The 230,686-nt window shown below is 52.1% G+C and carries 197 protein-coding genes and 2 tRNA genes (2 of these 199 cut by a window edge); 47 read left to right on the top strand and 152 right to left on the bottom strand.

Going from position 1 to position 230,686, the window contains the following annotated elements; all coding sequences use genetic code 11:
• From minD to hemL, 14 genes are all read right to left on the bottom strand, one after another.
• A protein-coding gene (gene minD, locus DFP95_RS08745; protein ID WP_115992202.1) for a septum site-determining protein MinD crosses the window boundary here: on the bottom strand, nt 1-173 show its 5' portion. 622 nt of this gene lie to the left of the window's left edge; only the first 173 of its 795 coding nucleotides appear in the window; its start codon is at nt 171-173; its stop codon lies beyond the left edge, outside the window.
• A 6-nt stretch (nt 174-179) separates the two neighbouring features.
• Nucleotides 180-842, bottom strand: a complete 663-nt coding sequence (locus tag DFP95_RS08740; protein WP_115992201.1) for a septum site-determining protein MinC — start codon at nt 840-842, stop codon at nt 180-182.
• A gap of 76 nt (nt 843-918) precedes the next feature.
• On the bottom strand, nt 919-1,443 hold the full coding sequence (gene mreD, locus DFP95_RS08735; protein WP_115992200.1) for a rod shape-determining protein MreD: 525 nt from the start codon (nt 1,441-1,443) through the stop codon (nt 919-921).
• Nucleotides 1,444-1,445: 2 nt separating this feature from the next.
• Complete coding sequence (gene mreC / locus DFP95_RS08730) at nt 1,446-2,294, bottom strand: rod shape-determining protein MreC (protein WP_181907330.1); 849 nt, start codon at nt 2,292-2,294, stop codon at nt 1,446-1,448.
• A gap of 42 nt (nt 2,295-2,336) precedes the next feature.
• The gene (locus tag DFP95_RS08725) at nt 2,337-3,368 is read right to left on the bottom strand and encodes a rod shape-determining protein (RefSeq protein WP_115992199.1); all 1,032 of its coding nucleotides are present in this window, start codon (nt 3,366-3,368) and stop codon (nt 2,337-2,339) included.
• Between the two features lie 84 nt (nt 3,369-3,452).
• Nucleotides 3,453-4,142 carry a RadC family protein gene (radC, locus tag DFP95_RS08720; protein ID WP_281273404.1) on the bottom strand — a complete coding sequence of 230 codons (690 nt, stop codon included), beginning with the start codon at nt 4,140-4,142 and terminating at the stop codon, nt 3,453-3,455.
• Between the two features lie 53 nt (nt 4,143-4,195).
• Entirely contained in the window at nt 4,196-4,807 is a 612-nt protein-coding gene (locus DFP95_RS08715; protein WP_115992198.1) for a Maf family protein, read from the bottom strand.
• 21 nt (nt 4,808-4,828) lie between these two features.
• Nucleotides 4,829-5,071: a DUF4321 domain-containing protein gene (locus tag DFP95_RS08710; protein ID WP_115992197.1), complete on the bottom strand. Its 243-nt coding sequence runs from the start codon at nt 5,069-5,071 to the stop codon at nt 4,829-4,831.
• 137 nt (nt 5,072-5,208) lie between these two features.
• Nucleotides 5,209-6,534, bottom strand: a complete 1,326-nt coding sequence (locus tag DFP95_RS08705; protein WP_181907325.1) for an SPOR domain-containing protein — start codon at nt 6,532-6,534, stop codon at nt 5,209-5,211.
• A gap of 129 nt (nt 6,535-6,663) precedes the next feature.
• Entirely contained in the window at nt 6,664-8,046 is a 1,383-nt protein-coding gene (gene murC / locus DFP95_RS08700; RefSeq protein WP_181907324.1) for a UDP-N-acetylmuramate--L-alanine ligase, read from the bottom strand.
• Nucleotides 8,047-8,053: 7 nt separating this feature from the next.
• Nucleotides 8,054-9,442, bottom strand: a complete 1,389-nt coding sequence (locus tag DFP95_RS08695) for a bifunctional folylpolyglutamate synthase/dihydrofolate synthase (RefSeq protein ID WP_425453261.1) — start codon at nt 9,440-9,442, stop codon at nt 8,054-8,056.
• A gap of 19 nt (nt 9,443-9,461) precedes the next feature.
• A complete protein-coding gene (locus tag DFP95_RS08690) occupies nt 9,462-12,128 on the bottom strand; it encodes a valine--tRNA ligase (RefSeq protein ID WP_115992193.1) in 2,667 nt (888 codons plus the stop codon).
• A 445-nt stretch (nt 12,129-12,573) separates the two neighbouring features.
• Complete coding sequence (locus tag DFP95_RS08685; protein WP_115992192.1) at nt 12,574-13,803, bottom strand: LysM peptidoglycan-binding domain-containing protein; 1,230 nt, start codon at nt 13,801-13,803, stop codon at nt 12,574-12,576.
• Nucleotides 13,804-13,990: 187 nt separating this feature from the next.
• Nucleotides 13,991-15,292 carry a glutamate-1-semialdehyde 2,1-aminomutase gene (hemL, locus tag DFP95_RS08680; RefSeq protein WP_115992191.1) on the bottom strand — a complete coding sequence of 434 codons (1,302 nt, stop codon included), beginning with the start codon at nt 15,290-15,292 and terminating at the stop codon, nt 13,991-13,993.
• Nucleotides 15,293-15,376: 84 nt separating this feature from the next.
• Between hemL and DFP95_RS08675 the strand changes: the two genes are divergently transcribed.
• The gene (locus DFP95_RS08675; protein WP_115992190.1) at nt 15,377-16,039 is read left to right on the top strand and encodes a Crp/Fnr family transcriptional regulator; all 663 of its coding nucleotides are present in this window, start codon (nt 15,377-15,379) and stop codon (nt 16,037-16,039) included.
• A gap of 37 nt (nt 16,040-16,076) precedes the next feature.
• Here the strand turns inward: DFP95_RS08675 and hemB are convergent, their stop codons facing one another.
• From hemB to DFP95_RS08585, 18 genes are all read right to left on the bottom strand, one after another.
• Nucleotides 16,077-17,066: a porphobilinogen synthase gene (hemB, locus tag DFP95_RS08670; protein WP_115992189.1), complete on the bottom strand. Its 990-nt coding sequence runs from the start codon at nt 17,064-17,066 to the stop codon at nt 16,077-16,079.
• A 5-nt stretch (nt 17,067-17,071) separates the two neighbouring features.
• Nucleotides 17,072-18,622, bottom strand: coding sequence for a uroporphyrinogen-III C-methyltransferase (cobA, locus tag DFP95_RS08665; RefSeq protein WP_115992188.1), 1,551 nt, complete (start codon nt 18,620-18,622; stop codon nt 17,072-17,074).
• Between the two features lie 3 nt (nt 18,623-18,625).
• On the bottom strand, nt 18,626-19,564 hold the full coding sequence (gene hemC, locus DFP95_RS08660) for a hydroxymethylbilane synthase (protein WP_115992187.1): 939 nt from the start codon (nt 19,562-19,564) through the stop codon (nt 18,626-18,628).
• A gap of 6 nt (nt 19,565-19,570) precedes the next feature.
• On the bottom strand, nt 19,571-20,224 hold the full coding sequence (locus DFP95_RS08655) for a precorrin-2 dehydrogenase/sirohydrochlorin ferrochelatase family protein (RefSeq protein WP_115992186.1): 654 nt from the start codon (nt 20,222-20,224) through the stop codon (nt 19,571-19,573).
• A gap of 51 nt (nt 20,225-20,275) precedes the next feature.
• Nucleotides 20,276-21,097, bottom strand: coding sequence for a cytochrome c biogenesis protein CcsA (gene ccsA / locus DFP95_RS08650; RefSeq protein WP_115992185.1), 822 nt, complete (start codon nt 21,095-21,097; stop codon nt 20,276-20,278).
• Nucleotides 21,098-21,124: 27 nt separating this feature from the next.
• Complete coding sequence (gene hemA / locus DFP95_RS08645) at nt 21,125-22,534, bottom strand: glutamyl-tRNA reductase (RefSeq protein WP_115992302.1); 1,410 nt, start codon at nt 22,532-22,534, stop codon at nt 21,125-21,127.
• Nucleotides 22,535-22,756: 222 nt separating this feature from the next.
• Nucleotides 22,757-23,158: an adenosylmethionine decarboxylase gene (gene speD / locus DFP95_RS08640; RefSeq protein WP_115992184.1), complete on the bottom strand. Its 402-nt coding sequence runs from the start codon at nt 23,156-23,158 to the stop codon at nt 22,757-22,759.
• 358 nt (nt 23,159-23,516) lie between these two features.
• On the bottom strand, nt 23,517-24,107 hold the full coding sequence (locus DFP95_RS08635; protein ID WP_115992183.1) for a non-ribosomal peptide synthetase module: 591 nt from the start codon (nt 24,105-24,107) through the stop codon (nt 23,517-23,519).
• Nucleotides 24,108-24,259: 152 nt separating this feature from the next.
• Nucleotides 24,260-24,913 (bottom strand): ribosome biogenesis GTP-binding protein YihA/YsxC, encoded by a 654-nt coding sequence (gene yihA, locus DFP95_RS08630; RefSeq protein WP_115992182.1) that lies wholly within the window; start codon nt 24,911-24,913, stop codon nt 24,260-24,262.
• An 18-nt stretch (nt 24,914-24,931) separates the two neighbouring features.
• Entirely contained in the window at nt 24,932-27,376 is a 2,445-nt protein-coding gene (gene lon / locus DFP95_RS08625; RefSeq protein ID WP_115992301.1) for an endopeptidase La, read from the bottom strand.
• A 120-nt stretch (nt 27,377-27,496) separates the two neighbouring features.
• Complete coding sequence (gene lonB, locus DFP95_RS08620) at nt 27,497-29,215, bottom strand: ATP-dependent protease LonB (RefSeq protein WP_115992181.1); 1,719 nt, start codon at nt 29,213-29,215, stop codon at nt 27,497-27,499.
• 132 nt (nt 29,216-29,347) lie between these two features.
• Nucleotides 29,348-32,635: a DEAD/DEAH box helicase gene (locus tag DFP95_RS08615; protein ID WP_115992180.1), complete on the bottom strand. Its 3,288-nt coding sequence runs from the start codon at nt 32,633-32,635 to the stop codon at nt 29,348-29,350.
• A gap of 27 nt (nt 32,636-32,662) precedes the next feature.
• The gene (locus DFP95_RS08610) at nt 32,663-33,121 is read right to left on the bottom strand and encodes a PCYCGC motif-containing (lipo)protein (RefSeq protein ID WP_115992300.1); all 459 of its coding nucleotides are present in this window, start codon (nt 33,119-33,121) and stop codon (nt 32,663-32,665) included.
• A gap of 1 nt (nt 33,122) precedes the next feature.
• The gene (gene ispG, locus DFP95_RS08605) at nt 33,123-34,223 is read right to left on the bottom strand and encodes a flavodoxin-dependent (E)-4-hydroxy-3-methylbut-2-enyl-diphosphate synthase (RefSeq protein WP_115992179.1); all 1,101 of its coding nucleotides are present in this window, start codon (nt 34,221-34,223) and stop codon (nt 33,123-33,125) included.
• Between the two features lie 118 nt (nt 34,224-34,341).
• Nucleotides 34,342-35,598, bottom strand: coding sequence for an ATP-dependent protease ATP-binding subunit ClpX (gene clpX, locus DFP95_RS08600; protein ID WP_115992178.1), 1,257 nt, complete (start codon nt 35,596-35,598; stop codon nt 34,342-34,344).
• 55 nt (nt 35,599-35,653) lie between these two features.
• Complete coding sequence (gene clpP, locus DFP95_RS08595; protein ID WP_115992177.1) at nt 35,654-36,256, bottom strand: ATP-dependent Clp endopeptidase proteolytic subunit ClpP; 603 nt, start codon at nt 36,254-36,256, stop codon at nt 35,654-35,656.
• A gap of 182 nt (nt 36,257-36,438) precedes the next feature.
• A complete protein-coding gene (gene tig / locus DFP95_RS08590) occupies nt 36,439-37,728 on the bottom strand; it encodes a trigger factor (RefSeq protein WP_115992176.1) in 1,290 nt (429 codons plus the stop codon).
• A 206-nt stretch (nt 37,729-37,934) separates the two neighbouring features.
• The gene (locus tag DFP95_RS08585) at nt 37,935-38,858 is read right to left on the bottom strand and encodes a hypothetical protein (protein ID WP_115992175.1); all 924 of its coding nucleotides are present in this window, start codon (nt 38,856-38,858) and stop codon (nt 37,935-37,937) included.
• Between the two features lie 221 nt (nt 38,859-39,079).
• Between DFP95_RS08585 and DFP95_RS08580 the strand changes: the two genes are divergently transcribed.
• The 7 genes from DFP95_RS08580 (at nt 39,080) to DFP95_RS08550 (ending at nt 43,341) form a co-directional block, all read left to right on the top strand.
• Nucleotides 39,080-39,153 (top strand) — tRNA-Gly (locus DFP95_RS08580).
• Nucleotides 39,154-39,352: 199 nt separating this feature from the next.
• Entirely contained in the window at nt 39,353-40,351 is a 999-nt protein-coding gene (locus DFP95_RS08575; RefSeq protein WP_115992174.1) for an HD-GYP domain-containing protein, read from the top strand.
• A gap of 30 nt (nt 40,352-40,381) precedes the next feature.
• The gene (locus DFP95_RS08570) at nt 40,382-41,077 is read left to right on the top strand and encodes a Crp/Fnr family transcriptional regulator (protein WP_115992173.1); all 696 of its coding nucleotides are present in this window, start codon (nt 40,382-40,384) and stop codon (nt 41,075-41,077) included.
• Nucleotides 41,078-41,120: 43 nt separating this feature from the next.
• Nucleotides 41,121-41,197: transfer RNA gene (locus tag DFP95_RS08565), tRNA-Arg, on the top strand.
• Between the two features lie 78 nt (nt 41,198-41,275).
• Complete coding sequence (locus DFP95_RS08560; RefSeq protein ID WP_115992172.1) at nt 41,276-41,845, top strand: GNAT family N-acetyltransferase; 570 nt, start codon at nt 41,276-41,278, stop codon at nt 41,843-41,845.
• A 133-nt stretch (nt 41,846-41,978) separates the two neighbouring features.
• A complete protein-coding gene (locus tag DFP95_RS08555; protein ID WP_115992171.1) occupies nt 41,979-42,869 on the top strand; it encodes a YihY/virulence factor BrkB family protein in 891 nt (296 codons plus the stop codon).
• Between the two features lie 43 nt (nt 42,870-42,912).
• Complete coding sequence (locus tag DFP95_RS08550) at nt 42,913-43,341, top strand: EamA family transporter (RefSeq protein ID WP_115992170.1); 429 nt, start codon at nt 42,913-42,915, stop codon at nt 43,339-43,341.
• Between the two features lie 55 nt (nt 43,342-43,396).
• Here the strand turns inward: DFP95_RS08550 and DFP95_RS29600 are convergent, their stop codons facing one another.
• The 4 genes from DFP95_RS29600 to DFP95_RS08540 form a co-directional block, all read right to left on the bottom strand.
• Nucleotides 43,397-43,531: a hypothetical protein gene (locus DFP95_RS29600; protein WP_281273403.1), complete on the bottom strand. Its 135-nt coding sequence runs from the start codon at nt 43,529-43,531 to the stop codon at nt 43,397-43,399.
• Between the two features lie 398 nt (nt 43,532-43,929).
• Nucleotides 43,930-44,061, bottom strand: coding sequence for a hypothetical protein (locus DFP95_RS29595; protein ID WP_281273402.1), 132 nt, complete (start codon nt 44,059-44,061; stop codon nt 43,930-43,932).
• 48 nt (nt 44,062-44,109) lie between these two features.
• Nucleotides 44,110-44,445 carry a hypothetical protein gene (locus DFP95_RS08545; RefSeq protein ID WP_115992169.1) on the bottom strand — a complete coding sequence of 112 codons (336 nt, stop codon included), beginning with the start codon at nt 44,443-44,445 and terminating at the stop codon, nt 44,110-44,112.
• Between the two features lie 24 nt (nt 44,446-44,469).
• Nucleotides 44,470-44,799, bottom strand: a complete 330-nt coding sequence (locus DFP95_RS08540) for a hypothetical protein (protein WP_115992168.1) — start codon at nt 44,797-44,799, stop codon at nt 44,470-44,472.
• A 134-nt stretch (nt 44,800-44,933) separates the two neighbouring features.
• Between DFP95_RS08540 and asnB the strand changes: the two genes are divergently transcribed.
• A complete protein-coding gene (gene asnB, locus DFP95_RS08535) occupies nt 44,934-46,790 on the top strand; it encodes an asparagine synthase (glutamine-hydrolyzing) (protein WP_115992167.1) in 1,857 nt (618 codons plus the stop codon).
• A 92-nt stretch (nt 46,791-46,882) separates the two neighbouring features.
• Here asnB and DFP95_RS08530 read toward each other — a convergent pair whose 3' ends face one another.
• Both DFP95_RS08530 and rph read right to left on the bottom strand, forming a co-directional pair.
• Complete coding sequence (locus tag DFP95_RS08530; protein ID WP_115992166.1) at nt 46,883-47,527, bottom strand: XTP/dITP diphosphatase; 645 nt, start codon at nt 47,525-47,527, stop codon at nt 46,883-46,885.
• A complete protein-coding gene (rph, locus tag DFP95_RS08525) occupies nt 47,524-48,270 on the bottom strand; it encodes a ribonuclease PH (RefSeq protein ID WP_147304150.1) in 747 nt (248 codons plus the stop codon). The genes DFP95_RS08530 and rph overlap by 4 nt, the downstream gene beginning before the upstream one ends.
• Nucleotides 48,271-48,434: 164 nt before the next feature.
• Here rph and DFP95_RS08520 point away from each other — a divergent pair, with 164 nt between their 5' ends.
• The 3 genes from DFP95_RS08520 to DFP95_RS08510 are packed head-to-tail and all read left to right on the top strand — an operon-like array spanning nt 48,435 to nt 52,022.
• Complete coding sequence (locus DFP95_RS08520; protein WP_181907323.1) at nt 48,435-49,748, top strand: spore germination protein; 1,314 nt, start codon at nt 48,435-48,437, stop codon at nt 49,746-49,748.
• 15 nt (nt 49,749-49,763) lie between these two features.
• On the top strand, nt 49,764-50,903 hold the full coding sequence (locus DFP95_RS08515; RefSeq protein WP_115992164.1) for a hypothetical protein: 1,140 nt from the start codon (nt 49,764-49,766) through the stop codon (nt 50,901-50,903).
• A gap of 21 nt (nt 50,904-50,924) precedes the next feature.
• Nucleotides 50,925-52,022: a Ger(x)C family spore germination protein gene (locus tag DFP95_RS08510; protein WP_115992163.1), complete on the top strand. Its 1,098-nt coding sequence runs from the start codon at nt 50,925-50,927 to the stop codon at nt 52,020-52,022.
• Nucleotides 52,023-52,033: 11 nt separating this feature from the next.
• Here the strand turns inward: DFP95_RS08510 and DFP95_RS08505 are convergent, their stop codons facing one another.
• The gene (locus tag DFP95_RS08505) at nt 52,034-53,101 is read right to left on the bottom strand and encodes a GerMN domain-containing protein (RefSeq protein ID WP_115992162.1); all 1,068 of its coding nucleotides are present in this window, start codon (nt 53,099-53,101) and stop codon (nt 52,034-52,036) included.
• A gap of 157 nt (nt 53,102-53,258) precedes the next feature.
• Between DFP95_RS08505 and DFP95_RS08500 the strand changes: the two genes are divergently transcribed.
• Nucleotides 53,259-53,807, top strand: coding sequence for a phosphatidylglycerophosphatase A family protein (locus DFP95_RS08500; protein ID WP_115992161.1), 549 nt, complete (start codon nt 53,259-53,261; stop codon nt 53,805-53,807).
• Between the two features lie 128 nt (nt 53,808-53,935).
• Here DFP95_RS08500 and DFP95_RS08495 read toward each other — a convergent pair whose 3' ends face one another.
• Together DFP95_RS08495 and DFP95_RS08490 are read right to left on the bottom strand one after the other, a co-directional pair.
• Nucleotides 53,936-54,940 (bottom strand): MBL fold metallo-hydrolase, encoded by a 1,005-nt coding sequence (locus DFP95_RS08495; protein WP_115992160.1) that lies wholly within the window; start codon nt 54,938-54,940, stop codon nt 53,936-53,938.
• Entirely contained in the window at nt 54,937-55,698 is a 762-nt protein-coding gene (locus DFP95_RS08490; RefSeq protein ID WP_115992159.1) for a class I SAM-dependent methyltransferase, read from the bottom strand. The genes DFP95_RS08495 and DFP95_RS08490 overlap by 4 nt, the downstream gene beginning before the upstream one ends.
• A gap of 206 nt (nt 55,699-55,904) precedes the next feature.
• On the opposite strand from DFP95_RS08490, the gene DFP95_RS08485 reads away from it, so the two are divergent.
• From DFP95_RS08485 to DFP95_RS08465, 5 genes are all read left to right on the top strand, one after another.
• A complete protein-coding gene (locus tag DFP95_RS08485) occupies nt 55,905-57,272 on the top strand; it encodes a YheC/YheD family endospore coat-associated protein (protein WP_115992158.1) in 1,368 nt (455 codons plus the stop codon).
• Entirely contained in the window at nt 57,247-58,467 is a 1,221-nt protein-coding gene (locus tag DFP95_RS08480) for a YheC/YheD family endospore coat-associated protein (protein WP_115992157.1), read from the top strand. Before DFP95_RS08485 ends, DFP95_RS08480 begins: the two co-directional genes overlap by 26 nt.
• Complete coding sequence (locus tag DFP95_RS08475; RefSeq protein ID WP_115992156.1) at nt 58,448-59,827, top strand: YheC/YheD family endospore coat-associated protein; 1,380 nt, start codon at nt 58,448-58,450, stop codon at nt 59,825-59,827. Before DFP95_RS08480 ends, DFP95_RS08475 begins: the two co-directional genes overlap by 20 nt.
• The gene (locus tag DFP95_RS08470) at nt 59,827-60,996 is read left to right on the top strand and encodes a YheC/YheD family endospore coat-associated protein (RefSeq protein ID WP_115992155.1); all 1,170 of its coding nucleotides are present in this window, start codon (nt 59,827-59,829) and stop codon (nt 60,994-60,996) included. Before DFP95_RS08475 ends, DFP95_RS08470 begins: the two co-directional genes overlap by 1 nt.
• A 75-nt stretch (nt 60,997-61,071) precedes the next feature.
• Complete coding sequence (locus DFP95_RS08465) at nt 61,072-62,268, top strand: YheC/YheD family endospore coat-associated protein (RefSeq protein WP_181907322.1); 1,197 nt, start codon at nt 61,072-61,074, stop codon at nt 62,266-62,268.
• Between the two features lie 115 nt (nt 62,269-62,383).
• On the opposite strand, the gene DFP95_RS08460 is transcribed toward DFP95_RS08465, so the two are convergent.
• From DFP95_RS08460 to moaA, 24 genes are all read right to left on the bottom strand, one after another.
• Nucleotides 62,384-63,064, bottom strand: a complete 681-nt coding sequence (locus DFP95_RS08460) for an HAD family hydrolase (RefSeq protein WP_245987476.1) — start codon at nt 63,062-63,064, stop codon at nt 62,384-62,386.
• 104 nt (nt 63,065-63,168) lie between these two features.
• Entirely contained in the window at nt 63,169-63,909 is a 741-nt protein-coding gene (locus DFP95_RS08455) for a YheC/YheD family protein (RefSeq protein ID WP_115992154.1), read from the bottom strand.
• Nucleotides 63,910-64,035: 126 nt separating this feature from the next.
• Nucleotides 64,036-64,755, bottom strand: a complete 720-nt coding sequence (locus DFP95_RS08450) for a ThuA domain-containing protein (RefSeq protein WP_115992153.1) — start codon at nt 64,753-64,755, stop codon at nt 64,036-64,038.
• A 36-nt stretch (nt 64,756-64,791) separates the two neighbouring features.
• Entirely contained in the window at nt 64,792-65,598 is an 807-nt protein-coding gene (locus DFP95_RS08445) for a carbohydrate ABC transporter permease (protein ID WP_115992152.1), read from the bottom strand.
• On the bottom strand, nt 65,599-66,483 hold the full coding sequence (locus DFP95_RS08440) for a carbohydrate ABC transporter permease (protein WP_181907321.1): 885 nt from the start codon (nt 66,481-66,483) through the stop codon (nt 65,599-65,601). It abuts the gene before it with no gap.
• An 83-nt stretch (nt 66,484-66,566) separates the two neighbouring features.
• Nucleotides 66,567-67,877, bottom strand: coding sequence for an ABC transporter substrate-binding protein (locus tag DFP95_RS08435; RefSeq protein ID WP_115992150.1), 1,311 nt, complete (start codon nt 67,875-67,877; stop codon nt 66,567-66,569).
• 30 nt (nt 67,878-67,907) lie between these two features.
• Nucleotides 67,908-68,702, bottom strand: a complete 795-nt coding sequence (locus DFP95_RS08430) for a sugar phosphate isomerase/epimerase family protein (RefSeq protein ID WP_115992149.1) — start codon at nt 68,700-68,702, stop codon at nt 67,908-67,910.
• Between the two features lie 2 nt (nt 68,703-68,704).
• On the bottom strand, nt 68,705-69,538 hold the full coding sequence (locus tag DFP95_RS08425) for an AraC family transcriptional regulator (RefSeq protein ID WP_115992148.1): 834 nt from the start codon (nt 69,536-69,538) through the stop codon (nt 68,705-68,707).
• Between the two features lie 25 nt (nt 69,539-69,563).
• Complete coding sequence (locus DFP95_RS08420; RefSeq protein WP_115992147.1) at nt 69,564-70,625, bottom strand: zinc-binding dehydrogenase; 1,062 nt, start codon at nt 70,623-70,625, stop codon at nt 69,564-69,566.
• Between the two features lie 253 nt (nt 70,626-70,878).
• Nucleotides 70,879-72,471, bottom strand: coding sequence for a sensor domain-containing diguanylate cyclase (locus DFP95_RS08415; protein WP_115992146.1), 1,593 nt, complete (start codon nt 72,469-72,471; stop codon nt 70,879-70,881).
• An 80-nt stretch (nt 72,472-72,551) separates the two neighbouring features.
• Nucleotides 72,552-73,988 carry a flotillin family protein gene (locus tag DFP95_RS08410; protein ID WP_181907320.1) on the bottom strand — a complete coding sequence of 479 codons (1,437 nt, stop codon included), beginning with the start codon at nt 73,986-73,988 and terminating at the stop codon, nt 72,552-72,554.
• A 32-nt stretch (nt 73,989-74,020) separates the two neighbouring features.
• Nucleotides 74,021-74,521, bottom strand: a complete 501-nt coding sequence (locus DFP95_RS08405; protein WP_115992145.1) for an NfeD family membrane protein — start codon at nt 74,519-74,521, stop codon at nt 74,021-74,023.
• Nucleotides 74,522-74,664: 143 nt separating this feature from the next.
• Nucleotides 74,665-75,234, bottom strand: a complete 570-nt coding sequence (locus DFP95_RS08400) for a manganese catalase family protein (protein WP_115992144.1) — start codon at nt 75,232-75,234, stop codon at nt 74,665-74,667.
• 15 nt (nt 75,235-75,249) lie between these two features.
• Complete coding sequence (locus DFP95_RS29265) at nt 75,250-75,468, bottom strand: spore coat protein CotJB (protein ID WP_245987491.1); 219 nt, start codon at nt 75,466-75,468, stop codon at nt 75,250-75,252.
• 151 nt (nt 75,469-75,619) lie between these two features.
• On the bottom strand, nt 75,620-75,856 hold the full coding sequence (locus DFP95_RS08390) for a spore coat associated protein CotJA (protein WP_115992142.1): 237 nt from the start codon (nt 75,854-75,856) through the stop codon (nt 75,620-75,622).
• 207 nt (nt 75,857-76,063) lie between these two features.
• Nucleotides 76,064-76,516 (bottom strand): Fur family transcriptional regulator, encoded by a 453-nt coding sequence (locus tag DFP95_RS08385; protein ID WP_115992141.1) that lies wholly within the window; start codon nt 76,514-76,516, stop codon nt 76,064-76,066.
• A gap of 27 nt (nt 76,517-76,543) precedes the next feature.
• Entirely contained in the window at nt 76,544-77,578 is a 1,035-nt protein-coding gene (ytvI, locus tag DFP95_RS08380) for a sporulation integral membrane protein YtvI (protein ID WP_115992140.1), read from the bottom strand.
• 40 nt (nt 77,579-77,618) lie between these two features.
• The gene (locus DFP95_RS08375) at nt 77,619-78,986 is read right to left on the bottom strand and encodes a hemolysin family protein (RefSeq protein WP_115992139.1); all 1,368 of its coding nucleotides are present in this window, start codon (nt 78,984-78,986) and stop codon (nt 77,619-77,621) included.
• 54 nt (nt 78,987-79,040) lie between these two features.
• Nucleotides 79,041-80,195, bottom strand: a complete 1,155-nt coding sequence (gene yfkAB / locus DFP95_RS08370; RefSeq protein WP_115992138.1) for a radical SAM/CxCxxxxC motif protein YfkAB — start codon at nt 80,193-80,195, stop codon at nt 79,041-79,043.
• Between the two features lie 132 nt (nt 80,196-80,327).
• Nucleotides 80,328-81,443, bottom strand: coding sequence for an HD-GYP domain-containing protein (locus DFP95_RS08365; protein ID WP_115992137.1), 1,116 nt, complete (start codon nt 81,441-81,443; stop codon nt 80,328-80,330).
• Between the two features lie 156 nt (nt 81,444-81,599).
• Entirely contained in the window at nt 81,600-82,451 is an 852-nt protein-coding gene (locus DFP95_RS08360) for an undecaprenyl-diphosphate phosphatase (RefSeq protein ID WP_147304153.1), read from the bottom strand.
• Between the two features lie 136 nt (nt 82,452-82,587).
• Entirely contained in the window at nt 82,588-84,021 is a 1,434-nt protein-coding gene (locus DFP95_RS08355; protein WP_115992136.1) for a bifunctional metallophosphatase/5'-nucleotidase, read from the bottom strand.
• Nucleotides 84,018-84,500: a molybdopterin-binding protein gene (locus DFP95_RS08350; RefSeq protein WP_115992135.1), complete on the bottom strand. Its 483-nt coding sequence runs from the start codon at nt 84,498-84,500 to the stop codon at nt 84,018-84,020. The genes DFP95_RS08355 and DFP95_RS08350 overlap by 4 nt, the downstream gene beginning before the upstream one ends.
• 12 nt (nt 84,501-84,512) lie before the next feature.
• Entirely contained in the window at nt 84,513-85,514 is a 1,002-nt protein-coding gene (gene moaA / locus DFP95_RS08345) for a GTP 3',8-cyclase MoaA (protein WP_115992134.1), read from the bottom strand.
• A gap of 115 nt (nt 85,515-85,629) precedes the next feature.
• On the opposite strand from moaA, the gene DFP95_RS08340 reads away from it, so the two are divergent.
• A complete protein-coding gene (locus DFP95_RS08340; RefSeq protein WP_115992133.1) occupies nt 85,630-86,394 on the top strand; it encodes a molybdenum cofactor biosynthesis protein in 765 nt (254 codons plus the stop codon).
• Entirely contained in the window at nt 86,391-87,437 is a 1,047-nt protein-coding gene (locus DFP95_RS08335) for a ThiF family adenylyltransferase (protein WP_115992132.1), read from the top strand. Before DFP95_RS08340 ends, DFP95_RS08335 begins: the two co-directional genes overlap by 4 nt.
• 83 nt (nt 87,438-87,520) lie before the next feature.
• Here DFP95_RS08335 and DFP95_RS08330 read toward each other — a convergent pair whose 3' ends face one another.
• The 5 genes from DFP95_RS08330 to DFP95_RS08310 are packed head-to-tail and all read right to left on the bottom strand — an operon-like array spanning nt 87,521 to nt 92,221.
• Nucleotides 87,521-88,477: a 1-phosphofructokinase family hexose kinase gene (locus DFP95_RS08330; RefSeq protein WP_115992131.1), complete on the bottom strand. Its 957-nt coding sequence runs from the start codon at nt 88,475-88,477 to the stop codon at nt 87,521-87,523.
• 19 nt (nt 88,478-88,496) lie between these two features.
• Nucleotides 88,497-89,351, bottom strand: a complete 855-nt coding sequence (gene fba / locus DFP95_RS08325) for a class II fructose-1,6-bisphosphate aldolase (RefSeq protein ID WP_115992130.1) — start codon at nt 89,349-89,351, stop codon at nt 88,497-88,499.
• Nucleotides 89,352-89,383: 32 nt separating this feature from the next.
• Nucleotides 89,384-90,340: an ROK family protein gene (locus DFP95_RS08320; protein WP_115992129.1), complete on the bottom strand. Its 957-nt coding sequence runs from the start codon at nt 90,338-90,340 to the stop codon at nt 89,384-89,386.
• A gap of 7 nt (nt 90,341-90,347) precedes the next feature.
• Nucleotides 90,348-91,151: a DeoR/GlpR family DNA-binding transcription regulator gene (locus DFP95_RS08315; RefSeq protein WP_115992128.1), complete on the bottom strand. Its 804-nt coding sequence runs from the start codon at nt 91,149-91,151 to the stop codon at nt 90,348-90,350.
• Nucleotides 91,152-91,171: 20 nt separating this feature from the next.
• The gene (locus DFP95_RS08310; RefSeq protein ID WP_115992127.1) at nt 91,172-92,221 is read right to left on the bottom strand and encodes an SIS domain-containing protein; all 1,050 of its coding nucleotides are present in this window, start codon (nt 92,219-92,221) and stop codon (nt 91,172-91,174) included.
• Between the two features lie 269 nt (nt 92,222-92,490).
• Between DFP95_RS08310 and DFP95_RS08305 the strand changes: the two genes are divergently transcribed.
• The gene (locus tag DFP95_RS08305) at nt 92,491-93,543 is read left to right on the top strand and encodes an HD-GYP domain-containing protein (RefSeq protein WP_115992126.1); all 1,053 of its coding nucleotides are present in this window, start codon (nt 92,491-92,493) and stop codon (nt 93,541-93,543) included.
• 69 nt (nt 93,544-93,612) lie between these two features.
• Here DFP95_RS08305 and DFP95_RS08300 read toward each other — a convergent pair whose 3' ends face one another.
• From DFP95_RS08300 to DFP95_RS08255, 10 genes are all read right to left on the bottom strand, one after another.
• Nucleotides 93,613-94,581 (bottom strand): C40 family peptidase, encoded by a 969-nt coding sequence (locus DFP95_RS08300; protein WP_245987475.1) that lies wholly within the window; start codon nt 94,579-94,581, stop codon nt 93,613-93,615.
• A gap of 144 nt (nt 94,582-94,725) precedes the next feature.
• A complete protein-coding gene (sufB, locus tag DFP95_RS08295; RefSeq protein ID WP_115992125.1) occupies nt 94,726-96,123 on the bottom strand; it encodes a Fe-S cluster assembly protein SufB in 1,398 nt (465 codons plus the stop codon).
• Nucleotides 96,124-96,141: 18 nt separating this feature from the next.
• Nucleotides 96,142-96,591 carry a Fe-S cluster assembly sulfur transfer protein SufU gene (sufU, locus tag DFP95_RS08290; RefSeq protein WP_115992124.1) on the bottom strand — a complete coding sequence of 150 codons (450 nt, stop codon included), beginning with the start codon at nt 96,589-96,591 and terminating at the stop codon, nt 96,142-96,144.
• Nucleotides 96,575-97,804 (bottom strand): cysteine desulfurase, encoded by a 1,230-nt coding sequence (locus tag DFP95_RS08285; protein ID WP_115992123.1) that lies wholly within the window; start codon nt 97,802-97,804, stop codon nt 96,575-96,577. The genes sufU and DFP95_RS08285 overlap by 17 nt, the downstream gene beginning before the upstream one ends.
• A 2-nt stretch (nt 97,805-97,806) precedes the next feature.
• Entirely contained in the window at nt 97,807-99,111 is a 1,305-nt protein-coding gene (gene sufD / locus DFP95_RS08280; protein ID WP_115992122.1) for a Fe-S cluster assembly protein SufD, read from the bottom strand.
• A gap of 17 nt (nt 99,112-99,128) precedes the next feature.
• Nucleotides 99,129-99,908: a Fe-S cluster assembly ATPase SufC gene (gene sufC / locus DFP95_RS08275; protein ID WP_115992121.1), complete on the bottom strand. Its 780-nt coding sequence runs from the start codon at nt 99,906-99,908 to the stop codon at nt 99,129-99,131.
• A gap of 210 nt (nt 99,909-100,118) precedes the next feature.
• A complete protein-coding gene (locus DFP95_RS08270; RefSeq protein ID WP_115992293.1) occupies nt 100,119-100,691 on the bottom strand; it encodes a DUF1802 family protein in 573 nt (190 codons plus the stop codon).
• A 49-nt stretch (nt 100,692-100,740) separates the two neighbouring features.
• Nucleotides 100,741-102,156, bottom strand: coding sequence for a DUF4179 domain-containing protein (locus tag DFP95_RS08265; protein ID WP_115992120.1), 1,416 nt, complete (start codon nt 102,154-102,156; stop codon nt 100,741-100,743).
• Nucleotides 102,143-102,688: a sigma-70 family RNA polymerase sigma factor gene (locus DFP95_RS08260; protein WP_245987473.1), complete on the bottom strand. Its 546-nt coding sequence runs from the start codon at nt 102,686-102,688 to the stop codon at nt 102,143-102,145. The genes DFP95_RS08265 and DFP95_RS08260 overlap by 14 nt, the downstream gene beginning before the upstream one ends.
• A 448-nt stretch (nt 102,689-103,136) precedes the next feature.
• Nucleotides 103,137-104,537 carry a hypothetical protein gene (locus tag DFP95_RS08255; RefSeq protein ID WP_115992119.1) on the bottom strand — a complete coding sequence of 467 codons (1,401 nt, stop codon included), beginning with the start codon at nt 104,535-104,537 and terminating at the stop codon, nt 103,137-103,139.
• A 246-nt stretch (nt 104,538-104,783) separates the two neighbouring features.
• On the opposite strand from DFP95_RS08255, the gene mtnK reads away from it, so the two are divergent.
• Nucleotides 104,784-105,992 carry an S-methyl-5-thioribose kinase gene (mtnK, locus tag DFP95_RS08250; protein ID WP_115992118.1) on the top strand — a complete coding sequence of 403 codons (1,209 nt, stop codon included), beginning with the start codon at nt 104,784-104,786 and terminating at the stop codon, nt 105,990-105,992.
• A 41-nt stretch (nt 105,993-106,033) separates the two neighbouring features.
• Nucleotides 106,034-107,101, top strand: a complete 1,068-nt coding sequence (gene mtnA / locus DFP95_RS08245; RefSeq protein ID WP_115992117.1) for an S-methyl-5-thioribose-1-phosphate isomerase — start codon at nt 106,034-106,036, stop codon at nt 107,099-107,101.
• A gap of 22 nt (nt 107,102-107,123) precedes the next feature.
• Here the strand turns inward: mtnA and DFP95_RS08240 are convergent, their stop codons facing one another.
• Nucleotides 107,124-107,438 carry a YunC family protein gene (locus DFP95_RS08240; protein ID WP_115992116.1) on the bottom strand — a complete coding sequence of 105 codons (315 nt, stop codon included), beginning with the start codon at nt 107,436-107,438 and terminating at the stop codon, nt 107,124-107,126.
• A gap of 176 nt (nt 107,439-107,614) precedes the next feature.
• Here DFP95_RS08240 and DFP95_RS08235 point away from each other — a divergent pair, with 176 nt between their 5' ends.
• Complete coding sequence (locus DFP95_RS08235; protein WP_115992115.1) at nt 107,615-108,049, top strand: hypothetical protein; 435 nt, start codon at nt 107,615-107,617, stop codon at nt 108,047-108,049.
• A gap of 101 nt (nt 108,050-108,150) precedes the next feature.
• On the opposite strand, the gene DFP95_RS08230 is transcribed toward DFP95_RS08235, so the two are convergent.
• Both DFP95_RS08230 and DFP95_RS08225 read right to left on the bottom strand, forming a co-directional pair.
• Nucleotides 108,151-109,992: a putative bifunctional diguanylate cyclase/phosphodiesterase gene (locus DFP95_RS08230; protein ID WP_245987472.1), complete on the bottom strand. Its 1,842-nt coding sequence runs from the start codon at nt 109,990-109,992 to the stop codon at nt 108,151-108,153.
• A gap of 173 nt (nt 109,993-110,165) precedes the next feature.
• Nucleotides 110,166-110,537, bottom strand: coding sequence for a DUF423 domain-containing protein (locus DFP95_RS08225; RefSeq protein ID WP_115992114.1), 372 nt, complete (start codon nt 110,535-110,537; stop codon nt 110,166-110,168).
• 81 nt (nt 110,538-110,618) lie between these two features.
• On the opposite strand from DFP95_RS08225, the gene DFP95_RS08220 reads away from it, so the two are divergent.
• A complete protein-coding gene (locus DFP95_RS08220) occupies nt 110,619-111,077 on the top strand; it encodes a hypothetical protein (RefSeq protein ID WP_115992113.1) in 459 nt (152 codons plus the stop codon).
• An 86-nt stretch (nt 111,078-111,163) separates the two neighbouring features.
• On the opposite strand, the gene DFP95_RS08215 is transcribed toward DFP95_RS08220, so the two are convergent.
• From DFP95_RS08215 to DFP95_RS08180, 8 genes are all read right to left on the bottom strand, one after another.
• Complete coding sequence (locus DFP95_RS08215) at nt 111,164-112,351, bottom strand: MFS transporter (protein WP_115992112.1); 1,188 nt, start codon at nt 112,349-112,351, stop codon at nt 111,164-111,166.
• Between the two features lie 28 nt (nt 112,352-112,379).
• Entirely contained in the window at nt 112,380-113,225 is an 846-nt protein-coding gene (locus DFP95_RS08210) for a carbohydrate ABC transporter permease (protein WP_115992111.1), read from the bottom strand.
• 13 nt (nt 113,226-113,238) lie between these two features.
• Nucleotides 113,239-114,141: a carbohydrate ABC transporter permease gene (locus DFP95_RS08205; RefSeq protein ID WP_115992110.1), complete on the bottom strand. Its 903-nt coding sequence runs from the start codon at nt 114,139-114,141 to the stop codon at nt 113,239-113,241.
• An 88-nt stretch (nt 114,142-114,229) separates the two neighbouring features.
• On the bottom strand, nt 114,230-115,606 hold the full coding sequence (locus tag DFP95_RS08200) for an ABC transporter substrate-binding protein (RefSeq protein ID WP_181907319.1): 1,377 nt from the start codon (nt 115,604-115,606) through the stop codon (nt 114,230-114,232).
• Between the two features lie 171 nt (nt 115,607-115,777).
• Nucleotides 115,778-117,055: an extracellular solute-binding protein gene (locus DFP95_RS08195; protein WP_115992109.1), complete on the bottom strand. Its 1,278-nt coding sequence runs from the start codon at nt 117,053-117,055 to the stop codon at nt 115,778-115,780.
• 21 nt (nt 117,056-117,076) lie between these two features.
• A complete protein-coding gene (locus DFP95_RS08190; protein WP_115992108.1) occupies nt 117,077-118,060 on the bottom strand; it encodes a substrate-binding domain-containing protein in 984 nt (327 codons plus the stop codon).
• Between the two features lie 12 nt (nt 118,061-118,072).
• On the bottom strand, nt 118,073-119,863 hold the full coding sequence (locus tag DFP95_RS08185; protein WP_115992107.1) for a cache domain-containing sensor histidine kinase: 1,791 nt from the start codon (nt 119,861-119,863) through the stop codon (nt 118,073-118,075).
• A 1-nt stretch (nt 119,864) separates the two neighbouring features.
• Nucleotides 119,865-121,490 carry a response regulator gene (locus DFP95_RS08180; RefSeq protein WP_115992106.1) on the bottom strand — a complete coding sequence of 542 codons (1,626 nt, stop codon included), beginning with the start codon at nt 121,488-121,490 and terminating at the stop codon, nt 119,865-119,867.
• 308 nt (nt 121,491-121,798) lie between these two features.
• Here DFP95_RS08180 and DFP95_RS08175 point away from each other — a divergent pair, with 308 nt between their 5' ends.
• The gene (locus DFP95_RS08175) at nt 121,799-122,116 is read left to right on the top strand and encodes a hypothetical protein (RefSeq protein WP_115992105.1); all 318 of its coding nucleotides are present in this window, start codon (nt 121,799-121,801) and stop codon (nt 122,114-122,116) included.
• Nucleotides 122,117-122,195: 79 nt separating this feature from the next.
• On the opposite strand, the gene DFP95_RS08170 is transcribed toward DFP95_RS08175, so the two are convergent.
• From DFP95_RS08170 to DFP95_RS08160, 3 genes are all read right to left on the bottom strand, one after another.
• Nucleotides 122,196-125,291, bottom strand: a complete 3,096-nt coding sequence (locus DFP95_RS08170; protein WP_115992104.1) for an AAA family ATPase — start codon at nt 125,289-125,291, stop codon at nt 122,196-122,198.
• A complete protein-coding gene (locus DFP95_RS08165) occupies nt 125,288-126,454 on the bottom strand; it encodes an exonuclease SbcCD subunit D (RefSeq protein ID WP_115992103.1) in 1,167 nt (388 codons plus the stop codon). The genes DFP95_RS08170 and DFP95_RS08165 overlap by 4 nt, the downstream gene beginning before the upstream one ends.
• A 218-nt stretch (nt 126,455-126,672) precedes the next feature.
• Nucleotides 126,673-128,967 (bottom strand): exonuclease/endonuclease/phosphatase family protein, encoded by a 2,295-nt coding sequence (locus DFP95_RS08160; RefSeq protein ID WP_115992102.1) that lies wholly within the window; start codon nt 128,965-128,967, stop codon nt 126,673-126,675.
• Nucleotides 128,968-129,518: 551 nt separating this feature from the next.
• Between DFP95_RS08160 and yhbH the strand changes: the two genes are divergently transcribed.
• Nucleotides 129,519-130,664 carry a sporulation protein YhbH gene (gene yhbH / locus DFP95_RS08150; protein WP_115992100.1) on the top strand — a complete coding sequence of 382 codons (1,146 nt, stop codon included), beginning with the start codon at nt 129,519-129,521 and terminating at the stop codon, nt 130,662-130,664.
• 107 nt (nt 130,665-130,771) lie between these two features.
• Here yhbH and DFP95_RS08145 read toward each other — a convergent pair whose 3' ends face one another.
• From DFP95_RS08145 to DFP95_RS08095, 11 genes are all read right to left on the bottom strand, one after another.
• The gene (locus DFP95_RS08145; RefSeq protein ID WP_181907318.1) at nt 130,772-134,566 is read right to left on the bottom strand and encodes an S-layer homology domain-containing protein; all 3,795 of its coding nucleotides are present in this window, start codon (nt 134,564-134,566) and stop codon (nt 130,772-130,774) included.
• A gap of 626 nt (nt 134,567-135,192) precedes the next feature.
• Nucleotides 135,193-136,209, bottom strand: a complete 1,017-nt coding sequence (locus tag DFP95_RS08140) for a LacI family DNA-binding transcriptional regulator (RefSeq protein ID WP_115992098.1) — start codon at nt 136,207-136,209, stop codon at nt 135,193-135,195.
• A gap of 74 nt (nt 136,210-136,283) precedes the next feature.
• Nucleotides 136,284-138,365 (bottom strand): glycoside hydrolase family protein, encoded by a 2,082-nt coding sequence (locus DFP95_RS08135; protein ID WP_115992097.1) that lies wholly within the window; start codon nt 138,363-138,365, stop codon nt 136,284-136,286.
• Between the two features lie 50 nt (nt 138,366-138,415).
• Nucleotides 138,416-139,498, bottom strand: coding sequence for a glycoside hydrolase family 172 protein (locus DFP95_RS08130; protein ID WP_115992096.1), 1,083 nt, complete (start codon nt 139,496-139,498; stop codon nt 138,416-138,418).
• A gap of 61 nt (nt 139,499-139,559) precedes the next feature.
• A complete protein-coding gene (locus DFP95_RS08125; RefSeq protein ID WP_115992095.1) occupies nt 139,560-141,779 on the bottom strand; it encodes a DUF6259 domain-containing protein in 2,220 nt (739 codons plus the stop codon).
• A 25-nt stretch (nt 141,780-141,804) separates the two neighbouring features.
• Nucleotides 141,805-142,629: a carbohydrate ABC transporter permease gene (locus tag DFP95_RS08120; protein WP_115992094.1), complete on the bottom strand. Its 825-nt coding sequence runs from the start codon at nt 142,627-142,629 to the stop codon at nt 141,805-141,807.
• Between the two features lie 24 nt (nt 142,630-142,653).
• Nucleotides 142,654-143,538 carry a carbohydrate ABC transporter permease gene (locus DFP95_RS08115; protein ID WP_115992093.1) on the bottom strand — a complete coding sequence of 295 codons (885 nt, stop codon included), beginning with the start codon at nt 143,536-143,538 and terminating at the stop codon, nt 142,654-142,656.
• Between the two features lie 76 nt (nt 143,539-143,614).
• Nucleotides 143,615-145,042 (bottom strand): ABC transporter substrate-binding protein, encoded by a 1,428-nt coding sequence (locus DFP95_RS08110; RefSeq protein ID WP_115992092.1) that lies wholly within the window; start codon nt 145,040-145,042, stop codon nt 143,615-143,617.
• An 88-nt stretch (nt 145,043-145,130) separates the two neighbouring features.
• On the bottom strand, nt 145,131-146,141 hold the full coding sequence (locus DFP95_RS08105) for a glycoside hydrolase family 183 protein (RefSeq protein WP_245987469.1): 1,011 nt from the start codon (nt 146,139-146,141) through the stop codon (nt 145,131-145,133).
• A 151-nt stretch (nt 146,142-146,292) separates the two neighbouring features.
• Nucleotides 146,293-147,402: a glycoside hydrolase family 172 protein gene (locus DFP95_RS08100; RefSeq protein ID WP_115992090.1), complete on the bottom strand. Its 1,110-nt coding sequence runs from the start codon at nt 147,400-147,402 to the stop codon at nt 146,293-146,295.
• A gap of 125 nt (nt 147,403-147,527) precedes the next feature.
• On the bottom strand, nt 147,528-148,535 hold the full coding sequence (locus tag DFP95_RS08095; RefSeq protein ID WP_115992089.1) for a LacI family DNA-binding transcriptional regulator: 1,008 nt from the start codon (nt 148,533-148,535) through the stop codon (nt 147,528-147,530).
• 288 nt (nt 148,536-148,823) lie between these two features.
• Here DFP95_RS08095 and DFP95_RS08090 point away from each other — a divergent pair, with 288 nt between their 5' ends.
• A complete protein-coding gene (locus DFP95_RS08090) occupies nt 148,824-150,626 on the top strand; it encodes a DNA/RNA non-specific endonuclease (protein ID WP_342768200.1) in 1,803 nt (600 codons plus the stop codon).
• Between the two features lie 125 nt (nt 150,627-150,751).
• Entirely contained in the window at nt 150,752-150,943 is a 192-nt protein-coding gene (locus DFP95_RS08085; RefSeq protein ID WP_115992088.1) for a hypothetical protein, read from the top strand.
• Nucleotides 150,944-150,949: 6 nt separating this feature from the next.
• Here the strand turns inward: DFP95_RS08085 and DFP95_RS08080 are convergent, their stop codons facing one another.
• Complete coding sequence (locus tag DFP95_RS08080; RefSeq protein ID WP_115992288.1) at nt 150,950-152,221, bottom strand: (Fe-S)-binding protein; 1,272 nt, start codon at nt 152,219-152,221, stop codon at nt 150,950-150,952.
• Nucleotides 152,222-152,327: 106 nt separating this feature from the next.
• Nucleotides 152,328-153,743: an FAD-binding oxidoreductase gene (locus DFP95_RS08075; RefSeq protein WP_115992087.1), complete on the bottom strand. Its 1,416-nt coding sequence runs from the start codon at nt 153,741-153,743 to the stop codon at nt 152,328-152,330.
• 117 nt (nt 153,744-153,860) lie between these two features.
• Between DFP95_RS08075 and DFP95_RS08070 the strand changes: the two genes are divergently transcribed.
• Nucleotides 153,861-154,586: a FadR/GntR family transcriptional regulator gene (locus DFP95_RS08070; RefSeq protein ID WP_115992086.1), complete on the top strand. Its 726-nt coding sequence runs from the start codon at nt 153,861-153,863 to the stop codon at nt 154,584-154,586.
• Nucleotides 154,587-154,701: 115 nt separating this feature from the next.
• On the opposite strand, the gene DFP95_RS29260 is transcribed toward DFP95_RS08070, so the two are convergent.
• The 5 genes from DFP95_RS29260 to DFP95_RS08040 all read right to left on the bottom strand — a co-directional run bounded on the left by DFP95_RS29260 (nt 154,702) and on the right by DFP95_RS08040 (nt 158,387).
• The gene (locus DFP95_RS29260; protein ID WP_115992085.1) at nt 154,702-155,022 is read right to left on the bottom strand and encodes an IS66 family transposase; all 321 of its coding nucleotides are present in this window, start codon (nt 155,020-155,022) and stop codon (nt 154,702-154,704) included.
• 257 nt (nt 155,023-155,279) lie between these two features.
• Complete coding sequence (locus DFP95_RS08055; protein WP_115992083.1) at nt 155,280-155,708, bottom strand: SRPBCC family protein; 429 nt, start codon at nt 155,706-155,708, stop codon at nt 155,280-155,282.
• A gap of 109 nt (nt 155,709-155,817) precedes the next feature.
• On the bottom strand, nt 155,818-156,717 hold the full coding sequence (locus DFP95_RS08050) for a fumarylacetoacetate hydrolase family protein (RefSeq protein WP_115992082.1): 900 nt from the start codon (nt 156,715-156,717) through the stop codon (nt 155,818-155,820).
• A gap of 14 nt (nt 156,718-156,731) precedes the next feature.
• On the bottom strand, nt 156,732-157,505 hold the full coding sequence (locus DFP95_RS08045) for an SDR family NAD(P)-dependent oxidoreductase (RefSeq protein WP_115992081.1): 774 nt from the start codon (nt 157,503-157,505) through the stop codon (nt 156,732-156,734).
• A 138-nt stretch (nt 157,506-157,643) separates the two neighbouring features.
• Nucleotides 157,644-158,387, bottom strand: a complete 744-nt coding sequence (locus DFP95_RS08040) for an IclR family transcriptional regulator (protein ID WP_115992080.1) — start codon at nt 158,385-158,387, stop codon at nt 157,644-157,646.
• A 176-nt stretch (nt 158,388-158,563) separates the two neighbouring features.
• On the opposite strand from DFP95_RS08040, the gene DFP95_RS08035 reads away from it, so the two are divergent.
• The 3 genes from DFP95_RS08035 (at nt 158,564) to yyaC (ending at nt 160,781) form a co-directional block, all read left to right on the top strand.
• Nucleotides 158,564-159,472 (top strand): AraC family transcriptional regulator, encoded by a 909-nt coding sequence (locus tag DFP95_RS08035; RefSeq protein WP_115992079.1) that lies wholly within the window; start codon nt 158,564-158,566, stop codon nt 159,470-159,472.
• A 154-nt stretch (nt 159,473-159,626) separates the two neighbouring features.
• Nucleotides 159,627-159,923 carry a hypothetical protein gene (locus DFP95_RS08030; protein ID WP_181907329.1) on the top strand — a complete coding sequence of 99 codons (297 nt, stop codon included), beginning with the start codon at nt 159,627-159,629 and terminating at the stop codon, nt 159,921-159,923.
• Nucleotides 159,924-160,169: 246 nt separating this feature from the next.
• Nucleotides 160,170-160,781, top strand: a complete 612-nt coding sequence (gene yyaC / locus DFP95_RS08025) for a spore protease YyaC (RefSeq protein WP_115992077.1) — start codon at nt 160,170-160,172, stop codon at nt 160,779-160,781.
• A 26-nt stretch (nt 160,782-160,807) separates the two neighbouring features.
• On the opposite strand, the gene DFP95_RS08020 is transcribed toward yyaC, so the two are convergent.
• From DFP95_RS08020 to DFP95_RS07990, 7 genes are all read right to left on the bottom strand, one after another.
• Nucleotides 160,808-161,854 (bottom strand): glycoside hydrolase family 53 protein, encoded by a 1,047-nt coding sequence (locus DFP95_RS08020; protein WP_115992076.1) that lies wholly within the window; start codon nt 161,852-161,854, stop codon nt 160,808-160,810.
• Nucleotides 161,855-161,907: 53 nt separating this feature from the next.
• A complete protein-coding gene (locus tag DFP95_RS08015; RefSeq protein WP_115992075.1) occupies nt 161,908-162,786 on the bottom strand; it encodes a carbohydrate ABC transporter permease in 879 nt (292 codons plus the stop codon).
• An 18-nt stretch (nt 162,787-162,804) separates the two neighbouring features.
• A complete protein-coding gene (locus DFP95_RS08010) occupies nt 162,805-163,698 on the bottom strand; it encodes an ABC transporter permease (protein WP_115992074.1) in 894 nt (297 codons plus the stop codon).
• 433 nt (nt 163,699-164,131) lie between these two features.
• Nucleotides 164,132-165,847 carry a type 2 periplasmic-binding domain-containing protein gene (locus DFP95_RS08005; RefSeq protein ID WP_115992073.1) on the bottom strand — a complete coding sequence of 572 codons (1,716 nt, stop codon included), beginning with the start codon at nt 165,845-165,847 and terminating at the stop codon, nt 164,132-164,134.
• A 107-nt stretch (nt 165,848-165,954) separates the two neighbouring features.
• On the bottom strand, nt 165,955-167,583 hold the full coding sequence (locus tag DFP95_RS08000) for a response regulator (RefSeq protein WP_115992072.1): 1,629 nt from the start codon (nt 167,581-167,583) through the stop codon (nt 165,955-165,957).
• Nucleotides 167,580-169,325 carry a sensor histidine kinase gene (locus tag DFP95_RS07995; RefSeq protein ID WP_115992287.1) on the bottom strand — a complete coding sequence of 582 codons (1,746 nt, stop codon included), beginning with the start codon at nt 169,323-169,325 and terminating at the stop codon, nt 167,580-167,582. The genes DFP95_RS08000 and DFP95_RS07995 overlap by 4 nt, the downstream gene beginning before the upstream one ends.
• Before the next feature lie 168 nt (nt 169,326-169,493).
• Nucleotides 169,494-173,816, bottom strand: coding sequence for a glycosyl hydrolase 53 family protein (locus tag DFP95_RS07990; protein ID WP_181907317.1), 4,323 nt, complete (start codon nt 173,814-173,816; stop codon nt 169,494-169,496).
• 292 nt (nt 173,817-174,108) lie between these two features.
• Here DFP95_RS07990 and DFP95_RS07985 point away from each other — a divergent pair, with 292 nt between their 5' ends.
• The gene (locus tag DFP95_RS07985; RefSeq protein ID WP_115992070.1) at nt 174,109-174,888 is read left to right on the top strand and encodes a phytanoyl-CoA dioxygenase family protein; all 780 of its coding nucleotides are present in this window, start codon (nt 174,109-174,111) and stop codon (nt 174,886-174,888) included.
• A 77-nt stretch (nt 174,889-174,965) separates the two neighbouring features.
• On the top strand, nt 174,966-175,826 hold the full coding sequence (locus tag DFP95_RS07980; RefSeq protein WP_115992069.1) for a helix-turn-helix domain-containing protein: 861 nt from the start codon (nt 174,966-174,968) through the stop codon (nt 175,824-175,826).
• Between the two features lie 40 nt (nt 175,827-175,866).
• On the opposite strand, the gene DFP95_RS07975 is transcribed toward DFP95_RS07980, so the two are convergent.
• The 15 genes from DFP95_RS07975 to DFP95_RS07905 form a co-directional block, all read right to left on the bottom strand.
• The gene (locus tag DFP95_RS07975) at nt 175,867-176,847 is read right to left on the bottom strand and encodes a DMT family transporter (protein ID WP_115992068.1); all 981 of its coding nucleotides are present in this window, start codon (nt 176,845-176,847) and stop codon (nt 175,867-175,869) included.
• Nucleotides 176,848-177,021: 174 nt separating this feature from the next.
• A complete protein-coding gene (locus DFP95_RS07970) occupies nt 177,022-179,112 on the bottom strand; it encodes a glycoside hydrolase family 43 protein (protein ID WP_181907316.1) in 2,091 nt (696 codons plus the stop codon).
• A gap of 157 nt (nt 179,113-179,269) precedes the next feature.
• Entirely contained in the window at nt 179,270-180,598 is a 1,329-nt protein-coding gene (locus DFP95_RS07965) for an LLM class flavin-dependent oxidoreductase (RefSeq protein ID WP_115992066.1), read from the bottom strand.
• A gap of 19 nt (nt 180,599-180,617) precedes the next feature.
• Nucleotides 180,618-181,151 carry a GNAT family N-acetyltransferase gene (locus DFP95_RS07960; RefSeq protein ID WP_115992065.1) on the bottom strand — a complete coding sequence of 178 codons (534 nt, stop codon included), beginning with the start codon at nt 181,149-181,151 and terminating at the stop codon, nt 180,618-180,620.
• 685 nt (nt 181,152-181,836) lie between these two features.
• Nucleotides 181,837-182,349: a DinB family protein gene (locus tag DFP95_RS07955; RefSeq protein WP_115992064.1), complete on the bottom strand. Its 513-nt coding sequence runs from the start codon at nt 182,347-182,349 to the stop codon at nt 181,837-181,839.
• Nucleotides 182,350-182,435: 86 nt separating this feature from the next.
• Nucleotides 182,436-183,524 (bottom strand): N-methyl-L-tryptophan oxidase, encoded by a 1,089-nt coding sequence (solA, locus tag DFP95_RS07950; protein ID WP_115992063.1) that lies wholly within the window; start codon nt 183,522-183,524, stop codon nt 182,436-182,438.
• A complete protein-coding gene (locus DFP95_RS07945) occupies nt 183,521-184,699 on the bottom strand; it encodes an amidohydrolase (RefSeq protein WP_115992062.1) in 1,179 nt (392 codons plus the stop codon). Before DFP95_RS07945 ends, solA begins: the two co-directional genes overlap by 4 nt.
• 42 nt (nt 184,700-184,741) lie before the next feature.
• On the bottom strand, nt 184,742-185,752 hold the full coding sequence (locus tag DFP95_RS07940; protein ID WP_115992061.1) for an LLM class flavin-dependent oxidoreductase: 1,011 nt from the start codon (nt 185,750-185,752) through the stop codon (nt 184,742-184,744).
• A gap of 19 nt (nt 185,753-185,771) precedes the next feature.
• On the bottom strand, nt 185,772-186,524 hold the full coding sequence (locus DFP95_RS07935; protein WP_115992060.1) for an amino acid ABC transporter ATP-binding protein: 753 nt from the start codon (nt 186,522-186,524) through the stop codon (nt 185,772-185,774).
• Nucleotides 186,521-187,231: an amino acid ABC transporter permease gene (locus DFP95_RS07930; RefSeq protein ID WP_115992059.1), complete on the bottom strand. Its 711-nt coding sequence runs from the start codon at nt 187,229-187,231 to the stop codon at nt 186,521-186,523. Before DFP95_RS07930 ends, DFP95_RS07935 begins: the two co-directional genes overlap by 4 nt.
• A complete protein-coding gene (locus tag DFP95_RS07925) occupies nt 187,228-188,010 on the bottom strand; it encodes an amino acid ABC transporter permease (protein ID WP_115992058.1) in 783 nt (260 codons plus the stop codon). The genes DFP95_RS07930 and DFP95_RS07925 overlap by 4 nt, the downstream gene beginning before the upstream one ends.
• Nucleotides 188,011-188,041: 31 nt before the next feature.
• Nucleotides 188,042-188,953 carry a transporter substrate-binding domain-containing protein gene (locus tag DFP95_RS07920; RefSeq protein WP_115992057.1) on the bottom strand — a complete coding sequence of 304 codons (912 nt, stop codon included), beginning with the start codon at nt 188,951-188,953 and terminating at the stop codon, nt 188,042-188,044.
• Nucleotides 188,954-189,259: 306 nt separating this feature from the next.
• Nucleotides 189,260-189,826, bottom strand: coding sequence for an NADPH-dependent FMN reductase (gene ssuE, locus DFP95_RS07915; RefSeq protein WP_115992056.1), 567 nt, complete (start codon nt 189,824-189,826; stop codon nt 189,260-189,262).
• 41 nt (nt 189,827-189,867) lie between these two features.
• Nucleotides 189,868-190,782, bottom strand: a complete 915-nt coding sequence (locus tag DFP95_RS07910) for a LysR family transcriptional regulator (protein ID WP_115992055.1) — start codon at nt 190,780-190,782, stop codon at nt 189,868-189,870.
• Nucleotides 190,783-191,010: 228 nt separating this feature from the next.
• Nucleotides 191,011-191,844, bottom strand: coding sequence for a lipase family protein (locus DFP95_RS07905; RefSeq protein WP_115992054.1), 834 nt, complete (start codon nt 191,842-191,844; stop codon nt 191,011-191,013).
• Nucleotides 191,845-191,894: 50 nt separating this feature from the next.
• On the opposite strand from DFP95_RS07905, the gene DFP95_RS28855 reads away from it, so the two are divergent.
• Nucleotides 191,895-192,056 carry a hypothetical protein gene (locus tag DFP95_RS28855; RefSeq protein ID WP_181907315.1) on the top strand — a complete coding sequence of 54 codons (162 nt, stop codon included), beginning with the start codon at nt 191,895-191,897 and terminating at the stop codon, nt 192,054-192,056.
• A 444-nt stretch (nt 192,057-192,500) separates the two neighbouring features.
• Here DFP95_RS28855 and DFP95_RS07900 read toward each other — a convergent pair whose 3' ends face one another.
• Nucleotides 192,501-193,817: an alpha-L-fucosidase gene (locus DFP95_RS07900; protein WP_115992053.1), complete on the bottom strand. Its 1,317-nt coding sequence runs from the start codon at nt 193,815-193,817 to the stop codon at nt 192,501-192,503.
• 115 nt (nt 193,818-193,932) lie between these two features.
• Here DFP95_RS07900 and DFP95_RS07895 point away from each other — a divergent pair, with 115 nt between their 5' ends.
• The gene (locus tag DFP95_RS07895) at nt 193,933-194,790 is read left to right on the top strand and encodes an AraC family transcriptional regulator (RefSeq protein ID WP_115992052.1); all 858 of its coding nucleotides are present in this window, start codon (nt 193,933-193,935) and stop codon (nt 194,788-194,790) included.
• A gap of 112 nt (nt 194,791-194,902) precedes the next feature.
• Here the strand turns inward: DFP95_RS07895 and DFP95_RS07890 are convergent, their stop codons facing one another.
• From DFP95_RS07890 to DFP95_RS07875, 4 genes are all read right to left on the bottom strand, one after another.
• Nucleotides 194,903-196,306: a SulP family inorganic anion transporter gene (locus tag DFP95_RS07890; protein ID WP_115992051.1), complete on the bottom strand. Its 1,404-nt coding sequence runs from the start codon at nt 196,304-196,306 to the stop codon at nt 194,903-194,905.
• A 129-nt stretch (nt 196,307-196,435) separates the two neighbouring features.
• Nucleotides 196,436-197,101, bottom strand: coding sequence for a hypothetical protein (locus DFP95_RS07885; RefSeq protein WP_115992050.1), 666 nt, complete (start codon nt 197,099-197,101; stop codon nt 196,436-196,438).
• A gap of 127 nt (nt 197,102-197,228) precedes the next feature.
• Nucleotides 197,229-198,215, bottom strand: a complete 987-nt coding sequence (locus DFP95_RS07880) for a quinone oxidoreductase family protein (protein WP_181907314.1) — start codon at nt 198,213-198,215, stop codon at nt 197,229-197,231.
• A gap of 24 nt (nt 198,216-198,239) precedes the next feature.
• Nucleotides 198,240-202,322, bottom strand: a complete 4,083-nt coding sequence (locus tag DFP95_RS07875; RefSeq protein ID WP_115992049.1) for a choice-of-anchor I family protein — start codon at nt 202,320-202,322, stop codon at nt 198,240-198,242.
• A gap of 601 nt (nt 202,323-202,923) precedes the next feature.
• Here DFP95_RS07875 and DFP95_RS07865 point away from each other — a divergent pair.
• The 3 genes from DFP95_RS07865 to DFP95_RS07855 are packed head-to-tail and all read left to right on the top strand — an operon-like array spanning nt 202,924 to nt 205,387.
• A complete protein-coding gene (locus DFP95_RS07865) occupies nt 202,924-203,814 on the top strand; it encodes a permease (RefSeq protein WP_115992285.1) in 891 nt (296 codons plus the stop codon).
• Nucleotides 203,811-204,761, top strand: a complete 951-nt coding sequence (locus DFP95_RS07860; RefSeq protein WP_115992047.1) for a TIGR03943 family putative permease subunit — start codon at nt 203,811-203,813, stop codon at nt 204,759-204,761. Before DFP95_RS07865 ends, DFP95_RS07860 begins: the two co-directional genes overlap by 4 nt.
• A 17-nt stretch (nt 204,762-204,778) precedes the next feature.
• Nucleotides 204,779-205,387: a 3'-5' exonuclease gene (locus tag DFP95_RS07855; protein WP_115992046.1), complete on the top strand. Its 609-nt coding sequence runs from the start codon at nt 204,779-204,781 to the stop codon at nt 205,385-205,387.
• A 28-nt stretch (nt 205,388-205,415) separates the two neighbouring features.
• Here the strand turns inward: DFP95_RS07855 and DFP95_RS07850 are convergent, their stop codons facing one another.
• Nucleotides 205,416-206,336, bottom strand: coding sequence for a LysR family transcriptional regulator (locus tag DFP95_RS07850; RefSeq protein WP_147304149.1), 921 nt, complete (start codon nt 206,334-206,336; stop codon nt 205,416-205,418).
• A 178-nt stretch (nt 206,337-206,514) separates the two neighbouring features.
• Here DFP95_RS07850 and DFP95_RS07845 point away from each other — a divergent pair, with 178 nt between their 5' ends.
• The 4 genes from DFP95_RS07845 to DFP95_RS07830 are packed head-to-tail and all read left to right on the top strand — an operon-like array spanning nt 206,515 to nt 211,099.
• Nucleotides 206,515-207,642: an extracellular solute-binding protein gene (locus DFP95_RS07845; protein ID WP_115992044.1), complete on the top strand. Its 1,128-nt coding sequence runs from the start codon at nt 206,515-206,517 to the stop codon at nt 207,640-207,642.
• A gap of 1 nt (nt 207,643) precedes the next feature.
• Nucleotides 207,644-209,326, top strand: a complete 1,683-nt coding sequence (locus tag DFP95_RS07840; RefSeq protein WP_115992043.1) for an ABC transporter permease — start codon at nt 207,644-207,646, stop codon at nt 209,324-209,326.
• Complete coding sequence (locus tag DFP95_RS07835) at nt 209,323-210,441, top strand: ABC transporter ATP-binding protein (protein WP_115992042.1); 1,119 nt, start codon at nt 209,323-209,325, stop codon at nt 210,439-210,441. Before DFP95_RS07840 ends, DFP95_RS07835 begins: the two co-directional genes overlap by 4 nt.
• Before the next feature lie 19 nt (nt 210,442-210,460).
• Nucleotides 210,461-211,099, top strand: coding sequence for a metallophosphoesterase (locus DFP95_RS07830; protein WP_115992041.1), 639 nt, complete (start codon nt 210,461-210,463; stop codon nt 211,097-211,099).
• 523 nt (nt 211,100-211,622) lie between these two features.
• Here DFP95_RS07830 and recQ read toward each other — a convergent pair.
• The 11 genes from recQ to DFP95_RS07775 form a co-directional block, all read right to left on the bottom strand.
• Nucleotides 211,623-213,446: a DNA helicase RecQ gene (gene recQ / locus DFP95_RS07825; protein ID WP_115992040.1), complete on the bottom strand. Its 1,824-nt coding sequence runs from the start codon at nt 213,444-213,446 to the stop codon at nt 211,623-211,625.
• A gap of 37 nt (nt 213,447-213,483) precedes the next feature.
• On the bottom strand, nt 213,484-215,832 hold the full coding sequence (helD, locus tag DFP95_RS07820) for an RNA polymerase recycling motor HelD (RefSeq protein WP_115992039.1): 2,349 nt from the start codon (nt 215,830-215,832) through the stop codon (nt 213,484-213,486).
• A gap of 198 nt (nt 215,833-216,030) precedes the next feature.
• Nucleotides 216,031-217,011 carry an aromatic ring-hydroxylating dioxygenase subunit alpha gene (locus tag DFP95_RS07815; protein WP_245987465.1) on the bottom strand — a complete coding sequence of 327 codons (981 nt, stop codon included), beginning with the start codon at nt 217,009-217,011 and terminating at the stop codon, nt 216,031-216,033.
• 17 nt (nt 217,012-217,028) lie between these two features.
• Nucleotides 217,029-218,195: a BMP family ABC transporter substrate-binding protein gene (locus tag DFP95_RS07810; protein WP_115992038.1), complete on the bottom strand. Its 1,167-nt coding sequence runs from the start codon at nt 218,193-218,195 to the stop codon at nt 217,029-217,031.
• A 292-nt stretch (nt 218,196-218,487) separates the two neighbouring features.
• Complete coding sequence (locus DFP95_RS07805; protein WP_181907313.1) at nt 218,488-219,852, bottom strand: amidase; 1,365 nt, start codon at nt 219,850-219,852, stop codon at nt 218,488-218,490.
• Nucleotides 219,853-219,878: 26 nt separating this feature from the next.
• Nucleotides 219,879-220,847, bottom strand: coding sequence for an ABC transporter ATP-binding protein (locus DFP95_RS07800; protein ID WP_115992036.1), 969 nt, complete (start codon nt 220,845-220,847; stop codon nt 219,879-219,881).
• Nucleotides 220,844-221,827 (bottom strand): ABC transporter ATP-binding protein, encoded by a 984-nt coding sequence (locus tag DFP95_RS07795; RefSeq protein ID WP_115992035.1) that lies wholly within the window; start codon nt 221,825-221,827, stop codon nt 220,844-220,846. Before DFP95_RS07795 ends, DFP95_RS07800 begins: the two co-directional genes overlap by 4 nt.
• A 22-nt stretch (nt 221,828-221,849) precedes the next feature.
• Complete coding sequence (locus DFP95_RS07790) at nt 221,850-222,749, bottom strand: ABC transporter permease (RefSeq protein ID WP_115992034.1); 900 nt, start codon at nt 222,747-222,749, stop codon at nt 221,850-221,852.
• Nucleotides 222,742-223,689 carry an ABC transporter permease gene (locus DFP95_RS07785; RefSeq protein ID WP_115992033.1) on the bottom strand — a complete coding sequence of 316 codons (948 nt, stop codon included), beginning with the start codon at nt 223,687-223,689 and terminating at the stop codon, nt 222,742-222,744. Before DFP95_RS07785 ends, DFP95_RS07790 begins: the two co-directional genes overlap by 8 nt.
• Before the next feature lie 91 nt (nt 223,690-223,780).
• The gene (locus tag DFP95_RS07780) at nt 223,781-225,448 is read right to left on the bottom strand and encodes an ABC transporter substrate-binding protein (protein ID WP_181907312.1); all 1,668 of its coding nucleotides are present in this window, start codon (nt 225,446-225,448) and stop codon (nt 223,781-223,783) included.
• Between the two features lie 206 nt (nt 225,449-225,654).
• Nucleotides 225,655-226,497, bottom strand: a complete 843-nt coding sequence (locus tag DFP95_RS07775; protein ID WP_220376355.1) for an IclR family transcriptional regulator — start codon at nt 226,495-226,497, stop codon at nt 225,655-225,657.
• 282 nt (nt 226,498-226,779) lie between these two features.
• Here DFP95_RS07775 and DFP95_RS07770 point away from each other — a divergent pair, with 282 nt between their 5' ends.
• From DFP95_RS07770 to DFP95_RS07760, 3 genes are all read left to right on the top strand, one after another.
• A complete protein-coding gene (locus DFP95_RS07770) occupies nt 226,780-227,625 on the top strand; it encodes an alpha/beta fold hydrolase (RefSeq protein WP_115992030.1) in 846 nt (281 codons plus the stop codon).
• Nucleotides 227,626-227,647: 22 nt separating this feature from the next.
• A complete protein-coding gene (locus DFP95_RS07765; protein WP_115992029.1) occupies nt 227,648-228,877 on the top strand; it encodes a dipeptidase in 1,230 nt (409 codons plus the stop codon).
• 170 nt (nt 228,878-229,047) lie between these two features.
• Nucleotides 229,048-230,457, top strand: coding sequence for a SpoVR family protein (locus tag DFP95_RS07760; protein ID WP_115992028.1), 1,410 nt, complete (start codon nt 229,048-229,050; stop codon nt 230,455-230,457).
• Nucleotides 230,458-230,531: 74 nt separating this feature from the next.
• Here the strand turns inward: DFP95_RS07760 and DFP95_RS07755 are convergent, their stop codons facing one another.
• On the bottom strand, nt 230,532-230,686 hold the 3' end of the coding sequence (locus DFP95_RS07755) for a S1C family serine protease (protein ID WP_181907311.1). The gene runs 913 nt beyond the window's last position; only the last 155 of its 1,068 coding nucleotides appear in the window; its start codon lies off the right edge, out of view; its stop codon occupies nt 230,532-230,534.

Here is a 230,686-nt window from a genome sequence, read left to right as displayed (position 1 = left end):
TAAATAATCCGGTTCTCTAGTCCCATTACGACATCGAGATTACGCAAACCGATATCGGTATCTACCATACATACCTTTTTCCCCATAATCGCCAAAGCCGTGCCTAAATTGGCCGACGTCGTCGTTTTGCCGACTCCGCCTTTACCTGAGGTGACAACGATCGCTTCTCCCATGACTCTCTACACTCCTTTGAACTGCATGACTTCCTTGCGCTGACGGTTAAGACTCGTCATTTTATCGATCGCCATCGTTCCGTCCCGAAGGAATGCGTACTCCATCCACGGTTCCGCGGACGTCCATTCATCCGGCGGTCTGCTGATAATATCCGCTATTCGCAGTTGGGTCGGTTTCATCAAAGAAGCCGCGATAATAGCATCCACGTTGCCTTCGGTTCCCGCATGAACGGCACCCCTAAGCGCTCCTAAAATAAATACGTCTCCGCTGCATTTGATCGTACCTCCGGGATTTACGTCTCCTAACAGCAACAAGTGTCCGCTATACTCTACCGTCTGCCCCGATCTGATAATGCCGGTCATCGTATGTAAGCTAGGCGCGAGCTTGACATTGGGATCTATTGCCGGAGGATCGCTTTCGATGGATTGGATAAGTAAATTTCCTTGCCTGCGAAGAATGGACCTGATCCGTTCCTTGTCCTCTTCTTCCACTTGCCTCGAGCCAAGCTTAATGAATATATGAACGATCGGACCGGTGAACTGCTGTTCGTGCTTGTCCAATTTCGTATTCAGCTCGTCCAATAAGGTTACGAATTCGCACTGATCATCTAATAGAAATACGAGTCCTTCTTTAATCCCTTTAATCGTTACGTACGATTTGCCGGCCACTTTGTCCGCTCCTCCCTACGGTAATTGAAATTCGGCTCCATGAAGCCGATTTCCTGCCTGTCAGGCTAAACTCCGCTCATTCGGCGTTTTCCTCTCCGGATGACAGCGAAGACTTAACCAGGAAGCGGCGAACTGGAACGTACATAAGGAGCGCGATGAAAAGCTGCAGCAAAGCGGTCGGGGCGACCTGCCAATAAAACACGAAGGCGTACTCGAGATCCGTGATTCGAAACAGCTTGTAAATAAAATAAACGACGGAATCGAGAAACAACCCGCTAACGATCGCTACCCAAACGAAAAACCCTATCGTGAAGCTTTTACGTTCCGCGGCCAGTCCCGCCAAATAACCGATCAAACCCATTCCGAATCCGTAAGGTCCTATCAGATGACCATACGACAACAAATCCTGAAGTAAACCGAAACCGAGGCCGAATAGGAAAGCGGCATGGCGACCTGAAAATCCGGCTACAAACAAGGTCATGATAAAGCATAAATGCGGAAGAAGTCGATCGCTCCAACCGGGAGGAATAATCCACGGGACGACGGAATTCTCTATGATCAGCAATACTAGCCCGCAGAGGATTACCCAGTTCATTCGCATGTTCACTGTTCCTCCGCTCCGGGAACGACGACGACGAACACTTCTCTCAAGTGGTCGAATTGGGCCGCGGGTTGGATAATGGCCGTATACGTTAAACCGAAGTCGCCGACTTGGCTGCTCTTGACGGTTCCTACGATAATGCCTTGGGGAAACAAGCTTCCGATCCCGGAAGTAATGACCTTATCCCCGTCGGCCGGTTTGTCGCTCTCGTCGATCTTGGTCATCTGCAGCACGCCGGCTTCATCGTCGTATTCTATGATTCCGAAAGATTCGGGCTTGCCTAAGAAAGTAGCGGATACCGGAGTCCCTCGGGAAGAGCTAGGATCAAGATCCGTTATTAAAGTTACCGTCGAAGTAAAAGTTTTCACCTTGCTTACCAAGCCTACCAAACCGTCTACCGTTCTGACGGCCATATCCGGCTTCAACCCGTCCCTGGAGCCGAGATTAATAGTAATCGTTTTCTCGTACGGATTGGAGGTGCTGCCAACGACCTGAGCGATTAAGTAGCGATAGTTGTCCATGTTTTTCTGTTGCTTAGTAAAATTCAGATCTTCCTTCAGCCTTTTGTTCTCGGCTTCGAGCCTATTAAACTTAATCTGATCCTGCGTGTACTGGGCCACGGTTTGACGTAGCTGTTCATTCTCCTTGTACACGTCGGAAAGCCGGCCGAGGTCGCGGACGAAATCCGCGACCGCTCCGACCGGCCGGTACAAGACTCCTTGGACAGTCCCGAAAGCATCGTTAATGAATTTCTCCGGCCAGGTCAGGCGATTCCGGCCTAATGTAAATCCCATGAGGGCTATGAATAAAATCAGCCCGATCATGAGGATGAACAACCTCTTATTGCGCATCAATCGAATCTTGCCCACCCGCTTTCCCGAATCGTCAAGAGCTTAGCGTCCTGATCGGGAAGCTCCGCCTTTGGACTTGAAGAGATGTATGTTCTCGAGCGCCCTTCCCGTTCCGATCGCGACGCAATCGAGCGGATTTTCGGCCACGAGGACGGGCATTCCCGTTTCGCGGGTAAGCATTTTGTCCAGATTGCGAAGCAAAGCCCCGCCGCCCGTCAGCACGATGCCGCGATCCATGATGTCCGAGGACAACTCGGGGGGACACTTCTCCAATGTCACCTTCACCGCGTCGATAATCGAATTCACCGTGTCGGAAAGCGCTTCGGTAATTTCGTCGGAGGTAATGGCAAGCGTTTTCGGCAAGCCCGAAACCAAATCCCTGCCGCGAATTTCGATCGATTCCACTTTATCCAGCGGCATCGCCGAACCGATTTCCATTTTCAATTGCTCCGAAGTTCTTTCTCCGATCATCAGATTATACAGACGTTTAATATAAGCGATGATCGCGTCGTCCATCTCGTCTCCGGCAATCCGAATCGACTTGCTCGTCACGATGCCTCCCAGAGAGATGACCGCGACTTCCGTCGTGCCTCCGCCGATATCGACAACCATGCTGCCGGTCGGTTCCCATACGGGCAAGTCGGCTCCGATAGCAGCCGCGAAAGGCTCCTCGATAATATAAGCTTCCCGTGCTCCGGCTTGTTTCGTCGCGTCTTCCACCGCTCGCTTCTCGACGGCGGTAATTCCGGACGGCACACAGACCATGACGTTCGGATGGCGCGGAAACAAAGTTCTCGGTTTCTGTGCCCGGCGGATGAAATACTTGATCATCGTTGCCGTCGTTTCGAAATCCGCGATAACCCCGTCCTTCATCGGACGAATGGCTACGATATTGCCCGGCGTGCGTCCGATCATTTTCTTGGCGTCAGAGCCTACGGCTTCGATTTTTTTTGTATCGGTACGAAGGGCGACCACGGATGGCTCCCTCACGACGATTCCTCTTCCTTTGACATAAACCAACGTGTTAGCCGTTCCTAGATCGATCCCTAAATCCCTTGTAAATCCTCCTACCATGCTACTACCTCCTGCTTTGACCGCGACCGATATCTTCACGCCATGGCGGCGCAAGCAGTCGTCGGGACAATCCTTCTTATTATATTACAAGCAACCCATCTCCTTCAAACTGATAAAGCGACTGTCACCAATTACCAAATGATCCAATAACTCTATTCCGATCAATTGTCCGGCTTCTCCCAATCGTTTGGTCAGCTGAATGTCTTCCGGGCTCGGGGTCGGATCGCCGCTGGGATGATTGTGCGCGCAGACGATCGACGCGCTGCTTCTTCTTATCGCAGCTTTGAACACTTCCCTTGGGTGCACGATGGAAGCGTTTAAGCTTCCTATAGATAACGTCTGACGACCGATCACATGATTTTTGGTATTCAGAAACAAACATACGAAATGCTCTTCTTTGTGGTGCCGAAGCTCCTCCATCAGAAGATCCGCCGCGTCCTGCGGACAGGTTATTTTGACCGTTTCCGGTAGCTTTGATCTCGCTATCCTCCGTCCAAGCTCGATAGACGCTTGCAGCTGAAGCGCCTTCGCCGGTCCGATTCCGTGAATAAGCGTCAATTCCTCCCACTTGGCTTCGGCCAACCGGCGCAAGCCGCCGCATTCGTTAAGGATGCGTTGGGCGAGGTGAATCGCGGATTCTTGCGGCGTTCCCGTGCGAAGCAGAATAGCCAGTAGTTCCGCGTGGCTTAGCGCCTCCGCTCCGTGCCGTTGCATTCGTTCGCGCGGTCGTTCGTCAGAAGGAATCTCGCGTATGCGAAAGGATCTTTGCTCCACTGCGTTATACCTGCCTTAGTAAGCCGCGTCGGCCGCGGAAGTGGCTTGGTCGTTCAAGGAACCGTGACGTCGAATTGCTCCAATTGTAAGGCAAGCAGCGATACGGGCAATCCTACGACATTGAAATAGCAGCCTTCGATCGACTCGACCAGCAAGGCTCCGATTTCCTGTATACCGTAAGCGCCGGCCTTGTCCATAGGTTCTCCGGTAGCCACGTATCGCGATATTTGCCCTTCCGTTAAAGCTCTCATTTTCACCTTAGTCACCCTATGCGCAGTGACCGTCTTCGAATCGGATACCCGAATGCAGGATACTCCCGTATATACCTCGTGAACGTTGCCCGATAGCCGATGCAGCATATCCTTGGCATCTTGTTCGTCTCTAGGTTTTCCCATCACCTCGCCGTTCAACACGACGATCGTGTCGCTTCCTACGACAATCGACGAATCTCCGTTTCCGCTCATCATCTCGTTCTTAACCGCCGAAGCCTTTCTCAACGCAAGTCCTTCGACGATTTGATCGGGCGTCCAGTCCTCCGGCGTATGTTCGTCGGCATTACTGGGCACGATCCGTACCGGCAGGCCAAGCAGGGAAATAAGTTCCCGTCTGCGGGGCGACGACGAAGCGAGAACGAGAGTCGGGTTATTCGAAATAGCAGAAGACATCTTGCCGAACTTCCTTTCGGGTTACATTTTACGATAAAGCCATATCGCGACGATTGCGCCGACAATGCTCAGCAAGGTAAAGTTGACATCTAAATTCAAACTGTACTTGATAACCGACAAATCCGCCGCCGGTGACCAATTGACTTCGATCGCCCGTGTTAAAAAGGTGAGACCAGGAACCTCTTGAAGCCATTCGGCAACCAAAGCGCCGGCAAGCAAGCCCAAAAATACGAACAAGAGGAATATCCATGCATTTTTCTTCATAATTCCCCGTCTCCCACCATTTTTTGACACTGTTCTTCCATTATACTTTTCCCGGACAAGTCACACAACGTATAAAACAAAGACAGCCCCTAGGAAGCAGGCTGTCACGTTCAAAAGTCCCTATACTCTTCTATTCGTTACCCGACTACCGAAGGCTGAATGGCCGTTCTCAATTCTTGATCGGATATTAAAGCTTTCATGACCGCCGATTGAACGTTCCAAAGGTGGAAGCGCGACGGTTCTTGATTAAATTCCGTCATCGAGCCTAATGCCGAGTTCAAGGCCAGTACCAATGCTCTTGCATCCTCGGCCGCGCTGCCGCCCATCTGATCGATGGAAGCCTGCGCGCCTTGCCATAATCTTTGAGCTTCCTGTAACGCGGCCTGATCCGTTGCTTCCAGCGCCTGCGGTTGCTTCTCGAGTAACCCGTTACCGGAATACTGCGCCAGCTTCCTCATCAAACTACCGCTTGCATTCATGAACTCGGCCCCGCCCGCGCTTAGCATATCCGATGAAACCGTGATCGGCTCGCCGCCAAGCGGTTTGATATAAATCTCCGTATCCCGTATCTGGGTGGCAAGCAGCTCCGCTTCGTCGCGGGACCTGGCCATTCCCACGTAAACGCGATAACCGTCCTTGATCTCCGATGCGGACGCGTATCCTTTATCCCGCAGCTGTCCGACCGCCGTTTCCATGCTATCCTCGTTCTGAAACACTCCGTATTGAAGCATGTAATAGATATCTCCGTCGATTTGTACGCTCGCCGAAGCGTTCTCTCCCGAGACTTCTCCTTTAACCGGATTCGTAGATTCGGTCGATCCCGATACGCCGGTCGTAGAAGGCTCCTTAACCGTAGGCGCGAGATTAGGTTCGGATGAAGCTTGAATAGACGGAGAATTAACCTCGTTCGGTTTACCCGGAAATAACGGTTCGCCCGTAAACAAGCTTAAGACGATATAACCGAAGAGCGCTCCCGTACCGACCGCTGCCGCTACCGAGAGAAATACCCTGCCCCATGAAGGGCCGTTCTCCTCCCTCGAATGCATCGCGCGATTATACCATCCGTTCCCCCCCGCACTCTCTGCTTCTTCTTCGTCTTCCGGCAATACGACGCTCCAACGCCCCTCGTCCGGTTCATCGTAAGAAGGACCGGACGGTACCGAACGATCCCGATTCGTTACGGGAACCGACGGTATCGGCAACGATGGTACGGACGTTACCCGTATCGAGGGTACGGACGGCATATTCCAGTTGACGGTTTCCGTCTTGCGTATGATTTCTTCTAATGCGTGTATATCGTCTTGATACGGACTATTCAAAGTCGTGAACTCGGTTTCGATCGCCTCATCGTATGGATCGTCGAGCTTCTCCTTAGAAACTATGGCATGACCGAACGGCGTCGTCGGTAACTTCGGCTTGGCGGGCTGCTCGATTCGAATGGTCATCCTTGCTTTTGGTTGCATGCTGCGTCTCCCCTTGTCCCTCAATCTAGTAATTAGATTATGAGAGGCGAGAGAGAAATATGAATATAGAATCGAAACAGCCTTCGGCATATTTCACCGAAGGCTGTGGATGGATATTGCTATTTTTCGTTATGGCCGTTCCCGAAGGATGCGAGAAAGCTCGACGGCGGTTTTCCAGATGTCGCCCGCCCCCATCGTTAATACGAGGTCTCCGGGAGCAACGCGCTCCGCCAGCAGTTCCCTTACCTCTTCCTTGGTCGGGACGTACGTGACGTTGGAGTTGCTGTTCTGGGAAATCAGCTCGACTAGTTTGCGCGAATTGACTCCTTCGATTCTTTGCTCCCCGGCCGGTGAATAGATGTCGGTGATGATGACTTCATCCGCGTCCGCGAATGCCCGGCTGAACGCGTCCAACAAGAAAAACGTTCTCGTATAGCGCTGGGGCTGGAATACGGCGATAATCCTTTTGCCGGTCGCTTTCGCGGCTTGGATCGTAGCTTGGATTTCCGTAGGGTGATGGGCATAATCGTCGATAACCAGCATGTCCTTCACTTCGCCAAGAACCTGAAACCGTCGTTTGGCACCGCGAAATTCGCGAATGGCCTCGGCTATCGATTCGAAAGGAGCGCCCGCTTCGAGGCAGACGATAACCGTCGCGAGCGCGTTATACACGTTATGTTTTCCCGGCACGGACAAAGTCACTTTGCCGAGTACTTCGGCATGGTGGTTTACGGTAAACGTAGCGCAACGATCCCCTAGCTCTATATCGGTCGCCCGATATTCCGCGTCGCCCGAATCCAAGCCGTAAGTAACGACTCTTCGTCCTTCCACCTGGGGAAGAAGCTGTCGGATGTTTTCGTCGTCTCCGCACACGACGGCACAGCCATCCGGCCGTACGTTGCGAAGAAACGAGACGTAAGCTTCTTTCAGCTTATTGAAATCCCCATCGTAATTTTCCAGATGATCGGCTTCGATGTTCGTAACGACGCCGACCGCGGATTCGTATTGAAGGAACGAGCCATCGCTTTCGTCCGCTTCCGCGACGACGAATTCGCCTTTACCGGCTTTAGCGTTCGTTCCGACGTTTACGATTTCACCGCCGATAATATATGTCGGGTCAAGCCCGCAATTTTCCATGACGAGAGCGATCATGGAGGAGGTCGTCGTCTTGCCGTGCGCTCCAGCGACCGCTATTCCCGTACGGGCATTAAGCAGTCGAGCTAACATCTGCGCCCGATGCAGGACGGGAATGTTTAAGTGTTCCGCTTCCTGGCGTTCGACGTTGTCCCTGGACAGGGCCGTTGAATAAACGACGAGGTCAGCTCCCCGGACATGCTCCGGTTCATGACCGATATAGATTTGCGCTCCATTGGCAGCCAGCTTGTCGGTCAATTCCTGGCGTACCACATCGGAACCGGACACTTGATAACCCATCTCCAGCATGACCCGGGCGATGGCGCTCATCCCATATCCTCCGATACCGATAAAATGCACGTGCTCAGCGGTCCGCAACAACGCTTCACCAGCCTTTTTCAGATTTCGTTCCGTGGAGTAGCCACGAACGGACGTCGGCAATTAAATATAGAGTGCCGGTAATCACGTTTAACGTATTAACGTCTGGCGCGGATTCTGCGGATGCTTCAAGCAGAAGCTCCAGAGCACGCTGCCAATCCGGCTCCACGATAACGTTCCGCGGCCGTCCGAACTCCGAACGCAGTCGATCGACGACGGCGGCCAGGTCGGCGGCATTCATTTTTTTGTGAAAATCGGGTTCCGTGATTACAAGCGTATCCACCATTGGTAGTATATGCCGCAGGGTTTGCTCATGATTCTTATTCGGCATCATTGCCGTCATGACATTTAGTCGATCGAACTTATACACGTCCCGAAGCGCGATGCTTAAAGCTTCCATACCTTCGGGATTGTGCGCTCCGTCCAATAATATCCTCGGATCGCGCGAGACCATCTCCAGTCGTCCGGCCCAAGTCGTGTTCCGCAAGCCCGTCGCCAAATCTTCATCGTCCAAGATTAACGCGTAATATTGGCGCAGGACTTCCAATGTCATGACCGCGGTAGCGGCATTCTTCAATTGGTGAACCCCGTTCATCGTTACCGTTAACGATTGTATAGCACGGAAGGGACCTTGGAAAGTGAACTTTTGCTCATCTTCCGCGATCTCGAGCGGCTGGAACGCATAATCGCCGTCGAGCCGATATAATGTCGCTTGCCGTTCCGAAGCCGTCTCCCGTACGATTCGCAGAGCTTCCGGCTGGCTTACCGCCGTCACGACGGGAACTCCCGCCTTGATGATTCCTGCTTTCTCCCGGGTAATATCCTCGAGCGTCGGACCGAGAACGTCCATGTGATCATGGCCGATGTTCGTGATGACGCTGATAAGCGGGGTGACGATATTCGTCACGTCCAGTCTGCCGCCCAATCCCGTCTCCCATACGACGAAATCCGGATACGCAACGGTTCCGTAGTAAAGCAACGCCAGCGCGGTCGTCACCTCGAACATCGTGGGGGATCCCCATTCGCCCGATGCCATCTCCTCGGCAACCGGCTTCAGACGATTGGCGAGGTTAACCAGTACGTCGTCTTCTATATCATGCCCATTATATTGGAGACGATTGGAATACGAGGTCAAATAAGGGGACGTGAACGTCCCTACGTCATACCCGCACTGTCTTAGCACGCTCGTTAAATAGGCGCAAACCGACCCTTTGCCGTTCGTTCCCGCCACATGAATAAACTTTAATCTCCGTTGCGGATGATTAAACGTCTCCATTAACCGAACGATCCGGTCTAAGCCCGGTCGGATTCCGAAAGAAGTAAGCCCCGTTATCCAAGCCATAGCTTCTTCCGCCGTCCGAAACGGGACCGTCGGGGAGGCGTTGTCATGGTTCATCATGCTTCCCTGCCCCCCGTCATCCCTGAAGCTCCGCGATCCTAGCCAACACTTTATCCCGTTTGTCCTTGTAATCCTGGCCTTTAACGCGTTCCTGCTCGACGACGTTCGCCGGCGCTTTGGCCAAGTATCCTTCGTTGGACAGCTTCTTCTCCACGCGGTCGACTTCGGCATTCAGAGTGTCGACTTCCTTCGTAAGCCGGGCAATCTCCTGAGCGATATCGATTAATCCCGCGAGAGGAAAATAAAGCTCGGCTCCGGTGATGATCGCCGTCATCGCCTTATCGGGGGCGGTCAAAGCACGATCGAGCGTATAGGCCGAAGTATTGCAGAAGCGTTGAACGTAAATTTCGTTCCGCAGGAAGATTCCCTCTTCCGCTTCACCCGTAGGCTTCAGCAGCAACTCGATTTTCTTCCCGGGGGAAACGTTCACTTCCGCGCGAACGTTACGAACGGCGCGAATAGCTTCCATCAAGAGCTCCATTTCCTTAAGCGAGCTAGCGGCTTCGAAATCTCCGCGGTATTCCGGCCAAGAGGCCAGCATAATCGTCTCGCCAGGCTCGTGCGGCAGATGCTGCCAGATTTCCTCCGAAAGATATGGCATGAACGGATGCAGCAGGCGCAGCGTACGATCCAGCACATAGGCCAGAACGGATTGCGTGCTCTTCTTAGCTGCCGGATTGTCTCCGTATAGCGTAAGCTTCGAGAACTCGATGTACCAGTCGCATAGATCATCCCAAATAAAGTTGTATAGCAACCGCCCGGTTTCGCCGAATTCGTAGCTTTCCATGAGACGGGTGATGTCCCGTGCCGTCTCGTTGAACCTGTGAAGAATCCAACGATCCGCCGTCGACAACTCGCCGGCGAGGTCGATATGTTCGTGCTTGAATCCTTCCAAGTTCATTAGAGCGAAACGGGACGCGTTCCATATTTTGTTCGCGAAGTTGCGGGCTTGCTCGACCTTCTCGAATCTGAAGCGCAAATCCTGGCCCGGCGTACTGCTCGTCGATATCATGTATCGCATCGCATCCGCGCCGTATTGCTGGATAACGTCGAGAGGATCCACTCCGTTACCTAGCGATTTGGACATTTTGCGTCCTTCCGCGTCGCGCACGAGCCCATGAATGAGAACGTCCTTGAACGGAATTTGCTCCGTGAACTCTAGCGCGGTGAAGATCATCCTGGCTACCCAGAAATAGATGATATCGTAACCCGTCACGAGTACTCCGGTCGGATAATAATTTTTCAAGTCCGCAGTGTCTTCCGGCCAACCGAGAGTGGAGAACGGCCATAGGGCGGAGCTGAACCAAGTATCCAGGACGTCGTTATCCTGTTTCCACGGAGAGCCTTCTTGGTCCGCACCTTCGGGAGCTTCCAATCCCACGTAAATTTCTCCGGTCGCTTCGTGATGCCATGCCGGAATGCGGTGGCCCCACCATAATTGACGGGAAATGCACCAATCGCGTACGTTCTCTATCCATTGTAAGTATATTTTCTCGAAGCGGTCGGGCACGAAATGAACGCCTTCGCCGGATTTCTGGGATTCGATCGCTTTCGCCGCAAGAGGCTTCATGTCGACGAACCATTGCGTAGACAAATACGGCTCTACCACGGCGCCGGAACGTTCGCTGTGGCCTACTTGATGTACGTGGTCCTCGATTCCGACGCAAATCCCTTGCTCCTGCATATCTTTTACGATCGCTTTGCGGCAATCCGCGCGATCCATGCCTTGGTAAGGTCCCGCATGCTCGTTCATGCGGCCGCCTTCGTCCATGACCGTAATCTGCGGCAGATCGTGCCTTGCGCCGACTTCGAAATCGTTCGGATCGTGGGCGGGCGTAATCTTGACCGCTCCGCTTCCGAAATCCTTCTCGACGTATTCGTCCCCGATGATCGGAATTTCCCTGTTTACGATCGGAAGCATAATCATCTTACCGATGAGGTGCGTATATCGATCATCCTCCGGATGAACGGCTACCGCCGTGTCCCCAAGCATCGTCTCCGGCCTTGTCGTGGCAACGGTAATATATCCGCCGCCGTCTGCCAGCGGATACCGCAGATGATAGAGGTGTCCGTTGACTTCTTTATGTTCAACTTCGATATCCGATAACGCCGTGCGCGCCGCCGGATCCCAGTTAATGATTCTTTTTCCCCGATAGATCAAACCTTTGTCGTAGAGGCGGACGAAAACTTCCCGCACGGCCTTGGACAAGCCCTCGTCCAACGTAAAGCGTTCGCGCGAATAGTCGAGGCTTAAGCCCATCTTGGACCATTGCTCGCGAATCGTCCCCGCGTAGTGATCTTTCCACTCCCATACTTTCTCCAGGAATGCTTCGCGTCCCAGGTCGTACCGGCTCAAGCCCTCTTCGCGGAGCTTCTGCTCTACTTTGGTTTGAGTCGCGATTCCCGCATGGTCCGTTCCCGGAAGCCACAACGCGTCGAAACCTTGCATCCGCTTGAACCGGATGAGGATATCTTGCAAAGTGAAATCAAGGGCATGGCCGATATGCAGCATGCCCGTCACGTTCGGCGGGGGAATGACGATGGTGTACTTAGGCGCGTCGGGACGGCGTCCCGCTTCGAAGTAACCGTTATTCAACCAGAATTCGTACCATTTGCGCTCCGCGCTCGTCGGATCGTAAGTCGTCGGCATTTCCGCGTTCTGCCGTTCTTGGGTTTCGGACATGAGTGACACAACCTCCATAAGACATCATTCTCTGCACCTCTGCCGGGTTTCCCCGCAAAGAGCGTAAAAAACACAAAAACCTCCCGTCGCAAAGGACGAAAGGTAAACTTCCGTGGTACCACCTTCGTTCCGCCGGTTATGTTACTCCGGGCGGCACTCGTCGCAAAATAACGGTTGCTGCCGTCCTGTCCTATGCAATCGCCCCGATGTGGACGATCTTCAGCAGGAAACTCCAGGGCGACTCGCAGCAGCTTGCGTCCGCGGAACCTCTCAGCGCTGACTTGGCAGCGGCTCCGCTCTCTGATGGATAATCTGCATACTCTTCCCTATCCTTGTTATTGTTACTTATTTTACTCTCCACCCGTTAGAGAGTCAATATGCGGTCAAGCCGCGCGAAAAACCCGTCTCCCTCCCGACGAGAGGAGAAACGGGTTCGACTAGGCCGTCATGGAATGTAGAGCACTTGACCTTCCGATAAATAAGGCTCGTGCAAGCGGTTATACAGCTGCAGTTCCCTTGGCTGAACGTTGTAGCGACTAGCAATCGAGTCGAGCGTCTCTTCCCTTTGGACGATGCACATCCTCACTTTGCGGAAGGAATGCGTCTGCGCGCCGTTGTTCAAGAACAACCGCGTCCATTCGAGCTCGTCGCCGCTGCTCTGCGCGGGATTGTTCGCTAGCTGCGCCTTCTCTTCGGCTTGTGCCGCCTCCAAGATGCGAAGCTCAGCTTCGCGTTTGGCGCCCTTCTCACCCAACTGGGACAGTAGCCCGACCCCGGTTTGTTGCTGTTGCACGGCGGGATCCAGCGTTCTGCCTCCTAGAGCGACCCGAAGATCCGGTTTTTCCTCCACCGCAGGTTCGTTAGAGACCTGGAGCTCCGGTTCCGGAGTCGGGTATAGGTACGGGTAAGGCTCGGCCGTCCTTTCTAGTTCGGCAATCCTTTCCTTCGACACGTCCCCCCAGGCGGAGGCGTCGAATTGCGCTTTGTCCACGGGCGGATCGTCGGCTAAGGCCTCGTCTCTTCTGGCTTCCTCCAAATTCTGGAACATCGACAGCCAACTGCTTTCTTTGGTCGTCTCGTTCGTTAGGGCATCCGTCTCGGATTGCAAGCCCCATACGTCTTCCCTGTCCTGTTCGATCAGATCCTCGTCCGCATCCGTCGAATAGAGATTTTCCGATAGCGACGCCTTGTTGCCCGAATCGAATTCGTTACGGTCGGGCGCCGAGAATCGCGCGGAATCCTCATCCGACTCCGGTTGCGCTTGGTGAACGACGGTGAAACTATCGTCGCGCCATATCGGACTCTGAGTAGACTGTACCTGAAGCCCGCGCAAGGCGAGCACGCCCGTCACGTTTAAGGAACGCGACGTAAGCAGGTCCACGTCGAAGTTGTCGATCTCGACGGCGAGCTCTTCCACGCTTTGGATCCGGTTTAGCGGCAGAGAGATTTCGACCGGAATCCAGTGTTCCAGCTGAGATACTCCGGAGGAATCCTTAGCCCGATAGATCCCCGACAGTAACAAGTGACCTCTCAATAGAACCTGATCGTCCTGAGGTAGCGCCTGCATGTGGGGCACCAACTCGATTTCTTCCAACTCTTCGATTGCGGCTACATCGTCAGGGAGATGCACACGTTCGTAAATATCGAATCGCAACCCGTTCAACTGGTCCGTCACGACGAAGTCCTCCTTTCGGCATAAGCACCCGATGGCATGGATCGGGGCCGTTACAATTCACTAATTATCTATATGCCGCCGAAAGGCGGGCATGACTGAAAATGCAAACAACCCCCCTCGGCTTTTTTGCCATGAAGGAGGACAAAGAAAAACTCCGGCGGGGAAGTTCCCGCCGGAGCATAGGTTTTTACAGTTTCAGCATTGCCGCTCTGTGTGCTTCGATCGTCTCGTCGATGTCGTCAACGCTGTGGGCGATCGAAACGAACCAGCCTTCGAAAGGCGACGGAGCAATGTTCACGCCGTTGTCCAGCAGCCTGCGGAAAACCGTGCGGAAGCGTTCCGTGTTCGCCGTCTTGGCCAAATCGTAATTGATGACATGTTTATCCGTAAAGAAGGGGCAAACCATGGAACCCACGCGATTGATCGTCATCGGAATACCCGTCTCCGCCGCGTTGCGCTCGAGTCCCGCATGCAGACGGACCGACAACCGCTCCAACAACCGGTAAGATTCCTCCGTCATCAGTTTGAGAGTCGTGTAACCCGCAGCCATCGCCAATGGATTACCCGACAAAGTGCCGGCTTGGTAAATCGGGCCGACCGGGGCCATCTTGTCCATGATTTCCCGTCTTCCGCCGTATGCGCCTACCGGCAAGCCCCCGCCGATGACTTTGCCCAAGCACGTCAAATCGGGCGTAATGCCATAGAGTCCTTGAGCGCAATTCAAGTGGACCCGGAATCCCGTCATGACCTCGTCGAAGATGAGCAAGCTTCCGTAATTTGAAGTCACCTCGCGCAAGCCGGCCAAGAATCCCGGCAATGGCGGTACGACGCCCATGTTACCCGCTATCGGTTCAACGATAATAGCCGCGATTTCTTCGCCGTAGCGTTCGAAAGCAAGCTTAACCGATTCTAAGTCGTTGTAAGGGACCGTCAGCGTATGCGCCGCCACGCTCTTGGGCACTCCCGGGCTATCCGGCAAACCTAGCGTAGCGACTCCGGAGCCCGCTTTAATTAGCAAGCTGTCCGCATGTCCGTGATACGAGCCTTCGAATTTCAGGATTTTGCTCCGATTCGTGAATCCTCGAGCTAACCTTAGCGCGCTCATCGTAGCTTCCGTACCCGAGTTGACCATTCTTACGACTTCTACGGAAGGCACGCGTTCGCATACGAGCTCCGCCATCAACGTCTCCAACTCCGTCGGAGCCCCGAAGCTCGTTCCTTTTTCCGCCGTCCGTTTAATGGCTTCGACCACTTCCGGATGGGCGTGTCCCGCGATTAAAGGCCCCCACGAAAGCACGTAATCGATGTATGTTTGCCCATCGATATCCGTGATGCGGCTCCCCTCCCCGCGCTCTATGACGAGCGGAGTCTGATTCACGGACTTGAATGCCCGCACGGGACTGTTGACGCCTCCCGGTATGACGCGTTTCGCGCGTTCGAAAGCCTCTTTGGAGCGGGTATCTATGCGCGTTCGATGTTTTTTGCTCATATTCGACACATCCTACTATCTGAATTGGAAAAGGCTGTGGTAAACTTGTTCATATCGTAACTTAGCGGAGCGGGAGAGATTAACATGATCGAATGGCTGAAAAAGGTTTCTCTTTTTGACAACTTAAACGACGCTCAACTGGAACATATTCTTAGAATTTCCCACAGGCGGACAATCCCCGCCGGAACGATTCTCTTTCACGAGAAAGAGATGGGTTTAACCTTCTACGTCGTCCTTGCAGGTTCACTTAAGCTGTTCACGAAGAGTAATTCGGGAGAAGAAAAGGTGCTTTCATTAGTCAATGGCGGCGAAAGCTTCGGCGAGCTGTCCTTGCTGGACGGTCGACCTCGTTCCGCTTCGGCGCAAACCTTGGAGCCCACGACCGTATTGGAGCTTAGCTCGGAGCAATTCATGGAATTGATGGAAACCCACTTCGATATCACGAGGGGCATATTATCCGAATTATGCCGCCGACTGCGCACGACCAACGAGCACGTGAATGATTTGACCTTCCTCGACGGAAGAACCCGCGTGCTCAAAAATCTGATTTCGCTCGCGAACAAGAGCGGCAAACGCGACGGCAATATCATTTCCATTCACATGTCGCTGAACTACGACGAGCTTGCCCAGATGGCCGGCGTAACCAAAGCCATCCTGTCCGAAGTCATTAGGGAGCTGGAGACGCGCGGCGTCTTGCAGTTCGGCATCAACGAATACAAGCTGAATTTACTAAAACTTCGCGGTTAAACGACGGATTGCTCCGGCATCTATCCTTCCTTTCGCTTTAATTCCCCTTCAACCAACGCGCGGCATCTTTGGCGTGATAAGTGATGATTAAATCCGCACCCGCGCGTTTCATTCCGGTTAACGTCTCCAGCACGACCGCCTTCTCGTCTATCCATCCCTGCAAAGCCGCGGCCTTCACCATCGAATACTCCGCGCTTACGTTATAGATAACGATAGGCAAGGAGTACCGATCCCTAAGCATTCTTACGATGTCCAAGTACGCGAGGCCCGGCTTCACCATGAGGAAATCGGCACCTTCGTCCACGTCGGATTGGGCCTCCCTTAAAGCTTCCCGCGCGTTGGCAGGATCCATCTGGTACGTTTTGCGATCTCCGAATTGCGGAGTGGAATGCACCGCTTCCCGGAAAGGACCGTAATACGCGGACGAGTATTTGACAGCGTACGACATAATCGGCGTGTTGGTAAAACCCGCCTCGTCCAGCCCTTGGCGAATCGCGGCTACGAAACCGTCCATCATATTGGAAGGAGCGATAATGTCCGCGCCGGCTTTAGCCTGCGCGACCGCCGCTTTCGCAAGCAACGCGAGAGACTCGTCGTTGTCGATTTCCGCTCCGCAATCGGTCGTATGGACAACCCCGCAATGACCGTGATCGGTGAATTGGCACAAGCAAGTATCCGCTATGACCACTAGCCCCGGGTACAGAGCTTTTATTTTACGGATAGCCCTCTGCACGATTCCATCTTCATCGAACGCGGACGTTCCGGTAGCGTCTTTGTGATCGGGAACTCCGAATATAAGCACGGCCTGTATACCTACCCCCACGATTTCCGCGAGTTCTTCTTCCAACGTATCCAAAGACCAATGATAGACGCCCGGCATCGAAGTAATTTCGTCCTTCACGGCCGTCCCCTCCGTTACGAAGATTGGCGCGATCAGATCGTTCGTTCCAACGCTTGTTTCTCTTACAAGACTACGCAAGGCATCCGTGCTTCTTAATCTGCGATGTCTAACCAAAGGATAAGCCATGTCCGTCAATCTCCTTTCGTAACGCGCCGTCTCTCGACCAACGCATCCACTAAACCTTCTATCGTGTATTTCTCGGGAATAATCGTGACTTGCAAGCCGTTCTCTTCCGCCGTCTTCGCCGTAACGGGTCCGATGCAAGCGATCTCGACGCCTCGCAACGCTTCCGCCGGCTCCTTCAAGCCTAGTTGGCGCAAAGCCTCCAGCAAATTGATTACCGTCGAGGAGCTCGTGAACGTAATGACGTGAATCTCGCCGCCGGCTATCATTTCCGGTAACCACAAATCCCGCGGTGCCGCCAAGCAAGTCTCGTACACGTCGATCTCCACCGTACGAACCTCTCGCTCCTTAAGTTCCTTCGGCAAAGTTTCCCTCGCCAAATCCCCTCGCGGCAGCAATGCAAGCTGCCCGGGCACGATCAGGCCGTCCAAGCTTTCCAGTAAGCTTTCCGCGCGGAAGCTTTCCGGCAGCAGATCGGCTCGAATACCTCGCGAAGCAAGCGCCTCGGCCGTCATAGGCCCGACGGCGGCGAATTTGGCCCGGTGAAACCTGCGGATATCAATGCCGCAACGATCCAACCAACCGAAGAAAAACTCTACTCCGTTTACGCTAGTCAGCATGACCCAATCGTAGTCGTCCGCTTGACCCAATGCCCGCTCGATCGCTTGAACCGCTTCCGACGATGTCGGCCATTTGGTCTCGATAACGGGAAACTCGTACGTTTCGCCTCCCAGGTCGTCGATCTTGGCCAGCAATTCGCTCGCTTGCGATCGGGCCCGGGTAACGAGTATCCGTTGACCGAACAAAGGCTTCTTCTCTATCCAAGACAGCGTCTCGCGCTGGCGAACGACATCGCCGACGACAATAACGGCCGGAGGTTTCAGGTTGGCCGCCTTGACCTTCTCGTCGATATCGCCGAGAGTGCCCACGACCGTCCTTTGCTCCGCCCTTGTCCCCCATTGCACGAGGGCGACGGGCGTATCGACCGATCTGCCGTGCTTGATCAATTGTTCGCTAATATAGCCGATCTTGGCGACGCCCATCAAGAAAACAAGCGTGCCCGTGGCGTTCGTTACTTTATCCCAATAGATCGAATGATCGAGTTTGTCGGGGCTCTCATGGCCCGTTATAACGGAAAAGGAGGAAGCCATATCGCGATGGGTCACGGGAATGCCCGCGTAAGCAGGTACCGCGATCGCGGATGTAATGCCGGGTATGATCTCATATAAGATGCCGTTCTTCTGCAGTAAATCCGCTTCTTCGCCAACGCGCCCGAAGACGGTCGGGTCGCCGCCTTTTAACCGAATAACGGTTTTTCCCTGTAGCGCCAGATCAACGAGTAACTGATTAATGTCCTCTTGCTTCATCGTATGACGGTCCGGAAGCTTCCCTACGTAGATACGTTCGGCGTCGGGTCTGGCATGGTTCAGCAATTGGGGACCAGCAAGCCGGTCGAACACGATAACGTCGGAGCGCTTCAAAGCCTCCAACCCGCGAACGGTGATCAGCTTGGGATCGCCCGGACCCGCGCCGACCAGGTAAACTATTCCTTTGACCATTCGCTACTCCCTCGCTTCCGCAAGAAGATGGTCGGCCCCGCGGCCAAGCAGAGCTTGAGCGACATCAGAGCCGACCCGCAGAGGGTCGGAACCGCTCGCGCTCTCCTTCAGCATGCTGATGCCGTCTGGAGATGACACCATTCCTTGCAATAGTACCACCGAAGCCCCATCGCTTGTTTCAAGTCGGGCAAACGCTCCGATCGGGATCTGGCAACCCCCGTTCAACAAACCGAGCAATCGCCTTTCCGCGGCTACCGTTCGCTCGGTATCCGGGTCGTTGAGCAGGCTGAGCAGCGCAAGCACGTCCTTATCGTCACCTCGGCACTCGACCGCCAAGGCGCCTTGCCCGACGGCAGGCAAGCATACTTCGGGCGAAAGATATTCCGTGATGCGATCTTTCCAGCCCATGCGGTGTAGACCAGCCGCCGCGAGGAGTATGGCGTCGAAGCCTTCTTCATCTAACTTGCGCAAGCGGGTATCGATATTCCCCCGAATCGATTCGATGCGTAAATCCGGGCGATGGGCTTGCAGTTGCGCCGCTCTCCTTAGGCTGCTCGTTCCAATTCGCGCTCCGATCGGCAAGTCGGCCAATCCTTTGCCTTCTCTGCCGATCAAGCAATCCCGGGGATCTTCGCGTAACGGAATCGCGCCTATGACTAGTCCTTCAGGAAGATCGAAGGGCATATCCTTCATGCTGTGGATAGCAAGATCGATTTCTCCGTTCAGCAACGCTTCCTCGATTTCTTTAACGAATAACCCTTTTCCCCCGACCTTGGACAAGGTGACGTCCAATATGCGATCCCCTCGGGTCACGATGGGCTTCACCTCGAATGTATAAGCAAGATCTTCCCTTGCGCATATCTCTCTTAGCGCTTGTATCGTCTGATTCGTTTGCGTTATCGCGAGCGTGCTTTGCCTTGACCCCACTATTATATTGCGCATATGTATCTATCCCTTCCGGTCATTTACACGTTGACGTAATCGAGCGATCAGCCTGTCCTTATCTCGAATCCATGCTGCCGAACGCCATTCCTCTAGCGCCTCGTCGGTTACCGCGACTTGAAGCAGCTCGCGCCGTTCGGTAATATCCGATATCTCCGACTTCACGATCTCGCGAATCGTCCTGAGCGCCTTGACGTTCTCGTCATATTCGGGACCGTAGCGTTCCGCAAGCTCGTTAATGATGCGTTTCGCAAGAGCAGGCCCCGCACCGGAAGCGCTGGCCGCGAGAATCAAATCCCCTTGCCGCAATACGGCCGGCACAAGAAAATCTCCTTCTTCGCCATTGTCCGCAATATTGTACGGAATGCCTCTTAGACCGGCAATTTCGGCAATCCAGCGGTTGACTTCCGGCCGATCCGTCGCCGCGAATACGAGAGTTGCGCCGTCCAAATCTTCTTCCTTGGCTTCCCGCTCGTCCCATTGCAATAAACCGGCGTTCGCCCATTCTTGCAATACCGGCGTTAGCTTGGGACTTATTACGCGAATATCCGCCTTTGCTTGCAGCAAGCCTTCCGATTTCCGTTGCGCGACGGCGCCGCCGCCTACGACGATGCATCTTCGTCCATCCATCTGTAGAATGATCGGATACCAGCCGGCCACGGACAATGCTCCTCTCGCAACGAATCTATTTACCTATTACTCGACTAGCGACTAAAGCATCTGATGAAACGAGGATAGCGAGCTAACGAAGAAACCCGTAACCAATAAAGCATACCCCAACAGATTCCAGATCGCCAGCTTTGTCCCGTCATCGAGAGAGGCCAATCTTCGAATCAAATAAAAAATATAAAGGGCACCGGCAGCGAACGAGAACAGTACCTTCTCGTCCAACAGCTTCGCCGGACTGCCGTCCAGCAATAGCGCCACCGTCCCCGTGGATAGCGACAACAACAGCAACGGAACACCGATCAGGCCTGCACGGTAAGCGTATTGATCGATCCATTCCAAGCTAGGCATCCGGCTCATCACATGCGACCACTTCTTTGCTTTCAACCTCTGATGGAGGAATAAATACATCAAGCCCAGAATCGCCGTTATCGTTAATACCGCGAAGGCTAACGTAATCAGCCCGACATGTACCAGCAACAATCGTCTAGCGACTTCCCACGGCTCCAGCTCCACCTTTTGCCGATTGCGTTCGATCAAATTAAGGGCCAGTACGGCGAAACCAACGACGTTGACGAGAAGGACGAGCAACTCCGCCCGGACAATCCGATTAAGAATAAAGGACGCGGAGACCAGCAACCAAGACACGAAAAACAAATAATCCCTAAGCGTCAACGCCGGAACCGAAAATCGGTCCACCAATAAGACCAATAAAAAAACGCCCTGAAGCACCCAAACAAAAACAAGGAGCCCTGTGCCCACCTTTCTGGCGCTCCGGTTGCCGGAAGCGGCGTCGGACACGAAGAAAAGCAGGCTCAGGGCATAAATATAAAGTACGGCGTCGGTTAACCAATCTTGCGTTATCATGGGGGCAGCGCCTCCGGCATCCTTGCTTTATCTAAGTGCGCCTGCGAGTTGGGATAACAATATCTCGACATCCCTCATGGAGCCCGGTGTCGATTCGGCGCTTCTGGACGACGAAATCAATTCTTTCCGCGATTTCTCCTCGGCGATTTGTTCCGCCTTCAGAATCGCGACTTCGTCTTCCAAGGCGAACAATTGAACGAATAGCTTCATCGCTTCGTCGCTGCGTTTCTCGGCCGCAAGTTCTTTGATACGCAATATAGGATCATGTATGACTTGATTGACGATGCTCTTGGTTAGCTTGCGAATGACTTTGACTTGCCGCTCGTCCAGCTCGGGAAGCTTGCGCAACAAGCTCTCCAAAGTATTCTCTTGAATGGATGCAGCCTTATCCTGAAGCGCCCTGATCAGAGGGCTGACTCCTAGGGTCGCATACCATTGTTGGTAAGCTTCCTGCTCAAGCTCGATCATTTCCTCGATTATGGCGGCTTCCTTGCGGCGTTTCGCCATGTTCGATTCCACGATGCCTTCGAGATCGTCGATATCGTAGAGAAAGACGTTCGGTATATCTCCGCACGAAGGCTCGATATCCCGAGGCACGGCGATATCGATCAGAAAAAGAGGCTTTTTCTTACGCGCGGACATCGCGGCTTCGATATGCTTCCGGCTGATAACGAATTTCTCCGCTCCCGTGCTACTAATGACGATGTCTGTATCTTTCAATCTATCCATGGCTTCGTCGAACGTCATTGCGGTGCCTTGGAACTTCCCGGCCAAATCGGCCGCTTTCTCGATCGTCCGGTTGACGACGAACACCTCTTTAGCCCCATTGCTATGGAGGTGCTGCGCGGTTAACTCGCTCATTTTCCCCGCACCCATGATCATGACCTTCTTATCGTCGAACCGTCCGAAGATACGCTTGCCGAGCTCCACAGCCGCGTAACTGACGGATACCGCGCTCTCTCCGACCGAGGTTTCTGAGTGCGCGCGCTTGGCTAACGTAATAGCCTGCTTGAACAATCGGTTGAACAGCGTGCCTGTCGCTTGCTGCTCTTGCGCGAGCAAGAAAGCGTCGCGTACTTGTCCGAGAATCTGAGTTTCTCCGATAATCATGGAATCGAGGCCGCTTGCGACCCGGAACAAATGCTCCACCGACCGATCGTCTTCGTACATATACAAATGCGAGTTGAATTCCTTGCGCGGTATTTTGAACCATTGCTCCATGAATGCGCGTATATGATGTCCGCACAGGTGAAGCCGGTCAACGACCGCGTAAATTTCCGTCCGGTTGCAGGTAGCCACGACGACTCCTTCAAGAATGCCGGTCGTTTGCTTCAACGCCTGCAACGCAAGCGGCATCTCCTTATCCGACAACGTAAAGCGTTCCCTCATTTCCACGGGGGCCGTACGGTAATTCAATCCGACAACGATAAGATGCATCAGCAATCACCCGACTTTCTGCATAGGAGTAAGGACTATCCTGTATGTCATCGATTATTATAGCATAGTTGTACGATCACTTTTCCCTCAAATATGAAAACTTTATGAAAACCGCTCCGTCTGCGGCGCTTTTTTCTATTGTCGGCGATTTGTCCCAGCGCTATTCCTAATACGTATGAAAAAAGCCATGGAGTTAATACCCCCATGGCTTTCGCTTTTTTGTTATTTAACGAGTTCGACCTGCTTCATCATCGGTTCTACGACTTCCATTTCACCGAGTCCACGGATCAATTTCTTCGCATAAGTTTTTTCCGGCTTCAGTACGTTGACTAGATAGTCAATTGCTGCTTGCGGATCCACGGTTTCGCCACAGGTATAACAATCGATCGCGGCAAAGCCCTTCTCAGGATACGTGTGAATGGAGATGTGACTCTCCGATAACAGAACCAAAACGGTTGCGCCTTGAGGTTCGAATTGCTTTGCTTGAACCGATAATACGGTCGCGCCGCATGCTTCAGCTGCTTCCACCATGTGCGATTGGAGAAGTTCCGCACTGTTCAGTAAATCAATGTTTCCTCCCCATGTGTCAACCGCAACGTGCCGTCCGAAAGTCGAGTACTCCATCTTTCGGTTCCCCCTTCCTAGGAATAAAATGTGAAACTGATTTCATCCGCTAGGACCTACGTCATTCACTTGGAGGGAATTTGCTCTCACCGCATTCCTTGAGTGAATCCTGGTTCCTATTGTATTGTGTTGTCAACGAATCTAAAAATAACATCTATCGTGGGTAAATGCAACTGTTTTTTTTGCTCGCCCGGCAATCCGTTTTCCCCGCGCCGTGGATTTCCCCGATTTACACGCAAAGCCCACCGCAATGCCGTTACGCCCTAAATTATGCGCCATCCCGCCTCGTGGTGCGAAGCCGGCGACAAAAGAAAAGAGCCATCCGATGGCTCTTTCCAAGGCCGAGTCTGCTGTTCGCTTAAGCTTCTAACGCGAATAATAGACGGCTATGATATTTCAATCTTTGATCGATATCCGAAATAAGTTCCGGTTCCTTCGTAACATTGCGAATGTCCAGGAGCTCGTTGACGGATCCGCGCAATCGGTTGATTTCTTCTTCGACCGAGCACAGGTTAAATTGGGATTGAAGTTTTACTAGCGTATCGCTTTGCTCGAATACCGTCCTCAGCAGAGCATCCTTGCTCTCCACGATGCGCACTACGTTGCCTTTAATGTAATGATAGACCATCGTGTAGCTCGGATAAATCCGGTTGACGACCGCATCGCCTTTGAAAGAAGAAACGAGCTTGCGTAAAGTGTTAGTTAGTTTTGGTTGAACAACGCGACAAGTCAACGTGCATCGATATTGTCTGTTGCTTCGTTCGAAGGTTAAGCGAATGGACTCTCCGCCCGCGTCTTCTTCTAACACGACCTCTTGATTGCCGTTATCCAAAACAAATACTTGCAACCTAAGCTGCTGGACTTCGCATAGAGAGATCAATCTCGGCATTTCGGCTTCCGTCAGTGTCAGACTGGCATTGACATACTCCGTGGCTACCCGTTGAGCCATAAAATCTCCTCAATTCCCATTGTCTTGCGATTGTCATACTCGATAACTAACTTTATTATACGCTAATTCGCTAGCCGTTTCTTCTCCGCCAATCTTGATTTTCCCGGAAAAAACGCGCAAAAATCGATTCCTCCCGCGATTCCTTCAACCTTTTAACCGTTATCCTCTGTTTCCTGCACGTTGTTAGGGGGTTCAGAGGGGTCTTTAAGCGGTATTCCTGCCGATTGCAAGATGATGCTCCATAATTCGTCCCTTCCTTGTCCGGTTTCCGAAGAAAACAGGATTAGAGGAACATGCCCGGGCATACCCAGCGTCTGGCGAACGATCTTCACGTGTTTAGGCCATTGGGATCGCGATACTTTGTCCGCCTTGGTCGCCACGACGGCCATCGGAATTTCGTAATGGGAGAGCCACTCGTACATCCGCTGGTCTTCCGCGGAAGGCGGGTGACGCAGATCGACGAGCTGTAGCACTAACTTAAGGGGTTCTCGTCCCCTTAAGTACCGCTCGATCATTTTGCCCCAAGCTTCGCGCTCCGACTTGGACACTTTAGCATAACCGTATCCCGGAAAGTCGACGAAATAAAGCTCGCCGAGCTCGCCGTTGATCTTGTAGTAATTCAACGTCTGCGTCTTCCCCGGCTGTTGGCTCGTTCGCGCCAAATTCTTGCGAAGCAGCATCTTGTTGATCAGGGATGATTTACCGACGTTAGAGCGGCCGGCAAGAGACACTTCCGGCAATCCGTCCTCCGGATACTGGCTTGGACCGACCGCGCTAATGACAAATTCGCTTTGCTTGATTTTCATAACAACTAAGGTCTCCTATCAGTGCGTACCGAGCGGCCTCGTATCTTCGGGGTCGTCGTTTACGGCAGTCGGAATCGCCGCGTTCTCCGTCTGCAATTCGTTCTCTTCTTGTCCGGAAGCGCTAGCTGCCGGGTTCAGGGGTTCGGACAGCGCATGCTGAAGAACCTCGTCCATATGGGCAACCGGAACGAAAGTCATATTCGCCCTTACGCTCTCGGGAATATCCCGCAAATCCCGTTCGTTGTCTTTAGGCATCAATACTTTGGTGATACCCGCGCGGTGAGCGGCCAACGACTTCTCTTTCAAGCCGCCGATCGGAAGCACACGCCCCCGCAGCGTAATCTCTCCGGTCATGGCCACGGTGCGGGTAACCTTCCGGTTCGTTAGCGCGGATATCAAAGCGGTCGCGAGCGTAATTCCCGCCGATGGTCCGTCCTTCGGAATTGCCCCTTCCGGTATATGAACGTGGATGTCCGTCTTCTCATGGAATTGAGGATCGATGCCAAGCTCGTTCACGCGGCTACGGGTATAGCTGAATGCGGCTTGCGCGGATTCCTTCATTACGTCTCCGAGTTGACCTGTCAACGTTAGCTTCCCGGTTCCCGGCATAACCGTCACTTCGATGACCAGCGTATCCCCGCCTACTTCGGTCCAGGCCAGGCCGGTTACTGCGCCGATCTGATCTTCCAGCTCCGCCATTCCATAGCGATATTTCGGCGGTCCGAGGAGCTCCTTGAGCTTCTCGAGGTCGATGACGAACGGAGCCGCTTCAGGATTGGCTACGATTGCCTTAGCCGCTTTGCGGCAGAGGGACGCCAATTGCTGCTCCATGTTACGCACCCCGGATTCCCGGGTATAATGGCGGATCAAGGACATAAGCGCATCGCTATCCAGCGCAAGCTGATCTTCCTCCAACCCATGGTCCCGTTTCTGCTTGGGAAGAAGATGGCGTTCCGCGATCTGAAGCTTCTCAAGCTCGGTGTAACCCGGGACGTGAAGGAGCTCCATTCGATCCAACAACGGTCTAGGGATATTATGCACGACGTTCGCCGTCGTGACGAACATCACGTTGGAGAGGTCGAACGGCATTTCGACGTAATGATCGCTGAAGGTGGAATTCTGCTCGGGATCCAATACTTCGAGCAACGCCGAAGAAGGATCGCCGCGGAAGTCCATGGCCATCTTATCGATCTCGTCCAAGAGGAACACGGGATTCGCGGATCCCGCATTGCGCATGCCTTGCAGGATACGGCCGGGCATAGCCCCGACGTAAGTGCGGCGATGCCCGCGAATTTCCGCTTCGTCTCTTACTCCGCCAAGGGAGATACGCACGAATTCGCGTCCTAGCGACTTCGCGATGGATTTGGCGAGCGAGGTTTTGCCCACGCCGGGAGGACCGACCAAACAAAGGATCGGGCCTTTCAGCTTCTTGACGAGCTTCTGAACGGCCAAATACTCCAAAACCCGTTCCTTTGGCTTATCCAAGCCGTAATGCTCGTCGTTAAGGATTTTCTCGGCGTTCGCGATATCTAGATCGTCATCCGTCATCTTGCTCCAAGGCAACGCGAGCAACCATTCCACGTAAGTGCGAATGACGGCGCCTTCCGCCGAGGATGCAGGCATTTTCTCCAACCGGTCGATTTCCTTGGACACCTTGGCTTCTATCTTCTCCGGCAGCTCGGCTTCGGCAAGCTGGGCTCTAAGCTCTTCCACTTCGCCCGCCCGGCCTTCCTTGTCGCCGAGTTCTTTCTGGATCGCTTTCATCTGTTCGCGAAGATAATATTCCTTCTGCGTCTTCTCCATCTGTTTCTTGACGCGTTGGCTGATCTTGCGCTCAAGCTCCAGCACTTCGCGTTCATTGTTGAGGAAGTCGAGCAGTTTCTCCAGACGGGGACGAACTTCGACGGTTTCCAGAATTTCCTGCTTGTCTTTTATCTTCAACGACAGGTGGCTCGTGATCACGTCCGCCAGCCTTCCGGGCTGGTCGATATCCGAAACGGCGGCAAGCGTCTCCGGCGTAACCTTCTTGGATAAATTGATGTAATGCTCGAACTGGCTAAGCACCGCGCGCATGAGCGCATCCAGCTCGGAGTCGTTCGTTTGGCCTTCGGGCAGTTCGTGCGCAAGCACCTCGTAAAACTCGTCGTTCGGCAAATATTGCTCGATCTCGGCCCGGCTGACGCCTTCGACCAGTACCCGGATCGTTCCGTTAGGCAACTTCAGCATCTGGCGGACTTTGGCTAAAGTCCCGATCTGATAAATATCTTCTTGCGTCGGTTCCTCGATATTGACTTCCGATTGCGAGCAAAGCAAGATCATGTGGTCGTCGATCATGCATTGCTCCAGCGCTTTCACGGATTTCTCCCGGCCGACGTCCAAATGTAGAACCATGCTGGGATACACGAGCAGCCCTCTTAGGGGCAGCAAGGGAATGGAACGGCTTTTCTGTTTGCTCGAACCCATCATTCACGCACCTCGCAGTTCTGAAACGAATTCAAACACTTCAGTCATTGTATCAAATGTATTCGCTCGCCGCAAAAAAGAGCCGCCCGGAATGGCGGCTCTTCGAAATCATTTCGACGTTTACCCCTCGGTTTCCGCGTGGAGCACCGATCCCGCCGGCGCCGCCGCGAACGCGTCAGCGGCGACGGGCAGTTCGCTGACCTGCCAATCCGGCTCCGACCAAACCACGTGCTCGCCGAATACGTGGCGAAAGACGTCTTCCATCCGGTCGACCGGAATGACCTTGACTCCTTCGAGTCCCTCGAAGATCGCCTGCCAGTTCTCTTTGGGAATAATGACGGTTTCGGCTCCGGATTGGAACGCGGCTTCGACCTTGGCGACTACTCCGCCGACAGGTTTAACTCCGCCGTGGATGCTCACTTCTCCGGTCATGGCGATTTTATTGTCCACCGGCTGCTTGGTCATCGCCGAGGCGATCGCGACGGCCATCGCGACACCCGCCGAAGGTCCGTCGACGGGGGTTCCCCCCGGGAAATTAATGTGCAGGTCGAAATTTTCCGGCTGGAATCCGTTGCGGCGAAGGACGGTCAGAACGTTGTCGAGCGAGCCTTTGGCCATGCTCTTGCGCCTTAAAGTCCGCTGTCCGCCTCCGAGTTCTTCTTCCTCGACGACTCCGGTAATATTGAATTGTCCTTTTCCGGGGATAGCCGGAATGGCGGTCACTTCTATTTCGAGCAATGCCCCCATGCTCGGACCATATACGGCCAAGCCGTTAACGAGCCCGATTTGAGGCTTCGCCGGCACTTTACGATCCGGGCGAGGCGGCAACTGGCTGCTGTTGACGACCCACTCCACGTCCCCGGCGCTTAGCTCGTCGCGATTCTCGGACAAGGCTAGCCCTGCGGCCAATTGAATAATATTCACGGCCTCGCGACCGTTCGTTGCGTAACGTTTGACGACGTCAAGCGTGTCCGGACGCGGGGTAAATCCGATTTTCTGAATCGCGTTCTCGGCGATTCGGGCGATCTCGTCCGGAAGCAGCGGGCGGAAGTACACTTCCATGCAACGGCTACGAAGCGCGGGCGGAAGATCGTTAGGCGATCTTGTCGTCGCGCCAACCAGCCTGAAATCCGCCGGAAGACCGTTCTGGAAAATATCGTGAATATACATCGGAATGTTGGAATCTTCGGCGTGGTAATATGCGCTTTCCAAATACACCTTGCGATCCTCGAGCACCTTCAACAGCTTGTTCAACTGGATCGGATGCAATTCTCCGATCTCGTCGATGAACAGAATGCCTCCATGGGCCTTCGTAACCGCGCCCGGCTTAGGCTGCGGTATACCCGCCACGCCCATCGCGCCAGCCCCTTGGTATATGGGGTCATGTACGGAGCCTATAAGCGGATCCGCGATCCCTCGTTCGTCGAATCGAGCTGTCGTGGCATCGATTTCCGTAAACTTCGCTTCGCTGCGGAACGGAGAAAGCTTATTTTTCTTGGCTTCCTCCAGAATGACCCGCGCCGCCGCCGTTTTTCCCACGCCGGGAGGTCCGTATACGATCACATGCTGAGGGTTGCTGCTGCATAAGGCTGCCTTAAGCGCGCGAAGTCCTTCCTTCTGTCCCACGATATCCGTAATCGTAGCGGGCCTGGTCTTCTCCGATAAGGGCTTCGTCAAGGAAATGGAGCGCAACTTGCGCAGCTTATCCATTTCCTTCCGGGATTCCCGGTCGACCGCGCTGCGATTGCTTTTCTGATTACGCAGCAAATTCCAGAAGTAAATGCCGATCACGACGGCGAAAAAAACTTGGACAAGCATCAAAACCATACTTAAAGTCATCTGAATCATCCTCCCCGATCACGCCTTTGGTCGGTATAGCTTCGCAAGCAAAAGACAAAAAAACCGGCACCCGGGCTATACTTGGTAGTATTGCCCGAATGCCGGCACATATAGTCATGAAAGGGAAAGCAATTATATCTCCAGCAATTCGCGAATGTCGTCCTCGGATAAAGTCGATAAAGCCGCTTCGCCCGGCTGGATCACTTCGTCGATCAAATCCTTCTTCCGCTGCTGCAGCTCCAGCATTTTCTCCTCGATCGTGCCCTGTGCCACCAGTTTGATGACCTGCACGACTTTTTTCTGCCCGATGCGATGAGCCCGGTCGGCCGCCTGCTGTTCGACGGCGGGATTCCACCATAAGTCGTATAACACGACGGTGTCGGCTCCGGTCAGATTAAGTCCCGTTCCTCCCGCTTTCAGGGAAATAAGGAAAATATCCCTAGCCCCGCCATTGAATTCGTCGCACATCTCCAAGCGTTTCGCGGAAGGCGTCGATCCATCCAAATAGAAGTAGGGGACATCTCGGCCGTTTAACTCTTGCCTGATGATATCCAACATCGACGTGAATTGCGAAAAGATGAGCATTCTCTTGCTGCTGCCCTGGCACTCCTCGATAATCTCCAGCAATTGCTCGAGCTTACCCGATGTGCCCTCGTAGCCTTCCAAGAACAAAGCGGGATGACAGCATAGCTGCCTCAAGCGGGTCAGTCCGGCCAATATTTTCATCCGATTTCTCTGGAAACCGCCTTCTACGGCCAGATCCTTCACGATATCGGATTGCAGCTTCTCCAGGTACGCAAGATAGAGCTTCTTCTGCTCGGTCGACAGCTCGGAGGGCTGAACGCTCTCGATTTTGTCCGGAAGCTCCTTGAGAACCTCGCTCTTGAGCCTGCGGAGAATGAACGGACGAACGATTCGCGCTATCTTCTCTCGCGGCAAATCCGTGAACGACTTCTTGCCGCTGAACAAGCCGGGAAAAATGGCTTCGAAAATAGACCAAAGTTCATCCAGCGAATTCTCGATCGGAGTTCCCGTAAGCGCAAAGCGCTGTCCCGCTTGCAATCTCCTGACGGCATGCGATGTCAAAGAGGCGTGATTCTTGATCGCTTGGGCTTCGTCTAGAAACAAGGTACGGAAATTTTGCTTTTCGTACCATTCGATATCGCGTCGCAGCAACGGATACGAAGTAATCCAGACGTCCACGTCCTTCATCTCCGACATCAGCTCACTTCGCTCCTGACGATCTCCGGCCGCGACGACCGTTCTAAGCTCGGGAGCGAACTTATGGCATTCCCTTTCCCAGTTGTAGATTAGGGACGCCGGAGACACGATGAGCACGGGAGACGGCGCCACTCCGTCTTCGATCGGCTTGGCCGTTTCGGATACGATGTAAGCGATGCTTTGAATGGTCTTTCCAAGGCCCATGTCGTCTGCGAGTATACCGCCTAGCCGGTAATGAGCTAACGTCTTCAACCACTGAAAGCCGTACTTTTGATAATCGCGGAGAATCGGATCCATGTCCGTCGGAACTTCGAAGTCCAGATTATCCGGGTTGCGAAGGTTATCCCATAGCTTGCGAAGCGTTTTCCCCAACTGGATGCCGGAACTCGTCTTCCCGAATTGATCCATGAGCTGGAAACCGCGTACCGCCGGCATTCGAATCCGGTTGCCGTTCATATCCGGCTTTCTCAGATCCAGCTCCTCGAACAAGCGGTTGATTTCCTTGAAGCTCTCCTGTTCGAGCGACAGGAATTGCCCGCTCGGCAAACGGAAATATTTTTTCTTCTCCACCAAATTACGCAGAAGATTTTGTATTTCCTGTTCGTCCATGCCTTCCATATCGAACGAAACTTCCAACCAATTGGTGCCGATATCTACGTCCAGCCGCGCCTTCGGCTGATATTCGACCGTACGCATGACGTTCTTTACCGATTCCGTAGCGTAGATCTCGACGTCGTCGCCCAATTGCGGCAAGATGTCGTAAAGGAAATCGTAAACGTCTTCCTCTTGGTCCAAATATACGTCTTTCCCGTTGAACTTGAAGGAAGCTCGCTCGATGACGGCCATGATTCGATTCTCCCGATCCAAATCCCTCATCAGGATAACGTCTTCCCTGGCATTCTTCATCGCTTTCTGCGGCAAGGGTGAAATGACGATATCATCGTAAACGTATTCCAATCTCGCGAGCAGCCGCTCCTCCTCGAAATCCAAATGCAGTCTGGCGTTCAAAGGAGGATTCACGATTCGATCGGCGATCTGCGGGGAAATTTCCACGTTCACGAACTGGTTCAACCCTCTGACGACGCGATCGATGAAAGACTCGATCTGCTCCGGAGCGATCAGAAGACGGGTATCCTTCTCGTAATGGAACATTTTCTTAAGATCCGATATTCGCTTTAATTGAGCGGGGTCGGACTTGAAGAGAAGTCCGTTAACGATGGCAACTCCGTAATTGTCCATGAAGGTCGAATTCTTCAACCCTTCGATCTCCAGTTGGTAACCTTCGCCGCCGGCCTTGTTCAATTGCACCGAAATCGGAAGCGCTCCTTCCATCATCTCCATGCGATGGGTACCGGCGTTTTTGTCCTCGAAGCTGATGTTCAGATGTTCCAGCAACGGAAGCATTTCCTCCCAAATGGCGGGAGGAATCATCAAAATTCTCTCTTCCCTGTGAGAGTAAGACGAGAAGGAGTGAAATAAATCCTTGTATATCTCCTCGACGTTCATGGCTTCGATCATCAACCGGATAAACCGGGAATCGTGTTCCTTGAACACGTGCTCGGAAGGGTCGTAGGAGAAATGCTTCGCGAACGTCATCGAAGTTCCGGCTTCGACATGCTTCAGGAAATCCTTGATTCGCTGAACGATATAGAGCCGTGAAAGTCCGATCTTCATAGAAATCGCGAACATGGGCTTGTTGGAGAAGCTCTTGACCAACTTGCAGGAATACTCGACTTCAAGCGGAAGAGCATCCATCATATCTTCCTCTGCGGAGCCCAGATCGGAATCCGTCTGGCGGCTCAAGACGCGGTCGAACAAAAAGATAACCTGCTTGGTGAGATGAGCGTCCTTCTCGGAGATCACTTCATTTTCCGCAGGTTGTTCTTCCGTTTCCTCATCTGCGAGCTTTAACAATACGGCGGCGATATGTTTGCAAAACGTTAACGGGGAAAACGCAGCGCATTCGCAAGAAGCCGCAATTTCTCCATCCTCGTCGAAGGCGATCTCGACCTCGTAGCGGTTTCGGCTAGATCCTTTCACGATCGCCCGATATCCCGCTCCGCCTTGTTCCTTCTTGACGGATGCCACTTGTCCCGACCGGAAATACGCTTCGCCGCGCATGTATGCCGCAGGTCCGCACTGCTCCCGAATCGATTGTTTATTGATCGCAAACTCTCTAACGTCACCTGTACGAACCATTTTTCATCATCCCGCATTCCGTTCAGATCAGCTTTGGGGCATCGGTGTATCCGTCGCATTGGCAAACCCTGTACTGTACTCGTTGTCGATATACTCGCGAATTTCCAAATTCGACTTTCCTTGCTGCTTCAACTGAGCCGAGACCATGGCGATTTGTACGCAAACGCCGCATCTTGTTCCGTGATCGTCCCATTCTATCGAGCCGTCATCGCGAATTTCGTTGATGAAGCAATTCAGGTTGCTTTTATGTCCCGCGCTTTCGCCGCATCCGCAATAACACGGAATCCACCGTAGAGTGTCCCCGAGTTTGCCCGCTACCTGATAAGCCACTTGGACGGCGTTTTGTTTGGCGTTCAGGAAAGAAGGCAACTTCTCCGCGGAAGAAGTTACCTCTCTCAGATCTCCGTGAGGGGCTTGCTCCTTCGCCGCGCACGCCGAGAGCGCCAATGCGCCCAAGCCGAGCACGACGAACGTTATCTTCTTCATCTTATCCATGTTTACGTCCCGGAATAACGCCGGTTTCGTTATAAGAAGCGACAATTTGGTCGATTTCCTTCTTCAACTCGCTCACGAGCTCCGCTTCCGGCACTTTTCGGATCATCTCTCCGTAACGGAACAGCATGCCTTCCCCGCGGGCTCCGGCGATGCCGATATCGGCTTCTCGCGCTTCTCCGGGGCCATTGACCGCGCAACCGAGTACCGATACCTTGATCGGCACCTTAAGCTTGGACAAGTATTCTTCCACTTCGTTCGCCACGGAGAATAGGTCGATATCGAGTCGTCCGCAGGTCGGACACGAAATCAAAGTAGGAGCGTCCGTAATGAGCCCAAATACTTTAAGCAGCTCGCGGGCGGCTTTAATCTCTTCCACCGGATCCGCGCTCAATGAAATTCTCATTGTATTGCCGATACCGTGGTTCAACAATACGCCAAGACCCGCCGAGCTCTTGATCGTTCCCGAGAATAGAGTGCCGGCTTCCGTAATTCCAAGATGCAACGGATAGCGGATAACTTCCGCCGCTTTCATATAAGCTTCGATAGCCATTGGAACGTCGGAGGCTTTAAGGGATACTATGATATCGTGAAAATCGAGTTCCTCCAAAATACCGATATGGAACAAAGCGCTCTCTACCATGGCATCGGCCGTAGGATAGCCGTATTTCTCCAGAAGGTGGTTCTCCAAAGAACCCGCGTTGACGCCGATTCGAATCGGAATTTTCTTCTCCTTGCAGGCTTTGACCACGGCTTCGACTTTCTCGCGTCGTCCGATGTTGCCCGGATTAATTCGAACCTTATCGATCCCGTTCTCGATCGCAAGAAGAGCTAAGCGGTAATCGAAATGAATATCCGCGACCAGAGGGATGCTGATCTGTTTCTTGATTTCTTTAATGGCATCCGCGGCTTCTTTATTATTAACGGTTACGCGAACAAGCTGGCATCCCGCTTCCTCGAGCCGTTTAATCTCGGCTACGGTAGCGGCGACGTCGGCCGTCTTCGTCGTGCACATGCTTTGCAGGATCACTTGGTTATTGCCGCCGATAGTTAGATTGCCGACTTGTACGGCGACCGTGTCTGTACGCTTGAACATAATGGTTTCTCCCCTGTATACGCCAAAGTCCACCCCGCGTCTAGGCGGGGTGGAACCGGCAATCTAGGCGAACTCCGCATCGGCCGAAGGCCTTATAGCGGCATTCGTCCTGCTCCAGTTACGCGCTCTCTTCTTTTTTCTTGCCTTTTTTGGTCGTTAACTCCGGCGCAATCTTGTCTTTGATGACCTTCTCGGTCACAAGGCATGTCACGACGTCATCGCGAGACGGTACTTCGTACATCACGTCGAGCATGATGCCCTCGATGATTGCGCGAAGTCCGCGTGCTCCCGTATTCCGCTTGATCGCTTCGCGAGCGATTTCCTCAAGCGCTCCGCCGTCGAATTCGAGTTTCACGTTGTCCATTTCAAGCAGCTTCTGATACTGCTTAACCAAAGCGTTCTTCGGCTCCGATAGAATGCGGACAAGAGCGGGCTCATCGAGCGGCTCCAGCGTGGAAATGACGGGAAGACGACCGACGAACTCGGGAATCAATCCGAATTTCAGCAGATCTTCCGGTTGCGCAAGGGACAAGTACTCGCCCGGCTTCATATCCTTCTGACCTTCGAGAACGGAACTGAAACCGATGACTTTCTTGCCGATGCGACGTTTGATCAATTGTTCTAGGCCGTCGAATGCGCCGCCGCAGATGAACAAGATGTTCGTCGTGTCGATCTGAATGAATTCTTGGTGAGGATGCTTGCGTCCGCCTTGCGGAGGAACCGATGCAACCGTTCCTTCGAGAATTTTCAACAACGCTTGCTGCACGCCTTCGCCGGATACGTCGCGAGTAATGGACGGATTCTCGGATTTACGAGCTACTTTATCGATCTCATCGATGTAGATAATGCCTCGTTCGGCTTTTTCCACGTCGTAATCGGCTGCTTGAATGAGCTTCAGCAATATATTCTCGACGTCTTCGCCCACGTAACCGGCTTCCGTCAATGAAGTCGCGTCCGCGATGGCGAACGGGACGTTCAGAATTTTGGCCATCGTCTGAGCTAACAAGGTTTTACCCGAGCCTGTCGGACCGACGAGCATGATATTGCTCTTCTGAAGTTCGACGTCTTCGATCTTCGCTTGGGAATTGATCCGTTTGTAGTGGTTATAAACGGCTACCGACAAAGATTTCTTCGCTTGATCTTGACCGATGACGTATTGATCTAGAATGTTGCGGATGTCCTTCGGTTTCGGGATATCCTTCAGATCGAGCTCTTCCTCGTGCCCGAGCTCCTCTTCCACGATCTCGGTGCAAAGCTCGATGCACTCATCGCATATATAGACGCCGGGACCGGCAACCAGCTTTCTGACCTGATCCTGCGATTTGCCGCAGAACGAACATTTTAATTGACCTTTTTCGTCGCTGAACTTAAACATGTAAACCCTCCTTAATAAACCGCATCATCGCCCTTACGGGACGGAATTGTCGTTCTTATGCTTTGGGAATGTCTGTCGCAAGCGGTGCCGTGATCACTCTGTCGACCAAGCCGTAATTCACGGCTTCTTCCGCGCTCATGAAATTATCGCGGTCCGTGTCCCGTTCGATCTTCTCGTAAGGCTGGCCGGTACGGTCAACGAGAATTTGATTCAGCTTCTGCTTGGTTTTGATGATCCAATCCGCGTGAATCTTAATATCCGACGCCTGACCTCTTACCCCGCCTAACGGCTGGTGAATCATGATCTCGCTGTTAGGCAATGCGAAGCGTTTGCCCTTCGCGCCAGCCGTGAGAAGCAACGAACCCATGCTTGCGGCCATTCCGACGCAAATCGTGGAAACGTCCGGCTTGATGAATTGCATCGTATCGTAGATTCCCATTCCGGCCGTTACCGAGCCGCCGGGGGAGTTAATGTAAAGGTGGATATCTTTCTCTGGATCTTCGGCTGCAAGGAACAGCAGTTGAGCCATAATGAGATTGGCGACATCGTCGTCAATCGCGCTTCCGAGAAATACAATCCGGTCCTTCAAGAGTCTAGAATAGATGTCGTACGACCGTTCTCCGCGATTCGTTTGCTCGACGACCATTGGTACTAACATGTTACCAACCCCTTTTCTCATTGGACTTCAAATCTCGGTAATAGTTTAACACGTTCAAAACGGAATGTCATGTTGACGAGTTCTTTACGGGTTACGCTCGGTCTCGAGACGGGCAATATTCTATGTATTCGGGGTGAAAAATAAGGCACGCGAGTTACACGTGCCTTTGCTTTAATAGTAAATTAAGCTTGTTTGCTGTTTTCTACGAGGAACTTCACGGCTTTGCGAACTTTCAAATCCGCGCCCATGCTTTCCAAGTATCCGTTAGCCGCGAAAATGTCGCGAAGCTCGTCGGCTGGACGGTTGTAAAGCTTGGATAGGTTCTCCAACTCTTCATCGACCTCTGCTTCGGATACGTCAAGATTTTCCGCTTTCGCGATTGCCTCGAGCACGAGGTTGTTGCGAACCCGTTTCTCGGCATCCGTTTGCATTTGCGTCTTCAGCGCGGCTTCGTCTTGACCGCTGAATTGGTAGTACAGCTCCAAGTTCATGCCTTGCTGGCGAAGACGGTTCTCGAAATCCTTAAGCATGGCGTCGATTTCGGTATCCACCAGAACTTGCGGAACTTCCAATTCGGCAGCATCGGTCGCTTTGTCTACGATAGCCGTCTCGCGAGCAAGCTCGGCATCTTTCACTTTGCGATCTTTCAGCTTGCTGGCAAGATCCGCTTTGTATTCTTCGAGCGTATCGAATTCGCTGACGTCTTTGGCAAACTCGTCATCGAGCTCCGGCAAATTTTTGCGTTTGATTTCGTTCAGCTTCACTTTGAACACGACCGCTTTGCCTGCCAGGTTCTCCGCTTGATAGTTCTCGGGGAAAGTAAGGTCGATGTCTTTCTCTTCGGCAATGTTAAGTCCGACTACTTGCTCTTCAAAGCCCGGAATGAAAGATCCGGAACCAAGCTCCAGCGCATAGTTGTCGCCTTTGCCGCCTTCGAACGGAACGCCGTCCAAGAATCCTTCGAAATCGATCGAAGTATGGTCGCCCAATTGAGCCTGGCCTTCGTCGACTACAACCAATTCCGCATGACGTTGTTGCAGACGCTCCAGCTCGGCGGCTACTTCTTCATCAGATACGTCGGCGTCGTCGGCAGGTACGACCAAGCCTTTGTATTCGCCAAGCTTAACTTCCGGTTTAACCGTTACTTTAGCTTTGAATTTAAAAGTTTGGCCTTTGCCGAATTGCTCGACGTCCACTTCGGGACGGTCGATCGGCTCGATGCCGGCTTCGTCGATCGCTTTGGTATAAGCTTCCGGAAGCAAGATGTCGATCGCGTCTTGATAGAGGCTTTCGATTCCGAAACGAGCTTCGAAAATGCCGCGCGGCACTTTACCTTTGCGGAAACCCGGTACGTTTACTTTTTGAACTACTTTGCGAAATGCCTTGTCCAACGCGACCGTAACTTGCTCCGCGTCCACCTCGACCTCAAGAACCCCGACGTTCTTCTCTATCTTTTCCCAGTTTGCTGTCATTTTATGCTTTCCCCTCCGTAACCTTCTTGCCGCTTCAATGCGACCATTCACATAAACCACTCTATTATAGAACAACATCTTGTTCCGTTCAAGCAAAAACGACTTCGTCGTCCTTCAGGACAGAGAATGTCGATTTTGTCGTAGCGATCAGATGAGTATAAAAATAAAAATTTATACTTTCTGATCGTTCAAGCAATAAACTGAAGTCATGGATGAGTAAGACGAGGCTCGATGGAATATTGCCTTAACCAGCGCAACGCCTGTTCATATCGAAACCGCAATTCTCCCGTTATCCCATATTGCTCGCGAATCCATTCATCCCCGTGTTTGCCGTGCAACTTCTCCATGAGCAGCTGGTGAAGCGCGGCCCCCCAAATATCCGAGGAACCGTCGTCATCCTCGGTCATGCCCTTATAGATCGAAGATCCATACGCGACTTCCACGCACTCTTTCCACATTTCTTCCGCGAAATAAGAGAGCGTGGGATCGGACACCTCGGCCGCTTGGCGAACCCTTTCGAGAACTTGATGGATGCCTTGCGGGAACTCGGAAAATACGATCGGCGTATCGGCTGCTTCCACTGTCAGGCTTTCGCCGTCCCTCCAGAAAGACACCGGACCGTTGGACCCCTGTTTCCTCAATGCCTGCAGCGCGCGGAACTGTACGGGAGGAATGTATTCCTCGCGCGCCAGCCATTGCCTGAGCGACAATTCGATATCCGGATGCGAAACGTGCATCAGTTGACCTAATACCAACAATTGTTGTTCCGGGTCGTCTCCGTTATATAGAGAAGCTAATAACTGCGGAATATATTCGCTGTCGGATTCATAACGCTCCGTCACGCGCCTTTTGAACAAATCCTCTTCGTTCTCGTCCTCGTCTTCTTCCGAGTAGGGGAACGCGCCATCTCCCCCGCTTACGGCTTCCGGAAACGCCGCATCGAGCCATCCCAGCAAAGCTTGCCACTCCGTATGGTGACGATCGGCTTCCCCGTGGCATTGAAGCAGAAAAGAGAGCAACGACTTGGCGTCGCCGTAACGTTCCGATTCCAGCATCTTCGTAAGTTGTATCTGATAATAATCCAATGTCTTCGGGAATAATACCAAGTTATCCTTCGTGCGGTCAGTCATTGGGGTAGCCCCCCTCCAAATTTACCGGCTTCGTCGCTGGTCTTCTTCTAACTTACGCCTCATGCCAGCCTTAAGCAGCAAGTTCAGTTCTTCGCATTATATCATGAAAGGACGGCAAAAAGAAAAAACGGCGATGAAGCTTGATAACTTCGCCAACTCTGAATACAAGATTGATTTGATCTATAATGCCATGCTATAATTTTCCTTGTTTTACATGCCATGCGGGTGTAGTTCAATGGCAGAACGCCAGCTTCCCAAGCTTGAGGCGAGGGTTCGATTCCCTTCACCCGCTCCACCGAAAAATGAAGACGCACATGTCCAAGGTTGATCCCCGCCTGGAACAAAGTGTGTTTTTTTGTCGTTATTTCCCGAAATTCATCTAGGTATTCGCGTCTCGAAATCGATTATTTCTGTAACCTAGGTCACAGAAACCGACGATCCGCCAATGGTAGCATAGTCCTATAAAGAGAAAAGCTTAACTAGGAGTGGTAACTATGCTAATCATACCAGTAAACGAACTCGAAGACGGCGACAAGCTGGGGCGCGGTCTTTATACCGTGGACGGACGTCTTATGCTCAAGCAAGGCGTGGCTCTAAATAGCAGTTTAATCGATGGGATCAAGCGCCTCGGACACCGCTATATATCTGTCGAGATGACGGAGCGCCGGACCGCGATCAGCGGCGCCGACATTAAGAAAAGCCTGATGAATATGACAAAAGACGTGCTTAACCAAATTTTCCGGTCCATGCGCACGATGAGCAGCTTCCCCCATCGAACGTTAATGGAATGGACCGATCATATTTCCGCCACGATTATCGAGGAAACGGACATGAAGCTAAGCTGTCGAGATTTTGCTTCGAGCGGCGAGGAATTAGTCGCCCATAGCCAGAACGTCTGCATTCTCTCCCTGCTAACCGCCAAAGCGCTCGGTTATAACAAAAAGCAAATCGAGAATATCGCCATCGGCAGCCTCCTGCACGATATTGGCCTCGTACTTCCTTATGACGATACGCTGCTGCTTCATCACCCCGTCATAGGATACGAATTCCTGCGCAAGCAGCAGGGCATCCCGGAAACGGCTCTCCGTATCGTCCTGCAACACCACGAACAATTGGACGGCCGCGGATTTCCGCACGGCCTCAAGGGGAAGCCGTTACTGGAAAGCTCTCAAATCTGTGGATTGGCCAGCGATTTCGACTATTTCATGAACGATCCGACGCATGATCGGCTTCCCTGTGAAGGATTTGACTTCGTCATGTCGAAAATAGATTCCTCGTACAGCTACGGCGTCGTTAAAGCTTTCATGCTGGCGTTCCAACCTTATCCGGTCGGAAGCAAGGTCGTTCTATCCGGCGGATTGACGGGAACGGTATGCGCGACCAATAACGCGAATCCGTGTCGTCCGATCGTGCGGTTGGAGCAAAGCGAAACGCAGGTCGATCTCATGAAGCACATGACCTTCAAGGTTATAAAGGTTATTCCGGCATTTTAAACGATCACGAATGAAATGGAGGTCGCGGCCATGCCCGTCGACGGTAAGAAACTTTTGGCAACCATCCCCTTTTTTCGGGACATAGAACCTAGTCTCATCGACCGTCTCACGCCCTATATGCACCATAAAACGCATCGCAAAGGCGATCTAATCTTTCTGGAAGGCGACCAGGGCAACGAAATCTATTTCATCGGCAGCGGCTCGGTCAGCATTTATAGCTTCGATAAATCAAAGAAGGTCATTCTGGCTTATTTGCGCGAAGGCGAATATTTCGGGGAAATGGCGCTCATGAAGCCAGGCATGGTCAGGTCGGCGACTGCCGAGTGCTTAGTGCAAACCAAGCTGTATATTTTGCGACGCCACGATTTCCAACTGCTGATAGAGAATGATCGCAACATCGCGTTTCACCTTTTGGACTACACGATGGACAGATTGCGGAGAGCTAACCAGCAAATCTACGACCTCACCTTCTTGAACGTGAGATTGCGTATGATTAAGCAACTGCTCTACTTGGCGGAAAACTACCCGATCGAAGGACTGAACGAGTTCGTCATTCCGGTTAAGATCACCCACCAGCAAATGGCCGAAATGGTGGGAGCGGCTCGCGAAACGGCGTCGAAAGTATTGCAGGAGCTGCAGGATGAGGGTCTCATACATATCCAAGACAAACTCTTTCACCTTAAGGATATAAAGCTATTGAGGGCTAAGCTCCTGCAGGAAGAATAATCCTTGCGGAACGCAAATCATTATGTTAAACTACTTTTTGCGTGTCTCAGTAGCTCAGCTGGATAGAGCAACGCCCTTCTAAGGCGTCGGTCGGGGGTTCGAATCCCTCCTGGGACGCCATCCCATCTAAATACGCAACCCGTCGATCGGCTGAACCCGCTTGGCGGGTTTTTTATTCCTCATTAGAGAGGTGATGATATGGCCATACGTCCCGCCGATCCGTCGGATAGCGGACCGATCGCTAAACTCATCTTGCTGGCCATTCAAGATATTGCCAATCAATTAACGGGTAAGACGACCGAATCCGACGTCCTCCGGCAATTAGAAGCGTTCCTGAACGTCGAGGGCAACCGTTTCAGCCGTTCGTGTATTTTAGTCGAAGAGATAGCCGGGGAGGCCGTCGGCATGATCCTCTGTTACCACGGTAGCGACTCGGTGCGGCTCTATAAACCGATTCTGGATTATTTGCGGCACAACGGCGACCTTGCCGCCTCGATCGACGAGGAAGCGGACGAGGACGAATATTACATCGATGCGATAGCGGTCGATCCTTCGCATCAAGGTAAAGGGATCGCTAAACGACTCATTGCCGCAGCGGAGACGAAAGCAGCCGGACTCGGGTACGATAAAATCGCCTTAAACGTTGAAATGAACAACTCCGGAGCCCATGCGCTTTACCTGAAGCTTGGATACGAGGCAAATAAGGTAATTACGATTCACGGCAAGCCTTATCGGCATATGGTCAAGCCTCTTCCTTCATTCATTTAATAAACCGGCTACGGAAACGAACTCATTCGTTTCCGTAGCCGGTTTTGCTTTAAGAACGAATCGCGGTGGGTAATAAAACATAAAGAAGTCAGATAGAGAACATAAAAACAACCATCCGAGGGAGAAGTAAAATATGAAGAAGCAGAATAAAACGATCGAATTCGTCCAATGCTTAATTTCTCGGTTCCGGGAGGACGACGTCCCCTCGCTAGGCGCGCAGTTGACCTACTACTTAATCTTGGCCTTCTTTCCCTTCCTTATTTTCCTTGTTAGCCTGATAGGCTTCGCGGACGTTTCGGCCGATGAGCTAATCGGAGATTTCATCCGGGTTCTCCCTTCCGATACGGGGGACATTGTCAGAAACAGCATTGACGAGGTAACGCTAAACCGCAATGGCGCCATTCTGTCCATAGGGATGCTCGCTACGATCTGGGCGGCATCCAACGGGGTGAACGCGATCATCAAAGGGCTAAACAAAGCATACGACGAGGAGGAAACGAGACCTTTTTGGATCGTAAGGGGAATATCGGTCATCTCGACCGTGGTCCTTGCCGTTGTCATCCTCATCAGCATGCTTACGCTCGTATTCGGAAGAATCATCGGTGAATACTTATTCGAATGGCTGAACTATCCTGTCGCTTTCCCGCGGATATGGAGCGTTCTTAAGCTCGCGATTCCTCTAGTCGCCATATTCGGAGTGTTCATGCTCATGTACCAAGTTACGCCTAACCGCAGGCTGACCTGGCGCGATGTGCTGCCGGGTTCGGTTTTCACGACCGTCGGTTGGATCGTTTCCTCGCTATTGTTTTCTTTCTACGTCAATCATTTCGGCAATTACGCCAAAACCTACGGCAGCCTAGGCGGTATCATCGTGTTATTGATATGGCTCTATTGGAGCTCCATCATCGTGCTGCTCGGGGGAGAGATAAACGCGACTTATGCTTTCGGCAGAGAAGGCAAAGTGAAATGCGAAACCAAAAAATACGGACTGCACTTGCCTTGGGTGAATAAAAAAACCGTATAATATTTGGACGACATCGACTCAAATCCGTAACGGAGGGCGAAAGATGGGAACGTGGTTGATCTATGCATTACTGTCGGCCGCTACGGCAGCGCTCGTGGCGATCTTCGGAAAAATAGGACTGAAGGATATCGACGCCAATTCCGCCACCGCGATCCGAGCGGTTATCATGGCTCTCTTCTTACTCGGAGTCGTCGCGGTGCAGGGGAAGTTCAGCCAGCTCGGAGAAATCGTCGCGCAGAGAAAGGCGATGTCCTTCATTCTGTTAAGCGGCGTTGCCGGGGCGTTATCGTGGCTGTTTTATTTTCTTGCGCTGAAGGGAGGCAAGGTCTCTCAGGTCGGTCCTATCGACAAGCTTAGCGTAGTCCTCGCCGTCGTCCTCGCCTTCTTCTTCCTCGGCGAGAAAATATCGTGGATGAACGCGCTCGGAGTGGCGATGATCGCTGGCGGCGCCGTGCTTGTCGCGTTGAAATGAGTATTTAAGCGCTTATTTCAGCGCGACTTTGAACACGACCGCATATTCGGCTTGCTTAAGCGATTCCTCCGTCAACCCGGCGGTGGATGGAGTTACCCGTCGAAGCCGTTAATCCGCCTACGTATGCCTCCTCGCCGTCGTTTATTCGAACTTCCTCCTCGAGCCGCAACTGTCCCTGACCAGTTATCATAATCTCGCTATCGATGGCGGAAGAAATATTTTCCATTGAATGATTATGACGCGAGAGAGTTTCGAAACCAATTCTAATTGCAAGTTGTCTAACTGTATAAGCTGGTCGGGTTCGCCGGTACTCCAACGGGAAATGCGCTCGGATATGGTTCGTTCGGCCGCCCGTTAAAAGGAGGTTCAAGACTTGTCGGTGTTTAACGGCACGCCGTGCCGTTAAGGCGGTGGGTTGGGGTGTTTTGGCTCGTTTTAACGGCACGCCGTGCCGTTAAGGTAGGCGTGGTTTGGCGTTCATAAGCACAATAAAGCGGCATGCGGTGCCGTCGAGCGCCAGGTCGCGGTGCTATTCGCTACCGCCGAGCGGCTTCATAGCGAATAGTACCGCTTCGTGACAGTTATCTCTTAGCGGTTATGAGGTTTCGCGGGGCTATTCTGAGCGGGATGGAACGTGTTGTTCTTCAATGTTTCTTCTACGAACTCCTCGCCCTTCTTGGAGATCTGGTTGCCTTTGTTCTTCTTGAATTTATCGGCCACGGATGAATTCACCTCCCTCGGCGACATTCGCCATGCGTTCGTCTTTCCTTATAAGTTCCTATCCAATGCTTCCGCTATTCCAGGGTAAGCCAGAATTTGCGCGGCGAACTCATCCCGATCGTTGACGGACATGTGGTCGGGCGAAGAAAACAGCGGCTTCGTTACGTCTTCGAACGCGGAATGCAAGCTGTTATCGAACCAATCGACCTCATAATCGGCGTCGTTGGAAATCAGGTTAACGAGCGCGTATTCGCTATCGGAGGTCGCACGGAAATAAGCCAGCATCTGCGGGTCCCGCGGATGGTCGGTGGACACTTCCACTTCCCCGAACGGTTGTCCTCCGCGATCGAGCACCCTCCTGAACTGGGCTTCTCTAACTTTCATCACTAGATGCTCCCTTCCTCCCGCTCATTGCAAAATACCCATCGACTCGATATGGCTTCTGGTTTCGTGAGTGCCGAGCTTATGAAGCAAACGATAAATATCCTTGAACAGCGTGTCGTATGTGACGTCCTCAGGATCGTCGCTAACGGTCGGTAATCCGCTGAAGTGAAAGGCATTATCTTCGTCGGAGTCTTGTAGTTCCTCGAACAAGTCTTGAAGCTCGGTAAGTTCGTCCTCATTGGCGTGGATTGCGAATTCGAAAGACGCCGAGTGGGCATCCTCCAAAATTTGCCTCGCTCCGACAGCCACGTAGTAAGTTTTCCTTTCCGAATCGGGAGCCTGGAATTCCGTCATAAGGCAATTAGTCTCCTTTCCCGGTGATGTACCGTTTCTCTTCCCGTATTTTCTCCCGGAGGACATACATGTTATGCCTTTTTTCGCATATCCATCTTATGATCGGTTTTTAGGCAGAGGAGGGTTGAAGGCACATGTGTGGAATAACCGGATGGATTGACTGGAGCAAGGACTTAACGACGCAGGCGGATACGATCGAGAAAATGACCGAGACGCTCGAACTCCGCGGACCGGATGCGGCCGGAACTTGGCTCTCCCGCCATTGCGCCTTCGGGCATCGTCGGCTATCCGTTATGGATCCTGCTAATGGCGCCCAGCCGATGGTTCGACCCGCTAAAGGTTCGGATACTCATGACTGCGTTCTCGTCTATAACGGCGAATTGTACAACGCGCCGGAGCTTCGCAAGCAATTGGAGGTTATCGGCTACCGATTTAGGACCACGTGCGATACGGAAGTATTGCTTAACGGTTTCGTGGAGTGGGGACCGGAATGCGTGGAGAAATTCAACGGCATTTTCGCTTTTGCCATCTGGCATACGGCGGAGGAGAGCTTATTCATGGCGCGCGACCGTCTAGGCGTAAAACCTTTGTTCTATCGGCGCGAGGAAGGAAGGCTTCTATTCGGCTCGGAGCCCAAAGCGATATTGGCTCACCCCGACGTTCCTGCGGAAATCGACGCGGAAGGCTTGGCAGAGCTGTTCGTGATCGGTCCCGCCCGTACTCCCGGCCACGGGATTTGGCGCGATTTACAGGAGCTGAAACCCGGACACTTCGCTCACTACGACCGCAACGGCTTGAGAACGTCCGCTTACTGGCAGTTGCAGAGCGCCGAGCACGAAGAGGATGTCGAACAAACCGCGAGCAGAGTAAGGGAATTGCTTACGGATACGGTAGAGCGTCAGCTCGTCTCGGACGTTCCGATCTGCACGTTGCTGTCAGGGGGACTCGATTCCAGCGCCTTGACTTCCATTGCGGTGAATTACTATAAGAATACGAATCAAGGCGACGTGCACACCTTCTCGGTCGATTACGTCGACAACGACAAGCATTTCCATGCCCACGACTTTCAGCCGAACAGCGATGCCCCTTGGATCAAGAGGATGACCGAGTACTTATCGACCGTCCATCACCCCGTCCAATTCGATACGCCCGAGCTGGTTAATGCGCTCGAAGCAGCCGTGTTAGCGAAGGATACGCCCGGAATGGCGGATATCGACGCATCGTTGTATTTATTCTGCCGGGAGATTAAGAAGGAAGCCACGGTCGCCATCTCAGGAGAAGCCGCGGACGAAATCTTCGGCGGCTACCCTTGGTTTCATCGCGAAGACGCGCTAAAAGCCGAAACCTTCCCATGGTCGCTGGCAACCGGCTTGCGCTCGAGCCTGCTCTCCCCCGAACTGAAAGAACGGATTAGACCCCAGGAATATTTAGCGGATCGGTATTCGCAAGCCGTAGCCGAGGTTCCACACCTGGACGGAGAAGACGAGGTTCGCAGACGCATGAGGCGAATGTCCTATCTGAATATTACGCGATTCATGCCCACTCTTCTCGATCGCAAGGACCGGATGAGCATGGCGGCCGGCTTGGAAGTGCGCGTTCCTTTCTGCGACCATCGTCTGGTCGAATACGTATGGAACATTCCATGGGAAATCAAAACGGCGGGAACCCGCGAGAAAGGCATTTTGAGAAAAGCGCTGGAGGGAGTTCTTCCCGACGATGTCTTATATCGCAAAAAAAGTCCTTATCCGAAAACCCATAATCCGAACTACTTGACGGCTGTCCGGAATCATCTTCTGGAGCGATTGGACGATCCGGCTAGTCCGCTCTTGCCGCTAGTGAACGCGAAAAAAATCAGGGACCTCATTGCCGCGTCCGATGCGAGCTCGCATCTTCCTTGGTTCGGCCAGCTCATGTCCGGTCCGCAATTGTTCGCTTACTTGTTGCAGATGGATTTCTGGCTAAGGGAATACAAAGTTAAGCTTGTTCTGTGAAATTCCTTATTGCTGTCGTTATCGACGGGTACACGAAAGAGACCCGCGCTCCACCTTCTACAGTGGTGGAGCGCGGGTCTCTTTGCTATAAATCAGTTAGCTTTCGGGATCAAGGCTAACAACTTCCGCAAAGCATTCCCTCGATGGCTAATTCCGTTCTTCTCCTCCACCGAAAGCTCCGCCATGCTAAGACGGCGAGAAGGGATCCAGAATAACGGATCGTATCCGAAGCCGTCCGCACCCCGGGCTTCCCGCAAAATATATCCTTCGACCGTTCCCTCCGCTCCCAGCCGGCTATCGTCGGCGGGATCGTACAAGACGAGCGAGCAGGCGAATCTGGCGGGACTCGATAACCGAGGACCCTCGCCTTCCTCGCTTTCCGGCACAATAGCCCCCAGCAGCTCCAGCTCTCGTACTAGCTTGGCGTTGTTGGCTTTGTCCCCGGCCCCTTCCCCTGCGTAACGAGCGGAGAATACGCCCGGCGCCCCGTTCAAAGCATCGACGCATAACCCCGAATCGTCGGCGAGAACCGGCAGGTTCAAAATATCCGCGACCGCCTTCGCTTTCAGATAAGCGTTGTCCGCGAATGTAGCGCCGGTTTCCTCGATGTCCGGGATCCCCTCGAAATCATGCAAATCTTTAACCGTTACCCCAAGCTTTCCGAAGGCTTCGCGGAATTCTTTCGATTTCCCCTTGTTCCGAGTCGCCAGAACCAGCGTGCCGCCTTCTCCGATCATGCCTTGCCTCTGCCGATTCGTTCTCCGGCTGCGCCTAACGTATCCTTCTGCAATTGAATTAGCTTCTGAATCGCTTCCTCGGCTAGGGATAGCATTTCATCAAGCTCCGTACGCGTAAAAGGAGCTTCTTCGCCAGTTCCTTGCACTTCCACGAAGGCTCCGGCTCCCGTCATGACCACGTTCATGTCCACTTTGGCCTTGGAGTCTTCTTCGTAGTTCAAGTCTACGACCGGCTGCTCTTGAATGACGCCTACGCTGATCGAAGCCAAAAAATCAGTTAGCGGATATTTGTCGAAAGCGTTCGTTCCGGCCAGCTTATGTATGGCAAGAGCCAATGCGATATAAGCGCCGGTAATGGAAGTCGTCCGGGTTCCTCCGTCCGCCTGTAGGACGTCGCAATCCAGAGTGATCGTCCTCTCCCCGAGCGCATGCAAGTTTACTACCGAACGAAGCGCCCGGCCGATGAGACGCTGGATTTCCATCGTGCGTCCCGTTAGTTTACCTTTAACAGCTTCCCTTTGGTTACGGGTGTGCGTCGCGCGAGGCAGCATGGAATATTCGGCCGTTACCCAGCCTTTGCCTTGCCCTTTCAAGAACGGAGGCACTCTTTCTTCCACGGAAGCCGTACAGAGTACTTTCGTATTGCCGGCTTCAATTAGAACGGATCCCTCCGCGTATTTATTCGGATGAAGCGTAACCGCGAAAGCTCGCAAGTCACGGAATTGTCTACCGTCGGATCTCATGATTTTGCCTCCCAAAGACTGAACTTTAACCATTTTACCAAAGGTTGCCCGCAAAAGCATCTATAGACTATTATTCCGCAGAGTTAATCTCGGATGCGTATGATCTCAATGGCTTGGGGCAATATACAAAGGATGGAAAATCAAGGATGGGAGGCGCTTGCTTCATGATTGAAGAAATCCGTAACGAGTTCAAAAACGCGACGGACCTGTTCACGAATGTACTGGATAATGGATTCTGGGCTGTCGAAATTGCCTACTTCCCCTCCCTGTGCGACGAAAAGATCAAGGACGGCGTCCTTGTTCCGTTATCCTATCGTTTCGACCCGGATGAATTTAGAAGAATGCTTAATTCTAATCCGAAGTACGAACACGCGGACGATCCCAAAGAATGGGCCAACCTCATTCTGAAGGGTTACGTTTTGCTAAAGATCGAGGGAAAACACTTTTCTTTCAAATCGGATAGAACGCCGGTGACTCAGATCGACGCGCCGACGGTGGAGTCCACGCTCCAAGGCCCGCAGACAGCGTTCACTGAAGATTTGAACATCAATATGTTTCTCCTTCGTCTCCGATATAACGTTCCGTCGCTAACCGTAGAACCATTCGATAAAGGTACTCTTTCACGTACGTCGCTTTTCGTCGTGTACGATCATCGGCTCGTGAACGCCAAAATATTGAAAGCTTTGTATAAACAATTAGACAAGGTCAAGCTAGACTTGCTGCAATCCTCCGGACAGATGGTCAAGCAATTAACGGAAAAAAACCATCGCGTATTTCCTACCATCCTGCAAACCGAGCGCCCGGACCGCGTAGCCGACATGCTGAGCAAGGGCAAGATAGCCGTCATGTTGAACGGCAGCAGGTTCGTGTTGCTTCTTCCCGTCCGATTGTACGACTTCATGCACGCGATGGACGACGAATACGAGGCTTTCTGGATGGTTCGCCTGCTGATTCTCGTTCGATATATCGCGGTAGCCCTTACGATTACGCTTCCGGCATTATATATCGCGATCGTATCCTACAATCCCGAGATCTTCCGGGTGCAAATCGCCTTTACGATCGACGGAAGCCGGGCCGGGGTCCCTTATCCATCGTTCATCGAAGTGTTCATCATGCTGTTCATGATCGAAGCGCTTATAGAAGCGAGCATCCGCCTCCCCAGAATCGTCGGATCGACGGCTACGACGGTAGGCGGACTCATTCTCGGCCAAGCGGCTCAGCAAGCCGGGCTCGTCAGCAGCATTATGATCATCGTCACCTCCGTCGTGGCGATCTCCAACTTCGTCATTCCCAATACCACATTCAGCCAATCCGTAAGATTGATGAAATATTTATTCATCATAATTGCCATGATCTACGGAATTAGCGGAGTCGCCGTCCTATTCTTTGCCTTGATCGTTTACCTTTGCGGTCTTCGCAGCTTCGGAGAGCCTTATCTCGCCTTATTCACCAACGAAACCAAAGAATTGCCAAAATAGAAAAGAGTTGATCCCATGTCGCGTTATTTCTACTATCACGTCATCTATGTCGGCTTGATCAATGTCATGCTTTTCGTTCCTTGGACGCTCGTCCAGCATCGCTTCGATGGAGCCGTATCCGCAATGGCGATCGCAGTTGTACTAGGAACTTTTGTCGCTTACGCGACGACGTCCCTGTACTTGCGATTCCCGCAAAAGAGTCTTCCCGATATATTGAATAGCTTGTTGCCTCGTTGGCTTGCCCTGACCATTAATTTGTTAGCATCTACACTGTGGATCTTAGCCGGGATCTTGGTCATTTACTCGTACTCCGCGACGATCCAACAATTTTTCAATCCGGACATGAATCCCTACTTATTCCTGCTACTCATGACGGCTGCGGGAGTGTGGGGCGCAAGCCGTTGCACGAGATCGGTACAATTCGCGCAAGAAATCATGCTTCTCATCAGCGCTCCGCTTATCATCATGATCTTATTCAAAGCCGTTTTCAATCCTTGGCTGGATTGGGACGCGATCAGGGTAACCGCCGGCTATATTCGAACTCCGCCGTCTTTTGTCTCCCTATGCGCGGCGACTTTCGTGTTCGCCGGATACAATACGCTGGCCGTATTCAACCGCCTGCTGCCTCAGGGCACGCAAATTCGTTACCGGTGGATCATTCCGCTGTTCTGCACGTTCTTCTTACTCGTCTCCTTTTTCGTGCCAATCGGATTTCATGGTACGGTAGGCGTTGCCCAATATTTGTACATATGGAGCGTAACCGCGGATTCGATGATTATGGAGTACGGCTTCGTCTATCGGGTCCTGTATATTTTCCTGTTGCTATATACCGCATTATCGCTCATGTTCGCCATGAATACTTGGCATACGGCGATGGAATTTCTGAAAGCCTGCCGTCCGAAATACAAGCCGGACCCGGATGAGTATCCCACACCCAAAATCAATTGGCTGATCAATATCGGCTTTGCCGCGCTCACCTTCGCCTATGCCATTTGGACCAACGAACAGCGCAACCAATTGGTAAACCAATTTTGGTTGATCGCGCGCACGTTTTCCGATATCACATCGGTGGTGCTTCTAAGTTTTCTTGTTTGGAAAACCACCCGAAGGAGACGCTCGCAGATCCCGTCGGATGCCGCCGCCCCGGAATCATAGTCTTTGGAGGAGGAATATTGCATGCGTCGCGCTAAATTGTTGCTCATCGGATTGGCCATGCTCCTCATCCTCCCGACTAGCGGCTGCGGCTTTAAGGACATCGACAAGCGTTTCTTCGTAGTCGCTATGGGAATCGATCAGGGAAGTACTCCGAGCAACTACCGCGTAACGCTTCGGCTTGCCATTCCGACTTCTCAGATGGAAAGCGGGGAGACCAAAACGGAATTGGAATCGATGGAGGCACCCAGTATCGCCGAAGCGGTTCGACACCTGAAATCCCTCGTGGATAAAGAACTCGATTTCGGCCATTGCCGGGTAATCCTCTTCGGCAAATCTTTAATCGAGGAAGGGGTAGAGAACCCGATCAACTGGCTTTCGCGCAGGCGCGACATTCAGCAGGTCGCCTTCCTGGGCCTTGCGGAGCCTAATGCCTTTCAGGTCCTGAAGCTCCAGCCGCAATCGGAAAGATATCCGGGAAATGCCTTATTCCTATCGTTCGGAAGCGAGGGTACCGAATCCTCTTATATCCTGACGGAGTATCTATTCGACTGGGTCCGCCGCCAAACCGAAACGGGCAAAGACGGCTTCCTCCCAATTATCAGAAAGGATATAGACAGAAATTCTTACCGGGTAGACAGAGTAGCCTTTACGGACAAAAAAAAGCTGCGCCTCTGTTTGACTCCGGCTGAGACGCAGCTGTTCAATATATCGGCTAGGCGTTACGATAAATCGGTCATCGCCATTCCTTTTAAAGGAGCCCGAATCGTCCTGGCATTATCTCAAGTGGAAACCCATGTCAGTATTTCGCATGAAGACATTCCTACCGTCACCCTCCATCTTCACGCATCGGGTTTCTTGGAGGAAAGCCCCCCGAATTTCCTGAACGGGGATATTCCCAAGATCGAAAATCAGCTGCAGACGGAATTTAACGGCGAGCTTCAAGATCTGCTATACAAAATCCGCAATTCGGAAGTCGACCCGTACGGGTTCGGACTTCACTATCTGGCTAAATATTTCGGCGGATCGAAAGAATGGAAAAAATGGAAGGAAGCCTATCCCGAGATCACCTTCCGCGTGGACAGCCGCATCGTCATCGACAAGGCCGGCCTCGTGCAGTAAGCCCGATTGGATTATTGGGACAACGTATTCACGTATGCGGGACGAGTGACGGGACGTTCGTAGGAACGTTGCTCGGAATCTATCAGGGCATCGTCCCCGTTCATAACGACTTGTACCTGCGGTACGCCCGCGGCTTCCGTCAGCGTAAGCACTAGCGCATCCATCATTTCCGAAGGAACCGGGGTTTCGGGCATCCAATCCGAATCCTGCAAGGCTACGTTTACGGTGTCCGCCATCCGGGTAAGCTTCTCGATCGTCATATCCGACGTTAGAACGGCGTGAAGGGACGGCGAGTTGCTCGGACCAAGAATCAACTGCTCGAGAGCGGCCTTCGCGGGATCGGCCTGACGGGTGATCAGCCGGGTAACGGGAACGAAATAACCTTCCCCGTCCGCGGATTGCGATGAGAAATATAGCGTTACGCCCATCGAACGATTAATCTGTACGTCATCTGCCGTCTCGAGATTAATGCCCAACCCGCGGGTCAATACCGCGTCGACCGGCAGTCCCGAAGCGGGAAGAGATTGAATCGGTTTGCCGCCTACGGATAACTTAACCTTGTTAACTCCGGGTAGTTCCGTCAGCGTCCATACCAACGATTCAATGACTTTCCTTTCCATGGATGCCGCGATGCCCGGCAACGGTCCGACGAAGTCGACCGAAATCGATTCCTCTTCTTCGTTCTCCGTTACCGAAGCAACCTTCGTCCCTTCCGGCAATACCGGCTTGAAGCCCGGAGGGAGCTGATTCTCAAGCTCTTTGCTGGAGGTCATCCATCCGATTGCCTTCTCGGCTGAAGACTTCGGCGAGGTATGTTCCTGATTGGATCTTAACGTCATCGGAGCCAGATAGCCGTTGGGATCGAGTAAATATACCGTAACGACGTCTTCCCCCTCTGCGATCGTAGCTTGCGAAGTATCTTGGATCCATGCTTCCTCCTGGGTGGTCGGCGGGGGGTCGATAGACTCCGCGACGGGATCGTTGGCGGGTCCGATCCCGCAAGCGGATAACGCGGGCAGAAGGAGCAGGAGCGGCGCCCACCTCTTTAGATTCTTATTCCTGTTAAACCAAGTCTTCATGAATTGTTCCTCCTTATCATATTGGCCGTATGTTGGCTGCCGTTCCAACGGCTTCCTATTTGTAGTACTATGTATACGAGCCCTCGGAACAATTATGTATGTTTGTCCCGATCAAGTTCACGACGGAGGCCAAAGGCTTCGGAAAGAGGTGTTGTTCATGTCCCAACCGAACGTGTACCGTCTTAACAGCAAGGAAGTTTCCAAAGCCACGGAGGAGTGGCTGACCAAGCGCGGGGTGACCAAGGAACAGATCGGCCAACTCGTCATGCTGCTCCAAAAAGACTATTTTCCGGAGCTGACGCTCGCCGAATGCGTGATTAACGTAGAATCCGTTTTGTCCAAACGCGAAGTACAGAACGCGGTGCTCACGGGCATTCAACTAGATATGCTAGCCGAAGAAGGCAAGCTGTTGCCTCCTCTGCAAGATATGATCGCTTATGATGAAGGCCTGTACGGCTGCGACGAAATCTTGGCGCTCAGCATCGTGAACGTATACGGAAGCATTGGGTTCACGAATTTCGGCTACGTGGATAAGCTCAAACCGGGCGTCCTGAAAAAATTAAACGACAAAAACAGCGGCGAAATCCATACCTTTCTCGACGACATCGTCGGAGCCATCGCGGCAGCGGCTTCTAGCCGCATCGCCCACCGCAAGCAAGCGGAACGCGAAGCGATCGCGGAAGCTCTCGACGAGGGTATCCAATAGAGAGAGCGTCGAACGACATAAGACAGTAGAAAAAAAGCTGCCCACTAATTCTTATGGGCAGTTTTTTCTATATCTTCCGGAACAGATGTCTGCTCCGAGGCAGATTGTTGACGAGTTGCGCCGTAATGTTACTTAGTCTCGGCCAGACGGTATCGAATCGTCCGATCCGTTTCGACTCGAACCGCCGTCCCCCGCTTCTCCATCTGTATCAAATGGGCGATGGTCTCCGCTAACGCGAATCGCAAATTATGCGTATTGCTCCGCAATCTCGTGCCGAATAGCAGCTCGCATACTTCGAAAGCGGATTTGCCCCCATCGCTTAAGATCTCTTCCATCTTCTGCAATCTTCGCTCGTGATGGTCGAGCAACTCCTCGATCCGACGGCGGTACTCGGGAAATGGATCCCGGTGACCCGGATAAACCATGCTTACTTCCAACTGCAGCATTTCGAGCAGACTAGCTAGGAAAGCTCCCAGCGGATCGGAATCTCCGCCGGGCATCCAGCCTATGTTGGGAGAAATATCAGGCAATACTTGATCGCCGCAGAGCAGCTTGCCGCTCTGACGGTCGTAGAACGACAAGTGGCCCGGCGCATGGCCTTCGCCGCCGACGATTTCCCACTCCGTTCCGTTCATGGAGATTCGCTCGCCCTGGCGAATGATTAATGGATCAGGCGGCTGCGGGTTTACTTTGGCGCGAAATCCTCGCATGTGCTCTCTCATCGCTTCCGTTAACCGCTCGTCCATCCCGTGCAGAAGAAAAGCTTCCGTAAGCTCGTCGGAGAATGTTTCATTCTCGCCCCACAATCTATTCGCGCAATCTTGCGCGGCTTGGGACATGCGAACGGGAGCGCCGCTGCGCTCCTGAAACCAACCTGCCATTCCGTAATGATCGGGATGATGATGGGTTAACACGATGGATTTAATATCCTTCCAATCGATGGACATCTCTTGCATAACCGATATCCAGAATGCCTCTATTTCCTCCGTACGAAGACCGGGATCGACGAGGGTCCATCCTTCCTGCTCGGGAAGCAGATAGGCATTCACCCATTTTAAGGAAAAAGCAAGCGGCACCTTCACTTGCAACCAACCGTTATCCAGTCGCGTAATCGCTTTAGCATATTCGTTCATCCCGATCGTCTCCCCAGCAAAATGAGTCTTTCGGAGTTATCGGCTACATATTCGCTGCCGTCATAATCCCCGTATACCCGTTGCAGCTTGAGCCCGACTTCAAGCAGCATTTCCTTGAACGGATCCAAACCGATCAATCGCACCCGTTCCTCGTAATTCCGACTAGCAGCCTGATCTCCGGAACGATCCGCAACAGGTTCGATTTCGATTTTCTTGACAACGAAGTCGTCCTCGATCGATCGCCTTTCGATAATCTTCAGCCCCGTCGGTTCGTCTATTCTTTCCGTGACCGGCACCAAATGGCGCACCAGATAGGCAGGGTTAAGAAAATCGATCAAAAATTTCCCGTCCGGCTTCAACACGCGGTTCATCTCGTGAAGCACCAGTACGTTATCTCCGAAATCGGCGAAATAACCGAATGAAGTAAACCAGTTGACCGTTGCTTGAAAAGTACCGCTATCGAACGGCAAACGCCTCATATCCGCATGAACCCAAGATACTTTTTTTCCGGTGTCCGCGCACCTTGCGTCCGAGAGCAGTATTTCCGACAGATCAAGGCCCGTCACCTCGTATCCCAAAGCCTGAAGCGCCAAGGCATGCCGTCCCATCCCGCAGCCGACGTCCAATACGGACGAACCCTTCCCGATATTCATCCATTCCATCATCGCGCCGATTTCACGGACCGCGTTATCCCGGTTTCGGTGTCGATATACGACTTTATAATCTTCGCCGAAGCTTTCGGTATACCAATCGCCCATGAGACTTGCTCCTTTATACCCCATCCAAATTTGTATAATCGATTATTCCCATAATAACATCATTCCCACCCCAAGTCCCAATCCAATAAGGGCTATCACCGATAGATAGATGTCCTCATATGATGGAGTATTCTCGCTAGCCCCCGGGAAGGAAGCCTACGAGAGCCTTCGCCACGACATACGCAAAGGTGGAAGGAGTACGAATCATGTCCACCCCGAAGATCGACGTCCAGGTCATCAGTTCAGGCATATTGTCCGACGACGTCCTGATGCTGGGGGAATCCCTGATGAAGCAGTGGAAAATACCCGCCCAGCAGCATCTCGCTTTACAGTTCGGTTCTTTTCGTCACTCCGTCACCATCGTCCCCGTGCCCCGTTACGACGGGTTGCGGATCAGCCAAACGCTTGCTCGCAGGATGGGTCTCTTCTCCGGCACTCCGCTTCGCGTCCTCTACCAGGCTACGACCCGAACGCTCGCGCTCGGTCCGCTAATCGGCGTACTTATTAGCCGGGATAATCCAGAGCAGTCGGATAAACCGTTCGGTGACATTACGATGTTCTGCCGGGAATTGACCGATGCTTGCCGAAGCCAAGGCGCTTACGTGTATTTCTTCACGCCCAACGCGATCGGTTCGAATTTATCGTCCGTCGAAGGTTGGATATACACGAAGGGCTGGCATAGGATGATGCTTCCGGCTCCCGATGTCGTGAACAATCGGTTGACTTCCCGCAAGCTGGAAAATCGTCCGATCGTCCAGCAATTCATGCGCGAGATCAAGCATCGTTTCGGCGCGCACGTATTCAACGAGAAGTTTCTCGACAAGTCGGAAGTGTTCGAAGCGCTCAAGAAAGACGCATCCCTGCAGAAGTATTTACCCGAATCCCACTCGCTTCAGAACTATACGATGCTCAAGAGCATGTGCTCGAGATACGGCTCCGTATTTCTGAAACCGGTGAGGGGAAGCTTGGGCAAAGGCATTATCCGTTTGTCCCGAATCGGACCGGAAAACTGGCAGGCCTCTTATGCCACGGTCAACGGAACAAAGAAGCAATCCTTCAATAGCTTGGTCAAACTTTTCTCCACGATTTCCGGAAAGATGAAAACCGTCCGCTATTTGATCCAACAAGGCCTCAACTTAATCGAAATCGGCGGGCGTCCCGTGGACTACCGCGCGTTGACTCAGAAAAATTCCAGCGGAAAATGGGCGATTACCTCGATCGTTAGCCGAACGGCGGGAACCCACCATTTCGTATCCAATCTCGCCAGAGGCGGAACGCTTTCGACGGTCAAGGATTCCGTCGCCAAGTCCAATCTTCCCATCCAATTCCGGGGAGACGCTTCATCACGCCTGTCGAGGGCGGCACTGGACATAGCCCGGGGGATCGATACCTATATCCCCGCCCATTTCGGCGAGCTCGGGATCGATCTGGCGCTCGATACATCCGGACGGGTGTGGCTGATCGAAGTCAATTCCAAGCCTTCGAAGAACGATAACACACCACTAAAAGAGGGGAAAATCCGTCCTTCGGTTCGGATGATGATTCAATATGCGCGATATATCTCCGGCTTCTAAACCTTATATTCAGGTTCATTCGGACGTTGCATTAGGTATTCTGGTATGCGAGCGAAAAGATGATCCGCCGTTCGCCGAGAGTTCGTTCATCAAACGACTGCACGTCATCGGCGCCCGGAGAGGAATGCGGCTGTTCGCCTTCGATCCTTGGACTTGGGAGCCCCGCAACGAAACGGTCAAAGCCTGGGTATGGAACATCGGAAAGTCGCGATGGGAATCCGGACGCAGGAAGCTTCCGACCATCGTCTATGATCGCTCGTGGCCGGAAACCGAGGAGGAAAAAAACCGCTATCGCCAGGCTATGAGGAACATACGCACTTCCAGAAAAATCCGGTTCTTGAACGGACGCCTGCCACACAAAGGTAAAGTATACGAAGTCTTATCGAAGGATCGGGCTTTGGCGGCCATCATACCTCCGACGGCCCTCTATAAAGGATCGGCTTCGCTATCCGCCTGGTTGCGGAAGCATCGCCATGCAGCCTTCCTTAAGCCGATCGCAGGAAGCCAAGGACGACGCGTCGTCTCCATCGCCCGAACGGAAGAGGGCCGATTCAGACTCGCGGGAAGGCAACAAGATAACCGCCCGGTGGACCTAATCTGCGAAAGCGAGCAGGAAGCCATCCAACGTCTTGAACGTTGGATCGGCGTCCGCTCCTACCTGATGCAGCCATTGCTTGAGCTCAAAGGTCAATCAGCCGAATCTCTGGACTTCCGCGAGCTCATGCAGAAGGATAAGTTCGGACGTTGGACGTCGACGGGAGTAGCCGCCCGTCTAGGCGCGCCAGGTTCCGTTACCGCGAACCTTCATGGCGGCGGAAAAGCCGCATCGGCGGAAGAAGTTCTAACGGAACTTTTCGGCGAACAACGCGGAAACGCTCTGTTGCAGGAAATGAGAAGAATATCTTTTCTTATCGTCGCTCGCCTGGAAGAAACATTTGGTAGGTTCGCCGAAATCGGTTTGGACTACGGGGTAGACCGTGGGGGCACGTTGTGGTTTCTGGAAGCAAACTCCAAGCCGGGACGCACCGCTATGGGCTCTGCGGGCGAAGGGGCCGCGCAAGCTGCCGCGGAGCAGCCGCTGTCCTATGCCAGATCTATCCTGCTTCGACTTGCGACAACCGACATGCGGCGACCGCCGCAAGGTGGCGGTTACGCTTCACCTGGGAGGGTAATTCATGAGTTTGACCATCTGTAACGTCCATTTCACACAGCAGCCGGAACGTATCGTTTGGTTCTCCAGCCCGCTTGCGAAGCTGCTCAAGCTAGGAGGACGTAAATCGGTAAACGTCAAGCTCGGCAAAGACATCGTACCCGCCGCGGTGCGGACCATCAAACGCAAAGGTCATCATGTCTACATGTCGGCAGGTCTTAGGCGATCCGTGAGAGTACCTAAATCCGGCAACGTATATCTGGCCAATGACGAAGGCGACGAAGAGATTCAACTCGGGCCGCTTATCGGAGTATTGACCGACAGCGGCAAAAGCTCTTCGACGGCTCCTTTCGGCGAAAGAACGGGGTTCGTTAAGCAACTGCTCCATCTTGGCCAGAAGAAAGCTTATTTCTTCGCCTTTACGCCACGCGATATCAATTGGCAGCAAGAAACGATCCACGGTTGGTTTTTGGACGGCGGAGGCGGCTGGACGCGCCGCGTAGTCCCTCTCCCCGATGTCGTGTACAACCGGCTTCCGAGTCGGCGAGCCGAGACGGGGTCTACGATCACGTCGCTGCGCGATCGGTTCATCAGGAAGAGGATTCCGTTCTTTAATTGGAGTTTCTTCAACAAATCCGACGTATACAGCATGCTGGACAAAGACGTCGAGGCATTAAAGCATTTGCCCGAGTCTACCAACAATCCCAGCCCCGAAAGAATCAAGGAGCTGCTGGAAAAGCACCAGTTCCTCTACTACAAACCAACGGCCGGCAGCTTAGGCGCTGGAATCTACAGATTGACCTATCACCCCCGCAAAGGGTATTTCATCCGATACCGTCGAAGCAGCGGAAACGTATTGCTGAGATTCAGCAATTTCAACAGCTTGATGAAGATGCTCCGGGCAAGGCACGGCGGCAACCTGAGCAGCTACGTCGTGCAGCAAGGCATCCGCCTCATCGAAATCGATAATTGCCCGATCGATTTCCGCTTTCACATGCATAAGGACGGCCGCAACGAATGGGTGGTCGCGGGCATCGGCGCCAAGAAAGCCGGACGCGGAAGCGTGACTACGCATATCAAAAACGGCGGTTCTCTCATGACGCCGGAACAAGCGCTGAGCCGCACGTTCGGAGCGAAGGCGGACGAAGTGCTCTTGGAAGCGAAGGCCGTTGCGATCAAGCTCTCCGAAGCCATCGAACGAAATCATGCTCACACTCTAGGCGAGCTCGGACTCGATATCGGCATCGATCGGGACGGTTCCGTATGGATGTTCGAGGCGAACGCCAAACCGGGAAGATCGATTTTCAAGCATCCTGCGTTAAAGGAGCAAGGCAAAGCGTCCCTCGAATACATTCTCGATCACTGTCTCTATTTGAGCAAATTTCGCAGGAGGGATGAATCTTGATGATTCCTAAATCTCTCTTTACCAACGCGAATTTATTGGAAGCGGCGGCCGATAAACCGGTCGTCGCGATTCTTACCATCGAGGACGAAATCCAATTGTTCCGCGGCAACCGCAATAATTTCATCGATTTGATCAATACGGGCAAACAAATGGGCATCATCACCTACGTCATTACGGTCAAGAATCTTAAACTTCAGTCCGCCCGGGTGCTCGGGTATACGTATCGTAACGAAGACGACACTTGGATTCAATCCTGGTTTCCGCGGCCCAGCATCGTATACAACCGGATCCCCCAGCGAGAAGACGAACGATTGCCGCGAGTGAAGAAGAAGCTCGCCGCGATTTCCAAACAACCCGACATCCGCCTGTTTAATCGTCGCTTCTTTAACAAGTGGTCCTTGTTTCAGTGGTTGAACGAGAACAAATCGACTAAAAGCTATATACCGGAAACGAAGAAGCTGACGGATCCGATCGTATTAGCCGGTTTGCTCAAGAAGCATCGACTGCTTTATTTGAAGCCGGTCAGGGGCAAGGCGGGCGTGGGGATCATGACGGTCATGGTTCAACCGGAGAAAAAATTGCCTTACCGCCTGCAAATCCAAGAGGAAAAAGGCAGCAGGACATTTCGTTGCGGGACGATGAGAAGGTTATGGGATCGCGTTGTGAAGCAATCGGACGTTCTCGGGGAGCCTTATATCGCCCAGCAAGGCATCCTGCTGGCCGCGGTAAACAACCGTCCGTTCGATCTGCGGGCGCTGGTGCAGAAAAACGGAATCGGCCAATGGGAGCTCTCCGGTATCGGAGCAAGGGTTGCCGGCGACTCCAGCATCACGACGCACGTTCCGCGCGGCGGCTATATCGATGACCCCGAGAAACTGCTCGTCTCGATCTTCGGCAAAGAAAAAACGGGTAAGGTACTAGGCAAAGTCAGAAATACGACGATTACGCTTGCCAAGCAGATCGAGCGTTCGGCTCACAACCGACTTTGCGAGATGTCAATGGATCTTGGAGTCGACACGACCGGCCACGTCTGGTTCTTCGAAGCCAATTCCAAACCGATGAAATTCGACGAACCCCATATCCGCAATAAATCGCTTGAACGCATTTTTCAATATAGCCAATACTTGCACCGATTGAAGCAGGAGCAACAAGGGGGAATTGCCACGTGAACGCTTTCCAGGGACTCCGTTCGCGTGGCTTCCATTCCTTGATTTCCGCTTCGCCGGCTCGGAGGCGATAGCTTCGTGGCACAGCCCGCGCTTGGGATCCTAACCCTATATCTGAACGAATCCAAAGTTCTGGAAGAACGTCCGGTTTACGAAAAAATGATCGTTGCGGGCAAAAGGATCGGAATATCGGCATTCGTATTCACGCCGCAGGACGTGGATGAAAGCGAAGGTAAAATTCATGCAATGGTCTACGACACGGAAACCAAGAAGTGGGGCAGGCGTTGGGTTCGTTTCCCCAACGTCGTCTACGACCGTTGCCGTATCCAAAAAAGCAATCGATTCCAACAACTGCTCGCGTTTCGTAAACGCCATTCCCATCTCCATTTTCTAAATCGGCCTCTGCGCAACAAGTGGACCGTGTACCGTACTTTGGGAAAGGTCGCATCCTTTCGGCAGCACCTTCCCGTAACGAAGCTTTATCAATCTCCGGAGGACGTCATCTCGCTGCTTAAGAAATACCCGACCGTATATCTTAAACCGATTAACGGTACCGGAGGCCGAGGCATTCTTCGTATCGATCGCGGCAAAGACGGAACGCTTCTGCTGCAGGGACGCAACCATTCGCGCAGCATCGTGGAGCCTAGACGCGTATCCAAGAACAATCTCCCGACGGCACTAGGGAATTGGGATATGCACGGCGACCGTTACATCGTGCAGCAAGGCTTGAACATCAAGCTGCCTAGCGGCCGAATTCACGACTATCGAATGCTCGTGCAGAAAAACGGATCCGGAGTCTGGGAGGTTACCGGCTGCGCCGGACGGGTCGGACCGATGCGAAGCATCACCTCTAATCTCCACGGCGGCGGAGAAGCGGCGTCTATGAACTCCTTGCTCCGCCAATGGATCGGCAACGATAGTACCATCTCGCAAATCCGCGAAACCGCCGAAACGTTCGGCATCGGCGTAGCACGCCATTTAGAAGCCACTTATGGCGCATTATGCGAGCTAGCGCTCGATCTAGCCATCGATCGCAACGGTAAAATATGGCTGATCGAAGTGAATCCGAAGCCTTCCCGCGAGGTGTTCAAGAAAGCCGGGGAGCGCGAGGTGTACCGCAAAGCGATCGTTAGGCCGATCGAGTACGCTTTGTGGGCTTACCGGCAGCGGAAGGAATCCCGTAGCCAGAAGTCCTCTATGGGCTCCGTCGGCAAGAGCGAAGAGTCGGACAATCGCCCTCTGTTTAACGAAGGACCGGGAGACGAGTATTCCTAACGAATGGGTTATATGCGTAACGGCAATAAGGATATCCCGAGCGGGATATCCTTATTGCCTGATTATTCGAAACTTGAAAACAGAATACGTCCGAATCTCGAGCTCTTTGCGGCGTCTATGGCAGCAGCTTCAATAAATCCGGGAACGAACGAATGACGGCATCCGAGCCGTCCAGTTCGCCTTCGCGCCGGAATCCGGCATAATCGCAGCCGACCACGAACAAGCCGTTGCTCTTGCCGGCTTCCACGTCCGACGAGCGGTCGCCCACCATCCACGCGTTCTCTACTCCGAAGGAATCGAGCAACCGACGCACCAGATCAACCTTCGTCCCGGTCGCGAATTCTCCCGCGCTGTACTTGGCTTCGAACCAATCCCCTATTCCTTTTACCTCGGGTACGCCTTTCACGTAAGCTTCCAGTCCGTTGCTTGCGATGAATAGCCGGACTCCGCGTTCGCGTAGCTCCCGCAAGGTTTCAATGACTCCGGGATATAAATGTCCGCGCCCTAAAGCTAATTCTTCCATTTCGTATTGCAGCAACAATACGTTCGCCCTCTCATGCGCGGCCGGCGAGCCGTCCGGCATCACCCTCATCCATATATCAGAGAGCAGCATCCCCAGCGAGCCTAGCAAGGTTTCGATCGATGGCAACGGCTGCTCATACAAGCCTTCCTCGCGTAGCGTTTCGAATACCCGCCGATGAACCGTCTCCAACAACGTCTCGGTTTGAAACAACGTACCGTCCAAGTCGAATATGACGGCCTGCGGCACGACCGCTGCTTTCATGTTATCGCCCATTTCAATCTCCCTAGATGTTTTCTCCCATCATACCCTAATTTCGCCGTCCGTCGAAAGTGCGGAAAAAAAGCCCTCGGTTTCCGGGGCTTCTATCCTCGTTTCTATTAACGCTTGCCGTACGCCTTCGAATAACGACGGATTTTCTTGAAGATGGACCGATCGGGAAGCTTCCTGAAAATATAAGGATCGGGACTCGTATTGACCTCCAGAATCCAAGGAGTTAGGGATGCGTCCATTCCGACGTCGACTCCGACCTCGCATACGCCCGGAAATTTTCGCCGCATGGCTTGCCCTGCCATAACTCCTATTTTTCGAAGCTGCCGTATCTTGCCCCGTACTAACGTATGGCCGAGTTGGCTCCCGAGGAGCTTTTCCACCGGAACGAGCTTGCCGCCCCCATGGTAGTTCGTGACGATTTTACGGGCTGCGGCCACCCTTCCGATCATTCCGGTCGTTTCCCACGACTTGCGAGGATTGAGCTGCGCCATCACCCGTAGATCAAATCGGCGTCCTCCGTAACGGAGCAAATGGACGCCTCTCTGAATCAAGTGCTTCCTTCCGGACGTTAACTTTCGGATGACTTGATACATTTCGCCGAAAGAAGAGTAGGATCGATCTTGCGTTCCCATCCGCAGACGGTAAAGCCCCCTTGCGATCTCCACTCTCATCACGCCATTGCCATGCATGCCGACATCAGGCTTCACATAGACCATTCCGTGGTGCCGCAACATCTCCCGTAAACTGCTATCGCTTAGCTTGACGGTCTTAGGAACGATCTTCCGAAGCGTCGGGCTGCGAAGCAAGGCAACGGTCTTCCTCCACTTGCTGCCAACATATTGAGGCACTTAGCATCCTCCCCGAAACCCGGTATATGACCTTCGGTTCAGCTTATGTCGCGGCCGACGGCAATGGGACAAAAACAGGCATTGGCGGGGATTTGGTCAACAATGCCTATCCGATACGCCGCTTGACTATCCGCCGATCGGCTCAAGAGCCTCGTGATGCCCTCGAATCGGCCTAGCCGCGCCGGATGGAGCAGCCCATGACACCGCGTTGCTGATCGTCCGCAACACATTGGGATCGTAGTAAGTCGGGTAAGTTTCATGACCTGGACGGAAGTAAAAGATTTTTCCCTGTCCCCGGTAGAACGTGCACCCGCTGCGGAAAACTTCTCCGCCCTCGAACCAGCTCACTAGAATTAGCTCGTCCGGAGCCGGGATATCGAAGTGCTCGCCGTACATTTCTTCCGGGGCAACGACGAAGTGCTCTGGCAAGCCGGCCGCGATAGGATGCGCGGGATTGACTACCCAGATTCGTTCCTTCTCGTTAGCTTCGCGCCATTTCAGGTCGCACCCCGTGCCCATCAGTTTTTTGAATATTTTCGAGAAATGCCCGGAGTGAAGCACGATTAATCCCATTCCGTCCATAACGCGTTGATGCACACGATTTACGACTTCATCGGACACTTTGTCGTGGGCGACATGGCCCCACCATAACAGAACGTCCGTGTCGTTCAGGATCTCCTCGCTAAGCCCGTGCTCCGGCTGGTCTAACGTTGCCGTCCGGATCTCGTAATCGTCGTTGGCGATTCCTTTTTTAAGGGCATTATGAATGCCGTCCGGATAGACTTCCTTCGTTTGCGGGTTCATTTTCTCATGCTCGTTTTCGTTCCATATCGTTACTTTGATCATTCAGATTAACTCCTTCGCTAAGGAAATGAAATAAATTTAGAATTTGACTCCGCCTTCTTGCAAACCGTGCACGAACTTCTTCGTCATCGTCAGGAACAGTACGACCATCGGAATAACGGTCATGACGCCGCCTGCGGCCATGAGGCCCCAATTCGTCCCGTATTTACTCGTAAAGTTCAAATAAGCGACGGAGACGGTTTTCATCGTGTCCGCTTGCAGGATCGCGTTGGACAAGAAGATTTCGTTCCACGAGCCCAACGTCGTGAATATCGCCACTACGATGAAGGCCGGTTTCGCAAGCGGCAAAATGATGGCGAGGAACGTTTTGAAAGTACTGCTGCCGTCCACCTTGGCCGCTTCGAGCAAATCCTTCGGAATGCCGAGCATGAAGGCTCTCAGCAGGAATACGTTAAACGCGAACGCCCCGCCTACGGACGGAATGATCACGCCCATATGCGTATTGATCAGGTTCAGCTTGATCGACATGAAGAAAATCGGAATGAAACCGAGCGGCATGCTCATGGAGACGAACAGATAACCCAGAAACCAGCCGGAGCCGGGAGTCTTCAGAAACGTCATCCCGTAAGCGGCCAATCCGCACACGATGCAGACGAACAGCACCGTTAAGCAAGTGATGATCAGCGTATTCAAATAAGCGACATCGTAATTTCCCTGCTCCCAAGCTTTAGAGAAATTATCGAAGGACCAATGCTTAGGCAAGCCAAGCGGGTTTTTCGATATTTCGGACTTTTTCTTGAACGCGTTCATGAACAGCAAGAACATCGGAAACAGGGCGAAGACGGAAATGACGGCCAACGGAATATGACGCCAATTGAACTTCATCTACACATCCCACCCTTTCTTCTTCCTTAGGTATCCGTAGAAAACGATCAGGATCAATGCCGCGAAAATTTGGAACAAAGCGATCGCGGAACCGTAACCCGCGCGTCTGCCCTCCGTGCTCAGCGAGTAATAATACGTCGATAACGTCTCGGTCGCGTGCGCCGGACCGCCGCCGGTCATGACGTATACCATTTCGAAGGCTCCGAACGAACCCAGCGCTGTCAACATCGTGACGACCACGAGCGTCGGACGGATTTGCGGAAGAATGACGTTCCAGATTATCCGGAATCGTCCCGCCCCGTCGATTCTTGCCGCTTCCTCCAGAGACTTATCGTTCTGGGACATCGCTGCGAGAAGCCAGATGACGTTGCCGCCGAACCCCCTCCACATGTCGGCGATCAACACGGACACGAGCGAGAAGGAAGGAATCGTTAAGCCCGGCCATTCAATGAAGCCGAGACCGACTTTATCCATATAAAAGTTGACGCCGCTGAACGGATTGTACAGCCAAAACCAAATTTGTCCGGCGACCGTCACTGTGATGATCGACGTCGAGAAGAAGATCGATTGGTACGCGGTTTGTCCTTTCTTAACCTTCGTTAACAGGTATGCCAGGAAAAACGCGAGGATAATCGGAACCGTAATCCAGAAAAGCATCCATTTGACGTTATTCAGTAGGGCCATGCCTACGATTTTGTCTTGAAAAGCTTCAATGAAATTATCGAATCCGATAAATTTCGGAACATCCAATCCGTTCCATTCCGTGAACGGCAAATATAAACCCAATGCCGCAGGCACGGTAACCGCGTATAAGTGGAACGCAAGGCCGGGCACTATCAGAAGCCAACCTGCCCAGTTCTTGAGCTGGAATCTCTTCTTCGTCAATGACATCGTCTCCTTTCAACGAGAGGAAGCGCCTCGGAAGCACGGACTTCCGTTCTTATCCGTGCTTCCGAGGCTTCCGTCGATCAATACTTGTCCAATTCGAAGAATCGTTTATCCGCGATGTCCCGTTCTTTCTTCGCTTGAATATCGGCTAGCCAATCTTCCACGGAAGTTTTCTTCAGGTACACGCTTGCGAAATCGTTCTCGAGAATGTTAACTACGCTAGGAGGAGCGTACGACCAAGCGACGTAACCCGTTAAACCGGCTTTCTCCGATTCGGAAATCAGATTCAGCGCTTTCGCTACGTTCGGCTTCAGATCCATCGAGCTGTAATCCTTCTGAAGCGGCTCGGGAATTCCATGCATCGCCATTTCTTGAACGACTTCGTCCTTGAAGAAGTAGCTCAGCAATTCCGCGACTTCGTCTTTATGAGCGGATTTCGCGTTGATGACAAGTCCGCCGCCGACTCCCAGAGGAATGACCGGAACCCCGTCGGCTTTCCAACTCGGGAATGGAGCGAATCCGATGTCGAAATCCGGTTCGTTGTCGGCCGCCAAGCTCCAAGTACCATCAAGCCTCATGGCCGCTTTACCGTTCAGGAACAGCTGGTTGCTGTCTTCTTGGGAGATGGCGTGCGACTTCTTGTCCGTCACGTATCCCGCGTTCCAGAAATCGCTATATCGTTGAATGCCGTCCACGACTTCGGGATCCGTCCATTTTTTGTCCCCGGAGAATAGCTGTTTCGTTCCCTCTTTGCCTAGAATGCTGTTGACGATGCTCGTTACCCACCAATCGTCGACTCCAGGATTGTCCGAGGAACCCCATGCGAACGGCATGATATCCTCATCCATGATCTTAGGAACCAAAGCCATCAAGTCGTTGTAATTAGCCGGCACCTTCCAGCCCTTTTCCTTGAATAGAGTGTCGTTGTATACAAGCACCAAGCCTTCGTAGTTCCAAGGAACGCCTATGATTTTACCGTTCTCGACGTAAGCGTTCTTGGCCCATTTGAACATGTCTTTGTCCCAGCCGTACTTCTCGTAATAGGGGTCCAACGGTTCGATATAATTACTCTTGTATCTTTCTTTGGCCACCGAGGGATCCATCAGCATTAAATCAGGCGCTTGTCCCGCCGCCAACGCGGCAGACTCGGCTTGGGCATCCGCGATCGTCACTTGCTCCAGCTTCACTTCGGGATGATCCTTCTCGAATAGGTCGTACATGACTTGAAGCGCGGAGCTCTCCTCGCCCCATATTGCGGCGTCAGGTACCTTCAGCTTGATCTGATCGGCGCTTTCCTTGTCGCCGGAAGAACAAGCGGGAAGAATGAGTACGGTTGCAAGAGCGAATACGGACAGCGTCTTACCGACGGGATGAAGGACTGATTTGAACATGAACGAGCACCTCGTTTTTCCTAGGATTGGTTAATCCATGCAAGATTTCAGGTACTTAGCCATTTCGACGTAGGCTTGTTCGCCGTCTCCGGGAGCAAGCTCGCACTCTACGGCCATGTAACCCGTAAATCCGATCTCCTTTAACGTTCTGAAGCCTGCTCGGAAGTCGGTATGTCCATAGCCCGGTTGCAACCGGTTGCTGTCGGCAAGATGGACATGCGTGACGAGCTCTCCCGCCGCTCTCAAGCTAGCCGAAATATCCGGTTCTTCGATTTGCATATGGAAGAAGTCGGCCATGACCTTAACTCCTTTGAATCCTCCCTCGCGAATCAAGCTTGCCGCATCCTCTAACCGGTTGATCATATGGTCTTCATATCGGTTCAAGGGCTCAAGAAGAAGCTCAGCCCCGGAAGCCAATGCCGATTCGTTCAGCTTGCTCAGCGAGTCGAGCAATATTTCCCTTTCCTCGTCGGACGCTCGCGGGGAACCGAACGGAGGAAGTTTCTTCGAGAATATTCCGAAGGCCGCCGGTACGACTATGCCCCTCGCGCCTAGTTCCCCCGAGTAGCTGAGAATTTCCGAGATATCAGAGACCGCGAAGGCGCGTTGTTCCGCATCGAAGTCGCCGATCCAGCCGCGGTATCCCCCGCATACGGAACTGATTGCTACTCCCGTCGAGCGAACCGCCTGACGGAGTTCGTCGAATCTTTCGATCAAGGGTTTTCCGTCGATCTCCAACCCTTCAAATCCGATTTCCTTCAGCTTGTTCAGCTTCTGTTCGTAAGTTTGTCCGAAGAAACCTCGATCTTGCGTCGCTAGTAACATGCTCAAACCCTCCATCTTCTGTTCAAATTTCGAAATTGAGTCGGCGAAACCCCGACATAGGATTTAAATAACCGAGTAAAATTCTGAATTTCGCTGAACCCCAGGCTTTGCGCGATTTCCGTGATGGACAGCTCGCTCGTCTCAAGCAGCATCTTGGCGCGTTGGATCTTCATCTCTCTTTGTACCTGCAACGGCGACTTGCCGAAGAGCTCCTTGAAGCGGTTACTGATATAGGTTGGATGCAAATGAAGCTCTTCAGACAAGCTATTCAGCGAAATATGGTTTTCGGGAGATTGAACGATTCTCGCGAGCAGCTCCAAGAAGCCTTCCGACTGATTATTGTTCGATTTGGACCCGTCGCTTTTCCCGATAGCGCTATCAAGAATGATGTAGAGAAGCTCAAGCGATTTGGCATGCTCCAAAATGGAGGAAGGCAACGATCGCTTCTGAGCCGTCGAATCCAGAAACTCCATGAATACTTTCTCGAAGTAAAGCGAATTATGCAGCTTGAATACGTAAGGAATTCGTATCATCTTCATGGCGTCCATAACGCCGGCGATCTCGAAGGTGAAATGCCACCACAAGAATTCGGTTTCTTCCTGCGTTTCCTTGTAGTGGTCATGCATCACGTTCGGGGGAATGCAGATGACCGTTCCCGGAGTAATCGTATAGCACTCTTCGCCGACCCTAAGCTTTGCCGTTCCTTGCTTGTGATAAGACATCACGTACCAAGGAAGAGTTCGATTGATCGTCCTCATCTCGGTACGCCTATTCATGTCGAATTCTATGACGTTCAACTCCGCATGGCGGAGCAATAAACCTAATTGATCGCTCATCTTTCACCTCCGGGCGGAGCATTAATCAGGAAAAGGTAACTCCCAGCTTAATGCTAAGATCGGGGCGTTGATCCACATATTGCTCGTAACCCTCGGCGGACTCTTCGAACGGAACGACGGGATTGATGATATGCTCGCAATCGATTTGTCCGCTCTTGAGCATATCCCAGCATACGTCTTCGATGCGGCGCCAGCTCCAACGCGGATGATCCGGATTCGGCTCGCTGCAAGCACGGGAGAATACGATCTTCGCATTGTTGAAATGCGCCTCGCGACCGAAATCCAAACCGCCCTTAAATGCTCTCGCCCAGCCTACGAATGCGATCGTTCCGCCGTAAGCAAGACCTCTAAGCGATTGTTGAAGCGCGAATTCGCTTGCGCTCGTTTCAATAATGACATCGACGCCCAGTTTGCCTGTCGCCTTCTTCAATTCCAGGCCGATGTCTTGGTTAATCGGATCGAACGCCGCATCGGCGCCGTTGCCGAGAGCGACATCGCGCCTCTTCTCGATCGGATCGATGACGGCAACCCAGCTTGCTCCCGCGAGCTTCGCCATTTGCGCGGCGATTTGTCCAATCGCTCCCAAACCGAATATCGCTACGCGATCTCCCGCCCGAACGTGCGCGTCCCGAATTCCTCCGAGAGCGAATTGCGCGGGATCGAAACATACGGCGTTTTTCCATGACATTCCGTCGGGTACTTTTTTCAAATAATAGTTGTCGACCGCGTTAACCAGGTGGGTCTCACGAACCCCGCCGTAGCTGCATACTCGCTCTCCGACCGCATACTCCGTAACTTCGGACCCCGCTTCGACGATAACGCCGACCCATTGATTACCGAGATTCCATCTCCCGAATCCACCGTCCGTTGAGACATCCTTAGGATCTCGAGGCAGGAACATATTCCATTCTTCGTCGAAGTAGTCCGCCGTATGCGGGCTCTCGCCGCGAAATCCGGCTAGTTCGGAACCGTGTTTAGGCGAAGCATTCTCGATCTTAACTCTGACTTCGTTCGGTTTCATTTCTCTTTCCTCGTAAGAAACGATAGCTGCTTTCTTCGGCGCTTGCGCAATGAGTTGTTTTGGCATCCTTATATCCTCCATACATGTAGTATTGTTTGTTAATCATTTCCGCGAAGTTGTTGTAGCGCTTACATCCCTATTATATAAGACATTTTCCGACATGTTGTTAGCAGTGATCAATGGATATTTATCATTTATACAGGTCAACTGTAGCATTCCCTTTTATTAAATCTTCATCGATTCGTCATGTTCTGAAAATAGCAAAAAAGCTCTTTCCCTGGTTCAATCGGGAAAAAGCCTTTATATTGCCGATTAGGAATTAACTGGTCTTCCCTTCAAAAACGGCCTCGTGGGCGATCTCCACGCGGTTTCTTCCAAGCCGCTTCGCCCGATACAACGCTTCGTCGGCGATATGGAATAACTGCTCGGCATTGCTTGCGAAGCCGGGGTAATGGGCTAATCCGATAGACAACGTTACTTTATCACCGGTGGGACTTGAAGTCTCCGCCATAAATTCGCGAATCTTCTCGGCTTCGCACAACGCATTCTCGAAATTCTCGTTCGGAATGAGCACGACGAATTCTTCTCCGCCGAATCTGCAGCAGACGGACGCTTCGCTCAATAAACGCCTAATCGAGATCGCGAGGAATTTCAATACTTCGTCGCCTTTATCGTGACCGTAAGTATCGTTCACTCTTTTGAAGTTATCCAAATCCATGACCATGATGGAAAACGGAACGCTTTGAGCGATCCAGTTTTTCACGAACCGATCCATCATCCTTCTGTTGTACAGACCGGTTAACGGGTCTGTTTGCGCCTCCATGGACACGTTGTCGAATTGGTACCGGAAATGGCGAACGGCTCTGCCTATCGCCTTGTGCAGCTCGTTCGCTTCGTAATTGAACGCATGGATGACGGGCGGCTCATCCCCGCCGCTGTTGCTCGGAGATAGCTGAGAAGCGAACGTAGCCAGCTTCGACAACGGGGCAGACAGCTTCCCGATAACCCAATATATCAGAATCATGAAGGCGAGCATTGCCGGAAGCATGTACAAAACGATTTTGAATACCAACTCTCTGGACGCGGATAAAACAACCTCTTCGGGAGTTTGCGCCACGATTCCCCAGCCGCCCTCTTTGACGAAAGAGTAGCTGGCCAGCATGGATAATCCCTTAGAGTTCACGACGTGCCCCGTACCGCTTTGGCCGGCTAACACTTTGTCTACGATCGGGTTGCCCACGACCTTCTCCCCGATTCGGCTCTCGTCGGGGTGATACAAAAGAAGACCGGTAGAACTGACGACGTACGCATAAGAACCATTGGATTGATAGGACTTATTGCCGAGCACGGTTTGAAAAATGTTAGTCTCGTGCAGGCGAATAGATCCGCCTATAAATCCGACGTATTTCCCTTCGGGATCGAAAAGGGGATAGCTTACCATAACGATCAGCTTGTTAGTCGCGCTTATATAAGGCTCGGAAATAAGCGGTTGCTGAACTTGAAGCGCTTGGGTTATGCCATCGGAAGTGATTTTGTTCTTCTTAGCGTTCGAGTCCGTATTGGAGCCGTCCAAGACGAAACCGTCTTTATCGATTATGAACACCGAATTGAAAGAGGAGTGGCTCCTCCGAAACAGAATCAATTGATCGTGAAGATCGGTCCTCCCCATATCCGTAGCTAAGAAATCTCCGGTAACGGCTAGGCTCTGCTTCAAATTAACGAATAAATCGTTGACGGTGTCCGACATTTTGTCCCCATAAACTTGGTTAAGCTGCAAGGTCGTCCGGGTTAGCGATTGTTTCTCGCTTCGATAGGCGACGACGGAGCTTATCGTAAGCGTTGCCAAAACAGTCGCGAACACGATCGCGTTTACGGTCGATCGTAATTTGAATCCTCGTTTAATAAGCCGCATAAATAAATCTCCCTGTAACTGTTGGTAGATTCATTTATTCGACATAAATCTACAATTCCCTTGCGATCTACTCCGCTTAGCTAGATTTCTCCGCCAGAAATATCTTTCTTCACAGACATATCCCCTTGCGCCATTTTGCGCAACCATTGATTGATATCCACTCCGGTCAGCGCGCCTACGGTTTCCGGCATCTTGGCGATTAAATCGGTCACATAACCCGTGACTTTGCCGGCGCCTCCGTTTGGCCCGCTGCCTCCGCCGTCCACGATGACTATTTTCTCCGTCTTCGACAGCGGCTCCGCGATGGCCCTCGCGATTTCCGGGAACTTCTCCACGATAAGCTCGATGACGGCCGCTTCGCCGTATTTGCGCAAGGCATCCGCAATCTTGTCCTTAGCCTCCGCCTCCGCTAACCCTTTCAACCGAATGACGTCCGCCTGAGCCGTTCCTTCGGCGCGTTCTCTATCCGCGTTCGCGTTACCCGCCAGTCTGACCGATTCCGCTTCCGCTTTCGCCTTGGCCTCGATCTGGTAGCGGTCTCCTTCGGCACGTTGCTCCTGGGCGAACCGTTCCGCTTCCGCCTGCTTCTTGACCGTAGCTACCAGTTCCTTCTCCCTGCGCTCAATCTCCTTGGACTCTAGCTCGATCTGCTTTTCCCGTTCGATAACTTGAATTTGCATCTCTTCGGCTTTGACCGATTGCATGGTACGGGCTTCCTGCAGCTTATAAGCTTGATCGGCTTCCGCCTTCTTCATGTCTTGCTCCTGCTTAAACGCGGCTTTCTTCACTTCCATCGCCTTGTGGGCCTCGGCGATATTCGTCTCCGCCGTGAATTCGGCCTTCTTCCCGTCCTCAAGCGCCTTGGATTTCGCTACCTGTTCGTCCCTGTAGGCATTAGCCTTGGCGATTTCGGCGTCTCTCTTGACCGACGCGATCTGCGGCTGGCCTAGCGCGTCCAAATATCCGTTCTTGTCTCTTACGTCGCGAATCGTGAACGATACGATTTGCAAGCCCATCTTATTCAGGTCGCTAGCAGCCACCTCTTGAACGTTCCTTGCGAACTCTTCGCGATTTTTGTACACGTCCTCGACGGTCATCGTTCCCAAGATCGCCCTAAGGTGCCCTTCCATCGTTTGCGTGGCGATTCCCTTAAGCTCGGCGTCGGGCTTCCCGAGAAACTGCTCCGCGGCGGTAGCCATCGACTCTTGGTCTCCCTTGATCTTGATCTGAGCCACTCCGTCGACCATTACGGGAACGCCATGCACGGTATAAACCTCGGGCGTATGGACATCCACAGTCTGCACCTGCAGCGATAGGAAAGATGAGCTTTGGACGATCGGCCATACGAACGTACCGCCGGCTTTAACGATTTTCATCCCGTCGCGGGTGAGCGCTCCCGTAACGATCATGGCCTCATCGGCTTTAACGGTACGGTATCTGGATGCGAATACGATAATAAGCAATACGATGACAATGACGATGCCTACGGGAATATATACGGTTGCGTCTAGGTTCAATGCAATCTTCCTCTCTTTATGCGAATAAAAAATTAAACCTTCTCCACTACGAAAGTTCCCGCCATCTCGTCCACTATTCTTACTTGGCTTCCTTGGGCGATTACGGCATCCTCGACGGCTTTGGCTGGAGCGTTATGACGCGTTCCGCCTTGCTCATAGACGATTTCTCCTAATCTAAGTGCCTCGATCGATATGATGACTTTGGCTTCTAGGCCTATCATCGCCTTGGATGAAAGCGCCGTTCCTTTCTGCGCGGCTTGAAGCGGGATGACGACCAGGAAGAGCACGGCGGATGAAACTCCGAGCGCGATCAACAAGGATACTCCCGCCACCGGCAAAGTCGTCCAATCGGTATTATGCAGTAGCATATATCCGATCCCTCCGAATACGGTCAAGAATGTCGCTATGATCGTCGGCGATAGAAAAGGCAGCTCTCCAGCATGGATTTCCAAACCGAATAAATCTCCGACGATCGCCGTAATAACCGCGTAAGCAACTCCGATTCCGAATAACACGATCATTAACGTTTCCATATCAACCCCCCCTCTCTCAAGATTTTGCGTCCTTATGAGGTAATACGTTAACAAATTTGGAAAGTTACTCCTTTTATCCAAGAAATAAACCTGCCTCACGACTTTTGTCGCCGGGGCAGGTTTTGCCTGGAACCGTATGCTAACTAATAAACTTTTTTCTGCTCCCGATCCGCCTTCAGCATCTCCACGGCTTCCTTGAACCTCAACGAATGCACGATTTCCCGCTCGCGCAGAAATTTAAGACTATCTTGGATGTCGACGTCGTCCGTAAAATCAATGAGCCATTGATAGGTCGCCCTTGCTTTCTCCTCCGCCGCGATATCCTCATAGAGATCCGCTATCGGATCGCCCTTGGTGCCGATGTAAGCAGCCGTCCATGGCACTCCTGCCGCGTTATTGTAGAACATGGCACCGTCGTGATTAACGAAGTTAGCGCCTAGCCCCGCGGCCTCCAGCTGTTCCGGGGTAGAATCCTTCGTCAGCTTATAGATCATCGTCGCGATCATCTCGAGATGCGCGAATTCTTCGGTTCCAATATCCGTCAATAATCCGATGACCTTGTCGGGAATCGTGTACCTCTGGTTTAAGTATCGCAAAGCCGCGGAAAGCTCCCCGTCCGCTCCGCCGTATTGCTCTACAAGATACCTGGCCATTCGAGGATCGCACTTGCTCACTCGAACGGGATACTGGAGCTTCTTCTCATAGATCCACATGCGCTCGCCTCCTCCTCACACTTGCCAAGGCCAAGGACTATCCGCCCATTGCCATGGAAACCGGCTAAAACTATGACCGAATTGAAGCAACGGGCCGTATTTCATTTCGAACTCGTTAGCCAATTGCTGCCGCCGTTGCGCAAGCTGATTAAACTGTTGTACCGCTTGCATATCCGTCGGATGGGTATCCAAGTACAAGGTTAGCTCCACTAGTGCGAAATCGACCTTCTGCAATTCCTCGAGCTCTTTGCGGTAAGCATCGTCTCCCCGGACATTCGGATCCGGCTTATTGCTCCGTTCGTTTCGATCGCTTCGCTCGCGTCTGTCGTTTCGGTCGTAACGATCATAGCGCTCGTTGCGATCGCGCTCATCCTGATCGAACCGATCAACCATTGCTTTTGCCTCCTTTGGACGTTCCTCGCCTAGAAGGGTAAGGGCTGTATAGCGCCGGCCATAACGTGCCCTTTCTTAACGCTTCGTCCAATGAAAATTGCGGAAGGTTCATCGGTTGGAAGTTAATATACTGGTTCGGCGGCACGATGTACCACTTCACGCGAATCGGGGGACACGGATCATTGGGACTGACATAGGGCATGTAGTCTCGCCATTGGGCATCATACATGAAATTCTCCTCCTTTGAAGTTGGGACAGCCTCGCGTTAGCTCGAGACTGGAATTCCGCTCCGCTTATAGCCTATGCCCCGTATTCGAAACTTCTGACTTCTTTTTGGGGGAATTCCATCGTTAGTGACGACGCCTGTTCGGCAGCAAAGAAAAAAGTCCCGATGAACCGCGCTGCCGCAGTTCATTGGGACTTTCTACTTCCGATCTCAAACCGTCGATTCTTGGCACTCCTCGCAAAGCCCGTAAATCTCGAAGCGATGGTTCAATATTTTATAATTGCCCGGTAATGCCATCTGTTGCTCCATCGGGCAATATTCGAACGTCAGAGTCTTCTCGCAGTTGATGCAAATCAAATGATGATGATGGTGGTCCAAGCAGCTTGCCTTGAATTTCAAGCCGCCTTCCATGAAATAAAATTGCTCCAGCACGTTCATCTCGCTCAGCATTCGCAGATTTCGATAGACGGTGTCGAAGCTCACGCTTGGATACTTCAAGCTCATCTGATCATAAACGTCCTTAGGGGATAAATAGCCCTCGTTGCTCGTGAAGATTTGCGCCAACGTTCTTCGTTGGTCGGTAATTCTCCATCCGTGCCTAGACATCGTCGCCAGCATTTCCTGATCCGAATTGTGCCCCTGCTCTGACAAGACTCTACCCATTCCCTTCTTGGTCAACTGTCCGTCGGCCTACTGAAATTTGATCTTGAAGTCGAATAATCCGGCTTTGCGCATGGCCATGAACACGATAACGACGATCGGGCCAAGAAACACTCCTACTACGCCTACGAGCTCGTATCCCACATATAAGCTTATTAAAGCCGATAAGGCTCCGATTCCTACGGCGTCTCCGAGAATCTTAGGTTCTACGATCCTCCGGACGACCGTTATGATCAAGAACAATAGAATCAAGCCGACTCCCGTATAAACGTTACCGATGATGATCTGGTATACCGCCCACGGTACGAGCGCCGAGCCGACGCCTAGAACGGGCAGTATATCCACGACTACGATGAGAAGGGATATGGCCAGGGGATATCCGGTTCCGATAATCAGCAGTCCTATGAACGATAAGACGTAAGTAATAACGCTTAGCAGCAGTTGCGCGCGGAGAAAACCGAATACCGACTTGCGAAGACTGAACAGTACATCCTCGACTTGTATTCTGGATTTTTCCTCGAACAAAGAGAGAAAAGATACTTTCATCAGAGGCAAGCTGAATGCAAACAAGTATACAGCTACTAAGAACACGATGAAGAAAATAAAAAAGTCGGGAATTCCGGATGCGAAGCCGAGCAATATACCGGAGATTTTCGCGGATAATTGGGCTAGCGCCGACGTGGCGTTGGAGAGCCATTGCTCCAATTGATCCGGCACGGGCGTCGCGCCGTTAGACGAATACTGCTGAGCTTTCTCTATGAGATCCCGTATGTAATCGTTCGCGCTCTCGAGCATGGTCGGAAGCTTATCGAAGAAAGCTTTCAACTCGCTTACAAGCTTCATACCGATAAGTCCGAGCAAGCCTAGGAGAATGACGGTAAACAACGTGCTTGAGATCGTCGAAGCCGCTAACCGATTCATTCGCGTACTCTTCATAAGGAACACCGTTAGCGGCTCCAGGAAGACGGCCGCTACTAAAGCGAGCAGGAAAGGAGCTCCCACCGTAAAAAACAAATAAAGAAAAGCAAGCGAAACGATCATCAAGAGCAATGCGCGAATCGGCATGGCCTATCTCCTTTCTTCCCTGCATTGCCTGTCCCTTGAATTAGTCCTTCGGTCGCGGTTGCGATTCCGTTTCCGATTCCAATAGGGAAGTTCCAACGACGGCGATCTTGTTCTTATAGATGTGAACCCGCTGGATTCTTAATCGTTCGGTTTGCGCAATCTCGAACACGTAACCTTCGTGTATGACTTTCTGCCCTTTGGAGATATTGCCTTCGAGGTGATTGAACAACCATCCGCCGATAGAATCCACTTCCTCGTCCTCGATATCAAGACCCAACAGATCATTTACGTCTTCAATAAGAATACGTCCGTCGACGGACGTTAATTCCCCTTTGACTACGACGGTTGGGAGTTCGTCGTCGAACTCGTCGTGAAGCTCCCCTACGAGCTCCTCGATGATCGTCTCCGCGGTCAGCATACCTGCCGTTCCGCCGTATTCGTCGATTACGATCGCTACCTGGGATTTCCTTCGTTGCATGAGCTTCAAGATTTTGCTGACTTCCATCGATTCCGGAACGCTTAGAATCGGTCTCAGGAAATCTTTCAAATTATGCTCGACGTCCGGATCCGCCGTCAATAAGTCCGTAATATGGACGAAGCCGAGAATTTGGTCCTTATCTTCTAAGCCTACCGGATACCGGGTATGCTTCGTCGAGTAGATCAGCTTCATATTCTCTTCATAAGACAAGTTCGCGAATAAGCAGTCCATATCCGTCCTAGGGAGCATGATTTCGCGGGCGACGCGGTCCGCGAACTCGAAAACGTTATCGAATAAAGTCATCTCGTCTTTGTCTATAATGCCGCTCTTGGCGCTCTGGCTCATAAGGATACGGATTTCTTCCTCCGTGTGAGCTGCTTCATGCTCGCCCGCCGGTTCCACGCCGACCAACTTAAGCAGCCGGTTTGCCGTTCCGTTAAGAAACCATATGACGGGAAGGAATATCCGGTAGAACATTAACAGCGGCCAAGATAGCCACAAGGAAACGCCGACGGAACGCTGAATGGCAAGCGATTTCGGCGCCAATTCCCCTAGAACGATATGTAAGAACGTTATGACGCAGAACGCGACCGTGAAAGCGATCGTATGAATGACCGTATCGTCGGTTACTCCGAAATCGTGGAGCAGCGGCGCGATGATCAAATCGGCGATGGCCGGCTCTCCCACCCATCCGAGTCCAAGGGAAGCCAAAGTAATGCCCAGCTGCGTCGCCGACAAGTACGCATCGAGTCTTTTATTCACTTTAAGGGCGTATTTGGCCATGACATTGCCTTCATTGCTAAGCTGGGTGAGGCGTGTTTGACGGACTTTCACCAACGCGAATTCCGATGCAACGAAAAATCCGTTAAGAAGTACCAAGAACAGAACAAGAACAACATTCCAAAAAATCAAACCCCATTGTAGCTCCAAGTAATTCTGCTCCTCCTCATCTGCCCCGTGAACGACTAATTATTGACCATAGCCTTAGGGGATTGCTCTTCTGGTCTTGAAATCGGTATCGCGGTAGTACATGTCGGAAACGAGTAAATTCGGACCGCAGCAGCTTGCCGCGGGACAATGGCAATTAACCGCTTGTTGCATCGGATGCTCTCTCCACTTGGCGAAGACGTCGTCCAGCTTCTCTTGTTGGATGTTGCCGAAGGAAGGTACGGACGCAAAGTCCGTAACGTATACGTCTCCGCTGAACATATTTACATTTACCCGATTTCGTCCATCCGGATCATTGCGGACGGTAACTTTATTTTCTTCCCATAATCTTCTCACTAACCGTCTTTCTTCTTCGTTTTCGCTGCAAGCGAAAAAAGGCAACGTGCCGAACAGCATCCAGATGTCGGGATTGCGGTTGTCTAGCAAGGTCTCGACCGCTTCGAACATTTGGGTGCGCGTAACCGCTGGAAGTCCCGATGCGAAGGAGCTCGGATACATCGGGTGAACCTCGTGGCGTTGACAACCCATCTCGGCGATAATTCGATGTATATCGGCAATTTTCTTATACGTACGATAATTGATCATGGACTCGGCGGATACGAATAGACCGCCTTTCGTTAGCTTTCGCGTATTATCGATCATGCGTTCGAACATTTTAGAAGTCGTATCGGCACTGACGTTGCGCCCTGTACGGGCGAATCCGACCTCATGGAAGTCTTCCGGCTGCGTATAATTAAAAGATATGTGCATGACGTCCAAATAAGGAGCGATGAGTTCATATCTTTCGTAATCCATCGTTACGTTCGAATTCAACTGCGTGCGAATCCCCCGGGAGCGGGCATATTTCAATACGGGTATAACGATATTACGAACCGTCTCCATGCTGAACGTCGGTTCTCCTCCGGTCATGCTTATCGTTTCCAGATGTTCGACCTCGTCCAATCTCCTCAATACGAGCTCAAGCGGGAGATGAGGCGCCTCCTTCATCGTTAAGCTATCGCCAACGGCGCAATGCTCGCATCTCATATTGCAAAGATGGGTAACGGTCAATTCCACGCTCGTTAACTCGTGACGTCCGAACCGTTGCAACGAACGAATGGGATCCCATGGATCATTCTCCGGGGTTAGTGCTCTCCAGCCTGATGGCGGCGCGAATGGTGCCACTGCTGCGGGATGGGAAATACCTTGCATAATCAATACTCCTGTCGTCTGTTACGTTCCTTTTATTGTACTGGTCGGGAGGAAATAAAACAAACTATTACATGAAACAAAACAAGCTGTCCTTATTGCGATTAATAATCGCAAGAGGACAGCCGTTATCGATTATGCGGTTATCGGACTGATTTCCTCCGTGCCCAGTTCGATTTTCGAGATCAGCACGTTCAGGTTTTTGGATAAATCCATATCGAACGGAGACTTAAGCTCCATGCCGTATTCGTCCGTGAGCACTCGGATGACAGGACGGTGCACGCAGGTGGAATTGATATCGCTGACGACGGCGCTTTGGCCCGTGTTCAGCTTTACCGTCAATCCGATCGGATATATCGCCACCTTATCCCGGAACAATTGCAGCATAGACGTATCGTACAGAATATCGCTTCCCGAGTACAAAGCCTCGACCGCTTGATGCGGAAGCATGGCGTTTCTGTACACTCGGTGGCTAGTCATGGCGTCGTAGGAGTCGACGATGCCGATCCACTTCGCGTAATCATGGATTTCGTCGCCTTTGATTCCTCTAGGGTACCCGGAGCCGTTGATTCGCTCATGATGCTGGTAAGCGCAATGAGCAGCCAACAACGGAATGTTAGGCTCGTCTTTGAGTAAATAATACCCGCGCTCGGTATGCCTCTTCATTTCATCGAATTCGTACGCCGTTAATGCTCCCGGCTTCAACAACACCTGCATCGATATTTGCGTCTTGCCGATATCGTGCAGAAGCGCTCCGAGGCCTAACGTTACCAACTGTTCGTGGGTATATCCTCTCGCCATTCCGAGCAAAGTCGTATACACACATACGTTCAGCGAGTGCTTATATAAATAATGATCGACCGTATGCAAATTCATTAACATGATCATGGCGTCTTGACTGCGGCTAAGATCATCCATGATGAGTTGCATGACTTGTCGCATTTTATGCCCTACGTACGGGTAATTACCGCTTTTTCGTTTGTGGGGTAGATCGATGAAGTCGCGGAATGCAGATCGTATCGCTTGTATCGTACGCCGTTGCGTCTCATCGGTAAGCAGTTCCGGAATGACTAAGTCTTCGGTCTTGGCATCTTGTATATAAAGAAAACTTATTCCGCACTCTCCCAGCCTGCGGATAAGCGAAGCAGTCAACTCGACTCCTTCCGCCAACAGCACGATGCCGTCGTCCGAATAGATTTTCTTGGCCAGCTTCATGCCCGGCCGACTTAAAGAAATCGGCATCATGCGCATTTCGTCATTATTCCTCCTTCTATCAATCGATTTTATGCAAGAAGGCAAAAATTCCCTTATTCATTACATCGGAAATCTTTTATTTATTGTTTAGAGATTTCCATCGGAAATTTCGCATTTTCCCGCAAAAATCGACATTATTCATCACGAGCTTGTTTATCTCATAATGAATACATAGAATAGAGCCGCGATCAAGAAACGATACCAAGCGAAATATTTCAACTTAAGCTTCTGCAATACTTTCAAGAAACCGATTACGACGATCCAAGCCACGAAGAAAGAAACAATGAATCCGGTTAACAGGAATCCAAGATCGATTTGACCCGAACGGAAATTGTCCAGATTGCTTAACACTTCATACCCGGTGGCGACCGTCATGATCGGTATGGCAATGAAGAAGGAGAAATCCGCGGAAGCGCGGTAGCTGACTCCCCCGAGCATGCCTGCGGCGATCGTGGAGCCCGATCTGGAGAATCCAGGCCACACGGCGGAAACGCATTGCAGAACGCCGATTAAGAGTGCTTGTTTGTAAGTAATGTCGTCCATCGTCTCGGATGTCCGCTTGATCTTGCCCGAATCGTACAAAATTTCGGTAACCCACATGTATATCCCGCCCGCTACGAGTGCCCATAGAACAGGCGCGGTGTGGAATCCGATTTCCTTAATATAGTCGCGGAAGAGGAATGCGATCCCCAATGGAGGAATGATGCCCAAGGCGACATGGATGAGGTTAAGACGACTCTTAGGGAAAGAATCGACCGATAACCCGCGAACGGCTTCTTTCTTCCCAATGCCGAACACTTGCAATATTTTACGACGGTATACGAGCGCGATGGCCAGAATGGCGGCGAACTGGATGACGATCTCGAACGTTTTGAGCTGTTCCGGCGTTTCTTCGTATCCGAGCAGTTTATTCGTCAGTATCATATGCCCCGTCGATGAAACGGGCAAAAACTCCGTTAACCCTTCGACAATTCCGAGTATGATGGAATCGAACCAATGCAGCATGTTAGCCATTCACTCCTCATTCTTGTAGATGTTCAAAAGCCGACTTACGATCACGAGATTAAGTAAAGCGCGAATTCGACCTTCTCGGTGCCGACAAGCCGGCTTTTGAACTTGATCTTAGTTGGACTAATTCCCCTTAAACAAGATACCGCCAACGAGGCGTGCGACAGCCCTCGATCAGCTGTTCGTCGTTGAGCGCTTCCGACAGGACGTGCCGAATGAAATCGGGGAGAAAATATCGAACGTCCTGCCCTTCCTTTAGTCCGAGGTACCCGACGCCGAAGGTGAACATGTCCAATGTTCCCACCGAATAGAGCCTGTCTTGATCCATTGCAAGTCCATTGACCTTAATCTCGGTGATCTTATGATAGGGAGCTCCCCCGGGATCGACCGCGACTTCCAAGCCGTCCAAGCATAACATCCCGAGCACTCGTCCGCGGAAACCGAATCCCCGGATTTCAAGCTGTTGGAATTCGGGCAACAAGCTTTCTTCCAGCGTTCTCAAGATCTGACGTCCCGTCAACCGGGTAAGGCAGGGGTTGATCGGGGAAGGACAAATCGCATGAATCGTTTCCTCCGTTACCGTGCCCGCCGGTATGCTTTCCAACAGTTGGCCTGCATTCACTAGCCCGATCTCCGCATCGGTAAGCCTGCGGATCGCGCTGGCAAGGAGCGTCGGCAACGGCGACTCCTTATCATAAGTAACCGTTAGCTCATTGCTTAAATGAGCGACTTCCCTGTCCAAGCTTTGCCTGGCTTGCCTGCGATAGTCGTCGATGATTTTGTCCAATTCGGCGTTCGGAGGATAATCGTCCGTAGGATGACTCCCCCCGGTTACCTTGATCAGCTTGTTTCCCTTTCCGAGCTCCAATTCCAAGTGGCCGATATGAAAACCGAACTTACCTGCCGCGCATATCGCGGTTTGTCCAACGTAAAGCGGAACCTCCAGAAGATGATGCGTGTGACCGCCCAAGATAAGATCGATCCCCTCCACCGAAACGGCTATCCGTTCGTCCTGCTTCAAGCCCAGATGGGACATAACAATCAACACGTCGGTTTCTTGGCGCAAACGTTCCGCTTCTTCCCTCAACGTTTCGAGTGGATCGGCGGATTCCCAACCGAGAAGATCGTAATAATCTCGGAAAGCGGGAGTGAGACCGATCAATCCGATTCGGATTCCCGCTCTCTCGACCGTTAACGTCGGAATCATCCAAGCGGGAGGCGCTCCCGTTCGGGCAAGCTTCATATTGGCGCATACGATCGGAACTGACATTCCGTGGAAAAGCTCGTCCAATTGCTCCGTGTCGTAGCTCAGCCCTTCATTATTGCCGAGCATTACCGCATCGTAGCCCATTTTCTCGATGATCGCGCGATTCACTGCCCCTTGGGTGCCTTCCGTTTCGATTCGGGCGCGATCCAAAAAATCGCCGCAATCGACGACGAGCAGCTTATCCGGGTCCACTCTTGTTCTTATATCGGATATGTAACCGGCAATCTTTGACGTTTCCTCGAAATGACTATGCAAATCGTTCGTGTGCAACAGAGTAATCGTCACGTTCGGCCCGCTCATCTAGATTTCAGTCCTTTAAGCATTAAGCTCGGTGAAACTTCGTTCAGAAATCCATAAGTCGCATCCTCCCCGAGAAGGGCATCGGATACGATTTTCACGGTAACGACGCTCTTGACGTTAAGACATGCGCTAGTTCCGTCCGGTACGTATAGACGAATCGGTTGTCCTTTCGCGAGCGGGAGTCCATCGACGGCATATTGGAACAAGGCTTTGCTTAGCTGACCCCAAGGAATCGTCGCTTGAAATTCGTCGGCCGCCCGGACGGTCAGATGCGTCGGTTGACCCGCAGGCAGGCCCTCCTTCGCTTCATCGGTTACCGTCCGCAGGACGGCCGAATACCAGCTTTGCAAATCGAATCCCTCTCCGATCGTTCCGGGGACGCGATCAGCCACCGGAAAAACGTCATTCGAGAGTTCAGCCATCGCTTTCGGATCGGTAAGGAATTGATATTTGTTAGGCAATATAACGGTTACGGACAAATTTCTTCTCTCCTAACCGCCGATTTGCGACATTCGCCGCACCGTCGGCACGTGGCTTTGTGTTTCTCCGGCGAGCAATGCGCCCATCTCGTGATTCTCCGGCTTGATAGCCATCGCTTTAAGGAACAACTGTTCCATCGCTTCAGGAGAGCCAAGGGAAGGCCGGACATTTAGCTCATCCACCCAGTAAAGGCAAGGTTTGATGTGCCCGTCCGCCGTTAACCGCAGGCGATTGCAGCTCTTGCAGAAATGTTCGCTGATCGGATGAATGAGCCCGAACGTACCGACGCCACCCGCGATTCGCCAATTTTCCGACGGCCCGCTGCCTTTCGGTCCTTCGGCCTGCTCAAGCTCGTAACCGAGACGCTTAGCCTCTTCGAGCACCGTGGATAACGGGAGGTAATGATCTCTCCAGCCGGCATCGTCGTGCCCGATCGGCATGTACTCGATAAATCGTACATGTAATGGCTGTTCCATCGCAAGCTTCAAGAACCGCCCGATCTCGTCTTCATTTACCCCCTTTAGCAATACGCAATTCAGCTTTATCGGAGTTAAACCGGCTTCGACGGCCGCCTCTATGCCTTCCCATACTTTATTCAAGTCGCCGCGACGGGCGATAAACTTGAATCGGGTGGCATCCATCGTATCCAAGCTGATATTCACGCGCTTTAAGCCGGCTTGTTTTAATTTCGCGGCTTGGGGAGCTAGCAGTAAACCGTTGGTCGTCAAGGAGATATCGTCCACTCCGGGCAATGCCGACAGACCGGCTACCAATTCCTCGAGACCGGGTCTGACTAACGGTTCGCCGCCGGTAATTCTGAATTTCCGTATGCCAAGCTTCGCGGCCGTCGACGCGACTTCGATAATTTGCGAATAGGAGAGCAGTTTGTCCTGCTCCATGAAAACCATGCCTTCTTCGGGCATGCAATAAAGGCAACGCAGATTGCAACGGTCCGTTACGGATATGCGCAAGTAGGTATGCTGTCTCCCGAACCTATCGATCAATTCCGGCATTCCACCCACTCCTTTTTTGCCATTCTAACACCCCTATAGCATAACATTTTCACAGGCGATATGGTATGCTTGCCGTATGGATTGTTTGACGCTTTGCGGGAGGATGTTGTACATAATGTTAACGTATACTTGGACGATATCTTTGTTTGCCGGGTTAGCCGAACGAGTGGGAACCCGCTCCCTTCAAATGAATTGGGATGAAACAGAGCTTCTGGCGAGTCAGATCAAGCAACGGCTGGCCGTGCGATTTCCGGAGCACTCCGCTGTTCTATCGGTTTGCTTCGTCGCGCAAAATCAGGCTTACGCCCATGATGATACTACCGTATTTCTCTCGGACGAGCTCGCTCTGCTGCCCCCGGTATCCGGCGGTTCCGACGTGACAGCGAGCGACGACGCCGAGTTGCCAATAGATAATGAGCGCTTTCTCATAACCGAAGCTCCGATACTCGTCGAACGGGTCCTATCCAAGGTATACCATCCCGATCACGGGGCGGCGATCGCTTTCGTGGGTACGACGAGGGAATGGACCGCGGGCACAAGAACGCTGACGCTGGAGTACGAGGCTTACGTACCCATGGCCAAGGCGGCACTAGCCCAAATCGGCGAGGAAATATCCGCCAAATGGCCCGGAACGTTGTGCGCCATTTCTCATCGAATCGGAACGGTCGGCATCGGAGAAATCAGCGTCGCGATCGCGGTTTCCTCTTCGCATCGTTCGGATGCCTACGAGTCGAGCCGTTATGCGATTGAACGGTTGAAGCAGAAGGTCCCGATTTGGAAAAAAGAGGTTTACGAGGACGGAACGGAGTGGAAGGGCCATCAATTAGGACCGTGGGATCCGACCGCGTCGCTTGACGGATCTGGAGGTGAATCGAAATGACAGCTAAAGGCGGGGATGCGCGATATGCCAGGCAGGTCCGATTTTCCTCCATTGGAGATCGTGGCCAAGATCTGTTGTTGCAATCGCATGCGGTTATCGTCGGAGTCGGGGCGCTCGGATGCGTGACGGCAAATCATCTCGCCCGTGCCGGCGTTGGCAAGCTGACGCTTATCGATAGGGATATCGTCGATCGAAGCAACCTTCAGCGGCAGCTGTTGTATGACGAGTCGGATGCGGCCGCCGCTACGCCCAAATCGATTGCAGCGGCTAATCGCCTACGGAAAATCAACAGCGGCATTGAGGTCGTATCGCATGTCGCCGATTTGGTTTCTTATAACGCCGAGACGTTATTGGCCGGGGCGGATATCATCGTGGACGGAACGGACAATTTCGGAGTTAGATATTTGATCAACGAATTCAGCGTAAAGCATGACGTGCCTTGGATATACGGCGGAGCGGTCGGCGCATCGGGAATGTCCCTTACGATATTGCCGGGCAGGACGCCTTGCCTGAGCTGCTTGTTTCCCGAACCTCCTCCGGGAGGCGCATTGGATACGTGCGAGACGGCTGGCGTCTTGTCGCCGATCATAGATACGATCGCCTCCATCCAGTCGATGGAAGCGATTAAGCTGTTAACGGGGCAACCCGAAGCTCTGCACGGCTCGTTGCTTCAGATCGATCTCTGGCAGCACCAATGGCAGTCCTTAGCGGTCGGCGGCGCGAGAAAGCCTTCTTGCCCCGTGTGCGGCGAACGTCGATTCGAAATCTTGGACGGAGAAGAGTCGACCGACGCGATGGCGGCTTCGCTGTGCGGCAGGAACACGGTTCAGGTAACGCCTGCTAGACCGATGACGTTGGACCTTACCCTGATCGAGCATCGGCTTCGCATCGCGGGTCGCACCGAGCTGAATCCATACTCCTTGCGGCTGCATTTGCCGGATGGGCTGACGTTCCTGCTCTTCGAGGATGGACGCGCGCTCGTCATGGGCACGGACGAATCCTATCTTGCCCGACGTACGTACGCCGGGCTCATGGGCGAATAAACGTTTAAGAAGCTGCCTCGCATAACGTCATCATGACGACATGCGGGGCAGCTTTGATTTCCTGGCTTATTCATAAGCCGACATCACTCTCTGTTCCAAGCTTCTACTTCTATCTCGCGAAGCAGCCTGCGGTGATCGGATAGCCGTATGTCGCCGGCTGCGGGAGATAACGCGTTGGCGCAGCCCGCAGCCGCGGCGTGCTTCAAGCACTCGACTGCCGTCCACTTCCTTACGAATCCGTATGCGTATCCAGCCACGAAAGCATCCCCGCACCCTACCGTATTAACCACGTCCAGCTTCGGTGTTCGGACTCGGTAATGCGACCCGTCAATTCCGGCTACCGCCCCTTCGCCCCCCAAAGTCACGACCACGTTAGCAACCCCTTGGTTCATCAAGGACGATACCCCGTCGAAGAGATTGCCATAGCCGTCTCCGGCTAGGAAAGGAACGATCTCCTCCTCGTTCGGCTTAATGAAACCGGGCTTTGCAACCAAGCCCTGCGTCAACGGCGCTCCGCTGGCATCCAGGAATACTTCGGCGCCTTCGGCCCGCGTTATCCCGATGAGCTCGGCGTAGAGAGAAGGAGAAAGCCCTCGCGGAATGCTGCCCGAGAAAATCACGAGCGCCGATTCTGCCGACAGACGGGTAAGCTTTCGTTTGAAATTCTCCAGATGCTCCTCAAGGATTTCCGGTCCTTGTTCCAATACTTCCGTGGACGAACCGTCCCTTCCGTCTATGAAATTCAAGCATAACCTCGATTCGCCGATCGCGCCGACGAATTCGGATTCGATTCCGAGCTCCTGCACTTGATCCGAAATGAATCGACCGTTATAGCCGCTCGCGAATCCGGTCGCGGCCATCGCCGGATGCCCCAACTGATGAAGCACCCTGGCCACGTTCACCCCTTTGCCTCCCGCCATGGACAATACCTTCTCCGCGCGCATGACCGTTCCCTTGGCCCAGGTAGGAACGTAATACGTTTTGTCGATGGCCGCGTTCAAAGTCACGGTCGTTATCTTCGCTCTAGCATTCGATTCCATCCGTCAAACCGCCCTCTTCTTATGCTTTGCCGATCGATCCGCATAATCTCATCTTCTCGATTGCCGCCGCTCTCAACGCGAGCTTGGCCGGAACCATGTATTTGCGCGGATCGTTTTCTTCCGGATTATCGGCGAACACCCGCTTGATCGCATCCGAGAAGACGATGCGCAGCTCGGTCGCCACGTTCATCTTGGACATTCCGAGCGATACGGCTTTCCTTACTTGCGCCTCGGGAATGCCCGAACCGCCGTGCAGGACGAGCGGAATAGACACCTTGGAAGCGATGCGTCCGATCCGGTCGAAATCGATATTCGGTTCGCCCTTGTATATCCCGTGGGCGGTGCCGATAGCAGGCGCTAACGTATGAACGCCCGTCATTTCCACGAATCTCGCGCATTCGTCGGGATCCGCCAGCAACGCGTCGCGTTCGTCGACGATGATATCGTCTTCTACCCCGCCGACCCTGCCAAGCTCAGCCTCGACGTTAACGCCTACTGCCGAGGCGGCTTCGACGACTTTACGCGTTTCGGCGACATTTCGGTCGAAGGGTTCATGGGAAGCATCGATCATGACGGATGTATAACCCGCTCTTATGCATTGCATGATGATGCCGAAATCCGAACAATGATCTAAATGGAGCGCAATCGGCACAGAGCTTCGATTGGCTGCTATGGTAGCCGCGGCGGCGATATAATCGGCCCCCAAGTGTTTGACCGTACCTACGGTAGATTGAATGATCAACGGCGACCTTGTTTCCTCTGCAGCCTCGACGACGGCCTGCAGCATCTCGAGCGTATGAACGTTAAACGCTCCGATGCAGTAGCCCTCCGCCCTTGCCTTGGCAAGTAGCGGGGTGGACGATACCAATGTCATGATAGATTCCTCCGATATGATGTCTATTGCCGTTATGATTGATGAATGGCATGCAATGCGCTTCCGATAATTCCGGCATCGTCGTTATGCTCGGCCGTTACGATCTTCAGATCCTCGCGAAAGTCGGGCAAGATCAAACGATAAAATTCATCTCTTAGCGGACCAAGAAGCCTATCGCCCGCCAAAGCTCCGCCTCCTCCGACCACGATCAACTCGGGGCTAAGCACCGTCGCGGCCGCGGCTAACGCTTGACCGTTGAGAATGCCCGCCCGGATAATCGTTTCCGTTGCCAGAGCATCGCCTTCATCCATCGCCTTGGAGAGATCGGCTGCGGTTAGTTTATCGATATCACCGCCGGGAAACCATTGCATAAGCAGGCTCTCCCTGCCTTCGGCGATCGCTTTCTTTGCTTGTCTGACCATGCCGGAAGCGGAAGCGACCGTTTCGAGGCAACCGACCAAGCCGCAGGAGCATCTCTCTTCAACGCCAGCCATTCGGACATGGCCGATTTCTCCCGCCATCGACTTATGCCCGTAGAGCAGCTTACCATCGTTAACGATTGCAGCCGCAATGCCGGTTCCGATCGTAATGCCGAGTATGTGCGAGTATCCCCGACCCGCTCCCGCAATCGCCTCTCCGTAAATATAAAGCCTTACGTCATTATCGATATAAACCGGCAATCCGATTTGTTTCTCCAGCTCAGGCGCGACGGACACGTTCCGCCATTTCAGATTACCCGCGAACTTGGATATCCCCTTCTTCGAATCGACGAGTCCGGGAATTCCGACGCCGACGCATGAGACGAAATGCTCGCTTGCCATGGCGTTCCTAATCACCCGCACCATGTCCGCTATTCTGTTCAACACCGATTCTTGCCCTAGCTTAGCTTCCGTTGGTCGTTTTAGCTTCCGTAGAACTCGCCCGTTCTCGTCCACCGCTCCGCAAACGATATTCGTTCCTCCGACGTCGACACCGATCGATACGACCATAGCGGGCCTACCCTTCCGGCGGGGATACCGTCATAACCGGATCCGCCATGTATATCGTTACGTTCGCAAGCTCAAGCGCATTGGATACAGCTTCGTTCGGGACTCCATCCGTAATGCAGGCATGCAATTCTCTAAAATCCGCTACTTGGAACAGAGACGATTTGCCGATCTTCGTTCGATCGAAGACAGCGATCGTCCGATCCGACCTCTTCATGAGGAGGTTGGCTATATTGGCTTCAAGCTCCGAATAAGTGCTGACGCCTTGTTCCGTAACGCCGTCGACACCCATGAACATCAAATGTATATTTAACGCTTTAACCGTTTGCTCCGCTAATGGGCCGCACAACTCGAAGCTTCTGTTCCGCAACACTCCGCCCGTCAGCACGACTTGAAGCTCCTCGCTGTCCGCAAGCTCCATCGCGATGTTTACCGCATTGGTCACCACCGTAATATTGCGGCGTTTCTTCAATGCTTTCGCGATCAGGAATGTCGTCGTACCGCCCGTCAAGCCGACTACGTCGCCTTCCCCTACCAACGCCGCGGCTCTAGCGGCGATGGCTTCCTTCTCCCGGAACAGCGCGCTCTGCTTCTCGTGGAAGGGAATCTCGCGAATGATTCCGCCGCTTTCGTATTTCGCTCCTCCGCCCATCGTACGGATGACCCGCCCCGTTTTCTCCAAATCGTCGAGATCCCGTCTTGCCGTTGCCTCCGAGCAATCGAACTTCTCCGTCATCTCCGGCAGGGAAATGCTGCCGTACCTTTCAAGATAAGAGAGTACCTGCTCCTGACGTTCCGATTTGTTGCGTGTCATGTTCAAGACTCCCCTTATGATCAGATCGTTACCACCTGCGTTAGATTCCTAGGATGATCCGGATCTACGCCCCGTTTCATCGCGGTATAGAATCCGAGATACTGAAGCAATGGAAGGTATAATACCGTCCGCGCTTCATCCGAGAGCGAAGCCGCCCCGATCTCGAATACCGAGTCGGCGAATGCCGTATCTTCCCCTCCTGCAGTCGTTACGAGCAGAATGAATGCGCCATACGCTTTCATTTCCTCCGCGACCTTCAATTCGTACGCTCGCGCTTGCTCGGATACGAGGAGACATACGAGAGTCCCCGGTTCAACGACCGATTTCGGTCCGTGGCGAAACTCTAAAGTTCCGTAGCTCTCCGTCCAAACGTAAGACATTTCCTTCAGCTTCAGCCCGACTTCCTGCGACAGCCCGTAATAGGCGCCCATTCCAAGATAAATATATTTGATGAAGTCGTTGGCCGCGACCAAGCTCTCCGCAAAATCACGGCCGGAATTCACGATATCGCCTTGAAGCTCAAGTACCTTTTCCATTTGTTCCGCGTAGTTGCCGCCTGCCGCTTGAGCGATAGCCGCCTGCATCATGTACGTCATGCTGCTGAACGACTTCGTCATCACCGTGCTTTGTTCTTTGCCAAGCGGAGATATCAAGCATTCGGTCATTAAACCCAATCTGCTTGATTCGTAACACGTAATGCCGCAAGTACTCCAATTCGACAGCTCCTCCACCGAGTTCAGCGCCAGAATGACCTCCGAAGACTCTCCGGACCGCGACACGCCCACGAGCAGAACTTTGCGTCCGCGAGCGACCGACTGATCCCTGAACAGGAAAATATCCGAGGACGGCAGAGCGATCGCGCTGCGCCCAAGCCATTGACGGAACGTCGTCGCCATCACTTTCGCTTGATAATAGGAAGATCCCGAGCCGATGAACACGACCTCATCGTACTCGCCGTTGGCCATGTAATCACGTACCCAGTTTTGCTGCATTTTCAACTGTTCCCAAGCCGCCGACAAAGCTTCTGCCTGGCTGCCTATTTCAGGTAACGTAATCGTTCCTCTACTCATTTCGAATCGCTCCTGTCTTGTTCTATTATTTGTTAATGAAATTATACATCATTATAAATGAAATATTCAATCATAATATGAAAATAATTAGCAAGATCTGTGCCGCCATAACCGCAAGGGGCGAAACAATAAGTCAATTACCTTACCCAGATTCTAGGAGGAAATATCGCAACATTATATTGCAAGTAAACGCTTTACTTGGTAGCATAGAAATTGTGAAGATTTAATCGAAATTTGTCTTTTATCCGAGTTTCCTGTCGAGGTGTCATATGAAGGTCCATATTACAGATGTGAGATCAGGAGATCGTTTAACCGAGGATGTATTCAATTCCTTTGGGCTTCACGTCCTATCCAAAGGGACAACCTTAAACGAGAAAGAGCTATCCCGGATGTACCAGCACCAGATCGACTACATCGAAATCGAGTGGCGGGCCGGCCAATCCGCCGAGGTCGTCGAAGAACAACCGTCCGCTCCCGCGTATAACCCCTTGCTTCGTCCGCTCTACCACGATGCGGTAGCCGGCGCGGAACAATTATTCGAAAGGGCGCTGGTGGAAGGCAGAATTTACGAGGAAGACATTAAAGAAAGCTTCCAGCCTCTCGTGGACAATTTTCGCATGGAACGCGATGTCGTTTCGCTGCTTCTCATGCTGAACAGCCAGGACGATTATACTTACCAGCATTCCGTTCAAGTCGGAATGCTTAGCTACTACATAGCTCGTTGGCTTAACTGGAGCGAAGAAGAGACCGTGCGGGCCGGTAAAGCGGGTTTCCTTCACGATATCGGGAAATGCAAAATCGCCGAGGCCATTCTAAACAAACCGAATAAATTAACCGACGAGGAATACGAGGAAATCAAAAACCATCCTCAATTCGGCTACGATATTCTGAATAATTCGTTCGAAGATCCCGCCATCGCTCTAGCCGCGTTACAGCATCATGAACGAATGGACGGCAAAGGCTACCCATTGGGCTTATCCGGGGAAGACATCCATCCCATGGCCAGAATCGTGGCCGTCGCGGACGTGTATAGCGCCATGATTTCCTCGCGCGCTTATAGCGAGAAAAGGGATCTATTGTTCGTACTGCGGGAGATGCATGCGCTTAGCTTCCACGAATTAGATCCCGATATTACTCATACCTTCATCCGGCATATGATTCCGAATTTCATCGGCAAGAGGGTAGAACTATCGACCGGGGAATCCGGCAATATCGTCATGACTCATCCCACCGATTATTTCCGGCCGCTCGTTCAAATCGGCGATAAGTTCATAGACTTATCCGTCCATCGCCAAATCGAAATCAAGCAAGTGTTCATGTAAAATGCGAAACGACAAAAGGCAATTCACGGTAAATCCTCCCGCGAATTGCCTTTTGTCGTTTCCCTGTCGTTAAAAATATCGTTTGGCGTAAAGGAATGTATCCTTCCAGTATTGCTTGTTGATCGGAGTCACCTGTACGCCGTTTTCCGGCTCGGGACTGGCGTGAATCATATTGCCATCTCCTATATAGATGCCTACGTGCCCAACGGTTTCGTTGCTTTTGAATCTGCCCGGCACGTAGAAGAACAACAGATCCCCGACTTGAAGATTGTCCCTCGCGACATAGGTTCCCATTTCCGCTTGCTGACTCGCTACCCGAGGCAATTTCACATTGAACTGTTCGAAAACTAACTGGGTAAACGAAGAGCAATCGAACGTTCCGGATTCCTTGTAAGGGCCGGCGCCGAACTCATAGACGATCCCAAGATACTTCTTGGCAAAAGCCACCAAGGTATCGTCTCTTGTAGCGTTGGACTCACCCGATGCAACCGCCATGGCCGTCTTCGCCGGTTTCTTACGGGCGTCCCCGAAATCCTGGCTCCCGCCGTTAACTCCGGTTTCATTCGAGGACGGTTTAGGGTAGAAGGCAACGTCATCCGTCTCCACCGTGAACACCGTGAGTTTCCCGAACAGCTGCTGAAGACCGGAAACGGGAATATAGAGCTGGTTATCCTCTTTGATCGCCGAAGCAGGCATGCGAACGTTTTTACCCGCCGCGTCTACTGTCGTCTGACCCGTCCGAAATCTCCATATCGCATCGTAATCCCCTACTCCGTACGAACCGTCCCTTAACCATGCTCCATGATAACCCGTCGCTTGCGTGAAGTCGGCCAACGAGACGTAGGCGGTATTCTGCAGCGTATGAATCGGTACGATATGGCGTCCTTCCTTCAGTTCCGCCGGCGAATCGCCTGCGGATTTCACCTTTACCGGTCCTGAATGCTGCTTTAAGTTCATCGTGTCTCCCGGATTTTTGACGCAACCTGCCAGCAAGACAAGAGCGATGAGCAAAGAAAATAACCTAATCCAAATCTTCATTCGGTTGAGCCGCCTTCCAAGGGAATGATGTTGCTTCCTCTAGGATGACGTTTGACCTATTCGATTATTCGGCCATTCAGCCACGTAACGAAAACAAAAGCGCATCCGAGGATCTCGGACGCGCTTTCGTTATCGGAACGGATATTATCCGATACTGCCTTCCATCTCGAACTTGATGAGACGGTTCATCTCGACAGCGTACTCCATCGGCAATTCTTTGGTGAACGGCTCGATGAAGCCCATGACGATCATTTGCGTCGCTTCCGCATCCGACAACCCGCGGCTCATCAGATAGAACAACTGATCTTCCGATACCTTGGAGACGGTCGCTTCGTGCTCAAGCGTAATGTTATCGTTCATGATTTCGTTGTAAGGAATCGTATCGCTCGTCGATTGATCGTCGAGGATAAGAGTATCGCACTTGATGTTTGCTTTCGCGCCTTCGGCATTGCGACCGAAGGATGCAAGTCCGCGATACGTAACTTTACCGCCATGCTTGGAGATCGACTTGGAAATAATCGTCGAGCTCGTGTCCGGAGCCAAGTGGATCATTTTCGCGCCGGCATCTTGATGTTGGCCTTTACCCGCAACGGCGATGGAAAGAACCATGCCCTTCGCTCCGCGACCTTTCAAGACTACCGCAGGATATTTCATAGTCAGCTTGGAACCGATGTTACCATCGACCCACTCCATCGTGGCGTTCTCTTCCGCTACCGCACGTTTGGTCACGAGGTTGTAGATGTTCGGTGCCCAGTTCTGAATCGTCGTGTAGCGAACGCGAGCATCCTTCTTAACGATGATTTCAACTACCGCGCTATGAAGGGAGTTCGTGCTGTATACGGGAGCCGTGCAGCCCTCTACGTAATGAACGGAGCTTCCTTCGTCAGCGATGATCAGAGTACGCTCGAATTGACCCATGTTCTCGGAGTTGATACGGAAGTACGCTTGAAGCGGAACCGTAGCTTGAACGCCTTTAGGAACGTAGATGAAGCTTCCTCCGGACCATACCGCGCTGTTCAACGCCGCGAACTTGTTATCCGTCGGCGGGATGACCGTTCCGAAATATTCTTTGAAAATTTCCGGATAATCGCGGATAGCCGAATCCGTGTCCGAGAATATAACGCCTTGCTTCGTTAATTCTTCTTGCATGCTGTGATATACGACTTCCGATTCGTATTGCGCGGACACGCCGGCAAGGAACTTCTGCTCCGCTTCGGGAATGCCTAGCTTGTCGAAAGTAGCCTTAATCTCTTCAGGCACTTCCTCCCACGTTTTCCCTTGCTTCTCCGATGGTTTAACGTAATATTGGATTTCTTCGAAATCCAAATCGTCCATGTTGCCGCCCCACTTCGGCATTTCCATCTTGCGGAATTGCTCCAGCGACTTCAGACGGAACTTAAGCATCCATTCCGGCTCGCCCTTCATCTCCGAAATCGTGCGAACGATTTCTTCGGTCAAACCTTTACCGGATTGGAAAATCGCCTTATGCTCATCGCGAAACCCGTATTTGTACTCTTCCATATCGGGCATTTGCTTAGCCATAATCATCAACCTCCTTGTTTATTCTTCAATGCCTTCGAGCTTACCCTTGCCGTGCTCTACGCCTTTGCGAAGCGCGTTCCAAGCCAGAGTCGCGCACTTGATTCTTGCGGGAAATTTATTAACGCCCGATAAAGCCTCGACGTCTTCGTAATCTCCGAATGTGGCAGGTTCGCCTTTCATCAGGGAAGAGAAATTATCAGCCATCCGCAATGCTTCTTCCGACGTCTTTCCCATGACCGCTTCCGTCATCATCGACGCCGACGACATGCTGATCGAGCAGCCTTCCCCCGTGAATTTCACGTTGCGTACGATGCCGTCCTCCAGTTGAAGCTGAAGGGAAATGCGATCGCCGCAGGTCGGGTTGTTCAGGTTGACCGTAACGGATTCATTGTCCAACTCGCCCCGGTTTCTCGGGGTTTTATAATGATCCATGATGACGCGGCGGTACAAATCATCTAATTGGCTCATAACCGAAAAACTCCTTCGTCTTAACCAGCGCTTCGGCAAGCCTGTCGACATCTTGCTCCGTGTTGTAGAGATAGAAGCTCGCTCTTGCCGTAGCGCTCACCTTCAACCATCTCATCAGAGGTTGGCAGCAGTGATGGCCTGCCCTAACCGCAATCCCTTCGGTATCGAGGACGGTGGCAACGTCATGCGGGTGAACGTCTCCAAGATTGAAGGTGACGAGTCCGGCGCGTTCTTCGCGCGGCCCGTAAATCGTCAAACCGTCAATGTTGGACAGTCTCTCCATGGCATATCGGGTGAGCTTCTTCTCATGCTGGTCGATATTGTGAAGTCCGATCTGCTCCAGGAAGTCGATCGCGGCGCCGAGTCCCACGGCTCCCGCGATAATAGGCGTACCGCCCTCGAACTTCCAAGGCAGCTCTTTCCAAGTGGAATCTTGCAACTCGACGAAATCGATCATTTCTCCGCCGAACTCGACGGGCTCCATGCGTTCGAGCAATTGCGCTTTCCCATAGAGTGCCCCGATTCCGGTCGGAGCGCACATCTTATGACCGGACAAAGAGTAGAAGTCGACATCCAGCGCTTGTACGTCCACTTTAATGTGAGGCGTGCTCTGAGCGCCGTCTACGACGATAATCGCGCCCTTACGGTGCGCGATCTCGGCAATCTTAGCGATCGGATTAATCGTTCCGAGCACATTGGAGACGTAAGTGATGGAAACGATCTTCGTTCGTTCCGTCACCGTCTCTTCCACGTCCTCGAGCGAAATGGTTCCATCCGGTTGCAAAGGAATATATTTGAGCGTCGCACCCGTCGCCTTGGCCGCTTGTTGCCAAGGAATCAGGTTGCTGTGATGCTCCATCGGAGTAATGACGATTTCGTCGCCCTCGCGAAGCGTCTGACGCGCATATCCCGATGCTACGATATTCAATGCCGTCGTCGTTCCGCGAGTGAAAATAACTTGGCGGGAAGCGGGAGCGTTAATGAACCGGGCGACCTTCTCCCGAGCCCCTTCGTACGCGTCCGTAGCCCTTGATCCCAAAGTATGAACGCCGCGGTGAACGTTGGCGTTATCCCATTCGTAATACTTTTTAACGGCTTCGATAACGGAGCGCGGCTTCTGAGTCGTAGCCGCGTTATCCAGGTATACGAGAGGGTGCCCGTTAATATCTTGGTGAAGAATCGGAAATTCCGATTTCAATGCGATGGGATCCATAATCAGCCCAGCTTTCTTTCAAGGATGCGGTGCAGTTGCTCGCGCAGCCCTTTCAGCGGGATTTCGGATACTACCGGATCGAGAAACCCGTGTATGATTAGGCGTTCCGCTTCTTTGCGGGAAATTCCCCGCGACATCAGATAGTACACTTGATCGGCGTTGACTTGACCGACGCTTGCAGCGTGACCCGCCTTAACGTCGTCTTCGTCGATCAGAAGAATCGGGTTGGCGTCTCCGCGCGCTTTCGGGCTCAGCATTAGAACTTTCTCGGTTTGCTGGCCGTTCGCTTTCGTTGCGCCTTTCTCGATCTTCGTAATTCCGTTGATGATCGCCGTCGATTCGTCCTTCATTACTGCGCGAGTAATCATGTCGCTCTCGGTCGAACGTCCGAAGTGAACCGCTTGAGTCGTAAGACTCATGCGTTGATTGCCCGTTCCGATGGAAATAATCTTGGAATCGGACGTAGAGCCGTTGCCCTTAAGGACCGATTTCGTATCTGTAATGGAATTACCGTTATGCAGATCTCCCACGATCCACTCGATGCGGGCGTCGTTGTCTAGAATCGCGCGACGGTAAGAGATATCGATTGCGCTGTTATCCATTTGATGAACCGCGGCGTATTGTACGAGCGATCCCGATTTCGCGAACACTTCAACGGCGCTATTGTGGAGCAACGTGGAAGTCGTTTCTCCAAGTGACGAAGCCACTTGCTCCACGAAGGAAACGCGGCTATTGCTTTCCGCGATGACGAGAACATGAGGCATGAACGTCGCTTCCGCATCGTCCGCGAACAGCAAAGCTTGAATCGGCTCTTCGATCGTGACGTTGCGCGGAACGTAGAGGAATACTCCTCCGTTCCATAAAGCGGCATGTACCGCGGAGAGCTTGTGCTCGTCTTTGGCGTATGCCGTCATGAAGTGCTTGCGCAGCAGATCTTCGTGACTGCGAGCCGCTTCTTCCAAGCTCGTTAGAATAACGCCTTGAGCCTTAAGCTCTTCGGAAAGCTGAGTAAAGATAACGGAAGAATTGTGCTGCACGATCAGCGCGCTGCCGTTTTCCTCCGGCAATAATGCTTTAATCGCTTCTGGCAATTCCGAAACCGCAGCTACGTTCTTACCTGGTCGGCTGACTCCGTACTGATCTAACGTCCAACGCGTTAGGGGGAGCTTCTCCGGTTTAGGAAGATTAAGCTCGGTCGCCAATTGACCGGCTTCCTCGCGCTGGGCGACTAACCAAGCGGGTTCGTTCTTGCTGCGGGAAATCGCCGCTGCCGCGTCTCTCCCGAAAGAGGTGGTTGGTGTACTCATGATTGCTATGCCCCCTCTTAAGCTTGGCCGACGGTCTCGTCGACGATGCCCAGTTCTTCTTTGACCCAATCATAGCCTTCGGCTTCCAGACGTTGAGCCAGTTCAGGTCCGCCGGACTTAACGATGCGGCCCTGCATCATAACGTGAACGTAATCCGGAGTGATATAGTTCAGCAAACGCTGATAGTGAGTGATGATCAGAAATCCGCGATCTTCGGAGCGCATCGCGTTCACGCCTTCGGCAACGATGCGAAGAGCATCGATGTCCAAACCGGAGTCGATTTCATCCAAAATAACGAGCTTAGGCTCGAGCAGCATCATTTGCAGGATTTCATTGCGCTTTTTCTCTCCGCCGGAGAAGCCTTCGTTCAGGTAACGGTGCATGAACTCGGGGTTCATTTCCAGTTCCTTCATCTTGCCTTCCATTTGACGAACGAATTTGATCAGGGAAATCTCGTTGCCTTCGCCGCGACGCGCGTTAATCGCGCTGCGCAAGAAATCCGCGTTCGTTACGCCCGTTATCTCGCTTGGATATTGCATAGCCAAGAACAGACCCGCGCGAGCGCGCTCGTCCACCGCCATCTCCAGCACGTCCTCGCCGTTAAGCGTGACGGAGCCGTCGGTCACTTCATATTTAGGATGCCCCATGAGCGCGGATGCCAACGTACTTTTACCTGTACCGTTAGGGCCCATGATCGCATGAACTTCTCCGCCTTTGATCTTAAGATCGATGCCTTTCAGAATCTCTTTGCCCTCTATGGACGATTTCAGGCCTTGAATTTCGAATTGAGTTGTCATTCACTTACCTCCAAGTTTCTATGAGGATTCATAGAGTCCTTTCGTATAGTCACCGATAATCCGAGACATCGAATTCACTCTTGTATTAAATCCTTATTTATAATCATTTTAATTTGATTCTCAATGATTCTCAATAACAATTTTATGAAAGAAACATAAAAAAAGCAAACCGGGCCTTTTCCCTCTTGGGATTTAGGTCCGGATCTCGCTTCATTTCAAAATTCTTATTCGGTTTCTGACCTCATCGGCTTGATTCTCGAACTCCTCGTCCGCCAGTACCGGTGTCTTGGCCGCCGTGTTTACGTCCCACAAAGTCAACCACGACTTGCAGCCGCCGTAGCCCTCGAGCATCGGGATAACTTGAGGCGTATCCAGCTTATACACTCGCAGAATCAAGACGTGAAGCGGCTTCGTTCTCTTCCATTTCAACCGCTCTTCCGCATAATCCTCCGTCCAAATATGCAATTCGTCTAGTCGCTGCAACGTTTCCGCGTCGGTTACTTCAATATCTTCCACGACTTCCGCGAACGAAGTAATCCGAACCTTTCCACCGTCCTGCTCGGCTTCGGTTTGCGTCAAGCTTACGATCCCGCTCGCTTCCGGTTTAACCAAATGCGGCCGTTGATGCTCGTACGATGGAAAAAGATAAAATTCCGGACTTTCAAGCCTGAATTCCTTCGTTTCCTCGGATATGCCGCCTTTACGCAGGACGATCACTTGACGGCCTTCCTCAAGCGCCTTGACGGCTACCGCCCACTCCCTCAACGCAATCGGGTTCTCCATCTCATGCATCGCTCCTCTCCCACTGCCCTATTCCTTCATTATAGCACAGTTAGGACCGGGGGAGGTCAATGCGCAAGTCCATATCCGGAATAGGAACGAGCCCGATAACGTTCGAGGTAACGAGATTTAGCTTTGAATCGGGAGATAACGCGGGAAACGCCATCGTACGCTCTCGGTCCGAATTCGAAGGTTGTTCCTCGATGGGATAGATAAGCTCGCCTTGTTCATTCTCAAGATTGAGATGCAGTCGCTGAACCTGCGGGTTGGATCCCTCCGTGCGGTAATGGACAATCGTCTCGTTCTTATCGAATTCAATGCCGGTAACCAACAATCTACCCGCTTGACCTTGGGATAAAATAATCGGATTTTGCTCTGTAGGAAGCTCATCAAGCGGTTCTCGATTATACGAATCCTTAGAATCCTTCGATTCCGAGAACGCGTTTGGCTGACTAAAATAACTAGTATCGTAAAAATGCGGTTTTACGATTAAATATTTGACCTCGTCGCTTATAGCGGGGAAGTCAAGCTTCACGATGCCAGAGGAATTGCTGGTACCGCTGCTGTAGCTACTCATGCGATTACCATATATCCAAGGGTTATAGACAATTCCCCGATCGTCGACGAGTTCGAATCCGACCGCGTCGGCTTTCTTCATGAAGCCGAACGAATAATCTAAGCTCACTACGGTCGAGAGCGGAGAGAATGTGACCTCGTTCAGTTTGACCGACATATGATCTTTGGACTTGCCCAAGTCCGGAGTTAATACTTCTATATCGTTCGCTTCCTCGACCGGAACCGCGAACGACCATTTCCCGACTTTATCGCCAATTCTGGTGACTTCTAACGTAAGTTCGAAAGCGGGAGGGCGATAATTATATAATATTGCGCTTATATTCCCTTCAAGCTGTAGGTCGTCGTGCGCAACGTTGACTTCATTGTTGACAGTCCCGTTAACGATTCCGCCGCTCTGCTCGCTCTGCACATATCCGATCCTTACTCCGTCGACTTTTAATTCGATATCCATATCGTTTGTTTGCATGCCTTCGGACGTAACCAGCGAGTATCCGATAGACATTCTTAACCCGTCATAGATGACCTCATTAAGAGTCATCGCGATGCCATTATCGGTAACCTTCTGGCTTGCGAGTCCGAAATCAGCCGCCATCGCCTGGCCCCAGTTGCTTGCCTCCTGAAGCTTCGGACCCACTAAGGGAATTCGTTCGAGCTCCGTAGCCGCTTTCGGAGAATACACTGCCGTGCCAAGTAGGATGATGCCTCCAGCAACGGCAACGGACGCTCCGCCGTAAACCCATCTTCTGAACGTCGATGAACGGTTCCGGGCGTTCTTGCTTTTCGGCAGAGAATGCAACGTTTGTTCGATTCTACCGCTTATCGCCAACGGTACCACAGAGGTTTGTCCCATTTTCATCGTTCTCAAAGCCTGATCGATTTCAGCGTGCTTCATATCCGATCGCCCTCTCTTCGGTAAAAGTTAACCACGATGCCAACTGTTGTCTAGCCCGGTGCAATCTTGACTTTAACGTGCCTTCCGACACGTTAGTGAGTTCGGCGATCTGCGAGAGAGGCAAATCCGCGAAATAGTAAAGCTGCACGATCGTTCGTAGGGACTTGTCCAACCGATTTACCGCCGCCTGCAAATCAAGATCAGCCTCCGCTTGCTTAACCGCACTATCCGGCATTAGGTTCATTGGCCAAACTCTTTTGTTTTTACGGTATAAGATTTGGCATTCATTGATCAGTATTCTGAATAACCAGGTGCGGAAAACCGATGCCTCCCTTAACTTCGTAACGCCGCGATAAGCTTTCAGGATCGCCTCCTGAATCGCGTCGGCGCAATCTTCATCGTTGTTCAGCATTGAACGGGCCATACCGTAAAGCTCATTTTGCATTTCTCGTATCAATCTTGCGAAAGCTTCCCGATCCCCGGAACAAGCAAGATGCACGTCCGTTATCCAAGCCAGTCCATTCTCAGGCAAATCCGCTTCCTCCATTCCTTATGTCTCTAAAGGTTAGATGCGACAGCAAGCTTGTCGGTTCATTTTATTTTCAATATATCGGTTCATTCTATTACAATAGCGATGTTAAACAATGTAATTTCGATGCATGATCAAAATATAAGCTGGAAAAGGATGGTTATTATCGCTATTGTTCTAAATTTATTGTTCCCCTTCCGAATATTCGATCAATAGCGATGTTCTTCATCCTACTTTAATTCCAAAATGGCTCTTTCGATCCAATAACGATGATTAGCATCCTACTTTACTTTACTTGATTCAATCCTTTGTGCCTCACTAGCTAAAAAGCAGGTTAACCTACTAGTTGTCTATTCCGAACTACGGCGCTCCGTTGACGCACGAACAAAGACTGTTCCGTAGCTCAAATATCGAGCCGTGGAACAGCCTTTGCACGGTGCTCCCCCATTGATTAAACCAAGAATATAGCCACGATCGTCGTAACGGCTAAGCCGATCAGTACCGGCTTCAAGTTTCGCCGGGCGAGCTCGAACGGGCTCACGCCGCATATAGCGGCCGCCGGGATAAGCGCCCAAGGAATGAGCGTTCCGCCGCCGACCCAGATCGCGGCTACTTGCCCAAGCGCGGTCAACGTGGCCGCTCCCGTTCCGATGGCCGTCGAGAACATGCTCGCGATCGAACCGACCAGTGAAATACCCGAGAACCCGGAGCCGTCCAATCCTGTAATCGCGCCCGTAGCCGTCAGAGTGACCGATGCCACAGTACCGTTCATAGGCACGTGATTGGCGAGCGCGACGCCGAGATCGTTAACGATCCCATGCGAGCCTTGCAATAGATGATCTCCGAACAAATCCTTGAAGGCCGAGTCCCCCAGGTAGAAGAATGCCGCGATCGGAATAACCGGACCGAATACGCGGAACCCGAATTGAAAGCCCTCGATGAGATAAGACGTCGTCTCTTCAAGCCCCTTGTTCCTGTGAGCCAACATCGTCACCGAGATAAGAATGAGAACCGCGGTTCCTCCGATAAGAGCCGTCGCGTCTCCGCCTTGAAGATCCAAGGCGAACATCGCGACCACGTCGATCGCGAACAATATAGGGATAATGATCGCCAGAGCCCTCTTCGTTCCATGAGGCAAAGCGATCGTAGCTCCCGATCCTCCGGCGCTCAAGGTTCCGGTCCCGCCTACCAAGCCGTCCCTCCATTTTCCGTTCTTCATATCCCTTCGCATCATCCAGAAAGCGACGATAGTCGTTACCAATCCCATTACGATGACGAGAGGAATGCTAGCCTCCATGACCCGAGACACCGGCAGCCCTGCCGCGTCCGCCGTAAGCTTAGGGGCGCCTTGGATAATATAATCCCCCGATAGCGCTATTCCGTGCCCGAACAAGTTCATTGCCATAGCAGCGCCAAGCGCCGGCAAGCCCACTCGCATGGCTACCGGTAGCAGTACGGCTCCGATCAAGGCGACACCCGGCGACGGCCAGAAAAACAGCGAGGTGACCATCATGATAATACCGATTCCCCAGAAGGCTAGCGCGGGCGTTCGCAGAAATCCCGTTAACGGTTTGACCATAGTTTCGTTAACGCCCGTAATGATAAGCACCCGACTCATCGCAACGATGATCGAGATAATGAAGATCGTTCCTATCAATTCCTTAGTCGCGTAAATAAAGCTATTGAATATACCCGATACCGATCCGTTTAAGCTCTCGGTAGCGATCAGCCCAAGCGTGAAAATACCGGCAACGCAAATCAAGGTCGTATCCCGGCGCCTCACTAGCAACGCCAAAATAAACGCGATAAAAGCCACATACACCCAGTGCAACGAAGTTAATTGAATGTCCACCAGAGTTCACTCTCCAGTCGCTCCTATTAAGTGCTTCATTGTATGTGCGGGAGCGGATGGACGTTCGAAAAATAATAGAAACCGCCGAAGGACTTCTCTGCTTATGGTTACGCATGCTTAACCTTGATTCTTACTCATACCTCTTTCTCTTTAAACCCTAGTTAAAGTACATTATACTTACATCTAGATCGTTTCTTTGAAATACACGACTGCACCTATCGGAAAACCCTGTGGAGGCGAACCTTTTTGAGCACTTATCATCCATTAACAGAGTCCGAAGCGATTCAAGTCGCCCGTTCTCTTACGAACATTTTCGAATCCGAAGGCGAGTTGGTAAGCCGAGAAATCGGCGACGGCAATTTAAATCTCGTATTCCACGTCAGTCAGCCCTCTACGGGTCTTAGTCTGATCGTCAAACAAGCGTTGCCTTACGCCAAAGTAGTCGGGGAATCTTGGCCCCTTACCCTAGATCGGGCACGTATCGAGAGCGAAGCGTTAATCATCGAAGAACGTTTTGCTCCAGGACTCGTACCTAAGGTTTATCATACGGACAACGAGCTAGCCCTCACGATTATGGAAGACCTGAGCAACCATGTCATTATGCGCCAGGGCTTAATCGAAGGGGGATTCTATCCGAAATTCGCGGAAGATATTTCGGACTTCTTGGCTCGCACGTTGTTCTTCACCTCGGATTTAGGCATGAATCAGCAAGAAAAGAAGCTGCTCGTGCGGTCGTTCGCTAACCCTGAGCTATGCAAGATCACGGAGGATCTCATCTTCGATCACCCCTACGTCGATGCGGATACGAACAGCTTCGACGCTCATCTGAGGGAGGACGCCAACAAACTGTGGGCTGATTCCGAGTTGCATCTCGAAGTAGCGATCTTGAGGGAGAAGTTCCTGACGCATGCCCAAGCGTTGCTGCACGGAGATCTTCATACGGGAAGCATATTCATAACTCCGGAATCTACCAAGATCATCGATCCGGAATTCGCTTATTTCGGTCCTATGGGCTTCGATATCGGAGCGGTATTGGCTAACTTGCTGCTTCATTACGCTTCGCAGGAGCACTGGTCGCCGAACGCGACGGCTCGCGACGAACGTAGGAAATACTTGATTCAAAGCGTACGCGAGATTTGGGTATTATTCGAGAGCAAATTCCGCGCGTTATGGGACGAGCATGGCATAGATCGCATAGCAAAGACTGCCGGATATCAGGATTATTACTTGCGGAATTTATTACAGGATACGATCGGGTTCACAGGCGCCAAAATGGTTCGGCGGATCGTTGGTCTCGCCCATGTCGCGGATATCGATCGCATTCCCGAACCTGCCGTTCGCGCGAAAGCGCAAAGACTTTCCTTGGAAATCGGCACCAAGCTGATTAAACGTAATCGCCAGTCGACGTCCATCGAACAACTGATCGACATTGCCGATTCCGCATCCAAAGTATAATTCCAATCACCATGAGGAGTAGAATCGAGAGGAGAAGTATAATGAGCAAAGAAAGCCAAGGCAAATCCGAGGTGCTGCAATCGTTGCGCTGGGAGAACGGCGCTTTATCCCTATTGGATCAACGGTTACTCCCCGAGGAAATCGTCTACTTAAAATTAACGACATCGCAGGACGTATGGGAAGCCATTCGCGAGTTGAAGGTCAGAGGCGCTCCGGCTATCGGTATAGCTGCCGCTTACGGCGTCGTGTTAGGAGTTGCCGACTTCGACGGAACGATGGATCAGTGGGTAAGCGAAGTAAACCGCCATGCCGACTATCTTGCTACCTCCCGGCCGACCGCGGTCAATTTGTTCTGGGCGCTAGATCGGATTAAAGTCAGAGCGGATGCTTTGGCTTCCTCGGGGATGAAGACGGAAGAAGCCGTCCAAGCTCTGCTGGCCGAAGCACAGCTCATACAAGCCGAAGACGAAGCGACTAATCGCCGAATCGGAGAGCACGCGCTCACCTTGTTCGAAGATGGGATGGGAGTCCTGACCCACTGCAACGCCGGCGGGCTCGCGACAGCCAAATACGGAACCGCGCTCGCTCCCTTCTACTTGGCGCTGGAACAAGGCATTCACCTTAAAGTATTCGCGGATGAAACGCGGCCGGTTCTGCAAGGCGCCCGTCTTACCGCGTTCGAGCTCCAGCAGGCTGGCGTCGACGTCACGTTAATATGCGATAATATGGCTGGACACGTTATGTCCAAAGGCTGGATTCAAGCCGTAATCGTAGGAACCGATCGCGTCGCGGCGAATGGCGACGTCGCCAACAAAATCGGGACCTATAGCGTGGCCGTCTTGGCCAAGGCGCATAACATCCCATTCTATGTAGCTTGTCCCTTATCCACCATCGATCTGTCGACGCCAACGGGCGCCGACATTCCGATCGAGGAACGTCATTCCGATGAAATTACGGTCGGGTTCGGCAAACGTACCGCCCCGCAAGGCATAGCGGTGTATAATCCGGCTTTCGACATTACTCCTAACGAGCTCGTTACAGCGATCATTACTGAAAAAGGTATCATCAAAGCGCCGTATTTCGAAAGTTTGCGGCAATTATTCGACTGATCCGATTAATCTGGGGAAGCTTTCAAGAAGCGGATTTCGCCAACAAGCGAATCGCTTCTTGGCCGCTCATTCCAACGACGATTCCCATCGCCTGAGCAGCATCCGTTACGGATTCTAATGGCGCATCGAGCAATTGTTGAATCGTCTTGACGCCAACGGCGCGGCCCGCGACGATTTCGCGGTCTTTAAGCCTGTCGTTGAGCAATTGAACGTCTAAAGCACCGCACATAATGTAACCATTGCCCGCCGTAATCGCCAAGAGGGTTGTTTTGGGTAATAACACTTCGACGCCTATCGCAGTCCAATCCTCGATTTGAAGCGGAATAACCCTAACCAAGCATACCACCTCCCTGCCTTTCTTTCGGCATAGGTTCATGCGTTATAGAATATGCGACGTAAGACTCATTTTTCAGGGCTTATTGCCCTTAAGCACTACATTGGGCATATAAACCATGATATATTGGGTGATAAGACATAGTTTTATTGAACTAGCATTACAATGGAGGCCTCGCAATGAACCGATCAAACCAATCACCTGATGGCTCCTACCTATTTAACGTGGAAATTACCGTTTCCTCCTCCAGTAAGGGTGCTGCGCTGGTACAACTGCAACAAGCGTTGAACCATGAGAAGATTACCGATTACCGAATCGAATCCGTCACCGAACCCGAAGAATCGGTCCTCAAAGCACCGGTCTCTCCGTCTTCCAAGAAAGCCGTTCCTAAGGCTCCGCCTCAGCCTAATCCATTGGAGCTTCGCATCCGTCAATATATCGAGAGCAACAAGCTCATTCGTTTGAATATCAATAAAGGTCGCGGAGTGAAGATGAGCATTCCTTGCAGAGTGATTAATTTCGACGCTTCGGACAATCTGCTGACGGTATATCATGTAGACGAGAAGCAAGTATACTCCGTCGGACTAAACGAGATCGACGATTTCGTAGATTAAATCATCCTCAACTTATAATGGCGCAAAAGACCGCATGGAGCATTATGCTCCATGCGGTCTTTTGCGCTCCTGCAGCCGGTTAGAACCTCTCGAACCAGTCCCTAAGAATCGCCGCTCGCTCTGATATAAGAATGTACGGGCAATGCCGGGCGGTTAAGCTTTTCCCGAAGCAACGCTAGCACTCCGTCGCTTGGAAGGGGAGGACTCCCGAAATATCCTTGCATTTCGTCACACCGATGCGAGCGCAGAAAATGCACTTGATCTTCCGTCTCCACTCCTTCGGCAATAACCTGAAGCTGAAGATTGTGCGCCATAGCGATAATGGCTGCTACGATTGCCGCATCGTTCGGATCCTGCTGGATGTCCCTGACGAAGGATCGATCGATCTTAAGTCGCGCGATCGGCAGGTTTTTCAGATAATGAAACGAACTGTACCCCGTTCCGAAGTCATCGATGCTGATATTGACTCCCAAATCCGTCAGCTCTTTCAAGCATTGAGAAGCCCTATCTACGTCCATGGTCATGCTTTCCGTGATTTCTAGCTCGAGGTAACGCGGATCGAGACCCGTTTGTTCGAGGATATCCGATACCTTGCCGGTCAAGTTACGCTGAGAGAACTGTCTCATGGACAGATTTACCGATACCGGAATAAACGGCATTCCTTGGTTTTGCCACTCTTTGTTCTGCCTGCAAGCCTCCTCGATGACCCAATCGCCAAGCGGCACGATAATACCGCTCTCCTCTGCCGCCGGAATAAAATCTCCTGGAGGAACGAGCCCCCGCTCAGGATGAAACCAACGGATCAAGGCTTCCATTCCGACGATCTGACCTGAAGCGAGATCGTATTGAGGCTGATAAAAAAGCGCGAACTCTTGATTAAGCAAAGCTCTTCGCATTTCGTGCTGAATGGTCAATTTATGCAACGCGACGTGATCCATGTCGCCGGAATGCAACAAATAATCGTTCTTACCGTTCTCTTTCACCCGATGCAAAGCCGTATCCGCCCGCTTTAGCAACGTCGCGGCATCATCCGTGCTTTGCTCGCAAACCGCGACGCCGATGCTGACCGTAATATGAATGGGAATTCCGCTTAGCTCGAACGGTTCTTCCAATACGGCCAGCATCGCGTCCAACCTTGTTTTCACGTCTTCTTCGTCCTTAAGAAAATCCAAGCATGCAGCGAATTCATCGCCCTCCATACGGGCTAAGTCTCCCGGCTCGGACACGCCGCGGCTAAGCCTCTCCGCGATCTGCAACAGCAGCATGTCGCCGAAATCCCGGCCGAACGAAGCATTGATCAGCTTGAAATGATCCACATCCAAATAACATACAGCAAGACGTGTTCCGTTCACGTTGCCCGCCTTTATTTTCTCCTCCAACCGATTCGTGAAGAACCGCCGATTAGGCAATCCGGTCATATCGTCGTAATAGGCCATATACCGAATTCGTTCTAGCGAACGCTTCCGGTCGCTTATATCCTGTATGAACACCAAAATACCGATGGTCTTCTTTCTTCTGACCAGCGGCGAAGTGTGAATATTCAAATCTATCGTGTGTCCTTGCTTATGTACGATTTTAATTTCCTGGGAGCACTTTTCCCCCGTTACGGTCCTCTGGAAGATTTGCCGGGTTAGCTCTCCGAATTCATCTCCTACCATGGTCGCAAACGATTTGCCCGTCATCTCTTCCTTGGTGTATCCAACCAAATCGGACGGATCGCGATTGATATCGATGAATCTGCCTTGCCTATCGATGACGGCAAACGCGATCGGGCTATTATTGTATAACGAATCGAGCAATTCCAATTGGTAAGAAGGGCCGGAGGACGGAGCGCGGTGATTCCTGCGTGAAATAATCCACCCCAATGAAGCAGCACTTACGGTCAAAACTGCGCCGGCGGCCACAGCTGCCAGCCAAAGTCCTTGATCGGACCATCCGTTCACTAGGCTACGTCCTTCCTCCGCTTCGGGATATAGTACCAGGTGAATTACATATTTCTTCCATTATAGAACATTCTCCATGATTGTATAGCTTTTTCCAATTTTTTCTCATGAAAATAACGGAAGATAAAGGAATTTGCCGATCCGATGTCTAATATGTCGGAGAACCTTCCCGATTATTTGGCTGGACGAGCCGCTAGCGCCATGCAGATCCAACCTGCGATAAAAGCGACTCCGCCAATCGGGGTTATCGCGCCAAGAAGCTTCACGTCGCTCAGCGCCAAGGCATAGAGGCTTCCCGAGAACAATACAATACCGATTAGGAGCAATCTCGCTGCCCATACCGCTAGCTTCTGAGAAGGCAACCGATCCATGAGCAAGGCGATCAACAAGATGCCTATGGAATGGAACATGTGATATTGAACGGCTGTTTCGTAGACGTCCAGCGCATCCGCGGTTAAGCTGTCCTCTAACATATGCGCTCCGAAAGCTCCGAACACCACGGACAACATAGCGGCAAAAGCGCCAATTTTTGTATACTTATTCATGCGGGGGTACTTCCTCCTTGGATATTAGAATCATATTGGGATCAAGCTCTAACTATCATAACGTTAACGAGGTGGAAAGTCATGAACGAGCAGCCTGAAAATAATGAACATTTTGAGAATCAAAAGTCTTTCAGTCCGATTCTTCAGCCGGATAACGGCCCGTTAAGGCACAGCGGTCTCGGAATCGCCTCCTTCGTTCTGGCCATCGTCAGCATCTTTGCGTTCGTCGGCGTAACGATCGGCGTGATCGTCTTGATTTCCAACGAGATCGACTTTTCGACTCTCGTCGATTCCAACAACGAATTGACGATGTCCGAAGAAGAGCTCGTCGAAAAGCTGAAGCCGCTTCTAGGCTATCTAATCGCGTACCCGCTTATTCTTATCGTTAACGTCATAGGCCTGATCTTCGGCATTGTTGGTCTTGTTCGCGTCGGTTATAAGAAGGTATTTTCGGTCATCGGTACCGTAATGAACGGTTTGGCCATCTTCGCGGTTATTATGCTGATGCTGATCGCTTTCTTGCAAAACGGAATCGCCTGAAAATAAAGAACAATTTCGAGATTATTAAGAAAAAATTCAAAGGTATAAAGATAAGAACCGTCGGAGAACTCCGACGGTTCTTTGCGCTAAGACTTCCGTTCTCCCTCCGCTTCGCGCATCGCACGCTGTTGGAAAGCCGGAATGGACAATAGGCAGACGATCGTAACTCCGATAATAAGCGCGAATCCCGACCCTCCCATATCCTTCAGAGGCAACGTGAGCGCAAGCAACACGCATCGGGTAAAGACAAGCGTACATTCCCTCCATACGAGGAAGGAAGCTTGCTGGGATGGTTCCGCATGTTGTATGAATCTGAACTGCTGCGCGTTCCACACGGTCGTAAAATAAAACATGCCGATGGATGTCAGTACGTTGGATAGGATCAACGCGATCGGCTCTTTGAACAGCACGATCAGAAAGCCTACCGCCATAAGGGACATGCCGATCCAAAGCCATCTCATTTCATTGATTTTAATTTTCCGGTACATCCACAAGCCAAGTAACGAGCAGCAGGTGTACAGCATGTTCAACAGCGCGATAAGCAGCTTGTCTTGGGTGACGGAGAAAGTGAACAGCAGAGTAAATAAATTCTGGAACTGCATGAACACGCCCGCCGCGAGCAGGGAGAGGATGATCCACTTCGAGCCGGGACGGCCGAAGGCGGAACGGAAGCGATATCGGACGGCGACCGCCGGCTTGCCTGACCGTAGGGGCTCCGCCAAAGTGATCTTGGGCATGACGAAGGAAAACGCGAGCATCAGGGCTACGAAAACCAGCATCATGACGAAGGAGCCGGCATATCCGAATCCGTCGATGACCTTCGCGGAAACGAACGGCACGACCATGGACAATATTTGCGAGATGACCATGAACGCGGCGAAATAAGGAGCGAACTCGCTTCCCTTGCCTCTTAGGGCGATGCTAAGATTTTGCGCGGCTCCCGCGGAACCGAACATAGCTCCGACCGGTATTCCTAGCAGAATAATCCACAGCATCCGGTTATCGATCTGCACCGATACCAAATACGTAAAAGCAGCGGCTCCGCAAATCGCGGAAACCGCTAATGGTAATCGAATCGTAAACCGGTTCAGCAGCTTGGCCGCCGCGACGAAGGCAATTCCCCAAGTGATGAACATCGACATATTGTACAGCGACACCTCGGCGATGGATTGCCCATCTTCCCAAATATACAGGTTTACGAATATTCCGATGTAAATCGTGATAATCGAGCTGATCGCGTTCATGACCAGCAGCTTGCGCATTTCTTTGGACACTTATTGCACCTTCCGCCTGATGACTTTCTTATTTAACCGCGCCCGCGGTGATCCCGCTGGCGATTTGCCGTTGAAAGAAGATGTACATAAGAAGAACGGGAACGATGGTAATAAACAAAGCCGCGAATAACGGTCCCCACTCCGTTCGGTACTGCATTTCCGCCTGCATGACCCCGATTTCCACCGGCAGCGTGTACTGACTAGGATCGTTGATCAGGATCGTACCGACGATGTATTCGTTCCAGATGTTAAGAACGTTAACGATGGCAATCGTGATCAGTCCGGGTTGGGATAACGGCAGCATGACCCGGAAGAACGTCCCGTAATAAGAAGCTCCGTCCACGATTGCCGCTTCTTCCAGCTCCTTCGGCAACGATTTGAAGAAACCGACTAGCACGAATATACCGAACGCTAGAACGCTGGAAGCATAGACAACGATTAGCCCTAGCTTCGTATTGATCAAATTCATAGAGTTCATTAGGAAAAACAACGGAATTAGCGCCAATACGAACGGTATCATCATAGATGAGATATAGAGCAAGTATAAAGAATTGCTCCCTCTGAACTTATAGCGGGCTAATACGTAAGCCGTAGTGGCGGACAGCAGCAATCCTAATCCGGTCGAGCCCGCCGTGACGATTATAGAATTTAAGAAGTACGTGCTGAAATTATATTTACTCCATACGTAGGAGAAGTTAGACCACAACAACGGGAATTCCGGCAATGACCAAGGCGTATTTCGGAAAAACTGCTCGTTGTCTTTCAATGCGTCTAGCAATGTCCACAGTAGCGGATAGAGTACGGAGATTCCCCAAATGAATAGAATAGCATAAAAAAACAATTTAACAACCGGATTTCTGATTCCCGTTTTCATCGAATAGCCCCCTCTAGCTCATCTCGACGGTTTCTTGACGCATTAACCGTTGAAGAATGACAGTCGTAATTAGCGACAGGACCAAGATGATAAACCCTATCGAAGCACCGTAACCGAAATGATATTGACGGAACGCCATTTGATACAAATACGAGCCCATAACCTGCGTGCTGTTATCCGGTCCGCCTTCGGTCATGATCCAGACGATAACGAACGAACCGTTCAGCGTGGTCATCATGATGTTCAGAACCGATACTTTGATCTGTTCCCAGACCAGCGGAATCGTAATATCGCGGAATTGCCTCCATTGACTGGCGCCCTCCAAGCTCGCGGCTTCGTAATACGAATCGGGAACGCTCTGGATCGCCGCGATCAGAAGAATCATATAGAATCCGATTCCCGCCCATATCGCCGGCGGCAGCAACATCCATATCGTATGGCTCGTGAAGCCGAGCCAAGTGATCGTCACCTGCTCTTTGGTGAATAACGACAGAAACGCGTTCAAGAAGCCGATTTGCGGATTATATATAAAATTCCACAACACGCCGATAACGACGACGGAAATAACATTCGGAATGAAGAAGATCGACCGGAAGAACCCGGCCATCTTAAAGCCGAAACGCGTGAGAGCTACCGCGAAGAAAGTGGCGATGACCATAATGCCGATGACTTTTCCCGCCACGAGAAAATAATCGTTGCCGATCGCTCTCCAGATAATCGGGTCGTGATATAGTTCCTTGAAGTTATCCAATCCGATGAACGTTTTCTGATTCGACATTCCGGACCAATCGAAGAAGGAATAATAGAGTCCTTGCATAACGGGGTATATGGTAAACACGCCAAAGAATAAAAGAGTAGGGATGATGAATGATGCGATAAATACGTTCCGCTGCCACTTTGCGGTCCCTGAGTTCATATTGCCCTACCGCCCTCCGAGTAAATTGGCAGAGGATGATCGAGGCAATAGCCCCGATCACCCTCCGCTTTAATCTTGATAGCTCTTCTTACTTGCTAACTTTTTTCACGACGTCGGTTACGCGTTTGACCCATTCTTCAGGAGTGATCTTGCTGATTGTGAGAGCGTCTGTCGCATCCATCATCGCCTTATCCACATCCGCGTTGTAGGTGATCGTCGGGATAACGATGGTGTTAGGGTCGGTCAAATACTTCGCCGCGTCCTTAACGAAGTTAGGCGCGTTGGAGCTGCTGATATCGCCTTTGATGTTCGAAGGCGCGCCGCTTAGCTCTGCCCACTGGGAAGCTTGCGCTTTGGAGAAAATGAATTGCAGGAACGCTTTGGCAGCATCTTTGTTTTTGCCGTTCTTCGCGATCGCTACGGTCGAAGTGGACGTGTTAGCCACGACTTTACCGCCGGCGTCTTGAGTGACGGAAGGGATAAATCCGAAGTCGAAGCCTTCCGGAATATCTTTGGCCATTTCGTTAGGCAACCACAGACCGTTCGGAATAAAGGCGTCCTTGTTTTGCAGGAACAGCATTTGCGAGTCCGTGTGGTTGATCTGGATCGATGCTTTGTCGATAAAGCCTTTGTCGCGCAAAGCTACGATTTTGTTCAACGCCGCCAGTACGGCAGGGCTTTCGTAAGCTTCAACCTTATTTGCGGCCATATCTTGGAGAATAGTGAAGTCGTTGTTGTTCGCGGATACGATCGCAGGGTACAGAATCGATCCATTGATATAATACGGATATTTACCGGTGTGGATAAACGGCGTCGTTCCCGCCGCTTTGATTTTGTCGCTTACGTCAAGGAAAGATTGGAAGTCGGTCGGTTCCGTCCAGCCCTTTTCCTTGAAGAGGGCTTTGTTCCAGAACACGCCCCATGAATTGAGCACGAGCGGAATGTTATATACCTTGCCATCGAATTGTTGGGCAGGTTGCGCCAAGATGTCGGTGATCAAATCGCCGTCGACGTTCTTGGCATCCTTCAACCATTCCGTCAAGTCTTCAAGCTGGCCATCCTCTACCATTTGACGGTCGTTCAGGCCTGCTCCATCGATATATACGAAATCGGGCGGATTTCCTCCGATCCAACGGGGTTTCATTTGATCGTTGATTTTAGGGCCGCCGGATTCTTTGACGTTCAAGTCGGGGTTAGCGGCTTGGAAGTCCGCGATTACTTTTTTCCACCATTTGTCGCCGTAACCGCCGACGAAATATTGAATTTCGAAATCGCCGGTCAATTTCACCGTGGTGTCCGGAGACGCCGACTCGGATGCCGGTGCGCTAGCCGACGGCGAAGCCGCAGGAGCAGATGCGGAAGGAGAATTGGATGCTTCGTTGCCGTTCGAACCGCATCCTGCCAGCGTAACTGCCGCCAGAATCGCGGAGATACCAAGCGCTGCAAACTTTTTCTTCATAATCATAAAGCAAACCCTCCCACGAATGATGAATTTACGCTTTGTATAGGAGCTCTGAAAGAACTCTAGCGCTTGATTTCATCATAAGGCGGGAGGGCTGAAGTCTCTATCGAATATCTTCCACGAATTCTTTGTTATCTTCCGTTAGTGCCGAGTATCGAGAGAATAGTCATGCTTTTACCGTTTGCTCTTGGACTCGGCGAAGTGCTGAAGCTGGTCTAGCGCGGCTCGCGGCGTAAGATGCTCGTAAAGAACGGCGTCTCCCATCTTGCGCGCGTAATCTAAGACCGCCTGCCATGCAGGCTCTTGAACCGGATAGAACTTAGCCCTTCGGAGCGCCTCCAGATGCGCCTTCATGACCTCGTCTTGGCCGGATAATGCGGTGCCGACCGTCGTGGTGACGGGAAGAAAACCTTCTCGCTTGATCATCTCTTCGTAAGCCGAATCCTCGTATAGAAAGTCCAGGAATTTGGACAACGCCTCTTTGTTCGTGTGATCCGTCTTGAAGGAAACGAGCAAATCATGTACCCCGAAAGAAATCGGCGGCGTACCGTCCTTCACCGGGATGGGACCCACTCCCCACTTCAAGCCCGGAAATTCCTTCGGAACGACCGAGGTAAAGTAATTGCCGGAGATCATCATGCCCAGCTCTCCGTAACCTAATATCCGCTGCTTCTCGTCCCGCGTCGTGACCGTCGGATCGGGATCCGTGAGCCCGCTGTCGAACATCTCCTTAAGGAAGGTCAATCCCTCGACGTTGGCGGGAGAGTTGATCGCCCATTTGCCGTCCTTGATCCACGTTCCGCCGGCGCCATAGAAGAAGTACGACAAATACGCCTGCGTCTCGTTATCCGTCAGATCCACGCCGAAGCCGTCGGCAATGCCCGTGGCTTTGATCTTGCGGGCGGCTTCCTTAAGCTCGGACCAAGTCGTGGGAGGTGCCGCGATGCCGGCTTTGGCAAACAATTCATCGTTAAAGTAAAGATTGCGCATCGAAGCCACGTAAGGAATCGCGTATTGAATGCCGTTCATCCTATCCATTTCCATTAAATTCGGATAAAGCTTATTCGCGAGCTCGGGAGAGACGATATCGCTCAAGTCGTTAAGCAGGCCATCTTGGGCAAAATGGGCGTAAACGTTGGTGTTCAGCAAGTCCGGCGGTTGGTTCTTGCTAATCATCGTCGTGTAGATGCCGTCGAGAATGTCCCAGTTCGCCACTTGCAGCTCGATGTCGATCAATGGATTCTTAAGTTCGAATTCCTTCACGAGCTTCTCCAGTAACGGTTTCGTCTCCGTGCTGTACTCGGATGCGACGAAGCGAATGAGCGCTGGCTCCTCTTGCACCGGCGCTATAGGCTCCGAACCCGAATTCGCGCACGAAGCGATAATCAATGGCACGAACGTTGCAATGAGCATGCAAGCTATGCGTCGAGCTTGACGGGGAATGGTTCGCATCGGTCGATTACTCCCTCCAACCTACCTGTTATTGATGAACGGAAACAGAAGCTTCTGATTCTCCGGCGAATACATGTTTTCCTTCGTGATCAAATTGGATTCGATATACGTTATCGATTCGGCATCGCCGCCATGGATAAGCTTAAGCGCCGTTTTTACGCCCAAATACCCCATGTTGAACGGCTTTTGAACGATAGCCGCTTTCACGACTCCCGCTTCAAGCAGTTGTATTTCGTCGACGGAGCTGTCGAAGCCGATCAAGTTGATAACGCCTGATTTATTCCGCTCTTTCAGCGCTTTGGCAGCGCCCAGCGTAGCCGATTCATTCAGAGCGATCAGCGTATTAAAAGGATTGTCCTCCGCCAACAGTCGCTTGGCAACCTCGTAAGCTTGCTCTTCGGAGTTATCCGCGTAATACATTCCGATCAGGCTATCTTTATAGGGCAGCATCGCCTGCTTAAGTCCCGTTAATCTCTCGGCGGAGATCCTCGAGTCGGCGCTATCGCCGATAATCGCTACGGTAGGCCTTCCTTTTGCTTCATCGATCGCCGTCTGTCCGGCAAGCCTCCCCGCTTCCTCGTGATCGTTCGAGACGACGACGGGAGCCGGATTCATGTCCACGGGAGTATCGATCACGATCAATTCGATCCCGGAGGAACGGATTTTATCGAGCATCGCGGGCATCCGATCGTCCATGATCGGAGCGACGACGATCGCGTCCGGCTTCCTATCGATCGCATCCTCCAAGATCAGAATTTGATCGTCAGCGTCCCCTTCCTGCAGCGGTCCTTGCACGACGAGCTCCAGCCCCATCTCTTTGGCGGCGGCTTCCGCTCCATTGCTCACGGCTTGCCAGAAATCCAAGCGGACGTTCATCGACTTCAGAACGACCGTTACGTTGTTCCCCTTATGCGGCGATCCGATAAGCTTGAAATAAACGATGGAATATACCCCGACGACAAGGACGAGTATGATGAATCCTATGGCATATTTCGGCTTGCGCATGTCGTACTCCCTTTATTCGAGTTTGGGAATCGTAATCGTGACGCACGTTCCTTCTTCGATCTCGCTGCGAATTTGAATTCCGTATTCATGTCCGAAGTACAGCTTGATTCGCTCGTTGACGTTATTGATTCCGATGCCTTGATTCCGGTTGTCTTCCTCGTTCCGTTGAAGAATGCGTCCCAATTGCTCGGGCGTCATTCCATGACCGTTATCTTCGACCTCGAAAACGATGTGGTCATCCGTTTGCCTGCCGCGGATCGTCACTAATCCGTTTTCTATTCCGTACATGTTCCGAATTCCGTGATAGATCGCGTTCTCGATGAACGGCTGCAGCAATATTTTCAGCGTCTTGTAAGGAAGAATGGCTTCGTCTATATCGATAACGTAATCCAATTCATCATGATAACGCATCTTCTGAATGAGCAAATAGTTGGTTATGTGTTCGATTTCCACGCGGATAGGCACCAATTCCTGGTCCTTCGTAATGCTTGCGCGGAACAGCTTGGCCAGGGCGGAGGTCATGAGCACGACCTCTTCGTGCTGCTTCTGCTCTGCCATCCATACGATCGAATCCAACGTGTTATATAGAAAATGAGGATTGATCTGCGATTGAAGCAACAGAAGCTCGCTCTTGCGCTTGTTTTCCTGGTTATGGATCATTTCCTCCATCAGGAACTTGGTTCTGCTAACCATCAGATTAAAGGAACGTCCTAGTTGCCCGATTTCGTTCATTTGCCCGATCTCCGTCTGAATGTCGAAGTTGCCTTTCTCCACCTGCTTCATATCGGACTGCAGATCCTTGATCGGCTTCGATAACCGATGGGAAAGCCAGACGGATATGAGCAACGAAATCGCTAATCCGCATAACGAGTAGAGCAGAATGGAATTGCGCAATTCGTCTTGGCTGGCGATCAGATCGTCCGAATACGCGACTCCGGCGATTTTCCAACCGAAATTCGTGTCCTGCACGGAATAGATCCTTTTGCCGTCTCCGTCGTTGACGTTAAACGAGCTGCCGCTCGGCGCTTGAATAACTTCCGATATTCTTTCCGTTCCCAGCTTGCTATCGATGAGCTGCTGCTGCGGATGATAGACGATGTTCCCGTTCTGGTCGACGATGAAAAGATAACCCTTCTTGCCCAGATTGATATTGTTGCATATGTCGTTAATGATGCTCAGGTTCAGGTCGACCAGGAAGATGCCCTCCGCCGTAATCCCGTCCGTGCTCTTCAACTCGCGACTCAGGGAAACGACCCATTTATATTCGTTCTGGATAATATTTTGCACGTGCGGCGCTGAAATGACCGATTTCCCGGAGGCGCTCTTCGCCAACTGGTACCAAGCTTGCTCTTGAAGTCTCGCGTTCGGATTCAAATTCGTGATTCGCCTATCGGAGACGAAGCGGCCGTTATATCCGAATACCATGATCGAAGAGATATCCTGGCGGGTGTATAGGATCGCTTGGAACAAATCGGAGATTCGTTTCTCGTATGTTCGGCGATCCTCGGCGCTGATGAAGGCGTTATCCGAGATGTAGTACTTCACGTCTTTGTTCGTGAGAGCAAGCAAAGAGATATTTTCCATATTGTCGACGTACGATTGAATGTTCGTGTTGACCTGCTTGATGATTTCCTCGATGTATCCTTGCGAATTCCGCTCGACGGCCGCCACGGATACTTGATAGCTTACAAGACTGGTCACCACGATCGCGGCAAGTATCAACAAGGAGAACGCCATCGATATATTCGATTGGATGCTCTTGAGCGGAAACAAGGGAATGCGGATCGAACGTTCTTTGGGCATTTTATGCTCCGCTCTCCTTTACCTGCTTCTCCCGATAGTCCTTTGGCGTCGTCCCCGTATGCTTCTTGAATAGGATGCTAAAATAATTCGGATCTTTGTAACCCACTTGCTCGGCGATTTCATAAAATTTCAAAGTCGTATTGTGAAGAAGCTCTTTGGCTTTGGTAATCCGCACTGCGGTCAAATATTCGATGAACGTCTCTCCCGTATGCTGCTTGAACACGAGGCTGAAGTAGCTTGTACTCATTAGAACGTGACGGCACAGGTCCTGCAACGACATCTTGTCGTTGGAATAATTCGTCTCGATGTACTCGACCGCGCGATGAATCTGCATGTTCGTCAGGTGACTCCGGTTATCGGCGATCGTTGACATGACCGAGCGCACGACGTCTTTAAGCCAACCTTCGATTTCGTCCAGCGTCTTGAAGCCGTACACGTCCATAAGCCTCATCTGCCGGTTAAAAGAAACCTCTTGGTCGTGAACGACGAGCTCTTGAATCGAATTCATCAAGGAAAGGACCACCTTCTGCATTTGCAGAAAGCAGGCTTCGATAGGAGCCATCGACGATTTCAATTCGGATATGCCGTTCTCGATCAGTTGGAACGCCTCCTGGATCGAGCCCGTCTTCACGGCGGAAGCCAGCTTACGGTCCCAATCGAGATTGGGCGGCAGCGGCGACGTCGGCTTGCCTTCCATGTCGATAATGCTGAGAACCCGATTCTTGCCTAGCAGGAATCGGTAATCCAGCACGGACAGAGCTCCTTTGTAAGAATCGGGAAGAAGCTCGATATGGGCGCATGCTCTGCCGATTCCGATCGTTACCGTAAATTTCAAATATTTCTCGATGTGGTAGCGGACCTTCTCGGCAAGGGAAAACGCCTGCTCGATGAGCAAGCTTTCGTTTTCTTGTCCGGATAAAATGGCGACCATTCTTTCCTCGCGAGTCCGAAATAGGAGGGCGTTATCCGGTTCTAAAGTCTCTTTGAAAATATCGAATGCGGCAAAGCGCAGAAATTCGGCGTCATGCTCGTATGAAAATAGCTCCCGGTCGCCGAAATCGTCTATATCGACGACCATGACCAAATGGAGCGGACCGGCCTGCGACATGCCGAAATAGGCGAACCGCTCCGCGATCTCCGCCTTGCCGAGGCCGACGGCGACGAGACGTTCGAGGAACCGCTCCTGTAGAAGCGGAAGGCTCTGCTTCAATTGGCTGTTCAGCCTGCCGAGATCCTCGCGATGCTTCGTATCTTCGTCCATTTCCGTCCTCACGCGGTCGAGCAACAGTCGGATTTCTTGCGCGGTAATCGGCTTCAAGATGAAATCGGATACCTTCAGGCGGATTGCCTGCTGCGCGTATTCGAATTCGTCGAATCCCGTTAATATAATCGTTTTGATGTACGGATATTGCGCGGCGATTAACCCGGCCAACTCGAGACCGTCCATGAAAGGCATGCTGATATCCGAGATGACCAGCTCCGGTCTATGCTGCTCGACGGCTTCCCAAGCTTCCCGGCCGTTCGCGTAATCTCCTATTAGTTCGAAGCCGTGAGCTCCCCAGTCGATCGTATTTTTCAACCCGATCCTCACGACCGCTTCATCGTCGACGATGATTACTTTGTACATCGTTTCCCCTCCAGCCCGTCACAAAGTATAAGCGCTATAATTCAAGTGAATTCATTATGCCTTATATTTCCCCTGCTTACAAAGTCTAATTATGTTTGCTAAAGCAAACTCGCTCGGCTTCGGAGTGGCTTCTTACCAGCCGTACCGCCGGCAAAGTGCAAGCTTTGCAGGGGGTGGGAGTTTCGGCGAGATAGCGGAATCGGCGAGATAGCGGAACCTCGTTCCGTTATTGCGGCCGGGAAGGAGGTGCTCCTTTTGAAGCTACGTATATTCGCTTACTCTAGCTTGCCTATCCTACGAACAAACCATTGACCACTTTTTACGCTTTCTCCGTTCTTATTCAAACTAGCTTTGCCCCTTATCTGAAAATAACCGTTCATGGCACGGGTATTTGGTTACTTGATGGCATCTTGGGCGGATTAGCCGTTTCTGGTGCGGGTATTTGGTTACTCGAGGGCATCTTGGGCGAAATAGCCATTTCTGGCGCGGGTATTTGGTTACTTGAGGGCATCTTCGGCGGGATAGCCGTGTCTCGCACGGGTATTTGGTTACTTGAGAGAACTTTCGCTGGAATAGCCGTGTCTCGGATGGGTATTGGTTACTTGAGGGCATCTTCGGCGGAATAGCCGTTTCTGGCGCGGGAGCAAGTTATTGCATCGCAACCATAGAAGTAGCCACCCGAATCTTCGGATGGCTACTTTAATTTCACTTGAGGACAAAAGCCGCACGGCTGTGGCCTTCTTTGGTTTTGCTGACTTCGAGCACGGCGGGGAAGGCTTGTTTGAGCTCCTGCACGTGCGAGATGACGCCGATCATTCGGCCGGAACGCTGCAAATCGATTAGAGTCGTAATCGCTTTGTTCAGAGAGTCCTCGTCCAGCGAGCCGAAGCCTTCATCGATGAACATCATCTCGATGGAGACGCCTCCCTGGTACGCTTGAATGACGTCCGTCATCCCAAGAGCCAGGCAAAGCGACGCGTTAAACTTCTCACCGCCGGACATCGACTTCACGTCCCGATTTTGGCCGGTATACGCATCGTAAACATCGAGCCCAAGGCCGCTTTGTTTGCCTCGCGTCTCTAATCGGTCGCTACGCTGAAGCAGGAATTGCCCGTTGGAGAGGTCGTTCAGCCTCGCGTTCGCCGCATGAAGAATTTGTTCGAGGAATTCGATGAGAATATAGCGCTCGAACGATATTTTCAGCGGATTGTCGCCTTTGATCATTTGATAAATATCGGCGACCCGTTGCTGATTAGCCTCCAGCTCGCGGAATTGTTCCGCCGACTTGGCCAGCGAAGCCAGCAAGCGCATCGACTCTTGCTTATAGTGATTCAGCGAGCGCAACTCATCCGAAATCTTATCTAGCTGCCCCTTCAACTCTACTATTTCTTCTTGGAGCGCTGCCGGAACAGGCCGAGTCTTCCCGGCCAACTCCTTATCCAATTCGAGAATTTGAATCGATAAGGAGGATAGCTTGGCTTTGAACTCTTCAATGAGCCGAGTCAGGCTGCTTCTCTCCGCTTCCGGAAGTTTGGCCGCATGATACTCGGCGATCGTCGCGAATCCGGATCGCGCCATCTCATCTTCGAATCTTCTCTTTACATCCTCGTTATGCTTGAAAGACTCTTCGAACTGGCTATTCGCCTGTACCGCGTTCGTCCTCTCTTCGACGAGCCGCGCCTGCGAGGATTGCCGCAGTCGCTGGGCTTCCTGCCATGCGGCGATCAGCTTGTTCATCGAATCGGTTTGCTCGGTTAAACGCGTTGCAAGCTGGCTCGGGGATCTTAACCCTTCCGGAATACGGCCGAGCTCGCTGTCCAGCAACGACTGCTTCGTGCTTCTGTCTACGGATATACGGTGCTGATCGGTCACGAGCCGCTCGCGCTCGGCTTGAAGCTTCTCGAGCTGACTATCTATTGATTCGGCATTCTCCCGATACGACTTCGCCAACTCGGCCTGCTGCTTCATAAGGTCCGTCTCCGACCGAAGCCGCTTGCCGTCTTCTTCCGCCCGGGACAACTGGACCGGGAACGGCTCCTCCGTAATCCCGTATTCCGTCGCGATCGCCGACTTCTCGTTTCGTCCCGTTCTCGCCGCCGCAGCTTGCGCCCTCGCTTCGCTTAACTCCTGTTCCGCCAGTCGCAGCTTCTCCTTGGCCGCTTGCAGTCCCTCGCGGGAAGGAGTCCCGGACAAGCCCGCGTTCGCTTTATCCGGATGCACCTCGCTGCCGCAAACCGGGCAAGGCTTCCCGTCGTGAAGATGCGCGGCAAGAAGTCCGGCTTGTCCTTCCAGCCAAGAGGATTCCAGCTGGTCGTGATCGGTTTGAAGTTGCGATGCTTTCGTTATTCTATCCGCTTCGTACTTGGAGATTTCGGCGATACGATGGTCCAAATCCGCCAATTCCTTCAGCAGCTTATACTTATTTCGCATATGCTCGTACCGCTCCAGCGTTTCCGGAAGCTTCACCGCCTCCGCCTCCGCCAGCTTCAACCGCTCCCCGAGGCTCCGCTTCTCCTCGCGAAGCCCCTCAAGCTGGCGCTCCAGCGCCTCGCGCTTGCCGATAACCCCCCGCTCCGCAGCCGCAAGCCGCTCCGCCTCCACCTTACGCTCTTCGAGCGTCTGCACGATCGGCTTAAGCTCGGCCAGCCGAGCAAGCTCCCGATCGGCCTCCTTGCGTTCCGCATCGCGAGCTTCCTCGCTCCGGAACCTCTCCTCGGCGACCGCGTGCCCGCGCTCCGCCTCGGCAACGTCCTGAAGCTTGCGCTCCCGAGCGCCCCGCTTCAGTTCCATCGACCGTTCCGCGGCAGCCGCTTGCTCCTCGTAAGGCTCAATTCGCGCCGCCTGATCCGCCAGCTTGACGATTCGTTCGCTCTCGACGATGTCCGCTTTGCGAACCTCCAGGCTCTCTAACTGAAGTCGTTTCTCCTCCAGTTGAACGAACCGGCTCTCCGTTGCCAACGCCTCTCGCAGCGCGGACTCCCGGGCATCTAACTTAGCAACTACGGATGCTTTCCCGGTCTCGATCTCCGCCATTACTCCTTCGTAATACGCAGCTTCCTGAACCAACCCTTCCGACACCTGAGTTATGCTGCTATATTCCTGCTGCAATGTTGCCGTGAGCAAGCTGCCTTCCCGTTCCGGCAACGTCTCCCGAGCTTGCTTAACGTAGACGTCCTGCATCGCCTTCGCTTCCTTTAATGCGTCTTGAAGCTCGCGGTTGCTGCGTTGAAACCGATCCTCGATCTTCTGATACAAGCCGGTGCGGAAAATCCGCCGTAAAATCTCTTCTTTATTCTCCGTGTCGGAGGTCAGAAGCTTGCGGAATTCGCCTTGCGGAAGCATCACGATCTGGCTGAACTGCTCCCTCGTCAATCCGATGACCGATTCCATTCGCAGATTCACGTCCGACACGGTAAACCGGTCGATGCAAGGCACTTCCGCGCCCGACGTCGTTTCGTACAGCTCGGCCTTGCCTCCCGTTTCGCTTTTGTTGCCTTCCCTGCGGTGCGGCATTTGGCGAAACACCCGGTATGTTCGCGATCCTACCGAAAAATGATAATCGATAGAAGTATGTACTTCATCCGAAGCAAAATGGCTACGGAGCATTCGCGGCTCCGCGCGGTCTTCCCCGCTGGCGCTCCCGTACAACGCAAAGCATATCGCATCGAATACGGTCGTCTTTCCCGCTCCCGTATTGCCGGAAATGACGAACAATCTTCTGTCCTCCAGCAAGCTGAAATCGATCGTTTCGGTATCGCGATAGGGTCCGAAAGCGGTCATGCTGAGTCGAATCGGCTTCATACCGCTCCCCCCTCTTCCCGCAATACGTCGGAATACGTTTCCGCGAATAGCTTCCGTTTGTCATCCGTTAGCGGGATGCCTTTCACCTCTTGATAGAAAGCTGCGAACAAAGCTACAGGATCAGCTTCTCTCCTTGCCACGTTTTCCTCCGCCGCGCCGTCCGACCCGATGCCGAAAACCGCCGTAACCTTTCGTTCGACGTGCAGCGCGTTCGGATATACCGCACGAACCTTCTCCATCGGAAAAAGAACCGGATTATCGTTCAGCAGCGTAACGAATACGTAATCCTCGCATACCACATGCTGCTCGATTTCTTCGATCGGAGCGACGACGCGACGCATGTCCCGGAGCGGCTTCAGCTCTCTTTTGTCAACGGTAACCATGCCCTCTCCGTCCATCTCGACGATTAGAAACCCTTTGCGGTGCGTTTCTTCGGATATCGAATATTTCAGCGGCGAGCCGGAGTAACGGATCGTTTCGTCCGACACGTGATGTGCCTGGTGCAAATGTCCGAGAGCCGTATATCGAAACGTTTTGAAGTATTCGGAATGCACGTAATCAGCGCCGCCGATGGAAAGCGGACGCTCGGACTGGCTCGTGTTCTCCTCAGGCCTTGCGCCCGGCGTCACGAATGCATGTCCCACGAATACATGGCGAGCGGCGGAATCCATCGAAGCCGCGATCCTTTCGACGATTGCTTTCATCGCATCGTCGTGGGTTCGGATAGCCTCGTCTTCAAGTATGTAACGAACCTGCGCCGGATCCGCATAGGGCACGAGATGGAAATGAACTTCTCCGTATTCGTCGCGCAATACGACGGGCTTCATCGCCGCCTTCAATTGCCCCGACAAGTGCAAACCTCTCGCTTCCATGATTGAGGTTCCGAACGAGAGCCGGTCCGGGCTATCATGATTACCCGAAATCGCTAATATCGGCGTATTCAGCTCCATCACGATCTTCCTGAACAGCTCGTCCAGCAGCTCGACGGCTTCCGTCGGCGGTATTGCCCTATCGTACAGATCGCCGGCCACGACCACCGCATCCGGACGCTCCCGTTCCACGGTCTCGACCAATTGCTGCAGCACGTAACGCTGATCCTCCGTCATATAGACGCCTTGTACGAGCTTGCCGAGATGCCAGTCGGCGGTATGTATGAATTTCATGAGGCTTATTTTCCTCCCCGGTCAATGTTGAATCGTATGTTCTTCTATTCTAAACGATCGAATCGAAGAATGGGAGACTCGGATAATGGTAATGGAATCGCAAAGCTCCGCTAGTCTGCACGCCGCGCTATAAAAGCACGCCCCCGTCTACCGAACGGAAGCGTGCCTGCTTGAAACCTCTCTATTAAACCTCTATGCATTACTTGCCCCATGGTGGATTAATACGGCTGAGCAACCGTGTACTTCAAGATGTATTCCGCTCCGTCTCCCTGCAAGAAACCAAGATTCATGCTTCCGTCATCGTCGGGGCTTATTTCGACGTTGGCGGTATCGATATAATCGTCGTCATCGATATCGTCCACTTCCATCAGCTTAATGGCCGCATCTTGAATAATCATAATACGATGGGGATCAATGGCAACCCCCGTTATCGCCATAGGGTTATGGTGACCTTGGTCGCTATCCGCATCCGGGTAGAGAAACGTGCTTGTAAAAGTACCGTCCAGCGTCAACTCCAGGTAAGGGTCGTCGTCGCCCGTGAAATCCTCCTGCTCGATGCAGTAAAGTTCGGCGATATCCAAAACTCTCAGATTCGTTTCGAAGTTAACGGAGAAGGCTGCGGATTGATTGGTCGACGGCTGCGGTCTTGAAACGACAAGCCGGTATTCTCCCTCCGGCAGCGTTTGCATCGTCGTTCCGAATTTGGTATGGAAGCCTGAATGCTTCGCGGACGAAGGTCTAGCGAATAGATTCTGCCCGTTCTTGTCTTTGCGAATCGCGAAACCGAAACGTATGGTCGGAGCTTTAGGAGACGGATCGTCGTAGGTCTCCCCCGTCTTGACTTTTTGTTCGAGATCGAACGTAGACCATGGCATGGCTCCATTGTCCGACAGCTCCGTCTTGAACTTAAAGAACGTCTCCGTCTGCAGGGATTGGATGCCGTTATCGGCTGCCATATCCGCGTTCATGCGCTGATTCGGATGCAGTACGATCGCATCCTCCCACGTCGCACCCGCAGCCTTATGGATGTTAAGGTGGAAATCCCCTTGCCATGTCTCGTTAGGCGTGCCATTTGATTCGACCGCTCTTATGCGCAAGTAAAATGCTCCCGGAGGCGTATACGTTACCGTCTCTTGCCTGTTGTTAATGACGGCGTTGCCTTCCCATGGCTTAACCGGAAAGGAAAGTTCGTCTTCAGCGTACGCGGTCAGCTCAAGGCTTGTTTTGGGGATGTCGGTGGCGTAAGCCTTGAAAGTATAAGTGCCTGCCTTCGGAAAATATACCCATTGATAGTCGCCCGGGCTCGCAATGTTATACTTGTTTACTCCATCCGGCTGTTCGCTTGCGATCGAGGGGGAGCAGAAGCTAGCGGACGTTCCGATTACGGTATCGATACCGTAATGATCCGATAGATCTCTTCCTTTCGAATCCACGAAGTCGCGCTTCACCGTAGAATGCATGAAGCAGCCTCTTGGATATTTACCGATCATATAATCCAATCTCTGATTCATTTTGAACTCGTCGTCGACCAAGACGTGCGTATTATTAAGTCCCCTGGTATAACCCGGGTCTTTGCCCGAGTTGTATTCGGACCAAATATCCCTTAACCCAAGATCGTAGAGCTCGCTATTCGCGCCGATTAGGTTATCGTACTCGGACGTTCCTCCGATTACGTTCAGATCGCCGGTTAAGAGGATGGCTTCGTTTTTTCTCCCGGCAGGTGGTACTACGAATTTAATAAAGTCGTTAATTTGCTTAAAGTTGCTTATACGGCCTTTCTCCGCATCCGGATCGGGAATCGAGTAGCTAGCTTGCGCATGGGAGAAAAATACGTTTACCGGGGTCCCCGACGGATCAAGCAATCTTACCCATGCCACGCCTTTGACGCTGAAGGAATCATCGTGGTACAAATCCTCGTACGGCATGAACCCGTTGCTGCAATTATTATCGAAGCCGTATCCTTCGACGATATCGACTCCGCCGCAGTACAAGTCGTCTACCATCAAATCGACGGAATCGTATACCGGAGCGCACTCGGAATCGGGAGGACTGCAATCTCTCTTGATTTGAACCGTCTTGACGAAAATATTGCTCAAGTCGTTTCGCGGTGCGGGCGCAAGCTTAGAGTAAACCGCAAGTCCGCTATTTCCCGGCTTCACCGGGTAAGTCGATCCGATATCCGTCAGCGCGAACGGATACGTCGGTTTGAGCTTGTCGGTAATCCCGTCTTTCATATCGCCGTCGAATAATTCGTTAATCGTCACGACATCGTAATCACCTGCCAGAATTTTATCCCCGATCAACTGGCCTCTGTCGTATTGGGACATATCGTACTCCTCGCCGAGAAACAGGGCCGTAATCCCCTGAACGTTATACTGCAATACTCGAATAGGCTGTTGAGCGGCCGCGGAAGCTTGATCGGGTACCGCTAGGGTCACCGCCGGGATAACGAGCGAAACGATTAAACATAAACGTAACCATAATTGCGAAGCTTTGAATATCGTGCGAGACATTAACTCATTCCTCCTCTTCTGTTAAACCTTCCTTTTCGGTTGGTTCGATTTTAAGCTTAATGAATTCTCGCCGACGGTTATATACTCGAATTTCCGATGATTGACAATTGTAATTCGGAACACCCCCTGTTCGCGGTAAAAGAAATCCGTGACCGGATGGGAGCGTCTTCAGCTCGTTTTTACGGTAAACCGAACAGTGTGGTGTTGGAGTTATCGAAGTTTCTTTGTTAATTCGGTCCGTTTTGCGCTGGGTTAGCGGAGTTATCGAAACTTCTTCGTTAATTCGGTCCGTTTTGCGCTGGGTTAGCGGAGTTATCGAAACTTCTTCGTTAATTCGGTTCGTTTTGCGCTGGGCTAGCGGAGTTATCAAAGCTTCTTTGTTAATTCGGTCCGTTTTGCGTTGGGCTAGCGGAGTTATCGAAGCTTCTTCGTTAATTCCGCTCGATCAGAATAATGATGGTCTTGTCCGCTATTTCCGTGCACATCGTTTGGCTTCGGTTGAATATATTGTTTAATACATCCTTTTCAAATACTGCGACAGGGGGCCCGCCATGAATCATCCCTCGTTCATCTTATCCCGGGAAGATTGGTCACTTCACCGTAAAGGCTATCAAGATCAAGCACGCCATCAGCAGAAGGTCCGCGACGCGATCAAGCAGAACCTGCCCGACCTGATTTCCGAAGAAAACATCGTCATGTCCGATGGACGTCAAATCATAAAGATTCCGATTCGCAGTCTCGATGAATACCATTTCGTCTATAACACGAACAAGAAGAAACACGTCGGTCAAGGTAACGGAGACAGCCAAGTCGGGGACGTGATCGGGGTCGATCCGACGCCCGCGGGCGGTAAAGGGGAAGGCGCGGGTTCGGAGCCCGGCGACGACGTGGTCGAAGCCGAGATTTCCATCGCGGAGCTGGAGACGATGCTGTTCGAGGAATTGGAGCTGCCTTATCTCAAGAAAAAGGATAAGCAACAGATCGAAGTGAAGGACGTGCGCTTCACGGACGTCCGGCGTAAAGGCATCATGTCCAACATCGATAAAAAAAGGACGATTCTCGAAAATCTGCGCCGTAATTCGAGAGACGGCAAATCCGAAATCGGAGGAATCAGCCCCGACGATCTGCGGTTCAAAACATGGGATGAAATCGTTAAACCGCAGAATAACGCGGTTATTTTGGCGATGATGGATACGTCGGGCTCGATGGGCAGCTTCGAGAAGTATTGCGCGCGTTCCTTCTTCTTCTGGATGAACCGGTTTCTGAGGAAGCAATACGAGAAGGTCGACATCGTCTTCATCGCGCATCATACCGAGGCGAAGGAAGTAACGGAAGAGGAATTCTTCACCCGCGGCGAGAGCGGAGGCACGATCTGCTCGTCGGCTTACGTCAAAGCGTTGGAGATTATCGACAGTCGCTTCCCCCCGTCCTTATACAATATTTATCCCTTCCACTTCTCCGACGGGGACAACCTGACGAGCGACAACGAGCGTTGCGTTCGGCTGATCAAGGAGCTGCTGGAGCGTTCGAACATATTCGGCTACGGGGAAGTTAATCAGTACAACCGAAGCAGTACGCTGATGTCGGCCTATAAGCATCTGGATCACCAGCAATTCCTCTATCACATTATTAAGGAGAAGAGCGAGATCTATCAGGCTTTGAAGACGTTCTTCAAGAAACGGGAAGCGGCAGTGTAAACGCGAAAAAGCGGGAAATCAAAAAAACGGAGCGATCTTCCCCCGTTGAATACAGGGAAGGATCGCTCCGTTTGTGCTTATTCGCTAACCTTGAATTCTCATTACAATTACAAATTCAAATTAAGTTCCAACGCTTTGCCCAGAGTGCGGAGAATCAGAACGACCGACTCTTCGCGGGTAGCGCTGGCAGTAGGAGCGAATTGTTGCGCGCCTTTGCCTTCGATGATTTGCTGTTCGGCCAATGCGTTAATCGCATCCGCAGCCCATGTGCCGTTCACATCCGTAAATTTACCTTCCGTAGCAGGTTTTCCAAGCTTCATGGCTTTTGCCAGAATCGTGGCGATCTCCGCGCGGGAAACAATCTGATTCGGCTTGAACTTTCCATCGCCGTAACCGTTGATCAACCCCATTGCATGCAGGGTTTCAATGGCATCGGCAGCGTAACTCGTGCCGCTTACGTCGGAGAACAAAGCTCCCTTTTTGCCGGTTACGCCAAGGGCGCGCGCCAGCATGGTTGCGAATTCTCCCCGCGTCACGTTTGCTTTCGGATGGAAGGTCCCGTCCGTGTAGCCTTTTACAAAGCCGATGCTGCTAGCTAGCGAAATGGCAGAAGCACTCCAAGACGCGGATGGCAAATCCGAATAAGTTGCCGCAGCCGGATTCGCTAATGCCTTTTCAATGTTTGCTTTTACGGCATCTACGTCTACGCCTTCAACAAGGGTCGGTTTACCCGTTTCAGGTGCCGGCGTTTCGATTGGTGGCGCCAGTGGCGTATAAGGTGGCGTATAAGGTGGTAGCGTTGTCCCATCATCGCCAGCTAGTACGACTACCGGAATGATGACGAGATCACCGTTATAAGACGCACCGACAACGGCAGCTCCTTGATCATGAGTTTTAATCGCGCCATTCTGAACATCGGCCACTCTCGGACTCGACTCTAGCCATACGACTTTGGATGTGACATCTTTCTCCGTACCGTCCATTAACATGGCCATAACCTTCGGCTCTACGGATTCGCCCGTCTTGGCAATCACGTAACCAGGAAGCGCATAAGTCGACACGAGCGGAGCCGAATCCGGATCCGCAATCGGTTCGCCCACGTTGACCGTGACATCCAAAGACAAGCCCATATAGCTGAACGTGACAACGGCTTGACCGGGAGCTTGCGCGAGGAAGACCCCTGAATCGTTAACGACGACAACGGAATCATCCGACGAAGTCCATGTTCCTAAATCTTGTACTTCGGCCGAGGTCAAGTGACGAACGCCTTCATAAATCAATTGTACTATCGTATAATATTCGGTTTTAGCCGGGAGCGATATTTCCGTTTCGCCATAAAAGAGGGTTAGATAGCTCGGTTTAGCTACCCTTACGAATATTTGATCGTTCAGCGGAGTTTCTTGCCGAGGATCGTCATACTCGAATTTAATGTAGGCTTCGCCGGTTCCATGAGAAACAATGTTACCGTGCGAATCAACGGTCGCGACAGACGGGTCGGAGGTACTCCACCTGCCGTCGTCGTTCACTTCAATCGTTATATTGTTATACATAGCGAACACGGGATGCGCATTCTCCGCGGTATCCGGTTGAATAACAAGATCCGCACCGTCGATCATGATTCCTTCGAGCACGACAGACCCGGATTCAGCCTGCACCGTTACCGGAATCTCAATAGACGGATAGTCGCCGTATCGGACAGTCGCAGTCGTTTCCCCTATCGTAACGCCTTTCACTTTACCCTGTTTATTCGTAGCGATCGAGTTATCGGAGATGCTCCACTCCGTAGGATAGAACTCCGATTCGTTGTTGCTGTCCGTAAGATCAACGATTCTTCCGTCGGAGAGCGCGGCCTGCAAACGAGCAGGGTATACTCCGGTTGGCTGAACGACGATGTGCGAAGGCCGATAAAAAACTTCGACGTTCTTGGATGGAGCCTCAAAGTCGCCGTTTATTCCTACTGATACTTCGACAAGAGAACTAAACTGGCCGTCTTGAACCAAAACATCCGTCGTTCCCTTGCCTACAGGCGTCAATACGCCGTTGCGAACCGTAACGATGTTCCGATTCAACGAGGTCCATACGCTCGCCGAGGTCGCATTTTCGGAAGTACCGTCGTCATATCTGGCTTGGGATGTCATTCCATAGCCTTTGGAACCCAGGTCGAGCGTAACTTTCGCTTGGCTCGGCTCAAGACCGATCATTTGCTTGAAGGTATCGGCTCCGGATGAAGAAGACGTCGTTTCCGGGAGGACTTCGATCGTCAGGCGCTTCGTCATGGATAAACCGAAAACGGTAATGGTTGCCTTCCCTTCTTTGACCGCGGTAAGTTTTCCGTCGGAGCTCACGGTCAGAATGTCCGGATTCATCGAAGTATACAAAGCCGAGCTTCCTAAATCGAAATCCTTAGATGGATCGCTGCCGTAATTGTAAATTGCTTTTACGTTCAACTGAAGAGGTGCATCGTTGACTTTCATCGTCTTCACGTCAGGCGTAACTTGAAGAGAAGTAAACGTGTGCGTTTCGACCGGAGGCGTGCCCGGAGCCGGTTTTACGTAAATCGGCACGTAGACCGTCCGGTTTAGGTAAGTTGCCGAAACGAGGCTTCCTCCAAACCCCGCACCCTTTGTTACGACGGCATTGTCTTCAATGGAAACAAGCACGTTGCCGGCTAACCATTCAACCTCGTCCGTAACGTTCTGGGTGGAACCGTCGCTATAGATGGCAGTCACGACCATTGGGGCCGATTTCTCTTCGAACTCCAACGTGTAGCTTGGTTTGCTTACATCCAAGCTTAGAAGTACTGGTTTTTGGGGATTACTAGTTACTTTCACCGGAATCTGTATAGGGGTGACGGAATCGTAAGAGATCGTAACGGTCGTCTCGCCTTCGGACACTCCATAGATTACACCGGCATCCACGGTTGCGATTTCCGGATCTTCGACCGTCCAATTGGCAAACTGCGTTACGTCGCCTTGCGTTCCGTTGTTAAAGGAAGCTATAGATTTAATCTCTATGCCGTCGTTAGGCATAACCTCCACGCTGGTCTCGCTTGCCGTAAGACCTACGGTTTCGACAACATCGACCAGAACCGTGTAAGTAAGATCTTCATAATTGAAATGAATATAGGTTTGACCAAGCTTGTTGGCCTGGATCAGTCCGTCTTCCGTAACGGAAGCAATGCTCGGATCCAGCGAGAGCCATGTTCCTTTGGTCGTTACGTCGTTCCTGATCAGGCTGATATTCTCCCGCACCGCCGTCATCGGTAGAAAATCGCCGACCTTCAACCTTGCTTTCTCCGTGGACAAAAGGATATCAAGCGTCTCATCCGCCAGCGGTACCGGGTTAACGGTCACGAAGAACGAAGCCGCCGGCCCGTTGTTGTATGTAGCCGAAATAACGGAAACGCCGCTTGTTCCGGCATGCACGATTGCAGGTCCGTCTTGATTGCCCGCCGGCGTTATCGAGGCTACGGAATCGTCTTCAGTCACCCATGTGGCAAATTGGGTCACGTCCTGCATGGAGCCATCGCTATATAACTGTTTCAGATGAACCTCTTGGTCATCGCCTTCCGTCAGAGTGCTATCAACCGGCGTGTCCAACATCAACGAAACCGGTTCGGCAACTGGGGCCAACATGTCGGCATTCGTTGGATCAGTCGCGGAATCGGATGGAATTTCAGCGTCGCTAGGAACTTCTATTGGATCAGCTTCCGTAGGAGAAGCTGGAGGATCTGACGGTAATTCCGCGGTTGGAGCACCTGCTACTGAATCGGCTGTTTTAACCGCTAATGCAGAAATAGCATCTGGTCCCGAAGCGAATACCGATGAACTGAAGGACGATAATACAATTGTGCCGGCTAGAAAAGCAGTCATAATTCCTTTGGTGTGATTTTTCAACTTCATGTGTATACCTCCTAAGATGTTTTGTAAAAAAAATGCGGATTTCGTGGTACAGCCAACCTCTTTGTTACCAATATATTCCACATTATTGAGTGAACTTAACTGAATTGGGTTGAAGTTAACGTCAAACTCATTCATGAAACGTTATGTAATATAACATTAACTCAAACGTTTAAATCATGGATCCTTCTAGCAGAGGCATACGCTCCTTCTTGATATGAATTACGCAGCATTACTTACTAATCGTTTGGTAAGTATTTATGCAGCTATTTGAGTATAGCTACCCCATTTTTCCATGTCAACCTTTCTAAGGTTACTCCATTTAACCATTACATTCCATATTATAAAGTAATAAGAAATATTATAGTCATATACTACTTTATTGTTCGTTATGAGTCACATAACATAACATGTAGTACTTAGTGTAGATAATTTGAAACTGTAAATCCATAGGTATATCGAATCGATTGAGCAAGTCTGAATTCCTATTCCGGCTACATTCGGATTCGATTCTTATCTTTCTTCCTTGCTTTGCTGGCCCGATTAAAACGCAAATGACCCGCAAGAAGTTCGCTTTATGCAAAGCGTCCTTCTTACGGGTCACTATTAAACTTTCATCTATCCTTCTATCAACTCATTCTTACGCTGGAATTCCTAACGACAATCTTTGGAAGCAGCTTGATTTCATTCTTTTCCCTCGGCTTGCCTTGGAGCCGGTCCATCAGTAGCTGCGCCGCTTTTCGCCCGATCTCCTCTTGCATTAGCGCAATGGAAGTCAGCTTCGGGTATACGCGCGAAGAGATGTCCAAGTTATCCATGCCTACGATCGCGATGTCGTCGGGAATGCGGAAGCCCGCTTCCTCGCAAGCCTTCATGACCCCGATCGCCATTAGATCGTTAGCCGCCACGATTCCTTCAGGTCTAGCGTCCAGCTCTAAAATGGACTTACCGGCCAAGTAGCCGCCGCTTTCCGTGTAGTTCGATTCGGCAACGTATTCTTGTACAAGGGGCAAATTCGCTTCCAGCAGAGCGTCGCGGTAACCGCAAAACCGCTGATAGCCGGTCTGTTCGCCCAGGTTGCCTCCGATATATCCGATCTTCTCGATACCTTGCTTGATCAAGTGCTCCGTAGCCAGCTTGATCCCACTGTAAGTATCCACATATACGTAATCAAATTGGTCTTGCCCTTCCGGGGAAACATACTTATTCGTAAGTACGACGGGCGAGCCTGCAGCATTGATGGCGCGGATGTTTTCTTCACCGAAGTTAAAGGAAACCATAATCAATCCGTCGGCTACTTTTTCCTTCAGAATCTGGATCGCTTTCAACTCTTCCTTCAGACTGTGCTTGGTATAAAACAAGATTAGAAGGTATCCGTGATCTTCGAGTACTTGATTGATTCCGTTAATCATGTCGAAATAGAAGGGGTTGCAAATATCCGGCACGGCGAAAATGATTTTGTTCGTTTGCCGCATCTTCAGATTTTTGGCCGCATTGTCGGGTGCGTAATTCATTTCTTTGGCTGCGGCCAAAATTCTAGTCTTTGTCTTCACGCCGCAGTACCCTCTGCCGGACAGTGCCCTTGACACGGTGGAAGGCGAAACGCCAACATGCTCCGCAATTTGATATATCGTATTTTTATACATGATTTCCTCCGTAAGAATGGCCCTCTTCTTGCTGCGTTCCCATGATTTCACACTAACATCTTACGATCTTGTTATCAAATGGAAGCTGAGGTTGGATTGCTGCTCGTCCGCCCGCTTACGAATTCATATCCGAATCGATCGCGCATCCGCAAATACCCTTCGGCGGCCGCCCCGTTTCCCCAGTCGAAAATCGTGAACTCTCCCATAGGATCTTCGGTCGGATGGGTTATCCCCCCATGTCCGTAATTTTCCATCATAAATCCGTAATCCTTCTCGCTCAAGAAAGGCCAGGCCTTCTCCCATCTTTCCTTGACGACTGCGTTCTCCGGGCAATACATCATCGTGAACGATGCGCGCATGGCCGATAGTCCTCGCTCGATGTATTCCTCTTCGTTTAATTCAAGACCGTATAACACGATAAGTTCCGCGAACAAGCTTTGACGCGCATCGTTCCATTCCCCGTCCGCGTTCATGACGCCGAATCCGCCAAGCGCCGGCACGTAAATATAAGGAGGTTGCCATGCCGCCTGCGTCATTAGCATTTCATCCAAGCAACGCCGCCCCATGGTCATGTATTCCTCATTTCCGTTGAGCTTGTAACACGCAAGCAGCGCTTCCGCCGTCCAGAACATCGAGAAGTTGCATTGCTTATACATGTTGTTGCGTGGTATTTTGCCGCCTCTCCAATCGGCCTCGCCTACTCGGCTGCATGACCAATACGTTTCGAAATCTTCCCATCGTCCATCCGGCACCACATGCACGAGAACTGCATCCATCGCTCGAAGCGCCGCATTCGCATAGGAACGCTCACCTGTCAGATCGTGCAGCTTCAATAAAAACGTGACGGATAGCGCGGTTTCGGCTGATTGATCAAGCACGCCGCAAGACATGAAGGTCGCTTTATCGATCCATCCCGGAAAAAAACCGCTTGAATCCTGCAACTTCAATAGCGACGACGCATAACGATGCGCATAATCGATCAACCGCTCGTCTTGCTCCAGTTCTTCATGCCACCGCAGCATAAGCAACGCAGTCCAGCTCATGTCCAGAACATGATAAGGAGCCTCCCGAACGTTTAGATGAAACGGGTTGCGGTCGGAATTGCCCCAATAACGTGTCGACCAACCTAGCGAACGATTGTAGTATTGACCTCCCACTTCCACGCGTTCCATTTCCGTTGCAATGACAGATGGAAAGAATCCGTTCGATTGCGGTGCCGCGAGCGCGAGCTCTTTCATCATCTTCGCCCTTGCTACGTATTCCGGACGATCATTCAAGCGTCCGAAGCGGAAAAGCCCCTGCGCCGACCGCAGCGAACTGAACCAGGCTTGATTCCAAATCGAACGAACTTCCCGTTCGTTGACGCGCCCCGGATAGTTCGGGCTTTGAGTTACGTTTACGATAAATGTTGGTGCGCCAACCCGAATGCCGTCTAACTCGAATTCCTGCCACACCGCGTGCTCCCAATCGCGAAATGCCCAATCGTACGCTCGGTCGACATATACGTTTAGTTCTCCTTCGTTCGGCTGGCCTTGCGCGAGAAGCGGTCGGCCCCATCCCTCCCAGAAGAAGCGCAATACTTCACGCCAAGGATTGTTCAAGTGTTCGGGAGCATCCGACGCTACGATATAGAAGCCGAATTCGAGCAGTCCCCGCGGATACGCGGCGCCCGATTCCCGTACGTGCAATACGTGCTCTCTGACGGAAGTGGCGGTCATCCCCAACACGAGCCGATTACTCGGAGCATCCAAGTCCATATACCAATGCGGTTCGGTATCGCTACCGCTCTTCGCTACTTTTTCATGGTTATTCCGTAACAGTTCCACGTCTGGAATGACAGTCAGCAGTTTCTTCTTATCGGATGCCAGGAGGGCAGGACAGCGAAACGAATGTTGATCTACGACATGCTCAGGCGTCGGCGTGAGATGCGGCGACCAATGAAAGCTTGGCGAGAAAGAAGGTTTTAATCGCACCTGCCAGTCGTCCTGTCGTATCTCTTCTTCCAATGTAAACCGAATAAGGACATGCGCCTTTCCCGCCGAAATCTCCGATAGGAGAATATCGGGCTTGACGTCGCCCAACCAATCGCAGGTAAACGAGTCGACGTAACCTTTGAAATCCTTGCTAAAGGAAACCAATTCCGAATGATGACTCATGGAAGCAAACTCCTTTCAACCGCTGCGATTGTCTCAACTCTCGTATCTCCTTAAACGACTTCTCTCTCATCGTTACCGAGCAGCGCGGGAAACGGCGCGTGCGGTTCGGCTTGGTACCAGATCGCCGTAGATGCGATATCGCTTTGTTGGGGTAAATAACGTCTGTCGGATCGCCATCCGAGATCTTGGATCGTTACCCGCAGATCGCTTTCGAAACGGATCGGATCCATGACGTGCCATCTATACATACCGAATCGTTGCTGACTTCTGTAGAGCCCATCCGGCTTAATCGCTTGATGCATGCCTAGGTATGGCGTCGAGTATGTGCTGTACGTTCCTAACGGCTGCTCCCAGTTCCACGCTCCGCCGAAATAATCCTCGGTTCCCGTACCGCATATCGTCGGGAACTCATGGTCGCCATCCATATAGAATTTGATCTCGCCTTCTCCCCACCACCCGTTGTTATTCACCTGCCATGCTAAATAACAGCCGACATAATGACCCTTCCCTTTGACTTCGTCTAGGATCGTATGAACGTCTTTGTAGGTGACCGGGTTGCTCCTCCGCCATTGCGCATGGAAATACGCCGCGTCATCCGGCACATCCGTTAGGGTATAGTCGATCTGATAATAAAGCACCGCTTTTTCCTTCGATTTGTTCTCTATCGTCATTTTCGCCGACTTGCGGAAAGGCATAAGCCAATAGCTATTCATGCCTCCGGCCGGATTAACGGCAATGGGATGCGAATTGACGTTGGTTCTTTCCTGCCAGCCGTTACAGAATAGATCTCCCACCGGAACCTCGACCGAAGGAAGCTCTTCATCGTCCCAATGGAATCGAACGATCAAGTTACGCCAGAACGTTGGAAAACAGGTTAGCCAAATATGCTGGATAGCGCCAGGCCCCTCCATATACCCCATCGTGAACGTAACGCCCGGCTCGATTTCCACCGAAGGGGAAACCTTCCAGCCGATCCCGAGATCTCGCGCGCAATCCTTCCCCGTACCTTCGGTTGCCATGCCGCCTTTTCCCTTTTCGCCAGCGAAGTTCTCGGGGCTTATCGATCTCGTTCGCGCATTCGACAACCGGACTAAGCTTCCTAGCCCCATATCTAATCCGTTAAAAGAATTCATATTGTTATCTCCTCGTCATGTATGATTGGCAGATTACTATAAGCTAGCGTGTCCCTCGCGATCACATCAACTCGATCATTACGACGCATTTAGCCGGAATATGAAACTCCGTTCTTCCGACTTCCGACCGGGAAAGCACAAGCGATCCTGCTTCCGTTCTTTCTTCCGAGAACACCCGGGCATGCGTCTTGCTCATCCCGTATTCCCCCGATTCGAGCTCGATGCTTACCTTGTGTTGCTCTTCACTGACATTAGAGAAGAACAAACCGATGCTTTCCTCCTTGTATTTCCAAGCGGAATGTACGATTGCATCGACGGTGATTTCTCCGGACTCGTTATACTCCTTTGACTCTTTGCCGTGATTATAATGGAACCAATCCAAGACGATCCTAGAGCATTCGAAGTCAAGGGGACGCAGCATCCGACCATAAGCCCAATATTTGTTCGCAATGCCAGTACGTAAGCCAGCAAACATGGCTAAGTACCCAGCCCTCTCCATGGAATACTCATAACCCCGCGGCTCGAACGGATAATAATGCTCCTCCGGCGAGTTCTCAAGTCCGTCCAACGTCTCCATAGGACTGTATTCGTAATTCAATTCGTACAGCCCGCCCCACAGATAAGTTCGAGCAACCGTGAAATAGTAGAGCTTTCCGATTTCTGCGACCAGCTTACCCCAGCCGTCCAATCGCAAAGCGCCATATTCGTGGTATACATAGGAGAACATCGGAATGAGCTCCGCTTCTCCCGTTTTCAGCAAGTCGCGAATCGGCCATCCTTCCAGAGGCGCCGCAGGCTGCCCTCCGGCCCGGGCTTGATAATAATCGATCAGATCGAGAAGAGTCTCGTTCATCATTTCCGTGCCCATCGGTACGTATCGCCCGGCGACTGCCGTCATTGCGTCTTTTGTTTCGGAAAAATTCCGACGGTAAGCATCCTCGATCGTTTTGCCCGCTCCAACGGGATGTCCGTGAGAATCGTCCATGCAAACTTTCAGAATATTATTGGCGGAAATGTCGTAGTAGATGGAGTCTACATCGTCCGTACGTTGGAGCGCTTCATCGCGGCGAACATGAAACTCCCTTGCGTACGGGTGCGCAGGGCATAAAAAAGGGAACGGATAGCCGTCTACGCTTTTTTTGTTATCCGGAAACTTCTGGGCTGCCGCTTTCCCTTTTTGCCCGTCGGCTCCCTCGAAATTGTAGAGGTAATCGAATTCGAACGGAGCGTACTTATCTCCGTATTCCTTCATGCAGGTTATGTTGTCCGGATTAAACTTCGTAGGGAACCAATCGTCGAAGCCTCCGGGAACGCCTTTGTAGAACGTTTGAGGAGCATTCGTCCAGTCGGGCCCGAGAATATGGAACATCCGCGTTCCCAACGTCTCGTGATACTTACGCAACCATGGCGTTCGATCCGAACCTGCGTTAATCCCAAAAGTTGCGACACCCATATCCTTATGGAGCCAGTCATCGGAACCCTCGCGCTCGGCCAGCTTCCCCCGAACGCACCACTTCTGCTGCTGCGCCCACGCTTTATACAGCTCTGCCGCTTCGTACCAATCCTGACCCTCTAGTAGGGCAATCCGGATTTGATAGGCGGGATTTACCCCTTTCCCCGCCCCCATATCTTCGCAGCCATGGATAAAGGAAGCTTCCAGAAGACCGTTGGCGTTTTTGTAGAAATTCAACCATTTAGGGTGCCCCTCGCCGTCCAAAGCAGCGAAATAGAGGCCTCCTTTGTTTAACCCGTAGTAAGTAAAAAACTGCATCGTCGCACCGGAGAAACTCTCCGGATAAGGCATGAATCGCTGTCCGAGTCCGTCATGAACAAATTGCTTCATAGGATTTCGCACCTTGAAGCCGGTCGCGAACGGATGAGCGATAAAATCGTCGTTTCCGTTCTCCGTAATGGTCCGCAAGTCCGGAATAATCGGGTATTCCAGGCCAAGCAGCCGCTCATCCGAACCATTAATCGCCGAGCACTCGAACTCAAGCGATCCATCTCCATCCTCTAGCGAAATCCAAGCTTCCACGGTTACGCTATCCTCCGTTCGCCAAGTTAACGAAACTTCCTGGCGGCCGGAAGCCGTACGCTCCATAACCCATTCAAAAAACGCAAATGATCCGGTAAAGCCGTGATCCGTTTCTATGCGAAACGGATCGCTTCCTACCGAATTCGCAATATAGTCGATTTCAGAACGCAAATCTCGAAGGCTGCGAACGGCTCCGTCCTTATCGCTAATCTCCAAGCGGATCAGTTCGTTCTCTAGAACTATCATCCCAAGAGTCCTCCCTCGACCGACATCACTTTAAGCCGGAAATCTTTATGCCGGAAATAATATATTTCTGGAAAATAAGAAATAAAATAATGGTCGGCAGCGCCGACAACGCCGATCCCGCCATCAGCATGCCCATTTCGGACGAGCGTTCGGAGCGGAATGTGTACAGGTATTGCATGATCTGAACCAAGTCAATGTTCGTAACCGTCATCGTTGGCCATACGAAAGAGTTCCAATATCCTAAATAAGCGCCTATTCCAACGATAACGAAGACGGGAAAGGACATCGGAATGAAGATGCCCGTAAATATTTTTATCCGTCCTGCTCCGTCGATGAGCGCTGCTTCCTCTAACGATTGCGGAATATTCAAGTAAAACTGTCTCATGAAAAACATATGTCCCGCGGAGGCAATGCCCGGCAAGATCAGAACCCCCATCGTATCGAGCATTCCCATTTTAGTAACGACGATAAAGGATGTCAGAAGAATGGCCATGCCCGGAATGAACATCGTCATGATGACATATAGCCATATCGCTCCTTTAAATCGGAACTCAAGTCGCGCAAAAGCATAGGCAGCGCTCGCATTGACTAATAGGGTTAGCGCGGCGAATACGATCGCGCCTCCGAAGGTGATCAGCATTGCTTGCTGAAACACCGCATCGCTCAGAATATCCGTGTAATTGGTCACTCGCCATTGCTCCGGGAAAAACCGGAACGGCGTTGCCAACACTTCGGTCTTTTCCTTAAAGCCGGCAATAATAACCCACAATAAGGGAAAAAGCGCCAGAATCGTAACGAAAATGGCTATGGCCGTGAGAACTATTTTTGGAATCGTATTTTGTGTTTTCATATCCGTATACTCCCTCGCCTTCGATTATCCATCAACCGCTTTTTCCGAGTTAAGCACCTTGAAAATAATCGCCGAAATGCTGCCAAGCACTAGGAATAACAGCAAGGATGCAGCAATCGAATTGCCGACCATAACATCGTTGCGGAAATGGTTGAAGATGTAGAGGTTCGGCGTGGTCGTCACGCTGAGCGGACCTCCGTTCGTCATGACAAGCGACAACTCGAATTGCGATATATTCGCCGTAAAGCCGGTAACCATCAAGAACAAGAATATGTTGCGCATAAGCGGAATGGTAATGTACCGCATTTTCGCGAATGCTCCGGCTCCTTCAAGATCCGCCGCTTCATAATAGTTTTCCGGAATGTCGAGCAACCCGGCTAGCATGATCAAGGCCGTAAGTCCGAAACCCAACCATATGGCCGGAGCAACGATACTCGGCAGTGCCGTCGAGACGTCTGCCAGCCATCCCTTAGGTTCATAGCCGAATAGCCCGATGACATAGTTTGCCAAACCTCCGACGTAATCGAAAATAAACACGAAAATGACGGACGCGACAATCCCCGAGATAATGGTCGGGATGTACACGGAAGTTTTAACGAAACTGGCCATCCTGGAACCGAGGCCCTTGACGATATTAGCAAACAGAAAAGCCAGAATTAGCGTAGACGGTACTACCATCAAGGCAAATTTAAGCCCGACCATAACCGCTTCGCCGAAAAGCCGATCGGTAATCACCATATAAAAATTTCGAAATCCAACGAACGTGGATTCCTGATAGAAGCTCCAATCGTAGAAGCTGACTCTAATAGCATAGAAAAAGGGAATAACGACAAAAATGGTCAATAGAATCAAAATCGGCGATAACAGGACGTACGCGCTCAAGTTATCTTGACTCCAATTTTTCTTCATGCTCGCTCACCACCGTCAGCTCGGGATGCGGATAACCATCCGGGGACATGAACGTCCCCGGACCGGTTTCCGGACATTACTTCGGATTCGTTCCTGCTAGATTGGACTTAGTAATAAAATCGTTGATGTCTTTCTCGGCTTTCGCTAGCGCTTTGTCGACGCTCGTGCCCTTCATAGCCGATTCAATCGCGGTAGAGAATGCAAAGCTGATGTCCCATGGATAGATGGGTTCCGCTTTTGAATAAGGGATAATTTTCTCGGCGACCATGTTACGGAATGCATCCTTGGATGCATCAGGGTCCGCTTTCATCGCTTCGTCCACGGATTTACGCGGCGAGAACTTGGAGAACCCGCTGGTTTTGAAGAAGTCGATCATGATTTTCGGATCTCCCGCGAGCAAATAGGAGATAAAGTCGGCGGCTTGTTGCGCATGCTTGGATTTGCCGTCGATGGCAAGCGTCCAGCCGCCAAGCGTAGCCGTCGGTTTCGTTTGGTCGCCGTCGATCGTCGCCATTGGAGCAACGCCGATATTAGCCAGCTTATCTTTGAAATCGTTGCGGAACAGTCCCATCGCCCATGAACCGGAAACGATCATGGCGACTTTACCTTGACCGAACGGCGTTGCATCCGCATAGCCTGAAAGCTGTTGTTTAGGCATAATACCTGATTGGTAAGCCGTTGCGTAGAAGTTGAGCAAGGCTTTGTATCCATCATTCATAACGTCGGCTTTGGACCAATCGTCCGTAACGGGAAGATGACCGGCGGAATTATATTGAAGACCCCAGCTCGACCAACCCAAATCCCCCGCGTTCTGTGCGGTAGAGAAACCGAATACGCCTTTTTTCGTGAGCTTCTTGCCGTACTCTAGCACTTCCGCCCATGTGGTTGGCGGTTTTTCCGGATCAAGACCGGCTTCTTTGAATAAATCCTTCCGATAATAAAGAACGGTGGAAGGTTCAACCAGCTTCGGATAAGCATAGTACTTATCGCCAACCGTAACGAAATCCTTCACGTTGTCGTACAGATCGTCGAATAGAGTGGGGTCCATCAGGTCGTTTAGTGGAAGGATCGCTCCCAATTTGGCATTATTCGCGATTTTGCCATAGTCCAACGTCCTGATATCCGGAGCTTTTCCCGCAGCCTGCGCGGCTTTCATCTTCTGATCCCAAGCATCGCCGGGAACGATCGTCAGCTTAATCTCGATATTCTCTTGCGATTTGTTGAATTCCCCAACCCATTTCTTAAACCATGCATCCGTCGTGGGTTCGAACTTGTTCGCCCAGAACTCGAGCGTTACTTTCTCCGCGGGAGCCGAGCTTGGCGTTTCGGAAGCCGACTCGCTGCTTTCGCCGCTTGAGCTTGGACTTGAGCTTGGACTTGAGCTTGAAGACGGACTGGTATTCGTATTCTTGTTACCCGAACCGCCGCATCCCGTGACCGCCAATGCTAGAATAACTAAAATCGATAATAAAGCCGTCCAAGACATCTTCTTCTTTGCTTGCATGTTTTGAATCCTCCCTTTTGATTGTTCTATTTAAACGCTAAGCGCTTAAATCGATTGGATAAGGTGCACTTTGTTTCTGTATCCGCTTTCATTTTTGCAGTGAAGCCTTAAACCAGAAGACGTTATAGGGATCCCACAATGACAGGGAGAAATATATCGTTTTGCCGTCGTCCCCTATGAAACGATCATTCATGTAAGGAGCATACAAACCCGGATAATCCGAAGCTTTTACTAAATCTAGCGCTTCACCCCATGGCCCCCAAGGAGTAAGCCCTTCACGGATAACAACCCCTCGGCCTTCCTTCAAATAGGTCATCAGCCATCTTTCCAGATAGGGATTCCACACGACGGACAGTTCCCCCGCTGTATCATCCACTACCGATCGTGCTTTCTTCATGTCTGTACCCCATAGAGGATCGCCTTTATCGTCCAGACCCATAAAATACCGATACTCACCCAAATTCTCCACGTTCGATTCGCTTACTTTCATTAATTGCACTCCGCCGAAACGGCCGGAAGGAATGCACCAGAAGTAAATTTCCGCTTCCGACTTACCGTCATCGTTTTCAACCTTGTAAGGGCTTACTTGAATGAAGTTACTGTCGCCCGGCCATTTCAAGCTCTCCATCTGCGTCCAGTTCTGTCCATTGTCCGTTGATTTGGAAACGCCCGCATAATTGACATCCCATTTGCCGGGATCACCCCAGTGGTTTACCGACATGAAGTATAAATACAATGATCCGTTTGCGTACAACCCGTGAGTCGGAATCTTCGTCATTTCATCGTAATCAACCTTAACGGAAGGAAGCAGCTCCTTGGCGAGCCCGATCTCATCCGTTATCATTCCGTCGAAAGTTATGCCGTCAGCAGGATCTTTGTCGGTCGTGTACGCTATCGTATTGGAGCGCCAGAGGCTGCCCCCGCCCCCAGTCATATCCGGCGGACGTTCTCCGAACGAATCGCCGAATACGAAGTAAGTTCTATCCTCTGCATTGATCATGGAGCCTAGATCCGTACCGTAAAGGGCATATTTATCCGTTTTGTTCGGGGAATCCGCCCCCGTCAATTGCGACACTTGCCCAAGATCCGTTACTTCCATAAGAACAAACTTCTTCCCCGAAGCGTCAAGCATTGGATTTAATTTGGATCCGCCCGAGCACGCTGTCAGGGTCAAGATAAGAACAATCAGGATTATCCCTATTCGCATCTTCTACGCGTTCCCCCTCTCCTTCTACATGCGTTAGCGCTAATCATGGGTTGGAATGGCTAAAAATCTTCTCCAAGCTAGCATGATTAAAAGGTTTGATATCCGGTAGCGGCATTCTCTGTTCGACTTTCGGCAACGTACCGAACGAACGATGCGGCTCTTGTTGATACCAATAGGCCGTAGAAGAGACATCGTCGCTTCGGTGATTGTTATGTCCGTGCTCGATAGTCACTTTAATGCTCTTATCAAACATGATCGGATCGAGAATATGATATCTATAGGTCGAGATTTTTCCGCTCCAGTTCGGACCGCCCCCCATAATAATACCGTGGTATGGCGTGCATACTTCTTGCTGCGGGCACCATGCGGTGTTGAAATAGTCCTCCATTCCGGTTCCATGCATGGTTGGGGGCCATGACTCTCCGTCGATGAAGATCATGTCGTCTCCTTCGCCATACCAATTCCATTCGCGAGTCTCTCGCAAGTTATGGACGTTGAAGTTACATCCGACATAATGTCCTTTGCCTACCGCGTCCAAGATAACGTAATTGCCTTCTCCTGTCGTGTTCTTACCGCCGAATTCAAAATACGCGTTGTCTACCCCTTCCTCGGAAATCCCGTCCGTCGGAGTTTCCCGTTTCCATTGGGCGTGAAATCTTAGTTCATTTGCCGGAAGTTGTTCGTATTCTTCGTAATTGATATAGAAATAGAATTTGATCGGCAAATCCGCTTCGCTTTCGATTTCGATTCTGGCATCGATTGCATATGGCATTCGGAAAAACGAATTAAATGCCTTGCCGTCTTCCGGACTCATCATAAGCGCGGCGGAAGTGAAATTGCGCGTTAAACCGTGGCCCATTCCGAAAAAGTCTCCGATCGGCGCTTCTACGCTTGGCTCCGTCTCATTGTCCCAATACATGCGTAAGACGATTTTACGGGGTAAGAATGCTTCCTCCGCTGGTGCATCCGGTGCCATTGTCATCCAGATGTGAGTGATGGCACCCGAACCTTTGATGTGGCAGATCTCCTTGATTTCACCCGGTTTGATCGAATAGAAATCCTTGTTGCCCCCGGAACGGTCGTAGCTGGATACTCTTTTGCTTTTGCCGGTTCTTGCTTGACTCAAGGTCGAAAGACTTTGTTGTGCGTCCATTTATGTTTGCTCCTTCGTTATGTGAATAGTAGGGCTTCGTAAAGATCCGTGGAACTCCACTAGGTTCGAACATGAGACTGCAATCGATTGCATATTACTGATAAGATATTCCGAAGTATCTCATCTCATATCACTTGTTTGATTTCATTTCGAAAAATCTCAAATGCAGGTTCGCCGTTCTTTTCCTCTTTACGAATCCGCCGCAGGAGAATATCCCCGGCTACTTTACCCATCTCATAAGGGTGCTGATCGATATAATAAAGACCTGGGTTACTGAGCAGCGAACCCGCTTCCACTTCTCCGAACGATGCAATCGCGATATCGTCGGGAATCCGCAGCCCGCTTCTCACAATCTCGAGCAAAACGCCTAAGCTCATCCGGTTGTTCAGCGAGACGATAGCCGTAGGCCTCGGTTCGGCTTCTAAAAACATACGAACCGCTTTGATGCCGTCATCCGTCGAGAAGTCTCCGTTATACACAATCGGATTCGGCTCGAGACCGTGCTGCTGCATCGCCTGCAGAACGCCTTCGTAACGTTCGCTACCCGTACTGACTCTGGAGGGGCCGTTGACAACGCCAATTCTAACGTGTCCTTCGTCCAGAAGTTTGCTCGTAAGACGGTTAGCACCGTCAGCATTATCTTCCGCGACCAGGTCCAGCATCCGCCCGGTTTCAATCGTTTCCAGCTTTCGATCTACCAGAACGATCGGCAAGCCGGAATCCGTCAGCCACTTGATCGTGTGGTCGTTGCCGCCCGAGGTCGCCAAGACGATGGCATCGACCCGTTTCTCTTGAAGAAGCAGAAGCAGGCGGTTTTCCTTAACGGAATTGTCATCCGAGCTGCAGAACAAGAGTTGAAACCCTTCTTGTCCGACGACATCCTCGATACCGCGGGATATACCCATAAAGTAAGAGTTAGATATATCCGGAACGATAATTCCGATCATGAAAGTTTTGTCCTGTTTCAAGCTTCTGGCGATAGCGCTCGGCTGGTAATTCAACCGGTTGACCACATCCAAGACCCTTTTCTTGACTAAATCGCTGACGAAACCACTGTTATTTAGGACTCGGGAGACGGTTGCAGTTGACACCCCCGCTTCTGCTGCGACTTGTTTGATGGTTGCATTTGACAAACCCTTGTCACCTCTAATTCCAATCATGAAACCGCTTACGTAATCGATTACACAATTATCTTAATCGATGGATTAGAGTTTCGTCAACAATAAAATAGAGCCCCTTATTCACCATTCCGAGTACGCCCATTTTTGCCTCGTCCACCGATTCCTCTCCGTAAAGCCTGAAAATCCCGATCATAAATGATTCGTTCTACCGATGAATTTGTTCGTTAACTTCCATATAATAGGAGATAAGATAGTCTAATCTTGCATCGCGGAAAAATATAATCGAGGAGTGGATACCAAGTGTCGAAGCTACCTTTGAATCAATTGCCGCAGATTAACGGAGATCTCGTCGCGATACAGCAACGGCAAGCGTTGCAACGGTACATGGAGAGGACCGGCGAACGGAAAACGATCGCTCTCGAGCTCGAATCTAAGAGTCCTCTGGAAGTCGACACGTCGGTTCGGGCCTCTTTTCGCAAGTCGATTATTAATCCCCTGGACGGAATGGCTATCGAGCGTATTATCGGGAACAACGATCTATTTCCGATCTCCTACTTGGAGGCAGGCTTGAAAGCGAGCAAAGCGGTTTGTCGCATCGAAGTCAGGGATCGCTTAGGGAGGGTCCTCGGCCATGGTACCGGATTTCTGGTTTCCCCCGATCTGTTGCTGACCAACAACCATGTTTTGGAGAACGAGGATGCTGCGATATACAGTCTCGGACAATTTAATTTCGAGCTTGATCTTGATTTAAGGGAGCGCCGGACCGTGAACTTCCGATTCGAGCCCGCCCGATTTTTCATGACGGACGCTAGGCTGGATTTCACCTTGGTCGCGTTGGAAAGTCTGTCCTCGGATAATATCCCCTTAAGCGAATTCGGATTTCTACCGATTCTTAGTCCATCCGGAAAGGCGTTAATAGGCGAATACGTATCCATCATCCAGCATCCGGGAGGAGCGCCTAAAGCCGTAACGATCAGGGAAAACAAAATTACCGACGTCGTGGACGAATTCATTCAATACTCGGCCGATACGATGGAAGGCTCGTCGGGATCGCCCGTATTTAATGACGAATGGCTCGTCGTCGCTCTTCATCATGCGGGCATACCGGATCCGAAAGACAGCGGGAAATACATATCCAACGAGGGAATACGTATCAGCAGCATCGTAGAATATGTCCGGAATCGGCAGTCCGGCTTCTCGGACGATTATAAAATGCTAATCGACGCCATGGTCAAGCAGTGGCGCAACGGGTTAGCGTCCGAACCGTTTGAAACGGAATCTCTATCGGCGGAAGAACTTAGCATCGATAGCTATGCCGGCTTAACCGGATACGATCCGGCATTTCTCGGGGAAGAACATACGGTTCCCCATCCTACGTATCCATCCAGCGTGGAGGAGGACCTGGCTCCGATAAGCGGCGGCGGCACGATTTTACACTATACCCACTTCTCCATCGCCATGAGCAAATCCCGCAAGCTTGCCTACTACACCGTCGTGAATATCGACGGGAATCAATTAGTCGACGTGTCGCGCGCCAATGACAAATGGTATTTCGATCCTAGGATCGAGCGCCGCTATCAATGCGGTCCGGAGTTATACGGCGGTAATTCGTTGGATCGGGGACACCTGGTGCGAAGACGCGATCCCGTATGGGGAGAACAAGCCGAGGTGGCGAATCGAGATACTTTCCATTTCACGAACTGCTCCCCCCAGCATGCCTTCTTAAATCAAAAAACGTGGCTAGAGCTTGAAAACTATATATTGGACCATGCCGAAAACGAAAAGCTCAAGGTTACCGTGTTTACCGGGCCAGTGTTTCGTCCGGATGACATCATCTACCGCGGCGTTCAAATCCCATCCGAGTTCTGGAAAGTGGTCGCAATGGTGAAGGTAGACGGCACAATGTCCGCTACCGCATACCTTCGTACGCAGAAGAACCTGATCGAGAACCTGGAGTTTGCTTATGGTGCCTACAAAACGTACCAGGTCCCTATTACTCTTATCGAACAATTGACCAGTCTGAGCTTCGGTGAATTACGAACCCACGACCCGATCGGACCGTCGATTCAAGTCGTCGAGACCATCCGAGAAATGATCGTTTGAGTAGCTCCTCGATACGATGGAAGCGTATAGAAGTGGAATTCAGTGGAAGCCTATAACGCGTGTAACCCGCACCCGCACCCGCACCGGCACAGGCTGACCGGCGATTCCATTAAAGGAGACTTTAAATGACCGAGTCCGAGTCCAATCTCAAACAAGAAACTCAAGCCATTTCCCATGAAAACCAGTTCCTCGATCCTCCGATTAAGCCGCATGACAGAAGCGATGACCCCGAAGTCGAATCCGATACAACCGATGGAGCCATGCTCGGGAACGTCGAGAAGCTGGCGGACGGTTACCGAATAAGAGACAGCGATTAGGATCCGTTAAGATTCCGAGCGCTCGACGATCCGCTCGTACAGGAAATCGACGATGTGCTTCACTTCCATTTCCGAGCCTACTCCGTGCTTCTCGACGCCGAGTTTCATCTGCAGCAAGCAGCCGGGATTACTCGTAAGCAGGTACCTTGCTTCGGTCTTATTGGCATGCTCCATCTTGTGCTCGAGAATCTGACCCGCCATCTCCGGATGCGTTACGTTGTATATGCCCGCCGATCCGCAGCAGCGATCGGCTTCTTTCATTTCCAAGAAGTTCACGTTGGCGACTTGCTTCATGAGACGTCTGGGAGCATCGGCGCTCTTCATGACGTTGCGCAGGTGGCATGAATCCTGGTACGTAATCGTGACCGGCTTAGCGGCAACGCTGCTTTCCGAATCCAGGAACAACGGAATGCGACCTCTCTCCACGAGCAGCTTGCTTACGTCGATAACGCGGGACGCAAACCATACGGCAAGCTCCTTGTACTTGGAATCCTCATGCAGCAAGTGGTCGTACTCAATGAGCAACGCGCCGCAACCTCCCGCGTTGGATACGATATATTCGATGCCGCCTTCCTTAAACACCTCGAGATTTGTTCGCGCCAGTTCCCTAGCCGCTTCCATCTCTCCGCTATGCGCGTGAAGCGCTCCGCAGCATACCTGCGAGCTCGGAATGACGACTTCGAAACCGGCTTCCGATAGCAGCTTGACCGTGTTCACGTTCGTATCGGCGAACATCACGTCCATGATACATCCTCTGAACAAGGCAACGCGGGCGATCGCTTCCCCCTTAGCTGGGTATACGGTTCCGAGCCTTTCGACTACCCCTTTGCCGGTTGCGTCCGGCAAAATTTGCTCCATCTCCCGCAGATGCTCGGGAAACAGCTTCATCATCCCGGTTCCTCTAACGACCTTGCGCAAGCCCGACTTCTGATAAGCAGCAAGAGACCTGCCGAGCCACTTCAACCGGCCGCGATGAGGGAACACTCCCTTAAAAAATAGCTTACGTATTCCTGAAACCGCGACGCCGTGGTCGACATGATCTTCGATCGCATCGCGGGCCTGCTCGATCAATTGACCGTATTTGACGTCCGCGGGGCAAGCCGGCTCGCATGCCCGACAGCCGAGACAGTGGTTCATTTGATCTTGGAAAGCCTGATCCGGATCCATTACCCCGTCGGCTACGGCTTTCATCAAGGCGATGCGTCCGCGCGGGGATTCCGGTTCAAGCCCCGTCTCCTTAAAGGTGGGACATGCCGGCAGGCAGAAGCCGCAGCGCATGCAATTGGTCAGTTGATCGTAATCCAGCTTGTTGAGCAACGTTCGGGCAAGGGGATTGCTATGTTCGATGGACGGCTTCCTCTGGATGCCAGGATTCGCTAGTATGTCAGCCACGGTCGATCACCACCCTTTTCCGCGTTTCCTTCGCGAATATTTTACCGGGATTAAGCAAATTATTCGGATCGAAAGCCTGCTTGATCCCGCGCATGACTTCCATCCCCGCCGCTCCGATTTTCCATTCCAGGAACGGAGCCTTGACTAGACCGACCCCATGCTCACCGGTAATGGTTCCGCCTAGCTCGATCGCCGCTTCGAAAATCTCTTCGAACGCTTGCTCGACTCGATGGATTTCTTCATGGTCCCGCGCGTCCGTCGTCGCGGTCGGATGAAGGTTCCCGTCTCCCGCATGGCCGAAAGTCGCGATCGAGACGTCGTATTTCTTGGCGATATCGTTAATGCGAAGCACCATATCGGCTATTCGTGATCGAGGAACGGTAGCGTCCTCGAGAATTGTCGTCGGTTTAAGACGCGCCAAAGCAGTGAACGCGCTGCGCCTGGCGGTCAGTAACTTTTCCGCATGCTCCCGATTTTCGGCGACGTCGATTCGATCCGCCTTCTCGAATTCGCAGATTTCCCTGATCCGCTCGATGTCCCGTTCGACGGTTTCCGGATCTCCGTCCTGCTCGATCAGCAAGATCGCTTCCATATCCAGCGGCAGTCCCAGCTTGGCGAAATCGTCGACGACCCGGATCGTCGGATTGTCCATGAACTCGAGCGTGGCGGGAATGATCTTCATCTCGATAATCCGGGAAACCGTTCTGGCTGCGCCATACAGATCCTTGAACATGGCCAGCATCGTCTTCTTGCTCGACGGAGGAGGAACGAGCTTCAATATCGCTTCGGTAATGATCGCTAGCGTTCCCTCCGAACCCACCAATAGCTTCGTCAGGTCGTAGCCCGCGACGTCCTTCATCAGCTTACCGCCCGTTCGGATAATCTCTCCGTTGGCAAGCACCGCTTCCAGCCCGATGACGTAATCTTTAGTCGTGCCGTATTTCAGTCCGCGAAGGCCACCCGAGCATTCCGCGATATTTCCGCCGATCGTAGAGATCTTCATGCTGCTCGGATCCGGCGGATAAAATAAACCGAGAGATTCCACGTGGGCAGTGAATTCGGCGGTAATAATGCCCGTCTGAACCGTGGCCGTCAAGTTCTCCATGTCGACTTCCAGTATCCGGTTCATCCGATGCATGACCATGACAATTCCGCCCTCGACCGGCACCGTGCCCCCGCACAGATTGGAGCCCGAGCCCCGCGATACGACCGGTACGCGATACTCGGCCAGAGCCTTCATGATTTCCGACACCTGCGCCGTGTTAGCCGGGTAGACGACTCCGTCCGGCAAGCTCTGCAGCATCGGAGTACCGTCATAAGAATGGGCAACCAAAGCTTCTTGATCGTCCCGGTAAAACTTCTCTCCGACAATCTGCCTCAATCGTTGCGTTAACTTCGTATCTAGCATCTATAAACCCCCATAATTGATCAGGTCATCTGATGACTTTTGCTTCATTATATTTCAAGAATGTAGTATTGTATAGACATCGAATAAGATATTTGATCGATCCTCCGGAGGTTTATGATGCAACAGACGAAAATTGAAACGCCCAAGGGACACGAGCTTGTCGGGGAACGCATCGTTCGCCGGATACGGGATGGCGAGTGGCAAACCGGGCAACGGCTTCCTTCCGTCGTCCAGCTGGCGGAGGCATACGGCGTAGGACGTTCGACGATTCGCGAAGCCGTAAGCGCGTTAAAAGCGATGGGTTGGCTGGATGTCCGCCAAGGCGGCGGTACGTTCGTCAAGTCGGTTCTTCCTAATAACGCCAAGAGCGCATCCGAATCATTATTCCAAGGAGCCGACTCGCTCGTCGAGCTTCTCGAGGTCCGCAAGTCCTTGGAGATCGGTGCCGCTTCGCTGGCTGCCGAAAGACGCAGCTCGGCCGATCTCGCGCGATTTCGGGAGCTGTTAGCGCTGATGGAGCTAAGCCTGGATCGCGACGACACGTCGGAAGGCGAGCGCGCGGATACCGAGTTCCACATGGCGATCGCCGCCGCCTCGGGCAACTCCCTCTTCGTACAACTGATGGAGTCGATAGCCGACCGCTTCGCCGGATCCATCCGTCAGACCCGCGAGTTGTGGTTTTATCAAGAGAAAGCGACCGCTTCCCGACTTCTTAACGAACATCGTACGATCTACGAAGCCATCGAAAAACAGGACAAGCTTAAAGCCTCTGAGCTTATCTCGGACCATCTTAGCAAAGTCGAAAGGCTGCTTCGCGAAGCGTTGTCCAACAAATCGGTTTAAGTCGAATGCGGAAATCGTTTATTTACCGCTACGATATCGCTCAATCCAACTGCTCAAACGTCGCTTCGCCGGTATAGATGCTTGCAAGTTGTTCGCCACCAAGTGCCGTTCGAAATCATCCAGATATTTTCTGCTTTACCTTAGACATACGAATGTCGCGTTCAGCCTGATTGTAGTCAAAAGGCACGCGGGCAACGTAAAGAAAGCGAAGAATCGACACTTTGTAGCGTTCGAATCGCTGTCCAAGTTTAGCCGCTTTACTTTTTTTAGCACCGCCAGGCACGCTTATTTTTTGTCTGGGAGTTACTTTGAGGCAAATAGCATCGCCAGGCATGCTTATTTTTGCTCTGGGAGCGACTTTGAGGCAAATAGCATCGCCAGGAACGCTTATTCTTGCTCTGGGAGCGACTTTAAGGCAAATAGCATCGCCAGGCACGGTTATTACCACTCACGGAGCAACTTTGTGGCGATACAAACTCCCGCATCGTTCGCGGAACGACACTTTGTCAAGGAAGCTGAAAAGCTGCTTCGCGAAACGGAACAACCGATAACGGATATAGCGCTCGATCTAGGATTTAAGACAAGCAAGCATTTCGCAACGTCTTCATGAAAAATACAGGCTCCCCCCCCCCCCTGGAAACGACAAAAAACCGACTCCCATCGCGCGAAGTCGGATCTTCAATAATTTCATGGCTAGATAGTTGACTCGGCTAAACTCTTGAGCGCGGACAAAACCGCGTTTTCTTCGTCTTCGCTCGATTCTTGAATGCCGGTTTCCGGCCTATTATCGTTCTGTTCGATAGACAATAAGGTATGATTCCCTTGCTCGGTCAGTACATAGCTCATGATGAAATAATTGTCGGGCTTGTCCTCCAAACCGGGACGAGGCGCGAAGAGACTGTACCTGATCAATTGCTCGGGCACGACTTCAAGTACTTTGCCCCATTGCTCGTAGACGTTATCGTCCCATTCGCTGCGGAACCGAATGTCGCTTCCCTCCTGCCAATCCGTAAGAAGATCGCTGCCGTATTGCCATCTCTTAACAAGCTCCGGTTTCGTCAATGCTTCCCAGACCTTATGCGCGGACGCATAGATCTTGATTCTGGAAACGCTCGCGGCCATCTGAAACCTCCTCGCTGAATGAAAACGTTCGATGAGATTATATCAAACGCGTTTTCATCAAACAAGCATTCGTCATAATCGTCCAGGTAAGGTAAAGAAGAACATAGGATTATTCTTTCACCATCGTATTCGTCAACGAGCCTAACTTCTCGATTTGAACGGTAACGACATCTCCATCCTTTAAATAAACACGTTGATCTTTCGGTTTACCCAATACGACGCCTTCCGGCGTTCCCGTCAGAATAATATCGCCGGGCACGAGCGTCATATGCTGGGATACGTAGCTAACGATTTCATCGCATGCGAAAATCATATCGGAGGTGTTCGAATTCTGGCGAACTTCCCCGTTGACGTAACATTTGATTTCCAATCGGTTAGGATCGCCGACTTCGTCCGCGGTAACCAGATAAGGGCCGAGAGGCGAGAATTTATCGCAGGATTTGCCCGTCAGCCATTGGCTCGTGCGTAATTGCAGATCGCGGGCGGATAGATCGTTCACGTTGCAATAGCCGAACACGTGGGAGAGCGCATCCTCTTTGGATACGTATTTGGCTTTCTTGCCGATGACGATGACCAATTCCGCCTCGTAATCGACTTTTTGCGTAACTCTAGGCAGTGGGATAGACTCCCCGTGTCCCGCTAACGTGTTATTGAATTTGTTGAACAGGATCGGAAATTCCGGAATATCCGCTTTCGTCTCCTCCGCATGCTTGCGGTAATTCAACCCGATACAGATGATTTTGTTAGGATGCGTAACGCAGGATCCCAACGTCAGACCGGATTCTTCGCGAAAAAAAGCACGATACTTATCGGATGAAGCCAATGCTTCATCTACGAATACTCTTAGAGCGGCGAGAGAGGAATCTCCGCCCTCTAGTACTTCCTGAACGGTCGTCGGAATCCCTTCATTCGACGAATCGGACAATGCGGCCTTAATATCCAGTACTCCTTGTCCGGTTAGAACTCCTAAGCGAGATTGTTCGTTATCGATGATATTCAATAATTTCATGTCTGTAAGCCCTCCTAGGCATTTTTACCGAACACGGCTCCGCCATCGATGTACAACGGGGAACCCATCATGAATTTAGATTCGTCGGATGCGAGGAACAGCGCCGCTTGCGCCACGTCCTCCGGCGTCCCGAGCTCGCCGCTTAGCTGACGCTTCTTGATCGCCTCGATCGCCGCCTCGGGATCTTCGTACGAGGTTTTCAAATAGTTTTCCACGAAAGGCGTCATGATCGTTCCTGGCAGCAAAGCGTTTACCCGGATTCCATAAGTCGCGTAATCGACCTGCATCGATTTCGTTAGCGCCAGAATAGCGCCTTTGGACGCCGAATACGAAGCGCGCCGCGCCAATCCGATCTCCGCCACGCAAGAGGACATATTGATAATGGAGCCTGACGACCGTTCCATCATGATCGGCAGAACGTATTTGCTAGGCAAATAGACTCCGCGGATGTTCACGTTCATGACGCGGTCCCAAGCATCCGGCTCGACCTCGTGTATTGCCCCTACGCCGCTTATGCCCGCGTTGTTAAACAGAACGTCTACGCGGCCGTATGTTTCCATTATACGACTAACCATCGCTTGAACGGAATCCGGATTCGTGACATCCGCTTGGATGAAGATAGCCGCTCCTCCCGCTTGGACGATTTCCCCGACCGTTTCCGCTCCTTTAACCGGATCCAAGTCGTTCACGACGACGGTAGCTCCCTCCCTCGCGAAAAGCAGTGCCGAGCTTCTACCTATCCCGGAGCCCGATCCGGTAATTAAAGCGATCTTTCCTTGTAACCGCATAAATTCCCCTCCCGCTACATTATCATTTTATGGTTTATTATAATAAACCAAGTTTTCAATAATAAAATGATAACATCCCCGTATTGGATAAACAACAAAAAAAATAGCGTCCAACCGGTTGGACGCCCTGCGTATTTGTTATCCCAAGGACAGACGAGCGCCCAGCTTCCGCATTTCGGAGACGACGAATTCCCGCTTCGTCTCCCAATGGTGCTTGGGCATCGAACAGCTTATCGCGGATACGACTTTGCCTTGTTTGCTTACCGGAACCGCCACGCAGCAGAAGCCGAGCACCGCTTCTTCTTCGTCTAATCCGTAACCTAATTCGCGAGCTTGGACTAGAGCACCCAATAGTTCCTCGCGGGTTCGTATCGTATGCGGCGTTAACTGAACGAATGGCTCCTCGGTTAATAACAGCTCGATTTGATCATCGGCAAGATCCGCGAGAAGTACTTTGCCTAACGCGGTCGAATGGGCGAGAAGCCGCATTCCCGGTTCCGATGCCAATCGCACCGGACTCGGAAATTCTTCCTTGGCCAAGTAGAGAATATCCTTCCCTGTAAGCTCGGCCAATTGGATGGTCTCTTCTACCTTGGCTTTCGTTATGGCCGCTTCGTGGTGAAACGAAGCAATGAGGTCATTATTCTTGAAATAACCGCCCGCGAGCGAACCTAGAGACGGACCGAGCCTGAACGTATCGGCTTTATCCCGCCGAATCCAATCCAATTTCTCTAACGTGTTCAAGAGAGAGAACATGGAGCTTTTATGAATTTGCAGTTGCTTCGATAAGTCTATGAGCCTGAGCTCGCCAGGGCGATCCGCGATCGTTCGGAGAATGAGATCGGCTTTCTCTACTGCGGGTACCCAATATTTGTTGTCCATTTAAGTACTCCAAGCTGGTTTATCATAATAAACCCGGTTCATCTTTTCGACCATTATATCAGCCCTATCATTATTGTACAATCGAAGAACGCAAAGAGCCTGCCGCTCGGCAAGCTCTTCCTATCGCTTCTATTTCCAAGGCTTGAATACGATATCCGTCATAGAGGTGACCCGTATTGTTCTTCTCCTTGAGCAGCCGCGCCTATTTAGAAGTGAAATGGGCGAATATCCATAAAGGCAATCCCTTATTCTACCAAACGATGCATAGCAATCCTCAATACAACCTCATATTGGTCATTGATGGACCGGTTTATCTGGAGGTGGACGGAGAGCGGACCACGTTGCAGTCGGGTGAACTCATGCTGCTGGCTCCGTGGCAGAAGCATCAAGGATGGCAGCGCATGGAGGAGCACTCCGGGTTTTTCTGGGTACAATTCACGTCGGATTCCGATATCGATCCGATCGACGACGAAGTCCGAACGGAATCGGAAATCCGCCTGCTTGCGCCCGATATGAACGATCTGCGTACCCCGTCCGGTACCCATTCGCGATTATTGATTCCGCAACGCTTTCAAACGGCGTCCAGGTTCGAGATCATGATTTTGTTCGAGAAGCTCCTTCGCGAGACGGAGCGTCCTCAAGGATATTTCAGGATTCGCGTCGCTGTGCTACTCTGGACGATCTTGGAAAAGCTGGCGGACGAGACGCTGCAGCACAGGAACATCGACTCCGCTTTGCCAGCTTCCTTCCTCACGTATCCCAGAATCGTCAATTTGCTGGAAGAGTCTTATTTTCAAGAGCGAACAAAAGACTTCTATGAAATATCGTTGAATTTAACTTACGAATACGTTAGCAACGTTTTCAAGAAATACGCCGGCATTATTTTAACGACCTATTTGCAGCTGCTTCGCATGCAACATGCCCAAAACCAGCTTCGCCAAACGACCGATTCGATCCAGCAAATCGCCCACGATGTCGGCTACGACGACCCATATTATTTTTCCAAGGTGTTCAAGAAAACGGTCGGCGTCACTCCAACGGAATATCGAAATAGAGATACGAGATCAACAAACGCTAAATTGTAAAAAAACAGCGAACTGACGAAAGCCTTCCAAATAGCGCCATTCCGTTATTTCCCGGTTTCATAGGCGATTGGTATTATCTAATCTTCCGAAGGTGTGTTATGATGGAGTGCAAAGTATAACCTGGGAGTGATAAGACCTGAGAAAACAGAAGCCGATTTCATTCGAAGAATTACTGTTAGAATTGCAAGGCAAGAAAACGGTCGAAGAAGATAATAAGCTGGTTGCTTTGGATCTCTTATTTAATGAAGGGTTCATGAGCAAGCATTCTTCTTTCAAGAGCTTCGAAGAATTTCTGCAAAAGGGCAACTTCGCCGCCAAGACGCATGAAGAAATCGACAACCTGCATGGCGAGTTATTCGACCGGCATGTCGTACGGGAAACCAGTTTCGACAACTGGCAAGCCATGCTCGATTCAGCTAAATCGGAGTATGCCGCTAAGCCATTAGCGTAAAGATAAAGGCTGTCCACGTCGATCGCGAAGACGAAGGGTAGCCTCTTTTCATTGTGCGACGAACAAAACGGGAACAACCCCCTCCGATTACCGGAGAGAGTTGATCCCTTTTTGTTGTCGAAAAATAATTATCCCAATCTTGAAGTTGGTACGAAATAACGACAACACTCTCGCGATACATAGTGTATCATAACTTCAATAGTCTTATGCGGACTTTGAATAATGATGCCCTTGCGAGGTGTATGAATGTCTCTATCTTACAATGATTCCAACTCCGTCGTTAATTATACGGACTCTTCGGCCTCCGCGAGGCTCACCAATCGGCTGAGCGGATTATTCCGCGCCCTGCCTCCCGGCAAACGGATCGTCGTGCTTTGCGTCGGGACGGACCGCAGCACGGGCGACTCTTTAGGGCCTCTCACCGGTTCTTTGCTTAGCAAATACCGTTCATCATCGTTTGACCTGTACGGCACTTTGGAAAAACCCGTTCACGCAATGAATTTAGACGATACGCTAGAGCAGCTCTACCTACGCTCCGACGATCCCTACGTCATCGGTATCGATGCCTGTCTCGGCAACGTCGGCAGCATCGGCACGGTGCAGATCGTGGACGGTCCTTTGCGTCCCGGCGCAGGCGTCAATAAATCTTTAACGCCGGTCGGCGACATCCATATCTCGGGCATCGTGAACGTAGGCGGCCTATTAGGCTACCATGTACTTCAGAATACCCGACTGCATCTCGTCATGAGCATGGCAAGCCTCATATCTCGCAGTCTTTATGTCGCCTTATCCATCAAGGCATCGGAAGATCGAGAGTTCCAAATCCCGATCGAACGCGATCGCGAAGCCACGCCTTAAGCATATCCATAGCCCATAACGCACGCTTATTCGCCGAATTCACCGCAGACATCTAGCGAGTGCAATTTGTTGCCTTCGAAGTCGAACAACGTGAGGTTTGCCCAATTGTTGGGATGCCCGACGGACCATTGCTCTTGGGAGGGTATCCATGCCGGTTCCCACCAATGAAAGCCGATGCCGAGCCCGTCGGGAGTGTCCGCGACGAGCTTCGCGAAATCCCGTAAATAAGCGGCCTGTCCTTCGACGGTTGCGGGGTAACCCTCATGCAATTGATCTTCCGATCCCACGATGAAGGAATGGCCTTTCGTCTGATCCAAGGTCCAAGGATAAGCCGTCTCCACGACGATAATCGGTTTGCCGAATCTGTCCGCCGTCGCGGTCAGGTTATCCCGCAAGTCCCGCAAAGTTCCATGCCACCAAGGATAGAAGGACTGTCCTATGACGTCGAAATCGACTTCGTGGCGTTCGAACCGTTCCAGGAATTTCAGGGTGGAGGGCCAATCCCCTCCCCGATCGATATGAATCATCAATTCAATGCCCGGATCCACCGCCCGAACAGCGGACACCCCCGCGTTAACCAGGTCCGTCAACTTCTCCCACTGGTCATCCGTGTCGTATTCCCCGTCCACTTTCCCGTCGTCCCATAACATCCCGGGCGTAATCTCATTCCCAACCTGCACCATGTCGGGTAACGTTCCTTGTTCGGCGAGAGCGCTTAATACCTCATGCGTATACCCTCGAACCGCCTCGAGCAAGCCGTCGAAATTCAGATCCTCCCACGCTTTCGGCTTCCATTGGTTCGCCGGGTCCGCCCATCGGTCCGAATAATGGAAATCAAGCAAGAAGTGCAGACCCCGCGACTTAATCCGCTTCGCCATCGCGAGTGTCCGTTCCAGATTGCAATATCCGCCTGCCGGATCGTTCCATATGCGCAAACGAATGGAGTTCACTCCGCTACGCTGTAATATATCGAGAATATCCCTTTGTTCGCCATTCTCGAAATAGGAGCCCCCGCCCGCTTCGATTTCATCCGTAAACGAGATGTCCATGCCTTTTAGAAAATGGCGCGCCATAGTTATTACCTCCGAATCTTGATGCGATGATTTTATTTTAACCTTGGGAACTCTTACTCTTTAACCGACCCCATAACGAGGCCTTTCACGAAAAACTTCTGCAGGAACGGATACACGATCAACACGGGAAGCGCCCCGATGAAGATTTGCGCGGCATTCAGCGTCTTCTGGCTAAGCAGGTCGAACTCCGTTCTGCTGAAGCTCATCGAGCTCATATCCCTCGAGATAATGACCGTCTGCAAGTAAGTCGCAAGCGGGTAGTCCTCTTTTTTGCTTAAATACAGCAAACCATCGAACCAGGAATTCCAATGCCACACCATCGCGAACAGTCCGAGCGTCGCCAATGCCGGTAGAGATAACGGCAAATAGATGCGAATCAAGATGCCGAAATGCCCCGAACCGTCGATCAGCGCCGCTTCCTCGAGTTCCTTCGGAATGCCGCGGAAAAAATTCATGAGCAGGATCGTCAGCCAAACGTTCACGATGCCGGGCAGGATGAGCACCCAGAACGAATCCATCAACCCCAACCTTTGAATCACGATATAGAAAGGAATAAGACCTCCGTTAAATACCATCGTGAAGATGAACAGCCAAGCATATACGGAGCGCCCCTTAAATTGGATGTTCTCCTTCGAAAGCGCATATGCCGCGAGGCAAGCAACGAGCAGAATGGCCAGCGTGCCTGTAATCGTCCTTTTGGCCGCAATCCATAAGGAGCTTAAGAACACGGAATTGCTTATCGTTTTCTCGTAGGCGATCGTGGAGAATTCGACGGGCCACAGCCCCACGAGGTTCGCGTCCGCCGCCGACTTGGCGCTTAACGATACCGCAAGCACGTGAACAAGCGGAACGATGCACAGGATAGCGATAAGGAGCAAGAGACAAGTGTTGAAAATGTTGAATACGCGGTACGGCGCCGTTTTGTGATACATGGGTTCGCCTCCTCCTCCTTAAAACACCCGATAATTTGCCAGCTTGTAAGCCAATCGATAAGAAACGATGATCAAGATCATGCTGATAACCGATTTAAATAACCCAACTGCAGTCGCGAAGCCGAAATCACCCTCGACGATGGCCGTTCGGTATACGAACGTATCGATAATGTCGCCTTTTTCGTAGACGAGGGAGTTGTATAGGTTGAAAATTTGGTCAAAGCCGGCGTTCAGGATGTTGCCGAGCGACAGTGTCCCTACGACGATAGCCATCGGAATGAGCGACGGAATCGTAATGTGCCGCGTTTGCTTCCAGCGCGAGGCTCCGTCTACTTCGGCTGCTTCGTATAGGGCCGGGTTAATGTTGGCTAGCGCGGCCAGAAACACGATCGTGCTGTATCCGAACTCCTTCCATACCTCAGAGACGACGACCGTGAATCGGAACCAATCTCCATCACCCAAGAAGAAAATAGGTCCTATTCCTACGACTCCGAGTATCCGGTTCACGAAACCGCCGTCCGTGGACAGAAAATTGACGAGAATGCCGCCAAGAATGACCCACGAGAGAAAATGGGGCAAATAAACGAGCGTCTGAATCGAACGATTAAGAAACCGCTGGCGCACTTCGTTCAGTAGAATCGCGAACGTGAACGGTACGATCAGGTTAAACGCGATTTTGAAAACGGCGATGACCAGCGTGTTCCAGATCACTTGAATGCTGTCTTCCCTGTCGAATAAAGCCCGGAAATGATCCAGCCCGATCCATGCCGATCCGTCGAATCCCAGCCAAGGCTTATAGTCCATGAATGCCATCGTTATGCCCGCCATCGGCAGATAGTTGAATACGACGAGAAACACTAACGCCGGCAATACCATAAGGTGAAAGGGCCATGAACGTTTGAAGTGACTCATTATGCTGCCTCCCTATGCAATATAGACGAATTATAGCAAAGCCTTTTCCGGGGCAGTATCCAACAAAACCAATATAGATGGCATTATTGCAACCACTTTGCGATAGGAGAAGGGGGTGTGGACGGGACGGGTTACTCCCATCTACCTCCTCCATGCTGCTCTAACCATAGAAAGTATGGCTACAGCTCCCCACTACCTCCTTCTTACTGCTCTAACCATAGAAAGTATGGCTACAGCTAACAGGTCCGTTGCCTATATTCGTCTCCTGTGCTCTCGCAGTCAAAAAAACCGACTTTAGCGGGGCGGCTCGGCTGCTTGTGCTCCTCCTAGTCGATAAAACCGACTATGAGGAGAGGCGTATCGGACGCTACTCTCGTAATAGCAAAAAAGGCAGCCGATAACCGGCTGCCCTCCCTTCGCGAGCGGCGAATATTTACTTCGTCGTCGCGTACCACTCGTTGACTTCCTTCGTCATTTGCTCGCCGCCGGAGGAGTTCCAGCTTGCGACGAATTTATCGAACTCGTCCAGGCCCTTCTTGCCGTAGATGATTTCATTAAACGCTTGAAGCTCGATTTTCTTCAGATAGTCCTGCTTCGATTGCATAGTTGCCGTTGCCGGGCCCGTGAACTTGTTCTTGAAGCTGATGTCGGGCTGAGACAGAAGAACCTTCGCGGCGGCCGGAGTTTCCGTGCCGTAGTTGTTCTTCACTTCTTTCTCAAGGCGGGTTTCCGGCTCTTTGCCGTCCGCTAGAGCCAGCAGCGATTTCATTTGAGCATCCGGGATGCGAGCCCCGTCCCTCACGAGCCAGTAACGGTTGATGTTCACGTCGCCGCCCGGGATTTTCTCCAGATACAACGGGTTTCCGCTGGCATCCAGATCGTAATCGTACCCTTTGAATACTCCCAGATCCCATTCGCTGCCTATGGCGGGATCCGCAAGATGATCGAACAGGTAGTTCTGGTAGGTGAACAGAGCTTCCGGTTTTTTCATGTCTTTGTTAATAAGAGTAACCGCCGTCGTGAAGTAAGTTCCGTGACGACCGGCTTTGCCATCCGGACCGGTAGGAATCGCATAAGGCTTCCACACCGCGGTCGGAACGTTCTTCGCCGTATCCACGAGCGGCCAGCCGCTCATCCAATACGGGCCTGGAATGATTCCCGCCGTACCCGCAACCGCCGGCTCGGCCGTCTTGTTCTCGTCCCATAAAGCAGCTTCCGCAGGAATGTAGCCTTTATCCCGCCATTGCTTCAGCGTGTCCAACGCTTGCTTCGCGCCGGCGTTGACCGAGCCCCATTCCAAGCTGCCGTCCGGAGTTTCGTTCCATTGTCCGGGAACGGTTCCGAATGCGCCGAAGACCCAAGATGGATCTCCCATCCAGCTATTCATCGTAGTCTTAAAGCCGATGGATAACGGAACGACTTTATCTGGAGCCAAGCCGTCGGGATTTTGGTTCCTGAATGCGTCCATGATCGTCTCCAGATCGGCAAGCGTCTTCGGACCTTCGAGATTGAGCTTATCTAGCCAGTCTTGGCGAATCCACAGCAAGTAATCGTGGTTGTATGCGTAGTCGAGAACGGGAATCCCCATTTTCTCGCCGTTGCGGATATAGGGGTTCCATACGCCGGGGTCAAGCTCCATCGCCTGCTTCCACTTGTCGTTGGCGTATTGGTCGAATAGGGAACCGACCTCGCGGAACATTCCGGTTTCGATCAGATCTTGCGCAAGCTGCACGTCTCCTATCGTAACGACGTCGGGCATTTCCTGACCGGATGACATCGACAACCGCATTTTGGTCACGAAAGCGTTGTTCGTATCCGTTACCGACCATAAAGAATTGATCTTGATGCCAAGCGTATCGAGAGCCCACTTCGTGGCTATGTTGTTCTCGATCGTCTCGCCGTTTTTGAATTTCAGCGCCGGATCGACGCCCCAGACGGTCGAGATCTCGATCGGCGGATCGTATTTGTCTTTATAAGCGCTTTCGGACTCGCTCGAAGCGGATTCCGCGGCGGAAGCCGACGACGTCGCGCTCGGGCTAGCCGAGCCTTCTTCCTTGTTGCCGTCGTTGCCGGAGCATGCCGAAACGACTACCGTTACAAGCGCGATAACAAGCGCTAGCATCCATCCTTTGTACAATCGGGCTTTCATGTTTATCCCCCTTGGAGTGTTGTATAGGTCTTCACGGTTCATTATAGGGGAGCCCGCAAAAGGAACCTATGTCGCACATCCAACATTTCTGCACCTTTGCCAACCTGTTACTGATCGCGATACTCGTTCGGCGTCATCCCGTAATGCTTCTTGAACATTTTGCTGAAATATTGGGGATTCTGGTAGCCCAGCTCCGTCGTGATTTCGTATATTTTCTTGTTCGTATGCTTGAGCAGGTACAGGGCTTTCTCCATTCGGATGCGGATGATATAGTCTCCTAGACTTTCTCCGGTCTCGATCTTATAGATTTTGGAAAGGTACACCGGATGCAGGAACACCTTGTCCGCGATCGTCTTGACCGACGTTTCGTGACCCGTATCGCCGGTTACCAGCTCCTGCACCTGCTTGACGATGTGGCTCTTCGTATAGCGATCGCTTTCGGACAGCTCCAACCGCAGCTTGTCCAGCATATCTACCGCCCAGCTCCTCAGCTTCTCCGGAGAATGGACGGAAGTCGGATCGAGCAACGGATCCAATCCCGCTTCGTTGATCTGATGGATGAATACTCCCTGCTTATGGGCGATATATAAGTAAGCGTTCGTCATGGACAGCAACGCTTCATAGAGATGCTCCCGAGTAATCGGCATCTTCTCCAGAGCGTCGAACACCTCGTTGATCTTATTCCTTGCCGCGTCCCATTGTTTGGATTCTAGCAGATGAATTAACGTCGGCGGCCGGTATAGGCTCTCCAAGGATTTGACCGAAACCTGCTCCGCCGATAGGTCTTCCTGGAAGATAACCGCCGGCGTCATGCTGCGGCCATGCTGGTATACGGTCGTGAGAGCGCTGCGGTACGCGGTGGACAGTTCGTCGGGAAACACGAACCAGTGGGTAACGACGGTCGAGATTTCCCCTTTCAGATACGTCCGAACTTGCCGGTGAAAATCTTCCACGAAAGGCTCTAATTGCGCCTTCGTCGGAATATCGCCGCCCGCGCCGGATGCGGCCTCCACTTCTTTAAGTGTAGCGAGCAGAACCAAGCAATCGTGGGGAGCCTTGCTATGCCATATCCGGTAACGCGAGGCGAATACTTCCTCCGCGATGTTGCCGACCGCGTATTCCATTAGGGCAAAGGAATGCGCGTCGTAGTTCGCGAATTGCTTGCCTAATTGAACGAGCATCATGAACGACATGTCGCCGACCTTAAGCGGAATCTCGTACTGCTTCAGCTTGCCTTCGATCGAGCCGCGGGAGCCCTGCTTGCCGAGCGCCAGATCGCGCATCAGATTATCCTTCAGCGCCGAGCGGTCCGTCTTCATCGCGTAGACCATCCGATGCACTTCGTCGGCTTCCGCCCACTCGTCCCGCAGAGAGTCTACCGCGTTCGCCACGCTCGTCATGAACTCCTCGTCGTCGACCGGCTTCAGAATATAATCGAATACCTGAAGCTGAATGGCCCGCTTCGCGTATTCGAAGTCGGAATGGCCCGTCAGCAGCATGCAGCGGATGTTCGGCCAGCGCCGGGTTACTTCTTGGACTAGCTGGAGGCCGTCCATCTCGGGCATTCGAATATCGGTAACGACGATATCTATGTCCTGCTCGTCGAGAATGCGCAATGCTTCTTCGCCCGACGAAGCCCTGAACACCGAGCCTGCGTTCAATTGCTCCCAGGGGATGGTCATGTACAAGCTTTCCGTGACGTAAGATTCGTCGTCGACCAACAGAATCTCGATCATGCCTCATCGCCCGCTTCCGTCGTTTCTTTGTATTGCCAATGCAGAATGACTTTTAAGCCGCCCAGTTCCGACTGCTCTATGCTCACGCCCGCGTTTTCTCCATACCGGAGCTGTAGCCGTTGGTTCACGTTCCACAGCCCGCATCCCGTTTTCTCCGTCATCGGTTCGGACAAGCTTAGCTCAAGCTCTCTGCGCGCGGCCTCGTCCAATCCTTTGCCGTTATCGTCCACGACGATTCGGAACCAGCCTCCGTCGTCCGATACCGCGACGCGAATAATGCCTTCTCCAGCTTTCTCTTCGATTCCGTGCAAGACGGCGTTCTCCACGAGCGGCTGCACGATAAGCGGGGGAATATCGATCTTTCTCAAGCGCGGCGGCAGCTCCACGGCGAACTCGAGACGATTTCTTCTCAACTTCTGGATTTCCAAGTAGCTGCCCACGAATTCAAGCTCGTCCGATAGGGATACGAAATCCCGCTCCTGCCTGGTCGTATAGCGATAATAGCTGGACAAATTCTGCGACATCGCCACGACCGCCTCGTGGTTTTTCATTTTCGCCATACTGGAAATGAAAGAAAAGCAGTTGTAGAAGAAATGCGGGTTGATCTGCGACTGCAGCTGCTTAAGCCTGGCTTCCCGAACATGGATTTGCTCCAAATACACCTTCTCGAAAAGCTCTTGGATTTGCGTCACCATCGAATTGAAGCGCATGAACACGAAGCTGAATTCGTTATTGCCTTTCGGCTTCAGCCGAACGGAATAATCCTCGTACTTAAGCTTCTGGAAGCTGCCGACGAGCTGTTTAAGCGGAGATTGTACCTGGGCATAGAGCACGTAAGCGAGCACGCAGCTCATAAGCAGCAACGAACCTACGGAAATATAGAATAGCCTGTTGGATTGCACAATCGGACCAACGACTTCGGATAACGGAATATAGTCGAGCAAGTACCACTCCGTCGTATTGGACCGCTGAGTGTTGACCAAATATTCGATGCCGTCCAGCTTTACGGTCTGATTGATGACGTCTATCGCGTTAAGCGCTTCCAACTTCGCCACGAGCTGCTCGGCTATCTCGCGATCGGCCGTGCTGTTGTAAATAACGCCGGTCTCCTTCTTGTAGAAAAAAGGATCCCGCCGGCCGTCGCTCTTGAACTTGTCCAGCATTCCCACGATATTGCGGCTATCGAACCTGACTTCGATGATCAAGTTGGCCGTCTCGGGCCGATCGAACGAAATATACGGAGCAACCGTGAACAGCGAGAACAGGAATTGTCCGTTGCCGTCCGGCTTGACCTGCCAGCCTTGCTTCATTCGTTGCTTCAGCTCCGAGTCGTCGTACGCCCTCACGTCGTTCGAGGACACGACCCGATTAAGGACCGGGGAATAGATGAACAGCGAGCTGCTCCAATTCGAGGAATTCTCCTGTATGCTAAGCTTGCGTTGAATCCGATTGACGAGCGTGATGAGTTCGAGCGGCAAAGACGGACCGGGGTTGACGAACGTGTCCCGAAGCTCGGAGATGTCCGGGTCGTGGATCAACAAATTCGGCCATAAGGAAATAGACTCTATGTTCGTATTCACTTGGCTCTGAAAGAAGACGAGACGGTTCGTATTGGAGTCGTTTAATTCATCCCGAAGAACCTCCGTGCTCGTCCGATTGGAGAGAAAATATAGCCCCATGATAGGGACGAGCATGATCGCGAGGATGACAACGATTTTGGTGAACAGATTGATCTTCGGCATAGTCGGCCCCGTCTTCGTTCCGTATTGGTAAAGCAGCAAAGAGGTTGCCCGGACGACCGGGACAACCTCCAGTTTAAATGATTCTATTATATCGTCCTAACGCCGATCCAGATAGGATATAAACGCAACAATTTCGCACTTCTCGCAAGAATATCCGAACGATCGGACCTATTCCATAACGCTAAGCAAACGAGACAGAAGAACTGCCGCCTCGGCCCGGGTAGCCGTAGATCGCGGCGAGAACCTTTCGTTTCCTTGCCCTTGCATGAGGCCTAAAGCAAGAACTTGCTTGATCGAAGCGTTCGCCCAAATGGAGATGTTATCCGCATCCTTGAAGCTTACGTCTTCTGCTTGCGCGACATCGACGGCGATAGCGGCATCCCCTTCGTTCAGGTAACGGTGTGCCCGAATAGCCATGACCGCCATCTCCTCCCGGCTGATGGTAACGCTTGGTCCGAAGCTTCCCGCACCGATGCCACTAACTATATTCGCCGAATATGCGACAGCTATCGATTCAGCGTACCACGCTGCCGGCTTAACGTCACCGAATGGCTGGGCCACGTCGGAGGCATCAACTTGCTTAAGCCTCAATGCTCGCGCAAGCATGGCCGTGAATTCAGCCCGCGTAATCTTCCTCGCCGGATCGAAGCGACCCGCTGCCGTTCCGTTCACGTACAGCTTAGAAGCCATCGTATCCACAGCGGCGAATGCCCAATGCGTAGACGGCACATCGGAGAAAGGAATTTTCAGCTCGAGAGCCGCATAGCGGCTGAAATGATACGTTTGGGCCGTGAGAATGCCGTCTTTCCATACCCCGCCGACGTACTCGAGAGAACCGTCATTCGCGACGTAATAAATACCGATTTTGGCCGGATCGATGTCGACTTCCGTCTTGAATCGAAGCACGATCGCTTCATCGAATTCGGTAATCTCCGCGTTCGTTCCGTCGCTGCCGACCAAGGAGAGCCCCAGATCGAAGGCATCGCCTTTCGTCGCTATGTCCCCGTTCGAACGCTCCTTGGCGCGGGTTAACCACTCCCCTGCCGGATCAAGCGGTGTCAGTTTGACCGATACGTAACCCTCTTTCGAACCTGCCTTCGTCTCCAATGCCGCGAATACGGAGGCCGGAATGTCAATAGAAAGCTTTTTGTTACCGATAGTCAGCACTCGTTTACTCAAACCTTCGAGCAAAGAAACAGGTAAGCGTACTTCCGTCACCCCGGAAGGCAGTTCAACGATCGAATGCCCATTCGCTCCACTTGATAGTTGTTCGGGCTTAAGCGTGATGAACGACTCGATCGGCGTGCTTCCGCCGCCTACGAACACATAGCCCGGCTCTGCCAGCGTCTTCGCTTGCGCGGACGGTCCGTCGGAGGTCCAGATCGACGAATCCGAGCTGGCTTCCACCTTGAACGAATACGAAGTATTCGGCGTTAAACCCGTAATGACTTTGCTGGTACCCGTTGCTGTAGTCAGTAGCGCTCCATCACGATAGATTTTGAAATCTCCCGTGGATTCCGATTCGGCTAATCCCGCCCAACTGAGCTTTAGGCTATCCTTCGTGATATCGGATACCGTCAAGCTAGCGGCCGAAGTCCATTCCGGAACGGATACTTGCTTGAAAAATTCCAAGTCGTCGATATAGCCCCAAGCATCGGCTGCTCCTTCGACTTCAATGCCGATAGACGCTTGGCCGTTCGTCACGTGAATATTCTCGATAACGCTCGAATGCCAATTGTTCCACCCCGTGTTAATCACCGGCTCGCTCGTCTGCCTATCTGCGCCGTAACTCTCGGCGAAAAGGCGGATCGTAGATGGACTGTCTGCAGGGTCTTCTCCGGATACATGCGCTTTTAACGTATAAACGCCATCGTGCAGTCCTGCAACGGTTTGCGACAGCTTAAAGGCAAAATCGGAACCATACCAATAGTTCAAAGCGCGTTGGCCGCTGCCCGCATTGCCGGCATTAGTCTCGACCTTAGTCGCCGCTATATCGCCCGTTATGGTCCAATCGTTAGCTGTCGTCGCGGCTTCGAATCCCGGATTCTTCAGCATATTTTTATAGGAAGTCACCGTGATGTCGATGCGTGCGGTCATTCCCGTGTCCGCAACCGTACCTGTTACCGTAAACGTACCGATGCGACTGAGTCGGTCTTGTTCAATAGATTGCCATGTTACCGTGCTCTGCTCGATGCTCCCTTCGTTGAACAACACTCCTGCCGTAGTTGGAAGAAGATCCGATACGGTTTGCGCTAGCTCGTTCGCCGGTACGGTAATACCATCCACGGGCATGACCTTAACGGCTGCTCTGGCCGGCAATTCACCCGCGTTGAAACCGAATGCGTTCAGCGAAGGGAGCGCGTTGCCTTGAAAATCGAACATCGCTTGATTATCCCATGCATTTCCCTCTTTGGTTTTCCATCCGGCTTGATAATCGCCGTTCGCATCCTTCCCTACGGGGATCCAAGCCGGCTCCCAATAGAATGCTCCCGCGCCTTTACCGTCAACCGTATGGGCTAGCGTGTTTAATACCATCGTAAAGGAATCGGCCTGCCCTTGAGGCGTTGCCGGAAACCCGGCTTTCTCCGCTTCGCCGGCATTCGCGATGTTCCCCCAGCCGTCCCCGTTCGCCAAAGTAAACGGATGGGCAGTTTCAACGACGATCAGCTCTTTACCGAATCGAACGGCCAAGTCGTTCAGATTGTCTTTCAATTGCTTAAAAGTGCCATGCCAGTAAGGGTAGAAGGAAAGTCCAATGACATCGTAATCAACGTTTCGTGCCTTCATGGCATCGAAGAAGCTGCGGAACTGTCCGTTGTCTCCGCCTTCGGCCAGATGAATCATCGTCTTGACGTCATGTCCGGCCGGCGTCGTGTCCCGAACGGCTTTAATGCCCGAACTCAATAATCGGGCCAGCTTATCGTAATTGGTGATCGCACCGTCCGGCAGCATCATGCCGGGGTTGATCTCGTTGCCGATCTGAACCATGTCCGGATAGGCGTTCACTGCTTTAAGCGCGTTCATGACATCGGCGGTATAGTCATATAAAGCCTCGTTCAGCTCCGCATCGTGCAGGTTTTCCCACGCGGCCGGCTTCACCTGATTACCCGGATCGGTCCAGAAATCCGAGTAGTGGAAATCGAGGAGCAGCTTCAACCCGGCATCCTTTACCCGCTTGGCGAGCTCGACCGTATGCGCTTTATCGTTATATCCTTCCGCTTGAACAGGATTGTTCCATATCCGTAAACGGATGTAATTTACGCCTTTATCCTTTAAGATCGCAAGCAGGTCCCTCTCGACTCCGTTGTCGAAATATTTGCCCCCTGCATCCTCGATTGCCTGCAAAGTGGAAATGTCGGCGCCTTTTACGAAATCGTCCGAAGCCACGTCGGCAGTCCGTATATCAATCTCCGGTCCGTCATTGCTCCATAAGGAGGAAGAATTGCCTGCTTCAATACGGAACGTATAAGGCGTTCCAGGCGATAGATCGGTCATTTGGTACGTGCTTCCCGTTACCGATGCTTTCAAGACATTATTCCGGTAAATTCGATAGCTCGTCACGCCGTCATTATCGGAAGCCCCCGACCAATCCAGCACGACTCCTCTCGAAGTTAGCGATGATGCGGTAACATAAGCATCATCCGTCCATGAAGGAGCGGTTGCCGAGGAGGTTGCCGTCGTAATTGTCGTTGATGGCCCCCCTATGGTCCACTGACTATTATCGAAGCTTGCTTCTACGTTAAACGTATATTGCGTTTCAGGGGACAATCCATCGATATCTAACGTAGTATTCGTAGTCGTTGCTTGAACCACGCCGTTCTTGTAGACGTTATAAGTCACGCTGGTCGATTCGTTAACCCTCGACCAGTCAAGCCTAACGGAACTGGCGCTATAGTGTGTGGCTTCTAAAGCCGAATCGGCTCTCCATGTCGGCTTGGGGTCCAATTTGTATAACCAAACATCGTCGAGAACTCCCCAATCTCCCGCATTGCCGGTAACTTCCATCCCGATAACTGCCGTTTCGTTAGTCACCGAAATATCATTAAGAGAGGTTTCTCTCCAATTTTGCCAACCGGCATGCGTCGAGGATACGCTTTTTTTGGTATCCCCATGATCGCGGATGTACAACCGGAATTGGCCTGCATTTCCCATTTCGGAGACTCCCAGCTTGTAATGTCCCGGTGTGAGACCCGATATCGTTTTTTCAATTTTAAAGCTATAGGCACTTGAAGCATAATGCTCAAGAACTCTACCGGGATGCCCGCTATCCGTCGAATCCTTGATAGCTCCGCCCGTTCCCGAATATACCCAGTCGGTAATATCGGTAAAATCCCACGACTCCTCGAAGCCCGGGTTGGAAACGAGATTATCCGAAGCCGCCTCCGCCGTTCGAGGAGCTAGCCCCGCCGTCGAAGCTATTGTGACGAATGTAAGCACGACAGCCAGCATCGCCGACAACCCTTTTCTCCAAATCAATCTTCTTCTCTCCATCTTCATACAACCTCCCATTGTGCAGGCGGCTTCTTTTCCACTTTTTTTCTCTATGTCACTATTGTAGAAAAGGACTACGAGGGAAAATAGGATAGGGTACGAACATTTCTGCACCTTTCGCAAGCATTTTGTTCGAGCGGCCATCCTCGCGGATCATTCTATTTCCTACCTCATCGGGCGTTGCCGCAGGAGTAAAAAATACAATGAAAGGTGTAGCTCCTACATTGAGCGGGACCTCGCGGGAGTCGATAATGAGGATATCCCAAATCCCACCATTGAAGGAGCGATTAGAATGTCGAGGATCAACGCCGGCAATACGCTCGTCCTTACCGACGAGCAACTGAAGAACTATGAAGAGCAAGGCTATATCATCCTGGAGAACCTTTTCACAGACGAAGAAACGGACCGAGTTCGCGGCATCATCGACGAGCTGGACGAGGAGTCCGAACGAGCGTTGAGCGCCAAAAAACAAGACTTCATCAACATCGCGGGGCAGATCAATTTTAACGGAAACATCAATTTCCTTCGGCCGGAGCTGCAGGGATTCATCGCCGACCGAAGGTTCGTGGATTTAACGACGACGTTACTCGGACCGGATACGAAGCTGTATTGGGACCAATCGGTTTACAAACGGCCGGAAGCGAACAGGGATTTCCCTTGGCACCAGGACAACGGTTACGTGCCGACGGTGCCGGAGCATTACCTCACTTGCTGGCTGGCTCTGGATGACGCGCGCATCGAGAACGGCTGCATCTGGGTTCAACCCGGAAGCCATAAGCAGGGCTTCGTACCTCACGTGAAAACGGATATCGGATGGGTATGTTATTCCGGGGAAGAGGAAGGAATACCGGTACCTCTGAAGAAGGGGAGCATGGTCGCGTTCCACTCCCTGCTGTTTCACCGAAGCAAGCCGAACCTGAGCAAGGCGGAAACCCGCAAAGCTTACGTCATTCAGTATTCGAGAGACGGCTCCTACAATCCGGAGACGGGGAAAGTATTCCGGAACGGACCCTTGATCGCCAAAGACGGCAAACCCGTTTACGCGGGCTTCATTCCGAAAGATCTTTGTTAAGAAGATTTCAAAAATGAAGGCTATGCAAAAGCGCGCCGAATCGGTTAAGTTGATCTTGACGAGGTGATTGGCGCGAGATGTCGACGAAATCCATGGATTGGGCGCAAGGACCGTGGACGGTTCAGCTTCACACGGTAAACAGCACATCTTATAAGAGTTTGCAGATCGAGAACCGTATTTTCCCGCATTGGATTATCAGTTACGTGAAAGAAGGCGTCATATCGACCGAATCCGGCGGGGAAACCCATGCCGCGAGACCGGGAGACGTCATGCTTCATCCGCCGCATCTCCCTTTCTCGGAGAGTTCGGATTCTAGCGGCACGCACTACTGGATGCAGGCAAGCCTCCTATGTTCTCATCACTTCGACCCGTTGCAGCTATATAGGGTATCGCCCGTCGTCTCGATAGGCGATCCCTTGAGGTATGAATCGGTTTTCCGCAAGCTCATGCTGACTTGGGAGGACAGACGGTTTTCCTTCCGCGATTTGAAGCTGACTTCGGGCATGCTGCAGCTTACCGAAATGATTTTGTCCGGTTGGGAAAAAGCCGGCAGTCCCGAACGTTCCGAAGCGTACGATCTCGTCGGGGATAGATTCGTTCGGTTGATCGGCCAGATGTCCCTGCGTTTGCAGGAAAAGCTTACTCGGGAGGATTTAGCTTCGCTCGTCCGGTTAAACACCAATTACCTGGACAGAGCTTTCCAACAAAAATACGGACTCACGCCTATGGCAATGCTCAGGGAAATGCGGTTGAAGCGTTCCAAACTACTGCTCGAGCAGACCGAGGACACGTTGGAATCGATAGCCGCTCAATGCGGATTGACCGACGCTTCGTATTTGTGCAAGCAATTCAAACGACGATACGGCACGCTGCCGGGAGAATTCAAGGAGACCGTAAGAAAGTCCCAAGCCGTCGATCTCTACGGCTCCGGACAATAGAAGAGCGTCCGCCCCTTATCCGGGGTGCGGACGCTCTTCATTACGCTGAATCTCTATGTAAGAGATTGGGGTTAGTCTCGACTACCTCCGAAACGGCGGATGTCGGCTTCGCCCGGTTCACGATGACGATCCCTCCTACGACTAGCGCAAGCGCCGCCCAAACGATCCATTGTAGCTCCTCGTTCAGAATGGCCGCCGACAGGAAGACGCCGAACACCGGCATAAGGAATAAATACATCGATACGCTCCCTACCTTGTTGTATTTCATGACCGTATTCCACAGCACGACGCCAAGCGCCGACAATGCCGCCAAATACGCTAACAACCACATCGCGGTCCAAGAAAATTCAAACGGCATGATTCCCGTGCCGCAAGCCCCGATCAACGTCAATGCCAATCCTCCGAAAAGCATCTGATTCGAGGTCATATACAGAATATCGAGTTTCGCCGATTCTCTCTTAGAGAGTATGTTGCCGAGTCCGCCGAAGAACATAGATAGCAACAAGCATATTTCGGCTATTCCGAAGCCCATCGCCAGCGAACCCTTGCCGACGCCTACGAGGACTACGCCTGCGAATCCTACGATTAGGCCAACCACCTTGCGATATGTCAACTTGTCGCTTGCATACATATAATGGGCCAAGATCATTTGAAAGAAGGAAGTGGTCCCTGCGATTATGGATCCCTGCACGCCCGTCGATCCGCTCAGTCCATAATAGAAGAACACGTATTGCAGAAGCGTCTGGAAAAAGCCGATTTTTGCCACGCTTTGCCAAGTTCCTCGCTGGTAACTGATTTTACGGCCTATCAGCTTCATCATGAACATGATCAAGCATGCCGCGAGCGTGAATCGGTACCCAGCGAACAGAATTTGCCCGAATAAGTCCTCCTTGCCGATTTCGAGCTCCTCGTAGCTTAATTTAATCATCGGAAAGGCGCTTCCCCACAGGAAAGTCGCTCCCGTCGCGGCTGCCATAATGCCTAGCGGGTGCGTGAATATTTTCTCCGTCGTCGATTTCATTGTCAGTCTCCCATAGATGTATGATGATCAAAACCTTATCTATTATAATTCGTCATGATTCGGATAGATACCCTATCTTTATTAGCTGCATGTAAACGCGAATAAAAGCGCCAAGGCACTAGAACGATGTCGTTCCGGTGCTTGGCGCTCTTGGCGCTTCGTCAGTTCTATTACTTATACACCGGTCACGGAAATCATGCCGAACGCGGCATTTCCGTAGCTAAACAAACCGGGATTCCCGCTTACCATCGGCACTTCGCCTAGATAGAGCTGCATTCTGTCCATGCGAACGAACAGCTTGCCGGCTCGAAACGTAACGCCTACCGTATGCGAACGGTTCCAATCGAAATCCTGAGGAAGCCGTCCCTCTCCGATAGCGCTCGTCTCTCCCGCCTCACCTAGCAGCACGACGGTTGCGTTCCCCGCTTCACGATCCACGCGTACTTCCACCGAGGAGGTGCCTCCCTCTTCGCGAATCGCAATGACGCCCGCATATTTAGCGGTTGCGCTAACTTTCATATCGACAGAGAATCGATACGAGTTCGATCGCTCTCGAGGAAAGGAAGTCTCGAGAATCCAAGCGGACCGCTCTTTCGGCGAACGGACTACGACCTCGTCCCCTCTCGTGTCGGCCAAGCCGTTTCCTTCGGCAAGCCTGAGCTGTCCGGCGAATCCGTCCGCGAGTTCGGCGCTTAAGGTTAGAACATCCGTGATTTCCACGCCTGCGAACGAAGCGGAAGTGTATCGCGTAACCAATCCGAACCGCCCTTCCGTAAACGGGAAGCTTCCTTCCAGAATCTTCATGCCATCCAACCGGAATACGTAACGATATCCTGCCTTCTCGACGCGAAGCAGGTGGTACGCATCGAACCGAAACGCGGAAGGCAACGCAGCCGTTATTTTTGCTTGTTGCACGCCATGCTTAACGGCGTAAGCCTGCAGTAGTCGCTGACCGACGTCGAACAAGCAAACGACGTAGTTCCGATCGTCAACGTACGCCGGGTAAATCCCGTACGATCCCCCGCTATGATCGGGATGCCACTTCATGCTCGCTTCCGCAACAGCTCCAGCGAAGCTCTTCTTGGAGATGGCATCGATAATGCCGGAGCGTTCATGCTGACGAACGGCAAGCCGAACCGCCTCCCACTTGCCGCCGCGAATATCCCATTCGGAGGATGACCAATCGGCTTGACCGCTTCCGTTACCATCGAATATTTCCCGCAAAGCAGGCATGGAAGGAACGTCCTGCGCTTGATACGACGGACCCGGAACCCACATTTCTTCCCCGCACCAGAGTAACGGATCCGCGCGCATCGTCCGTTGTTCGCGGTTCGGATCCAACTCGTCCTCCGCGTTGCGGCCATGATAAAATACCCAATCGTCCACGTTATTCGGTCCGCGTACGACGGAATTGTGCCCGACTCCTTCTACTCCCTCATTTTTGCTAATCAAAGGTACGTAAAGATCATCGGACGGGTACTTGCTCCAGTTCAACTCGGTAAGTTTCTTCCCGGACTCGGCGACGGCTGTGGAATAACCCAGAAAATAAGTAGGTCTCACATAGGCGTTGCCGCTGTACATCATATAATGTTTATTTCCGCGGCGCAGATAGAAGGCTCCTTCGATCGTATGCCAATCGCGGCCGTCGCCGAACCTGTTCTCTTCGAATACCTCTTCGTCGATCGTCGGCGCGACAACGAGCCGCGGTTTTCCCTCCAACGTGAACATATCGAGCAACCGATCCGCAAGAATGACAGTACCGGGACGTTCCGCGTCGACTCCGGCATACTCGTTATTGGAATAATATAAATAATAGATTCCGTCTTCGTCCTTCACGACGTGCGCGTCTATAGAAAACGTGTCGTAGAAGGTTTTCGCGTAAACGAAAGGTCCTTCCGGATTTTCCGAAGTCGCGACCTGCAGCCTCTCTTCATGAGCGTCTTCCTCGTCTTGGGGCATGGAGGATACGTACATGTAGAAAAGACCGTTCTCGTAGACGACCGCGGGAGCCCAATATTCCTTGAAGCCATCCCTCTGATAAGCAATTCCGAGACTCCCCCATACCACGCTATCCCGCGAAAATAGGGCGTTAACTCCAGAAGCGCCGGTCGCGTAAGCGTAATAAACCCCATTGTGCTTCAGGATATAAGGATCGGGGAGCACGCTTGTCTGCGGTTTTTCCCCTTGCTTTCCTTTTATCGCAAGCGGATTCCTATACGTCTTTTCTCCTTGCGCAGGTAAAAACTTCAATGTATCTTCCGCCATGGCATAACCACCCATTCTCGCATTTTTCATGCATGTATATCGATAGAATATCCTCGGGGTTTCCGATTGTCAAAGGATTCCATTACAAAAAACCTCCAATCCCGAACACGCCGGAATTGGAGGCTAATTCTATCATCAAGCGCCGCACTATTGTTTATTAGACCTTGACTTTGCTATCCGTATATCGGTTCGCGGGGACTGGCAAACCTAAGTTGCCGCGAAGCGTATCGGATTCGTATTCGGTGCGATAGAGGCCTCGTTCTTGAAGGATCGGAACGACCAGGTCGACGAAATCCGTCAATCCGCTCGGGATCGCGGAATGGATAATGAATCCGTCCGCCGCTTCCTCCTCGTGCCACCGCTGAATGAGATTCGCGATATGTTCGGGAGTACCCACGAATTGACCGCGCGGCGTAGCCGCTTGAAGCGCCACTTGGCGAAGCGTCAGGTTTTGCTCCTTGGCCACGGCTTTGATTTTGTCCGTGCCGCTGCGGAAGCTATTCGAGCCCAGATCTCCGAGCTCCGGGAACGGCTCGTCAAGCGGGTACCGAGTGAAATCATGATGATCGAAAAATCTGCCCAAATAGTTCAAAGCGTTATCGACCGTGACCAAGTTCGCGATCTCCTCGTATTTGCGCTCGGCTTCCTCTTGCGTTCTGCCGATAATCGGACCGATGCCCGGAAGGATGACGATATCGTCCGCGGAACGCCCCTCGGCTACGGTACGTTCTTTCACTTCCCTGTAGAACTGCTTCGCTTCCTCCAGATTTTCCTGCCCGGTGAATACGGCGTCGGCTCCTTTCGCGGCGAGTTTTTTGCCGCTTTCCGAAGAGCCCGCCTGGAAAATAACGGGGTGCCCCTGCTTCGAGCGCGAGATATTCAGAGGACCTTGAACGGAAAAATAAGTTCCTTTGTGGTCCAACCGATGCAGCTTCTCGGGGTCGAAGAATACGCCCGTTTCCTTGTTCCTGACGAATGCGTCGTCTTCCCACGAGTCCCAAAGCCCGCGCGTGACCTCCAAATATTCCTCGGCGATCTTGTAGCGCTCGTCATGCGTCGGGTGAGCAGGCTTCCCATAATTCAGAGCAGAGCCTTCCAGCGGTGAAGTCACGACGTTCCAACCCGCGCGTCCGCCGCTAATATGGTCTAGAGAACCGAATTGACGGGCAACCGTAAAGGGCTCGCTGTACGAGCTCGAGAGCGTTCCGACGAGACCGATGTTGGACGTAACGGCCGCCAAAGCGGATAGGATCGTTATCGGCTCGAAGCGATTCAGGAAGTGCGGAATCGACTTCTCGTTAATGTATAACCCGTCCGCAATGAACACGAGATCGAATTTTCCTTTTTCGGCTAATTGAGCTTGTTCCGTATAAAACTTGAAGTTAACGCTCGCGTCGGGCAAAACCTCGGGATGCCTCCAAACGCTTACGTTGCCGCCCACGCCGTGAATCAGCGCTCCGAACTTGATTTGTTTACGCTTTGCCATTATCTTCTCCTCCTCTGTTTTAAGCTTGCAGCAACACGGATTCCTTCAAGGGTAGGCGGTAGCTCTTGACTAACAAGTCGCCGTTCATGAATTCCTTGTCGTACGCCCTCTCGAAGCCTAGACGTTCGTACAATCTGACGGCGGAGTCCATCATATCGGACGTATGCAGATGGAGAGTATCGGCCTCCCACTCCAATGCCAGCTTGGCGCTCGAACGGATGAGCTCCGTTGCCACGCCGAAACCTCTCGCGCCGCGCGACACCCCTAGCAATCGGATAATGGGATTGTGGATTTCCAATTGCGGAGCTCCGTAAGCCGTCTCGGACGAATCGTAGAGGAACACGCTGCCTACGATTTCGCCGTCCAATTCCGCCACCAGCCTCGCTTTGGTCGTCGCCGAATCGATGGCTTGCAGAATGCTGTCTTTGTACTGCGCCCAACGCTCGGCCGAGAGCGTCTGCTCGTATTGTTGGTACGCGTCCAGCAGTACCCCTATGGTCGCCTCGCGATCCGTCGATACCGCATGGCGAACGGTCAATTTCTTGTCCGACATGATATACACCCGCTTTCGATTGTGGTTTATGGCTTTTCAAAATTTATTGGTTCCCCGCTAGATAGTAGAATTTAACCTATTAACCTAAGTGGTCAAATCAAGCTAACTCAGCCTTCTAGCACGGGTAACTCCGAGCGAATCGCCAGCTGTAGCGAGATTTACCCGGTTTGAACGGGTAACTCCGAGCGAATCGCCAACTGCAGCGAGAATTACCCGGTTTGAACGGGTAACTCCGAGCGAATCGCCAACTGCAGCGAGAATTACCCGGTTTGAACGGGTAACTCCGAGCGAATCGCCAACTGTAGCGAGATTTACCCGGTTTGAACGGGTAACTCCGAGCTAATCGCCAGCTGTAGCGAGATTTACCCGGTTTGAACGAGTAACTCTGAGCGAACCGCCAGCTGCAGCGAGAATTACCCGGTTTGAACGGGTAACTCCGAGCGAATCGCCAGCTGCAGCGAGAATTACCCGGTTTGAACGGGTAACTCCGAGCGAATCGCCAACTGTAGCGAGAATTACCCGGTTTGAACGAGTAACTTTACACATAAGCCCCCAACGAGTTGATGTCCTACGAAAATCGATCAGAATCCGCATCCTTACGAGCGGAGGTCTAGTAGTAACCGCGAGGGGGTAATAGAGCCTGTCGAGAAGCTATACCGTGGCTGCCCATTAGAATTCTTGCCGCTTAACCGGAATGGCTAGCTTCGCGCGAGATCTTCTCGCCCTGCTTGACTCTGTCGATCTGGGCAAGATGGCCTTGGACATGCGCGATGAACGCATGAACGATAGCCGCGAGAGTAACGGTTTCCCCTTTGAAATTGACGCCGGTTTTGCTCCAATCCTCCGAGGTTAAGCGGCGGAAAAGGAGGCTATTGTATATAAGCAGGATTCTGAAAACGTCCAATACGTCCGACGCGTTGCCGTCGTTCGACTTCTCGCCCGCAACCCATGCATCTTGGTTAAACCCGGGTAGGCGAACTTCGGAGCCCGACAGAATTTCGCGAATCCGGAAAGAAACGACGATATTGTGATCGGCCAAGTGCGCAAGCACTTCCGTCACGCTCCATTGCTTCTCGGATGCTTTCCACCTTAGTTGCTCGTCGGTTAACCCGTCGATCGCTTGTTGAAGCTGCTCATACGTGTGCAAATAAGTATCGATATCCACCGGAAGCGGAATTTGGCTTTGAGATTGCGTCACATGATTTCCTCCTTAAAAATAGCTTGGCAGCTTCATTTCGCGGTTTGCGCAAATCTGGAAGCGGAGAATATAACGGTATCCTGGCCTCAGCTTCCTCTCTCGACGCGGTCGGCCAGCATCTCGCCGACCGCGCTGGAAAACTTGAAGCCGTGCCCGGAGAACCCGCCCGCGAGCAATACGCTCGGAAATTCGGGATGGGAATCGATGATGAAATGCTCGTCGGGCGTTAATTCATACTTGCACACCGCGCTGCGCAACAATCTTCCCGCAGCGCCCGGCAGGAACGCGTCCAACGCTCGGCGCAATTCGCTCTCGTCCTCCGGATACGTTCCGAACGGCGCGAGTTCCTCGCCCGGATGCCATTCTACTCCAGTGTCGTGCCTGCCTATTTTCACGCCGGCGCCTCCGATGCTCGGAAAACCGTAATATCCCCCGGTGACGTCCCCGAACGTAAATCCGGGAAAAGCTCCCGCGTTAAACGCCGGACTTTCCGGTTCGAACCACGCCACGACCTTGCGAACGGCTTTGATCGGCAAGTCGACGAGCGAAGAGAATGTTCTGAACCAAGCTCCGGCGCTAAGGATGACCTTCGCGGCGGTGTATTCCCCGTCTTTCGTGGTTACGGTAACGGAGGACCTTCCGGGCTTGATATTCGTCACGAAAGTATGGGTAATCAGCTCCGCCCCCGTCCGAAGAGCCAATTTCTTATAAGCGGACACGCAAGCCTCGCTATAGAGATAGCCTGCGTTCGGCTCGTACATCGCGCGGTAATGATCGGGAACCCGAACGCCGGGCCAACGCTTGCGTATCTCGTCGGCGTTGAGATCCTCGACGATTACGCCGTGTTCGGCTGCATCCTGGAACCGGCCTTCATAGGTGTAAACGCCGGGGTCGGCTATATTCAGTACTCCTGCCCGCTCCAACAGCTTATCGCCGGACTCCGCTTCCGCCTCTTGCCACAGTTGGTCCGCGCGTAAAGCCATTTGAACGTAAGTAGACCCTCCGCTATAAGCATGCCTGATCAGGCGAGGCTCTCCATGATGGCTTCCGTGCGGATGCGGCGGATCGAAGGCGTCGATCAACAAAGTCTTGAGACCTCTGCGCGCCAATTCGTATCCTGCGCTCATGCCCATGGAACCCGCGCCGACGACGATGACGTCGTATAGCTGTCTCATGCCCTCGCCTCCTGCTTGAGTGACGAGTCCGTTAGCCGGGCCAGTGCATCGACAGCGAGAGCTGCAAAGAAGGAAGCTCCGACGGGCAATGCCCGCTCGTCGATATCGAACGCGGGATGATGCCATTCCTGCGTGCCCGAAGTGCCTAAGAAGAAGAATATGCCGGGCACGCGTTGCAAATAAAAAGCGAAATCCTCGCCCGCGGGAGACGGAGCCGGCTCGACGACCGTTAAGCCGAGCGATTCGGCAGTCCGCGCGGATAACGCCGCCCAATCCGGATCGTTCACGACGGCCGGCGGTCCTTCCAGCCATTTCACTTTCGTTTCCGTTTCGAAAGCGATCCCTACTCCGTGTACCACCTGCTCGAATCGCTCTTGTACCTTGGCTCGTACGCTCTCATCGAAAGTCCGCAGCGTCCCGTCGAAAATCGCCTTCTCCGCGATCACGTTCCAAGCCGTCCCGCTATTCAGCCGTGTAACGCTGATGACGGCGCTATCCAGCGCGCTTACGTTGCGACTAACGATCGATTGCAGCGCGGTAATGATGTGCGCGGCCGTCACGATGGGATCCAGTCCCGCCTCCGGAACCGCGGCGTGCGTTCCGCGCCCTTCGACCTCCACCACGAAACCATCGGCAGCCGCCATGATCGGACCGGCTTTCACGCCGATTGTTCCGACCGGCAGATTCGGCTTGTTATGCAAGCCGAATATCGCCTTGACTCCCTCCAGCGCACCGCTTGCGATGACTTGCGAAGCTCCTTTCGCCTTCTCTTCCGCCGGTTGAAAAATAAACCTGACCGTTCCTCCAAGCTCTTGCTCCCGCTCCTTCAGAGCCAATGCCGTTCCCAGCACGACGGCGGTATGAAAATCGTGGCCGCAAGCATGCATTTTGCCCGGAACCCGCGAGGCATAAGGCAAACCCGTTTCTTCCTGTATCGGCAAAGCGTCGATATCCGCTCGAATGGCGATGACCGGACCTCCGCGAAGTCCTCCGACTTCCGCGATCACTCCTGTCCGCAGCGGATAATCCGCTATGCGGATTCCCGCCTCTTCCAGCCATCCGCGAATGGAGGCCGTCGTCTCGAACTCCTCATGGGACAGCTCGGGATTTGCGTGCAGATGCCGCCTGTAGGCTACCAATCGCTCATCGAACGGTCCGGACGTCCATTTCCCCATTGCTTTCCCCTCCTAAACTGCCTATTTTTCTACTTTTCTATTTTAGACCGGTTGTTCCTCGAAAGCTTCCTTCAGTAGGCGGAACGATCGAACGCGTTTCTGGAAATCGGGTACGATCGTCGTGAAAATAAGCTCATCCGCATCGTAGGTATCCCTTAGTTCGATCAACCTCGCCCGAACCGTTTCCTTCGTCCCTCTCGTAATATCCGCATCGCGAACTTCTGCCGTATACGTCTCTCCCGCTTGTTTGGCGAATTCCTCCGCTTGCTCCAGCGAACCGACGTTCACCGTCTTCCCGCTGGCGAGCGTCACGCGAACGCTCTTGAAGTGACCGGCCAGCTCCGCGGCCTCTTCTTCCGTATCCGCCGCGATGACGGACAAGGCCAATATCGCGACAGGGCGTGTACCCTTATCCGGATTGAAAAACTCGCGGTAAGTATCGAACGCAGCCCTCGCTGTATCCGGATCGTTGTTGATGAAGAGCGCGAACGCATACGGGTAACCTCGTTCCGCCGCGAGCTTCGCGCTGGATACGCTCGTGCCAAGCAGGTAAATGTCCGCTGGCAGCAGCGGCAACGGATTCGCCTGCAGACCCGCTAGCGGGTGGCCATCATCGAACGAACCGTGCAGAAATTTTTCCAGCTCGACCAGTTTATCCGCGAGCGGTTCGGTTTCGGACAACCCTTTTTGCAATGCTTTAGTAGATCGCGGCAACCCTCCCGGCGCTCTGCCGATTCCTAAATCTACTCTACCAGGCGCAAGAGAAGCCAGCACGTTGAAATTTTCCGCCACTTTGTACGGACTGTAATGCTGAAGCATGACGCCGCCGGATCCGATGCGGATTTTCTCCGTTCGGGCGAGCAGGTGGGAGATCAGCACCTCGGGGGAAGCACCAGCCATTTGCGGGGAGTCATGATGCTCCGACACCCAGAAGCGTTCGAAGCCGAGCTCTTCCGCAAGCTGCGCCAGCTTGATCGTATTGCCTAGAGCTTCCGCCGGCGTTTGCCCCGGGAAGACGATGCTTTGGTCTAATATTCCGAATTTGATAGCCACGAACGTCCGCTCCTTTTGATTAAATCGAATAGGCGCTTTCCGGGGTAATCCTTGCAAGGAATTGCTTCGTTCTCTCCTCCTTGGGAGAATTGAATATATGTTTGGGATGACCCTCTTCCACGATGACGCCTTCGTCCATGAAAACGACGTGGTTCGCGACGTCCTGGGCGAATCCCATCTCATGGGTCACGATAATCATCGTGATCCCTTCTTTGGCGATTTTGCGAATGACGGCGAGCACTTCGCCGACAAGCTCCGGATCGAGCGCGGAGGTCGGTTCGTCGAACAGAATGACTTCAGGGTTAAGAGCAAGCGCCCGGGCAATGCCGACGCGTTGTTGCTGTCCCCCCGATAGCTGGCTTGGATAAGAGCTCAGCTTGTTCCCAAGCCCTACCTTCTCCAGTAATTCAATGCTGAGCTTGCGTGCTTCGTCCCTGGATATTTTCTTGACGATCACAAGTCCTTCCATTACGTTCTCGAGAGCCGTCTTATGTCGGAACAAGTTATAATTCTGGAATACCATCGCCGTTTTCCGGCGGAGGGCATGAATGTCTTTCTTGGCGGGATTTCTGCAATTGACGATGAAGTCGTCGATGGAAATTTCCCCGTCGTTCGGCTTCTCCAAGTAATTGATGCATCTGAGAAGAGTCGTCTTGCCGGACCCGCTCGGTCCCAGAATCGCGACGACTTCGCCCTTCTCGACGGTGAGGTCGATTCCGTTCAGCACTCGGTTGCGGCCGAAGGATTTCGTGATTTTCGTCAGCTTGATCATGCGACACCCCCGCGATTGTATACGTTGATCCGTTTCTCCAGCCAAGCCGTAATTCTCTCGATGACGATCGTCAGTCCCCAGAAAATCAACGCGGCGGCAAGATAGGCTTCGAAGAACTTCCAGTTCGTCGCGGCGACGATCTGAGCCTTGGCGTTAATATCGACGACGGATACCGTAAAAGCAAGCGTCGAACCGTGAAGCATTCCGATCAACGAGTTCGACAGGTTCGGCAGCGCCGCCGCGAACGCTTGGGGGAACACGATCCTGCGCAACGCTTGGAACGTCGTCATTCCGATCGAATGCGCGGCTTCGAGCTGTCCTTTGTCGACGGCCAGCATACCGGAGCGAATGACTTCCGCCAAGTAAGCCCCGGCCGTGATCGAGAAGGAGATGTAGGCGAAGCCGATCATCGGAATCGAAACCGAGTTGAACGACCAGCCGTATTTCTCCGCGAGACCGTCAATGATCAGGGGCAATCCGAAGTAGATGAGCAGTAGATGGGTAAGCATCGGCGTTCCACGAATGAAAGTAACGTACGAGGTTCCTAGTTGGTTCAGCACCGGAATCTTGTATATCCGGCTTAACGCTACGATCGTGCCGATGATGAAGCCGCAACTTACGGAAACGACGGTGATGTAAAGAGTATTCGGAATGGCCGGCAACAGCTTCACGAATGCCGTCCATATGAACGAAAAATCCAGCGTCATATGCCCGAACCTCCTTTGCTTAACGCGATCTCGCCATCTATTCTGCTGTTCAACCATTTTCTGCCCATCGGGACCCTGTCTTTGCTCGAGATCGGTGCTTCATGCTTGAGCAGCCTGCGTTCCGCGAGATTAAACAGCTTTTCCAGGATGAAGCTAATAATAAAATAGACGAGAGCGAGCGCGACGTAGCTCTCGATGAAATGCCTGGACATCGTAACCAGCGTCTGCGATTTGCCCGTCAGCTCCATGACTCCCAGCGTGAAGGCGAGCGAGGTATCCTTCAACGTGGCGATGACCAAGTTAGCCAAGATCGGAATCGATATCGCGAGCGCCTGGGGGAACACGATCCGCGTGAACGCTTGAAATCCGGTCATGCCGACCGCATACGCAGCCTCCACCTGCCCCCGGTCAACGGCCGTTACCGCCGCCCGGATTCCTTCGGACATGTAAGCTCCGCTATGCAAGCCGTATGCCAGAATGACGAAAAACAGCACCGGTACTTTCGAAACATCGATATTCGCGAGCTTCAGAATCTCGGGCAACCCGTAGTAGATCAAGAACAATTGGATAAGGATCGGCGTGCCGCGGAAAAACGAAGCATACACTTGGGATATCCTCTGAAGCACGGGTATTTTATAAAGCCTGGGAAGGGCGACGAGAAACCCGACGCCCATTCCTACGAGTATGGAGCTTCCGACGATAACCAGGGAGATTCTAATGAAAGGCAGCAGTTTCAGAAAATACTCGAATACGAAGGCGATATCGAATTGCGTACCCATACCTCGACTTCACCCTTTCTGGAAGATTAGACTATTTTTCCGAGACCGATGCGTCGAAGCCCAACCATTCCGTGCTCAATTTGCCCAACGTTCCATCCGCTTTCAGTTCGATGATCGCCCTATCCACCGCATCTGCCAAAGTTTGCTGCTCGGGATCGTTCTTGCGGAACAAGAACAGGATATCGGCTTCGCTGAGCGCTTTGCCTACGGTCTTCAGCTTGCCTTCCGGATCGATGATCGGTAGCACGAAATCGGCTGCTAACGTGCCGTATACCCGGCCGGAGGTGATTTGGGAAACGGCGTCGTTAGCTCCGCCGTTGTTATACACGATATCGATCCCGTCTTTGTTGTCCTTGTTGTAGTTCTCGAGAAGTTGAGCTTGCGCGCTCGTTGCCGTCGTGAAGAACTTCTTGCCTTTGACGTCATCCAAGGTTTCGATCGGATCGTTGTTTTCTTTAGCGACGACGATTTTATTTTTCCAGTGCGCGTAGGCTTCTTTGTTAAACAGATATTTAGCTTCGCGTTCGGCGTTTTTCTCGAACTCGTGCGCTGCCAGATCAATTTTCTTGGTCTCCAGGCTGAGCAGAATGTTAGTGAAGTCCACTACTTGCAGCTCGAATTCGTATTCGGGAAGGCGCTTATCGATTTCCCGAACCAGTTCGACGTCGAATCCGGTCAGCTTGCCGCTCTCGTCGACGAATGCGACTTTCGGGAATTGGTTGCCCGTACCTACGACGATTTTCTTGACCTCCGCCGGCGCTTCCGGGCTTGCAGCGGCCGACTCGCTAGGAGCGGCGCTCTCGGAAGCCGCTGCCGTGCTTGCGACCGGCGCTTCGGACAATGCCCCCGCGCTTGCGTTTTTGGCGTTATTGTTCTTAGCTCCGCACGCCGCCAAGGTTAAAACCAAGATAATTGCAATTGCCAGCCATGTCGTTTTTTTCATGAGATGATTCCCTCCGCTTTTCTGTTTTTATTAAACTTATAATTCCTAGTGGTTAAGTAAGAATTAACGTTGGATTTAACGATATCACCGAGCGATTGTACCGTCAATGCATTCGATAATAGAGATATTCTATAGGTCGATTCAATAATCCGATAATTCGCATCATTTTACATTGTTTTAATCTTGATGAAGCTCTGAATAGAAAAAACCGCCCGGTCTTAAAGACCAAGGCGGCGAATACGATACGAAAAATAATTTCAATCGATCTAGCTGAAAAGGCATGCCAATCGAGCACCCTCGTTGCACTTACGAAATGACAATTTTCTCCTTAGCGCGAATTCCGATCCAAGTAATTTCTTCGGCTAGCTCTTCCGCAGCCCGATCCAGACGTTCCTGCAATTCCTCAGACAATTCGAATCCGCCGGCGTCAAGCCGCTGAACCCATTGGTCGATGGCATACACCCCGACAAGTATGTTCCTGCTGCCCAAGACGGACAAAATCGGCTTCAATGCGTAATCCAAGCTTAACAAATGGGCGATCGTTCCTCCGATGAACAGGGGAAGCGTCGCCTTGCCTTTAAGTCCGGTCTGAGGAAGCAGATCCAAGAAAGCCTTCAGAATTCCCGTGAAGGAAGCCTTATACACCGGGCTCGCGATAACTACTCCGCTTGCGGATTCTACTACAGCCAATGCTTCAAGTATTTTCTCATCCTTGAAATTCGCGTGCAACAGCGCCTCCGCCGGAAGCTCGGATACGCGAATATGGCTGATTTTAATCCCCGCTTCCACCCATTTGCTCTCCACGCGCTCGATGATTCCGTTTAATCGGGAGCCCGGCGTTGGACTGCCTCCAATAATAACGATGTGACTCATGGTAATTCCTCCGATTCGATAATTAGAGATCATTTACGATTTCATTTGCTCCACGCGGGTGACGGTTGTCTTAGCGTAAGCACCTTGCCGATTTCTATGATAGCCGACAGAAACGGATCATGCTCGCCGTGTCCGGAAATCACATTCGTCTGCAGCGATATCCCGCTCGTCTCCGGGACGCGGAGAGAGAACAATTTTCCTTCGGCGACTTCCTCGCGCACGCATACGTTAGGAAGGAAGGAGATGCCCGCTTTCCGCAGGACCAGCTTCTTGGCCATTTCCGAATTATCCGTATGGATACGGATATTCGGCGACTGCTCCAAATGCTCGAATAACCGATGAATTCTCAGCCAATCCAATGCACCGCATTCGAAGAATACGAGGGGTTGCTCCGCGATTTGCTCTACGGACACCCGGTCGGCATCGACGAATGGATGATTCTCGTAAGCGTACAAGGAAATCGGATCTTCGTAGAACTTAACGGATTGCAGATTCGGATGATTCACGTTGCGAACGAAGCCGACATCTACTTCCTTGCCGAGTACCTTCCCCACGATCTCGTCGGTCGTACCCGTTACGAATTTGAAATGCGTATTCGGAAATTTGTTCTGCAGGTCGGGGAGCAGCTCCGGTATGATGTAATTGGACACCGATACCGTGCATCCGATTCTGAATTCGTCAGGCAGCGACTTCTTGCGGTTCACGTGCAGCTTCCCCTTCTGGTACGTGAGCAGAAGCTGCTGGGCGTAAGGCAGAAACCTCTTACCTTCGTCGGTAATCTGGATTTGCTTGCCTTGCCGGTCGAACAGTTTGCAATCGAGGTCCCGCTCGAGCGATTGAATCCGAGCTGTTACCGATGGTTGCGATAAGTATAACGCTTCCGCCGCTTTATTGAAACTTCCGCAATGAATAACGTACACGAACGCTTCGATGTTTTCTATGTTAACAAGAAACACCTCCAGTCCATCTGTATCATATTTAACCAATAGGATAACTTGGAATAATGTAAAAGTAAAGGATATTTTCTATCACCCTTAGAGAAGCTTCGGTGAATAAAATACATGACTTGGCGCCGATTCTTAATCGCCAAGCTTCCGGAATCGCCAACGTTATAGTTCGCAACGCGAAAGGAACTGCCCATGCAGCCCCTCTGATGGTTCGATAGAACTTATTGCTGATTATCGCTAATGTCTATCGCCTCCCGCCTGTTCGAAATCCCGCAGTCCATACCTGGCATAAGCGGGACACAACCCGGGATTCGCCCTGCTTAATTGCGCCGCGTAGGCAGGATCGCCCTCGGCCAGCACGAAATAATAGCTGCTGATGACATGATTGCCGGGAATCGATCCGTTATGGAAAGATAGCATTTCGGACTGGGCAACGTGCTTGTAGTAATAGGTTCTTGTTCTCTTGGGCAACTTGAACGCCTGCGGCGGCAAATGCGTCACGACGTCGAATCGGTTGTTAATGCGATAACTATACCTCAGACGATTATTGAATGTTTTGGCGAATGTCGGATCCCCTACCCGCGGCGAGCCATAGGTATATACCCCTGGATTGCCGAATAACGTATTCGTTGATATATCCAAGGCACACAGGGTAGCAAGCGCTCCCCCTAGGCTATGGCCCGTTATATATAAAGTTTTGTCGGTAGATATCTCTCGTAGAGCTTTCAATACGCATTCCCGTGCCGAATAGTAGATATTAGAGATTCCGCGGTGGCTCTGTCCGGCATTCTTAACGCATTTGTATTTCGATTGGCTCGCCATCGCATCCGAGACCCAATCGGTCGTCGAGCTCGTACCCCGAAAAGCGATGATCGCATATTCGGGAGATTGGATAATAAATCCGAATCTCTCCGTGACGCCGGTCAACGACTCGGCTAGAATATCCGCTACCGGCTCATAGGATTCGGGCATGACGAACGAGCCGTCGGGATTATTATAATGCGCGTAAGTCTGACTGCACACGGATGCGAGAAATATCGCCGTCCGGTTATCGTATCCGCTTGCTTTCATCCGCTCAACCTCCGCCTCATTCCATAAACTATTAAGAAGAGAGCCGCGTGGTGCCTAGAGAACCGACGATGGATATCGATTTATTTTTCTTTTTCCCTAACCTCGCATGGCGTCGTTCCTACGATTTTCTTGAAGGCGGCGTAGAACGATGGTCCGCGCTCGTGACCTACCCTTGCGCGAAAGTCGCTCCGGAAAGGAACTCCGGTTGCTGACGAGCATCGATATCTGGTTCATGTTTACCATAGTCGCTTTTACCGACTATCGGCGCGCAGGGCGAGACGGGGTGGTCAGCCTTAGTCGCTTTTTCCGACTATGGCGTTGCGGGGCGATACGGGGTGGTCAGCCTTAGTCGCTTTTTCCGACTATTGGCGCGTGGGGCGATACGGGGTGGTCAGCCTTAGTCGCTTTTTCCGACTATGGGCGCGCGGGGCGAGGCGGGTCGGTCAGCCTTAGTCGCTTTTTCCGACTATTGGCGCGTGGGGCGATACGGGGTGGTCAGCCTTAGTCGCTTTTTCCGACTATGGCGGCGCGAGGCGATACGGGGTGGCCAGCCTTAGTCGCTTTTTCCGACTATGGCGGTGCGGGGCGAGGCAATCGCCAAAAAAAAGCGTTCGCTCCGCCAAATAGACCGCGGAAGCGAACGCTTATATTTCCTATTAATCCTCCAAAATCAACTCCACGACCGTATCACGCTCATCCGGCAACGGATAAGTGAGCACCTCCGGGCGCGCGAAGTTAAAGAATGCGTCGTTGGGATACATCTCGGTATTCCACGGCCTGGAAACGAATAATTCGGAGCCGTCCGAGAGCAGCCTCGCTTGCTTAACGCGACCCGCCAGTCCGGCTAGGTTAACCGGTCCGATGCTCTCCTCGAAAATATGAGCATACAGCTTATTTCCTTTCCGCGTGTACCGTCCCCATTCCGGCTTAGGAAGCTCCGACTGACCGCAACCGTATATGCTATCTCCGTTGCGCAGCACCCACTCGCCGACTTCCTCCAGAATTCGTACCGATTCCAACGGAATCTCGCCCTTGGCGTCCGGCCCGACGTTCAGAAGCAGGTTCCCGTTCTTGCTCACGCACTCGACGAGCTTACGAATGATCGTTCCCGCCTTTTTATAAGTCTTATCCGTGGACCCGTAGCCCCAATTATTGTTCAACGTGACGCACGCTTCCCATGGGATCGAGCGACCTTCGTTGTCGGTTACCCCGCTCGGCGGAATGATCTGCTCCGGCGAAGCGAAATCTCCGGAATAAAAGCTCGGATTGCTCGTGTGGATACTGCCGCCATTCCCGCCGCTAGCATCCAAGCGATTATCCAATACGATATGCGGCTGGAGGGAACGAATCGTCTCCATCAGTTCGGTCGCGCGCCACGTTTCGCCTTTCATTTCCCCGTAAGAGAAGTCGAACCACATGATATCCAGCTTGCCGTAATCCGTTAGGAGCTCGCGGATCTGTCCGTGCATATAGTCCAAATATCGACCGAACGTGCTCGGATCCCGTTTGTACGCTTCGTTATCCCGCATGGGGTGATGCTCATCCCCGTATGCCGGATAGTCGGGGTGGTGCCAATCGATCAGAGAGTAGTACAACCCCACTTTAAGGCCTTCCTCGCGGAAAGCGTCAAGGAATTCCCGAACGAGATCGCGTCCCGATTTCGTGTTCGTCGATTTGTAATCCGTCAGCTTGCTATCGAATAAACAGAAGCCGTCGTGGTGCTTCGCGGTCAACACGGCGTATTTCATGCCCGCGGCCTTCGCCGTCTTGGCCCAGGCCTTGGGGTCGTATCTCACCGGATTGAATTCGTCGAAATAAACTTGGTAATCCTCATTGCTGATTCTTTCCGAATTCCTTACCCATTCGCCTCTTGCGGGGATTGCGTACAGTCCCCAGTGAATGAACATTCCGAAGCGATCCTTAAGGAACCATTCCGTTCTCTCGGTCCGTTGCTCGATATAAGTTTGTCCCATTTCGTAAGCGCCTCCACTTTTTCGACTATCCCCAGTCTAGCAACCATTTGCTATAATCAAAAGGCAGGGAATTAGCTTGCATGGGGATAAGATTAACTTTCTGAGGTGAACGACGATGACGCTTAATCCAAGCTCGGTTTTCATGACCGATCTGCTCCACAGCCTTCAGGTTCATCTCGTCGAAGCGCATTACACGCACTGTCCGCCCGAATGGCGCGAGACGGATTATATACCCGCATACAACAAGTTCTACTTCATCCGCGAAGGAGAAGGTTGGTTGAAAATAGACGGCAAAGAATACTCTCCGACGGCCGGTCAGCTATGCCTGATGCCTGCCCACGTTGAGCAGTCGTTTTCGGCGATTAACGCGAATACGTACCGCAAATATTGGTGCCATTTTACCGCTACGGTGGGCGAGCTTGATCTCTTCCAATGGTTGGACGTTCCCAAGTGCATGGACATACGCAACAACGAACGTATGCTAGCCTTGTTCCTTGAACTCACGGAATTGCATAACGATTCCGCCTTCACGGCGCGAATTCGCGAGAAAGCCGTTTTGCTGGAAATCATCGCCTGTTTCTTAACCGAAGCCGACAGCCACATCCGCGTCGTTCCGGGCAGAGCGGGCGATATCACCCGATTGAACATGATCGAGCAATTCATTGAAGATCATTTATCCGAGCCCGTCACGCTGGAGCAAATCGCCAAGCACGTCCATCTGCATCCCAACTATCTCGTCCGCTACTTTAATAAGCATTTTGCGGTATCGCCGCTTAAATATTTGAACCGCAAGAGAATTCAGAAGGCGAAATCCTTGCTCGGGGCGACTTCCCTCAGCGTGAAGGAGGTAGCCGAAAGGGTCGGATACCCCGACACGAACCATTTCGCCAAAGCCTTTCGCAGGGAGAGCAGCCGCAGTCCAACGGAATACCGGGCACAAGCGTTAGCAGTTCACTCCCCGCGGACGGATTAAAGATGGATTCCTTTTTTATTACTCCTATTCGATAAACGAGCTTTCCCTCTCCGAAAAAAATTCCAACCCGACTACCGGGTTGGAATTCGTTTTTTCTCCGCAGAAACTCGATTCAGCTAGCGGTTTTATATTTCACGCGAACTCTTTTTCCCTTGGCTGACAATCGCTCGACAATCTTATCCAACGTCTTGGATGCCGAATGGTCCCAAACGTGGGTAGCGGACAGATCCAGGCATATTTTATCGTGGTCGTCATTGAAGTCGATCCGATCGAGCAACTTATCGCTGGAAACGAAAAATAATTGACCCGTCACTCGATATACCTTCTCGTCGCCGTTTTGTTCCTCCTTAATCTGAAGCTGCGTAGCGGAACGGTAAGCGTACACTAGAACGCTAAATAACACGCCGACGATGACTCCGATCGCCAAATCGTGCGTCGCCACGACGATCGCCACGGTAATAAGCATGATCGCCGTATGGGCGGCGGGCTTGCTTCGAATGGTACGGAAATAGTTCCAATCGAAAATCTCGATGCACACCATCATCATGACTCCGACCAACGCGGCTATCGGGATACTATTGAGTACGTCATCCAGCACGAATACGAGTAGGAGAAGCACCAAACCGGCGACTAAAGTCGATAACCTTCCCCGTCCGCCTACCTTAACGTTAATGGCGGATTCCGCGATGAGCGCGCACCCGGCCATTCCACCGAAGAAGCCGGTAACCGTATTAGCGATACCTTGGCCCTTCATTTCCTTATCCTTGCTCGTCTTCTTCTCCGTCATCTCGTCGATGATCGTCTGGGTCAAGAGCGTCTCAGAATAACCTACGATCGCAAGCGAGAATGCCGTCGGCAACAAAATCCATAACGTATCCAAAGTGAACGGGATATTAGGAATATGCAAGAACGGGACCGTGGGCTCGATGTTCGCAAGATCTCCGACGGTGCTTAAGTTGAGATGCGTGAATACGACGGTCACGGTCATAAAACCGACCGCCACAAGCGGGGAAGGCACGGATTTCGTGAATTTGGGCAAAATATAGATAATAGCGAGCGTCGCGACGACCATGGCGTACATAAGCCATGATTGGCCTTCGAAATAGCGGAGCTGCGAGATGAAAATAAGGATGGCGAGCGAGTTGATGAATCCGGTTATGACCGAGTGCGGCACGAAGCTCATCCATCTTCCCATCTTGAACAATCCCATCGCCAGTTGAATGACTCCGGTTAATATCGTGGCGGCGAACAGATATTCCACGCCGTGCTGCGCCACAAGCGCCGTCATGAGCACCGCCATGGAACCCGCCGTAGACGAGACCATTGCCGGACGGCCGCCGAATATAGATATGAGTACGAGAATGCAAATCGTCGAATAAATGCTGATCATCGGATTAACGCCGGCGATGAAAGCAAACGCAAGCGAATCGGGGATTAGCGCCAGGACCGTCGTAATCCCCGCCAACACATCCGCCCGTATATTGGAAAACCAGGATATTCTTAATCGGTCTAACATACCCTTGCTCCTTCTCTAGTTGCGTAGTAAGTTGCACTCGTTGATGATAACCTGAACGCGGGCATTCGTCTACGATCGTAAAAAACATCCGTCCTCTCGCGGTTCGAGAGGAACGGATGTCGGGTTGAATCAAGATTTAGCTTCCGTGCTTTTGGCGGGTTTCGTTTTCCGCTTCAAATGGTTCTGATACGAAGCTTCTAACAGACGGTTCATCCCCTGGGAGAATTCTTCATCGGACGGTGACTTATCGATCTTGGAATCGGGGAAACGGATATCCTTGGCTTCCCAGTTGTTCGTTGCAAGATTATGCTTGAAGCCTTTGGATAACAAAAATTTGCGTCTGTTATCCTTATATTCGGGCGCTTTCGGCACTTCCTCTTCCGGCTTCTTCGGCTCGGGAGCTTCTTCGGACGCATTGACAGTCGGCGCGACAGGCTTAATGCCGCGGGCTTCGTCGGCCTTCATCTTCTCATGCTCGGCGAGGGAGATAGGCTTAGGCGGCTTGTTCCCTTTCAACCAATCGAGGTCGTAGCGCATTCTGGAGTTAATGATGTAACAAGGCTTGCCCTTGATATTCTCTTTGGGAATTTCGTCCCGAAGCTCCGGACGTTTCTTGAAGCCTTCGATTACGAGCCGGATTTGCTCCTTCTCGACGGCAATGGGAACAACCTCGTTGCCAGGCATATATACGTCGCACATGACCTGCTTGAACAGAAATTCGCCAAGCTCCGAATCGAAATAGTTGGAAAAGGTCACGGCAATTTCTTTTTTATTAATCGTAATCGTTTGATTCAAGGTAAATCCTCCTCATGACTAAAAAAGCTCGCTATTTCTTATTATATCCCATATCGGGCAAAAGAGCAGTAGCAAGCTACTCATGATCGCGGAGAATCTATCGGTTTTTGCAAATAGGATCTCAGTTTTAAGGAACGAGCACGATCTTCCCCGTGCTGAGCCGACTTTCCATCAAGCGGTGAGCGTCAGCACCATCGCTAAGCGCGAAAATCCGCGGGATGTCCAACCGGAGCCTTCCGGCCGACAGATCCGCGAACAATTCGGAAGAGCGCCTAACGCGTTCCTCTCTCGTAGTGACATGATTCCATAGATCTCCTCCGGTAAGAGTCTTGGACGAATCCATGAGGAAACGAGGATCGACGGAGGGCGGATTGCCTCCGGCCATGCCGTAGAATACAACCGAGCCTTTCATTCTGACTGCTGCGAAGCTATCCATTAACGTAGTTCCCACGGAATCGTAAACTACGTTTACGCCGTTGCCGTCCCTAGACCAATCTCGCGCCCGACTTGCCCAATCGCGATCGGCTCCGTCCTCGTATAACAGTACTTCATCCGCTCCGGCCGCTAATGCGACTTCCCTTTTCTCTTCGCTGGAGGTGAGTCCGAGAACCCTTGCTCCTTTTAATTTGCACAATTGAATCAAGAGTTGACCGACCCCTCCCGCCGCCGCATGCACCAACACTTCATCACCTGCGCGTACGGGATAGCTGTCGTTCGCAAGATAATGGGCAGTTAAACCTTGCAAGAGAATCGCCGCCGCCATCTCGAAAGAGACGTCCGGAGGTAACGGGATAACGCGATCCGCACTTACGGAGACGAGCTCCGCGTTCGCATAAGGCGCATCCGCGAATCCGACTCGATCCCCGACTCGAATACCTTCGACGCCTTCGCCCACGCGCTCGACGATGCCGGCTCCCTCGTAACCGAGAATCCACGGCGCTTTCCCCGCCAGATGATAATTGCCCCGACGCCGATAGATATCGGCGAAATTCAAGCCAATGGCTCTTGTGCGAACGACAACGGACCCGGCCACAATGGCCGGATCCGTCACCTCGTTTATTTGCAGTACTTCGGGACCGCCGAATTCATGAAAAACCAATGCTTTCAAATCCATCACTCCGACTGATATGGCTTATGACTATTTAATCATAGCCTGCATCAGTATTGCCAATACTTTTGCTGCTTCCGCGCGAGTTGCGTTATCTTTCGGCGCGAAGAACAGACCTGATTGGTTTGAGAGCGTTTTACCGCCTACGATTCCCGCTTGTTGAACGGCAACGACCGAGCTTAATGCATAGGATGGAATCTTGCTTTGGTCGACGAAAGTCACTGGTCCGACCGATTGCGGAAGAGCGAACTTCTTGAATGTAGCGTAGCGCGCGATCATCGTTACTAGTTGTTCCCGGGTAACGAAGGCTTTCGGATTAAACAATCCCTTGCCGATTCCGCCAACGATGCCCTGGTCAACCGCCCACTCGATGGATTTGGAATAATAGGCGCTGGAATCCACGTCCACGAAGCTGGATACCGCATAAGAGCTCAGATCCGCTTCCGCCATGCGCGCCAGGATCACCGTGATGTCCGCCCGCGTCATTTTATCCGTCGGCGCGAACTTGTTGGCGCCTACTCCGCCGATGATTTCTCTGGCCGCGAGATACGTGATGTAATCTTGGGCGAAGCTTGAACCCGTGTCTCCGAATGAAAGCTTATTATAACCGATCGAATAATTCGAGAAATGCTTCACGTTGAAGGTTACTTTGCCCGTCGCCTGATCGTATACGCTGTTGGGCACAACGACCGTTTGGCCGGAATCGGACACGTAGTAGATAACGATAGCATGAATATCTTCGTTCGCCGAAGGCGTGTACGGAAGATTGACTTCCACCGTGCCGCCTCCGAAGTCGGATACCGTTTTGCCGCCAGCCGTAACGGTGAAATCATACACCGGTCTACCGGTTGCCGTTGGTTCCAGCTTCTTGACGGAAATCGAAACGTCTCCGGTCACTGCCGCTACCGTCGCGATCGACGTTTGATCGAATGAAACCGTACCGACGCCCGCGTCGATCTTGACCGACGCTTTGCTGCCCGCAATATCGGCTAACGAATCAGCCGAGAAATGAATGATTGCTTCCTTGGCTTCTCCCGTTAGAACTGCCTTTAACTCCAAGACCGATGTTTTTCCTTCGGAAGCCGCTTTGTTCAATGCTTCCAAGGATTCCGTGATTTGCTTGTCGGTGAAAGTGGCTTCCGCCTTACCGGATGCGTCGGCAGTCGCTTTGGTTTCAACCGTTATGACCGTTTCGCTACCGGAGCTAACAGGCGGCTTTGGAGTTTCCGTTCCGCCCGTATTCCCGCCAATTACGCCACTGTATGGAGCGCTTGCGACCGTTACGACAGCCTGCGCTTCGCCTAAACCGTCCGCGCTTAGAGCCGTAATCGTCGCCGTACCCGCTCCAACCGGCGTTACGTTGCCGTTCGAATCAACAGTTGCTATAGCATTGTTAGAAGATGTCCATGTTACCGTTGCCGCGCTGCCGCCCGCAGGAGTAACAGTTGCGGTAATCTTCGTTGGAGCATTGCCCACTTGGGTCGAGATTGATGTCTTGTCCAGCGCGACTTTAGTGGCGTTAATTTGATATACAGCGACCGTGCCGCTTACTTCGAATGCCACGAGCAGCAAAGGTTGTCCAGTTGGGCTGTCAGTTGCCGGGATGAATTCGATTCCTTCTGGGCCGGTGTCGGTTCCCATCGCGATATCCTCGTCTTCGGTATCGAGTATGCGAGTGTTGATGTAATTAGCAAAGGTAGCGTTTGCCGGGTTGGTAATATCGTACGTCATGATTCCGCCTACTCGTTCCAACCCTACGAATGCGAAAGTTTTATTTCCGACTTTACCCGTTTTGACGTCTTCCGGTTCGGGTCCTTTTTTCGCGCTACGGAGATCAAGTCCAAGCTCGTCATGACCTGAATTAAAGAAATCAGGAAGTCTTTCGGCCGTTATCTCCTCGAAATCATTGCCGCTATCGAACACTTGAGCCAACGAATCAGCATCCCAGATGGAGAACGAACGTCCGCCTAATAGATAGATGCTATCGTTGCCCATATCGCTAAGAACTTCGGTTTTATCGTAAGCCGTTTTTCCGGCTAAGAATTTAGCGGCTTCCGAATTCGGATCTAATAATCCTTTAACAGAGGATACCTTAGTTACGTTGATTCTCGATGGATCTTCAGCCGGCCACTCCGTTGCGTCCCCTTCGTTCGCCGTTAAAATGTAGTTTTTAGTGCCTACGCTGTAGGTCGCAATACCATCTGGCATGTAAACGCCTTTGAAAGGCACGTTTTCCAAATGAATTTCTGGAGTGCTGTTTTTAATTAAATCCAATGAATTTTTCGGATCGTTAAGATCCTTTAAGCCTAAGCTCTTTACGGATAGAACCGTTTTATTCGCGATGTCGATCGTTGCGATCGCATTGTTTTCCTGCAAGGAGACGAAAGCTTTCTTATAATCTCCCGACAGGGTGATATACTCGGGCTCGAAATCCCGAACGGCGTCCGCTTTCGTTCCGCTGCTTACGATTTGTCCGTCTTTATCAACCGAAGCGCCGCGAATATGCACGTCGTCAGCGATAACCGATTGATCGTCGAATTTTACGTGAGATATGGAATCATTTACCGTATCTACGATAGTAATCGAACCTACGGGATCTACGGTGTCATTCCCGTTACCCATGCGCGCTTCGCCTTCGTCGGCCGTCAGAATGTATCTGCCGTCCGGCGTCGACTTGATCATATCCGGTTGATTCCCGGCTGGATATTCCTCGATTAAGTTTCCATCGTAGTCTAATACGAGGATTTTACCGGGCGTGTTATAGTCTTCTGCTTGAACCGAAACTGAAACGCGTTCCGTCGTCGTGTTAATATCTACGCTTGTAAGATCTCCGTAAACGAAACCGTTGGTTTCGGACAACTTCTCTACATCTACGCTTTTGTCCTTAGACATGGACTCGTTTGCCTTCAAGCTAACGATATCCAGCGTCGGCGGTTGAGCCGAACCGTTAACGAGATAGAACTTTCCGTTTTCTTTATTATACTTAACAATCTCCGCTACTCCGCCTTCCGAGTTCGTAATCCCGACGGAGTAGGATCCGATTTTAGTCACGTTCAGCGGATCGTTGTAAACGATCGCTGCCGGAGAAATTTTCAGCGATAATGTTTTGTTCGCCTTAATCGGCGGAGTAGAACTGTCAGTTACCTCAAAAGCGATTGATTTCGTCCCCTCTGTTCCTGAAGCCGGCGTTCCGTAAACGGTTCCGGTTACAGAATCCAATTGTAAACCATCCGGAAGCTTATTCGACGAGAAATGAAGAGGTGTAGTACCTCCGTATACCGCTAGCGTCGTGGAGTACGGAGTGCCGATCGTTGCATTCGGCAAGGAGGAAGTCGTGAATGAAAAGGATGCTTTAATATGCGGACCATTTGCTGCGATGAACTCAGGTGTTGCCTTTTCGTAATTGATTTGCTTGAAATCTACGCCGTTATTATCTGTATCCGTCAAACTGATCCTTTTAACCGACTTTTGCTTCGATTGACCAAAATCCTTGCCGGTTGGATATGTAGCACCTTCATATCCATCAATCGAACTATTTGTTTCGTTACAAGCGACTCCGACCATATCTACGTAATCAGAGGATATCGCTTCGTATGGGTTTTTAATGGGAGGAGTAGGGGATTGGTTCCCAACGAGCAGTACTTTTAATCCTTTATTGTTAAAGAATTTAGAAGGCCATGATTGATCGCCTTTTCCGTCAATATCTAGTACTATCGTTGAGGGATCTCCATACTTGCCGCCGGTAATAAGATAATAGGAACCGGCCTTAATAGTACCTGTCAGATTAAGTTGGACCCACGAATCCGCAGATGCAGTACAATCTTCAGAATCACGTCCTGCATACCAGATGGACCAAGAGCTCAAGTCGATATCGCTAGTTGTTGGATTATAAAGCTCTATAAATCCATTCGTGATAGGTGTTTTAGTAGCGGTAGAAGCTCCTCCGCCATACACCTGATTAATAATAACGTGAGGAACTGTTACGTTATAACCGCTTGCATCGTACGGAGTACCCGGTTCGACGGGTGCTGCCATTGTGGCGGATCCAGAGAAGATCGTGCTTACCAATACGGTTAAAGCTAGTAAAAGTGAAAGACCTTTTTTACTTGACATTTGCAAGATGACACTCCTTTTTCTGGTTATTTTCCTCAGTGTAGGGGCAATTAATCATCGCTAATGCCTTGGAGTGTAATCTCAATGTTAAAAATCAAACGTTAATTAGACGTCTATTAATCGAATTTTGGAAGACTATATAGTAGACATATAATAATCTTTCTTGAAAAAAATTCTTTCAATAGGCATGCTATTTGCCCGAAAGTCGCTCCCAAACGCGAAATAAGCTTGCCTGACGGTCCTATTTGCCCGAAAGTCGCTCCACGACGCGATATAAGCTTGCCTGGCGATGCTATTTGCCCGAAAATCGCTCCTCGATCCGAAATAAGCTTGCCTGGCGATGCTATTTGCCCGAAAGTCGCCCCATGACGCGAATAAGCTTGCTTGGGGATGCTATTTGCCCGAAAGTCGCTCCTCGATCCGAAATAAGCTTGCCTGGCGATGCTATTGCTCGAAACTTTTTCTCCCTGAGCGTTCCCCGCTCCGCCTATTACAAACTTGCTAGCCATGTTAAGGTATTCTACTAAACGTTATGGTAATGTAGATTCATAGACTCTCTTATCAAACTCAAGTAGGTGCATAAGTGAAAACTCTTCTCCAAATGAACACCATTTTCCTGAGCATGATCATGGAGGCGATCCCGTTCGTTCTCTTGGGCGTATTGATTTCCGGACTGATTCAATCGTTCATAACGGAACGTTGGATCGCGAGGATCATGCCCAAGAACCGGTTCCTCTCCTCCTTGTTCGGCTGTAGCGTCGGCATTCTCTTTCCATCGTGCGAATGCGGCATCGTCCCGATCACCCGCCGCCTGCTGGGCAAAGGCGTTCCGCTTAACGCCGGCATCGCCTTCATGCTGACCGGTCCGATCGTGAATCCGATCGTGCTGTTCTCTACGTACATAGCTTTCGGCAACGACTGGAGAGTCGTCGCGATTCGCGCGGGAATGGCGTTCGCCGTCGCGCTTGTCGTCTCCATGACGGTCGCCTACTTTTTCCCCGTCCTCCCGCTGAGAGGGAGCGAGCATCTAACGGCCGCTACATCGGAACAACCAATAGTCGTTTCCGGCAAGCGCACGCCTTTGATTCCGAGGCTCGGCTCCGTGCTCCTTCATGCGGTCGACGAATTTTTCTCGGTGGGCAAATACCTTGTGCTCGGAGCTTTCATCGCTGCCGCCATGCAGACGTTCATTCCGACTTCTTCATTGCTGCATATCGGGAGCAATCCCGTTATGGCATCATTGGTCATGATGGCGCTCGCCTTCACGATGTCGCTTTGTTCGGAGGCGGACGCTTTCATCGCTTCTTCGTTCCGCAGCACCTTCTCGATGGGCGCCTTGTCCGCGTTCCTCGTTTTCGGCCCGATGATCGATATTAAGAACACCTTGATGCTGCTAGGTTCATTCCGCTCGAAATTCGTAATCGCTCTGATCGCTCTCGTATCGATATGCACGCTGGCAGGATCTTTGATCGTTGGGAGGTTAGTAGGATGATTAGATTCTACATTTTGTTCGGCTTCGCGCTGATGTTTTTCCTGATTCATTACCAAGGCCAATTAAACAAATTCATCAATACCCGATATGCCTATCTATCGATTAGCGCCATTGTCATTCTTCTTCTGTTGTGCATTGTCGAAGTCGCGCGGATGTACCGGCTTGAGCAGGCGGAGAAAAAGAACGTCGAAGCCGCCAAGCAGCAAAATCATGAGCACGAGGATGACCATGCTCACGATCACGGTGACCATACGCACAATCACGCTGCCCACGATCACTCCCATCACTCTCATGACGATCATGGCCACTCCCACGAATCCTCTTCCAGATGGAAAAGGACGGTCGGCTACCTCATCCTCAGCGTTCCGATTTTTACCGGGATATTCCTGCCCGTGCAGACTCTGGACTCCAGCTTCGTGAAGGCAAAGGGCTTCTCGTTCCCGGCCGCCAACGAATCGATGTCGGACAAGAATCCGGGACAGCATCAGTTTCTGAAGCCGGACTCCAGCGTATTTTACGGTACGGAAGGCTACGAATCGGTTAAAAACAAAGAGCTCGCCGAATTTCTCGATCTCCCCGTCATTCCTCTGAATGACGATAATTACATGAAAGGCATGGAGGTCATCTATAACTTCCCCGGAGACTTCATGGGACGGACGATCTCGTTCGACGGCTTCGCGTACAAAGGCGAGCAGGTCGACGGAGACCATTACTTCGTCTTCCGTTTCGGCTTCATCCATTGCGCCGCCGATTCGGGCGTATTCGGAATGCTCGTGGATTTTCCCAAGGGAACGAAGCTGAACGACGACGATTGGGTGCGCGTAACCGGCAAGCTCTCGTCGGAGCTCTACCAACCGTTCAAGCAGACGATTCCCGTGCTTAAGGTTACTTCCTGGGAATCGATTCCCGCTCCGAAAGATCCATATGTGTACCGAATTTATTCCTAAGCGGAGGAGAAACAACGATGATTCTGGATAATATAACCGTGTTGGATTTCGAGACGAGCGGCCTCGATCCCGCTCGCGATCGCGTGATCGAGATGGCGGCCATCCGCTGCTATGGAGGCGAGATCGTCAGCCAATTCAACACGCTCATTCGCTTTAACGGAGCATTATCCCCTAAGATAACGGAGATAACTGGCATTACGTCCGCAGACCTGGTAAACGGCATGGACGAGGAAACGGCTTTCCGGATACTCAATCGTCTTATCGGGGACAGCACGATCGTCGCCCATAACGCGATGTTCGACTTAAGCTTCCTGCACCATACCTTATTGCGACTCGCCAACCGATCGTTTTCCAATTCATTTCTCGATACGTTGACGATCAGCCGCGCACGCCATACATACCCGCACAACCTGAAAGAAATGTGTACCCGTTACGGAATCGACCTGGAAGGCGCGCATCGTTCGTTGAACGACGTATACGCTTGCTGGAAGCTGCTGGAGAAGATGAACGAGGAGCAAAGCGTGGCGAAAGACCTTAACGTGCTCGGTTACATGAAAAAATACGGAGTACCCAAGTGGCATCCGGAGCAAGCGAGCATGGTTCCCATCGAAATCAAATACGCTTGAACCAGATTGACGCGAAAAGGCTCTATCCCTATGAAAGCATGGGGATAGAGCCTTTTTCCATAGCAAGACGCGCTTGGATGAAGTCTATAAACAAGCGTAGATGCGGGGACAAAATTTCTTCGTCCCGATAGACGAGGCAAATATAACGGTTGTTTCGGTAACCGGGCAACGGCTTCTCGACGAGAAGCCCTGCCTCGGCATCCCTGGCCGCGCTGCGCCAAGGAAGCACGGCAACGCCCATGTTGCATTTCAATCCCTCTTTGATCGTCTCGATCGCGCCCATCTCCATCGCCTGATGGAAATTCAACCCGACTTGCTCGCCCCAACGGTCCGATAATTGACGCGAGGTCGTGCCCTGCTCGTGCAACAGGAAGGTTTCCGATTTCAATTGATCGATCGTGACTTGATCTACGAAAGCTAGAGGATGCTCCGGCGATAGGAACAACCGCAATTCATCCTCCACTAGCGGACGAACCGTCATTCCTTCCGGTTCCGCAGTCTCGGGCAAAGACGCGATAACCGCGTCTACTTCATGCGCGGATAACATCTCTATCGCCGATGCGGCCTTCTTGACCGTCAGCAACAGCTGGAGGTTGGGGTGCTTCTTGCGAAACTCCGCTAAGTAAGGGGGAATCAAGTAGGTCGCCGGCGTATGGCTGGCCCCGATCCTCAGTTGCCCGCCATGCTTATCGCGATGCTCGCTCACCCGCAGCTCCGCCTCGTCGACGAGCGCAACAATCTTCCGAGCGTACGGAAGCAGCGTGTCCGCTATTCGAGTCGGCCGAAAACCCCTGCCGTTCTTATGCCATAGCTCGGCATCCAGCGTTTCTTCAAGCTTTCGCAGATGAAAGCTGACCGTCGGCTGCTTCAATCCCAGCTTATCCGCCGTTTCCAGAAGCGTGCTGCCCGTACATACGGACAGGAATGCTCTTAGCTGTTGAACGTTCAAGCCATATCCCTCCCCATGCAAAAACGTGAAATCAAAACCATTATAGATTCCATCTATATTATTATCAATAATATTAGATTTATTTTACGTAAATAACCTGTCCGCTTAACATCTCTCATATAAACGAGCGTTAATCTAGGGATAGAAACCATAAACAAAGTGGAGGGAAACAAAAAAAATGCAAAAGCTACAAATGAAAAAGTCGGGTATCGCCATCCTAATGCTCGCAGTGCTGATGATCGTCATGACGGCCTGCGGAGGAGCGAACGATAACAACGGCAACGCGAACGCAAGCTCGCCTGTCGCAGAACCGACTCCATCCGTATCCGCTTCTCCAAGCGAAGAAGCCGCTAGCACGGAACCCGTAACCGAAGACGAAGGAACACTGACCGTATATCTGAACGATTTCGATGATATCATTCCGGCTCTATTCGAAGCCGCAACCGGCCTTAAAGTAAATGTCGTCGCCGGAAACGGCGCGGAGATCATGTCCCGCGTTCAAGCCGAAAAAGGCAACCCGCATTGGGACGTCGTATGGCTCGATTCGATGCCTTCCATCTACGGTCTTGGCCAAGAAGGTCAATTGCTTGAAGGTTGGGCTCCCGAAAATGCGGCTAACCTGACGGATGCCTACAAAGCATACGTCCCAAGCAATAGCACTTACTTCCCGACAGGCGCTCACGCGGCCGGCGTTATCGTCTATAACACGAACGAATATACGAAGGAACAAGCTCCGAAAACTTGGAAAGACTTCGCAAGCGATACTTTCAAAGACGATATCGGCATGGCAGATCCGGCCGTCGCAGCCCCAGCCTTCCCGTTCGTCGCCAAATTCTTCAGCGATCTGCAGATGGAAGAGGGTCAGAAGTTTTTCGATTCCCTATTCTCCAACGGCATGAAAGTATATCCGAAAAACCCTAACGTCGCAGCGGCTCTGACCGCAGGAGAAATCAAAGCTGCCGCGTTGCAAGAATCCAACGCCTACAGCCTCGTTAAAGCAGGCGAACCGATCGGCATCATCTGGCCCGAAGAAGGCGCTCCGGCTTCGGTTCGCGTAGCCGCCATTCAGAAGGACAGCAAAAACATGAACGCAGCCAAAGCCTTTATTAACTTCTTGCTTGATCCCGCAACGCAACAACAGCTGATCGATCAAGGCGAAGAAAGCTACTTCGAACCGTCGGTAGGCGGCGTTAACGCCAAACCGGATCGCGATCCGAACGCGAAGCTGGTCGCGGCCGATGCCGCTTGGGCTTCCGAGCACGAAGCCGAGATCAAGCAATGGTTCGCGGATAAAGCGGTGAAATAAAATGTTTCGTCTAAACCAGGACAGACTCGGTTGGCTCGTTAGTCTAATCTTATTCGTCCTGGTCCTCCTTCCCTTGGCGGCAGTCATCGTTCAGGTGCTGCTGCCGGGGGTTTTCTTCGGAGATTGGCAAGTGGGGGACCTCGGACTCATGCTCGAAGTGTTTAAACGACCGCTATGGCTGAAGTCGTTAGAGCATTCCATCGTGCTCGCCTGCGGCACGACCGTACTAGCGACATTGTTAGGCGGAACCCTGGCGATGATTCGCTCCTCTTGGAAGTTTCCTTCCGCCAGGTTGCTGGACGCATCGGTATGGATTCTGCTCATCACCCCTTCCTTCATCCTTGCCCAAGGTTGGGTGATGTTCGCGGCCGGCGGAGGTATCGCCGTTAAGGTATTCGGCTGGCATTGGGTAACCCCGGCGGTATTCCAGCCAGCGGGTTTGATCGTTATTATGACGCTAAGCAAGTTCCCGCTCGCTTACCTGAGCGTTCATGCGGCTATGGAATGGAAGGTAGAGCAGCTATCCGAAGCGGCAAGATTGTGCGGTGCCTCCGCCATTCGCGTATGGCGAACGATTCAAGCTCCGCTCCTGCTTCCCGCGTTCCTTGCCGGCGCCGCGCTCGTCTTCATGGATACGATCGGCGATTTCGGGCTTCCCGCATCCATCGCGGCAGTTTATCGTTACCCGACGCTGCCTTATTCGATTTATTCGGCCTTATATACCTCGCCGATAAGGTTCGATATGGCTGGCGTTCTGTCGTTTTATTTGGTCGTTCTTATTTCATTGGCCATGCTGTTGCAAACGTATGCGGTCAAAAGCTCGCGATTCGATTTCTTATCGGCAAGAGCCGTACCGTCCGTACCGAAGAAGGCAGGCAAGCTTACGCCTTATCTTACTATCGCGAACATCGCGTTCTTGCTGGTCGTCATAGGTATACCGATCGGCGCCAACGTTCTCATGTCGCTGTTCAAGACGCAATCGAAAGGGTTAAGTCTGAGTAACCTAACGTTCAGTCACTATCGAGAATTATTGGATGGGAAAACGGAGCTCTTAACGGGGCTATGGCGTTCTCTCCTGATTTCTTCTTCTTCGGCTTTATTAGGCTTGTTAATCGGCTTGGGAATCGCATTCGTCCTTATCTACTCCCAATTCCGTTTCAAACGCGCAATCGAAATGATGTCGCTGGTGACGCTTGCGGTTCCGGGCGTCGTTCTCGGCATCGGTTATATATTCGTCTGGAACCAGGCGTGGCTGCAATCGATCGGGTTATTGCTCTACGGCAAACCCGCGATCCTGGTGCTCGCCGCTATCGCTGGCGCTATTCCGATTATTACGCGAATGATGGTCGGCGCGATGGCCAAAGTACCTAAGAGCTTGCTTGATGCCGCTCAGGTTCAGGGCGGTTCGCTTATCAGCCGCGTCCGTTTTATACTGGTTCCGCTCATACGAGGCGCGTTGCTGTCGGCGGCGTTAGCCGCATTCGGCTCCAGCGTGTTCGATCTGGCGGTGAATTCGATCTTGTTCCCGCCGAACTTCGTTACGTTACCCGTCACGATCAATAAAGCTTTCGAGGATTTGAATTTCGGATATGCTTCCGCGGCGACGGTGTTGGGCGGCGGTATCGTGATCCTGATTATACTGCTGCTGGAACTGCTCCTGCGGCGAAAGGCGGCTAGAAAATGAATACGACAACCCTACCTCTTCCGCTTCTGCAGATCAAAGGCGTAGCGAAACGGTACGATTCTCATCAAGCCTTGAAGACCGTGTCCATCGACATGCGCAAGGGTGAAATCATTAGCGTGCTCGGTCCTTCGGGATGCGGCAAATCCACGCTGCTTCAACTGATTGCCGGGCTCTCTCTGCCCGACGAGGGCGAAATTCTGTTGGATGACAAAGTCATCGCTTCTTCCAAAGGAATGCTTCCCCCGGAAAAAAGAGGCGTCAACATGGTATTCCAAGATTATGCCCTTTGGCCGCACATGAGCGTGCTCGATAATATTGCATACGGCTTGACGATCAGAAAGATGGATCGAAGCGCCATACGCGATCGGGTAACCGAGCTACTGGACTTGCTGCAATTAAACGGGCTCGAGAAACGTTTGCCTCCGCAATTATCGGGCGGACAGCAACAGAGGGTTGCCATCGCAAGAGCGCTTGCCACCCAGCCCGCTCTTCTGCTGCTCGACGAGCCTCTCTCCAACTTGGACATGCGTTTACGCATCGAAATGCGGACGGAGATGGCCTACATTTTCCGCAAATTAGGCACTAGCGTATTCCATGTGACCCATGATCCCGAAGAAGCCTTCGCCATGGCCGATCGTTTGCTTATTATGCGCGAAGGAGAAGTCGATCAGGTCGGAACTCCGCAGCAATGCTACAGTCGTCCGGCCAGCCGATGGGCCGCTTCCCTTCTGGGCGCAATCAATCGTATGGAGGGAACGATCGTTCATACGAACGTCGGGACCGGAATTCAATGCGGCTCGACCGTGATCTACGGTATGACGGATTCGAAGCTCTCCTCTCTGCCTGAGGGTAGCCCCGCAGAGCTTATGTTTCGTCCGGAAGATCTCGTAATCGCAAGTCATCCCGATGCCAGCATGTTAACGAATTCGGAATCGCAGGCGCATCTACAGCTTAAAATCCTTTATAGCACGTTCGAAGGCAAACGCTGGAGGAGCATCGCGCATTCGGAAGCTGGCCATAAACTGTATCTTCTCGGGGACAGCCCGCTTGAAAATGGTGCCGGTTTGACCGTTTCCCTGCCTAAATCAGCTGCCTTTATTTATCCTAAATCTTAACGAAGGTGTTGCATGAACGTTGAATGAATCCCGACCTCCTCGCCTTCTGGCCATATCGGATATCCATGGACATGCCGAAGGACTTCTACTATTGCTGCGACAAGCCGACTATAGAGCGGGATTCGATCGATTGATCCTGCTCGGAGATTACGTGAACGAGGAGCCCGATTCCTGGGACACCCTCTTGACCATTAAGACTTTAACGGATCAAGGAGCCCGCGCTCTTCCTGGAAATATAGATCTTCGCGTTGCCCATGTTCCGAATATTCCCGAGAAGTACCGACCGCTCGTCGCCTGGATTGAAGCCATGCCGCCTTATATAGTGGAAGACGACTTTCTGTTCGTGCATGCAGGCGTGAAGCCGGGGTTACCTCTCGAGAGGCAATCCTTGCGGGACTTAACGGAAATTCGGGAAGGCTTCTGGCATGAGAAAATAGGGCTCTCCTATACGATCGTGTTCGGCCATACGCCGACGAATAAGCTTGGCGCTCGCCCGGGAAAGGTGTGGTACGGGGACAAGCGGCTTGGAATCGATACGGGAGCCAAGCATGGCCACCGATTATCCTTGGTTAACCTAAGCGACGAGTTGATCTACTCCTGCTCGACCGCGCCGCAAGCCATGTACGAAGATGTTCGCATCGAAAGATTCATAAAGTAAACCTTTCGAATTCGGACAAACCGACTATCGCAATGCTGTCCCGGAGGCATCCAGCAGCTTTCCACACCTCATGGTCGGAAAAACCGACTATGGGCGTGGCGTTCCGGTAACGTCCGGAGCTTTGCGCACCTCATGGTCGGAAAAACCGACTATGAGCGTGACGTACCGGTTACGTCCGGAGCTTTGCGCACCTCATGGTCGGAAAAACCGACTATGAGCGTGGCGTTCCGGTAGCGTCCGGAGCTTTGCGCACCTCATGGTCGGAAAAACCGACTATGAGCGTGGCGTTCCGGTAGCGTCCGGAGCTTTGCGCACCTCATAGTCGGAAAAACCGACTATGAGCGAGGCGTTCCGGTAGCGTTCGGACCTTTGCGCACCTCATAGTGCGAAAGACCGACTATCGTGAGCCATCTAGTTGAACGAGAAACCCCGATAATTCCGTCGTCAGCAATGCTGACAATGGAATTATCGGGGTTTTATTTGAAGCGTAGGCATTATATGATGGCAATCAGAGCTTTTACGTTCAAACGTATTGTTGAATAAGTTCGAGGAAAGCATGGCCGTACTTGGCATACTTCGCGTCGCCGATTCCTTTGACCGAGCGCATCTCCCGTTCGGTCGACGGCATCGCCCTGCACATCTCTTGGAGCGTTGCGTCGTGGAAGATAACGAACGGAGGTAAATTCTCCGAATCCGCGATCTTCTTGCGGAGCTGGCGCAACGCGTTGAACAGCTCGGGATTCGCTACGCCCCCCGCCGATGAAGAACCGCCGCCATAGCGAGACGACGAAGACCTGCCGGCTCTCGCGACCACCGGAACCTCCGGTTCCACCTTGCGATAAACGCGCTCCTCGCCCTTCATCACTTCCAATACTTGCTCCGTCAACTGCACGACCGGGTAGGCCGTATCCGACATTTTCAAGTAACCGTCCGCCACGAGCGCATGTATAAGCTGGGTTAGCTGCTTTTCCGGCATCTGCTTCAACAGCCCGTACGTTCTGAGCCGATCGAAATTAAACTGCCTCACCTTAGCGTCGTTCGCGCCCCGTAGCACCTTCGCCGTCAAAGTCACGCCGAACCGTTGCCGCATCTCCGATACGCAGGCGAAGATGAGCCTCGCCTCGTCCGTGACGTCTTTACGCTCCCGCGTATCGGTGCAGTTCGCGCAAGTCCCGCAAGGCTTGCCGTTCTCTTCGCCGAAATAACGGACGATCGTCAGCTGCAGACACTCGCCGGTATGCGCATACTGCACCATCTCGTTCAACAACCGGTAGTCGTTCTTCTTCCGCTCTTCTCCCGCTTCGCTCTGCTCGATGAAGAACTTCTGCGTGACCACGTCTTGCGGCGAGAACAGCAGCACGCATTCGCCCGGCTCTCCGTCGCGCCCCGCGCGCCCGGCTTCTTGATAATAAGCCTCCAAGTTCTTCGGCATATTGTTATGAATGACGTAACGAACGTTCGACTTGTCTATCCCCATTCCGAACGCGTTCGTCGCCACGATAATCTGCAAGTCGTCCCTTTGAAAAGCATCCTGCGTGAGCGCCCGTTCATCCTCGCTTAATCCGGCGTGGTACTTGCCGACTGGCACCTTCATGGAATGGAGGAACGAGAATACGCTCTCGACTTCGCGACGGGTGGAAGCGTAGATGATTCCCGCCTGATCGGGACGATCTTTAAGGAATCTCGCGACGTAATCGCGTTTATCCACGTCCTTCACGACCGTAAGCGCCAGATTATCCCGGGCATACCCCGTCGTCACTCTTACGGGCTCCCTAAGCTTTAACCGGTCCACGATATCGTCTTTCACGACATCGGTTGCCGTAGCCGTGAAGGCAGCCATGACCGGCCGCGACTCGATATCCCGAAGCAGTCTCGTAATCGTCATGTAGCTCGGACGGAAATCGTGTCCCCACTGCGATACGCAGTGCGCTTCGTCCACCGCGATGAGCGGAATCTCCAGCCGGCGTACCAGCTCGCGGAAATATTCGGATTCCAGCCTTTCCGGTGCTACGTATAGAAGCTTGTAATGTCCTTCCGCCACATGCCGCATCCGCTCGTTCGTTTCTTTAACGGAAAGCGAGCTATTAATGAAGGTAGCCTCGATGCCCGCGGAATTGAGCGAGTCGACCTGATCCTTCATTAAAGAGATGAGCGGCGAGATGACCAAAGTAACTCCCGGAAGGAGAATCGCCGGGATTTGATAACAGATCGATTTTCCCGCCCCGGTAGGCATGATGCCCAGAACGTCTTGCCCCGACAGAATCGCTTCGATCAGCTTGCTCTGTCCGGAACGAAATTCGTCATAACCGTAATAAGTTCGTAGAGCCTCTATCGCAGCAGGGTTCATTCCTTAGTCCTCCATGTCTTCGATACGGGAATCGGCGCTACTTCTCGGAGGGCAGCCATGGAGACGCTTCGCCGGTATGGTAAATATGCAGCACGTGCAACGCGCGGGTACATACCGTATACAGCAGCTTGCGGTCCTTCTCCTTGCCGTATTTCGCGAGCGAAGCATCCCAGACGAGCACGGCGTCGAATTCGATGCCTTTCGCCAAGTAAGCCGGCAGCACCGACACGCCTTTAGGCAATTCGGCGGAGCCGCCCGTCACGAGGGTAACGGGAACGTCGTCCGGCAATTGCTCTTTTAATAAAGCCGAAGCATTTCCCGTTTCGTATGCGGTCTTGGTAATTACGCCAATTGTACCATAGCCGCGGCCAAGCAGTCCGATTATATCCTCGGCGATCCTCTCTCCCAACTGACCGCCGTCCTTGCACGGGAACAGTCGCGGCGCTTCCCCGTCGCGTTGAAACGGGGTTATGTCTGCGGCATCCGCCGCAGGCAAGATGAGCTTCGTGTATCTAACGATCGGTTCGGTCGAGCGGTAGCTTGTCGTTAACCGCAGCACGGAGGTCGCTTCTGGTGCCATCAATCGCGTCCACCCGCCGAATCCGCCGCTTTCTTGTGATTGGATATAGATCGCTTGATTGAAGTCCCCAAGGACGGTTAATCTCGCCCGAGGATATCTCCGACGCAAATAGGCGGCTTGAAACGGAGAGTAATCCTGTGCCTCGTCGACGAACACATGCTGGATATCTCCTTCCACGCGGCGGAAGCCTTCCAATGCTTCCAATACGTACATAAGGGGAGTCGCGTCTTCATGATCGATGACCTTGCGGCCCATCGTCAATTCCGCGCGCTGAAGCATCCACTCCCATCCAACCGGTTGCACACCGTCCGGAGAGCAAGAGCTGAACAAAGAGCGGCTTTCGAACAGCTCCCGGTAAGTGCTGACCGCATCCAGAAACCGGAAGCTTCGTACCGCTTTAACGAGCGGCGCCACCGCTTGCTCCGCCACCCGCCGACGCAATCTTGCGCTCATCTGGTCTTCGTCGTCGAACGCTTCGTCGTGGAATCCGCCGCGTCTTCTTACATCTACGTAAGCGCGCTGAATTTCCTCTCCGTCCACGAGCTCCGCGGCTTCCTCGAGCCATTGTTCGTCCATCTGCGAATCGACCCACAGCTTAATGCGCTCCAGCAGCCAGCGTCGAACTCCCGCGGCCCGAGTGCCGAATCCGTCCGCGGCACGTATTCCGTAAAATTGCTGCGACATCTCTTCGGCAGACACCAGCGTCATGCTGCGGAAGCGAAGAGGGCGGAATCGAACACCCTCTTGCTCCAATCGTTTCAAATAATTTTCAACCGTAATGAAGAAATGCTCCGAACCTTTGTATCGCACCGACCGTTCCCTGGCTTCTCCCTCGGCGGTTCCTTCCGCCGCCACTAAAGCTTCCGTCTGGGAGAACAGATCCTCGACCTCGAACCTACGACCTAATCTGGCTTCGATCAGTTCCCTGAACGTCATCTGTTTCATGTTCGCCTCGCCCAGATCGGGCAAAACGCGCGATATATACCCTTTGAACACCGGATTCGGCGAAAACAAAATAATCTGGTCGGGACCAAGCGTTTCCCGGAACCGATAGAGCAGATAGGCGATCCGCTGCAGCGCCGCCGATGTTTTCCCGCTTCCCGCGGCTCCTTGGACGACCAACAGCTTGTGCTTCTCGTTCCGGATAATCCAGTTCTGTTCCTTCTGTATAGTTGCCACGATACTCTTCATCGACGTGTCGGAGCCTTCCGACAGCACCGCCTGCAAGATCTCGTCCCCGACCGTCTCCGAAGTATCGAACATATGCTTCATTTGGCCGCCTCGAATGACGAATTGGCGCTTAAGCTTAAGCTCCCCTTCCATCCGTCCATCCGGTACGCGATAGGTAGCCGGACCCGGCTCATGATCGTAGAACAGACTCGACACCGGCGCGCGCCAATCGTAGACGAAGAAGGTTTCTCCGTCTTCGCCGACTAGCGATGCCCTGCCGATGTAGATGACTTCCGTCCCGCTGTCCTTCTCCGCGAAGTCGATCCGCGCGAAATAAGGCGAATCGAACTGCTTAGTCAGCCGTTCCACCGCCTCGGACGCAACCCTGTGGCTACGCTCCCGCTCCGCGAGCAGCTCCGCCTGCTGCACGATGCTGCTCCAAGTTTCGCCGACTTCCGTGGAATCGGAGAAATTCATCCGCACGTCGTCCCAGAATTCTTGACGAATCCCGACCACGTCCTCGCGCCGGTCGCCAAGCAGCGAAAGCTCCTTGCGCATCCGGCGTCCTACCTGCTCAAGCACGACCAGCAACCGTTTCTCTTCCTCATCGCGAGGAGAATTCGGTTCGTTTACCATACCTTTCAACTCCCTGTGCAGCAAATCGGATAATGCCTGCGTTGAGACTTGCTGTCATCGTACGCAAAACCTTCGTATTCTATGTTGTATCATGCGCGCAAACCAAGTGCAACATTTCCCCGTTTATTTTCGCCGATTCGTCCGCGCACGGAAAAACCCCGCACAATGCGATCCTGTGCGAGGTCTCTTCCTAATCCGTTATGCCGTTCCGAACGTAACGCCCCACTGCTTCAGATGCTGCCTGTAGGCAATGCTCATTCTATCGCACTTAAGATGAAGCTCCGCTTGCAAATCAAGCGGCAGCAGCTCCGGCTTCTGATTCTCGACCATAACGCGATCTTGTTCGATCAGAGTGTCCTGGAACGCGATGAACGCATCGTCCGGGGCTTCCTTATCGTAATTGCGCGCCTTCAGCATGTATGCCCTGCTCTTCTGCTCCGTCATGGGCAGAACCATCAAGAACAGGTGGAACATTTCGTCATTGTCCGGATTTCGTTTGATCAAAGCCGCCGTGAACGGTCCGTATACTTCATAAGTATAATGGCTGTTCATGCTTGTGCCGCGTCCGTCGGCATCCGGTTGGAAGACGACGATTTCATCCGTACGGAGAATCCCGTCGTTGTCGCTCACGCGGTAATCTTGGATTTCCGGAAATTGGCTATCACCGAGCAAGCCTTCATGGACGAACATCAGATGCGAGACGTCCAGGAAGTTCTCTACGATCCGCGGACCCGCGGCGGCAATCTCGTAAGGCCCCATCAATACGACCTTGAGATCTTCCCTCAAATTCGGAAAAAACGACGGCTCGCTATCCTTCGGAGTTCCCAAGCAAATCCAGACGAGTCCGTGTCGCTCGAAACATGCATACGCGCTTGCCTTCGCTTTGTCGGGAATCGCCCGATCGGCCGGCAAGGAGGGAATCCTCACGCAATTCCCGCACCCGTCGTACCTCCATCCGTGATATGCGCATATCAATTCGTCGTTTTCCACCCGGCCCAAGGAAAGCGGCACTCCCCGATGGATGCACAGATCCCTGAAAGCATGAATGCCGTTGCTCGTTCGGAACAAAACGATTTGTTTCCCGAATAGCGTAGCGGGAACCGGTTTATCGCGCAGTTCTGAGGAAAGAAAGGCCGGATACCATTGTTCCAGCATGGCGGGAGACAAATCGTCTACCATAGGACAAGCCCCTTTCCTTATTGCGGAATCGTTCCGGACACGCCTTTGACGAACCAGTTCGTGGAGAGAACCTCTTCATCCGAGAGCGGTTTGCCGGCTTCGCCGTGAACCTTGCCGGAAGCGTCGGTAATCGGACCCGTGAACACCTCGAACGTTCCGTCGATGATTTCCTTCTTCTTAGCTTCGACCAAATCCTTCACGTCTTGAGGAACGTTCTTGCCGAACGGAGCGATATCGGTAATTCCCGTGCTCATATGCCCCCAATAGGCTTCGGTTTTCCATGTTCCGTCCATGTATTTCTTGACCGTATCGATGTAATAAGGGCCCCAATCCCATACCGGGTTCGTTAAGTAAGTTTCCGGAGCGAACCGGCTCATATCGGAGTCGTTACCGATGCCCCACACGCCTTTCTCCGCTGCCGCTTGAATGCTGGCCGGCGAATCCTGGTAAGCCGCGAGCACATCGACGCCTTTGTCCAGCAAGCTAACGGCCGCTTGGCGTTCTACCGTCGGATCGAACCATGTATTGCTCCAGACGACCGATACTTCGATGTCGGGGTTCACGCTCTGAGCGCCTAAGGTGAATGCATTGATCGTATAGACGACTTCCGGAATAGGGAACGCCGCTACGTAACCGATTTTATTGTTTTTGGTCATTTTGCCGGCGGTCATCCCGACGAGGTATCCGCTTTGATATTCGCGGCCCATGTATGTGGCAAGATTCTCTGCCGTTTTATAACCCGTATTATGGAGGAAAATTTTATCCGGATGTTTCGCGGCCACCGCGGCCATCGAATCCATGTATCCGAAGCTGGTACCGATGATAATGTCGTTATCCTTCGCCAAATCCTCGAATACCCGCTCGGCGTCCGGACCTTCCGGTACGTTCTCCACTACGGTCGATTTGATTCCGAATTCCTTCTCCATTTCTAAGCGACCTAGATCATGCTGATAGGTCCAGCCGCCGTCGCCGGCAACTCCGATATAGACGAACGCGACCTTCGGCAAAGGCTTCTCGGAAGCGGATGGGGAAGCTTCCGGCGATGCCGCCGCGCTGCTTGCGGGTGCTTCGCTTGAAGCTGGCGCGCTCGAGCTTGCCGATGGAGAGGCTTCCTCCTTATTGGAACAAGCGACCGCGAATACCATTAATAAAGACAGAATGACTACCCAACCCTTTTTTAACATGCGTGTTTCTCCTCTCTATCCTCGTGGTTTCTCTATCGTCGCTCGTCCGCAAAGACCAGGTTTTGGGCGAATCGACATTTGTTCTTATTTGAAATATATAGTTGCGATATATATACGTCAACTTAATTAACACAATATTGTGAAAACGACAAAAATAATAGAAACTAAGCTTCGTTATTGACAACACGGCATACATTTGCGTCATATTAAATGACACAAGACCGGGGATTTTGATCCCCGGTCTTGTGCATTGCCCGCCTCGAGCGAAACTTACGATTGGTTAACTTCCCGCTTACAACGGAGGCTCGCGGAAACCTCCCAGCGCAACCTGCAGAGCATGCGCGATTCGGTACACCGATGCTTCGTCTCCGTGTTTGCCTACGATTTGGAAGCCGACCGGCAAATTGTCCGATAAGGTATTTCCCGCGGAAACAACGAGCGCAGGATGTCCCGTAACATTAAAAGGAATCGTCCGCAAGGAGACGTCGAAGCTCCCTTCCTCGAACGAAGGATCCTTCATCGTCGCGGTGAACGGAAAGCTAGGGCATACGAGGACGTCGACATCGGCCAAGCTCCCGTTTACGACTTCCGTGAACTTTCGCCGACGCTCCAACGCCGTCAAGTATTGCACTGCCGTTATGTTAAAACCTTCCTTGATATTGGCGAACGTGGATGGCGCGTAATCCTTCTCCCTATGAGGAAACCACTGCCTATGGTGGGTAGATGCTTCCGCAAGCAACAGCGGAATCGCGATCTCTTCCACTTCTTCTATTGAAAGAATCGTCGACTCTATAATCGTCGCGCCTAACATTAGCAGCGTATCTACCGCGGCCAAAGACAACTCCCTGATTTCCGTATCTGCGATAGAATCCGTCAGCGATCGCAGCACGCCCACCTTCATTCCGCGAACATCACCGGAAAATACCGCATCGTAGTCGAAGGTCGCCGTGGAGATGCTCTCCAGCACAATGGCGTTATCCTTGACCGTTCTGGTCAGCGGGCCGACATGGTCCAGACTGTCGGATAGCGGAAAGGTTCCTTGCCGGGGCACTAAATCGTAAGTTGGCTTTAGGCCAACGATTCCGCAAAAAGAAGCCGGCGCGCGTATCGATCCTCCGGTGTCCGTGCCCAACGAGGCATAACCGATCCCGGCCGCAATCGACGATCCCGACCCGGTGCTGGAGCCACCGGCCGTGCGATTCACGTCCCAAGGATTGTTGCATTGTCCGTAATCGGGATGGATAGAGCCGTAGGCGAATTCCAGCATGTGCGTCTTGCCGAATACGACCGCTCCAGCCCGAATAAGCGCGCCGTACACATAGGCATCTTCGTCCGGTATGTTATCGCTCATTATTCGCGAACCTATCGTCGTACGAATGCCTTTGGTTGCGAATATATCCTTCAAAGAGACCGGAATTCCGAGCAGCTTGCCCGTCGTCGCCTCGCCCTTCAAGAAGACGGCTTCAGCCGCCTTCGCCTGAACGATCGCCTGATCCGCCAACACGGTAACGAAGGCGTTAAGCTTAGGTTCCAATAAGGCCAAACGCTCCAATACCGCCTCGGTAACTTCGACCGGCGAAACTGCTTTTGCGCGATATAGCGCGGCTACTTCGTCTATCGTCGAGAACAGTAGCTTTCTTTTATCCGTAACAGTCATTGTTCTCTGCTCCCTTCCTAGCATATTCAATACAGGAAACATGCCACCTGATGATCGGGAACGACCTCCTTCAGAGCCGGACGCTCCATGGCACAGCGGTCGAAAGCCTTCGGACAACGCGTGTGGAACGGACAGCCATGAGGAGGATTCGCAGGGCTCGGCACGTCTCCCTGAAGAATGATCCGTTCCCGCCGCTCAATGCGCTTAGGCTCCGGTGCCGCCGATAGTAACGCTTCGGTATACGGATGCAAAGGCTGCGCAAACAACCCTTGCTTAGGAGCCAGCTCGACCATATTTCCCAAGTACATCACGCCGACCCGGTCGCTGATATGCTTAACGACCGCGAGATTGTGCGATATGAAAATATAGCTTAGATTATACTCCCGCTTCAAATCGACCATCAGATTCAGAATTTGCGATTGGATCGATACGTCGAGCGCGGATACCGCTTCGTCCGCCACGATCAGCTTCGGGTTGAGAGCGAGCGCGCGCGCGATGACGATTCGTTGCCGTTGCCCTCCCGAGAATTCATGCGGGTGACGGAACCGGTCTCCGGTTCTCAGCCCTACCGTCTCGAGAAGCCTGCATACTGCTCCGTCGATTTCCGAATGAGATAACGGCTGATTATGAATACGGAAAGGCTCGGCGATCAAATCGCGAACCGTCATTTTCTGGTTTAGGGACGAGTACGGATCCTGAAACACCATTTGAAAATCTTTGCGAAGCTTCCTCAAACTGCCGGGGCTCATCTTGGCGATATCTTGGCCTTCAAACAAAATGCTGCCTTCCGTCGGCTCCAACACCCGCATGATCATCCGGCCGGTCGTCGACTTGCCGCAGCCCGATTCTCCTACGATGCCAAGAGTCTCCCCTTTCTTCAATTGAAAGGACACGCCGTCGACCGCTTTGACATGGCCGGTCGTCCTGCGGAGAAAACCCGATTTGATCGGGAAGTATTTTTTGATCCCCTTCACTTCAAGCAGCATTTCGCTCATGCCGCACCTCCGTTCGGGACTAATGCGCACCGGACGAAATGCTCCGGAAGAACCTCGCGCAGCTCGGGCATTTCCTCGGTGCACGAAGGCTGAGCCGACGAGCAACGGTCGGCGAACCGGCAGCCCTTAGGAAACGCGCCCGCGCTCGGAACCGTCCCCGGTATCGAATACAGCACTTCTTTGTCTTCCTCCAGCGACGGTATCGAAGCCAGCAACGCTTGCGTGTAAGGATGCATGGGCTTCTCGAAAATCGCGTCAGCCCCCGTACTCTCCACCACTTGGCCCGCATACATAACGACGACGTGATCCGCCATCTCCGCAACGACTCCAAGATCATGCGTGATGAGAATAATTGACGTTTTACGTTCGTCTCTCATCTTCTTCATCAGCTCAAGCACTTGAATCTGGATCGTAACGTCCAGCGCCGTTGTCGGCTCGTCCGCGATCAGCAGCCTCGGTTCGCAGACCATCGCCATCGCGATCATCACCCGTTGCCGCATTCCGCCTGACAATTGGTGCGGATATTCGTTCACGATGTGCTCCGCCCGAGGTACTCCGACGAACCTGAGCGTTTCGATCGCTTTGCTCTTAGCTTCGGACTTCGTCACCTTCCGGTGGCGCAGCAGCACTTCCTCGATTTGCTTGCCTACTTTCATTACCGGATTCAACGCGGTCATCGGCTCCTGGAATATCATCGAAATCCGGTCGCCGCGAACGGCATCCATTTCCTTCTCCGACAGCTTAGACAGATCTTTACCTTCGAAGCGGACTTCCCCGGACGTAATACGTCCCTTGGGTCCGGGTAGCAACCTCATAATAGAGAGGGACGTCACGCTCTTCCCGCTGCCCGATTCTCCGACGATGCAAACGATTTGCCCTTCCTCCACATCCAGATCGATGCCGTCCACCGCGCGAATCAACGCATTTTTCGTCTGGAAGTAGGTTTTTAAATCACGTATTTCCATGAGCTTTTTACCCATAACCTGCCCCTCCTCTCCGCCTTCACCGTTTTAATTTGGGATCGAGGACGTCCCTTAGCGCTTCGCCGAGCAAGCTGTACGAAAGCACGGTAAGCAGGATGAATACGCCAGGGTATACCGCAAGAACAGGTGCCGTCCAGATATAATTCTGCGATTGTTGAAGCATGTTCCCCCATGAAGCCAACGGCGGTTGAATGCCGAGACCCAGGTAAGACAAGCCCGATTCGGCCAGTATCGCCCAGCCGATGCCTAGCGTGGCCAGAACGATAATGGAAGAATACGTTTGCGGAACGACGTGCCGAAACAAAATTCGCCAAGGACCGGCACCGAGCGTCGTCTCCGCTTCCACCAAGCTGCTGTCGCGCCATTTCATCACTTCGGCGTGTACGATCCGGGCCATCTGCGGCCAGTAAGTAAAGCCCACGGCAACGATGACGACGGGAGGACTGTTGCCGAACGAAGTAATCTCGATCAGAATGAGGAAAAAAGACGGGATGGAAAGCATCATATCGACAAGCCGCATAATGACGTACTCCGTCTTGCCCCCGAAGAATCCGGCTATCGAGCCTAGCAATCCGCCGAGCACAACCGCGAGCGCCATCGCCGCAAGTCCGACCATCAACGTTATCCGCCCCCCTGAGACGATACGCGCAAGCTCGTCGCGCCCAAGCTCGTCCGTGCCGAGCCAATGCTGACCGCTGGCGGGAAGGGTTACCGAAAGCGGGTCGGTATCGGTCGGGGAATGAGCCAGAAACAAAGGCGCCACCAGAACGAATAAATAAATAAGCACCAAGTAGCTAAGCGATGCTTTACCAACTACCGACAAACCTCCGAGTACGTTAAGAATAATCCTGCCCTTGCCGGGTGCGACTGAAGGCGGGGATATCCTCTCTCTCTCCGTTATGCTGGCCGTATTACTCATAGCGAATCCTCGGGTCCAGAACGGTGTATATCAGGTCCGTCAGTATATTGGTAACGATCACGATCGCACCCACCAAGATCGTTACTCCCATGACTACCGTATAATCGCGGTTCGTTGCCGCCTGTACGGCGAGGCGGCCCATGCCGGGCCATCCGAAAACATTTTCCACGACCACCGATCCGCCCAGCAATATCGGGACGATAAGACCGACGATCGCCGCAATGGGCACAAGCGCGTTCCGCAACGCATGTTGGAAGAAAACCCGGTAAGCGCCAAGCCCTTTCGCTTTAGCTGTCCGTACGTAATCCAGCGATATGACGTCCACCATTGCCGATCGAGTAAATCGAACGATATTCGGAAGCATCAGAATCGATAAGGTGAACATCGGTAACGCCAAATGCTTAATTAGATCTACCAACGAAAAATCGCTTCCGGCCGTCATCATGCCGGAAATCGGAAGTATGGGATGAATGACCGCAAAGAAAATAATCAAAAGAATGCCGAGCCAAAACTCGGGAATCGCCATTCCGAACGTAGACATGAACGTGATCAGCCTATCGATCCAGCTCCCCCGCTTCACCGCAGCGAGAACGCCTAACGGTATGCCGATCATCAAGGTGAAGATCAGAGTCGCCGCGGACAAAATAACCGTATTCGGAAACCGTTCCGCGAGCAGTTCTCCTACGGGCTGCTTGGAATCCAGCGAATTGCCCAGATCCCCTTGCACCGCGCCTCCCAGCCACTCGGCGTATCGTTGCACGACGGGTTTATCCAGACCGAGTTGCTTCGTTAACGCTTCCCTCTGCTCTGCCGTGGATTGGAAGTTCATGATGGCCGAAGGACCGCCCGGCGCTAAATTTATCAGAAAAAAAGTAAGAATCGATACCAGCAGAAGCGTAAGCAGTCCTTGACTGACGCGGACGACGAGATATCGTGACATGGGGCTGCTCCTCCCTCTTTCTTCGCGATGGGCGGGAAGAAATTCCCCGCCCCGCCAAGAGTAAATATGAACACGCGGCTAAACTTTACTTCTACTTCAGCACTTTCCATTCCGTAATATGATCTTCGGCCACAATAAACGTCGTTTTCGGAACAATCAGATTTTTCTGGGTAGCTACGGCGATCGTCGGATTCCACAGGTATAAATACGGCAATTCCTCCGCGGTCATCGTCTGAACGTCATTGTAAACCTTCACGCGTTCCTCTTCCGTTTTCGCTTTGCGGCCATCCTCCAGCAGCTTGTCGAGCGCCGGGTTTTTGTAACCCGGTATGTTGTTGCCCGTACCCGCCGAGTTGCTGTGATAGTACGCGAGAATATCCGGGTCGACCGGAGCTCTCCACCAACAAAGAGTAGCGTCGTAATCGCGATTGCTAACGACTCTCTGTACGTAGGAATTCCAATCTATCACTTGAAGATTCACCTTCACGCCGATTTTCTGCCAATATTGCTGCACGAGCTGGGAAGCCTGCACAAGAGTACCGTATTGGCCAGCCGGCATGTCTATTTCGAGCGGTTCGCCGTCCTTTTCCATGATTCCGTCGGAATTCAACTTATAACCCGCTTCTTCAAGCAACGACTTGGCTTTTTCCGGATCGTAAGCGTACGTTTGCACGTTCGGGTTGTAGAACTTCTCCATCATAGGGTTGATCGGACCGGTCGCCACTTTACCGTATCCTTTCAGCACGCCCTTGATAATCGATTCGCGGTCGATGGCATACAATAGCGCCTGGCGAAGCTTGACGTCTTGAAAGCGCGGCTGAGACTGGTCGAGTGCCACCCAATAATAATTGTTGTCGGATACCTCGTTAACGGTCAGGTTCGGATTCGACTTCAGGTTGTCCATCAGGTTCGGATCTTCTACCGTAATCATCGACAGACTGCCGGACATCAGCTGGGCGACCTGCGAGTTGATGTCTGGAACGATATTGAAGACGACCTTCGCCACGTCTCCCGTCCCCCCGAAGTAGTTCGGGTTACGCTCCAGCTCCACGTATTGACCCGCCATATATTTAGTCAAGACATAAGAACCGGTACCGACCGGCTTCTCTTTATTGAAAGAGGTTAAATTCCAAGGGTCTTGTCCTTCGAAAATGTGCTTAGGCAATATTTTCGCAAACCAAGCCAAGTAGTTCGGCAATGAGGACCACGCCTGCTTCAGAACGAATTGGACTTGGGAAGGGCTTACCGCTACGACTTTGTCCACCGCGACGAAGTTGGAGGAGTTCGCCGCCGCAAGATCCTTTTTCAACACGATTTCGTTGAATGTATAGACGACGTCATCGGCCGTGAAAGGCTCGCCGTCGGACCATTTGACGTCCGTCCTAAGATTGATCGTCCATGTCAAGCCGTCATCCGAAGGCGTCCAATCCGTCGCAAGCGCGGGAATCGGCTGATAGTCCGTTCCCCATGCCGTCAATCCATCGAACAGCAGCTCCGTGATCGGCTCCGATTCAACGAAACCGGTCGGAGACCAAGGGTTAAAATTCGGGTCGGCGTTCGTCGCTAGCGTAATCGTTGCGTCTTGTACGCCCTCGGACTCGGCCGGAGCGCTCGCGCTTTCGGATGCCGGCACCGATGCCGCGCCGCCCGATGCGGCGGGTTCGTTGTTTCCGGAATTAGAGCTGCAGCCCGCAAGCGTCAGCGCTATTATAAGTAAAATTGCAATTGATGCAGTTAATGCCGATCTGGATTTTTTCATATACCCCATCCTCCTAGTAGTTGCATCTAAATGTTAGTTTATATCACTCGAATGAGTCGATTCCCAACAATACGTCACAGACACCTAACATTAAAGGGTTAAAAAAATCCGGGAGTACATTAAATATTCACATAGCAGGGTATTACCGTCAATGTCTACCCCGACTCCAAATATTCACATCCCGGATCTCGCTATTTAATCTAACATCATAATCCCGGCTTCATGATTCTCTCGCCGTCATTACCCGGTAAATAACCAAGAATTCTTGAAATTTTCCCTGCCGCTTCTACCGTCAGTTGGCCGAGTCGGGCAAGCGATTGTTGTCCGACTCTGGAGACGGGTCCGCCCGCGCTGATCGCACCGATTACATTGCCGTTGCGGCCGAAGATCGGCGCCCCTACCCCGATAGCTCCCCATTCGAAATCCTGATCGCTGATGCTGTAGCCGCGCTTGCGAATTTCATCCAATTCTACGCGAAGCAAATTAGGGTCGGTAATGGTTTTCTCCGTCAGCTTCTGATAGTGAGGAAGCATTCCGAGCACCGTTTCTTGCTCGTCCGGCGAAAGGAAGGCAAGCATCGCCTTCGGTCCTGCGCCCGCATTCAACGCCGAGCGTTGACCGAGACGGGACATCAATCTGATTCCCTGCTTGCTATGACGGCGCGCAATGATCGTGGATTGCCCTTCCAATAGACAGCATAAGTTTACCGTCTCGCCGGTTTCTTGCTGCAGCTGAACCATGATCGGTTGCGCCACTTCCTCCAGCGGTGCGTCGGGCTCGGCCGCCAGAGACAGATTGTAAGCGATGGCCGTAACCAAGTAATAACCGCCCGGCTCCATTCGCAGCAACCCGAACTCTTCTAAAGATTTCAAACTGCGGAATACCTGATTTTTCGATAACCCCGTAATAGTTTCCAATTCCCCGATACTGAATCGGTAAGGCGGTTCGCAAAAAGAAAATAATACCTGCAGCGTCTTCATTACCGATTCGATAGCGTATCTGGATTCGCCGGCTTTTTGATCCAATACCGCAGGTTCGTGATCAGACAACGGCTTGCCCCTCCTCCTACCGCTTTCGCCGATGCGCGAGTGGCCATTGGCACGGTCATATTTTGATTCATTGTACATGTCTTTGTTTTATTCAGTCAAACACTTTTTATAAATTAACGAATAATATCAAGTTATTCATAAAAAACATCCGTTATTTTTGTATAAAGTTGAACAAAATCGAGTTTAAAATCATAAATGTTTGATTTTTTCATTTGAATGAGTCAAACTTGTTTTATTCCTCAAACAGGAGATTGATATCTTGAAGGAAAGGAAGTCGGTTCAATGCTGAAACAATTGAATATCAACGGAGTTAGGCTTCAGGTCGAGGATCAGGGCGATGGTCCCGCGATCATTACCCTTCACGGCGGGCCAGGTCTCGGCTCCCGACATGACGACGCCAACGTCTTCGGCGCTTTCGCTTCGGAAGGCTATCGCGTCGTCTCCTACGATCAACGCGGCAACGGCGAATCCGATAACGCGGAGCCCTACAGCCACGAACAATTCAATGCCGACACGGAAGCGTTGCGCGAACAGCTTGGCCTTGGCAAGATTATCATCGCCGGCGGCTCTTATGGCGGATATTTGGCTCTCGAATACGCGCTTCGTTATCCGCAGAACGTAGCCGGCATCGTGCTGCGCGACACCGCGCCTTCCAATGCCTACCGCTATACGGCTCACGAACGAGCGCTCAAAAGCGGATTGCCAGGCGTTACTCAGGAAATGCTGGACCGCATTTTCAACGGAGAAGCTCGGGATAACGAAGATTTCCGCGCCATGTACGCAGCCATTTTACCTCTATACTGGGTCAGCTTTACGCAGAAGGATTTGGATGACCACTTGAATTCGATCGCTTTCAGATACGAAACGCACAACTGGGCATTTTCCCGCAATCAGCCCCATTTCAATCTCGTCGACCGTTTAAGAACGATCGAAGCGCCTACTCTCATTCTTTGCGGAAGGCACGACTGGATTACTCCGTTGGAAGCTTCCGAGGAAATGGCACGCGAAATTCCGAACAGCCGCCTCGTCGTATTCGAACATAGCGGCCACTCGCCGCAGAACGAGGAACGCGAGAAGTTCCTATCGGAAGTCAGGCAGTTTATAGGCGAGATCGTTTCAAACCACTAACGACAAAGGGCGTGACGACAGCATGAATCAGAAAATATACCGTGGCTACCAATCTTATCAGTATCTTGACGCGGGAACCGACTTCAAAAGCTTCGAGCTTGTCAAGGAAACGACCTTGTTTCCGGATTACGTCGTTCCCGTTAGCGAAGACGAGGAAGCAAGAGCCAAGAAGCTGATGGATGAGAACATCGTTATTTCGTTGCACGAGCATACTTTCAAATCCCCGGCCAATCTTGGCGAATTCCTTGAGTTTCGGCGCTGGGGACGCGATTTCACCGGCTTCGAAGGGCTTGCCCGCTCTGGACTGGACTGCGTATTCGACAACCTGATGAACGGAACGGCGATGATCACCTCCCGCGGCGGCTGGAAGTGGGATGACGTCTTGTACGATCTGGGCATGCGGCTGAGCGATATCGCCCACCAGGATATGGTCATTCTCGGCTTGACCACGGACGACATCCGCAGAGCCAAAAAGAACGGACAAATCGCCTTCGTCCCTTCTCTTGAAGGCGCGGCGATGATAGAGAACGAACTAGACCGCATCGATATCCTGTACGGATTCGGAGTTCGTTGCATGGGTATCGCCTATAGCGAGGGCAACGCTCTTGGTATGGGATTGAAGGAAAAGAGCGGCGGGTTGACGGCCTTCGGCAAACAAGCCGTCGCCCGTATGAACAAGCTCGGCATCGCCATCGACGTCTCCCACTCCAACGACCAAACATCGTTGGATACGATAGAAGCAAGCGACAAACCGATTTTCATTACCCATGCCGGCGCCCGCGCCCTGTGGGACACCAACCGGCTCAAGCCGGATGACGTCATTAAGGCTTGCGCGGCCAAAGGCGGTGTCGTCGCCATCGAAGCGGCGCCGCATACGACGATTACTCAGAAACACCCCCGACATAATATCGAATCGTTCATGGAGCACTTCGAATACTGCGTCGATCTGGTAGGCATCGATCACGTTTCGTTCGGACCGGACACGCTGTTCGGCGACCACGTCGGCATACACAAAGCTCTCTCCGAAGCGCTGTCGTTATCCGCTTCGAAGGGATCGCATCCTTACGAGCAGGTTGAATACGTCCAAGGCTTGGAAAATCCCGGCGACTGCTTTCCGAACATCGTCCGTTGGCTCGTCAAGCACGGTTACTCCGACGAGGACATCGTTAAAGCGATCGGCGGCAACACGATGCGGGTTCTGGAGGAAGTTTGGTGGGATCCCAGGAAACAGGGTCACGGACTCGGGAAATGAGCCTGATCGACTAATCTAATCGGTTGAGATCAACCTTTTCATTCCAACTATACGAAAAAGCACCCTTCTCGGGTGTTTTTTTCATTCTATATTCCAAGCACACTCCCGAGAGTACCCACATATACATAAGGTGGTGGAATCTTTGCATACGATAGGGGGCTTGACTCGGCATGCGGGAAGAGGAACAGCTGGAATTAGAACAGGCCATAACGGAAATTACTTCGATCGCCGAAAGGTTCGGACTCGATTTCTATCCCATGCGTTACGAAGTTTGTCCTTCGGATATCATCTATACTTTCGGAGCTTACGGAATGCCGACACGCTTCAGCCATTGGAGCTTCGGGAAGACCTTCAATAAGATGAAAATGCAATACGATCTCGGTCTCAGCAAGATCTACGAGCTCGTCATCAACTCCAACCCATGCTACGCTTTTCTGCTCGACGGCAATTCCTTGGTGCAGAACAAATTAATCGTCGCCCACGTGCTGGCCCACTGCGATTTCTTCAAGAACAACGCCCGTTTCTCCATCTCCAACCGCAACATGGTAGAGAGCATGTCGGCGGCGGCGGAGAGGATCAGCCAATACGAGATCGAATACGGTACCGCTCAAGTCGAAAAATTCCTCGACGCGGTCATGGCCATCCAAGAGCACGTCGATCCCGCGATTCGCAAGCCTTACGGGTTGGATCGCAAAAGATACGTATCCCAGCAACAAAAACGCGAGAAGCCCAAAGATAGAAATTCGCCGACAGCCCCTCAATCTCCCTACGAGGATCTTTGGGAGCTCGAGAGCTTCGAGGATGCCAACCGCTCGGCAATCCGCTCCGAGGAAATTCCGGAAATGCGTAAATTCCCGCACGATCCGGAGAAGGACATCGTGTGGTTCATCCAAGAGTTCTCTTCCCATCTGGAGGACTGGCAACGGGATATCATGAGCATATTGCGCGAGGAGATGCTCTACTTCTGGCCTCAAATCGAGACTAAGATCATGAACGAAGGCTGGGCTTCTTACTGGCATCAGAAGATCATGCGGGAGTTGCCGCTCACGAGCGAAGAGACGATCGAATACGCCAAGCTGAACTCTGCCGTCGTGCAACCATCGCGCCATTCGCTGAATCCTTACTATCTCGGACTTAAGATCTTCGAGGACATCGAGAAGAGATTCGGGCAGGAGAAAATATTCGAGGTCCGCGAGCTCGATTCCGATCCCTCCTTCCTTCGCAACTACTTGACCAAGGAGCTTACGGAAGAGCTGGATCTATATATTTTCGAGAAGAAGGGCCAGGAGTGGAAAATCACGGAGAAAACGTGGGAGATCATACGCGATCAACTCGTTTATTCTCGCGTGAACGGAGGCTTCCCCTATCTCGAGGTGACGGACGGAGACTATCAACGCAACGGCGAGCTCTATATCACCCATAGTTACGAAGGCACCGAGCTCGATTTGAAGTACGTGGAACGCACCCTCCCATACTTGGTTCAGTTGTGGGGGAAACACGTGCACCTAGAGACGTTCTCCGACGACAAGAAAATATTGTTCAGCTGCGACGGCAAGAAAACGAATCGCAAAAGCATCTAAAAAAAGAAACCGTTCCTGCGGCATAATGGAGTTCGAACCCCATTGTGCCCTAGGACGGCTTCTTAGCGTTATCGTTACAGCGAAGCCGGCATCAATTCGCCTAGCGCGTCTACAATCGTTGTGGTCGGGATCGCGAATCCGATCCCTTGGGCTTCGGCATTCACCGCGGTGTTAATTCCGATGACTTCGCCTTTCTCGTTCAACAGCGGTCCGCCCGAATTGCCGGGAT

This window comes from Cohnella lupini, from assembly GCF_003386205.1.
Classification (GTDB): Bacteria; Bacillota; Bacilli; order Paenibacillales; family Paenibacillaceae; genus Cohnella; species Cohnella lupini.
The sequence above is the reverse complement of the archived record's forward strand: the minus strand, read 5'-3'. Positions and strand labels throughout refer to the sequence as shown.

Excerpts from the sequence above, each read along its gene's own strand:
- mreD (WP_115992200.1), bottom strand. The coding sequence starts at position 1,443 with ATGCGAATGAACTGGGTAATCCTCTGCGGGCTAGTATTGCTGATCATA.
- mreC (WP_181907330.1), bottom strand. The coding sequence starts at position 2,294 with ATGCGCAATAAGAGGTTGTTCATCCTCATGATCGGGCTGATTTTATTC.
- DFP95_RS08725 (WP_115992199.1), bottom strand. The coding sequence starts at position 3,368 with ATGGTAGGAGGATTTACAAGGGATTTAGGGATCGATCTAGGAACGGCT.
- DFP95_RS08715 (WP_115992198.1), bottom strand. The coding sequence starts at position 4,807 with ATGTCTTCTGCTATTTCGAATAACCCGACTCTCGTTCTCGCTTCGTCG.
- DFP95_RS08710 (WP_115992197.1), bottom strand. The coding sequence starts at position 5,071 with ATGAAGAAAAATGCATGGATATTCCTCTTGTTCGTATTTTTGGGCTTG.
- DFP95_RS08705 (WP_181907325.1), bottom strand. The coding sequence starts at position 6,534 with ATGCAACCAAAAGCAAGGATGACCATTCGAATCGAGCAGCCCGCCAAG.
- DFP95_RS08695 (WP_425453261.1), bottom strand. The coding sequence starts at position 9,442 with ATGAACCATGACAACGCCTCCCCGACGGTCCCGTTTCGGACGGCGGAA.
- DFP95_RS08690 (WP_115992193.1), bottom strand. The coding sequence starts at position 12,128 with ATGTCCGAAACCCAAGAACGGCAGAACGCGGAAATGCCGACGACTTAC.
- hemL (WP_115992191.1), bottom strand. The coding sequence starts at position 15,292 with ATGAGCAAAAAACATCGAACGCGCATAGATACCCGCTCCAAAGAGGCT.
- DFP95_RS08675 (WP_115992190.1), top strand. The coding sequence starts at position 15,377 with ATGATCGAATGGCTGAAAAAGGTTTCTCTTTTTGACAACTTAAACGAC.
- hemB (WP_115992189.1), bottom strand. The coding sequence starts at position 17,066 with ATGGCTTATCCTTTGGTTAGACATCGCAGATTAAGAAGCACGGATGCC.
- cobA (WP_115992188.1), bottom strand. The coding sequence starts at position 18,622 with ATGGTCAAAGGAATAGTTTACCTGGTCGGCGCGGGTCCGGGCGATCCC.
- hemC (WP_115992187.1), bottom strand. The coding sequence starts at position 19,564 with ATGCGCAATATAATAGTGGGGTCAAGGCAAAGCACGCTCGCGATAACG.
- ccsA (WP_115992185.1), bottom strand. The coding sequence starts at position 21,097 with ATGATAACGCAAGATTGGTTAACCGACGCCGTACTTTATATTTATGCC.
- hemA (WP_115992302.1), bottom strand. The coding sequence starts at position 22,534 with ATGCATCTTATCGTTGTCGGATTGAATTACCGTACGGCCCCCGTGGAA.
- speD (WP_115992184.1), bottom strand. The coding sequence starts at position 23,158 with ATGGAGTACTCGACTTTCGGACGGCACGTTGCGGTTGACACATGGGGA.
- DFP95_RS08635 (WP_115992183.1), bottom strand. The coding sequence starts at position 24,107 with ATGGCTCAACGGGTAGCCACGGAGTATGTCAATGCCAGTCTGACACTG.
- yihA (WP_115992182.1), bottom strand. The coding sequence starts at position 24,913 with ATGAAAATCAAGCAAAGCGAATTTGTCATTAGCGCGGTCGGTCCAAGC.
- lon (WP_115992301.1), bottom strand. The coding sequence starts at position 27,376 with ATGGGTTCGAGCAAACAGAAAAGCCGTTCCATTCCCTTGCTGCCCCTA.
- lonB (WP_115992181.1), bottom strand. The coding sequence starts at position 29,215 with ATGACTTTAAGTATGGTTTTGATGCTTGTCCAAGTTTTTTTCGCCGTC.
- DFP95_RS08615 (WP_115992180.1), bottom strand. The coding sequence starts at position 32,635 with ATGGTTCGTACAGGTGACGTTAGAGAGTTTGCGATCAATAAACAATCG.
- DFP95_RS08610 (WP_115992300.1), bottom strand. The coding sequence starts at position 33,121 with ATGAAGAAGATAACGTTCGTCGTGCTCGGCTTGGGCGCATTGGCGCTC.
- ispG (WP_115992179.1), bottom strand. The coding sequence starts at position 34,223 with ATGTTCAAGCGTACAGACACGGTCGCCGTACAAGTCGGCAATCTAACT.
- clpX (WP_115992178.1), bottom strand. The coding sequence starts at position 35,598 with ATGTTTAAGTTCAGCGACGAAAAAGGTCAATTAAAATGTTCGTTCTGC.
- clpP (WP_115992177.1), bottom strand. The coding sequence starts at position 36,256 with ATGTTAGTACCAATGGTCGTCGAGCAAACGAATCGCGGAGAACGGTCG.
- tig (WP_115992176.1), bottom strand. The coding sequence starts at position 37,728 with ATGACAGCAAACTGGGAAAAGATAGAGAAGAACGTCGGGGTTCTTGAG.
- DFP95_RS08585 (WP_115992175.1), bottom strand. The coding sequence starts at position 38,858 with ATGACTGACCGCACGAAGGATAACTTGGTATTATTCCCGAAGACATTG.
- DFP95_RS08575 (WP_115992174.1), top strand. The coding sequence starts at position 39,353 with ATGCTAATCATACCAGTAAACGAACTCGAAGACGGCGACAAGCTGGGG.
- DFP95_RS08570 (WP_115992173.1), top strand. The coding sequence starts at position 40,382 with ATGCCCGTCGACGGTAAGAAACTTTTGGCAACCATCCCCTTTTTTCGG.
- DFP95_RS08560 (WP_115992172.1), top strand. The coding sequence starts at position 41,276 with ATGGCCATACGTCCCGCCGATCCGTCGGATAGCGGACCGATCGCTAAA.
- DFP95_RS08555 (WP_115992171.1), top strand. The coding sequence starts at position 41,979 with ATGAAGAAGCAGAATAAAACGATCGAATTCGTCCAATGCTTAATTTCT.
- DFP95_RS08550 (WP_115992170.1), top strand. The coding sequence starts at position 42,913 with ATGGGAACGTGGTTGATCTATGCATTACTGTCGGCCGCTACGGCAGCG.
- DFP95_RS29600 (WP_281273403.1), bottom strand. The coding sequence starts at position 43,531 with ATGATAACTGGTCAGGGACAGTTGCGGCTCGAGGAGGAAGTTCGAATA.
- DFP95_RS08545 (WP_115992169.1), bottom strand. The coding sequence starts at position 44,445 with ATGAAAGTTAGAGAAGCCCAGTTCAGGAGGGTGCTCGATCGCGGAGGA.
- DFP95_RS08540 (WP_115992168.1), bottom strand. The coding sequence starts at position 44,799 with ATGACGGAATTCCAGGCTCCCGATTCGGAAAGGAAAACTTACTACGTG.
- asnB (WP_115992167.1), top strand. The coding sequence starts at position 44,934 with ATGTGTGGAATAACCGGATGGATTGACTGGAGCAAGGACTTAACGACG.
- DFP95_RS08530 (WP_115992166.1), bottom strand. The coding sequence starts at position 47,527 with ATGATCGGAGAAGGCGGCACGCTGGTTCTGGCGACTCGGAACAAGGGG.
- rph (WP_147304150.1), bottom strand. The coding sequence starts at position 48,270 with ATGAGATCCGACGGTAGACAATTCCGTGACTTGCGAGCTTTCGCGGTT.
- DFP95_RS08520 (WP_181907323.1), top strand. The coding sequence starts at position 48,435 with ATGATTGAAGAAATCCGTAACGAGTTCAAAAACGCGACGGACCTGTTC.
- DFP95_RS08515 (WP_115992164.1), top strand. The coding sequence starts at position 49,764 with ATGTCGCGTTATTTCTACTATCACGTCATCTATGTCGGCTTGATCAAT.
- DFP95_RS08510 (WP_115992163.1), top strand. The coding sequence starts at position 50,925 with ATGCGTCGCGCTAAATTGTTGCTCATCGGATTGGCCATGCTCCTCATC.
- DFP95_RS08505 (WP_115992162.1), bottom strand. The coding sequence starts at position 53,101 with ATGAAGACTTGGTTTAACAGGAATAAGAATCTAAAGAGGTGGGCGCCG.
- DFP95_RS08500 (WP_115992161.1), top strand. The coding sequence starts at position 53,259 with ATGTCCCAACCGAACGTGTACCGTCTTAACAGCAAGGAAGTTTCCAAA.
- DFP95_RS08495 (WP_115992160.1), bottom strand. The coding sequence starts at position 54,940 with ATGAACGAATATGCTAAAGCGATTACGCGACTGGATAACGGTTGGTTG.
- DFP95_RS08490 (WP_115992159.1), bottom strand. The coding sequence starts at position 55,698 with ATGGGCGATTGGTATACCGAAAGCTTCGGCGAAGATTATAAAGTCGTA.
- DFP95_RS08485 (WP_115992158.1), top strand. The coding sequence starts at position 55,905 with ATGTCCACCCCGAAGATCGACGTCCAGGTCATCAGTTCAGGCATATTG.
- DFP95_RS08480 (WP_115992157.1), top strand. The coding sequence starts at position 57,247 with ATGCGCGATATATCTCCGGCTTCTAAACCTTATATTCAGGTTCATTCG.
- DFP95_RS08475 (WP_115992156.1), top strand. The coding sequence starts at position 58,448 with ATGAGTTTGACCATCTGTAACGTCCATTTCACACAGCAGCCGGAACGT.
- DFP95_RS08470 (WP_115992155.1), top strand. The coding sequence starts at position 59,827 with ATGATTCCTAAATCTCTCTTTACCAACGCGAATTTATTGGAAGCGGCG.
- DFP95_RS08460 (WP_245987476.1), bottom strand. The coding sequence starts at position 63,064 with ATGGGCGATAACATGAAAGCAGCGGTCGTGCCGCAGGCCGTCATATTC.
- DFP95_RS08450 (WP_115992153.1), bottom strand. The coding sequence starts at position 64,755 with ATGATCAAAGTAACGATATGGAACGAAAACGAGCATGAGAAAATGAAC.
- DFP95_RS08445 (WP_115992152.1), bottom strand. The coding sequence starts at position 65,598 with ATGAAGTTCAATTGGCGTCATATTCCGTTGGCCGTCATTTCCGTCTTC.
- DFP95_RS08435 (WP_115992150.1), bottom strand. The coding sequence starts at position 67,877 with ATGTTCAAATCAGTCCTTCATCCCGTCGGTAAGACGCTGTCCGTATTC.
- DFP95_RS08430 (WP_115992149.1), bottom strand. The coding sequence starts at position 68,702 with ATGTTACTAGCGACGCAAGATCGAGGTTTCTTCGGACAAACTTACGAA.
- DFP95_RS08425 (WP_115992148.1), bottom strand. The coding sequence starts at position 69,538 with ATGAGCGATCAATTAGGTTTATTGCTCCGCCATGCGGAGTTGAACGTC.
- DFP95_RS08420 (WP_115992147.1), bottom strand. The coding sequence starts at position 70,625 with ATGCCAAAACAACTCATTGCGCAAGCGCCGAAGAAAGCAGCTATCGTT.
- DFP95_RS08415 (WP_115992146.1), bottom strand. The coding sequence starts at position 72,471 with ATGCGGCTTATTAAACGAGGATTCAAATTACGATCGACCGTAAACGCG.
- DFP95_RS08405 (WP_115992145.1), bottom strand. The coding sequence starts at position 74,521 with ATGGAAACGTTAATGATCGTGTTATTCGGAATCGGAGTTGCTTACGCG.
- DFP95_RS08400 (WP_115992144.1), bottom strand. The coding sequence starts at position 75,234 with ATGTGGATCTATGAGAAGAAGCTCCAGTATCCCGTTCGAGTGAGCAAG.
- DFP95_RS08390 (WP_115992142.1), bottom strand. The coding sequence starts at position 75,856 with ATGTATGATGCCCAATGGCGAGACTACATGCCCTATGTCAGTCCCAAT.
- DFP95_RS08385 (WP_115992141.1), bottom strand. The coding sequence starts at position 76,516 with ATGGGTAGAGTCTTGTCAGAGCAGGGGCACAATTCGGATCAGGAAATG.
- ytvI (WP_115992140.1), bottom strand. The coding sequence starts at position 77,578 with ATGCCGATTCGCGCATTGCTCTTGATGATCGTTTCGCTTGCTTTTCTT.
- yfkAB (WP_115992138.1), bottom strand. The coding sequence starts at position 80,195 with ATGCAAGGTATTTCCCATCCCGCAGCAGTGGCACCATTCGCGCCGCCA.
- DFP95_RS08365 (WP_115992137.1), bottom strand. The coding sequence starts at position 81,443 with ATGCGCATGATGCCGATTTCTTTAAGTCGGCCGGGCATGAAGCTGGCC.
- DFP95_RS08360 (WP_147304153.1), bottom strand. The coding sequence starts at position 82,451 with ATGCTGCATTGGTTCGATTCCATCATACTCGGAATTGTCGAAGGGTTA.
- DFP95_RS08355 (WP_115992136.1), bottom strand. The coding sequence starts at position 84,021 with ATGAGCGGGCCGAACGTGACGATTACTCTGTTGCACACGAACGATTTG.
- moaA (WP_115992134.1), bottom strand. The coding sequence starts at position 85,514 with ATGCCGGAATTGATCGATAGGTTCGGGAGACAGCATACCTACTTGCGC.
- DFP95_RS08340 (WP_115992133.1), top strand. The coding sequence starts at position 85,630 with ATGTTAACGTATACTTGGACGATATCTTTGTTTGCCGGGTTAGCCGAA.
- DFP95_RS08335 (WP_115992132.1), top strand. The coding sequence starts at position 86,391 with ATGACAGCTAAAGGCGGGGATGCGCGATATGCCAGGCAGGTCCGATTT.
- DFP95_RS08330 (WP_115992131.1), bottom strand. The coding sequence starts at position 88,477 with ATGGAATCGAATGCTAGAGCGAAGATAACGACCGTGACTTTGAACGCG.
- fba (WP_115992130.1), bottom strand. The coding sequence starts at position 89,351 with ATGACATTGGTATCGTCCACCCCGCTACTTGCCAAGGCAAGGGCGGAG.
- DFP95_RS08320 (WP_115992129.1), bottom strand. The coding sequence starts at position 90,340 with ATGGTCGTATCGATCGGTGTCGACGTCGGAGGAACGAATATCGTTTGC.
- DFP95_RS08315 (WP_115992128.1), bottom strand. The coding sequence starts at position 91,151 with ATGACACGCAACAAATCGGAACGTCAGGAGCAGGTACTCTCTTATCTT.
- DFP95_RS08310 (WP_115992127.1), bottom strand. The coding sequence starts at position 92,221 with ATGAGTAGAGGAACGATTACGTTACCTGAAATAGGCAGCCAGGCAGAA.
- DFP95_RS08305 (WP_115992126.1), top strand. The coding sequence starts at position 92,491 with ATGAAGGTCCATATTACAGATGTGAGATCAGGAGATCGTTTAACCGAG.
- DFP95_RS08300 (WP_245987475.1), bottom strand. The coding sequence starts at position 94,581 with ATGAAGATTTGGATTAGGTTATTTTCTTTGCTCATCGCTCTTGTCTTG.
- sufB (WP_115992125.1), bottom strand. The coding sequence starts at position 96,123 with ATGGCTAAGCAAATGCCCGATATGGAAGAGTACAAATACGGGTTTCGC.
- sufU (WP_115992124.1), bottom strand. The coding sequence starts at position 96,591 with ATGAGCCAATTAGATGATTTGTACCGCCGCGTCATCATGGATCATTAT.
- DFP95_RS08285 (WP_115992123.1), bottom strand. The coding sequence starts at position 97,804 with ATGGATCCCATCGCATTGAAATCGGAATTTCCGATTCTTCACCAAGAT.
- sufD (WP_115992122.1), bottom strand. The coding sequence starts at position 99,111 with ATGAGTACACCAACCACCTCTTTCGGGAGAGACGCGGCAGCGGCGATT.
- sufC (WP_115992121.1), bottom strand. The coding sequence starts at position 99,908 with ATGACAACTCAATTCGAAATTCAAGGCCTGAAATCGTCCATAGAGGGC.
- DFP95_RS08270 (WP_115992293.1), bottom strand. The coding sequence starts at position 100,691 with ATGGAGAACCCGATTGCGTTGAGGGAGTGGGCGGTAGCCGTCAAGGCG.
- DFP95_RS08265 (WP_115992120.1), bottom strand. The coding sequence starts at position 102,156 with ATGAAGCACGCTGAAATCGATCAGGCTTTGAGAACGATGAAAATGGGA.
- mtnA (WP_115992117.1), top strand. The coding sequence starts at position 106,034 with ATGAGCAAAGAAAGCCAAGGCAAATCCGAGGTGCTGCAATCGTTGCGC.
- DFP95_RS08235 (WP_115992115.1), top strand. The coding sequence starts at position 107,615 with ATGAACCGATCAAACCAATCACCTGATGGCTCCTACCTATTTAACGTG.
- DFP95_RS08225 (WP_115992114.1), bottom strand. The coding sequence starts at position 110,537 with ATGAATAAGTATACAAAAATTGGCGCTTTTGCCGCTATGTTGTCCGTG.
- DFP95_RS08220 (WP_115992113.1), top strand. The coding sequence starts at position 110,619 with ATGAACGAGCAGCCTGAAAATAATGAACATTTTGAGAATCAAAAGTCT.
- DFP95_RS08210 (WP_115992111.1), bottom strand. The coding sequence starts at position 113,225 with ATGAAAACGGGAATCAGAAATCCGGTTGTTAAATTGTTTTTTTATGCT.
- DFP95_RS08205 (WP_115992110.1), bottom strand. The coding sequence starts at position 114,141 with ATGAACTCAGGGACCGCAAAGTGGCAGCGGAACGTATTTATCGCATCA.
- DFP95_RS08200 (WP_181907319.1), bottom strand. The coding sequence starts at position 115,606 with ATGATTATGAAGAAAAAGTTTGCAGCGCTTGGTATCTCCGCGATTCTG.
- DFP95_RS08195 (WP_115992109.1), bottom strand. The coding sequence starts at position 117,055 with ATGCGAACCATTCCCCGTCAAGCTCGACGCATAGCTTGCATGCTCATT.
- DFP95_RS08190 (WP_115992108.1), bottom strand. The coding sequence starts at position 118,060 with ATGCGCAAGCCGAAATATGCCATAGGATTCATCATACTCGTCCTTGTC.
- DFP95_RS08185 (WP_115992107.1), bottom strand. The coding sequence starts at position 119,863 with ATGCCCAAAGAACGTTCGATCCGCATTCCCTTGTTTCCGCTCAAGAGC.
- DFP95_RS08180 (WP_115992106.1), bottom strand. The coding sequence starts at position 121,490 with ATGTACAAAGTAATCATCGTCGACGATGAAGCGGTCGTGAGGATCGGG.
- DFP95_RS08170 (WP_115992104.1), bottom strand. The coding sequence starts at position 125,291 with ATGAAGCCGATTCGACTCAGCATGACCGCTTTCGGACCCTATCGCGAT.
- DFP95_RS08165 (WP_115992103.1), bottom strand. The coding sequence starts at position 126,454 with ATGAAATTCATACATACCGCCGACTGGCATCTCGGCAAGCTCGTACAA.
- DFP95_RS08160 (WP_115992102.1), bottom strand. The coding sequence starts at position 128,967 with ATGTCTCGCACGATATTCAAAGCTTCGCAATTATGGTTACGTTTATGT.
- yhbH (WP_115992100.1), top strand. The coding sequence starts at position 129,519 with ATGAATCATCCCTCGTTCATCTTATCCCGGGAAGATTGGTCACTTCAC.
- DFP95_RS08145 (WP_181907318.1), bottom strand. The coding sequence starts at position 134,566 with ATGAAGTTGAAAAATCACACCAAAGGAATTATGACTGCTTTTCTAGCC.
- DFP95_RS08140 (WP_115992098.1), bottom strand. The coding sequence starts at position 136,209 with ATGTATAAAAATACGATATATCAAATTGCGGAGCATGTTGGCGTTTCG.
- DFP95_RS08135 (WP_115992097.1), bottom strand. The coding sequence starts at position 138,365 with ATGAGTCATCATTCGGAATTGGTTTCCTTTAGCAAGGATTTCAAAGGT.
- DFP95_RS08130 (WP_115992096.1), bottom strand. The coding sequence starts at position 139,498 with ATGAATTCTTTTAACGGATTAGATATGGGGCTAGGAAGCTTAGTCCGG.
- DFP95_RS08125 (WP_115992095.1), bottom strand. The coding sequence starts at position 141,779 with ATGATAGTTCTAGAGAACGAACTGATCCGCTTGGAGATTAGCGATAAG.
- DFP95_RS08120 (WP_115992094.1), bottom strand. The coding sequence starts at position 142,629 with ATGAAAACACAAAATACGATTCCAAAAATAGTTCTCACGGCCATAGCC.
- DFP95_RS08115 (WP_115992093.1), bottom strand. The coding sequence starts at position 143,538 with ATGAAGAAAAATTGGAGTCAAGATAACTTGAGCGCGTACGTCCTGTTA.
- DFP95_RS08110 (WP_115992092.1), bottom strand. The coding sequence starts at position 145,042 with ATGCAAGCAAAGAAGAAGATGTCTTGGACGGCTTTATTATCGATTTTA.
- DFP95_RS08105 (WP_245987469.1), bottom strand. The coding sequence starts at position 146,141 with ATGGAAGTAACGGATCTTGGGCAAGTGTCGCAATTGACGGGGGCGGAT.
- DFP95_RS08100 (WP_115992090.1), bottom strand. The coding sequence starts at position 147,402 with ATGGACGCACAACAAAGTCTTTCGACCTTGAGTCAAGCAAGAACCGGC.
- DFP95_RS08085 (WP_115992088.1), top strand. The coding sequence starts at position 150,752 with ATGACCGAGTCCGAGTCCAATCTCAAACAAGAAACTCAAGCCATTTCC.
- DFP95_RS08080 (WP_115992288.1), bottom strand. The coding sequence starts at position 152,221 with ATGCGCTGCGGCTTCTGCCTGCCGGCATGTCCCACCTTTAAGGAGACG.
- DFP95_RS08075 (WP_115992087.1), bottom strand. The coding sequence starts at position 153,743 with ATGCTAGATACGAAGTTAACGCAACGATTGAGGCAGATTGTCGGAGAG.
- DFP95_RS08070 (WP_115992086.1), top strand. The coding sequence starts at position 153,861 with ATGCAACAGACGAAAATTGAAACGCCCAAGGGACACGAGCTTGTCGGG.
- DFP95_RS08055 (WP_115992083.1), bottom strand. The coding sequence starts at position 155,708 with ATGGCCGCGAGCGTTTCCAGAATCAAGATCTATGCGTCCGCGCATAAG.
- DFP95_RS08050 (WP_115992082.1), bottom strand. The coding sequence starts at position 156,717 with ATGAAATTATTGAATATCATCGATAACGAACAATCTCGCTTAGGAGTT.
- DFP95_RS08045 (WP_115992081.1), bottom strand. The coding sequence starts at position 157,505 with ATGCGGTTACAAGGAAAGATCGCTTTAATTACCGGATCGGGCTCCGGG.
- DFP95_RS08040 (WP_115992080.1), bottom strand. The coding sequence starts at position 158,387 with ATGGACAACAAATATTGGGTACCCGCAGTAGAGAAAGCCGATCTCATT.
- yyaC (WP_115992077.1), top strand. The coding sequence starts at position 160,170 with ATGTCTCTATCTTACAATGATTCCAACTCCGTCGTTAATTATACGGAC.
- DFP95_RS08020 (WP_115992076.1), bottom strand. The coding sequence starts at position 161,854 with ATGGCGCGCCATTTTCTAAAAGGCATGGACATCTCGTTTACGGATGAA.
- DFP95_RS08015 (WP_115992075.1), bottom strand. The coding sequence starts at position 162,786 with ATGTATCACAAAACGGCGCCGTACCGCGTATTCAACATTTTCAACACT.
- DFP95_RS08010 (WP_115992074.1), bottom strand. The coding sequence starts at position 163,698 with ATGAGTCACTTCAAACGTTCATGGCCCTTTCACCTTATGGTATTGCCG.
- DFP95_RS08005 (WP_115992073.1), bottom strand. The coding sequence starts at position 165,847 with ATGAAAGCCCGATTGTACAAAGGATGGATGCTAGCGCTTGTTATCGCG.
- DFP95_RS08000 (WP_115992072.1), bottom strand. The coding sequence starts at position 167,583 with ATGATCGAGATTCTGTTGGTCGACGACGAATCTTACGTCACGGAAAGC.
- DFP95_RS07995 (WP_115992287.1), bottom strand. The coding sequence starts at position 169,325 with ATGCCGAAGATCAATCTGTTCACCAAAATCGTTGTCATCCTCGCGATC.
- DFP95_RS07990 (WP_181907317.1), bottom strand. The coding sequence starts at position 173,816 with ATGGAGAGAAGAAGATTGATTTGGAGAAAAGGGTTGTCGGCGATGCTG.
- DFP95_RS07985 (WP_115992070.1), top strand. The coding sequence starts at position 174,109 with ATGTCGAGGATCAACGCCGGCAATACGCTCGTCCTTACCGACGAGCAA.
- DFP95_RS07980 (WP_115992069.1), top strand. The coding sequence starts at position 174,966 with ATGTCGACGAAATCCATGGATTGGGCGCAAGGACCGTGGACGGTTCAG.
- DFP95_RS07975 (WP_115992068.1), bottom strand. The coding sequence starts at position 176,847 with ATGAAATCGACGACGGAGAAAATATTCACGCACCCGCTAGGCATTATG.
- DFP95_RS07970 (WP_181907316.1), bottom strand. The coding sequence starts at position 179,112 with ATGGCGGAAGATACATTGAAGTTTTTACCTGCGCAAGGAGAAAAGACG.
- DFP95_RS07965 (WP_115992066.1), bottom strand. The coding sequence starts at position 180,598 with ATGGCAAAGCGTAAACAAATCAAGTTCGGAGCGCTGATTCACGGCGTG.
- DFP95_RS07960 (WP_115992065.1), bottom strand. The coding sequence starts at position 181,151 with ATGTCGGACAAGAAATTGACCGTTCGCCATGCGGTATCGACGGATCGC.
- solA (WP_115992063.1), bottom strand. The coding sequence starts at position 183,524 with ATGAGACAGCTATACGACGTCATCGTCGTCGGCGCGGGTTCCATGGGC.
- DFP95_RS07945 (WP_115992062.1), bottom strand. The coding sequence starts at position 184,699 with ATGGGGAAATGGACGTCCGGACCGTTCGATGAGCGATTGGTAGCCTAC.
- DFP95_RS07935 (WP_115992060.1), bottom strand. The coding sequence starts at position 186,524 with ATGATCAAGCTGACGAAAATCACGAAATCCTTCGGCCGCAACCGAGTG.
- DFP95_RS07930 (WP_115992059.1), bottom strand. The coding sequence starts at position 187,231 with ATGACGCTGGATTTTTCGTTCATATGGACGGCATTCGTGAAGCTGTTG.
- DFP95_RS07925 (WP_115992058.1), bottom strand. The coding sequence starts at position 188,010 with ATGGGTACGCAATTCGATATCGCCTTCGTATTCGAGTATTTTCTGAAA.
- DFP95_RS07920 (WP_115992057.1), bottom strand. The coding sequence starts at position 188,953 with ATGAAAAAAACGACATGGCTGGCAATTGCAATTATCTTGGTTTTAACC.
- ssuE (WP_115992056.1), bottom strand. The coding sequence starts at position 189,826 with ATGAGTCACATCGTTATTATTGGAGGCAGTCCAACGCCGGGCTCCCGA.
- DFP95_RS07905 (WP_115992054.1), bottom strand. The coding sequence starts at position 191,844 with ATGAAAGCAAGCGGATACGATAACCGGACGGCGATATTTCTCGCATCC.
- DFP95_RS07900 (WP_115992053.1), bottom strand. The coding sequence starts at position 193,817 with ATGGGACAAACTTATATCGAGCAACGGACCGAGAGAACGGAATGGTTC.
- DFP95_RS07895 (WP_115992052.1), top strand. The coding sequence starts at position 193,933 with ATGACGCTTAATCCAAGCTCGGTTTTCATGACCGATCTGCTCCACAGC.
- DFP95_RS07890 (WP_115992051.1), bottom strand. The coding sequence starts at position 196,306 with ATGTTAGACCGATTAAGAATATCCTGGTTTTCCAATATACGGGCGGAT.
- DFP95_RS07880 (WP_181907314.1), bottom strand. The coding sequence starts at position 198,215 with ATGGATTTGAAAGCATTGGTTTTTCATGAATTCGGCGGTCCCGAAGTA.
- DFP95_RS07875 (WP_115992049.1), bottom strand. The coding sequence starts at position 202,322 with ATGTCAAGTAAAAAAGGTCTTTCACTTTTACTAGCTTTAACCGTATTG.
- DFP95_RS07865 (WP_115992285.1), top strand. The coding sequence starts at position 202,924 with ATGAACACCATTTTCCTGAGCATGATCATGGAGGCGATCCCGTTCGTT.
- DFP95_RS07860 (WP_115992047.1), top strand. The coding sequence starts at position 203,811 with ATGATTAGATTCTACATTTTGTTCGGCTTCGCGCTGATGTTTTTCCTG.
- DFP95_RS07855 (WP_115992046.1), top strand. The coding sequence starts at position 204,779 with ATGATTCTGGATAATATAACCGTGTTGGATTTCGAGACGAGCGGCCTC.
- DFP95_RS07845 (WP_115992044.1), top strand. The coding sequence starts at position 206,515 with ATGCAAAAGCTACAAATGAAAAAGTCGGGTATCGCCATCCTAATGCTC.
- DFP95_RS07840 (WP_115992043.1), top strand. The coding sequence starts at position 207,644 with ATGTTTCGTCTAAACCAGGACAGACTCGGTTGGCTCGTTAGTCTAATC.
- DFP95_RS07835 (WP_115992042.1), top strand. The coding sequence starts at position 209,323 with ATGAATACGACAACCCTACCTCTTCCGCTTCTGCAGATCAAAGGCGTA.
- recQ (WP_115992040.1), bottom strand. The coding sequence starts at position 213,446 with ATGAACCCTGCTGCGATAGAGGCTCTACGAACTTATTACGGTTATGAC.
- helD (WP_115992039.1), bottom strand. The coding sequence starts at position 215,832 with ATGGTAAACGAACCGAATTCTCCTCGCGATGAGGAAGAGAAACGGTTG.
- DFP95_RS07815 (WP_245987465.1), bottom strand. The coding sequence starts at position 217,011 with ATGGTAGACGATTTGTCTCCCGCCATGCTGGAACAATGGTATCCGGCC.
- DFP95_RS07810 (WP_115992038.1), bottom strand. The coding sequence starts at position 218,195 with ATGTTAAAAAAGGGTTGGGTAGTCATTCTGTCTTTATTAATGGTATTC.
- DFP95_RS07805 (WP_181907313.1), bottom strand. The coding sequence starts at position 219,852 with ATGACTGTTACGGATAAAAGAAAGCTACTGTTCTCGACGATAGACGAA.
- DFP95_RS07800 (WP_115992036.1), bottom strand. The coding sequence starts at position 220,847 with ATGAGCGAAATGCTGCTTGAAGTGAAGGGGATCAAAAAATACTTCCCG.
- DFP95_RS07795 (WP_115992035.1), bottom strand. The coding sequence starts at position 221,827 with ATGGGTAAAAAGCTCATGGAAATACGTGATTTAAAAACCTACTTCCAG.
- DFP95_RS07790 (WP_115992034.1), bottom strand. The coding sequence starts at position 222,749 with ATGAGTAATACGGCCAGCATAACGGAGAGAGAGAGGATATCCCCGCCT.
- DFP95_RS07785 (WP_115992033.1), bottom strand. The coding sequence starts at position 223,689 with ATGTCACGATATCTCGTCGTCCGCGTCAGTCAAGGACTGCTTACGCTT.
- DFP95_RS07780 (WP_181907312.1), bottom strand. The coding sequence starts at position 225,448 with ATGAAAAAATCCAGATCGGCATTAACTGCATCAATTGCAATTTTACTT.
- DFP95_RS07770 (WP_115992030.1), top strand. The coding sequence starts at position 226,780 with ATGCTGAAACAATTGAATATCAACGGAGTTAGGCTTCAGGTCGAGGAT.
- DFP95_RS07765 (WP_115992029.1), top strand. The coding sequence starts at position 227,648 with ATGAATCAGAAAATATACCGTGGCTACCAATCTTATCAGTATCTTGAC.
- DFP95_RS07760 (WP_115992028.1), top strand. The coding sequence starts at position 229,048 with ATGCGGGAAGAGGAACAGCTGGAATTAGAACAGGCCATAACGGAAATT.